Below are 230,686 nucleotides of genomic sequence, written 5' to 3'. Positions count from 1 at the left end.
TGGCGAACATTCTTCTTATTGATGACGACACCGAATTAACCAGCTTACTTAAAGACATTCTTAGCTTTGAGGGCTTTACTGTTTTCGAAGCCAATGATGGCTATGCCGGGCTCGATGCCATTAATGATGAGATTGACCTGATCCTATTAGATGTAATGATGCCGCGTCTTAATGGCATGGAAACACTAAAGAAACTGAGAGAAAATTGGGAAACGCCAGTATTGATGCTGACGGCAAAAGGTGAAGAGATCGACCGTGTTATCGGCCTTGAGCTTGGCGCGGATGATTACTTACCAAAACCGTTTAGTGACCGCGAGTTACTTGCTCGTATTCGTGCCATCTTGCGTCGCACGCAAACCAACACTTCACCAAAGACCGCCAGTGACACCATTCAATACCAAGACATAGAGATTTTTCCCGGTAAACAAGAAGCTTACTGTAATGGGCAAGTGCTCGACCTCACCACCACAGAGTTCGCCCTATTGAGCCACTTGATCCAGAATCCGGGACAGGTGATCACTAAAGAAGCATTAAGCCTAGATGTGTTAGGTAAACGGTTGGCGGCGTTTGACCGCGCAATTGATATGCATATATCAAACCTACGTAAGAAAATTCCAGAACGCAGTGGCGGGAAACCTCGAATCAAAACCTTGCGAGGTCGTGGCTATTTATTAGTAGAGGAGGATTAATGCGTATACCTAAAATCACCAGCTTATATGGACGTATCTTTGCTATCTTTTGGTTCACCATGTTACTGGTGCTTTTGTCGGTGCTATCACTGCCACACTTAGATCCACGAGTTGCTCGCGATGTACCAGTCGACCACCTCAAGAAATTAGAACGTATTGCGAAGAGCACAGAGAAGCGATTCGCCAAAGAAGACAACTTAGGCAAGATTGTCTTCCAACTGGAAGGCCCGACACGAAGCCGAAAAGACACGCGTCCCCGCATGTACCTGACCGATCTTGAAGGCTCGGTGTTAACGACTAAAAAGCATTCCGATTACAAAGTAAAAGCGATTCGTAATTTCGTGACTACGATTGATAACCCTGAAGTGCCAAAGCAAAAGCTGTATGGGCACTACATGGTGGCAGGCCCAATACCAGTCGCACTCGCAGGTGAAGATCTAATGATGTATATCGGAGTGAAATGGGATCAACCACCGCCATTTTTACTACGACTGTTTGATAAACCGTTACAGTTATTACTTGCCGTTATGCTGGCGAGTACCCCACTGCTACTTTGGTTAGCTTGGGCACTAAGCCAACCAGCACGAAGGCTGGAACTTGCAGCGCAACGCGTTGCTAAAGGTCAGTTTGAGGTCGATCCTCAACTGGAAAAAGGCACGTCAGAATTCAGACAAGCCGGTGAGAGCTTTAACCAGATGGTCGAAGCGGTAAATCAGATGATTTCGGGACAACAACGTTTACTGTCTGATATATCTCATGAATTGCGCTCTCCGCTCACTCGATTACGCATGGCGAATGCACTTGCGATTCGTAAGCAAGGCGACAGCCAAGAACTTGAACGTATCGATACCGAAGCACAGCGTCTAGAGCAGATGATCAGTGAGCTTTTAACTTTATCTCGCATGCAAGTCGACAGTCACATCACTCGTGAAGTGCAACCCTTATCGAGCTTATGGGAAGAGATCCTAAAAGATGCAGAGTTTGAAGCAGAGCAAATGGGTAAGCAGATGAAATTCTCAGAGATCCCAGATCGCTCTATTTCAGGCAACCCAAAGCTGTTAATGAGCGCGCTAGACAATATCACTCGCAATGCCATCTACTACGGTAAAGATCAGGTTGATGTGGAATTTAGCGTTCAACAAGACCAACTGACGATTTGCGTGAATGACAACGGCGAAGGCGTTCCTGATGACGAATTGGATTCGATTTTCCGACCTTTCTATCGTGTTTCAACGGCGAGAGATCGAAACTCAGGAGGAACCGGATTGGGGCTAACCATTACTGAAAGTGCGATTCGCCAACACAGTGGAACTATCACTGCAAGCCGCAGTAAACTAGGTGGATTACAACTAGAAATCACGCTTCCTATCATACCAGCGTAATACCCTTACAAAGATCACAGTTGATAATGAGAGTTATTATCATTATGGTAAATCCTCTAATTAAGGAGGATTTACCATGTCACACACTTTCCCGGATCTACCCTACGCTTACGATGCCCTAGAACCTTACATTGATGCTAAAACGATGGAAGTGCATTACAGCAAGCACCATAGAACCTATTACGATAAGTTTGTTGCTGCGGTCTCAGGTAGCGAGCTTGAGCACCAGTCACTCACCGAAATTTTCGCTAACATCTCTCAGCACAGTCCCGCCGTTCGCAATAATGGCGGTGGTTACTACAACCATATTCTGTATTGGAATTGTATGTCACAAGATGGTGGTGGTGAACCAGCTGACGAGCTAGGTGAAGCGATCAATAGTACATTCGGAGACTTCGAAACTTTCCAAGACCAGTTTGCTCAAGCTGCAATCAATACTTTTGGCTCTGGCTTTGCTTGGTTAGTCGTAGAAGCCGGCAAACTTAAAATCATCTCAACATCAAACCAAGATAATCCGTGGATGGACACTATCGCCAGCAACGGAGAACCGATTCTCGCTTTGGATGTTTGGGAGCACGCTTACTACATCAGCTACCAAAACCGCCGCCCTGACTATATCAATGCATGGTGGAATGTTGTGAACTGGAAAGCTGTCTCTGAAAACTATGCTCAGGTACTAGCCAAACAAGCATAACTATCTTAGTGAATCTGACTTGCATCACTCGCATAGCCAACAGGTGGTGAACTGTACTCACTCAGCTTGCCACCGTATACTCTGGCTATCTTTGATTATTCTTGTGAACCAACATGTTTGATATCGCTCTATACGAACCAGAAATTGCACCCAATACGGGTAACATCATCCGCCTATCTGCTAACTGTGGTGCGAACCTACACCTAATTGAGCCGCTTGGTTTTGATTTTGAAGAGAAGAAAGTGCGCCGTGCCGGTTTGGACTACCACGACCTAGCGCGAGTAAAACGCCACAAGAATCTAGAAGCATTTCTTGAGTACTTAGAGAATGAACGTGAAGGTGACTACCGTATCTTTGCTTGCACCACCAAAACCACAGGCCACCACGTTGATGCTAAATTCCAGCACGGTGATGTACTGATGTTTGGCCCAGAGACACGCGGCCTACCCGCTGAATTTATTGAAAGCATGCCGATGGAGCAGCGCATTCGTATTCCAATGATGCCAGACGCGCGTAGCTTGAACCTATCAAACGCGGTCGCGATTATTGCTTTTGAAGCGTGGCGTCAAATGGGTTTCGAAGGCGCGGTGTAATCCCAATCTCAGTAAATAACCGCTGACACGGCCTGTTACCGGCTCCTGCTATCTGCTATCTGCTATCTGCTATCTGCTATCTGCTATCTGCTATCAATAGTAAACAGCAGGCGACACGCAATAAAAAAGGCTCTTACCATTATCGCTTTTATGTGAAGGATAAAGGTAAGAGCCTTTTGTTTTTGTCTCCCCTCTATATAAAGAGGGAAACTGGATTAGTTTAAGCGGTTACGATCATTATCGTCGTCTTTCTTCTCAAATTCACCCTCAAAGGTGTTGCCGTCTTTTGATTGGTCAGATGGATCTTGCTTAAACGAACCTGAACTGAATGGGTCTTGTCCAAATGGACTCTGGCCAAAACCACTTTGTCCACCCGCATGGAAGCCGCCAGACATATTGGTCACCACCATTTTCTCCATCATCTTTTTCGCGATGATGGCACGTGGTGCTGGAAGCAATACCAACATACCCAGAGCGTCCGTCATAAAGCCCGGAGTTAGCAGCAATACACCGGCCACTGCAAGCATCACGCCTTCAATAATCTGTTGAGCTGGCATTTCACCTTGTTGTAATCGACCTTGAACAGACATTAGTGTCTGAATACCTTGGCTACGAACAAGAGATGCACCAACAAATGCGGTAATCAAAACCAACGCAATAGTTGGCCACAATCCTAAGAAGCCACCAACTTGAATAAATAAGCCAATCTCAATGATCGGTACGAAGATAAATAGTAATAATAAGATAGGAAACACACGCCCTCCTTTGTTACATCCAGTTTACGCTGAAAGCCCTACCAATCTCAAATTTATCCTGTAAATAAGCGTGTTTATTGACCCCGAATAAGTTTACTAAATATTGACGCAACAAAAACGAAAAAGGTGATCAAGTTAATATTTTTATGCGCTAAGTACAGTATCATGTGCCACATAAGTCAGGACGGATTTATCAGCCCAATATTCTAGCGAACGGAGTATTTGCACACAGAATAGGCTAATAACTAACTATATAATCAGAATAATTCTCTAAGGATCCTGTTATGGCTACTCAATCAGAAGCTCAAGTTGAAGCTCCCCAAGCTACTCGTCTCGAAGAAGATCTTTTAGGTCAACGTCATGTTCCAGCTGATGCTTACTACGGCATCCACACTCTACGCGCAATTGAAAACTTCAATATCTCAAATGTAACGATCTCAGATGTACCTGAATTCGTTCGCGGTATGGTGATGACAAAAAAAGCAGCGGCTTTAGCAAACAAAGAGTTAGGTGTAATTCCAAGCGAAGTGGCTAAATACATTATTGAAGCTTGTGACCTAATTCTAGACACTGGCAAGTGTATGGATCAGTTCCCATCGGACGTTTTCCAAGGTGGCGCTGGTACTTCTGTAAACATGAACGCGAACGAAGTGGTTGCTAACGTTGCACTTGAACTGATGGGCAAAGAAAAAGGCCAATATGAGTTCATCAACCCAAATGACCACGTAAACCGCAGCCAATCTACAAACTGTGCTTACCCAACTGGCTTCCGTATCTCTGTTTACAACAGCGTTCGCAAACTGATTGATGCTATCGAGTACCTAAAAGGGGCATTCGAGCTTAAAAGCCAAGAATTCAACACAATCTTGAAAATGGGTCGTACTCAACTTCAAGACGCAGTTCCAATGACAGTTGGCCAAGAGTTCCACGCTTGGGCTGTAACCATCAATGAAGAAATCAAAAACCTAGAATACACTTCAAAACTACTGCTTGAAGTAAACTTAGGCGCAACAGCTATCGGTACGGGTCTAAATGCAGCACCGGGTTACCAAGGTCTAGCGGTTAAACACCTAGCAGAAGTAACTGGCCTAGAGTGTGTTGCTGCTGAAGATTTGATCGAAGCAACATCTGACTGTGGCGCATACGTAATGACGCACGGCGCGCTTAAACGTCTAGCCGTTAAACTGTCTAAGATTTGTAACGATTTACGCCTACTGTCTTCAGGTCCACGTACTGGCTTCAATGAATTAAACCTACCTGAACTGCAAGCGGGTTCTTCAATCATGCCTGCTAAAGTAAACCCAGTTGTACCTGAAGTAGTAAACCAAGTTTGCTTTAAAGTTCTAGGTAACGACAACACGGTTTCTTTCGCTGCAGAAGGCGGTCAACTTCAACTGAACGTAATGGAACCCGTTATTGCACAAAGCATGTTTGAGTCTCTAGACATTCTAACAAACGCATGTGTGAACCTACGCGACAAGTGTGTAGACGGCATTACGGTAAACAAAGAAGTGTGTGAGTCTCACGTATTCAACTCTATCGGTATCGTTACTTACCTAAACCCATACATTGGCCACCACGAGGGTGACATTGTAGGTAAGATCTGTGCAGAAACAGGTAAGAGCGTTCGCGATGTGGTTCTAGAGCGCGGTTTATTAACCGAAGAAGAACTTGATGACATTTTCTCTGTTGAAAATTTGATGCATCCTCAGTATAAAGCAAAACGCTACGAGTAAATCTAGCAAACAGGGCTCCAAACGGAGCCCTTTTTTAGGCTCCAATACGGTTAACCATGCTTAATTTGTGGATTTCCCGTTAATTGCCTTTTTGCTCAATTGAATCTAAACAATAGAACTATTATGTGAATATTCCATCGACGAATGTTCACATAATAAAATCTAAAATGAGGTGTTACTTATGATTGCAGTAGAACTATTTGTCGTCCTGCTCTTTATCTTTTTGGGGGCCAGAATTGGCGGTATCGGTATCGGCTTTGCCGGCGGCGCTGGCGTGATTGCCCTTTCACTTATTCTTGGTGTTCCAACGAGCCAATCTTTTATCCCAGTTGATGTAATCTTGATCATCATGTCGGTAATCACTGCGATTGCTGCAATGCAAGTTGCTGGCGGTATGGATTGGTTGGTACAAATTGCGGAAAACTTTTTACGTAAACACCCTGAGCGCATTACCTTTTATGCACCTATCGTTACCTTCGTCATGACATTAATGGCAGGTACAGGTCACACCGCTTTCTCAACACTACCAGTGATTGCTGAAGTGGCTAAAGGCCAAGGTGTTCGCCCTTCTCGTCCTCTTTCTATTGCGGTTGTTGCCTCTCAAATTGCGATCACAGCTTCGCCTATTTCGGCAGCTGTTGTGGCTTTCGCAGCGATGCTTGCACCATTTGGTGTCGATTACCTAACGCTATTGATGGTTTGTATTCCAACAACCTTCATCGCTTGTATGGTTGGTGCGGTTGTAGCGAACTACATGGGCAGTGAACTAAAAGACGATCCAATTTACCAAGAGCGTCTAGAGAAAGGTTTAATCAAGCTGGCAACAGAAGAGAAACGCGAAATTCTACCAACAGCGAAAAAAGCGACTTACATCTTCCTCGCGGCGATTGGTTTTGTTGTTTGCTACGCAGCCGCTATCTCTAGCTCTGTAGGCCTAATTGAAAACCCAGCACTGGGCCGTAACGAAGCGATCATGTCTGTGATGCTGGCAGCAGCAGCGGCAATCGTGATGTTCACTAAGATTGATGCAGCGAAGATTTCTTCGGCTCCAACATTCCGCTCTGGTATGACAGCATGTGTGTGTGTACTTGGTGTGGCTTGGTTGGGTTCTACGTTTGTAAATGCACACGTAGCAGAAATCAAAGACGTAGCGGGCGCTTTACTGGCTGACTACCCATGGATGCTAGCTCTAGTATTATTCTTCGCTTCAATGCTGCTTTATTCTCAAGGCGCAACAACGGTCGCACTAATGCCTGCAGCACTAGCAATTGGCGTAGCACCATTAACGGCTGTTGCTTCATTCGCAGCGGTAAGTGCACTGTTTGTTCTTCCAACTTACCCTACGCTACTGGCAGCAGTTGAGATGGATGACACAGGCTCTACTCGTATTGGTAAATACGTATTTAACCACCCATTCTTCATCCCAGGAGTGGCAACAATCAGTACCGCAGTAGCACTCGGCTTCGCATTTGGCGGACTGTTTATCTAACATTCGCTGATAACTAAACCCCTAAAAGGAAGCTTCGGCTTCCTTTTTTATATTCTGAACAATGTGTTTTTTGACACTAATCAAATTAACATTAGAAAGTTATAAAAACGGACAAAAATAAAATTTGAATAAAATTCCCGAACTATTCCCATTAGCAATATAGAACGCCTATTAACGTGACCTCCCCTCCTTGTTCTCGAACCCACATCGAATATTAATCCAAGCTAACTAACCAAAAAACCTTTCCTTTTTTATGCCAATTTTCGCCTTACGCACTGTCCACTATTTTTGTGAACAACACCAAACTTAAATAACTGCGTAAAGAATAAAATAACCGCAGCTAAATTAAATTCCATTCGAGTTTGTAAATATAAATAACAAACAGATTTAATTTAAGGTGAAAACTTTTAATTAAAGATGAGAGTTTTATAGGGACGATAAATTTATCAAATCAACCTTTTATAACTTTAATTGTATTCACAATCTAAAAATTATTAGTCGCTGATTAACATCAATTCTATTTAAGATAGAAGCAAGGAGATAGCCATGACGACTCAGACTATACCAAACGAGAACAAAAAAGGTGGCTTCTTTGCCAATTTTAAGTTCCCTTCTGCCTACACCATTTTATTCATTCTTATCGCGCTAGTCGCCCTACTTACATGGATTGTTCCAGCGGGCCAATACGACCGAGCGATGAATGAAGAACTGGGCCGAGAAGTACCTGTTACCGGAACCTATCAAGCGGTAGAAGGTAATCCTCAAGGTGTGATTGACGTACTGCTAGCGCCTATTGACGGCTTCTACGACCACAATAGCTACGAAGCAGCAGCAATCGACGTTTCGTTGTTCATCTTAATCATTGGTGGCTTCTTAGGCTTAGTGACCAAAACCGGCGCAATTGACGCGGGTATCGAACGCGTAACCGCCCGGTTAGAGGGGAGAGAAGAGTTGATGATACCGATATTGATGGCATTGTTTGCCGCTGGCGGTACTGTCTACGGCATGGCAGAAGAATCACTGCCATTCTACACGCTACTAGTACCTGTCATGATGGCTGCTCGCTTTGACCCTCTTGTTGCAGCTGCAACCGTATTGCTTGGCGCGGGGATTGGAGTGCTAGGTTCTACCATTAACCCATTCGCAACAGTTATCGCCGCCAACGCCTCTGGTATTCCATTTACTGACGGTATCGTGTTACGTATTGCCATGCTCGTCATTGGTTGGATCATCTGTGTCGCATACGTCATGCGATACGCAAGAATGGTTCAAGCAGATCCATCAAAATCAATTGTGTTCGACAAATACGAAGAGAACAAAGCGCATTTCCTTGGCAACGCGAGCGACGAAAAACTTGATTTCACCACAACGCGTAAATTAATCCTCACTATTTTCGGTGGCTCTTTCGCTGTGATGATTTACGGTGTATCGGTTGCTGGCTGGTGGATGGCAGAGATCTCAGCTATGTTCTTAGCCGCGACAATCATTGTTGGTATTGTGGCTCGCATGAGTGAGGAAGAGTTTACGACTAGCTTCATTGATGGCGCCCGTGACCTACTTGGCGTTGCGCTAATCATTGGTATTGCGCGTGGTATCGTGGTTGTAATGGACCGCGGTATGATTACTGATACAATCCTTTTCTCAGCAGAACAAATGGTCACCGGGCTTTCTTCGGTTATCTTTATTAACGTGATGTTCTTATTAGAGATTTTATTATCATTCTTAGTGCCGTCTACCTCTGGTTTAGCCGTGCTCACTATGCCAATCATGGCACCACTTGCTGACTTTGCTGGCGTAGGTCGAGATCTTGTTATTACCGCTTACCAATCAGCCTCAGGCTTGGTTAATTTAATCACTCCAACCTCTGCAGTTGTAATGGGTGGCTTGGCTATTGCTCGTGTCCCTTATGTGCGTTGGGTTAAATGGGTAATGCCATTGATCGGTATCTTAATGGTGTTCTGCGTTATTGCGCTAAGTATTGGTGCACTGATCTAAACAAACCTTATCTATATACGATTCACTTAAACCTTCTCGTCCAAAGCCGCTTTCTTAGCGGCTTTTTTGTCGCTATCGATTTCAACGTAAGCACTCTGTCATCAAAACGTCCTCTCAAGCTTTACACGTAACATTCGGGGGCTTCTTCTCTTCTCTTCTCTTCTCTTCTCTTCTCTTCTCAAAAGTAAACATTAAATGAGCCAAAAGCACTAACGATAAAGAGTGAAAACCCTTTTAATTATAAAAAAATATTGAATAAAATGGCCATCAATTGGTCACCATGATGTTTAGAGAAATAGTTAGTCACTTATTAGAGTTAATTATATTTAAAGGAATTCACAGTCTAATAAACAGGCGGGAGTTAATGCCCTTTTTCATCAAAAGCAACGCTTAAACAGTCGATTTTAAAATGTGATCACAATAGCTTTATTCGCATTTACTTTGTTAATAAATAATTAATTTCACATCCAAAATTAAATATCTAAATAAAAACAATGCATACTTCTAAGCTAAGTACACTCCTATCAATAAAACTATTCTGCATATAATCTCTCGCAAATTAGGTTTTAGGAAGTTTAGTTTAAAAATCATGCATAAAGTTCCCTAACAGCTAACTATTTAGAATCGTCCTGTCATGCCCAAAAATGCATAAAGTTTGTTAAAACCCTTATATTTAAAGGGCTGAGGGATAAAAAACAATTTGTGATAGATCTCTAAGAATACCTGACTAGCAGGCGTAATATTAATTCCAGACAAGAGATATGAATAAATAATTCATTCTTCTCAACTGAAAATAAATAATTACTCTTAGCGATAAAAGTAATTCAAATATATAAGAGAGAGACGATCATGAGTAAGTTCTATGTTGGTTCTGAAATAGGTCAATTACGCCGCGTTCTAGTTCACCGCCCAAGACGCGCACTGACTCACCTAACACCCTCTAACTGTCACGATTTGTTATTTGATGACGTACTGGCTGTTGAGCGTGCAGGTAAAGAGCATGACGCATTTACTAAAACGCTACGTGATCAAGGTGTTGAAGTTCTTCTTCTTACTGACCTGCTAGCAGACACACTAGCCGTGTCAGAAGCGAAAGATTGGCTACTAAGCTGCCAAGTATCTGATTACCGTTTGGGTAAAACATTCGCAAATGATGTGCGCTGCTACTTGGGCGACTTACCAAACCTAGAGCTGGCAAAAATCCTAACGGGCGGACTGTCTTACGCTGAGATGCCAATGAAATCATCTTCAATGATGCAAGGCATGCACGCACCAACCGACTTCATTGTCGAGCCTCTACCAAACCACCTATTTACTCGCGACACATCTTGCTGGGTATACGGCGGTGTCTCTATCAACCCAATGGCTAAACCTGCTCGTCAACGTGAAACAAACCACGTTCGCGCTATTTACCGCTGGCACCCAACATTCGCAGGCCAAGACTTCATTAAATACTTCGGCGATGAAGAAAAAATCAACTACGACAACTCAACAATTGAAGGTGGTGACGTTCTTGTGCTCGGTCGTGGCGCGGTGCTTATCGGCATGTCTGAGCGTACAACAGCACAAGGTGTTGAGCACTTAGCATCTAGCCTATTCAAACACGGCCAAGCGAAACAAGTTATCGCAATGCAGCTACCAAAACACCGCTCTTGCATGCACTTAGACACCGTTATGACTCACATGCGTGAAGATACGTTCTCTGTTTACCCTGAAGTGGTGAGTAAAGATGTGCAGTGTTGGAACCTAACTGGCGATGAATCTGGCGCTGTAAAAGTGAAAGAAGAAGGCTACTTCGTTACCGCTATCGAAAAAGCACTTGGCGTAGACAAGCTAAACCTAATCACAACTGGTGGTGACAACTTCCATGCGGAACGTGAACAGTGGAACGATGCGAACAACGTACTGACAGTTAAACCAGGCGTCGTTATTGGCTACGAAGGCAACACATACACCAACGAAAAATACGACAAAGCAGGCATCACGGTTCTTCCGATTCCAGGAGACGAACTTGGCCGCGGTCGTGGTGGCGCACGCTGCATGAGCTGCCCAATTGAGCGTGATGGTATCTAATCACTAAGACGAAAACGGCCAAGTTGAACAATCTTAAATAATCTCAACTTGGCCAAAATGAGAGAACACAATTATGACTAAGCAAACTGTTGTTGTTGCACTCGGCGGTAACGCCCTACTTCGTCGCGGTGAGCCGTTAGAAGCCGACGTTCAACGCCGTAATATTGAAACAGCGGTTAAAACCATCTCTGAAATCGCGAAAGTGTACAACGTCGTTTTAGTGCATGGTAATGGCCCACAAGTTGGCTTACTTGCCTTGCAAGGTTTGGAATACAAAAAAGTAAACCCGTACCCGCTAGATGTTTTGGGCAGTGAAACTCAAGGCATGATCGGCTACATGTTGATGCAAGAGTTCAAGAACTACCTGCCTGACCGCAACATCTCATGCATGCTAACGCAAATGACCGTCGATCCGAACGACCCTGCATTTGCTGATCCAACGAAGCCAATTGGCCCGATCTACGAAGAAGCAGAAGCACGTGAATTGGCGGAAAAATACCACTGGATAGTAAAACCAGATGGCAAACATTTCCGTCGTGTAGTACCAAGCCCAAGACCGACAGGCATTGTTGAACACGAAGCGATCACACAGCTTATTGATGCTGGTCACCTAGTCATTTGTACTGGTGGCGGTGGTATCCCAGTGAAAAAAGAGAATGGCAAATTAGTCGGTGTTGAAGCTGTTATCGATAAAGACATGTCGGCCGCTTTCTTAGCTAAACAATTGGATGCGGATGCCCTGCTTATTTTGACCGACGCTGACGCTGTATACCTTGATTGGGGCAAACCAACTCAACACGCGCTGCGCAGTACCACACCAGGTGAATTAGCGAAGTTTGAATTTGATGAAGGCTCAATGGGGCCAAAAATTGAAGCATCATGCGAATTCATTCAACAAGGCGGCAAAGTGGTTGGTATCGGCGCACTCGAAGATGGCTTGCAAATACTGCAAGGCCAAGCGGGCACCAATATCACTAAAGGTTAACGCATTAGCGAGCTTTATTACCTTGAAATACTTAAAGCTTGAGAACCTTAAAGCTTAAGAAGCTTAAACCTTGAGAGCTCTTAAAGCTTGCGAAAACAGATTAAACGAAACAAACAGAACCGAACAAATTTAACTAAAAATTGAATCGCGCTTTCTTGAATTTTCTTTCCCTGTAACAAGAAAGCGCCTAAATCTAAGAAGGAATACATCATGGCTTTTAACCTACGCAATCGTAACTTCCTAAAACTACTAGATTTCACTCCACGCGAAATTCAACACTTGTTAGATCTTTCTATGGAGCTAAAAAAAGCGAAGTACAACGGTTACGAACAGCCAACACTGACTGGCAAAAACATTGCGCTTATCTTTGAGAAAACGTCCACTCGTACTCGCTGTGCATTTGAAGTTGCCGCATTCGACCAAGGTGCTCGAGTTTCTTACTTAGGCCCATCTGGCTCTCAAATCGGCCACAAAGAATCAATGAAAGATACGGCTCGCGTGCTAGGCCGTATGTACGATGGCATCGAATACCGAGGTTTCGGTCAAGAGATCGTTGAAGAGCTAGGCGCTTACGCTGGTGTTCCGGTATGGAATGGTCTGACTGACGAATTCCACCCAACACAAATCCTGGCTGATTTCCTAACCATGACGGAATACGGCCGTGGCAAGCAACTGCATGAAATTAAGTTTGCTTACCTAGGTGATGCTCGCAATAACATGGGTAACTCTCTGATGGTTGGCGCTGCGAAAATGGGCATGGACATTCGCCTTGTTGCTCCAAAACAATTCTGGCCACAAGAAGAGCTATTAGCTGAGTGTCGTGAAATTGCAGAACACACCGGCGGAAAAATCACGCTAACTGAAGATGTTCAAGAAGGCGTGCAAGGTTGTGACTTCCTATACACCGACGTTTGGGTATCTATGGGCGAAGCAAAAGAAGCGTGGGCTGAGCGTATCAACCTAATGATGCCTTACCAAGTCAACATGGAAATGATCAAAGCAACAGGTAATCCACATGTGAAGTTCATGCACTGCCTACCCGCTTTCCACGGCGAAGACACCACGATCGGTAAACAACTTGCGGCTGAGTACCCTCAGCTAAAAGACGGCGTTGAAGTGACAGATGAAGTGGTTGAGTCTGAATACTCTATCGTGTTCGATGAAGCTGAAAACCGCATGCACACCATCAAAGCAGTAATGGTCGCGACACTAGGCAGCTAATAAGTTAAGTAGTTAAGTAGTTAAGCAGTTAAGCAGTTAAGCAGTTAAGCACTCACTTGTTCGCAAGACGTTAATAAGTTAAGTGCAATAACAGGGAAATGCGGGTGGCGTACTTGGGATTTAGCCCTTGGATAAAGCTCGCATTTTTTTTCATTCGATTGAAGAGATTATCGCAAAAAAAACACAAGTTTCTCAGTTTCAACAAAGGCTTAAATGGAAGTTAAAAACGGACGTTATTTCGCATAAAAATCCATAAAATGAATACTTTACAGAAAGTATTGCATGGCCTTTTTATCTGAGTATAATCCTCCGCAATTTGTCTTAAGAGAGCAAAAAATGAACCGCAATTTTGTCGCACATGATTGTCAACCAATACGCCTTAGAATGGCGTTGGTATCATTTTTATTTTGCTCTATTGATCGTTTCGAAGCCTCCTATTTTTAGGGGGCTTTTTTTTGTCTGCAATTTGACTGTATGCATAGAAGGAAGACCCGTTATGGCGCATTCGTTATTTAACAAGCACATCATCTCTATTCCAGAGCTCACTCGTAATGAACTGGAGCTTATCGTCGATACCGCAGCAAGGCTCAAGGCTGAGCCAAATCCGGAATTACTGAAAAACAAGGTTGTCGCGAGTTGCTTCTTTGAGCCTTCAACTCGAACTCGCCTTTCATTTGAAACCGCAGTTCAACGCCTTGGCGGCACGGTCATTGGCTTCGATAATGGCGGCAACACATCACTGGCTAAGAAAGGTGAAACACTTGCAGATTCAGTGCAGGTCATTTCTTCTTACGTCGACGCCTTTGTCATGCGTCACCCACAAGAAGGCGCGGCACGTTTAGCCTCTGAATTTTCTAACGGTGTTCCGGTCGTGAATGGTGGCGACGGTGCAAACCAACATCCAACTCAAACCTTGTTGGATCTGTTCTCGATTTATGAAACTCAAGGCACGCTCGACAACCTCAATGTGGCGTTTGTCGGCGACCTAAAGTATGGCCGCACTGTGCACTCATTGACACAAGCGCTATCCAAATTCAATAACGTGCGTTTTTTCTTTATCGCGCCAGAAGTCTTAGAGATGCCAGATTATATCTGTGAAGAATTGGAAGAGATGGGAATCCAATACAGCACACACACCAGCATTGAAGAAGTCGTGCCTGAACTGGATGTTCTTTACATGACTCGCGTACAGAAAGAACGCTTTGATGCATCTGAATACGCGCACATGAAATCGGCTTACATCCTAACCGCCGATACATTGAAAGACGCACGCCAAAACATGAAGGTACTTCACCCACTGCCACGTGTCGACGAAATCACAACCGACGTCGATAAAACGCCACATGCTTACTACTTCGAACAAGCTGAAAACGGTGTATACGCTCGCGAAGCCCTATTAGCCCTAGTTCTTAACGACACTTTATAAGCAGGAGAAACAGTCATGGTTAAACAAACTCAGCTACAAGTAGAAGCGATCCGTAACGGCAGCGTCATTGACCACATCCCTGCTCACCTTGGTATCAAAATCCTCAAACTGTTTAAGCTGCATAAAACAGAGCAACGCATCACGATGGGGTTAAATCTACCATCGTCAGCACTTGGTCATAAAGACCTCATTAAAATTGAAAATATCTTCCTGACCAAGGAGCAAGGAAACCAATTGGCTCTGTATGCTCCGCAAGCGACTGTGAATCAGATTGAAGAGTACAAAGTAGTCAACAAACTAACGCTCGTGTTACCAGATAAAATCAATAGTGTCTTCGCTTGCCCAAATAGCAACTGCATTTCGCACGGCGAACCGGTTGAAAGTAGCTTTAAAGTGCAGCTAAAACACGAAAAAGTACAACTCAAGTGTCACTATTGTGAAAAAGTATTCTCTCGCGAGATCATGAGTGAAATTCGCTAACCCTTAGCGCCATTATCACGGACTCAAAAGCACATTAACCTTAATGGATATTTATGCCAAACCCGGAATAAATATCCATTTCACAATAGAATAAAACTCCAAATTAAAAGCAGTTAACTAGAGTTTTATTTGGTGATCCCCCTCAAAAAGATAACTATCCTTTAGTGGTAGACTGCCTGCATAGAAGATCATACATCACGCATACCTTCCCCTTAGACTTAGGGATTCACCGGTAAGCCCTGTTTTAAAATCGTACTCTACGGCTTTGGGAGTGCGCTCGGCGCTATGGACAAGCGATACCCACACGTTGACTCTAAGGAGTTGTTCATGAACGAAATTACTGAGCACGGTTGCTTGTATTCAGCTGAAGATAAAACACTGACTGCAGCGTGCAAACGCTTACTACAACAACAGAGCTTCTCAACCCAAAATCAACTGCGAGAGAAACTCGTCGATATTGGCTACACAGGTATTAGCCAATCGACCGTATCACGCATTTTGTCACAGCTTGGCGTCGTAAAAATTCAGAATGCTTGTGGTAAAAAAGTCTACTGTATAACCGTTGAAAGCGCACCTGTGCGTGTCGATGCGTCAATCTCATCACAAATCGAATTGATTACTCACAACCAAGCAATGGTCATCGTAAAAACAAACCCAGGCTGCGCACAACTGGTGGCAAGGTTAGTTGATATCGATCCACATACAGAAATTATCGGAACCGTTGGTGGTAACGATACGGTTTTAATTATTCCAAAAGACACGAGTAATATTGATGCTTGCGAACAAGTAGTAAGAGCACGCTTGGGCGTTGCCTAAATGTTTCAACGACAAGGGCTGATAACTTCAGTGGCGCAGCTCACCACCTGTTTGTTATTCAATAAATTGGCTCACCCACCTTAGGGGATATTTATTTGTCGATGAAACTAATAGCCAACTATTACGGTCTGATTGAGTTAAGATACCTTTAACTCCATTTTGATGACTGACAGTATGCGACGACTTGCCACATTACTTTTTGTTTGTGTTTCCTTATTCACTCAGCCAGCCTTCGCGGCTTTTGGAAACAACAACGCCGAGCCAAGCTTCGGAGCCAATAACAATGGCTTTGTTCCTGTAGACCAAGCTTTCCCTTTCAATTACTACCAGCAAGACGGCAAAGTTCTTCTCGACTGGCAAGTAAAAGAAGGCTACTACCTCTATCAACATAGCCTCTCGTTCACTGGCCAAAATCTCGCTATCGGTGATGTTGAAATGGAAGATGGCCAACCACACCAAGATGAATTTTTTGGTGAGGTGAGTATTTATACTCAGCCGTTATTCGTGCAAGTTCCTCTACAGAACTATCAAAATGGTTCACAGCTGATCGTGAAATATCAGGGGTGTGCTGACGCTGGATTCTGCTACCCACCAGAAACTCGAGTAATCGACATTGAACCGTTTACTGCGACGATTCCTGGGGAGATAAAAAGCAGTGATGTACAAAACAGTGGTGATGTGCAAAAAAGCGGTGCCTCGCAAGGCTCTTCTGATGTCGCGGTTCAAGCTGACAATTCAGTACAACCCTCTTCTCCTACAGCTGACACAGCAAGCAATACCGCTCAACAAACCAATGCTCCCGTTTCAAAAGAAGCAGGCTTAGCCGATAAGCTCGGTGACAGTTGGTGGACTCCATTATTATTCTTAGCACTCGGTGTTGGCTTAGCCTTTACTCCGTGTGTTCTGCCGATGTATCCGATTCTAACGGGTATCGTATTGGGTGGTGGCAAGCTCAGCCAAGGTCGTGCGCTGATGCTGTCTTTCATCTATGTGCAAGGCATGGCGTTAACTTACACCTTATTGGGTTTAGTGGTTGCCTCTGCGGGCATGCAGTTCCAAGCAGCCATGCAACATCCTTACGTGCTAATTGCGCTGAGCGTTCTGTTCGTGGCTCTGGCCATGTCGATGTTCGGTGTTTATAACCTGCAACTACCAAGCAGTATCCAAACCTGGCTCAACAACCAAAGCAACAAACAACAAGGTGGCAATACCTTAGGTGTGTTCGCTATGGGTGCTATCTCTGGTTTAGTATGCTCACCTTGTACGACAGCACCGCTGTCAGGCGCGCTACTGTATGTCGCTCAAAGTGGTGACTTGTTTACAGGTGCGATTGCCTTATACGCCCTCGCGATGGGAATGGGAATACCGTTAATTTTGGTCGCAGTATTCGGTAATAAGTTACTACCGAAAGCGGGTAACTGGATGGATAAAGTGAAAATCGTATTCGGCTTTATCTTGCTCGCTGCTCCTATCTTCCTGCTGGAACGCATCATCCCTGAGTTGTGGGCAACGGTGCTTTGGTCTGGATTGGGCTTCATTGCGTTTGGCTGGCTTTACCACAGCAAGAATGCACTGCCATTTGGCGGCTGGAAACAGAGCGCTGTTGGCATCATCGCGATGCTTGGGTTGTTTGCCTCAGCACAACCTGCATTGAATTACTGGTTTGCAGAAAATAACATCGTGGTTGAGCAACCGATCCAATTTGCACGCATCAACACCGTTGAAGAGCTAGAGATACAGCTGATCGAAGCAAGAAAATTGGGGAAACCTGTGATGCTCGATTTCTACGCAGATTGGTGTGTGGCATGTAAAGAGTTCGAGAAGTACACCTTCCATCAAGCCGATGTCGAGAATAAACTTTCAGATTTTGTGCTTCTTCAAGCAGACGTAACCAAGAACATGCCTCAAGACATTGAACTGCTTAAACAATTACAAGTGTTAGGTTTACCTACCATTGAGTTCTGGGACGGTGAGGGTAACCATGTTCCAAATGCTCGTGTAACCGGTTTTATGCCAGCTGATTTATTCTTAAAACACATGCAAGACCACCAGCTATAAGCTTGTTATAACAGCAGCGACAACAGTAACTGACAGTTTCTAAGCTATTCAGTTATATAGAGTAAATCTGAAAGCCGCGTAATCTTCTCCCTAAGTGAGATGATTACGCGGCTTTTGTGTTATTGAAAGCAACGGTTTCTTATTCTGGGAATAAAAGTCGATATGGTTCAGACTTTTAATGCATAAATATTGTCCACATACTCAATCAGGATGATAATAAATATTAACTAAATTGTTAAAAGTATGAACGTCATGGACTCGACCTATACCATCATCATTGCCGATGACCACCCTCTCTTTCGTAACGCCCTGTTTCAGTCAGTACACATGGCGATCAGCGGTGCGAATCTGCTTGAGGCCGATTCTCTCGATGCCTTACTTACCCTACTGAAAAAAGAAGACGAACCCGACCTATTGCTTCTCGACCTAAAAATGCCGGGCGCGAATGGTATGTCAGGCTTGATTCAGCTACGCGCTGAATATCCAGATTTACCGATTGTGGTTATATCAGCCAGCGAGGATGCTAGCGTTGTCAGCCAAGTTAAAAGTCATGGTGCTTTTGGCTTTATTCCTAAGTCGAGTGATATGCGTGAATTGGTGAGCGCGCTCAATCAAGTGCTGAATGGCGACCCGTTCTTTCCTGAAGGATTGATCACCAATAATGCCGCCTGCAACGACCTTGCAGAAAAACTTTCCTCACTGACGCCTCAGCAATATAAGGTCTTGGGAATGCTTTCTGACGGCCTACTTAACAAGCAAATTGCGTATGAATTGAACGTTTCGGAAGCGACCATCAAAGCGCATATGACGGCCATCTTCCGTAAACTGGATGTGAAAAACAGAACTCAAGCGGTTATCTTGCTACAAGAAGTCCACAATTAAGCTTCACTCACATCCTCTTCTAAAGTCGTCTTGGGTAAACATAAACCCAGCTTGACGACTTTATGATCATCTATCTCTGCCACCACCCAATTGATGTCATACCATTCGAAGCTATCACCTAATACAGGATGCGCTCCAAGCTCTTGGTCAACCAATTGTTTTAGCGTCATTTTTCGTTCTTCTTCCGAGCCCAGTTCAATGCCATAACAATCACTGACTGCAGAAATTGATAGCCCAACATCAAGGAAGAAATCACCAAAGAATCGTGCGGCGTCTTCGGCTAAAGGTGCCTCACTGAATAGCTCACTTAAACTGTCTAGGTCTTTATCTTGACCAAGTACACAGAGAATATCGTTCGCCTCTAACACGGTACTACCCGATGGGTGGAGCAAGGCATCTTTTCTAAATAGTGCGGTAATTCGCGTCCCTTCTGGCATAGACAAGCGCTTAAGCGGTTCGCCAATACACCACTTGTCCTCTTTCAACTTATAGACAAACATCTCCCACTCACTGGTAGGGTAAATCTCAATGCCGGTACGAGAAATCGGTGTCGGCGTTGGTGGTAAGGTCACTTTAGCGAGTCTCGCGACTTTCATTAAACTGCCGCCCTGAACAATCAGCGAAACCATAACCACGAAGAAGGCGATATTGAAGTACAACTGAGCATTAGGCAGGCCTGCCATCATCGGAAAAACCGCCAAAATGATCGGCACAGCGCCACGCAAACCCACCCAAGAAACAAACCAACGCTCCTTGGTGGTAAAGCTTCTAAACGGCAGTAAACCCAACCAAACAGACAATGGACGAGCAAACAAAATCATACCGAAGGCCAGTGCTAACGCAGGAAGTGCAATGTCCATCAACGTCGATGGCGTAACCAATAAACCCAACACCAAGAACATCACGATTTGACTTAACCACGTCATACCGTCAAGGACATTAAGAATAGAGTGTCGAGAGCGCGTTGGGCGATTACCAATGAACAGACCCACTAGATAGATCGATAAGATGCCGCTACCGCCCAGCATGTTAGAGAACGCAAACAGAGCGACGCCACCGCTAAGTACCAGAATGGAGTAAAGGCCATCAGCCAGTTGCACTCGATTGATTAAGCTCCACAAAACCCAACCGCCACCGATTCCGACAAGCGTGCCGATACCAAACTGCATAGCAAAGCTTTGCAGTAGGAAATTCATTCCCATCTCAGCATCAGGGTTGCCCAGCAGCGCGATTAAAGTGACGGTCAGGAAGACAGCCATAGGGTCGTTGGTACCGGATTCGATCTCTAGCGTTGAACCAACACGTTCATTGAGGCTCTGCCCTTTCAGCAAAGAAAATACCGCTGCCGCATCGGTTGAACCAACAATCGCCCCAACCAAAATGCCCTGCATCAGTGATAGGTCAAACAGCCAAGCAGCCATTAAGCCCGTTAGAGTTGCGGTACATGCGACGCCTATCGTCGCCAGCGAGAGCGAAGGCCAGAAAGCAACCTTGAAGCTCGCCACCTTGGTTCGCATACCGCCATCCAACAGAATCACGGCAAGCGCAAGGTTACTCACCAAGTAGGTTAATGAGTAATCATCGAAATTAATGCCACCAGGGCCATCTTCGCCCGCCAACATACCAACGAACAAAAAGATCAAAAGAATCGGAACGCCCAATCGAGAGGACACTTGCGAGAAAAGCACACTGATGGCGATTAATACAGCACCAGTCAAAAATAAGTGGTTAATGGTTATTGCGTCCAATTCGTTCCCCCAAAGAATAAAATCCGAGCTTTAAGCCTGTTGATCTTTTGCCACTAGCTTGTTGATCTTCTGCCGTTTAGCAAGGCACGGTCGGTGAAAGTGCCGTAGTTACTATAACAAACTTATGTTTCGCTTCGTGTCATAAGCAGGGCTAAATACCGTTTCTCGGTCATTTAGTTGTTAAATTTTATGACTCGCAGTCTAATTCATCCCTTTTTGTTAGACCTTTGGCTAATTTAACAACATTGTAACATCACATTTTTCTATGGTTATGTCTCCTAGCTCCCATATTTCAGTACATTAGCGCTAATACCATCCCGACTAAAGTTGCACAGATCCCTTGACTTATCCTTGCTACATTCTAAATCGTAACATTACGTTAACACGCTATTTTACAAAACGGTTTCACAAAAACGGTTTCTACGAAAACGGAATAAAGGAGAAGGCAATGGCGTTCGAATCAACAGAACATGCTCAAGCCTACTGGAAGGAAAACTTGGGAATAATGGGCACACTACTCGCAGTGTGGTTTGTAGTGTCTTATGGCGCTGGCATCTTATTTGTAGATGTTTTAAATACCATTCAATTTGGCGGATTTAAGCTAGGTTTTTGGTTCGCTCAACAAGGTTCAATTTATACCTTCGTGGCGTTGATATTTATTTACGTTGTTCGCATGAATAAGCTGGACAAAAAATACAACGTACAGGAAGACTAGAGGCTAGAACATGGATATTCAAACTTGGACGTTTATTCTCGTCGGTATTACTTTTGCAGTATATATCGGCATCGCAATCTGGGCTCGCGCTGGAACAACCAGTGAGTTCTACGTAGCTGGTGGTGGTGTTCACCCAGTAGCAAATGGCATGGCCACAGCCGCTGACTGGATGTCGGCAGCATCGTTTATCTCAATGGCAGGTATCATCTCATTCGTTGGTTACGACGGTGCGGTTTACCTTATGGGTTGGACAGGTGGTTATGTACTACTTGCACTATGTTTAGCACCTTACCTACGTAAGTTCGGTCAGTTTACAGTTCCTGATTTCATCGGTGAACGTTACTACTCGAAAACAGCACGTATGGTAGCGGTATTCTGTGCAATCTTCGTATCGTTTACGTACGTTGCAGGCCAGATGCGTGGTGTGGGCGTTGTATTCTCTCGTTTCCTAGAAGTTGATATTAACCTAGGTATCGTTATTGGTATGGGTATTGTGTTCTTCTACGCAGTACTCGGTGGCATGAAAGGCATCACTTATACGCAGGTAGCTCAATTCTGTGTCCTCATTTTCGCCTTCCTTGTTCCAGCAATCTTTACTTCGATCATGATGACAGGTAACCCGCTTCCACAAGTTGGTATGGGTTCAACACTATCCGGCACCGATGTTTACTTACTTGATAAACTGGATGGCCTAACTGAAGAGCTCGGATTTACCGCCTATACCGAAGGTAACAAGAGCATGGTGGATGTATTCTTCATCTGTGCGGCTCTAATGGTTGGTACTGCGGGTCTTCCACATGTAATCATTCGTTTCTTCACAGTACCAAGAGTACGTGATGCTCGTATCTCAGCGGGTTGGGCACTACTGTTCATCTCATTGCTATACACAACAGCACCAGGCGTTGCAGCATTCGCTCGTGTAAACATGATCGAAACAATTAACGGCCCAGATATGCAAGGTGTCGCCGCAGCAGACGCACCAAGCTGGTATAAAAACTGGGAAAGCACGGGTCTAGTAGGCTGGGAAGATAAGAACGGCGATGGCAAAATGTTCTACTCGGGCGATGAACGCAACGAGATGAAAATTAACCGTGACATCATCGTACTGGCTTCGCCAGAGCTAGCTAAACTACCAAACTGGGTTGTCGCACTACTTGCTGCCGGTGGCTTAGCCGCTGCACTATCAACAGCCGCAGGTCTACTATTGGTCATCTCAACGTCGATTTCACATGACTTGTTGAAGAAAGGCTTTAAACCAAATATGACCGACAAGCAGGAGCTATTAGCCGCTCGTTTGGCAGCCATGGTCGCGATTGTTGGTGCGGGTTACTTAGGTATTAATCCACCAGGTTTCGTAGCACAGGTAGTCGCGTTTGCCTTCGGCCTAGCCGCAGCATCCTTCTTCCCTGCCATTATCCTAGGTATCTTCTACAAGAAGATGAACAAGGAAGGCGCAATTGCAGGTATGTTGTCAGGCATTGCCTTCACAGCAAGCTACATCATCTACTTCAAGTTCATTAACCCAGCAGCAAGCACACCTGAAAACTGGTGGTTTGGTATCAGCCCAGAAGGCATTGGTACGCTAGGTATGTGTCTAAACTTCATCGTATCAATTGCAGTGAATAAAGTGACAGCTGAAGTACCAGAAGATGTACAAGAGATGGTTGAGTCTATCCGTTACCCTAAAGGTGCTGGTGAAGCTCACGACCACTAAGCCGCTCACTACTTAATAACTAAGACAGTAAGCAGCTAGAAAATAAAATGAGTCTGTACTTACATTGTAGGGATTAGGTACTGATTCCAGAAAGCCGATACATTATTTATGTATCGGCTTTTTCTTTTGTCCTTTAATTTTATAAAAAGACAAAAGAAAGGGTTGTTTTTAAAATATCATTTGATAATAATTATCATTAACATCCAATAAAGAGATGCAGATGATGATGAAAGAGCAACAGGTACTCTATTCGAGGTTTTACAAGGCACAGGATCGCTTTACTTCACCAAAGCAACTTCAAGGCAACGAACCCACGGTAATTCGAGACTATATCGAATGCGCACTGACGCTTTCGGCTTATTATGAAAAGCACGCCGCCCAAGAAAATATCTTGTTGTGTGAACTGTACCTACGCCAAACTTTCTTCCACTTAATTGAAGCTATCGAGTCCCCTGACCGCAGTTTCGCCTTTCGTCATATCTGCCTAGACTCTATTCACTCACCACTATTTTATCTGAAACGCCACTACTGCCAGCAACCTCAAGGCCAAGCGCGTTTTTTGAATCTCAGCCAAACACTACAACAAGTCCAAGCTCCACTTGGCTAACAAGGATAGAACATGACCCTACAATTTCGAATTGAAAAAGACAGCATGGGCGAAGTTAAAGTCCCTGCTGATGCGCTATACCAGGCACAAACTCAACGTGCTGCGGATAACTTCGCTTTTAGCTCCCATAAGATGCCAACCAATTTCATTCAAGCACTGGCATTAATTAAGCAGGCCGCTGCCGATACCAATGCTCAGTTAGGCTTGTTAGAAGGTGATATTGCCAACGCGATTGCCGAAGCCAGCCAAGAGATCATTGAGGGTAAACACCTCGAGCAATTCCCTATTGATGTTTACCAAACCGGCTCGGGCACCAGCTCTAACATGAATGCCAATGAAGTCATTGCCACGCTCGCTTCAAGAAGCTTGCAAGGCGACGTGAACCCTAATGATCACGTCAACATGGGTCAAAGCAGTAACGATGTAGTGCCAACCGCCATTCAAGTCAGTGTGGCTTTGATGGTCGAAAATAAGCTGTTACCTGCATTAACTCACCTTTCTGAATCGCTTGCCGTTAAGCAACAAGAGCTTGCTGAAATAGTAAAAAACGGTCGTACCCACCTAATGGATGCAATGCCAATTACCTTTGCACAGGAACTTGGTGGTTGGAAATTTCAAATTGAACACGCCAAGCAATCGATAGAAAGCAGCTTGCCAGCTATTAAGGCTTTAGCTCAAGGCGGAACCGCAGTCGGTACAGGGATAAATGCTGACCCACGTTTTGCCGATAAATTTGCGAGTAACCTGTCTCAAACAACAAAGATCAGTTTTACCTCGAGTGAAAACTTCTTTTTTAACCTCAGCAGCCAAGACGCGATCGTTGCATTGTCTGGTCAGCTTAAAACTGCAGCAGTTGCGATCATGAAGATCTCAAACGATCTTCGTTGGATGAACTCCGGACCGCTGGCTGGCTTAGGTGAAATTGAATTGCAGGCTCTACAGCCAGGTTCATCGATCATGCCCGGAAAAGTAAACCCTGTGATTCCAGAGGCAGCTGCAATGGCGGCAGCACAAGTGATTGGCAATGACACCACCATTACGGTGGCTGGACAATCGGGTAACTTCCAACTGAATGTGATGTTGCCGGTGATTGCTCATAACGCGTTAGAAAGTATTGAATTGTTGGCAAACAGCTCTGTCGCATTAGCTGACAAAGCGATTGCCACCTTCACGGTACGCCAAGACAATCTCGACTTGGCGCTGTCAAAGAATCCAATTCTCGTGACAGCCCTAAACCCTGTAATTGGTTACCTCAAAGCGGCGGATATTGCCAAGAAGGCTTACAAAGAAGGCTTACCGATTCTTGATGTTGCGGAAAGAGAAACCGACCTTAGCCGAGAAGAGCTCAGCAAGCTTCTTGATCCAACCACACTGACGCAGGGTGGAATCGCAGGCTAGCTAATTAGCTAGAAAATAAGAACTAACGATCCTTACTGAAACAAAAAGGCCTCATACGAGGCCTTTTTTACATCCGTTCATTAATTAGGAATTCGAGCTGATTATTCTTAACTAACTCACCCGATTTAGAACCGCTCTTAATTTTAGCGGTTTCACGGGCTTAGCAATAAAGCTAAAGCTATTGGCCTTTATCGCTGCCAACATGTCATCAGTTCTGTCCGCACTAATAATGACGCCCTCAAAAGAATCCCCAAGACGTAGACGACACTGCTGTAAGACTTCAAGTCCAGTTCTGCCATTATCTAAACGATAATCAGAGAAAATCACATCTGGATGCCATTCATCGTCTAAACACTTTAAGCTTTCAACCAAATCAACAGCCGTCTTAACCTCACAGCCCCAACGACCAATCAGGTTTTCCATACCGACTAATATTTCTCGTTCATTATCGACACACAATATTTTCAAGTGTTCGATATCACTGGTCGCCATTGGTGTCGAAACTTGCACAACCGGAGCAACCTGTTCGGCTCTCGCTAACGTGATGGAAAAAACACTGCCTTGCCCTGGCCATGATCGCATTGATATTTGGTGACCCAAGACATGAGCGATGCCTTTAGAAATCGCGAGCCCTAACCCCAAGCCTTGATCGGCACGAACTTGACTACCACGGGTAAACTCTTCGAAGATTTCCTGCTGCTTATCTTCATCGATACCGGTTCCGTTATCCCATACATCGATTCGCACCTGGCCGTTAACTCGCCTCGCTCCAAGCACTACTTTCCCTTCAGGGTTATAACGAAAGGCATTAGTCAAAAAGTTCTGAATAACACGTCTTAATAACTTAGGGTCAGAGTGAATAAACAGAGATGAAGGGATCATCTTGAACTGGATTTTTTGTTGTGTCGCCAAAGCACTAAATTCAGCATTCAAATGGATAAGAACATCATGCACGGCAATAGCATGAACATTGGTTTCTAATTTTCCCGACTCCAATCGAGAGATATCTAATAAATCACCAATCAAGTCTTCAGCAGCACCAAGTGCACTTTCGATATGGGATGAAAGTTGCTTCACCTCTTGTTCTTTTGCGACCTCAGATAGCGAAGAAGCAAACAAGCGAGCAGCATTCAGAGGTTGCATTAAATCATGGCTAACCGCTGCTAAAAAACGACTCTTAGATTGTGATTCTTGGTCAGAGATTTGGGTCGCCTTTACCAAACGATGGTTAAGTTTTTCCAATTCTTGGGTTCGTTCATGAACCCTCGATTCCAAGCTTTCATTGGCATCTTTCAGCGCTTGCTCTGCTTGTCTGAACACCGTGATGTCAGTAAAGCTCATTACGAAGCCACCACTTGGCATCGGGTTCCCTTGCACTTCAATCACTCGACCATCAGGACGAATACGAGAAGAAGTATGTCGGGTGCCTTGTTCAAGGTGATAAACACGACGTCGAACGTGATCTTCTGGGTCACCCGGACCACACAAACCTTGTTCAGCATTATGACGAATAACGTCAGCAATCGGTCGGCCTACTTGAATCAACCCAGCCGGGAATTCAAACAGTTCTAAATAACGCTGATTCCACGCTACCAAGCGCATCTGTTTATCCACCACCGCAATACCTTGGCCAATATGCTCGATTGCACCTTGCAGTAAGCCACGGCTGAAATCATATAGCTCAGAGGCTTCATCAACGATAGTTGCAACCTCTTCAAGTTGCATGTTTCTGCCTTGCAAAGCAGAAGTGAGTACTAACTTAGCAGAAGAGGCACCAAACACACCCGCAAGCACGCGTTCTGCATGTCGAATCAGGCTTGCAGGCGCTTGTTGATTAGGAAGCAGCGGTTGACCGTGTTGTTGCCAATAACTGTGTAAGGCACTTTTTGCTCGCTTTCGACCGACAAAACGAGACGCGAGCATCTCCAATTCAGCCACTGTTACACGGCTCTGATAGAGGCTTATATTTTCATTCTCAGGTAACGGTGTACCAACAAATGCCGCTGATTGTAAGCGCTCACTTAGGCTTGGTCTGGTCGTCATCGAAACCACGACATAACACAGGGTATTGAGCACAATACTCAATACGATGCCCCAGTTTGAGCTACTGATATCCCAACTACTTAGTAATTCTGGCGGCGTGATGATCCACAACAATAGGTTGCTCTCGCTATCACCTGCCAACATGCTGGTTTGGCTCATCAAGGTAATAAGCCAAATCACTGAACCTACCAATAAACCTACATAAACCCCCTTTCGATTCCCTGGCCGCCAATACAAGCCACCAAGCAACGCCGGTGCAAACTGCGCGATGGCAGCAAACGAAAGAAACCCAATCGCCGATAAGGAATGAATCGTATCAAGTGCCTGATAAAACACCCAAGCGCCGAGTAAAAGTAGGAGTATTAATCCGCGACGAATCACCAATAACAAACCAGAAAAATGCTTATGGGTTCTTTGGGTTAGACGCATACGACGCAACAGTAACGGCATCACCAAATCGTTCGATACCATGATCGCTAATGCGATGGTCGACACAATCACCATGCCACTGGCAGCGGAAGTACCACCCAGAAAAGCGAGCAAGGCAATATGATTAGCCCCTTCGGCCATTGGCACACTGATGACATAGGTATCGGCAGGCATGTTAGTGAGTAACCCCTGACCTGCCCAAGCAATAGGCAGAACGAACAGCCCCATCAAGATAAGGTAAACGGGGAATAACCAACGTGCCGTATGCAAATCTTGCGGGCGTTCGTTCTCAACCACCATGGTATGGAACTGGCGAGGTAAACAAACAATAGCCAACATGGTTAAAACGGTATGGATGATTAAGGTCGGAATGTTGGGTGATTCATAGGTAGAAGCTGCAACATCAAGCAGGTCAATTTTATCGCTACTCATCGCCAGATAAATGATAAACAAACCAACAATTAAAAATGCCACGAGCTTAACAATAGATTCAAATGCCACTGCCATCATCATGCCACGGTGATGTTCTGTGTTGTCGATGTGTCGAGTACCAAACAGCATCGTAAAAATAGCTAAAGCACCAACAACAAACCAAGAAACATGATAATCCTGATAACCAAAATCAGCCGCGAGGTTAGGGGCGACAATATCCAAGCCCATGGTAATACCACGAAGTTGTAGTGCGATATAAGGAAGAATACCGACGACGGCAATAATGGTTACGGCAACCGCCAATCCTTGTGATTTTCCGTAACGAGCCGCGATAAAGTCAGCAATTGAAGTGATATGTTCACGCTTCGCAATGAGGATCAGCCGAGCTAAGATCCGCCACCCTAGCGTAAACACCAAAATAGGCGCGAGATAAATGGGTAAAAAGGACCAAGGGTTATTACTGGCCTGCCCGACCGTGCCATAGAAGGTCCACGAGGTACAATACACCGCGATAGAAAGGCTATAAATCCACGGGCGCCAACGTGATAGCCAACGAACCTGCCTGTCTCCATACCAAGCGATCAGAAATAACACGCCCAAGTAGGCTAAAGAGACTGGAACTACTACCCATCCTTGCATTGAAAACCCTTTCTTCATCCATAAAAAAACCTCTCCATAAGGGAGAGGTTTCATTTAACTAAGGATACGTCATTAACTCAATCGCATCGCTCAAATTCTGTGCTTTGGGCTTTAATTCTGAGCATCAGATTGAGCTGAGGCTGTTTGATTAACCTCAACCACTGAACTTCTTTCATCCAGTTTAATGAATAAGGCTAATCCGCCCATTGCAGCCATGCCCCAGAAAATATTCGCACCCCACAGTTCATACCCCCAACCACTCAAGGTCGTCATCAGTGCGATAAAAGCACCAAGAGGGATCGCATTATAAAGAGCTTGCAGCGCCACCATCTTGTTTTGCTCTTCAGATTGAATGTATTGAATCGCAGCAATATGAGCCATTGCGAATGTCACACCGTGCAAAAGCTGAACCATAACCAAAGCAGCAATAGCTGTCGTCGAGGCTGTGATACCCCAACGAGCCATGACACCAAATGCGGCGATGACAAACAAAGTACGCAGAGTGAGACCAGAGAACAGTCGTTTACTTAAAGCGAACACCGCAACTTCCGCGACAACACCTAAACTCCACAAATAACCAATAATCGCTTCCGAGTGTCCGGCTTCTTTCCAGTAAATAGCACTGAAGCTGTAATAAGCGGCGTGGCTTCCTTGAAGCAATGCCATCAAAGCCAAGAACTTAACTACAGATGATTCACGCAGCAGCTCAGCTAATTTAGGACGCTCAGTTTGTTGTTCAGATAACGTCACTGGCATCACGTTAGGGCTTCTCATTGCTAAGACTAGTGACAACAGCACGCCAGCAAGAGCCGTATACAAAATCATATCGGTGCCAAACTCAGCGACGAGGAAACCGACGACGGTTGAACCCACGATAAATGCAACCGAACCCCAAAGACGAGTGCGGCCGTAGTCGAGCATTTTTAGTCGGCTGTAATGATTCGCCATCGCATCAGAAAGGGGAATTATCGGTCCACAACATAAATTGAATAATACTGTGGCTAACAGCATCAATAAAAAGTTGCCGCCAGTAAAGAAGTGGAAGCCGACAAACAACAGTGCTGCGAAACTCAAACAACGCAGAGCTGGCATTAAGTGTTCCACTTTATGGATACGAGGAGTGATCACTAGATTTGCAACACAGCGAGTCGCAAAACCGATACCAATTAAAACACCAATATCACCAGCCGAGACACCTTGGTCTTCAAACCACAACGCCCAAAATGGCAAATAGACGCCATATGCAAAAAAGAAACCAAGGAAATACTGGGAAATCCAACCATAGGGGGAAGGGTTAAACATAGGTGACCTATAAAATGTGCAGAAAAAAGGCAGCGTCAATTATGCCTATCTCGCATAAGATGAAAAAGGGAATAATTACTAAGATAACATTCCCATATTGAACCCAATCGTCATTTCACACTTCAATCAAGATCATGCTTCAGCCAAGAACCACATTCGCATTTAGACTAAAGTCGTCTGGAGCTTCTCTGGTAATTTGTCAGACTGAGTAAAGACTCCCACTTGTTTCGATGCTTATGCCTGATAAATTTAATATGCAGCACCCACCCTTCGATAGTTTGTCCGATGCCGAACAGTTAACCCTGCGCTCTTCATTGGATGTGGTTTACTACCGAGCGCTCGAGGTGATATTGGAAGCTGACCGACCAAGTCGTCATCTGCATATTCTGATTAAAGGCGCCGTAGAAGAGCGGGCAAGTAGTGATGGTGAAATATATGCACACTATGCCAATGACGATATTTTTGACGTCCGCAGCCAATTCGAGGCTTATACCAAACACCAATATATTGCACTCGAAGATACCTTAAGCTATCTACTTCCAACCGATGTTTTTCTCAATCTTTACCACGCCAACGGGCAATTCGCGGCTTACTTTGATAGTAACTTATCGACACGAAAAGCATTGATTGAAGCAGCACAGCAACAACAAAACTTGGCCGAATTTATCTTGACCAAAGTGGATGAATCTATTTATCACCCACCACTGATACTAAAGCCGAATCAACCTATCAACCAAGTCACTCAAACCCTTAAAGAACAAGGTTTAGACTCAGCTTTGGTTCATTTGGATCATGATGTTCTAAAAGCTTTTGGAACATCATGTACCTTACCGTATGGAATCGTCACACGGACCAATTTATTACATACTGTAATGCTGGATAATTTCCCACTAGATACCCCTGTCGGTGATATTGCGACCTTTCCGGTAATGTATGTCAATCAAGGCGATTTTTTGTTTAATGCCATGATTACCATGACCAGAAATCGTGTAAAAAGACTGATGGTTTGTGATGGTCTTAATGCGGTAGGTATGGTGGACATGACGCAAATTCTCAGTGCGTTTTCCACTCATTCACACGTTCTCACTTTACGTATTGCGCGAGCCACCAGCGTTGAAGAGTTGGCAATGGCATCCAACAAACAGCGTCAACTGGTCGAGAGTTTGCTCAGTAACGGGATTCGTACGCGCTTTATCATGGAGCTAATTTCTGCGGTCAACGAGCAGATCATTGAGAAAGCCTTTGAGCTCATCATTCCACCCGCGCTGCACAATCACTGCTGCTTAATCGTTCTGGGTTCTGAAGGCCGCGGAGAGCAAATTCTCAAAACCGATCAAGATAATGCACTCATCATTCAAGATGGTTTAGAGTGGCACCAATGCCAAAGCGCTATGAACGACCTGACCCACACCCTGCAGCAATTGGGCTACCCTCTTTGCCCGGGCAACGTAATGGTCAACAACCCTAAGTGGGTGCACTCTCAGCAAGAATGGAAACAAACCCTCACGAGTTGGGTAAGAAAAGCCACACCAGAAACCGTAATGGACATCGCGATCATGGCGGATGCCCATGCTGTAGCAGGTAATAGAGAACTCTTAAAACCAGTGAAACAACACCTCAGTGATTTAATGTTGGGACAGGAGTTAATCCTCACCGAATTTTGTCGCCCTGCCCTGAACTTTTCCGTTCCCCTCACCCTGTTTGGCAATGTTAAACAGTCCAAGTCAGGGCTCGATATCAAACAAGGCGGTATTTTCCCTATCGTGCATGGCATTCGGGCACTCAGCCTTGAGCATGGTGTCACGGTCAACAACACCTTTGAGCGGATTGAGCACCTAGTCGGTAAAAATGTATTGGAGCAAAGTACCGCCGATAACCTTAACGAAGCGCTCAAGCAATTCTTTAAGTGGCGCTTATCTCAGCGGTTATCCCAACAACACAGCAGCAATAAAATTAACGTGAAGTTGATGGAGCGAGCAGACAGGGATCTGCTTCGTCATAGCTTGCATGTGGTGAAGAAATTCAAGCAATGGCTAGGCTACCACTATCAAATAAGAGACTAGGCGGCTGAACGATGAATAGATTGGTTCGTTATTACTGGCATCACAAACTTAAAGGCTCCCCCTATCAGCCTTTTTTTGCCGCGCCTACCCATAATGAATATGTATCGCTCGATTGTGAAACCACCAGCCTCGACCCTAATCAGGCGGAATTAGTCACTATTGCCGCGACAAAGATCATCGGTAACCGAATCATTACCAGCCAACCTTTTGAAGTTCGACTACGAGCACCGCAGTCACTCGATTCCAATTCCATCAAAATCCATCGCATTCGCCATCAAGATCTAAAGCACGGCATAGAAGAGAAACAAGCTCTAATTGAGCTGCTGGATTTCATCGGTAATCGCCCTTTAGTCGGATATCACATCCGCTACGATAAAAAAATTCTCGATCGCGCCTGTTTAAAACAACTCGGATTTCCATTGCCTAACCGGTTAGTCGAAGTGAGCCTGCTCTATCAAGAAAAACTCGAAAGGCAGCTGCCCAATGCCTACTTCGATCTCAGTATGGACGCCATCTGCCGCCAGCTGGATTTGCCTATCCCGGTCAATAAACATGATGCATTACAAGATGCTATCTCCGCAGCCCTGATCTTTGTTCGCCTTAAATACGGTGATTTACCTCGTTTCAACTCTTCTTATTCTTAATTCAACCATTGCCTCTCTGCATAGAGAGCAATATCGCAAAAATGAACTTAACTCGCTATTTTCTAAGTGAAAAGCAGCGTCTCATCCTAAAGTCTAATTGTGGAAATCGCCATCCTAGCCGAGAGTGATAGCACAACGACAGTCCTGTAATAGACTTAGAAACTGAACACAAAGGAAGTTGCCAGTTCATTAAGAATGTAGGCACAAGGAGAGATGCAATGAGTGAAGCCCACGTTTATCCGGTAAAAGAAAATATTAAATCAACGACGCACGCGGATAATGACACTTACCTAGCCATGTACCAACAATCTGTATCTGACCCTGAAGGCTTTTGGGGTGAACACGGAAAAATCGTTGATTGGATTAAACCTTTCACACAGGTAAAGAACACCTCTTTTGACCCTGGCCACATCGATATCCGCTGGTTTGAAGATGGCACGCTTAATGTTTCGGCTAACTGTATCGACCGTCACCTTGCTGAGCGCGGTGATGAAGTCGCCATCATCTGGGAAGGCGATGATCCGGCTGATGACAAAACTCTAACTTTTAATGAACTGCACAAAGATGTATGCCTGTTTTCAAATGCTCTAAAAGAGCAAGGCGTACGCAAAGGCGATGTGGTTTGTTTATATATGCCAATGGTTCCTGAAGCGGCAGTGGCTATGCTGGCGTGTACACGTATCGGTGCTGTCCACACTGTGGTATTTGGTGGTTTCTCTCCAGAAGCACTGTCTGGTCGTATTATCGATTCCAACTCTAAAGTTGTTATCACTGCCGATGAAGGCGTGCGTGGTGGCCGTGCGGTTCCACTGAAGAAAAATGTCGACGAAGCACTCACCAACCCTGAAGTAAAAAACATCGAGAAGGTTTTCGTATTCAAACGCACTGGCGGCGATGTGGCGTGGCACGAACACCGTGATGTGTGGTGGCATGATGCTATCGCAAATGTATCGGCAGATTGCCCACCAGAAGAGATGAATGCGGAAGATCCTCTCTTCATTCTTTATACGTCTGGTTCCACAGGTAAGCCTAAAGGTGTAATGCACACCACAGGTGGCTACCTGGTTTATGCCGCAATGACCTTCAAATACGTATTCGATTACCAAGAAGGCGAAACTTTCTGGTGTACAGCAGATGTGGGTTGGATCACAGGACACACTTATCTTGTTTACGGGCCGCTTGCCAATGGTGCAAAAACCATTCTGTTTGAAGGCGTGCCTAATTACCCGAACACAAGCCGTATGAGCGAAGTGGTCGATAAGCACCAAGTAAATATTCTTTATACAGCGCCAACCGCGATTCGAGCATTAATGGCCAAAGGCAATGAAGCCGTTGAAGGCACTTCTCGTGACAGCCTAAGAGTCATGGGGTCAGTAGGTGAACCTATTAACCCTGAAGCTTGGGAGTGGTACTACAAAACCATTGGTAACGAGCAGTCTCCGATTGTTGATACATGGTGGCAAACAGAAACAGGCGGTATCTTAATCGCACCATTGCCAGGCGCAACGGACTTAAAACCAGGTTCAGCGACTCGTCCATTCTTCGGCGTGCAACCAGCGCTTGTTGATAACATGGGCAACATCATTGAGGGAGCAACCGACGGCAATCTCGTGATTCTTGATTCTTGGCCTGGCCAAATGCGTACCGTTCATGGTGATCATGACCGTTTTGAACAGACTTACTTCTCTACCTTTAAGGGTATGTACTTCACCAGTGATGGCGCTCGTCGTGATGAAGACGGATATTATTGGATTACTGGTCGTGTGGATGACGTGCTTAACGTATCTGGTCACCGTATGGGTACCGCAGAGATTGAATCAGCTCTAGTCGCATTCAATAAGATTGCAGAGGCAGCGATTGTGGGTATCCCTCATGATATTAAAGGCCAAGCAATTTACGCTTACATAACACTGAATGATGGCGAGTTCCCAACCGCAGAACTTCATAAAGAAGTGAAAGACTGGGTACGCAAAGAGATCGGCCCAATCGCAACACCAGATGTACTGCACTGGACAGATTCATTACCGAAAACGCGTTCGGGTAAAATTATGCGTCGTATCCTGCGTAAGATTGCCACAGGCGATACAGGTAACCTAGGTGATACTTCGACACTAGCAGACCCAAGTGTAGTAGATAAGCTTATTGCAGAGAAAGCAGAACTGGCATAAGCAACCTATTACATTAACTCATTACTGTTTAAAACAGCCCCTTTCTAAACCGTCACCTATGTGGCGGTTTTTTTATGGCTGATCTTGATCTCAAATATCCTCTACAAAATTAAGGCTACGGCGATTTTTTGTTAAGTTGGTAACAACTCCATGCTGTCTCAATAGGAGATTAGACCAGTAAATTGCTGCGATTTGCGCTGAATTAGCTATAATCTGGTTCTAATTTTTAATTTTGGGTTTTTCTCACTGGAAATTAACCCCAAATTTTCAATAAAATGGCAACATTCACGTTCGTAATCACGATAAAGGAAGATAGCCCCACGATGTCTACAAAGTTTCGCATTCTAGTTTTAAATGGCCCAAACCTTAACCTGTTAGGCCTTAGAGAGCCCGCACACTACGGTTCTCAAACACTTGACCAGATTATTAGCTCCTTGACCGAGCAAGCGAAAGCACACGATGTTGAGCTATCTCACTTGCAGTCAAATCGCGAGTATGAACTGATTGAAGCTATCCATAGTGCTTATCAAAATGTTGATTTCATTATTATCAACCCAGCGGCCTTTACACATACCAGTGTGGCACTGCGTGATGCACTACTTGGTGTTGCAATCCCATTTATTGAAGTTCATCTATCGAATATTCACGCACGTGAACCATTCCGTCACCACTCTTACCTATCTGATAAAGCAGAAGGTGTGATTTGTGGCTTAGGTGCTCAAGGTTATCAATTTGCTTTGACAGCTGCGCTCAGCAAGCTCAACTCAAAGTAAACATAAACAACGAACTATTACTAACCTACTCAGTCATAGAGTAAGTTCAATTAACAGATAAAGAGAAAGAAACAATGGATATTCGCAAAATCAAAAAGCTAATCGAATTGGTTGAAGAGTCTGGCATTTCTGAGCTAGAAATCTCTGAAGGTGAAGAGTCAGTACGAATCAGTCGTAACAGCCCTGTATCTGCAGCACCTATTCAATATGCAGCAGCTCCTGCTCCTGTAGCAGCTCCTGCTCCTGCGGCGGCACCTGTAGCAGCAGAAGCAGCAGCTCCTGCGGTTCCAGCTGGTCACCAAGTTCTTTCTCCAATGGTTGGTACTTTCTACGGCGCTCCAAGCCCAGATGCAAAACCATTCGTTAAGGTTGGTCAATCTGTAACTGCTGGCGAAACGCTATGTATCGTTGAAGCAATGAAAATGATGAACCAAATCGAAGCTGATAAATCTGGTGTTGTAACCGCTATTCTACTTGAAGACGGTCAACCAGTAGAATTCGACCAAGCTCTAGTAATTATCGAATAATAGAGAGCACTCATTATGTTAGATAAATTAGTAATCGCGAACCGTGGTGAAATTGCACTGCGTATTCTGCGTGCATGTAAAGAACTTGGTATTAAAACGGTAGCGGTTCACTCAACCGCTGACCGCGACCTTAAACACGTACTTCTTGCAGACGAAACTATTTGTATCGGTCCAGCTCGCGGTATCGATAGCTACCTGAATATTCCTCGCATCATCAGTGCAGCTGAAGTGACAGGCGCAGTGGCTATCCACCCGGGCTATGGCTTCCTATCTGAAAATGCAGACTTCGCAGAACAGGTAGAGCGCAGTGGCTTTATCTTCGTTGGCCCTAAAGCTGAAACCATTCGCATGATGGGTGACAAAGTGTCAGCTATCACGTCAATGAAGAAAGCTGGCGTACCTTGTGTACCAGGTTCAGACGGTCCTCTTGATAATGACGAAATAAAAAACAAAGCGCACGCTAAGCGCATTGGTTTCCCAGTTATCATCAAAGCATCTGGCGGCGGCGGCGGTCGTGGTATGCGTGTTGTTCGTTCTGAAAAAGAACTAACAGAAGCTATCGCAATGACTCGTGCGGAAGCAAAAGCGTGTTTCAATAACGACGTGGTTTACATGGAAAAATTCCTAGAAAACCCGCGTCACATTGAAGTACAAGTACTGGCTGATGGCCAAGGTAATGCTATCCACCTAGGTGAACGTGATTGTTCTATGCAGCGTCGTCACCAGAAAGTTGTGGAAGAAGCGCCAGCACCAGGTATCACTGAAGAAATGCGTAAGTACATCGGTGACCGCTGTACTCGTGCATGTCTTGAGATTGGTTACCGCGGCGCAGGTACATTTGAATTCCTATACGAGAACGGTGAGTTCTACTTCATCGAAATGAACACTCGTATCCAGGTAGAGCACACGATTACTGAAATGGTAACGGGTATCGACCTAGTGAAAGAGCAACTTCGCATTGCTGCTGGTCAACCTCTATCATTCACACAGGATGATATTAAGCTGCGTGGCCACTCAATCGAATGTCGTATCAACGCGGAAGATCCTGTTCGTTTCCTACCATCTCCAGGTAAGATCACGCGCTTCCACGCTCCAGGCGGCATGGGTGTTCGTTGGGAATCTCACATCTATACTGGTTACACAGTACCACCACACTACGATTCAATGATTGGTAAGCTGATCACTTACGGTGAGAACCGTGATGTCGCTATCGCTCGAATGAAGAACGCATTGGGTGAGATGATTGTTGAAGGTATTAACGTTAATACTGAACTTCAGTTGGCTATTATGAACGACGAAAACTTCCAACACGGTGGTGCAAACATCCACTACCTTGAGAAGAAACTCGGTCTACAATAGAAGCTAGCCTTCAGTACCTCGTTCTTTTAAGAACATTCAAAATGCTCACTTCGGTGGGCATTTTTGTTTTTAAAGCACCCGAAAAGATCAATCTATAATCCCTATTATAATCCGTGGTGTTTTGGTGAATTTGCTCATATTTTCTGCTAGACTCGCCATCCAATTTTTCTCATATAGAAGATGCAGCCATGCCTTGGATTCAAATCAAGCTTAATGCGACCAATGAAAATGCCGAACAAATCGGCGACATGTTAATGGAAGAGACTGGCGCTCTTTCCGTAACTTTCCTGGATGCACAAGATACCCCTGTATTTGAGCCTCTGCCGGGTGAAACTCGCCTTTGGGGTGATACTGACATTCTCGCGCTATACGACGCTGAGACTGATACTGGTGTCGTCCTAGCACAGATTAAAGCAAGCAACATGTTCCCTGCTGACTTTGCTCATAAAGTAGAGCAAATCGAAGACAAAGATTGGGAACGTGAATGGATGGACAATTTCCACCCAATGAAGTTTGGTGAGCGTCTTTGGATCTGCCCAAGCTGGCGTGATATCCCAGAACCTGACGCAGTAAACGTCATGTTAGATCCAGGCCTTGCATTTGGTACGGGTACTCACCCAACTACAGCACTGTGTCTTGAGTGGCTAGAAGGCTTAGACCTTACCGGCAAAACCGTGATCGACTTCGGTTGTGGTTCAGGCATCCTAGCGATCGCTGCAATCAAACTTGGCGCTGAGAAAGTTATCGGGATCGACATTGATCCTCAAGCTTTACTCGCTTCAAAAGACAACGCACAACGCAATGGCGTTGCTGATCAACTGGACGTGTTCTTACCACAAGATCAACCTGAAGGTTTGCTTGCTGACGTTGTCGTTGCCAATATTCTTGCAGGCCCACTACGCGACCTTTCTAGCATCATCAAAGGCCTAATTAAGCCAAATGGCATGCTAGCGATGTCGGGTGTTTTAGATACACAAGCGGAAGATGTTGCGACTTATTATCGTGATGAGCTTCACATCGATCCGATTATCGAACAACAAGAGTGGTGTCGAATCTCAGGTCGCAAGCAAGGCTAGACAAGACTTTGGGTGCTAATTGATTGAATTTCATACAAATTACAAAAACAATTTGTAAATGCTCAAATATTAGTCTTTTCACGCAGCGAAAAAATGCGTAAAATGCGCGCCCTTGCTGGTACAGAACTGTGATGACGTTTTGAAAATCGGAAATTATCAACTTAAGAACAATCTAATCGTCGCTCCAATGGCTGGCGTAACGGATAGACCATTCCGTGAGTTGTGTCTTCGCTATGGTGCGGGGATGGCAGTCAGTGAAATGATGTCCTCCAACCCTAAGGTTTGGAAAACGTCGAAGTCTCAGCAGCGTATGGTACATGAAGGCGAATCGGGCATTCGTTCAGTACAAATCGCTGGTGCAGATCCACAGCTTATGGCCGAAGCTGCTCAATTTAATGTTAATAACGGTGCGCAAATCATCGATATCAATATGGGTTGTCCAGCAAAAAAAGTGAATAAGAAGCTTGCGGGCTCTGCCCTACTGCAGCATCCAGAACTCATAGAAGAGATCTTGAAGGCCGTAGTAAACGCTGTCGACGTTCCAGTAACGTTAAAGACTCGTACAGGCTGGGATACAGATAACAGAAACTGTGTCCAAATCGCTAAAATAGCCGAAGACTGCGGCATACAAGCACTTGCCCTTCACGGGAGAACTCGCGCTTGTATGTACAAAGGTGAGGCAGAATACAAACACATTAAAGCAGCGAAACAAGCAGTATCTATTCCGGTTATCGCTAACGGTGATATCGATAGTCCGGAAAAAGCTAAGTTTGTGCTGGAGTACACCGGCGCTGATGCTTTGATGATAGGTCGACCTGCCCAAGGACGTCCTTGGATTTTTAACGAAATCCTACACTATTTGGAAAACGGCACCACGATGGACCCGCTCCCGATTTCGGAAGTAAAGGACATCATGCTTGGCCATGTGAACGCTCTACATGAATTTTATGGCGAGTTTTTAGGCCCCCGAATTGCTCGTAAGCATGTGGGTTGGTATCTAAAGGAACATGAACAAGCGAGTGAGTTTCGCCGTACCTTCAACGCATTCGAAGCAGGTGATCTGCAGCTTGAGGCGCTAGAAGGTTTTTTTGATAACGTTGCACCATAATTACGAGAAGAGCTAGACCGAATATGTTCGAACAAAATCTGACTTCAGAAGCATTGACAGTAACTACAGTTACATCACAAGACCAAATCACGCAGAAACCACTACGTGACTCAGTTAAAGCATCATTGAAAAATTACCTTGCTCAATTAAACGGTCAAGAAGTCAGCGAGTTATACGAATTAGTATTAGCTGAAGTTGAACAGCCACTACTAGACACTATCATGCAGTACACTCGCGGTAACCAGACTCGCGCAGCAACCATGATGGGTATTAACCGCGGTACTCTTCGCAAGAAACTTAAAAAATACGGCATGAACTAATCGTTCTTTCGTAATTTATTGAATTGAAAGCCAAGCTCATTTATTGAGTTTGGCTTTTTTTTTACCTGCAGGCTCTTGATAGGTGGCTAATTACTCTCCAGTACGGCCACAGCGCCCTTTATCAACATTTGCTGAGTCCAAGGCCGCCAAAATCGAACAATGGCTAGCATCGTCGTCTATGTGACCACAGCACGCATCATTAATCTTTTTAAGCGCCGTGCGAATCTTGGTTAACTCAGACATTTTTTCATCAATCATCTCTAATTTTGCTGAGGTAATCGACTTCACTTCCGCACAACTGTGTTGCGTCGCTTCCAAGCGAATCTCGAGCAATTCTTTGATTTCATCCAAACTCAGCCCTAACTCTTTAGATTTGAGAATAAACGTCACCTGTTTCTGGTTATTTTCATCATATAGGCGGTAACCCGACTCACTGCGACTGGCTGGCGCGATCAGGTTATTCTTTTCATAAAATCGTAAGGTATCGGCTGTCACACCGCATCGTTTCGCTAATTCACCGATCTGAAACATGTTTTTTCCTACTGTTTCGTCCATTCCACAATTAACCTTATCGTTACTTTTTAGGCTGAAATGGCACTTTTCATAATTAATCTTGAGATGCCAAACGATTGCGCGAGCTTTTTTGTAATAAATTAGTTAGAATCTGCGCCATCAAATTTGGAGTTGGTTATCTTATAGCTTAATCATAAGACTGACCCAAAAGGTCTTTACCAAAACTGGCCAATATTTTATCTCTTACTGGTATCTTAGATAATCCACGCTAAGAAGATAGAAACAAGTTCTTTTTTGGCAAATATCTTTATTTTAACCCCATGAATTTGAGGAAGATGGAAGCATGAATAACGCTCGTCCAATTCGCCGCGCTCTAATCAGCGTATCAGACAAAACTGGTATCGTTGAATTTGCACAAGCTCTTGCTAACCGTGGTGTAGATATCTTATCTACCGGTGGCACTGCTCGCCTGCTTGCTGAAAAAGGCATCTCTGTTACAGAAGTATCTGATTACACTGGTTTCCCAGAAATGATGGATGGCCGTGTTAAGACTCTGCACCCAAAAGTTCATGGTGGTGTTCTAGGCCGTCGTGGCCAAGATGATGACGTGATGGAAACTCACGGCATCAACCCTATCGATATGGTTGTTGTAAACCTATACCCATTCGCAGAAACCGTTGCTAAAGAAGGTTGTACCCTTGCTGACGCCGTTGAGAACATCGACATCGGCGGTCCAACAATGGTTCGCTCTGCAGCGAAAAACCACAAAGACGTAGCGATCGTTGTAAACGCACACGACTACGAGCGCGTTGTGACTGAAATGGACGCTAACGAGAAATCTCTGACGCTAGAGACTCGCTTCGACCTCGCTATCGCAGCATTCGAGCACACCGCTTCTTACGACGGCATGATCGCTAACTACTTCGGCACTATGGTTCCTAGCTACGGCGAGAACAAAGAAGGTGACGAAGAGTCTAAATTTCCTCGCACGTTCAACCAACAGTTCGAGAAGAAACAAGACATGCGCTACGGTGAGAACAGCCACCAAGCAGCGGCATTCTATGTTGAAGCTAATCCTGAAGAAGCATCAGTTTCTACAGCTCGCCAAATCCAAGGCAAAGCACTTTCTTACAACAATATCGCTGACACTGACGCAGCGCTTGAGTGCGTAAAAGAGTTCGACCAACCAGCATGTGTCATCGTTAAGCACGCTAACCCATGTGGTGTAGCACTAGGTGAAGACATCCTCGAAGCTTACGACCGCGCATTCAAAACAGACCCAACGTCTGCATTTGGCGGCATCATCGCATTCAACCGTGAACTAGACGCTGCAACAGCAACGGCTATCACTGAGCGTCAATTCGTTGAAGTTATCATTGCACCATCTGTTTCTGCTGAAGCAGTAGCAATCGTAGCGGCTAAGAAAAACCTTCGCCTACTTGAGTGTGGCGAGTGGACAACGAAGACAACTGGCTTTGACGTGAAACGCGTTAACGGCGGCCTATTAGTTCAAGATCGCGACCAAGGCATGGTGTCAGAAGACGACCTGAAAGTAGTTTCTAAGCGTCAACCAACCGCTGAAGAGCTGAAAGATGCGTTATTCTGCTGGAAAGTAGCGAAGTACGTTAAATCTAACGCTATCGTTTACTCGAAAGGCGACATGACGATTGGTGTCGGCGCTGGCCAAATGAGCCGCGTTTACTCTGCGAAAATCGCAGGCATCAAAGCTGCTGACGAAGGTTTGGTTGTTGAAGGGTGTGCAATGGCATCAGATGCATTCTTCCCATTCCGTGACGGTATCGACGCGGCAGCTGAAGCGGGTATCAAGTGTGTTATCCAACCGGGTGGCTCTATGCGTGATGACGAAGTTATCGCAGCAGCAGACGAACACGGCATGGCGATGATCTTTACGGGCATGCGTCACTTCCGCCACTAATATTTAGTTCACCTAAACAATTAGTAGCTATCGAGCCTCTCAATTTTGAGGGGCTTTTAAGAATTAAAGACTTAAGGATTGAAACATGAACGTATTAATCATCGGTGCTGGCGGTAGAGAACATGCTTTGGGTTGGAAAGCGGCACAAAACCCAAATGTTGAAACAGTATTCATTGCTCCAGGCAACGCAGGTACTGCGCTAGAGCCTAAACTTGAGAACGTAAAGATTGGCGTTGAAGACATCGCTGGTTTAGTCGCGTTTGCTCAAGAGAAGAAAATCGAACTGACTATCGTGGGCCCTGAAGCTCCGTTAGTTATTGGTGTGGTTGATGCATTCCGCGAAGTGGGTTTGCCAATCTTTGGCCCAACCCAAGCCGCAGCGCAGCTTGAAGGTTCTAAAGCATTCACAAAAGACTTCCTAGCTCGTCATGATATCCCGACAGGTTACTACTCAAACTTCACTGAGATTGAACCCGCTATCGCTTACGTTCGTGAGCAAGGCGCTCCAATTGTAGTGAAAGCTGACGGCCTTGCCGCTGGTAAAGGTGTTATCGTTGCGATGACCCTTGAAGAAGCTGAAGACGCAATCAAAGATATGCTAGCAGGCAACGCATTCGGCGAAGCGGGCAGCCGAGTAGTTATCGAAGAATTCCTTGAAGGCGAAGAAGCAAGCTTCATCGTGATGGTTGATGGTTCTAGCGTACTTCCTATGGCCACCAGCCAAGATCACAAACGTGTTGGCGACAAAGATACAGGCCCTAACACGGGCGGCATGGGAGCTTACTCTCCTGCGCCGGTTGTGACTCCAGAAATCCATAACCGTATCCTTGAAGAAGTTATCTACCCAACGGTACGTGGCATGGACGCGGAAGGCGCTCCTTACACGGGTTTCCTTTATGCTGGCCTAATGATCGATGCAGACGGTACACCTAAGGTTATCGAATACAACTGCCGCTTTGGCGACCCAGAAACGCAACCTATTATGATGCGTATGGAATCGGATCTTGTTGAGCTTTGCCTAATGGCTATCGACGAGAAACTAGACGAAGCGGAATCGAAGTGGGATCCACGTGCTTCTATCGGTGTTGTTCTTGCAGCCGGCGGCTACCCTGCTGACTACGCAAAAGGTGATGTAATTTCATTACCAACAAGCGAAGTTGAAGGCCAAAAAGTTTTCCACGCAGGCACTACAAATAACGAAGCTGGCGATGTTGTGACTAATGGCGGCCGAGTACTTTGTGCAACAGCACTTGGTAACACGGTTTCTGAAGCTCAGGAGCGCGCTTACGCGTTAACTAAGCAAGTTAGCTGGAATGGTATGTTCCACCGCAATGACATTGGTTACCGTGCGATTGCGCGCGAGCAAGAGCAGTAATCAGTATCATTCGCTAGATTCAAATGGCAGTAACTGAATGACTGCAACTGAATAAAAAGAAAAGGCGCCTCGATAGGCGCCTTTTTATTGATTATTCGTACCTGTACAGACAAATAAGCACTTAGCCTACAGTAGGCCAAATGCTCTGATACTATTTAAGCGATCTCTATTCTTTCAGCAATGAGGGCCTTGATACACACTCATGATTTTCATCTGCCAATATCAAAAACTCAGCAACCGACAATTTTCTCAAAGACGCTTTACCGACAAAAGCACCATAGCTCTCTACAGACGATAAACGGTTAATCACAAAATTAGGCAATGTTTGGTTGAACTCAAAGTCATCAAACTGCTTACCAGAACAAGTCTGAAACGTTTTGCCATTCCAATAGCCCTGCAAAAGCTTTAACCCTTCATCATTTTGCTTCTCGGTAACATCGAGAACGGATATCGCTTCCTGTTTATACCTGTCGAGCTGAACCGACTGTAACGGTAATACTTTTTTACCAATACGATACTGTTGATACACAGCCTCACCAGACTGATTAAAGCGCACATGTACACGATATGGAACCAACGCAAGTGAATCATCGCGTAACTCACCTTCACGCACAAATTCACGAAGCACATCTTCCGACCAAACATAGTCAGTTTTGTACCAGCCGTAATCGCCCATGGTGACATAGTCAGCAGAAGTATGAGGTTGTGTTAGCTTGTTGGTGACCCAGTAGAAACTTGTCGCGTCGCCCATGACTTGGCCGCCGGTGTAGGTTTCAAATTGCTCTAGGTTAGTACGAGGGCTTGTTGAAGAACAGCCAATAAGAAATGTAGATAAGAGTGAAACGAGAAGAAATGTTTTTTTCATAAAACCTGTACCGAGGTGGAATACGACTACCTCGGTACAGTTTAGATTATTTCACTGAATCTTTCAGCGCTTTACCTGCAACAAATGCTGGAACATTTGCAGCAGCGATTTGGATCTCATCACCAGTTTTTGGGTTACGACCAGTGCGAGCTGCACGGTGGTTTACTTTAAAAGTACCAAAACCAATTAGCTGAACTTGATCGCCATCTTTAAGAGCATCAGTCACGCCGCCAAGAGTTGCTTCTAGAGCCGCTTTAGCTTGTGCTTTCGAAAGGTCCGCTTTTTCAGCAATAAAGTCGATTAATTGAGTCTTGTTCATTTTAGGTTTCCCTTCTTTGTATTTTTGAATTCAATTCACTCTAAAACATAAATGCCCCATCTGGCAAAGGTTTGTCGTCGATCTTTAGCTCTAATGCCGTAGTTTTAGCCATAATATGAGTAACAACTCACAATTTGTTACTGATTTTCTATGGCAAGCCCTTGTTTAAAAGGGGTTGAGTGTGAAATTAATGATGACCTAACCACTACTTATTCTCTATAATCCACGCTGAATCGCTGACAAAGCGTACAATTTAATTTAAGGGCAAACATGCTGCTGCTAACTATTTACGTCTCCATTGCTATTGGAGTTTCTTTCATTTGTTCTGTTTTGGAAGCTGTACTCTTGAGTATCAGTCCAAGTTACATTGCTCAACTAAAACAAAATGGGCACCCTGCAGCCGCGTCTTTAGACAAACTGAAAACAGATATTGACCGCCCGCTCGCGTCAATTTTAACGCTCAACACCATCGCACATACTATTGGTGCGGCGACAGCAGGTGCACAAGCGGCTGTGGTTTTTGGTAGCCAATGGTTAGGTGTATTCTCTGCCGTACTAACTTTGGGTATTTTGGTTCTGTCTGAAATTGTTCCAAAAACGATTGGAGCGACCTACTGGCGTCAACTTGCTCCAGCATCATCAACAGTGCTTCGCTGGATGGTGTTCTTCCTAACACCATTCGTATGGTTCTCAGAGCAGATCACAAAGCGCCTTGCTCGTGGTCACCAAGCACCAAAAATGCGTGATGAACTATCGGCGATGGCTATCTTGGCAAAAGAAAGCGGTGAGTTCGCAGAAGGCGAATCAAAGATCTTGAGCAACCTATTAGGCATTCAAGATGTGCCAGTGACTCAAATCATGACACCGCGTCCGGTTGTGTTCCGTGTCGATGCAGAAATGAGCATCAATGTGTTCCTTGAACAACACAAAGATACACCGTTCTCTCGTCCATTGGTCTACAGCGAGCAAACTGACAACATCATTGGTTTTGTACACCGTCTGGAGCTGTTTAGATTACAACAAGCGGGTTGTGGCGAGAAAGCTCTGGGTGAAGTAATGCGCCCTATCCACGTATTACTGAACAACATGGGCTTAGCAAAAGCATTTGATCAAATGATGGCAAATCGCCTTCAACTCTCTTTGGTAGTTGATGAATACGGTACGATTCAGGGCATCATTACCCTAGAAGATATCTTCGAACATTTGGTTGGTGAAGAGATTGTCGACGAAGCGGACAAAACCACAGACATGCAAGAACTTGCATTCCAACGCTGGGAAACATGGAAAGAGACACACGGCGTTATCGAGAACCGCGATGAAGAAGACAAGCCAAAAGAAGCTCTAACAGACAACGATGCTTCAGACTCAAAATCAGAGAATGATGACAAAACACTGAAAGAAGAGAAAAAAGATTCTTAATCCAGGCTTCACACCACCAGATAAAACAAAGGCTCCCTAGGGAGCCTTTGTTTTTCTTAATACTGGTTCACTACAGCGTGAGCGTAGCGACTACGCATAATGCTATCACTTTATGTAGATGCATGTAGCGATGGCACAGAAACCAATTATAAAGCGACACCAATGTTACTTACTGGGTCTTCACGCAATTCGTGACGTAGGTCTTTGATCAGCTCTAGGTCACGCTCATCCGTTTCACGTAGTGGTCGGAAGATCGCCCATTGAACGTCCCACTCTTCACACACGGCTTCGTTTTCTTTCTGGTTTTCGTTCGTTACTTCTTCAGCGCCTTGAGCAAACTCAAGCTCAGCAACCGTCTTCACAGATTGTTGACTCACTTTAATCACAGCTTCAAGCATATGCTCACGATCAAGTAATCCATGAATAAGTGTAGCTAAACCTTGGCATGCATCCATTGCTGGGTAAACACCATAAAAATCAAAATCATCACCACTAGGGAATAGCTCTTCAACTTTCTCAAGTTGACGCTCAAAATTCACCTTTGCCGTTTTAACGGTTAGGATTTCCCAAATGCTATCCAACACATCACGATAGATTCGAGCTTCCGCAAATTCTGTATTCTCACAAAACATGGCATAGTTAGGGTACATACGCTCACATAGACACGCCATAAAGGTAATTTGTTGCCAAGGTTCTAACTTTTCTAGACGAACCTGCAGTGGATTCTGAAGCATAGTCACTCAATAATTGCAGAAAAAGACAGCGAAAGTGTACTTGATAAACCTAGGATGGAAAAGGTAGGCCGATGAACAATTTTACGAATAAGCTCTATATTCTTACCGAGCATGACGATACTTACACGCAACTGATTGTAAACCGAGATTTACCTGACCTAGAAATCACCTCAAACCCCGAGTTAGCGGAGATCGTCTTGGCCTCTCCTCCGCTGATCGCAGAGCGTCTTGATGAGTTTAAGCATCTGGATTGGGTGCAAAGTACCTATGCAGGGATCAACAAATTAACCCAACCGAATTTACGTCAGGACTACACGTTGACTAACGTCAAAGGCATCTTCGGCCCTGCCATTGCCGAATACGTATTGGGTTACACAATCAGCCACTTTAGACATTTCACTCATTACCACCAGCAACAACAACAGCGAAACTGGCAACCACAGCTTTATACCAGCCTAACCGACAAAACCATGGTGATTTTGGGAACAGGTTCAATTGGCAGCCATTTGGCGAAAGCCGCTTCTGCGTTTGGTATCCATACGATTGGGGTCAACCGGACAGGTATCCCATCAAAGCAAGAAACCTTCAAAGACACTTTCCACATTAATGAATTAGAAGCCGCCCTCAAACAAGCGGATATTGTGGTGAACACACTGCCATCAACGGATGAGACATACCAACTACTGAATCAAACCACCTTAAGCTACTGCTCTAACGTATTGTTGTTTAATGTCGGTCGCGGGGAAAGCGTAGACAATAAAGCGTTATTGCTTGCGATTAAGAATAAACGGGTTGAACACGCTTTCTTGGATGTCTTTGAATGCGAACCCCTCACGCAAGAACACCCGTTTTGGAAGTTACCGCAAGTAACCATCACCCCACACATTGCAGCTCTAAGTGAGCCAAGACAGGTCGTGGAGATCTTCGCTGAGAATTACAAACAGTGGAGAGATGGCTTTAAACTGAGTCACACCATCGACTTCGACAAAGGTTACTGATGTCCTCATCGTTACTCACCGAAATACGACAATGCCGAGCCTGCGAGCCTCACCTCTCACATGGGGCTAATCCTGTGATTCAAGCGCATTCAAACGCCCGCTTATTGATCATAGGACAAGCTCCGGGCATCAAGGTTCATGAATCGTCTATACCTTGGAACGACGCCAGTGGTGAACGATTAAGGGATTGGTTGGGAATAGATAGAGATACCTTTTATGACGAACAGAAGGTTGCCATTGTACCTATGGGGTTTTGTTATCCAGGAAAGGGCAAGAGTGGCGATCTCCCACCACGCAAAGAGTGTGCGGAGCTTTGGCATAAAAAAGTGCTGCAATCGCTACCCAACATCCAAATGACACTACTGATTGGCCAATACGCACAAAACTATTACCTAACAAATAAAACCACCAGCACGCTCACTGAAACAGTACGCAACTGGCAGGTTTGGGCTCCAGAATTTTTACCACTTCCCCACCCTTCACCACGCAATAACATCTGGCTTAAGAAGAACCCTTGGTTTGAGAATGATGTCATTCCGTATATCAGAAAACACATCTCTGAGCATTTGGCCTACCATGATCCAAATACCTAATTAGCTGCACGCCAGCGAGAATAAGCAGATCTTAGATGCAGATCAGAAGGCAATAAAAAAGCGCTACCGATTTCTCGACAGCGCTTCTTCTAAAAACACATACTTAATTACTTATGATATGGCTTAGATAGGTCGTGAACGGCGTCCACAAATACACCAGCATTCTCTGGTGGCACATCTAGGTGAATACCATGGCCAAGGTTAAATACGTGGCCAGTACCGCCGTCACCAAAACCTTCAAGGATAGTACCGACTTCTTCACGGATACGCTCAGGCTGTGCGTAAAGTACTGATGGGTCCATGTTGCCCTGTAGAGCCACTTTATCGCCAATACGTGCTTTTGCATCAGCAATATTGATTGTCCAGTCTAGGCCAACTGCATCACAGCCAGTTGCTGCGATAGATTCTAGCCACATGCCACCGTTCTTAGTGAACAGAGTAACCGGTACACGGCGACCTTCGTTTTCACGGATTAGGCCATCTACAATTTTGTGCATGTACTGCAGTGAGAACAAGTTGTAGTCACGCGGAGTAAGTACACCACCCCATGTGTCGAATACCATTACCGATTGTGCACCCGCTTTAATTTGCGCGTTCAAGTATTCAATAACAGTGTCAGCAAGCTTATCTAGAAGTAAGTGCAGCGTTTGTGGCTCTGCATACATCATCTTCTTGATCTTAGTAAATGCCTTCGAACTGCTGCCTTCAACCATGTAAGTTGCCAGCGTCCAAGGGCTACCAGAGAAACCAATCAATGGCACTTCGCCTTTCAGGTCTTTACGGATCTGACGAACGGCATTCATTACGTATTGAAGCTCACCTTCTGGATCAGGTAGGCCAATCTTCTCTACGTCAGCTTTACATGTGATAGGACGTTCAAACTTAGGACCTTCACCTGTTTCAAAGTACAAGCCTAAGCCCATTGCATCAGGGATAGTTAGGATGTCAGAGAACAAGATTGCCGCATCAAGCGGGAAACGGCGCAAAGGTTGAAGTGTTACTTCAGATGCAAGCTCCGCGTTTTTGCACAAAGACATGAAGTCGCCTGCTTCTGCACGCGTTGCTTTGTACTCTGGAAGGTATCGGCCAGCTTGGCGCATCATCCATACCGGTGTGTAATCAACAGGCTGTTTTAAAAGTGCGCGTAAATAGCGATCGTTTTTTAATTCGGTCATTCCGTTAAATTCCAATTCAATCTTGTCTAGTTTTGATGGCGAGTATTCTAACACTGATTTAGGGGTAAAAGCTGTGTGCTTTGCAACCTAGATCAAGTTATTAACTTTTAAATCAATGCTTAATTTGCACCCAATTACGGGAGCATGTTAAAAATTTGTTCGCTAGCGAAAATTACAATTATAACATCTGAGTAGTCACTACTCAGCATCTCATAACGACATCTTACTTACCCCCTCCACTTGTGGAGGGTTTTTTTTAGCTTTTGACCATCCATAGGCCAAATACTATTGGGATCTATTTAATGCTCAGATTAATGTTCAATAACTTGATTCTCTAAACCTTTCGTCATCACATCATTAACTGTTTGTTCAATCAATTGTCTCGCAATGGTTCCCACAGGGGCAACATCAGGCAACCTTGTCACATCAAACCATTGAGCATCCGACAGTTCACTGTAATCCGGTTTGAGCGTACCACCAGCGTAGTCTGCGAGAAAACCCATCATCATGCTGGATGGAAAAGCCCATGGCTGACTGCCAAAGTAACGAATATTATCCACATCAACGCCCGTTTCTTCTTTGACTTCTCTAGCAACACACTGCTCTAAGGTTTCTCCGACTTCTAAGAAGCCCGCTATCACGGTATACATCCCTGTTTTATGTCTTGGGTGCTGAGCTAACAATATCTTGTTGTCGTTTCGTACAGCGACAATGATGCATGGGAAGATACGAGGATAATGAAGAGTTCGACAGTCTCCACACTGCATTGCAACTTGATTGTGATTAAGATGATTACGCCCACCACATTGAGGACAGAACCGCATACTTTGCGTCATATGCCCATATTGGATTGCTTTGCTTGCAATAAGGAAAACAGATTCAGGCCAATGAAGTAACTCTCTCAGATTTACCATGGTCAGTTCACTCTCAACATCACAGTCGTTGAGCCAATACACAGTATGACCTTGATGCTGACCGATGCAGATCGCATGTTCAACACTAAGACCTAATTCCTCGGCAGAGCCATAAGGAAACTGATCATTATTCACCCAAATATCACTACCTGAAACAACGCACCAATAAGCTTGATCTGTCATTTTGTTATCACTTTTTTTTAACATCCCTATGCCTCATTGCTTGCAGTTCGTTCATTTTACTGGCAATCTAATTTCATACTAGAGTTGTAGCAGAGAATAATTCAAACTATTACTTTTAGTAGATACCAATAAACGGACCTTGCTTAGGCAATTACTTGATCACAAGGTTGTGATCAGATCATGAGGACATGGTCATGCTAAATAAATTCAAACAAGTACAAGAACAATGGGGTGGCTCTAATGAGGTCATCGATCATTGGCTAGAAACTCGACAGTCTCTAATCGTCGAGTATTGTAAGCTTGCCGCTCTAAAGCCTTCATCATCAAAAACACCCGCTATCACTGAGCTTCCCTCTCCAGAAGCGCTCCAAAAATTCAGCCAACACCTTGTTGACTATATCTCCGAAGGTCATTTTAAAATCTATGACATGGTGATGGACAAATGGCATTCTACTGGTTTCAAAGCAACAGACGAAATTAACCAATCTTATGGTCATATCGTTCTCACCACTGAGCCACTACTCAACTTTACCGATAAGTATGCCGCCATTGAAGCTAGTGATGCACTAGAAAGCTTTGATAGTGATTTGTCTCTGATTGGTGAGATTATTGAGGCGAGGTTTGAGGTAGAAGATCAACTGATACAACAAATTGCCGATAGCCTAGCAGTTCCACCAGGAGCTTAATTGGCTTAATATCTTCTAAGCTTGCCTCTGTGCAAGCTTTTTGTTTTATCTATAGATTACCTAAATTGTACTGCAGTAATGGGCTATTAACTCGCCACTACGACTCATTGCTTGGTAATACCCGCCATTTCTAAGTCAATTTAAACTCTACCAACTAGTCTTCTAAAGACCCAAAGACTCCATAAAATCATCCTCAAGAAGATCGTCATGATCAAGTCCGACCAAAAGCAATAATTGCATCTCTATACGTCACTAATGCACTAATCTGTCAGAAACAAAAAAGGCACCCGAAGGTGCCTTTTTTCTTATCTCTTAGATACTACTCGTAGAGCTTACTCTTCTGAAGAGAAGCCAGCATTTAGAAGTGCTGCTAGATTGTCAGTAGCTTGTTCAGCTGAAGGACCTTCTAACTCTTCTTCACGTTGCTTCTGACGCTCTTGGTGGTATGCGAAACCAGTACCAGCTGGGATCAGACGACCAACAATTACGTTCTCTTTCAGACCGCGAAGGTCATCACGCTTACCAGAAACCGCAGCTTCTGTTAGTACGCGAGTCGTTTCTTGGAACGATGCAGCTGAGATGAATGACTCAGTTGCAAGAGATGCTTTAGTAATACCTAGTAGATCACGTTCGAAACGAACTAGTTCTTTACCTTCAGCTTCTAGCTTACGGTTAGCAATCTTAACATTGTGGTACTCAACTTGTTCGCCAGGTAGGAACGGAGAGTCACCAGAATGAGTGATTGTACACTTACGTAGCATTTGACGAACGATAGTCTCGATGTGCTTATCGTTAATCTTTACGCCTTGTAAGCGGTAAACTTCTTGAACTTCGTTCGCGATGTACTGAGTCACAGCGTGGATACCACGTAGACGCAGGATATCGTGTGGAGTTTCAGGACCGTCGGCGATTACATCACCACGTTCAATCTTCTCACCTTCGAACACGTTCAATTGACGGTGCTTAGGAATCATCTCTTCGTAAGCGTCACCGCCTTCACGAGTGATTACTAGACGACGCTTACCTTTCGTTTCTTTACCAAACGACACAGTACCTGTGTGCTCAGCAAGGATCGCAGGCTCTTTAGGCTTACGAGCTTCGAATAGGTCAGCTACGCGAGGCAGACCACCGGTGATATCTTTGTTTCCGCTCGATTTTTGAGGGATACGAGATAGTGTGTCACCAATGCCAACTTCAGCGCCATCTTCGATGTTTACAATCGCTTTGCCAGGTAGGAAGTAGTGAGCTGGCATATCAGTACCAGGGATCATTACGTCGTTACCTTGCTCATCAACAAGTTTGATAGCTGGACGCATATCTTTACCTGCTGCTGGGCGAGCTGCTGGGTCTGTTACTTCACTTGAAGAAAGACCTGTTAAATCGTCAGTGTTACGAGAAACTGTAATACCATCGATCATATCTACGAATTGGATACGACCTGCCACTTCAGTGATGATTGGCATGGTATGCGCTTCCCAGTTAGCTACAACTTCACCAGCAGTTACTGCTGCGTTGTCGCCTTTGGTTAGCATCGAACCGTAAGGAAGTTTGTGCTTCTCTTTAGTACGGCCGAATTCATCAATAATCGTCATCTCAGATGCACGAGAAGTGATAACCAGTTTCTTGTCTTTGTTGATTACGAACTTAGCATTGTGAAGTTTCACAGTACCAGTTGTCTTAGCTTGGATGCTGTTCTCTGCTGCTGCAGTAGATGCCGCACCACCGATGTGGAACGTACGCATCGTTAGCTGTGTACCCGGTTCACCGATAGATTGTGCAGCGATAACACCAACTGCTTCACCTTGGTTTACTAAGTGGCCACGTGCTAGGTCACGACCGTAACACTGTGCACAACAACCGAAGTCTGCATCACAGGTAACAACTGAGCGCACTTTCATGCTATCTACAGAGTTGTCTTCCATGATTTGACACCACTTCTCATCAATCAGAGTATTACGTGGAATCAGTACATCTTCAGTACCAGGCTTAAGAACATCTTCAGCAACTACACGACCAAGAGCAAGCTCAGAAAGTGCAACTTTAACGTCACCACCTTCGATATGAGGCATCATGTCGATACCTTCATGCGTGCCACAGTCATGTTCGTGAACTACAACGTCTTGTGCTACGTCTACTAGACGACGAGTTAGGTAACCCGAGTTAGCTGTTTTCAGTGCTGTATCCGCAAGACCCTTACGAGCACCGTGCGTTGAGATAAAGTACTGAAGGACGTTTAGACCTTCTTTAAAGTTCGCTGTGATCGGCGTTTCGATGATAGAACCATCTGGACGTGCCATCAGACCACGCATACCTGCTAGCTGACGAATCTGAGCTGCAGAACCACGTGCGCCTGAATCGGCCATCATGTAGATGCTGTTGAACGATTCTTGCTGTTCTTCTTCGCCGTCACGGTTAATAACTGTTTCAGAAGATAGGTTATCCATCATTGCTTTCGCAACACGGTCATTCGTAGATGCCCAGATATCGATAACTTTGTTGTAACGCTCACCCGCAGTAACAAGACCAGATTGGAATTGCTCTTGGATTTCACGAACTTCTTCTTCAGCAGATTCAATTTCATCGTATTTCGCTTGAGGTACGACCATGTCGTCGATACCTACAGAAACACCTGAAAGTGCAGCATATGCAAAACCTGCGTACATGATTTGGTCAGCGAATACTACTGTATCTTTAAGACCAAGCTTACGGTAACACTCGTTTAGTAGGTTAGAAATTTGCTTCTTACCTAACTTCTGGTTAACGATGCTGTACGGTAGGCCAGATGGAACGATCTGCCATAGCATTGCACGACCAACAGTCGTATCAACTAAGCCAGTATTCGTTGTGCTATTACCGTCTTCGTCTACTACAGTTTCAGTGATACGTACTTTAACGCGAGCATGTAGCTCAGCAGTCTTAGTACGGTATGCCTTTTCAGCCTCTTCAGGGCCAGCAAGGTACATACCTTCACCTTTCACGTTGATCTTGTCACGTGTCATGTAGTAAAGACCCAATACAACATCCTGAGAAGGAACGATGATCGGATCACCTGATGCTGGCGACAGAATGTTATTCGTCGACATCATTAGGGTACGAGCTTCTAGTTGTGCTTCTAAAGTTAGAGGCACGTGTACAGCCATTTGGTCACCATCGAAATCGGCGTTGTATGCCGCACATACTAGTGGGTGAAGCTGAATCGCTTTACCTTCGATTAGTACTGGTTCAAACGCTTGGATACCTAGACGGTGAAGTGTAGGTGCACGGTTAAGCAGTACTGGGTGTTCGCGGATAACTTCGTCTAGGATATCCCAAACGATCGCTTCTTCGCGCTCTACCATTTTCTTAGCAGCTTTGATTGTCGTAGCCATGCCACGAGTCTCTAACTTGCTGTAGATGAATGGTTTAAATAGCTCAAGTGCCATCTTCTTAGGAAGACCACACTGATGCAGACGAAGGTATGGACCTACTGTGATTACAGAACGGCCAGAGTAGTCTACACGCTTACCAAGAAGGTTCTGACGGAAACGACCTTGTTTACCCTTGATCATATCAGCAAGAGATTTCAGAGGACGCTTGTTAGAACCCGTGATTGCACGACCGCGACGACCGTTATCTAGAAGGGCATCAACAGACTCTTGCAACATACGCTTTTCGTTACGTACGATGATGTCTGGAGCCGCTAGCTCTAGAAGACGCTTCAAACGGTTGTTACGGTTAATCACACGACGGTAAAGGTCGTTCAGATCTGAAGTCGCAAAACGACCGCCATCTAGAGGTACTAGAGGACGTAGATCTGGCGGTAGCACTGGAAGTACAGTTAAGATCATCCACTCAGGCTTGTTGCCTGATGAGATAAATGATTCAACTAGCTTCAAACGCTTAGTAACTTTCTTACGCTTAGTTTCAGAGTTAGTTGTTTCCAACTCTTCGCGCATTTCTTCCACTTCTTGATGAAGGTCCATTGTTGAAAGCAGATCTTTGATCGCTTCAGCACCCATCTTAGCAGTGAATTCGTCACCCCACTCTTCTAGGCGATCCAGATACTCTTCTTCAGTAAGCATCTGAGATTTTTCTAGATCAGTCATACCCGGTTCAGTTACTACGTACATTTCGAAGTAAAGAACACGTTCGATATCACGTAGAGGGATATCCATTAGTAGACCGATACGAGACGGTAGTGATTTAAGGAACCAGATGTGAGCAACTGGTGAAGCTAGCTCGATGTGGCCCATACGGTCACGACGAACTTTAGTTTGTGTAACTTCAACGCCACACTTCTCACAGATAACACCACGGTGCTTCAGGCGCTTGTATTTGCCACAAAGACATTCGTAGTCTTTAACTGGACCAAAAATACGTGCACAGAACAGACCATCACGTTCAGGCTTGAACGTACGATAGTTAATTGTTTCCGGCTTTTTAACTTCACCAAAAGACCACGAACGGATCGTGTCTGGTGAAGAGAGACCGATTTTGATTGCATCAAATTCTTCGGTCTTATGCTGTGCTTTTAGAAAGTTTAATAAGTCTTTCACATTCAGCTCCTGTAAGGAGTTAAAGGAGCTCACCGACTAAAGTGAGCCCCCTTTACCAAGTAATCCAATCTTCTTTATAAAAAAGAGGGATTACTCTTCGTCTTCTAGCTCGATGTTGATACCTAGCGAGCGAATCTCTTTCAACAGTACGTTGAACGACTCTGGCATGCCAGGTTCCATGCTATGGTTACCGTCTACGATGTTCTTATACATCTTAGTACGGCCGTTAACGTCATCTGACTTAACTGTTAGCATTTCTTGTAGAGTATATGCAGCACCGTATGCTTCTAGTGCCCATACTTCCATCTCACCGAAACGCTGACCACCGAACTGAGCTTTACCACCAAGTGGTTGCTGAGTTACTAGGCTGTAAGAACCAGTTGAACGAGCATGCATCTTGTCATCAACCAAGTGGTTCAGTTTCAGCATGTACATGTAACCAACAGTTACAGGACGCTCAAACGAATCACCAGTACGACCATCAAACAGTTTAAGCTGACCAGATTCTGGCAGATCACCCAGTTTTAATAGATCTTTGATTAAAGACTCAGAAGCACCGTCGAACACAGGGGTAGCAATCGGTAGACCGCCACGTAGGTTCTTGATCAGTGTACGAACTTGATCATCAGACAGTTCAGCAATATCAACTTTCTGACGAGTATCACCAAGATCATAAACCTTCTGTAGGAACTCACGGAACTTATGCAGTTCTTGTTGTTCCTTAAGCATTTCGTTGATCTTGTCACCGATACCTTTCGCAGCCAAACCTAGGTGAACTTCTAGGATCTGACCAATGTTCATACGCGATGGTACACCCAGTGGGTTAAGTACGATGTCTACAGGCTGACCTTTCTCATCGTATGGCATGTCTTCAACAGGGTTAATCTTAGAGATTACACCTTTGTTACCATGACGACCGGCCATTTTATCACCAGGCTGGATACGACGTTTAACCGCTAGGTAAACTTTAACAATCTTAAGAACGCCAGGCGCTAGATCATCACCTTGAGTGATTTTACGACGCTTAGTTTCAAACTTCTTATCGAAGTCTGCTTTTAGCTCATCCCACTGCTCAGCAAGTTGCTCAAGCTGTGTTTGTAGCGCATCGTCTTCTAGAACTTGCTCTAGCCATTGCTTACGACCGATAGTATCAAGCTTAGCTTCAGAGTAACCACCAGACAGAAGTACAGCTCTAACGCGGTTAAGAAGGCCACCCTCAAGAATTTGGAACTCTTCAGTTAGGTCTTTCTTAGCTTCTTTAAGCTGCATCTGTTCGATTTCAAGTGCACGTTTGTCTTTCTCTACGCCATCGCGAGTGAAGACTTGTACATCGATGATAGTACCCGAAACAGAGTTTGGTACACGTAGTGACGTATCTTTAACATCAGATGCTTTTTCACCGAAGATTGCACGTAGTAGCTTCTCTTCAGGAGTCAGTTGAGTTTCACCTTTAGGGGTTACTTTACCAACTAGGATGTCGCCACCCTTAACTTCAGCACCAATGTAAACGATACCTGACTCATCTAGTTTAGACAGAGCAGACTCACCTACGTTTGGAATATCAGCTGTGATCTCTTCAGAGCCCAGCTTAGTATCACGAGCCACACAAGACAGTTCTTGGATGTGGATTGTCGTGAAACGGTCTTCTTGAACTACGCGCTCAGATACTAAGATCGAGTCTTCGAAGTTGTAACCATTCCAAGGCATGAACGCGATACGCATGTTTTGGCCAAGAGCAAGTTCACCAAGGTCAGTTGAAGGACCATCAGCAAGAACATCGCCGCGTGCAACTGGTTCACCAGGAAGTACAGTTGGACGTTGGTTAATACATGTGTTTTGGTTCGAACGCGTGTACTTAGTTAGGTTGTAGATATCGATACCAGCTTCGCCAGGTACCAATTCATCTTCATTAACCTTAACTACGATACGAGAAGCGTCAACAGACTGAACTTGACCACCACGTTTAGCAACCGCTGTAACACCAGAGTCAACTGCGATGTTACGTTCAATACCAGTACCGACTAGAGGCTTATCAGCTCTCAATGTTGGTACCGCTTGACGTTGCATGTTCGCACCCATCAATGCACGGTTCGCATCATCGTGTTCTAGGAACGGGATAAGCGAAGCAGCGATAGATACTACTTGGTTTGTCGCAACGTCCATGTAGTCAACGTGATCGCGTGGGTGAAGACCAGATTCACCTTTTTGACGAGCAGTGATTAGCTCATCAGCAAACGTCGCTTCTTCAGTAAGAACCGTGTTTGCCTGCGCGATAACGAATTGACCTTCCTGGATTGCAGACAGGTAATCAACTTCTTCTGTTACTACACCATCTACAACGCGACGGTACGGAGTTTCTAGGAAACCGTAATCGTTACAACGCGCAAAAGCAGATAGCGAGTTAATCAGACCGATGTTTGGACCTTCAGGCGTTTCGATCGGACATAGACGACCGTAGTGAGTTACGTGAACATCACGTACTTCAAAGCCTGCGCGTTCACGAGTTAGACCGCCTGGACCTAAAGCAGAAATACGACGCTTGTGCGTAACTTCTGACAATGGGTTGTTCTGGTCCATAAACTGTGAAAGCTGTGAAGAGCCAAAGAATTCTTTAACTGCAGCAGAGATCGGCTTAGCGTTGATTAGGTCTTGAGGCATAATTGCATCAAGGTCACCAAGGCTTAGACGTTCTTTAACGGCACGTTCTACACGAACTAAACCAACACGGAATTGGTTTTCTGCCATTTCACCTACAGAACGGATACGACGGTTACCAAGGTGGTCGATATCGTCCACTTCGCCTTTACCGTTACGGATGCCAATCAGTTTCTTCATCACTTCAATGATGTCTGATTCATCCAGAGTACCGCGCTCTTCTTCTTCTTCACGCTCGATAGAGCTGTTGAATTTCATACGGCCTACAGTTGATAGGTCGTAACGATCTTCAGAGAAGAATAGGCTTTCGAACAATGATTCTGCAGCTTCTTTTGTTGGTGGCTCGCCAGGACGCATCATACGGTAGATTTCTACCAATGCAGAGATGCGATCTACTGTGCTATCTGCACGTAGAGTGTCTGACATGAATGGACCATGGTCTAGGTCATTCGTGAACAGTACTTCTAGAGTCTTGTGACCTGCTTGAGATAAATTAGCAAGTGCCTCTAGGCTGATCTCTTGGTTTGCGCCAACAATGATCTCGCCAGTTGCTTCGTTGATGTAATCTTTCGCAGCAATCTTTTCAACGATGTACTCTACTGGTACTTCGATGAGCTCAACGCCATCTTTTTCAAGTTGACGGATATGGCGAGCAGTAACACGGCGACCAGTCTCAACGTAAGTCTTACCATTTGATTCGATGTCGAATGACGCAGTTTCACCACGTAGACGATCAGGAACCAACTCCATAAGTAGAGTTTGGTCTTTCACTTCGAAGTTCACTTTGTCGAAGAACAGATCTAGGATCTCTTCTGTCGATTTACCAAGTGCGCGAAGGATAATCGATGCTGGTAGCTTACGACGACGGTCGATACGTACGAATAAGTTATCCTTAGGATCGAACTCAAAGTCTAACCATGAGCCACGGTAAGGAATTACACGTGCGTTATAAAGAACTTTACCTGATGAGTGAGTCTTACCCTTATCACTGTCGAAGAACACGCCTGGGCTTCGGTGCAGCTGGGATACGATAACCCTCTCGGTACCATTAATTACGAAAGTACCATTGTCTGTCATAAGCGGAATTTCGCCCATGTAGACTTCTTGTTCTTTAATGTCTTTTACAGTACCTGCTGGTGCATCTCGGTCAAAGATAACTAGACGTAGTTTTACGCGTAGTGGCTTTGAGTAAGTAACACCGCGGATTTGACATTCTTTAACGTCAAAAACTGGCTCACCAAGACGGTAGCTAACGTATTGCAGCTCAGAATTGCCGTTGTAGCTCTGAATTGGAAATACAGAACGGAAAGCAGCTTCAAGACCGTATTGACCTTCAGGATCCTGTTCGATGAATTTATCGAAAGAATCTAGCTGGATCGATAACAGGTATGGAATGTCCAAAACTTGTGGACGAGTACCAAAATCCTTACGGATGCGCTTTTTCTCGGTATAAGAGTAAACCATGGGGTTCCTCAGCTCGCTGATAAGTGACCCAAACCACCCAAAACACTCTTAAGAGGGGGCGGTGACAAACAGCTGTTTACTGTAGTGAACAATCATTTCGAAAAAATGACTATTTTTTTTGCTCAGCCTATGACATTTAAACAGCGGGAAAATTCGTCATAGCCCTACAGCGCAAAAAGGCCGGTGGTTAATAAACCACCAGCCATTAGCCTTGCGGCTAGGAAATTAAGTAATAATTACTTGATTTCAACAGAAGCGCCAACTTCTTCTAGCTGTGCTTTAAGAGCTTCAGCTTCAGCTTTGTCAACGCCTTCTTTAAGCGCTGCAGGAGCTGAGTCTACAAGACCTTTAGCTTCTTTAAGACCTAGGCCAGTTGCGCCACGTACAGCTTTGATAACTTGTACTTTGTTTGCGCCAGCGCCAGTAAGGATAACGTCGAATTCAGTTTGCTCAGCAGCAGCTTCAGCAGAAGCACCACCAGCTACAACTGCAGCAGCAGCAGTAACACCGAATTTTTCTTCCATAGCTTCGATAAGCTCAACAACTTGCATTACAGACATTTCTGCAACTGCGTCTAGGATTTGCTCGTTAGTAATAGACATAACAATTCTCTTTTAAGTCAACAATAAGTTTAAATAGCAACCAGTGAAAAGCAAGGCTTATGCCGCAGCTTCTTCTTTTTGGTCGCGAACAGCAGCGATAGTACGAACCAGCTTGCCAGCAGAAGCTTCTTTCATGCACATCATTAGGCGTGCGATAGCTTCGTCGTAAGTTGGTAGTGTCGCTAGTACATCAGCATCAGTAACTACGCCTTCAAATGCAGCAGCTTTGATCTCGAATGTTTTGTTCTCTTTAGCGAAGTCTTTGAAAAGACGCGCAGCAGCACCAGGGTGCTCATTAGAGAATGCAAGTAGGCTAGGACCAGTAAATGTGTCTTGTAGACACTCATACTCAGTACCTTCTACTGCACGGCGTGCTAGTGTGTTACGAACAACTCTCATGTAAACACCCGCTTCGCGAGCTTGTTTACGTAGAGAAGTCATCGCGCCAACAGTAACGCCACGAGAGTCAGCTACAACTGCAGAAAGTGCACCACTGGCTGCTTCGTTGACTTCAGCAACAATTGCTTTTTTGTCTTGAAGATTTAAAGCCATTTGGATTAACCTCTGGTTGTGATTACAGCACTCAATATAAAATACACTGAGCGTTTACGACGTTATTTAAAAATGAATAAATTCATTTCAAACCACAACATCGCCTACGTAGGTTTTATTAAGCTTTACCTTAAAAAGGTTCGGCGCCTACGGTCTTGGGATAGACGATTATGAATTGCTTCAAAAACCACCCAACCACAAATATTAGGCGCAGAAGTATACACTAAATCTGCGCCTAAGCAAATTAGTTTGCTTGAGTATCAAGACTAGCTTGATCAACAGCAACACCAGCACCCATCGTAGTAGAGATGCTTACTTTCTTCAGGAAAGTACCTTTCGCTGAAGAAGGTTTAGCTTTCTTAAGAGCTACTAGAAGTGATTCTAGGTTCTCTTGAAGCTGGTTAGCTTCGAAAGATGCTTTACCGATAGTAGTGTGGATGATGCCGTTCTTGTCGTTACGGTAACGAACCTGACCAGCTTTAGCATTTTTAACTGCTTCAGCAACGTTAGGAGTTACAGTACCAACTTTAGGGTTTGGCATTAGACCGCGTGGACCTAGGATTGTACCTAGTTGACCAACAACGCGCATTGCATCTGGAGAAGCAACAACAACGTCAAAGTCCATTACGCCTTTTTTCACTTGCTCAGCAAGATCTTCCATACCAACGATATCTGCGCCAGCTGCTTTAGCTGCTTCTGCGTTTGCACCTTGAGTGAACACAGCAACGCGGATTTCACGGCCAGTACCGTGAGGTAGCACAGTTGCGCCACGTACGTTTTGGTCAGATTTACGAGCATCGATGCCTAGGTTAACAGCTACATCAACAGACTCAACGAATTTAGCCGTTGCTAGTTCTTTAAGAAGAGCAATAGCTTCGTTGATTTCGTATTCTTTAGTTGCTTCAACTTTGTCGCGAATAACGCGCATACGCTTAGTAAGTTTTGCCATGATCTTATCCCTCTACCACTAGGCCCATTGAACGAGCAGTACCAGCAATAGAACGCTTCATTGCTTCGATGTCAGCACCAGTCATATCAGCAGCTTTAGTTTCTGCGATTTCCTGTACTTGAGCGTCAGTTACTGTGCCCACTTTTTCAGTGTTTGGACGACCAGAACCAGACTTAACGCCAGCAGCTTTCTTAAGAAGAACAGCAGCAGGTGGAGTCTTAGTTACGAACGTGAAAGAACGGTCGTTGTATACAGTAATAACTACTGGAGTAGGTAGACCTTTCTCAACAGATTCTGTTTTTGCGTTAAACGCTTTACAGAATTCCATGATGTTCACGCCGTGTTGACCTAGAGCAGGACCAACCGGTGGACTTGGGTTTGCCATACCAGCTGCAACTTGCAGTTTGATATAAGCTTCAACTTTCTTAGCCATGATATTTCCTAAATATTTGGGTACATGCGCTAGCCACGAGGCAAGCTCCCCTTAATTGCATTAATTTCTTTTCACTTCATAGGAAGTAAAAAGGCGCGAAATTATAATCATAATTCGCGCCTTTAACAACCCTAAAAAGGTGATTTTTTATACTCTTTTATTTTGAACAGCTTGTTAAATAGTTATCAACAGCTTACTCAAATCAATCGAGTCTTAGTCCAGTTTTTCAACCTGACCAAATTCAAGCTCAACAGGTGTTGCACGACCAAAGATCGATACAGAGACCTTAATACGGCTCTTCTCGTAATCCACTTCTTCAACAGTACCGTTAAAGTCAGCAAATGGACCATCGTTAACACGAACCACTTCACCCGCTTCGAACATTGTCTTAGGACGTGGAGACTCGCTCGCTTTCTCTAGACGGTTCAAGATAGCATCAGCTTCTTTATCAGTGATTGGTGCTGGACGATCAGAGGTACCACCAATGAAGCCCATAACACGAGGAATGCTGCGTACTAAGTGCCATGATTCATCATTCATGATCATTTGCACTAATACGTAACCTGGGAAGAACTTACGTTCGCTTTTACGGCGTTGACCTGCACGCATTTCCACTACTTCTTCAGTAGGTACTAAAACGTCACCAAAGAATTCTTCCATGTCGTGCATTTTAATATGTTCGCGTAGCGATTGAGATACACGACCTTCATAGCCAGAAAAGGCTTGAACTACATACCAACGTTTTTTTGGAGCTTCACTCATGAATCAGAACCCTCTACACCCCAGTCGCTAGAGAAACTAAACGGACCATAATGCCGTCAATTCCCCAAAGCACTAGAGACATAACAATACATACAGCTAAAACGATCAATGTAGTTTGCATAGTTTCTTGGCGAGTAGGCCAAACAACTTTACGAATCTCCATACGAGATTCTTTTGCAAAATCGATCGCAGCTTTACCTTTAACTGTTGTTGCTGCAACGCCTAGTGCGGCAGCAATCAGCACAACTACACCTGCAGCGCGAATTACAACAGACAATTCACCATACAGGTAATTACCCACAACAGCAGCAGCCAACAGTACAAAAGCGACTACCCACTTCATTGTATCTGCTGCACCTGAGCTATCAGGAGTTTCAGCGTTTGCTTTCATAAAACCAACCTGTGATAAGTCTTAAATATAGACGACAATAACCCCGCTGTTGCAGGGCACATTCCTTTGCGTTGCAAAACAACACATCTAACAGTCATTTTAGTCAAAAAGACCGTTTAATTCTTTGCTAAGAGCTAAAATTGATGCCAAAACATCCAACTCTTTTTTCAGCGAAGAAAAAGGGCATCAAATGATGCCCTTTTTACTAGTGGTTCGTCAAATCTTATGCAAAGATTTTAGCTACAACACCAGCACCAACTGTACGGCCACCTTCGCGGATTGCGAAACGTAGACCTTCGTCCATTGCGATTGGAGCGATTAGCTCAACAGTCATTTGAACGTTGTCACCTGGCATTACCATTTCTACGCCTTCAGGTAGAGTGATATCGCCTGTTACGTCAGTTGTACGGAAGTAGAACTGTGGACGGTAACCCTTGAAGAAAGGAGTGTGACGGCCGCCTTCGTCTTTAGAAAGTACGTATACTTCAGACTCGAACTTAGTATGTGGGTTGATTGAACCTTTAGCAGAAAGTACTTGGCCACGTTCAACGTCATCACGCTTAGTACCACGTAGAAGTGCACCAACGTTCTCACCTGCACGACCTTCGTCAAGCAGTTTACGGAACATTTCAACACCAGTACAAGTAGTAAGAGTAGTTTCTTTGATACCAACGATTTCTACTTCGTCACCTACACGTAGGATACCGCGTTCGATACGACCAGTAACTACAGTACCACGACCTTGGATTGAGAATACATCTTCAATAGGAAGTAGGAACGGTAGGTCAACAGCACGCTCTGGAAGTGGAATGTAAGAATCTAGTGCTTCTGCAAGCTCAACGATCTTGTCTTCCCACTGCTTTTCGCCGTTTAGAGCGCCAAGTGCAGAACCTTGAATTACTGGAAGGTCGTCTCCTGGGTATTCGTACTCAGAAAGAAGCTCACGAACTTCCATTTCTACTAGCTCAAGTAGCTCTTCGTCATCAACCATGTCACATTTGTTCATGAATACGATGATGTAAGGGATACCAACTTGACGACCAAGTAGGATGTGCTCACGAGTTTGTGGCATAGGGCCATCTGTAGCAGCAACAACTAGGATACCGCCGTCCATTTGAGCAGCACCAGTGATCATGTTTTTAACATAATCGGCGTGTCCAGGACAGTCTACGTGTGCGTAGTGACGTGCAGGAGTATCGTACTCAACGTGAGAAGTTGCGATTGTGATACCACGCTCGCGCTCTTCTGGAGCGTTATCGATAGATGCGAAATCTTTAGCAACACCGCCGTACACTTTTGCAAGTGTAGTACAGATAGCAGCAGTTAGAGTTGTTTTACCGTGGTCAACGTGGCCGATAGTACCAACGTTTACGTGCGGTTTCGTACGTTCAAATTTTTCTTTAGACATGGGGTGTCCCTCTAGGTACGGATTAGGTGGCTTAAAATTAGACCACGCAACCAAAAAAATAGTTTTCTTTATTAAAGGATAAGAAGCTTTAGACTGGTGCTAATACCCAAAGTCAAACTAGGAGCTTCACCCTTATCAAGGATGCGCTCTAACGACTGAGTTATATCAGCACACAAAATGAGTTGGAGCGTGCAGCGGGAATCGAACCCGCATCATCAGCTTGGAAGGCTGAGGTAATAGCCATTATACGATGCACGCAACACGTAACTCTGCTTGAGCTATTTAACCTTTAGAATATGGTGGAGGGAGACGGATTCGAACCATCGAAGGCAGTGCCGGCAGATTTACAGTCTGCTCCCTTTGGCCACTCGGGAACCCCTCCAAATTTTGAGCTTTCTCTCGCTTACCTTGTGGAAAGGGAGAAAGTGGTGCCGACTACCGGAATCGAACTGGTGACCTACTGATTACAAGTCAGTTGCTCTACCTACTGAGCTAAGTCGGCACAAGTGGGGCGCATTTTATTGAATGATTTTCCACCTTGCAATAGTAAATTGAAAAAAAATGAAAAATTATCTTATCAAGTTCCTATATACAGCTATTTAGCTCAAGGTTTCTGCCTTTAACCCGCATCTAATACAGGAAGATATTTTATTTATCTATCGCTTGATGTATTTTCCATGCACTTGTTTTGTTATCCACTATAGAGTTTTGTATGAGCCCATATATGTCATTCGACCGTGCACGTTGGTCTGAGCTAAGGAATTTAGTTCCGATGACACTTTCTGAAAGCGACTTAAAAGAGCTTCAAGGCATCAATGAAAAGCTCACAATGGAGGAAGCTGTAGAGATCTATCTACCGTTATCTCGTCTATTAAACCTCTATGTGGCAGCGAGACAGAACAGAAACTCAGTGCTTCATGAGTTTTTAGATAAGAAAGAGAAAGCGCCCCCTTTTGTCATTGGTATTGCCGGCAGTGTCGCGGTTGGCAAAAGTACAACCGCTCGTCTACTTAAAGCGCTGCTTTCTCGCTGGGAGAATCATCCCAAAGTCGAACTAGTCACCACAGATGGATTCTTATATCCGAATGAAGTTTTGGAAGAGAAAGGGTTGATGAGTAAGAAGGGGTTTCCTGAATCTTACGACATCAAGCGTTTGGTCAACTTTGTCTCTGATGTCAAAGCCTGCAAAAGAAATGTCACTGCACCAGTGTATTCACACCTGACTTATAACATTACCGATGATGTGAAGTGTGTAGATTTACCAGATGTGCTTATTATTGAAGGACTTAATGTCTTACAAAGTGGCATGAACTATCCGCATGAGCCACATAGAGTCTTTATCTCCGACTTCCTCGATTTTTCACTCTATGTTGATGCAAACAGCCAACAGATTAAAGAGTGGTACATTAATCGTTTTATGAAATTCCGTGATGGTGCGTTTACTAAACCAGGCTCTTACTTTAGCCATTACACTAAATTATCAAACCAGGCTGCATTAGACAAAGCTGAAGGAATCTGGAGTTCAATCAATGGGTTGAATTTAGAACAAAATATCCTTCCAACTCGAGAAAGGGCTCACCTCATCCTTCGTAAAGGTGGTGATCACATGGTTGAAGAAGTGTTACTAAGAAAATAGTAGCAGCTTAATCCCCTTTTCTTAGGGATATTTCTCCACCGATATAGCTCTCAATACCATTCTCAGTCTTGAGCAGTACAGCCCCTTGTTCATTAATGCCCTGTACGGTTCCTTCAATTTCTCTAGGTCCAATAATAAGCTTTACGTTGCGACCTAAGAAATTATCTAGGCGATTCCAACGTTCAACAAAGTTCGACATCCCTTTCAATTCATAGTCGACCAGAGACTTGTCCCAAGCATTAATCAGAGCCTGTGCTAGTTGATTACGATCTGGTACTTTTCCATCACACACTTCTTTGAGAGAGGTCCATGGCTGGCCAATACCTGATGTTGCTGGGTCCATAGACAGGTTAAGCCCCAAGCCAATTACAATATGGGCAGCACCACCAGATTGGCCTGATAGTTCCACGAGGATACCTGCAAGCTTCTTATCATTGTGGTAAAGGTCATTCGGCCATTTCAGCTTGACCCCTTCAACGCCCATCTCTTCCAAAGCTTCAACAACAGCAACACCAACTACAAGGCTTAACCCCATAGCGGCGGCCATACCTGCGTCAAGTCTCCAATACATTGAAAGATACAGATTCGCTCCAAATGGCGATATCCACTCTCGTCCACGACGACCACGACCCGCAGCTTGATATTCAGCAATGCAGACTGAACCCGACTCAAGGGTATTAGTACGCTCTAACAGGTATTGGTTTGTTGAACCTATGATAGGAACCAGCTCAAGAGAAGCATCATGACTCACAGCAGATAATCGTTCTTGGTCGAGCATGTCTAAGCGACTCGCTAGCTTATAACCCTTACCTTGCACTCGATAAATGTCCAAGCCCCACTCTTGAATACCTTTAATATGCTTGCTGATAGCCGCTCGCGATACACCGATCCGTTCACCGAGAGCTTCTCCAGAATGAAACTCACCATCGGCAAGGCATCTCAATAACGTAAGCTTAGTGTTGTGCTCTCTCATACCAACGCCTCCAAGACTCTATCTAAGTTTGTCTCGCTGTCTCGCCCCATGAAGCGAACTTCATGTTCTAATCGAATATCAAATTTATCCAAAACAGACTGGCGTACTCGCTCGGCTAACTTAATGACATCAACAGCAGAGGATTCGTCATAGTTGATAATAACCAACGCTTGGTTTGGATGAACTTGAGCACCGCCTTCAATTACACCTTTGAACTGACATTGATCAATGAGCCATCCTGCAGCAACTTTAATCATATCATTGCTCTCATAACCAACAATGCTCGGGTATAGCAGCAGCAAGCGATCAAAATGATCTTTTGTGATCACAGGGTTTTTGAAGAAGCTCCCCGCATTACCTTGCACAGCAGGGTTTGGCAGCTTGCTTGAACGAATGGCACATACTTCATCAAATATAATACGAGGAGAAAGAGTCTCGACAGGAAGGCTTTTTAACGGACCATAGTGATTACATGGCTTCCACTCTTTAGGTAATGCTAAGCCGATCGCAACAACAATAGCTTTACCATATAAAGCGTGTTTGAAAATAGAATCTCGATAACCAAAGAGACATTCCTCTTTGGTTAATCGCTTAACTGTATAAGTATCCAGGCAAAGAATATCGACATATTCACACACGTCTTGTAGTTCAACACCATACGCACCAATATTTTGAATAGGCGCTGAACCTGAACAGCCCGGTATCATTGCTAAGTTTTCTAGACCACCAAGTCCTTTATCGACACTCCACTCAACCAAGCTAGGCCAATCTTCACCACCGTTAACATGCAATAAGTGATGGCTATCTCTCTCGGTCAAAGTAATCCCCGTCAACTGATTCACAATTATCAGGCCCGCGAAATGCTCAGTAAAAAGCATGTTACTGCCCTTTCCCAGTATTAACTTAGGTAAGGCCGACCATTTAGAGTCTTTATAAACAGAAATCAGTTCTTCGATGGTTGTCACTTCAACCAACGCATCACACGTCTGATCGATGGAAAATGTATGAACATTTTTTAAACTAGCATTGAGATGGAATTGCATGATGATATTCAATTAACTTACACTGCAGCCATTCTACCGTAGATAAACAAGTGGCGCAGTGACTGAATGAACAATGTCATCATTACCCAATTAGACCCCGTAAAGGTTCCTCTCGTTAAACGTTTCTATAAAGAACACTACCCAACAGGAAAAGCTAATAAGAGTGAACTGATCTATTCATTATTACTGAATAACGATCTTTGCGGTGTTGTACGCTTTCGAACGATAGAAGAGAGTCGCTTGCTTACCGGCATGGCGATCTCAAAGCAGCATAGAGGCAAGCAATTAGGCTCCCAGCTTATGGAGTACTGCGCACAACATACACTGACAGAAAACGATTACTGCTTTGCATACGCTCATCTCATAAACTTTTATACACGACACCAATTCATACAAATAGACCCAAAACAACTACCTAATGGTTTAAGAGTTTTATACGATCGCTATTCGAATAGCGGAAAAGATCTCATTCCTATGCATTATCAGCAAAATTGTTAGAGAATGCCTCGATTATCTAGTATTTGATGCTATGCCTTTGGTAAAATTAAAGGTTCGCAATTTTGCATATTTTTAAGGTAAAACAGTCAATATGATTGCCAGTAGGAATCCATTCATACAGTTGCCAACCATAGCGCAGAATCCTGACAAGTTTGAAGTACTACTATCAGCGCAAGAGTTTCGAACTCGCTTACTTGATGAGATATCGCGCGCAACGACTCGTATTAGTTTAGTCGCTTTGTATCTTGAAGATGACGAGGCTGGCCGTGAGATCCTAACTGCCTTATATGAAGCAAAGCAAAAGAACCCAGAATTGGACGTGAGTGTTTGTGTCGACTGGCATAGAGCACAACGCGGACTAATTGGTGCAGAGTCTTCAGAAGGCAATGCAGCAATGTACAAAGAGTTTGATGAAAAGTATCAGTACTCAGTTCCTGTCTATGGCATCCCTGTTCGTGGTAAAGAGGTTTTCGGTGTATTGCATCTAAAAGGCTTTATTGTCGATGATAGCGTAATATACAGTGGCGCAAGCCTTAACAATATCTATCTAAATTACCATGACCGCTATCGCTTTGATCGCTACCATGTTTTAAACAATGCAGCGCTTGCAGATTCAATGTTTGCTTATGTGCACGAACAAATGGTCGTAGATAGTGCTGTTTATGATTTAGCGGATAAGAACAAACCTGTTACCAAAGAACTAAAACCAGCCATTCGCCAGTTTCGTGCATCATTGGCAAGATCTCAATACCAATTCGATAATCAAGATGTTTCACCTGACCAAGTAGCCGTGACACCATTAGTCGGTATAGGTAAGAGGCGTAACCGCCTGAATCAGGGAATCAATCAACTTGTCGCTCAGGCTAAAGATGAAATCTTTATTTGTACGCCTTACTTCAACTTCCCACCGAGTTTAGCGAAAGAAGTAAAAAAAGCGCTTAGGCGTGGGGTAAAGGTCAGCATCGTTGTTGGGGATAAAACAGCGAACGATTTCTTTATCTCTCCTGAAGAAGAGTTTAAAACGATTGGTGGACTACCTTACCTTTACGAGTTGAACTTACGTCGTTTTGCTAAAGCAAATGAAGCCCATATTGCCAGTCGCAATCTATCTATTCGACTCTGGCAGCACGACTCTAATAGCTTCCATCTCAAGGGTATATGGGTCGATAAGCGTTATATGTTGCTAACAGGAAATAACCTAAATCCTCGAGCTTGGAAACTGGATCTAGAGAATGGTATTTTTATTCAAGATAACTACCACCATCTAACCGATAAATTCCAAGTTGAGGTCGATAATATTCTTCAACATACTCAGCTTATATGTACTTACAAGCAGTTAGATAAGATAGATAGCTACCCAATAGAAGTACAAAAGCTGCTTCGAAAAATCACTCGTGTAAAAGCAGACAGAGTGCTCAAACAAATACTGTAGCAAATCATTTTACAACGTGATTTATCAACGCCTAGCAACGCTAGGCGTTTTTATATCTGCCAAACGTAGATTTACAAGCAATTGAACAAAACCCTTCAAAAGCACTTAGGGCGAAAGAGAATAGTAAGATGTTTTTGCTCTAAAACCTTTGTCTTTGTGTATCACAAATAATACGAACATAAAAACAATAGCCAATTAAACAGTGGAAGCGTTAAAAACCCAATACCTAGTCAGAGCTAAACAAACAGGCCCCGTTATTCTTACAAGTTTTTCTGATACATGATGGCATGGTGTTATTTGCCGTTTCAGACTTTGCTCTTTTTGATACCTACACGTAAAGATAATGCTAAACCTTTTAGGAATCCGTCAAATATCGGCCTAGAAACGACGAAAGCCTAGTCGTCAGACTAGGCTTTCTAATATGTTCCGGTATAGCGGGAGCGTTTCTTGTAGGGCCGATAAATGAGGACAACATCTCTATGGAACTCATTCAGCCCAAAAACAAAACACTTTTCTTGAGATGTAAAAAAGCCCTGCTATTTCTAGCAGGGCTTTTCTAATAAGTGGCGGAGTGGACGGGACTCGAACCCGCGACCCCCGGCGTGACAGGCCGGTATTCTAACCAACTGAACTACCACTCCGCAGTGGTCAACTCACTAAGTGAGCGTCCATATCCCCAGGTCGGTCAACCTAAAGATTTAATTTAAAGCCTGGCGATGTCCTACTCTCACATGGGGAAACCCCACACTACCATCGGCGCTATTGTGTTTCACTTCTGAGTTCGGCATGGAATCAGGTGGGTCCACAATGCTATGGTCGCCAAGCAAATTTTAAAATTCGGAAAGCTTATTTAAAAGTATTTCTCTTCAAACGCATTCAAGGTCTGGTATATCTGAGTCCACAAAACCCCTTGGGTGTTGTATGGTTAAGCCTCACGGGCAATTAGTACAGGTTAGCTCAATGCCTCGCAGCACTTACACACCCTGCCTATCAACGTCGTAGTCTACGACAACCCTTTAGGACACTTATAGTGCCAGGGAAAACTCATCTCAAGGCTCGCTTCCCGCTTAGATGCTTTCAGCGGTTATCGATTCCGAACTTAGCTACCGGGCAATGCCATTGGCATGACAACCCGAACACCAGAGGTTCGTCCACTCCGGTCCTCTCGTACTAGGAGCAGCCCCTTTCAATTTTCCAACGCCCACGGCAGATAGGGACCGAACTGTCTCACGACGTTCTAAACCCAGCTCGCGTACCACTTTAAATGGCGAACAGCCATACCCTTGGGACCGACTTCAGCCCCAGGATGTGATGAGCCGACATCGAGGTGCCAAACACCGCCGTCGATATGAACTCTTGGGCGGTATCAGCCTGTTATCCCCGGAGTACCTTTTATCCGTTGAGCGATGGCCCTTCCATTCAGAACCACCGGATCACTATGACCTGCTTTCGCACCTGCTCGAATTGTCATTCTCGCAGTCAAGCGGGCTTATGCCATTGCACTAACCACACGATGTCCAACCGTGTTTAGCCCACCTTCGTGCTCCTCCGTTACTCTTTGGGAGGAGACCGCCCCAGTCAAACTACCCACCAGGCACTGTCCGTAATCCCGATTCAGGGACCAACGTTAGAACATCAAAACTACAAGGGTGGTATTTCAAGGACGACTCCATCACATCTAGCGACGCAATTTCATAGTCTCCCACCTATCCTACACATGTAGGTTCAATGTTCAGTGCCAAGCTGTAGTAAAGGTTCACGGGGTCTTTCCGTCTAGCCGCGGGTACACTGCATCTTCACAGCGATTTCAATTTCACTGAGTCTCGGGTGGAGACAGCGTGGCCATCATTACGCCATTCGTGCAGGTCGGAACTTACCCGACAAGGAATTTCGCTACCTTAGGACCGTTATAGTTACGGCCGCCGTTTACCGGGGCTTCGATCAAGAGCTTCGTCCGAAGACTAACCCCATCAATTAACCTTCCGGCACCGGGCAGGCGTCACACCGTATACGTCATCTTACGATTTTGCACAGTGCTGTGTTTTTAATAAACAGTTGCAGCCACCTGGTATCTGCGACTCTCGTCTGCTCCATCCGCAAGGGACTTCACTGATAAGAGCGTACCTTCTCCCGAAGTTACGGTACCATTTTGCCTAGTTCCTTCACCCGAGTTCTCTCAAGCGCCTTGGTATTCTCTACCCGACCACCTGTGTCGGTTTGGGGTACGATTCCTTACAATCTGAAGCTTAGAGGCTTTTCCTGGAAGCATGGCATCAATGACTTCACTACCGTAGTAGCTCGACATCGTATCTCAGCGTTAGTAGTGGTCCGGATTTACCTAAACCACCCGCCTACATACTTGAACCTGGACAACCGTCGCCAGGCCCACCTAGCCTTCTCCGTCCCCCCATCGCAATTGTAAGAAGTACGGGAATATTAACCCGTTTCCCATCGACTACGCCTTTCGGCCTCGCCTTAGGAGTCGACTTACCCTGCCCCGATTAACGTTGGACAGGAACCCTTGGTCTTCCGGCGAGGGAGTTTTTCACTCCCTTTATCGTTACTCATGTCAGCATTCGCACTTCTGATACCTCCAGCAGCCCTTACAGACCACCTTCAACGGCTTACAGAACGCTCCCCTACCCCACATACCCTAAGGTACGTAGCCGCAGCTTCGGTGTATAGCTTAGCCCCGTTACATCTTCCGCGCAGGCCGACTCGACCAGTGAGCTATTACGCTTTCTTTAAATGATGGCTGCTTCTAAGCCAACATCCTGGCTGTCTGAGCCTTCCCACATCGTTTCCCACTTAGCTATACTTTGGGACCTTAGCTGGCGGTCTGGGTTGTTTCCCTCTCCACGACGGACGTTAGCACCCGCCGTGTGTCTCCCGGATAGTACTTACTGGTATTCGGAGTTTGCAAAGGGTTGGTAAGTCGGGATGACCCCCTAGCCTTAACAGTGCTCTACCCCCAGTAGTATTCGTCCGAGGCGCTACCTAAATAGCTTTCGGGGAGAACCAGCTATCTCCAGGTTTGATTGGCCTTTCACCCCTAGCCACAAGTCATCCGCTAATTTTTCAACATTAGTCGGTTCGGTCCTCCAGTTGATGTTACTCAACCTTCAACCTGCCCATGGCTAGATCACCTGGTTTCGGGTCTAATCCTAGCAACTGTACGCCCAGTTAAGACTCGGTTTCCCTACGGCTCCCCTAAACGGTTAACCTTGCTACTAAAATTAAGTCGCTGACCCATTATACAAAAGGTACGCAGTCACACCACGAAGGTGCTCCTACTGCTTGTACGTACACGGTTTCAGGTTCTATTTCACTCCCCTCACAGGGGTTCTTTTCGCCTTTCCCTCACGGTACTGGTTCACTATCGGTCAGTCAGTAGTATTTAGCCTTGGAGGATGGTCCCCCCATATTCAGACAGGATATCACGTGTCCCGCCCTACTCGTTTTCACTGATTATGATGTGTCGGTTACGGGGCTATCACCCTTTACTGCGAGACTTTCCAGACTCTTCACCTGCATCATTAAAAGCTTAAGGGCTAATCCAATTTCGCTCGCCGCTACTTTCGGAATCTCGGTTGATTTCTCTTCCTCGGGGTACTTAGATGTTTCAGTTCCCCCGGTTTGCCTCCTGTTGCTATGTATTCACAACAGGATACGTGCTTATGCACGTGGGTTTCCCCATTCGGAAATCCCAGACTCAAAAGGTTATTACTACCTAATCTGGGCTTATCGCAAGTTATTACGTCCTTCATCGCCTCTGACTGCCAAGGCATCCACCGTGTACGCTTAGTCACTTAACCATACAACCCGAAAGGGTCTTAGTGTATGGCAACTAACCAAGGTTTTTGGTTGTCATTAAGAAGGGTTAATTCTCAATGACTGTTTGCCGGACTCAATTGTGAATCAATGTAAACATTGATTCGAATACAAGACACTTGAATGTGTTTGTTGTGTTTATCTAATGAAAGATAAACATTGAGAACTTTTAAATTTGATTGAATTACTCGTAAGTAAATCAATCAGTCAGCTTTCCAAATTGTTAAAGAGCATGAGACTTTAAGAACCAGTGTTCTAAAATTCACATTTTCTAAAGACTCTCAGGGTCAAACATACCAACCAGCGACAAAAGAAGTGGTTTGAACATTTTAATAACCAAGAATATTTAGAGAATGGTGGGCGATACCGGGCTCGAACCAGTGACCCCCTGCTTGTAAGGCAGGTGCTCTCCCAACTGAGCTAATCGCCCACGATAGTTTTAATTCCTTCGCGGAGAAAGAATGGTGGGTCGTGCAGGATTCGAACCTGCGACCAATTGATTAAAAGTCAACTGCTCTACCAACTGAGCTAACGACCCAATGGTATCCCGTAGGGGAGTCGAACCCCTGTTACCGCCGTGAAAGGGCGGTGTCCTAGGCCTCTAGACGAACGGGACACTGGATATTGAAGAACTTGGGAGTTCTTCGTCTCTTTACTTTTCTAAACCTAATCAATCTGTGTGGACACTCATCGTGACTATCTTCGTATAAGGAGGTGATCCAGCCCCAGGTTCCCCTAGGGCTACCTTGTTACGACTTCACCCCAGTCATGAACCACAAAGTGGTGAGCGTCCTCCCCGAAAGGTTAAACTACCCACTTCTTTTGCAGCCCACTCCCATGGTGTGACGGGCGGTGTGTACAAGGCCCGGGAACGTATTCACCGTGACATTCTGATTCACGATTACTAGCGATTCCGACTTCATGGAGTCGAGTTGCAGACTCCAATCCGGACTACGACGCACTTTTTGGGATTCGCTCACTATCGCTAGCTTGCTGCCCTCTGTATGCGCCATTGTAGCACGTGTGTAGCCCTACTCGTAAGGGCCATGATGACTTGACGTCGTCCCCACCTTCCTCCGGTTTATCACCGGCAGTCTCCCTGGAGTTCCCGACATTACTCGCTGGCAAACAAGGATAAGGGTTGCGCTCGTTGCGGGACTTAACCCAACATTTCACAACACGAGCTGACGACAGCCATGCAGCACCTGTCTCAGAGCTCCCGAAGGCACACCTGCGTCTCCGCTGGCTTCTCTGGATGTCAAGAGTAGGTAAGGTTCTTCGCGTTGCATCGAATTAAACCACATGCTCCACCGCTTGTGCGGGCCCCCGTCAATTCATTTGAGTTTTAATCTTGCGACCGTACTCCCCAGGCGGTCTACTTAACGCGTTAGCTCCGAAAGCCACGGCTCAAGGCCACAACCTCCAAGTAGACATCGTTTACGGCGTGGACTACCAGGGTATCTAATCCTGTTTGCTCCCCACGCTTTCGCATCTGAGTGTCAGTGTCTGTCCAGGGGGCCGCCTTCGCCACTGGTATTCCTTCAGATCTCTACGCATTTCACCGCTACACCTGAAATTCTACCCCCCTCTACAGCACTCTAGTTCACCAGTTTCAAATGCAGTTCCGAGGTTGAGCCCCGGGCTTTCACATCTGACTTAATGAACCACCTGCATGCGCTTTACGCCCAGTAATTCCGATTAACGCTCGCACCCTCCGTATTACCGCGGCTGCTGGCACGGAGTTAGCCGGTGCTTCTTCTGTTGCTAACGTCAAGATGCGCAGCTATTAACTACACACCCTTCCTCACAACTGAAAGTACTTTACAACCCGAAGGCCTTCTTCATACACGCGGCATGGCTGCATCAGGCTTTCGCCCATTGTGCAATATTCCCCACTGCTGCCTCCCGTAGGAGTCTGGACCGTGTCTCAGTTCCAGTGTGGCTGATCATCCTCTCAGACCAGCTAGGGATCGTCGCCTTGGTGAGCCATTACCTCACCAACTAGCTAATCCCACCTAGGCATATCTTGACGCGAGAGGTCCGAAGATCCCCCTCTTTGGCCCGTAGGCATTATGCGGTATTAGCCATCGTTTCCAATGGTTATCCCCCACATCAAGGCAATTTCCTAGGCATTACTCACCCGTCCGCCGCTCGACGCCCATTAACGCACCCGAAGGATTGTTAGTGTCGTTTCCGCTCGACTTGCATGTGTTAGGCCTGCCGCCAGCGTTCAATCTGAGCCATGATCAAACTCTTCAATTTAAGATTTTGTGACTCAACGAATACTGACTTCAAAACTATTCTTTATAAATAAAGAGTGTAATTTTAAAGCTATTACCATTCCAACAGAATGGTAATGAATTGACTGTGCCAAAATTAAGTAAACTTAACTTTGTATTGGTCACTCAGTTCATTGAAATCAAGTTTGTTACCGAAGTAACTGTTACTACCTAAGTAATAACGTTTTGATATTCATCAACGAGTGCCCACACAGATTGATAGGTTTAAATTGTTAAAGAGCGTGTTCTCTAAAAAGAGAACGCTTTCAGTGCCTTAGCACTTAAGCAGGACGCGTATAATACGCTTTCCACTTTGAAAGTCAACATAAAACACTAAGAAAACTTAGAACTCTATGGTGACTTGTCTATTAAATAGACAAAGTCGAAATTAAAGCCTGGCGATGTCCTACTCTCACATGGGGAAACCCCACACTACCATCGGCGCTATTGTGTTTCACTTCTGAGTTCGGCATGGAATCAGGTGGGTCCACAATGCTATGGTCGCCAAGCAAATTTTAAAATTCGGAAAGCTTATCTAAAAGTATTTCTCTTCAAACTCATTCAAGGTCTGATACATCTGAGTCCACAAAACCCCTTGGGTGTTGTATGGTTAAGCCTCACGGGCAATTAGTACAGGTTAGCTCAATGCCTCGCAGCACTTACACACCCTGCCTATCAACGTCGTAGTCTACGACAACCCTTTAGGACACTTATAGTGCCAGGGAAAACTCATCTCAAGGCTCGCTTCCCGCTTAGATGCTTTCAGCGGTTATCGATTCCGAACTTAGCTACCGGGCAATGCCATTGGCATGACAACCCGAACACCAGAGGTTCGTCCACTCCGGTCCTCTCGTACTAGGAGCAGCCCCTTTCAATTTTCCAACGCCCACGGCAGATAGGGACCGAACTGTCTCACGACGTTCTAAACCCAGCTCGCGTACCACTTTAAATGGCGAACAGCCATACCCTTGGGACCGACTTCAGCCCCAGGATGTGATGAGCCGACATCGAGGTGCCAAACACCGCCGTCGATATGAACTCTTGGGCGGTATCAGCCTGTTATCCCCGGAGTACCTTTTATCCGTTGAGCGATGGCCCTTCCATTCAGAACCACCGGATCACTATGACCTGCTTTCGCACCTGCTCGAATTGTCATTCTCGCAGTCAAGCGGGCTTATGCCATTGCACTAACCACACGATGTCCAACCGTGTTTAGCCCACCTTCGTGCTCCTCCGTTACTCTTTGGGAGGAGACCGCCCCAGTCAAACTACCCACCAGGCACTGTCCGTAATCCCGATTCAGGGACCAACGTTAGAACATCAAAACTACAAGGGTGGTATTTCAAGGACGACTCCATCACATCTAGCGACGCAATTTCATAGTCTCCCACCTATCCTACACATGTAGGTTCAATGTTCAGTGCCAAGCTGTAGTAAAGGTTCACGGGGTCTTTCCGTCTAGCCGCGGGTACACTGCATCTTCACAGCGATTTCAATTTCACTGAGTCTCGGGTGGAGACAGCGTGGCCATCATTACGCCATTCGTGCAGGTCGGAACTTACCCGACAAGGAATTTCGCTACCTTAGGACCGTTATAGTTACGGCCGCCGTTTACCGGGGCTTCGATCAAGAGCTTCGTCCGAAGACTAACCCCATCAATTAACCTTCCGGCACCGGGCAGGCGTCACACCGTATACGTCATCTTACGATTTTGCACAGTGCTGTGTTTTTAATAAACAGTTGCAGCCACCTGGTATCTGCGACTCTCGTCTGCTCCATCCGCAAGGGACTTCACTGATAAGAGCGTACCTTCTCCCGAAGTTACGGTACCATTTTGCCTAGTTCCTTCACCCGAGTTCTCTCAAGCGCCTTGGTATTCTCTACCCGACCACCTGTGTCGGTTTGGGGTACGATTCCTTACAATCTGAAGCTTAGAGGCTTTTCCTGGAAGCATGGCATCAATGACTTCACTACCGTAGTAGCTCGACATCGTATCTCAGCGTTAGTAGTGGTCCGGATTTACCTAAACCACCCGCCTACATACTTGAACCTGGACAACCGTCGCCAGGCCCACCTAGCCTTCTCCGTCCCCCCATCGCAATTGTAAGAAGTACGGGAATATTAACCCGTTTCCCATCGACTACGCCTTTCGGCCTCGCCTTAGGAGTCGACTTACCCTGCCCCGATTAACGTTGGACAGGAACCCTTGGTCTTCCGGCGAGGGAGTTTTTCACTCCCTTTATCGTTACTCATGTCAGCATTCGCACTTCTGATACCTCCAGCAGCCCTTACAGACCACCTTCAACGGCTTACAGAACGCTCCCCTACCCCACATACCCTAAGGTACGTAGCCGCAGCTTCGGTGTATAGCTTAGCCCCGTTACATCTTCCGCGCAGGCCGACTCGACCAGTGAGCTATTACGCTTTCTTTAAATGATGGCTGCTTCTAAGCCAACATCCTGGCTGTCTGAGCCTTCCCACATCGTTTCCCACTTAGCTATACTTTGGGACCTTAGCTGGCGGTCTGGGTTGTTTCCCTCTCCACGACGGACGTTAGCACCCGCCGTGTGTCTCCCGGATAGTACTTACTGGTATTCGGAGTTTGCAAAGGGTTGGTAAGTCGGGATGACCCCCTAGCCTTAACAGTGCTCTACCCCCAGTAGTATTCGTCCGAGGCGCTACCTAAATAGCTTTCGGGGAGAACCAGCTATCTCCAGGTTTGATTGGCCTTTCACCCCTAGCCACAAGTCATCCGCTAATTTTTCAACATTAGTCGGTTCGGTCCTCCAGTTGATGTTACTCAACCTTCAACCTGCCCATGGCTAGATCACCTGGTTTCGGGTCTAATCCTAGCAACTGTACGCCCAGTTAAGACTCGGTTTCCCTACGGCTCCCCTAAACGGTTAACCTTGCTACTAAAATTAAGTCGCTGACCCATTATACAAAAGGTACGCAGTCACACCACGAAGGTGCTCCTACTGCTTGTACGTACACGGTTTCAGGTTCTATTTCACTCCCCTCACAGGGGTTCTTTTCGCCTTTCCCTCACGGTACTGGTTCACTATCGGTCAGTCAGTAGTATTTAGCCTTGGAGGATGGTCCCCCCATATTCAGACAGGATATCACGTGTCCCGCCCTACTCGTTTTCACTGATTATGATGTGTCGGTTACGGGGCTATCACCCTTTACTGCGAGACTTTCCAGACTCTTCACCTGCATCATTAAAAGCTTAAGGGCTAATCCAATTTCGCTCGCCGCTACTTTCGGAATCTCGGTTGATTTCTCTTCCTCGGGGTACTTAGATGTTTCAGTTCCCCCGGTTTGCCTCCTGTTGCTATGTATTCACAACAGGATACGTGCTTATGCACGTGGGTTTCCCCATTCGGAAATCCCAGACTCAAAAGGTTATTACTACCTAATCTGGGCTTATCGCAAGTTATTACGTCCTTCATCGCCTCTGACTGCCAAGGCATCCACCGTGTACGCTTAGTCACTTAACCATACAACCCGAAAGGGTCTTAGTGTATGGCAACTAACCAAGGTTTTTGGTTGTCATCAAGAAGGGTTAATTCTCAATGACTGTTTGCCGGACTCAATTGTGAATCAATGTAAACATTGATTCGAATACAAGACACTTGAATGTGTTTGTTGTGTTTATCTAATGAAAGATAAACATTGAGAACTTTTAAATTTGATTTGAATTACTCGTAAGTAATCAAATCAGTCAGCTTTCCAAATTGTTAAAGAGCTTGATTCAAACTAATGAACCATTTCTAAATATTTTCAAATAAAAACACTTAAAGATGGTGGAGCTATGCGGGATCGAACCGCAGACCTCCTGCGTGCAAGGCAGGCGCTCTCCCAGCTGAGCTATAGCCCCATCTTTGTATCTAGTCGATATTGGTGGGTCTGAGTGGACTCGAACCACCGACCTCCCGCTTATCAGGCGAGCGCTCTAACCAGCTGAGCTACAGACCCAATATCGTCTCTTTTACTTTCTAAACCTAATCAATCTGTGTGGACACTCATCGTGACTATCTTCGTATAAGGAGGTGATCCAGCCCCAGGTTCCCCTAGGGCTACCTTGTTACGACTTCACCCCAGTCATGAACCACAAAGTGGTGAGCGTCCTCCCCGAAAGGTTAAACTACCCACTTCTTTTGCAGCCCACTCCCATGGTGTGACGGGCGGTGTGTACAAGGCCCGGGAACGTATTCACCGTGACATTCTGATTCACGATTACTAGCGATTCCGACTTCATGGAGTCGAGTTGCAGACTCCAATCCGGACTACGACGCACTTTTTGGGATTCGCTCACTATCGCTAGCTTGCTGCCCTCTGTATGCGCCATTGTAGCACGTGTGTAGCCCTACTCGTAAGGGCCATGATGACTTGACGTCGTCCCCACCTTCCTCCGGTTTATCACCGGCAGTCTCCCTGGAGTTCCCGACATTACTCGCTGGCAAACAAGGATAAGGGTTGCGCTCGTTGCGGGACTTAACCCAACATTTCACAACACGAGCTGACGACAGCCATGCAGCACCTGTCTCAGAGCTCCCGAAGGCACACCTGCGTCTCCGCTGGCTTCTCTGGATGTCAAGAGTAGGTAAGGTTCTTCGCGTTGCATCGAATTAAACCACATGCTCCACCGCTTGTGCGGGCCCCCGTCAATTCATTTGAGTTTTAATCTTGCGACCGTACTCCCCAGGCGGTCTACTTAACGCGTTAGCTCCGAAAGCCACGGCTCAAGGCCACAACCTCCAAGTAGACATCGTTTACGGCGTGGACTACCAGGGTATCTAATCCTGTTTGCTCCCCACGCTTTCGCATCTGAGTGTCAGTGTCTGTCCAGGGGGCCGCCTTCGCCACTGGTATTCCTTCAGATCTCTACGCATTTCACCGCTACACCTGAAATTCTACCCCCCTCTACAGCACTCTAGTTCACCAGTTTCAAATGCAGTTCCGAGGTTGAGCCCCGGGCTTTCACATCTGACTTAATGAACCACCTGCATGCGCTTTACGCCCAGTAATTCCGATTAACGCTCGCACCCTCCGTATTACCGCGGCTGCTGGCACGGAGTTAGCCGGTGCTTCTTCTGTTGCTAACGTCAAGATGCGCAGCTATTAACTACACACCCTTCCTCACAACTGAAAGTACTTTACAACCCGAAGGCCTTCTTCATACACGCGGCATGGCTGCATCAGGCTTTCGCCCATTGTGCAATATTCCCCACTGCTGCCTCCCGTAGGAGTCTGGACCGTGTCTCAGTTCCAGTGTGGCTGATCATCCTCTCAGACCAGCTAGGGATCGTCGCCTTGGTGAGCCATTACCTCACCAACTAGCTAATCCCACCTAGGCATATCTTGACGCGAGAGGTCCGAAGATCCCCCTCTTTGGCCCGTAGGCATTATGCGGTATTAGCCATCGTTTCCAATGGTTATCCCCCACATCAAGGCAATTTCCTAGGCATTACTCACCCGTCCGCCGCTCGACGCCCATTAACGCACCCGAAGGATTGTTAGTGTCGTTTCCGCTCGACTTGCATGTGTTAGGCCTGCCGCCAGCGTTCAATCTGAGCCATGATCAAACTCTTCAATTTAAGATTTTGTGACTCAACGAATACTGACTTCAAAACTAATATTCATTCGAAAATGAACATGTAATTCTAAAGCTATTACCATTCCAACAGAATGGTAATGAATTGACTGTGCCAAAATTAAGTAAACTTAACTTTGTATTGGTCACTCAGTTCATTGAAATCAAGTTTGTTACCGAAGTAACTGTTACTACCTAAGTAATAACGTTTTGATATTCATCAACGAGTGCCCACACAGATTGATAGGTTTAAATTGTTAAAGAGCGTGTTCTCTAAAAAGAGAACGCTTTCAGTGCCTTAGCACTTAAGCAGGACGCGTATAATACGCTTTCCACTTTGAAAGTCAACATAAAACACTAAGAAAACTTAGAACTCTATGGTGACTTGTCTATTAAATAGACAAAGTCGAAATTAAAGCCTGGCGATGTCCTACTCTCACATGGGGAAACCCCACACTACCATCGGCGCTATTGTGTTTCACTTCTGAGTTCGGCATGGAATCAGGTGGGTCCACAATGCTATGGTCGCCAAGCAAATTTTGCTTTTACTTTCAGTTTTTTAAAAACTGAAGGCAAAATAATCTGGAAAGCTTATTTAAAAGTTATTTCTCTTCAAACGCATTCAAGGTCTGGTACATCTGAGTCCACAAAACCCCTTGGGTGTTGTATGGTTAAGCCTCACGGGCAATTAGTACAGGTTAGCTCAATGCCTCGCAGCACTTACACACCCTGCCTATCAACGTCGTAGTCTACGACAACCCTTTAGGACACTTATAGTGCCAGGGAAAACTCATCTCAAGGCTCGCTTCCCGCTTAGATGCTTTCAGCGGTTATCGATTCCGAACTTAGCTACCGGGCAATGCCATTGGCATGACAACCCGAACACCAGAGGTTCGTCCACTCCGGTCCTCTCGTACTAGGAGCAGCCCCTTTCAATTTTCCAACGCCCACGGCAGATAGGGACCGAACTGTCTCACGACGTTCTAAACCCAGCTCGCGTACCACTTTAAATGGCGAACAGCCATACCCTTGGGACCGACTTCAGCCCCAGGATGTGATGAGCCGACATCGAGGTGCCAAACACCGCCGTCGATATGAACTCTTGGGCGGTATCAGCCTGTTATCCCCGGAGTACCTTTTATCCGTTGAGCGATGGCCCTTCCATTCAGAACCACCGGATCACTATGACCTGCTTTCGCACCTGCTCGAATTGTCATTCTCGCAGTCAAGCGGGCTTATGCCATTGCACTAACCACACGATGTCCAACCGTGTTTAGCCCACCTTCGTGCTCCTCCGTTACTCTTTGGGAGGAGACCGCCCCAGTCAAACTACCCACCAGGCACTGTCCGTAATCCCGATTCAGGGACCAACGTTAGAACATCAAAACTACAAGGGTGGTATTTCAAGGACGACTCCATCACATCTAGCGACGCAATTTCATAGTCTCCCACCTATCCTACACATGTAGGTTCAATGTTCAGTGCCAAGCTGTAGTAAAGGTTCACGGGGTCTTTCCGTCTAGCCGCGGGTACACTGCATCTTCACAGCGATTTCAATTTCACTGAGTCTCGGGTGGAGACAGCGTGGCCATCATTACGCCATTCGTGCAGGTCGGAACTTACCCGACAAGGAATTTCGCTACCTTAGGACCGTTATAGTTACGGCCGCCGTTTACCGGGGCTTCGATCAAGAGCTTCGTCCGAAGACTAACCCCATCAATTAACCTTCCGGCACCGGGCAGGCGTCACACCGTATACGTCATCTTACGATTTTGCACAGTGCTGTGTTTTTAATAAACAGTTGCAGCCACCTGGTATCTGCGACTCTCGTCTGCTCCATCCGCAAGGGACTTCACTGATAAGAGCGTACCTTCTCCCGAAGTTACGGTACCATTTTGCCTAGTTCCTTCACCCGAGTTCTCTCAAGCGCCTTGGTATTCTCTACCCGACCACCTGTGTCGGTTTGGGGTACGATTCCTTACAATCTGAAGCTTAGAGGCTTTTCCTGGAAGCATGGCATCAATGACTTCACTACCGTAGTAGCTCGACATCGTATCTCAGCGTTAGTAGTGGTCCGGATTTACCTAAACCACCCGCCTACATACTTGAACCTGGACAACCGTCGCCAGGCCCACCTAGCCTTCTCCGTCCCCCCATCGCAATTGTAAGAAGTACGGGAATATTAACCCGTTTCCCATCGACTACGCCTTTCGGCCTCGCCTTAGGAGTCGACTTACCCTGCCCCGATTAACGTTGGACAGGAACCCTTGGTCTTCCGGCGAGGGAGTTTTTCACTCCCTTTATCGTTACTCATGTCAGCATTCGCACTTCTGATACCTCCAGCAGCCCTTACAGACCACCTTCAACGGCTTACAGAACGCTCCCCTACCCCACATACCCTAAGGTACGTAGCCGCAGCTTCGGTGTATAGCTTAGCCCCGTTACATCTTCCGCGCAGGCCGACTCGACCAGTGAGCTATTACGCTTTCTTTAAATGATGGCTGCTTCTAAGCCAACATCCTGGCTGTCTGAGCCTTCCCACATCGTTTCCCACTTAGCTATACTTTGGGACCTTAGCTGGCGGTCTGGGTTGTTTCCCTCTCCACGACGGACGTTAGCACCCGCCGTGTGTCTCCCGGATAGTACTTACTGGTATTCGGAGTTTGCAAAGGGTTGGTAAGTCGGGATGACCCCCTAGCCTTAACAGTGCTCTACCCCCAGTAGTATTCGTCCGAGGCGCTACCTAAATAGCTTTCGGGGAGAACCAGCTATCTCCAGGTTTGATTGGCCTTTCACCCCTAGCCACAAGTCATCCGCTAATTTTTCAACATTAGTCGGTTCGGTCCTCCAGTTGATGTTACTCAACCTTCAACCTGCCCATGGCTAGATCACCTGGTTTCGGGTCTAATCCTAGCAACTGTACGCCCAGTTAAGACTCGGTTTCCCTACGGCTCCCCTAAACGGTTAACCTTGCTACTAAAATTAAGTCGCTGACCCATTATACAAAAGGTACGCAGTCACACCACGAAGGTGCTCCTACTGCTTGTACGTACACGGTTTCAGGTTCTATTTCACTCCCCTCACAGGGGTTCTTTTCGCCTTTCCCTCACGGTACTGGTTCACTATCGGTCAGTCAGTAGTATTTAGCCTTGGAGGATGGTCCCCCCATATTCAGACAGGATATCACGTGTCCCGCCCTACTCGTTTTCACTGATTATGATGTGTCGGTTACGGGGCTATCACCCTTTACTGCGAGACTTTCCAGACTCTTCACCTGCATCATTAAAAGTTTAAGGGCTAATCCAATTTCGCTCGCCGCTACTTTCGGAATCTCGGTTGATTTCTCTTCCTCGGGGTACTTAGATGTTTCAGTTCCCCCGGTTTGCCTCCTGTTGCTATGTATTCACAACAGGATACGTGCTTATGCACGTGGGTTTCCCCATTCGGAAATCCCAGACTCAAAAGGTTATTACTACCTAATCTGGGCTTATCGCAAGTTATTACGTCCTTCATCGCCTCTGACTGCCAAGGCATCCACCGTGTACGCTTAGTCACTTAACCATACAACCCGAAAGGGTCTTAGTGTATGGCAACTAACCAAGGTTTTTGGTTGTCATCAAGAAGGGTTAATTCCTGATAACTGTTTGCCGGACTCAATTGTGAATCAAACTAAGTTTGATTCGAATACAAGACACTTGAATGTGTTTGTTGTGTTTATCTAATGAAAGATAAACATTGAGAACTTTTAAATTTGATTGAATTACTCGTAAGTAAATCAATCAGTCAGCTTTCCAAATTGTTAAAGAGCATAAAGCAAAAAGCTTTAATCAATAACTTACGTTATTAATTAAAGCTCTGGCTTTAACTAAATCTAAACCATCAATCTGTGTGGACACTCATCGTGACTATCTTCGTATAAGGAGGTGATCCAGCCCCAGGTTCCCCTAGGGCTACCTTGTTACGACTTCACCCCAGTCATGAACCACAAAGTGGTGAGCGTCCTCCCCGAAAGGTTAAACTACCCACTTCTTTTGCAGCCCACTCCCATGGTGTGACGGGCGGTGTGTACAAGGCCCGGGAACGTATTCACCGTGACATTCTGATTCACGATTACTAGCGATTCCGACTTCATGGAGTCGAGTTGCAGACTCCAATCCGGACTACGACGCACTTTTTGGGATTCGCTCACTATCGCTAGCTTGCTGCCCTCTGTATGCGCCATTGTAGCACGTGTGTAGCCCTACTCGTAAGGGCCATGATGACTTGACGTCGTCCCCACCTTCCTCCGGTTTATCACCGGCAGTCTCCCTGGAGTTCCCGACATTACTCGCTGGCAAACAAGGATAAGGGTTGCGCTCGTTGCGGGACTTAACCCAACATTTCACAACACGAGCTGACGACAGCCATGCAGCACCTGTCTCAGAGCTCCCGAAGGCACACCTGCGTCTCCGCTGGCTTCTCTGGATGTCAAGAGTAGGTAAGGTTCTTCGCGTTGCATCGAATTAAACCACATGCTCCACCGCTTGTGCGGGCCCCCGTCAATTCATTTGAGTTTTAATCTTGCGACCGTACTCCCCAGGCGGTCTACTTAACGCGTTAGCTCCGAAAGCCACGGCTCAAGGCCACAACCTCCAAGTAGACATCGTTTACGGCGTGGACTACCAGGGTATCTAATCCTGTTTGCTCCCCACGCTTTCGCATCTGAGTGTCAGTGTCTGTCCAGGGGGCCGCCTTCGCCACTGGTATTCCTTCAGATCTCTACGCATTTCACCGCTACACCTGAAATTCTACCCCCCTCTACAGCACTCTAGTTCACCAGTTTCAAATGCAGTTCCGAGGTTGAGCCCCGGGCTTTCACATCTGACTTAATGAACCACCTGCATGCGCTTTACGCCCAGTAATTCCGATTAACGCTCGCACCCTCCGTATTACCGCGGCTGCTGGCACGGAGTTAGCCGGTGCTTCTTCTGTTGCTAACGTCAAGATGCGCAGCTATTAACTACACACCCTTCCTCACAACTGAAAGTACTTTACAACCCGAAGGCCTTCTTCATACACGCGGCATGGCTGCATCAGGCTTTCGCCCATTGTGCAATATTCCCCACTGCTGCCTCCCGTAGGAGTCTGGACCGTGTCTCAGTTCCAGTGTGGCTGATCATCCTCTCAGACCAGCTAGGGATCGTCGCCTTGGTGAGCCATTACCTCACCAACTAGCTAATCCCACCTAGGCATATCTTGACGCGAGAGGCCCGAAGGTCCCCCTCTTTGGCCCGTAGGCATTATGCGGTATTAGCCATCGTTTCCAATGGTTATCCCCCACATCAAGGCAATTTCCTAGGCATTACTCACCCGTCCGCCGCTCGACGCCCATTAACGCACCCGAAGGATTGTTAGTGTCGTTTCCGCTCGACTTGCATGTGTTAGGCCTGCCGCCAGCGTTCAATCTGAGCCATGATCAAACTCTTCAATTTAAGATTTTGTGACTCAACGAATACTGACTTCAAAACTAATATTCATTCGAAAATGAACATGTAATTCTAAAGCTATTACCATTCCAACAGAATGGTAATGAATTGACTGTGCCAAAATTAAGTAAACTTAACTTTGTATTGGTCACTCAGTTCATTGAAATCAAGTTTGTTACCGAAGTAACTGTTACTACCTAAGTAATAACGTTTTGATATTCATCAACGAGTGCCCACACAGATTGATAGGTTTAAATTGTTAAAGAGCGCTAGCGTTTTGTGATTCACATCTCAGTCGCTAGGGGTGCGTACTATACCTGCACCACTTTGAGAGTCAAGAGTTATTTTCGAACCCTTTTTCTCTACCGATTTCGCTGTGTGACTTTCGTCTCACTCCGTGTCGGTGAGGCGGCATTATAGAGAGATCGACATAGAGCACAAGGGCTTTTTAAAATAAAAGTTTTGTTCGCCTAAAAAGCCACCAGATCCGCATTTTTCGAATAAAAACTAAACATTTGAGACGTATCACAGCAATAGATTGGCAAAATGGAAACCATGAACGTAAGATTCATGTATCTATTTTGTTAAGAGTAGATGCGTCTATTTCGTTTATTAATATGTAGTATTCCGATATGAACTCAAAAAAATCGATGTTGTTAATTGTCGCACTAGCTGTTCTAGGTGGCATTGTTTTCTCTCAGGTAGATATATCGCCTGCAATTACCTTTATCCTTGGTGTCTTGGCTTCCGCTTTTGTTGTTAACTTTTCAAGCACCGACTCAAAATCAGATTCAGAACCTAAGGCATCAACAAAAACACTTTATGTAGGTAACCTTCCATACAAAGCGAATGAGTCACACGTACGTGAATTATTCTCAGAGTATGGTGAAGTATTTGCAGTACGCTTAATGAAAGACAAACGTACTGGTAAAAGAAGAGGCTTTGGATTTGTCGTAATGGCTAGCAATGATGTGAATCATGCTATTTCAGAACTTAACGATAAAGATTACATGCAACGAACTTTAAAAGTGCGAGTTGCAAATGATCCTAAACATCCAGAAACGGACGAAGCTGAACTGAGCTAAACCCTAACTGCTTTAACATGCTATTTAGTGCACTTTCTTTTTTAGGAAGTGCACTACAAAAAACTTCACGTACTCCCCACTCTTTACTACCACTCTCCAAATCCAATAGATCTTGAACTCGCTTAGCAATAGCTTTACCAGAATCAACCAATAAAACATTCTTACCTAAGACTTGTTGAATCTCAGACTTTATCAATGGGAAATGTGTACATCCTAAAACAGCCACATCAATTGTGTTGATCATCGGTTGAAGGATTTGCTGTAGCTCTTGAAGGTTAATCGCTTCTCCTCGGAGTTTCTCTTCAGCCATGTCCACCAGCCGAGTCGAACCTAAAAGTTCAACCCTTTTATTACTTGAGAAGTTTTTGATGAGCTCGTGTGTGTATTCACGAGTAATCGTTGCGGGAGTAGCAATAAGACCCACCGCTTTATTGGCAAGTAAGGATGCAGGCTTAATTGCTGGAACAACGCCGACAATAGGAATAAGGTTATTAGAACGGAGTGTAGGTAAGACAATCGTACTTGCGGTATTACAGGCTATCACTACGATATCAATCGCGTGGCTATCCACAAAACTGGTTACGATACTTTGAACTCGACGAATGAGCACTTGCTGGTCAAGCTCACCATATGGGTAGGCTTCATTATCGAATACATAGGTATAGTTATGATTCGGTAGTAACTGACTTATCTCTCTATATACAGATAGACCACCCACTCCAGAATCAAAGACTAATATATTTTTCTGTAGACTATTCGACACAACGATTACCTGTAATAAGTTTCGCTGCAATGATACTCCTTCGCTTAGTTTTCGCCAATCCTCACTCTATATAATGCAAGCTTGATAACGTTGATGAACAAAGCGCTCACCTTGCTCTACATTTCCTAGCTCTATCTTGAGCTTACCTTTAAAGCATGGCGCTGACGTCACTAAGGTGTGGAACTCACCATCTTCGCCACATGGATCGACATGACTCGGTAAGCTGCCTATTAGCTCAAGTGTGTATTCCTTCCCGCAATAGCTCATGTCTAATGCTTCGCTATCGACCGTGACGAGAAAGGTTTCGATTCCTCTGTCTATTATTTCACTCGCAAGTGCCTGACTGCTCTCTCCCATGAGAGGGAACACACACTCCCAACCAGCGGGTTCTATATAGCTTCTTCGATAATCGGCAATGCCATTACAGAACATATCTCCAAACGCGACTGCGTCGATTGATAAGCCAGAACCTTTAAGTGCGGAGACAATGGTACTTTGATAAATCTCGTTACTTGGAAACACTTCAGGAAGTTCAATCGTTACTAATGGTAAACCTACCAGTTTAGCCTGCATGGCAACCACATCAATCGAAGTCACTTGGAAAGGGACCTCATCACCAACGTAAGTAGTATAGAGAGCAACAACTTCATATTCGGAGCTTTCAAGTAGACGCTCCAACGTTAATGTCGAGTCTTTACCTGACGACCAACTTATGACGACTTTCTTTTTCATTGATATACCCAATAAGAAAAACCGCCCGGGGGCGGTTTAGGTGTAAATTAGAATTGGTAAGCTACGTTCAAGTAGTAAGCACGCTCTGCGGCTGGGTACCCTAGAGCCGTTTCGTAGTCTTCATCAAGTAAGTTATCAACACGAGCACTGATCGTAGTGTTCTCATTAGCATAATAGCTAACAGCAGTGTCAACCAATGAATAAGATGGGAGAGTTACATCACTATATGGCCATGTCCCGTAATCAACATCAGGTCGCTTACCTACATATTGATAGCTTATAGACCAATCGACAACGTCAAATGCCACCAATGCATTCCACTTATACAGTTCTTTTGCTCGTCGCTGCAGCTGTTTACCATCATCACCTTCTGCATCTTTATAATCAGCACTCAACTGGTGTTGCACAATACCCGTATCAAACTCGGCAGTCAGCTCTATACCTTGAATATGCGTCTCACCATCAACGTTGATGTACTTATATGTTGTTGGGTGGTAATCGATTAGATTGGTGATCTTGTAATCGTATCCAGTTAATGTCCAATATACGTCTTTCACTAGACCATAGAAGCCCACCTCAATCGCATCAGACTCTTCTGGCTTAAGATCTTGAGTTCCGTAAGACGGATCATACTGTTGGTAAAGGTTTGGAGCTTTAAAAGCTGTACCGTATGAAGCTTTCATACCAAATTCTGGAATAAATTGATAACCAGCCCCGACGTTATATGTCGTTTCTGTACCAAATTCTTCATTGTCATCGACTCTTGCACTTGCTTCTAAAGTTGCAGAATCAACAGTGACTGAAGATAGGCCGAATACTGCCAAGTTAGAACGGTCGAATGTTTTATTCGCATTCTTATCTACATATGACTCATCGCGCCAATCAACGCCACCAGCTAACACAACATTCTTGTTTAATTTATAGCTATTAATCCACTGAACATTGCTTTGTTCTAATTCGTCTTGAGTTCCAGATGTTTTGCTTTCACCAAATTGATAGTTCCAAGAATCTTGGCTTTGTACTGTAGCTTGCATCTCAGAGCGTAATTGGCTGCCTTGATAAGTACCACCAATCGACACTGATAAATCGTCTTTTTCAGACTCCATATAACTGCGTGTACTATATGTATTGTCATACAGGGAAATATTCTCATAGGCACGAACATTACCAAATACACTGAATTCTTCATTCAACTTGTGGGTATAACCAATCAAACCATTCAACGTTTCGAAGCCATGGCGGTCGCCATCATTTAAGCCAGGTACGGGCTTAACATTGTAGCCTTCATCGCTTTCATGACTAATAGCAAGGTTTAACTGACCATTTTCAGAAGTCGCAACGCCGGATGCTAGACTAAGTTCTTGATAATCTAAGCTACCCAAACCAGCACTCAATGTTGTTGATTCATCCGTCGCACGAGCAATCGTAATAATGTTGATTACACCACCAATTGCTTCAGAACCATATAAAGAAGCTCGAGCTCCTCTTACATACTCGATCCTCTGAACATAACTCAATGGGATTTGGTTGAAATCGACTGCACCTTTTGCTGCACGAGCAAAACGAACACCATCAACTAAAACGAGGACTTGATCAGAACTTGTTCCGCGAACAAATATAGAAGCGAGCTGTCCTCTACCACCATTTTGAGTAATCTGGATCCCTGTTAATCTTCTCAACACATCTGGGATTGTTTTAGCTTGTGTTCTTTGAAAATCTTGGCGAGTGACAACTTCAACATCAGTTAATGTCGCCGTGGCAGACTGCTCAAAACGGTTAGCCGTAACCACCATGGTTTCGTCAGCAGATGCTTCTTGGGCGTGTAAATTGGAGATAGGTGAAAGTAGCGATGCTACAGCAACCGCTAAAAGGGATTTGTTCATGTTGTGATCCTAAATCGCGTAAAGTCCTACCAAACCACATTGTATGGCTTAGCCGCTGGCAGGTATTCGGACTCAAGAGCACAACCTTTTGGTTTACCTCATATTCGACTTCCCACAAAACGCTATTTGCAGTGTCTATGAATATTCGTTCTCTTTTACCGCTGCGCGTCAGTTCTGGATTCACACCAGATTCCCTCTTCAGCCATCTATACATCCAAATGGCACCAGCTTGCGGGAGATAGTATTAATCTATGAATCATTTGTCTAGTCTAAGATAGTTATAAGCTATAGTTTTCATGGTCGATTTACACTGAATAGCTCTCAACACTGGACAAGCGTCTGTGATTGAATAAAATCTGCGCTCTTGATTTAAAAGCACGACAGCAAAAAGGCATAACAATGGCGAATTTAGATGTAAACCCGCAACGCTACCAAGAACAACTGACAGAAAAGACCGAACGTCTTACTGAAATGTTCTCACAATACAATGTGCCTGAGCTGGAAGTGTATGAATCACCAGAACAACACTACCGCATGCGTGCTGAGTTCCGCGTGTGGCATGAAGGTGACGATATGTATTACGTCATGTTCAATCAAGAAACCAAAGAAAAATATCGTGTAGACCAGTTCCCTGCAGCTAGCCGTCTTATCAACGACTTAATGCCTCTATTAACAGATGCAATGAAAGAGAACCATTCTCTACGTCACAAGCTATTCCAAGTCGATTTTCTATCTACATTAAGTGGTGAAATCTTAGTATCACTCCTTTACCACCGTCAATTAGGTGAGCAATGGATTCAAGATGCCAAAGCACTTAAACAGAAACTAAACGATGAAGGTTTTAACCTAAACCTTATTGGTCGTGCACGTAAGATGAAAATCGTACTGGATCGCGACTACGTCATTGAAAAGCTAGACGTGAATGGTGATAGCTACATCTACCAACAAGTAGAAAATAGCTTTACTCAGCCAAACGGCAAAGTAGCAGAAAAAATGCTGGAGTGGGCTGTCGACTGTACTCAAGACAGCAAAGGTGACTTACTAGAGCTTTACTGTGGTAACGGTAACTTCTCATTAGCACTGGCACAAAACTTTGAGCGTGTACTTGCAACAGAGCTAGCGAAGCCATCCGTAGAGTCTGCGCAATACAACATTGCGGCCAACAAGATTGATAATGTTCAGATCATTCGTATGTCTGCAGAAGATTTTACTGTAGCAATGGAAGGTAAGCGTGAATTCCGCCGCCTGCAACAAGCAAACATCGATCTGAAGAGCTACAACTGCAACACTATCTTTGTTGATCCACCGCGTTCAGGTATGGATGTTGATACTTGTAAGATGGTGCAAGGCTATGAGCGTATCATGTACATCTCTTGTAACCCTGAGACATTGAAAGAGAACCTAGACATTCTAAGCGAAACACACGACATCACTCGTTTTGCTCTATTTGACCAGTTCCCTTATACGCACCACATGGAAGCCGGTGTATTCCTAGAGCGTAAAGCGTAAATATCGCTCTCTAGGTCGAAGCCAAAGCCAAACAACGGATACAAAAAAACGAGCCAATTGGCTCGTTTTTTTATTTATAATTATAAGTAGGTTTAAGCGGTTTTACCGATAAAGCCTAGCTTCTTACCGACCCAACCGAGAAGCAGCATCGCGACAATAATCGCAAAGAAGTTTGAACCTGCATCAGGGTGTTGAGCTTTAACAAAAGCCGAGTGACCAAATGCACCAACAAAGAAACAAGCTAAACCTACCAGCGGAATATCTTCAGATACTGGATTCGTTAGGTATTCTTGGTAAAGCGCTTGTACAGCCAAAACTAAAGCAATAAGAGGGAAAATAGAGAAGCCCACTTCGCTCATTGTTACCCAAGATAACAATGCATCACCACACACACCTGCAACAACAGCAAGTACGAGTGTCTTTCTTTCAGAACCACGGTTTACAGTATTATTTTCATTCGACATTATTCAATCCCGCCTTTTAATCGGTTACGTTCACGTTCTTTACGATACCAAAAAGCCCCTTTGGCCATCATTCGCAATTGCATGATCAAGCGATCAGCCAATTCATCTCGCTGACGTCGATCTAAATCTAATGCTTCTGCCCCTGAGTTAAAGACCAATATGACGGAAGCTTCAGCTTGAGTAAAAGCTTCATCTCGTGTCATGCCAGTCGTTATCAGATATTCGGTTAACTCAGCAGAGAAGTGCTGTATCTCACGAGCTACCGCTGCACGAAACTCAAATGAAGTTCCTGAACGCTCTCGTAATAACAGTCTGAATACGTTTGGACTGCTTTCAATGAACTCCATAAAGGTTTCAACCGATGTGCGAATCACACTGCCTTCTTTTGCTATACGCTGCCGAGCTTGACGCATTAGTTGGCGTAGTAATAAGCCTCCTTCATCAACCATGGTTAAGCCAAGCTCATCCATATCTTTGAAGTGACGATAAAAGGAAGTCGGTGCTATTCCAGCCTCACGAGCGACTTCTCTCAAGCTTAGGTTGGAAAAACTACGATCGGCGCTAAGTTGGCTAAATGCTGCATCAATTAAGCTGCGACGAGTTTTTTCTTTTTGCTGTGCGCGAATGCCCATTGGTTTCATACTTTATCAATTTCTTCTTTTACAGCCTAAACAGGCATGTCTAAACCTCGGTTTAATATAACGCGAATCACTTATTTATATAAGGCAATCTGGTTATATAAGACACTAAACACGCCTCTTTGTTCACGTACCGAAGTAAATACGTTCGAAGAAAAAATTTCAATATCCACACTGTCATTTGGAGACATACAACATACCAAATATTATTTTTTCGATAACACTGCGTGATCCCACCGACTCTCTGATGCCCTTTTCATGTACCCAAGAACAGAATCAGTTAAAATCTCGCTAAAGCAATGTTAATCAAATATAACAAGGAAGATATCTATGCCGCACTCCAACCACTTTGATGTAATCGTAATTGGTAGTGGCCCCGGAGGAGAAGGGGCAGCGATGGGATTAACCAAAGCCGGGTTGAACGTTGCAATCATTGAAAAAGAGAGCAGTGTTGGTGGTGGTTGTACACACTGGGGAACCATTCCTTCAAAAGCACTTCGCCATGCCGTAAGTCGTATCATTGAATTCAACAGTAATCCGCTGTTTTGTCAGAACAACAAAAGCATTCACTCGACCTTCTCCAATATTTTGGGGCATGCTAAATCAGTCATCGACAAACAGACTCGATTGCGTCAAGGCTTCTACGACCGTAACCAGTGCACATTGGTATTTGGTACGGCGCGTTTTATCGATACTAACACTATCTCAGTCATGCAGAGCGATGGTACTGAAGAACATTACAGCGCAGACAAATTTGTTATCGCAACAGGTTCTCGCCCTTATCAACCAGACAACGTCGACTTTCTGCATGAACGTATCTACGACAGCGACTCGATTCTTTCTCTTAAACACGATCCTCAACACATCATCATCTATGGTGCTGGCGTTATTGGTTGTGAATACGCTTCAATCTTCCGGGGTTTAGGCGTGAAAACCGATCTTATTAATACTCGAGATCGCCTGCTGTCATTCTTAGACAATGAAACCTCGGATGCTCTGTCTTATCACTTCTGGAACAGCGGCGTTGTTATTCGTAACGATGAGACCTTTGAGAAAATTGAAGGCACTGATGACGGTGTAATCATTCACCTAGAGTCAGGTAAGAAAATGCGTGCTGACTGTCTACTGTATGCCAATGGCCGAACGGGTAATACTGACAAGCTGAATCTTGGTGCCGTTGGCTTAGAAGCGGACTCTCGAGGACAAGTCTCAGTCAACAGCAACTACCAAACCAGTGTTGAACATGTTTACGCTGTCGGTGATGTGATTGGTTATCCTAGCCTAGCAAGTGCTGCTTATGACCAAGGTCGATTCGTGGCCCAAGCCGTGGTGAAAGGTGAAGCAGAACGACACCTTATCGAAGATATCCCAACAGGTATCTACACCATTCCTGAGATCAGCTCTGTCGGAAAAACAGAACAAGAGCTTACCGCGGCTAAAGTACCTTATGAAGTGGGACGATCTTCATTCAAGCACTTAGCTCGTGCTCAAATCGCAGGTAAAGATATTGGTAGCTTGAAGATACTTTTCCATCGTGAAACTAAAGAGATTTTAGGTATCCACGTGTTTGGTGAGCGTGCTGCTGAGATCATCCACATCGGTCAGGCGATCATGGAACAGAAAGGTGAAGCAAATACCATCGAGTACTTTGTGAATACGACCTTCAACTATCCAACAATGGCCGAAGCTTATCGCGTCGCAGCGCTTAACGGACTTAACCGTTTATTCTAAACAAAGAACCAAAAGGACTATTTGACCACCTGTAGGCCAAATACATAAACAGCAAGCCATGAGCTTGCTGTTTTCATTTAAACCACTGAATTATATAGTCATGTTAGTATTTAGATCATGATGTTCTAAATGCCATCTTACCTGCACAGCTTCTATTTATCGCTCCCTGAACTAATCTATCTAAGGCTATCTAAGCTAAGCGAGAAACTCTCCTTTCTTCCACTGAGAAACAAATAAAACACCAAGACCAATGCCACGCATCGCCATAAAGCTCAGCATCGCTAGCCACAGCGCGTGGTTCTCTAAACCTGATGCTAAGTAAAAAATCGCAAAAAAACTACAGGTCGCAACAAACATACTATTGCGCATATCCTTACCTTTCGTCGCTCCCACAAAAATACCATCCAATAAGAAGCACCACATCGAAACCAACGGCATTGCAATCAACCATGGCAGATAAACCTCAGCCTGACTCTTAACTTCTGGGATTGTGGTGATCATATTAATCAAACTAGACCCAGCAATCGCGAACACTATGGTCAGTACCAAACAAATATTGAAACTCCAAAAGAAAGTACCTATCAAAGACTGATTTAACTCATCTTTATCTTTCGCACCAATAGCCTTACCCACCATAGCTTCCATTGCGTAGGCAAAGCCATCCATCCCATAAGAGATAATCATCAGAAAACTCATCAACACCGCATTGGCTGCTACCACATCATCACCAAAACTTGCCCCTTGGAAGGTCATAAAAGTGAAAGTCGCTTGCAGACACAGCGAACGCAGAAAGATATCGCGATTCAGTTTTACGAAACGACTCAAACCTTGACTGGTTTTCTTAAGCAGATCCCATGGCGATGGTAACTGCTTCTTTGCCCAGATTCGGCAAACACAAACCAAGCCAAACGTTAGGCCGGCATAATCAGCGATCACCGACGCCAGCGCCGCGCCTTCAACTTGCCAACCTAGGCCAAGAACAAACACGATATCCAAAACGATATTGGTGATATTGGTAATAATCACCATCCACATTGGCGCTTTAGCATTTTGGGTTCCGAGCAACCAACCTAAAATGACAAAATTAGTCAGCGCAGCAGGCGCACTCCATGCTCGAATTGAGAAATACTGTTGACCATAATGTTTAACTTGATCACTAGCACTACTCAGAGAGAAAACCGTATCCGCAACAAAACTGTGTAAAAGTAAGAAGACACCAGCAAATCCTAAAGCCATAGTCACGCCTTGCACGAAGACCAAGCCGAGCTGCTTGCTATCATTCGCACCGTAAGATTGCGCGGCTAATCCCGTCGTCGACATTCGTAGGAAACCAAGTAACCAAAAAGTCACACTGATCATCGTGCCACCTAACGCCACACCACCTAAATACCAAGAATGCTGAAGATGACCGATAACCGCAGCATCGACTAAGCCGAGTAGAGGAACCGTAATATTGGAAAGAACCATAGGGATCGCAAGTAATAGCACTTTTTTGTGCATCGCCTGATTAGATAAGGTTTGAAAAATAGTTTGGGGGTTGAATAACTTCACGAGCACCTCTTCGATTAGAGGCGATAGTTTAACCTAGTGAGTATGCTTACACTATGCTGCTCGCTTTTACTTATGTCGCGCGTTTGCTGAACTACCTATTTGATAGAGTAAGTAATCTTGCATTACCATTTCACGAGCACCAATTGTGGAGTTAGACGTTTTTTTAACTGAGAAATCTTACACAGTAATCGCTGCCACAATTTCCAACGATTGCATTGCTGTTCTAATGGTGAAAATGACTTAACCCATTGCGCCCAAGGTAGCCAATTAAGAACACTGTCTATCGGAGAAGATAAGCCATGTGCATATTTTCCAGAACCGAGCTTTTGTCCCAGAGCGCTAGAGCTTTTATCTCCAGCTAACACTAAACACGCATGTGCGTGGGTAAAGTAACGACTAAGCGACTGAATAAAGTGTGCCGTCTGTTGTTCATTGCAGTCAAGCAAAGCATGTTCACACACCACCATCACCGAGGCTTGCTCTGGAATGTTAAGTTCATCCAACCAAGTAAGATCATCAACGGAACCACACTCTAAACGATAGCGTTCATTTTTGTGGAACAGGCGTTGTCGCCAAACTAGGTTCTCGGTTACATCCAGTTCAACCCAATGACAGCGACCATTATCTAAGCGGTAGAAACGGGTATCGAGACCGGCCCCAACATTGATAATCCACGCGTCTGGGTTATGAGATAGAAACTGTTGAACTTGAGAGTCACAAAGTTGAGTCAATGTGGCATAGAGAAGTTGTTGTTGGTCGAGTTCGCCAGTAAGACATTCTGGTGCCAATTGGCAACGCTTACAGGCTTGTGCTGCAATAGGGTCATAAACTAGACCGTCATCGGCAAGGCTTTCACGACTGCGAAACCAAAGGTGTTGAACGAGATTGGTCGGAACTTGAAATTCTTGATGTGCAGACCCTAGATAAGAAGAAGCCTTTTGATCAGAGGAGCGCGGCTTACTAACAAGCGGCTTCATTTGAGGTTTGGTTGGGTTTGGCATCATCATCTTCCTTGTATCTCGACAAAGAAGATGATAATGAATATCAATTACAATAACAAGTTATTGAGAATAAATATCAATAAGCGGTTTGTACTGACTACATCCAATCGGTATTTCGAATAATACCAACCGCAAGTCCTTCGATAGACAAGTGTTGAGATTCTAGATCAACATGAATAGGAGAAAAGTCTTTATTTTCAGCATGTAACAGAACCGTTGAACTTTTTCGTTCTAGACGTTTTACTGTTACATCATCGTCGACACGAGCTACGACAACCTGACCATCACGTACATCTTGTGTTTTATGAACAGCCAGTAAATCACCATCCATAATACCGATATCTTTCATACTTTCGCCATTTACACGAAGTAAGAAGTCAGCTTGCGGTTTAAACATACCTGGGTCAACTTGGTAATGCATTTCTACATGCTCTTGAGCCAAAATAGGCTCACCAGCGGCAACCTGACCGATTAATGGTAAACCTTGCTCTTCATTCGCTGCATCTTCAAGCAAAATACGAATACCACGAGACGCACCCGGGATAATCTCAATCGCTTCTTTACGAGCAAGAGCTTTTAAATGTTCTTCTGCAGCGTTAGCAGAACGGAAGCCTAATTCACGCGCAATTTCTGCACGTGTCGGTGGCATACCGAAATCTTCGATCTTACCTTTGATAAGGTCAAAAACTTGTTGTTGGCGGGGCGTTAACGGCTTCATGATTCACCTGTCTTTTTATACAGTTGACTGTGAGTATATCCAGTAACTGGACAAAAGCAAAGCAATTGGTTGTTTTTAGTTCATTTTTAACTAATTACAAAAATAAGATCTCTAACCACACATAACCCGCTAGCGCTAAACAGATGAAAACCGCTGCCGAACCAACATCTTTCGCCATCCCTGATAGCTCATGATGTTCACTACCAATTCGGTCAATGACCGCTTCAATCGCGGTATTTATCAACTCGACAACGAGCACTAATACAACAGCTGAGATCATTAAGATCCGCTCAACCTGGCTTACGTCTAGGTAAAACGCTAATGGGATAAGCACTGCTGCCATAAACACTTCTTGTCGAAATGCGGCCTCGTTTTTAAACGAACTCGTAATGCCTTGCCATGAAAAGCCTGCCGCTTTCACGATACGTTTGAATCCGGTGTTTGATTTTTTAGCCATTTTTAACCCTATACTCAATCAGTTGATGAATGATTTTCCACAAACTTAACGGCAATATGACTATTTCCATTAAAAGGTTAGACCAGTTTCTGGTATTCTTGCATCGATTAAATTTACGCCTAGGCTTATCCCTATTTCACTCATAGGTTTTATCCTTTTCATCATAGAAATAGAGATACGCTTAAGCACATTGAAATAACTATTGAGGCAGTGAACCTATATGTCTTCTGGACAATCTTTTTCACGTTCATTAATGAAGCTACCTTTATCCATTTTGGTAAAAGGCACATCAATCCCTTCGAACCCTGTTGAGGATTTGAACATTGATTTAGGCAAACCGATTGTATACGCCTTACCGTTTCGCTCAAGTGTCGACCTTCTGACACTACAAAAGCATGCGTTGGAATTAGGTTTACCCGATCCTTTAAGCAAACTTGAAATAAGTGGCAAATCACTGCAACGCTACGTTTTTATCTCTTCTCGCAAAACACTGCTTCAAGACGATGATTATGTACCCAGCTCTTCTATTGAGGTTTTCTCGGAGCTGCTTTCATTGCATGCTGAAGACTCTGAGCTCGATGTTCAAGTTATCCCTGCTACTGTGTTGTGGGGACGTAAACCTGGTAAAGAGAATAACCAAAAACCTTACCTACAAGCAATGAACGGCTTAGAAAAGTCAAAAGCAGTATTACTAGCAGGTCGTGACTGTTTAGTTCGCTTTAGCCCTGTGGTTTCTTTACGTTACATGGCCAACTCACACGGTACCGACAGCACCATCGCACACAAACTGGCACGCGTGGCACGTATTCACTTCTCACGCCAAAAGCTAGCTGCATCAGGGCCTAACCTACCAAGTCGCCAAGCTCTTTTTGACCGCCTACTAAAATCTGAAGCGATTAAGAAAGCGATTGAAGACGAAGCTCAAGCAAAGAACATCTCTATCGAGAAAGCGAGCAAAGAAGCTCAAGACATCATGGACGAGATTGCTGCGAACTTCTCTTACTCGCTAATCAAGCGTGGTGAAAAGATTCTTGGTTGGCTATGGAATAAATTGTATCAAGGCCTGCATATAAGCAACGCTTCAACAGTTCGTAAGCTGGCTCAAGATGGTCATGAAATTGTTTATGTGCCTTGTCACCGCAGCCACATGGATTACTTACTGCTTTCTTATGTGCTTTATCACGAAGGTATGGTTCCTCCACATATCGCTGCGGGTATCAACCTGAACTTCTTCCCTGCCGGTCCGATTTTCCGTCATGGCGGTGCGTTCTTTATTCGTCGTAGTTTCAAAGGCAACAAGCTGTACTCGACTATTTTCCGTGAATACCTAGCAGAACTGTTCGCTAAAGGTTACTCAGTAGAATACTTCAGTGAAGGGGGTCGCTCTCGTACCGGTCGTCTGCTGCAAGCCAAAACCGGCATGCTAGCGATGACCATTCAAGCGATGCTACGCGGTATGAACCGCCCGGTTACTTTGGTTCCGGTTTACATCGGCTACGAGCATGTGATGGAAGTGGCAACTTACGCGAAAGAACTTCGTGGTAAACGCAAAGAGAAAGAGAACGCGAGCCTTGTAATTCGTACTCTGCGTAAACTGCGTAACTTTGGCAAAGGTTATGTGAACTTCGGTGAGCCTATTCAGCTGAACCAATACCTGAACGAGCACGCACCAGAGTGGACCAAAGACATCGACCCAATGGGAACCAGCAAGCCACAATGGATGAATCCAGTGGTTAATGACCTGGCAACCAAAATGATGACGCACATTAACGATGCCGCGGCGACTAACGCACTGACTCTTTGTGCAACGGCACTATTGGCTTCAAGACAGCGTGCATTGTCCCGTGACTCTTTGGTTTCTCAGATCAACTGTTACCTGTCTCTGCTTAAGAACGTACCTTACTCTGATACATTTACGGTACCAAAAGACAGCGCTGAAGATCTGGTAAAACACGCTGAATCGCTGAACAAGTTCCTAATTGAATCAGACTCAATGGGTGACATCATCTCGCTAGACCGTCACCAGTCGATTCTGATGACTTACTACCGTAATAACATCATTCATTTGTTTGCTCTACCATCGTTAATCGCTCAAATGACCATTCGTCAGCGCGGTTTATCAATTGAAGCTATTCAAAAGAATGTTGCAGCCATTTACCCGTTCTTGAAGAAAGAGCTGTTCTTAAGCTACGACGAATCACAGCTTGAAGGCGTAGTCGCAAACATTATTGATGAACTAGTAAGCCAAGGCATGATTGTTGTGTCTGACAATGAAGTGACGATCAACCAATCGAACAGCCAAGCTCTTATGCTGTTAGGCCGTACGATTTCAGAGACGCTACAGCGCTACTCTATTGCTCTAAATTTGTTGGCAGAGAATCCTGAACTGGATAAGTCTGATCTTGAGCAGAAGAGCCAAGACATCGCACAGCGCCTTGGTCGACTGCATGGTATCAATGCTCCAGAGTTCTTCGACAAAGGCGTATTTGCCTCGATGTTCGCAACGTTGAAGCAGCAACAATATCTAGATAACGACGGTAACTGTGATTTAGAGAAAACTCAGCAATTTGCTAAGCTTCTTCACTCGATGCTTTACCCTGAAGTTCGCCTGACGATTCAAGAGAGCATTCACCAAGCAGAGTAGTCTCTTTTCAATACTTAGCTTCAATACTTAGTTGTAATAGCTAGATTGAGCACGATCAGAAAAGGCACCCAATGGGTGCCTTTTTATTTGGCTTTTTCTTTAGCGAAAACTGATACTTACCAGAAGGTAATGAACAAACCGACCGTGACTGCCATTCCAACATAGTTATTATTTAGGAAAGCTTGAAAGCATAAATCTCGATCACGGTGGCGCATCAAATGTTGTTGGTACACGAACAAGCTTCCTGCCGCCAATAACGCCCAGTAGAAGGTATCGCCCAATTGATACTGCATGCCCAATACAATCAACATCGCTAGTGTCACTAGCTGCAAGAAACCCACAATAAGCTTATCAAAGCGCCCGAATAAAATAGCCGTCGATTTAATGCCGATCTTCAGATCGTCATCTCGATCGACCATCGCGTATTGAGTGTCGTAAGCGATCGTCCACAATGCGTTAATTGCAAAAATGAACCAAACAACACCTGGTAATTCGTTAGTTTGCGCCGCCCACGCCATTGGGATTGCCCAACTAAAAGCTAAGCCGAGGAACAATTGTGGAAGGTGTGTAAAACGCTTCATAAAAGGATAAATGAACGCTAAACCAACTCCGATAAAAGAGAGCTTAATCGTCAATGAGTTCATGGTAAGTACTAGTAAGAATGAAACCACTGCCAACACTAAAAAGAGCAGTATCGCTTCCTTACTGGAAACCAAACCTGACGGTAATGGACGTTGCTTAGTGCGCTTTACATGACCATCGACTTTGCGATCCGCAAAATCATTGATCACACAGCCAGCCGAACGCATTAACACCACGCCTAGAACGAAAACAACCAAGACATCAAAGTCCGGCATACCTTGCGCGGCGATAATCAGCGACCACAAAGTTGGCCAAAGGAGTAATAAGGTACCAATCGGGCGATTCATTCGCGTTAATTGCCAGTACGCTTTCGCTTTGGTGGCAAGCATTTACACACTCTCCTTAGAGTAAATGGGTGATGTTGGTAAAAATAGTTCGGCTACAAGCATCGGTTTATGATTCATCCATAATCGAGAGCGACGCGCGAGTAATCGCTCATCACCTGCGATAACCCAACCGACTTGCAACGCATCTCGTTCTACATTCTCAGCACTAAAAACGGTTAACCCCAGCGGGACGTTACCTTGTTGAGAAAGGTCGGAGTGCTGATGATCCTCTAATGTGACTCGAGGAATTAAGGTTCGACCTAACACCCACGGTTCATCATCACCCTTTAAGATTACTTTACGGAGTAAGCAATCATACGATGATAAAAGATGTTCCTCGTCTTGTTGCAGCATTGAGCGTTCTACAACTTGATTGTGAAGCAGCTCAACAGACAGGTGCTGACAACACTCCCCCAACTTGCGGGAAAGAGAACCTTGCTCCATAAGCCACTCTTGGGTGGTTTTATTAGGAAAATCAAATGTTTCTGTACTTTGCCAATCTACATTCATTAACGAATTAAGATACAGCGATATTGGCTGATTCATACTAGTATTCAATAGGTGACTTTACACGTACAATAAAGCTTCAACTTTCGAACAAAATTAAAGCGTTCTTCGAATTGTAAACGTATTTAGATTTAGACCGCTCATTGTAACAAGACTAATGCGTTTCGAATATCGCGAATAAACTAAAGAAAAGTCACAAATATGCACAAACGTTATGTAGCCCAAATATTTCTTGCGATTACCCTACTCTTTTCAGCATCAAGTTTTGCTGAAGAAGAGTCGACACCCAAATTAGCCTACTTCACGCTAGAGCCTGACCTGACCACCAATTTTTACACTAAAGGTAAAAAACTGGGCTACATTCAGGTACGCCTCGATATCATGGTCGCGAATAGTAATGACTTGGCAGCTATTGAACACCACCAACCGCTGATTCGAGATGCGGTGATTGAATTACTTGGCAAACAAAACGAAGAAACCATTAAATCTTTGTCCGGTCGTGAAGATTTGAGAAAAACCTTAGTTGAACATCTCAACAAGGTTTTACTTCCTGAAACAGGAAAAACCCTTATTGCTGACTTGTTGTTTACTAAGTACCTTTATCAGTGATATCAGTCCAACACGATTCCCAATAAAAAAGCGGCTGATAGCCGCTTTTTTATATCTATAATTTATCTACTTACTATGAGGCATGAGTTAACTTGTTGCAGAGCGAGGTGCTTTCATTGAATCAATTAAACCAATAATTAAACCCGCTACCAAACCAGCTAAATGCGCGGTGTTTGCGATAGCCATGAACGGCTGCATATACCCAAGTACTAACCACACCAACATAAAGCCAACAATTTGTCTTGGGATACCCAAACCAAGTTGAGGAGCTTTCACACTAATCACCCATAAATAACCTACCAACGCATACACTACACCAGACAAACCACCAAAGTTTGCACCTTCAACCCAATACTGCCCAGCACCTGAAAGCGCTGAAGATACAGCAAAAATTTGAAGTAACTTGAGACTGCCTAGCTTTTTCTCGATATCTCCACCTAACTGCCACCACCACAAGATATTAAATGCGATGTGCATGACCGAGAAATGCAATACAGCATGGCTCAACCAACGCCACAGTTGCCATTGTTGTCCATCAACTGCCGGAAAATGTAAGGCATTGAAAATAGCCTGACCAAAACCAATTTGCTGCAGCGCAAAAATAACCACACACACTAACATCAGGCTAAGCGTCACAGGGCCCGCTTTAGCTTTTATCATGCCCATGAAGCTCGGTGTGTGATAATGAAAGTTGCTCTTTCTGGTCTCAGCCATATCCCAAGACGCAGCTTGATAACGTTTATGATTGGGTTCAGCAAGAAAACGATTCAGCTCTGCCTCAGTTTCAACCTGATATTGATCGTCGATCAGCCAAAGAGCAAAGCGCCCTTCTCCCTCTGGAGACATTTGAATAGGGATCTGACGAGAAGCCATATAATCAATAAATGCTTGAGCAAGACGAGGATTATCTAACACCATCAGTCTAATCATTATTACTTCCTATTCATGCTATGAGAGATGCTTAAAGCGGTTCCAATGTTAAAGGTTGTTAACCGGCGATTACCGGAAGTTCAGCACGATGCCAAGCTTCGAAACCACCATCAACACTATATACCTCTTCAAAGCCTTGATTCACTAAATATTGTGCTGCTCCTTGGCTACTAATGCCGTGGTAACACATCACCAAGACAGGCTGTTCGAACTCTACCTCATCCATAAACGTCACCATCGTATCATTGGTGAGGTGATAAGCTGTTTTTGAGTGAGCAACCGCGAAAGATTGCGGGTCACGTATATCGACAAGTCTGGCTTCACCTTGTTCTATGAGGGCTTGAGCGCTTTTAACATCGATATGTTTAAACTGGTCCATGACTTTCTCTTTTATGCTGATTTACTTTGCTGCCATTGTAACCTATCCCAAGGCTAACAATCACATCCACTTAATAAGGTTATCCACCAGCGATCACTTTTACACCGTTTGTGGATAAATCTGTGGATTGCGTGAATAAAGTGCTTTTTTAAAAATAGATCCACAACATGTAGTGATGATCCTGATCTAACTGTGGGTGTTATGAAAAATATCCCCACATCAAAAACCCTCACAAAGCCTTACTACACCCTGCTTTTAGACAGCTGACGAATAAACTTCTCACAGAGTTATCCACAAAATCATTTTGCAAATTTCGATCGCAAAAATTGCGAAATCGATCCAAAACAAAAAGGCCGAGATCTCTCGATCTCGGCCTTTTTAAAATTCAGCTTATTTTATCGCTTCTGGCTTACTTGCTTTTAGAAGTCACCAACAGCTTGTTTCAACTTCTTCATCGCATTCTTTTCTAACTGACGAACACGTTCAGCAGAAATACTGTAAGTATCGGCTAAATCTTGAAGTGTCGATTTGTTATCATCCAACCAACGTGAGCGCACAATGTGCTGACTGCGTTCGTCTAAGCTTGCAAGCGCTAACCCTAGACGATTGTTGGTATGTGATTCCCAGTTTGCTGCTTCAACCGTCTCAGCGACGTCTGATGCTTTATCTTCAAGATAGTAAACCGGAGCAGTATAAGCAGAACCACCGTCATCGTCGTCCATAGGCGCTTCAAACGTTGCATCTTGAGCCGCTAAGCGAGATTCCATTTCACGAACCTCTGAAGGCTCAACACCTAGTTCACGAGCAACAGTTTCTACTTCACCATTATTGAACCAACCTAAACGCTTTTTAGATTTGCGCAGATTAAAGAACAATTTGCGTTGTGCTTTCGTCGTTGCGATCTTAACGATACGCCAGTTACGTAGCACGTACTCATGGATCTCAGCTTTAATCCAGTGAACAGCAAAAGAGACTAGACGAACACCAACTTCTGGATTGAAGCGCTTAACAGCCTTCATTAAGCCGATGTTACCTTCTTGGACAAGGTCAGCCATTGGTAACCCGTAGCCAGAGTAGCCTCTTGCAACGTGCACCACGAAACGTAGGTGGGAAAGGATCAAGCCTTTTGCAGCATCGATCTCACCTTTGTAATGTAATCGCTCTGCCAGTCCACGTTCCTCTTCAGGCGTCAGCATTGGGTAACTGTTCGCTGAGCGGATATAGCTATCTAAACTATCTTGTGTGACTAAAGCCATTTGATACGCTTTGTTTGCCATTCGGTTCCTCATCAATCTCTGATCTGGAGTAATACATCTATTAAAACCCAACAATCTTGAACCTAAAATGAACAGGTTTCAAGGAGGGGGAAGTAATTATGCATAATCAATTCATCTATACAAGGCAAAAACTGGTTAAGAAGTGCCTATTTTTCGTCTAAATATGACTCTATTCACCTAAACTGGTTCAATTTCTTTTAGGTGACGCTGTGCAGAAAGCTTCGCAGCCACACTGCCAAGCAAGGTTCCAACGATCAAAAGCAGTAAAGATTCATCCCAACTCAGGCCAATTAATCTGAAGTGACTATCATAAAGCTGAGCCAAGTCATCTACCGCACTGTTAAGCAATACGGTAATCAAAGCCGTCATCACCCAAGCACTAATCGAACCTAACACACCAAACCACATCCCAGCATAAAGGTATGGTCGAAGAATGAAACTGTCGGTTGCACCAATCAGCTTCATGGTTTGAATTTCTTCTTTGTGCGCCAACACATTAAATCTTAATGTATTGCCGATAATCAAAAACACCGCACCCAACATCAACACCGTTAAGGTAATAACGATGACCGCCGCTAATGCTTTGATAGCATCTAATCTGGCTAACCAATCTTCATCTAAACGAACATCGGTCACTAACTCTTGTTTTTTAACTGTACTCGCTAGCTCTTTGATTAAGATATCGCTGTGTACACTTGGTGTAATAACCAAAACACCTGGCAATGAATAATCGTCTAAGATAGTCAGGGCATCCTCAAAACCAGAATATTGGCTTAGATCGGCAAGCCCTTGTTGCGGTGAAATGTATTCCACCAGCTCAACTTGATCCCAGCTTTCTATTTCATCTTTAAGCACCATTACTCGTGGTTCAGGAATGCCATCTTCTACATAAGCACTAATCTGTGACGGGCTTGTGACATCTTGAGCCACCTCGCCAACGTTTTTACCCAGTAAATACAAACAAGCCGGCATTGCCAGAGCCATTGAGATAACCGCAAGCGTTAGCAAATTACCCAATGGGCGTTGCCACATTTGCGAGAAAGAGGATTTGGCTTGTTTCCAATGAACAACAAAAAAAACGTCACTTGAAGCGCGGTTTGCAGCTCGGTTGGATTGAGGTTTTTTGATACGCTTATTCGCGGCCATAGTCTTCGACCTCACTCAAAAAGCCTTGGTTTAATTCAAGATGACGATATTGAGGGCGAGTGTTCACTAACCCGATATCGTGTGTTGCTAGGATAATAGTGACGCCCGCGCGGTTAAACTCTTCAAAAAGTCGCAACACGCGGTTAGATAATTCAGGATCGAGGTTACCAGTTGGTTCATCCGCTAACAGCAAAGTGGGACGGTTCACCACAGCGCGCGCAATACCTACTCGCTGCTGTTCACCACCAGACAACTGATTTGGCAGGCAACGCGCTTTATCGAGTAAACCGGTTTTATCCAACGCAGCACTCACTCGACGTTTTATTTCATTTTCAGAAATAGACTCAATGCGCATAGGCAGAGCGACGTTATCGAAGATCGAGCGATCCATCAGCAGGCGATGATCTTGAAAAACAATTCCGATATTGCGGCGTAAAAAAGGGATGTCTTTAGCTGGAATACGAGTGATATCGTGATCGTTGAACCAAACACGACCATCGGTCGGACGCTCAATAGCACAGATCAACTTCAGCAAGGTACTTTTACCAGCTCCAGAGTGACCACCCAAAAAAGCCATCTCTCCACGTTTAAGATGAAAATCCACTTTTTGGAGCGCTTGTCGCCCACCTCGGTAGGCTTTACTCACTTGCTGAAATTTGATCACCGAAAATTCCTCTTACGATCACTCATATCAAATTTAAAAACGGTAGCAGGTTAAGGATAAACCACTTTGCTACGCGCGTTACTCTTCGCGACTAAATAGTGCTTCAATAAAGTCTTTTGACTCAAACGGACGCAGGTCATCAATGCCTTCACCCACACCGATGTAGCGGATTGGAATCTGGAACTGGTCCGCGATTGAGAAAATCACACCACCTTTTGCAGTGCCATCTAGCTTAGTTAGTGTAATACCCGTTACTGGTGCAACTTCACTGAACAGCTTCGCTTGGCTTATCGCGTTCTGACCAGTACCGGCATCTAGTGTTAGCATGATTTCATGGGGAGCAGAATCATCAATCTTCTTCATTACACGAACAATCTTGCGTAGCTCTTCCATCAAGTTGCTCTTGTTCTGCAAACGACCCGCAGTATCTGCAATCACAACATCGACACCACGAGCTTTCGCCGCTTCAATCGCATCGTAAATAACAGACGCACTGTCAGCACCGGTATGTTGAGCGATAACGGGAACATCATTGCGCTGACCCCAAACTTGAAGTTGCTCAACGGCTGCTGCACGGAAGGTATCACCTGCAGCAAGCATCACTTTCTTGCCTTCACCTTGGAACTGTTTAGCCAGTTTACCGATAGTGGTTGTTTTACCTACACCGTTCACACCGACCATTAAGATAACGTAAGGTGTTTTGGTGGTATCTACAACTAATGGCTGTTCTACTTGGCTTAGAATATCGGCCATCTCTTCTTTGAGCAGACCATATAGAGCTTCGCCATCTTTTAAGTCATTGCGAGATGCTTTTTCTGTCAGGTTTTCAATGATCTTAACAGTGGTATTCATGCCCACATCGGCAATCAAAAGTTGCTCTTCTAACTCTTCAAACAGATCTTCATCGATTTGCTTACCTTTGAATAAACCAAAGAAGCCAGCACCAATATTTGCTTTGGTGCGACTAAGACTGCGCTTAAGACGTGCAAAAAAGCTTTCTGTCGGCTTTTCTTGTACTTCTTCAATCTTAGCTGCAGGAATAATAACCTGTTCTGCTTCTGCTTCTGCTTCTGCTTCTGCTAAGACAGGCTGTTGCTCTTCTTGGTTTTGTTCAAGCTCTTGCTCTGTTTCAGTAGGCTTAGATTCAACTGCCGTAGTTGCCTCTAGTTCAGGCTCGGCTTGTTCAACCTCGACTTGTGATTCAACTTCAGTCTGCTCTTCAACGCTTTCTACGTTCGCTTCATTCTGAGTTTTTGGGCTTTGTTCTTCTTCACCAAAACCAAGCCACGATAATAATCCGCGCTTCTTTTTTTCCGTCATCAGAGGAGTTTCCTAGATCTACTAATTAACTGCATTGACTTAATGCACGTCGACTCTTTGCTATTGTTATACAATACAAGCTTGTACAAACGAATAGTAAAGAAAAATGACAAAGCAGTGATAAGTTTGCTTTTAGCTTGATACACTTTGTCATTGCAAATTTATTTAATATTCGAACCCACTTAAATTGGGCTCGGTATAGTATCACTTTATTAGCGGTCAAAAAATCTATGGTAAGACGTCGCCAGCAAAACACATCACAAAAAAAGCCATCCGGAGGCTTTGTTCGAATTATTAGTGGCTCATGGAGAGGCAGAAAACTGCCTGTTCATGATTTAGAAGGCTTACGCCCAACCATTGATCGAGTAAAAGAAACACTCTTTAACTGGGTAGCACAAGATATCCCACACTCGACCTGTTTGGATGTATTTGCCGGTTCTGGTGGTCTAGGTTTTGAAGCAGCTTCTCGCCAAGCAAAAATGGTAACGCTGTTGGAAATGAATCAAAAGGCCGCAAAGCAGCTTGCTGATAACGCTAAAGAGCTCAAAGCAGACAACATCAACGTGGTAAACACCGATGCGATCTCTTTTCTCAAAAAGCCAGGTACCCCCTACGATATGGTCTTTCTTGATCCTCCGTTTCGCAAAGGCTTATTAGCAGAAACTGTACAACTACTTGAGAGTAATGGTTGGCTTACAGACAATGCCATTATTTACGTTGAAACAGAGAAAGAACTGAAGCTCGAGGCTATGCCAGAAAACTGGGAATTACATCGCGATAAGACCACTGGCCAGTCTAGCTACCGACTGTTTAATCGAACCACTGAAGAATAGGAGTTATTGAATGAAGTTCTTACTTCCACTAGCAAAAATAGCCATCGCCTTTGTTTGGTTTATCTTAATCGTAAATATTTTCTACCCATTCCCGGGTAATGCTGCGATTGCGCTTTATATCATGACAGCATTCTTGTTCTTCATGCACGGCCTACAGATGCTAATCTTTATCGGTGCTTTCGGCGATAAGATCGAAATGTCACGCTGGGAGAAGTGGTCAATATTGATTTTCGGAGTCTTTGCCCTCCTCGATATCCGACGCAAACACATGATGTAGTCGAGCTAGAGCCTAGATATACAAGCTTCAGTACACAGTACTCGATGCAGAAAGCCTAGTTACGAGAAAAATAAATACAAAAACGCCGCTCATTTGAGTGGCGTTTTTTATTGTTCGAGAAGAAATTGAATGATAAGAAAATGCTAAGACATGTAGCTTTTCACACCATCTAAGAACATTTGAGTCGACAGCATAACCAACAATAAGCCCATTAGACGCTCTATCGCCTTCAGACCTCGCTCTCCCAAAATACGCAGGAAGAATCCATTAAACATAAGAATGAAAAACGTCACGCCCCACGCAAGTAACACTGACAGAGATAATTCAAACATATTGTCAGGGTTTTGAGTCGCCAGAAGAATAAGGGCAGCGATAACTGATGGGCCAGCAATCATTGGAATAGCCATAGGCACGATAAACGGCTCTTCACCCGCGGCTAGGCCTGTGATGCTGCCTGCACTTGGGAAGATCATCTTAATAGCAATAATAAATAAAATGATACCGCCAGAAATACTCAGAGTTTCAGGCTGTACGTGCAAGAAGTTCATGATGCTCTGACCAGCAAACAAGAACAACAGCAGGATAATCAGCGCAAACATCAGTTCACGAACGAGAACAATACGACGACGCTTCGGATCGATGTGCTTAAGGATAGAAAGCACGATTGGCAGGTTGCCAAGCGGATCCATAATGAGAAACAGCATGGTCGCTGCAGATAAGATTTCCATAAATTGGTCTCGAAAAGCGAAGTTGCGCGGAGTATAGCAGCCTCAACATTGATTTTCGAACACAGTAACAAACGGGTCAGTTTGCACCGTTAAGAGAGGGTTTACGGAGATAAGTGGCACGGGAATAAATATAGGAGTGGAGTCGAAAGCATCTAAAAGTAAAAAGGCTTTGAAAATCAAAAGTGACTAATCACTAATCACTAATCACTAATCACTAATCACTAATCACTAATCACTAATCACTAATCACTAAAGATCAATGATTACATACACGCTCGCGATTGGTGCAAAACTTACCATCAACAATTACGACCTTTTCCATCTTCAGGAAAAACTTCAACAGGGCATCCAAATCAAGATCATCTAGCTTACAAGTATGAAAGCGAGCTTCTGTGCCATATGTTTGAGCAAGCTCTTGTGTCAGTTCTTCGCGAGTCAGTGGCTTTTCACTAAGCAGGTTTAAAACATTGTGTGCGTGAATTTCGGTCGTCATAACTCAATCTCATGTTTAATGAATTAAGCGTAGAGTACCGATTTTCCACAACGCTGCTTTGATGTAGCTCAGAATTGAGAGAGCTCTACCCTAAATGGTAAGAGACGCCACGATAAGTGCATGTGCAAACAAGTAACTACCCGTCACCCAAAAATAAGCGCCTTTGATTGGGCTACGGTAACAATTCAGAGCATAGGCCAACGCAGAAAGCAGCAGCACACTACAGCCAGCAAAGCCCACTGCATGTGACAGTTGAGGGTCAAGCAACCAAACCTCACCAGAAGCCCATGCAAGCTGAATAAGCACCATCCCCATGATAACAACAGGAAAGACGAGTTTGTCTAAACGAGGCAGTAATAAGAAGAAAGCTACGATGCATGCCGCTAACAACAGCGCGAACAGCCACCAGACCATATCTCCTGACAACTGTAACCAAAAGGCTTTGCTGTAACAGAGTTGAGCAACCAAAAAGCAAACAAAATGCAGAGAGCGTTTTTGAGTAAGGGTATGAAGAACATCTGCGATCGCAGAAATAGCCAACCCAGCGACTACCCAATAGGTAAAATCAGCAACGACAGACTGAGTTAATGCAATTGTTGCCAATAATACAAAGGTAAATACCTTATACGATAAGGCCTGACCGATATGTCCATGCTTCTTGCCTATTATTACTCCGATACCAGACAAGGAAACCGCTAACCAACTCCACATACCATTTGCCCTATTGCTTTAAAACGTCGCCAGTCTAGGCACACGAGTGTTGATGTAAAGCCTAAGCCCTTCAAAGTTGGATCTTGATTACGCTTCCACTAAAAAAGCACCTCTTTACACTCAAGCGATAGGAATTCCCTTAGCTCTCATTGTTATTTGTTTAAAACTAGAACACTCCCAAGCAAAACCTCTTGAAAGTACCACTCCAATGCTTCAGCTTGCCATTCCAACAATTCTAGTCTATCTAAACTATCGAAAACGACCAATAAATGGAAAAAAACAAAGTGGGAAATATAAATTACAAATAATTTAAACCAATAAAAACAAAAACTTAAAACCAAAACACAAAGGTAAAACGAATAACAAAAAGGCCAGACAATGCTAGCCCTTTAAAGTAAGTAATTTGTTTTGATTTTTCGCCTATTTGTCAGTTTCACCCCATATCTATGTAAAAATTATCACCAAAAACTTGGTAAAAAATCAAAAACACAACCAAAAACAACCTGAAGACACTCAACCCCTATTAATACAGTTTAACAACTTTTAACAATATCAATTAAGCAAATCAACTCATTAAAAACAACAACTTAAGAAAAATAAGAACAAACATAAACCACAACGAACAAAATAGAAACACATCATAAAATGCAGTTAAACACAGCCATACAAGCAAAAATCAAGTAGTTTTCTGTTACTTTTAAGGCTTTCGAAAGTAATTATTGACCTAAAGCCATAAGTAGTGCTATTCTTTGAAACATAGCGAGAGACAACCAAATTTAGGAGTAGTGTTATGATTTCATCTTCGCAAAGACAAGGACTTGTAATGATCGCGGTAGTTGTAGGTCTTATGACACTACCGATGATGTACTAAGCAAGTTACAGATAAAAAAAGGGACGCCATGAGCGTCCCTTTTTTTGTTTAATTTTTTCACTTCGAAAACAGATGCAGTGTTAATACATCCCAATTCGCATAATAGAAGCCAGCTGCAGCCAAAGTCATCACCATCATGAGCAAGATCGCGACTCGCCAGATAAAACGGCCGCTACGTGGCGTCAGTTCTTTCTCACAGTCGTTACACATCATGATAAATTGATGCTGATCTTCCAACTGAGCATCATGTTCATTCACTACTTTGTTACGACACGTTGCGATATAACGCAACTTGATTACCATATCGTGCGGTAGCCTTTCTTCACAGCTTGTCACAAGCTCGTGCAATCCTTCGCCTTCAGCGTGATATTGAAGTCTCAATAATTTTTCTATATTGCGAGTTCTTGTCACTACTTTTTCAATATCGGTCATCTTGGCCCTCCCACTCCACACTATAATTCTAGTCGAGCATTTCCTTATATTTATACAAAACTACTACTATTTACTTTAGAAAGAGACAATAAATAACAATGCTTTATCCCAAACAAGCCATTAAATGTGATATCAGCCGAAAAATAATCAGCTTGCCTTACAACAGTTCACGAATAACGGCTTTAAACACATATCCCTATAGCCCGAAAGACTAGAATAACCATCACGACTACATGGAGGTTATATGCCTAATTCACTCTTTTTTGCCATATTTGCACTCGTCGCTCTAGCGGTTTGGGTATTTCTTGGTTTCTACCGAAAGCATATGCAAGGCGAGAACGCACCAGAAAAAAAAGTGAACGTTACAATATTAGATAAACAATCTATAGACCTTCCTGACGCAGAGCCAGGCCAGGAAGATCAAGAGTACTGGATTTACGTTCAGCGAGGTGTGGTTGGTCCGAAACGAGAATTTCAGGTCGGTATCCACTACTTCCACGCGCTTAACCCTGGAGACAAAGGAGCCTTAACCTATCAGGGCGACAAATTTTTGCACTTTGCATTGAAGCGCTAATCATCAGTCACCTTAACTCCACACCAATAATCTAGTACCCACCGTCAGTACCTAATAGCCTTAGCACTAATCGCTAAGGCAATAACCAACTTGTTTTCTCTGACTTAGCGACCAGCCAACTCATCCATAAAGCGCCAGCACCACTGATTATGATCCATAACGGAATAACCCAAGCAGGATGACCTTGGTACCAACCGAACTCTTTCATTGGCCACAAGAAGATAGGGTGCAGGAGGTAAATACCTAAACTGTGCTTACTGATAAAGCCAACCACTTGATTACTTTTCTCAGACAAACCTTCACCATAGTAACGGCACACCATGAACACCATGCTCGCTGCCAATACGGTATTCAGCGTTTTATAAGATAACCAACGCCCGACCGTATACTCTTCAGCAATCAAACTCGCATCAACCACCATATAAACAGTCGTTAGCAACGCGAGCCCGCCAAGTAAAACACTCACACCGACAGTCATCTTGTTAAGTGGAACGATTTTATACAACAGATACCCTAAAGGTAGATACCCGGTGTACAACCACAATTCGTGGCTCCATGGCCCATCTATTTTGAGTAAGAACAACAAGGTGGTAAATAGCCACACCGTGGTGAAACCGTAGACCGCTTTATCTCCATACTTTCTGACCATGATCTGTAAGAAAGGAATCACAAAATAGAGTGGAATGAAGTAATAGAAGAAGCCCAAGTGGTAATAGGTATAGTGGTGATAGCTATTGAGCAGCACATCCCAACTAACATCAGCATCAAAGCCCATCACAGACCAACCAGAAAGGTAGGTGTAGAAAAGCGACCAGACAATAAAAGGTATTAACACCTTACCCAGTCGACGCTTAAGGTAATACTTGGCATCAAATGGGCGTTGATCGCTCAGCATCAATGCGCCAGTAATCAAAATAAACACGGGTACCGCCCAGCGACTAAAGCCATTGACCGTGATAGCCGTCAGCCATTCTCCGAAAGGAATGGTACCCAGCTCATTACGATATGGGGCCAGAACATGAATCGCGATAACTGCTACGGCCGCGACACATCGTGCTAAATCAAAAAAGAGAATTCGCTGCTTCATGTAAACGCCTGATTAATATTCAATCATTCTACTATAGCAATAAAAAAGCTGACCGGAATAAATACCAAGTCAGCTTACTGTTAAAGGAGAGGCTTATCGCGAATTTAGCCTATGCAGAAGAAACTTGTGTCACCTTAGGCAAGCGAAGAGAGATCACCGTCGTTATCGCTAAAAACGCGAAGGATACCCACAAACACGCAGACAAACCGGCCATTTGAAATACTAACCCTGATAGAATTGTACCAATCAAACGGCCCATTGCATTCGCCATGTAATAGAAACCGACATCAAGAGACACACCATCACCTTTCGCATAACTCACAATTAAGTATGAGTGCAATGATGAATTCACCGCGAAGATGGCACCAAACACCATCAAACCACCGATGATGACTAACTCTGGTTGCCAACCGATCTGTACCGCGTAAGCAATACCGGCAGTCACGATAGCCAACGCACCCGCCCATAATAGCGCCGCATGCCCATCTGGCACCTTGCCTTGAGCTTTACCAGTAATCTTAGGTGCGATGCCCTGTACAAAGCCATAAGCGATGGTCCAAGCCGCTAAGAAGCCACCTACCCATGAGTGGTCCCAGCCAAACACGCTACCTAGATAGATCGGCAGAGCAATCACAAACCACACGTCACGGGCACCGAATAGGAACATACGAGCCGCAGACAAGATGTTGATGGATTCAGATTTAGAGAAAATCTGCTTAAACTTGGGCTTGGTTTTCGCTTTACCCATGTCCGCTTCCAAGCTCATCAAACTTCCGATGAACACCAATGTCAGCACAGCAGCCATCGCAAGCACTGCGTATTGGAAACCAATCGTCGAAAGCAGCAAACCACCAATAAAAAATCCTGCACCTTTCAATGCATTCTTAGAGCCGGTTAGAATCGCAATCCATTTATAAAGCGCACCTTGCTGTTCATCAGGGACTAAGGTTTTGATTGAGCTCTTGGCACTCATCTTATTAAGATCTTTGGCGATACCAGACAACGCCTGAGCGGCCATCACCCAAGGAATTGTCAACATTGCGCTTGGCACGGCGAGCATACCCAAGGCGACGACTTGCATACCCAATCCGATGTTCATGGTCTTATTGAGACCAAGACGCGCCCCTAACCAGCCACCGATTAGGTTGGTCACCACACCAAAGAATTCATAGAAAAGGAACAGTGAGGCGATCTCTAACGAACTGTAGCCAAGGTCATAGAAATACAAGACCACCAGCATACGAAGTGCACCATCAGTAATGGTGAAGTTCCAGTAGTTAAATGTCACCAACATGTATTGGCGAACACTCTTACTTAGATTTGAAAACATAACAGCTATCTCTGCAATCTAAACAAAAAGAGCTTTTGGATCATGATAAGTTCAACACTCCAGATACCAAAAGCTCCTTGTATAACAACAATGGCTTATTAGCTGTTCGCTACGCCACTAATGTATTCAACCTGAATAGGCTTAGTAAATGCGCCCGGGCGAAGTGATTGTACTTCTTGAACAATCTTGCTCAGCTCCCAGCTCTTCTCTAATAGCAGGTGTGCAGCCAGCAAGCCAGTACGCCCAGAACCGCCCATGCAATGCATCGCAACCTTGCCGCCGTTATCCACTACTTGGTGTAGTGCAGGGCTAGCCGCCTGCCATTTCGCAGCAAAATCAGCACCCGGGGCACAGTCGTCTTCAATCTCGATTTGGAACCATTGCATGCCTAGTGCTTGCGCTTTCTCGCCTAGCTCAGATACGTTCTTGCTCGCCAGTTCTTCACTGTCTAGAGCCGTCACAATCGCTTCTACACCTTGCGCTTTAAGTTGTGCTAGAGATGCACCTAAGTCAGCATCTTTGGTGCCTGGGCACGGAGTAAGTACTAATGCACCAGTTTCTAAATCTAGTTGCCATGTTGGATGTGTCATTGTGTATTCTCTTAAATTCTTATAGAACCAATACTCAAAATAATTGGAGTTGCAGCTAGGCAACCTTTTCCCTAAAAAGGAATGAAGTTCAGCCCTATGAGCATAGGGGCTCCATGTGATTAGGGTGAACTTACGCAGTTAACAACGCTGCAGCTTCAAATATGAAGAGTATTATGCAAGACCAACAGTACGAACTAGCTCAGCAGTACGTGTTGCGTAGCCCATCTCGTTGTCGTACCAAGCGTAAATCTTAACCATGCGCTTACCCACTAACATGGTTGATAGTGCATCCACGATGGTTGAGCGTTGGTCACCTTTGTAATCAATAGAAACCAATGGACGCTCTTCAAAACCAAGAATGCCTTTAAGTTCATTCTCAGACGCTTCTTTCAGCATCGCGTTAACTTCTTCGGCTGTGGTGTCTTGCTTCACTTCAAAGATGATGTCTGTCAGAGAAGCATTCGCTAGTGGTACACGAACCGCGTGGCCGTTGATGCGGTTTTCAAGCTCTGGGAAGATCTCAACAATCGCTTTAGCGCTGCCTGTCGTTGTCGGGATAAGACTCATACCACATGCACGAGCACGACGTAGATCTTTGTGCGGCGCATCTAATATAGTTTGTGTATTGGTTAGATCGTGAATAGTGGTAAAGGCTGCGTTCTCGATGCCTAACTTCTCGTTAATCACCTTCACAACAGGCGCAAGACAGTTAGTAGTACAAGATGCCGCAGTCACAATCTTATGTACCGCGGGATCGAAGATAGCGTCATTCACACCAACTACGATGTTGGCGACACCGTCTTCTTTCACTGGAGCCGATACCACAACACGCTTCACGCCTTGCTCTAGGTATTTATTAAGGAAAGAGGTTTTACGGTGAACACCGGTCGCTTCAAGAACAACATCACAACCAGACCAATCAACAGCATCAATATCGCGTTCTTGAGTCGTCTTGATACGCTGTCCGTTGACGATCATCTCATCACCTTCTACATTCACAGCGTGATTCCAGCGACCTTGAACAGAATCGAACTCAAGCAAGTGAGCCAGTGTCGCTGTATCGCCAGCAACATCGTTAATCTGAACAAACTCTAGCTCAGCCCAATCGAATGCTGCACGAAGTGCTAGACGGCCGATACGACCAAAACCATTAATACCTACTTTAACTGTCATTGTGTGTTCTCTCAGTCAGTGGTGAATCTAAAAATATTCAATTAAACGCAACATTGAGGGCGTGAAGTTATTGCTTCTAAACGCTCAATATCTTGCTGGTATTCCGTTTTCAAACAGCTCGATGCGATAAGGTCATCAATTAACTTGAGCATCCAACCGGGTAAATCTTGTGACAGACGATAAAACACCCACTGCCCTTGGCGAACATCCGTCAAAATACCATTTGAGCGCAACTGCGCTAGGTGACGGGAAATCTTTGGCTGACTTTCTTGTAATGCTTGAGTCAACTCACCAACAGAAAGGCATTCATTGCGCACAATCAGCATTAAGCAACGCACTCGTGTTTCATCAGACAGTAATTTAAAAAATTGGTGAGGAAGCATAACTACATACTCATATATGGATGTGCATATATCTTAGTTATAAAAAAACGCACGTCAAGGCGTGCGTTTCAATTGTCATAAAAGTTTAACTAAGATAAATCAAAGCTGATTGGTGACGGTATGGCTCCAGCGTCTAGCTTCAATGAGCTCCGTTTTAACTTGTTCCACGTTCAGTCCAAGTTCAGCGCAATGCTCATCAATCTGTTGCCAATCAGCATGTTCAAAGCTCTCTTCAAGAGCCAATAATATGCCATATGGCCCTTCTCTGCGCAGTAAAGCAACCTTGATGCTTTTACACAAAGGCAGCTGCTCGACTAAGTTCTCTAACGACAAATCGAGCAGTGCATCAAGCAACGAGAACAAACCAATCATAAAGGCCTGCTCAGTGTGCCCTTCAAATGCCTGATAACGAGACATGCGCTGACAAAATTGAGCGCGCTGTAAAGACAAGCCGTACAGCTCTTTTGGCTTCTTGTCAGAGACATAAGACGCCACCGCCAACGAGACAAACATTTTCAGCTTCTCTTGGCCCAGATAAACCAAGGCCTGACGGAATGAAGAAATGGTGACTTCAAGACGAGGTGACATGGTGTTCACAAAGCGCAGTAGCTTATAGGACAAAGCAACATCTTTTGCGACAATGCTTTCGACACGTTGGAAGTCGACGTCCGGCTTACACACCTCTTGAAATAACTCCATGGCAATCACTTGCTCTGGGCTAATGTACTTAGTCTTGATGACTTCGGGCTTACTAAAGAAATACCCTTGAAAGAACTTAAAACCCGCTTCTTTAGCTTGCTTGAACTCTTGCTCGGTTTCGACCCGCTCAGCAAGAAAACTAAACTTCTTACCTTGGTGAGCTTTTACCAAATCACACGCCTCATCCAAACCCATTTGCATAATATCGAGCTTAACAATGTGCGTGTATTTTAGGAAACGTTCCCATTCTTGCATCGAAGTAAAATCGTCTAGGGCGATCATATAACCAGCTTGGTAGAGCTCTTTGACTGCTTCTAATAACTCATCGGTTGGTTTACAGGTTTCTAGGATCTCTACCACCACCTTGTCTTTCGGCAAACTTAAAGGAAGTCGACGAATCAGGCTTTGGTATGGAAAGTTGATAAAGCAGCGCGAAGATGGGATCGAAGGGTTAAGGCCTACCGACAAGAAGTTTTCAACAATAAGGCGATACGTTGCTCTATTTGACTCAATATGCGCTGGGTAGGCATTCCTTTCTCCGTCGCGAAACAACAACTCATAACCGAGCGTGTTTTTGTTACGATTTAAGATCGGTTGTCGAGCAACGTACGTAGCGGTCATTTATTGATAACTCTAATTGGTTTAACTATAACTCTATTGCTTTTATTAAGCTTTGGCGGCAGCCAGTAAAGCCCCGCAGCCCATGAACATACCACCAAATATTTTATTTATCTTACCCATTATGCGATCAGAGCGAATAAAACGTCCCATTTGTGAAGCTAATGAGGTGTAACCCAACATAACAACGCTATCAATGAATACCGTTGTCACACCTAGCACTAGCAGTTGTGGTGCTTGAGGTTGTGTCGGGTCAATAAATTGAGGAAACAGAGCCACCAAAAACACGATAGATTTCGGGTTAGTTAGATTAATAAGCACGGCATTTCTAAGCAACTTACCACTCGATAACGTCGAGCTCTCTTCCGAAGCCACCAAACTAGATTTATCACGCCATTTTTGAATACCAAGCCAAACAAGGTAAACCACACCAACCCATTTAATAATGGTAAACGCCAATGCAGATTTAGCCACTAATGCACCGATACCTGCGCCCACCAGCATAATGTGAAAAGCCAAACCTAGTTGTAGGCCTGCGATCGACGCGAGTGATTTCTTGGTGCCATAACTTAACCCATTGCTGATTGAGTTAACGGTACCTGAGCCAGGAGCCAAACTGAACAATATCGCAGTAACGACATAAGCAAGCCAAACATGAGTATCCATTTGCATTTCCTTACTAGTTCTTTAATCTAACAACATTAGTAGCAATAAAGCTCTCACATGCATCAGTTCAGGTAATTTCCCATGGAAAACCACAGCGACGCCCCGTTTTCTTACACGCAAGAACCTCAATTCGAGCAAGCGATTAAACACCCGATCCCCACCCTTTGGCAACAACGAAAAGATGGGTATCTAACAACATCTGGTAAAAAGAAGCTGTACTGGTGTAGCCTAACCTCACCGATGCACACCAAAGCCATTGTCATTTCAAATGGCCGCATTGAGTGTTGCTTAAAATACCAAGAACTCTTTTATGATTTCTATCAGCAAGGCTATGACGTTTATTCATTTGACCACCAAGGTCAAGGCCAGTCTGAACGTATGGTAACAGACTCTGACATTGGTCACATTCACGAGTTTAATGATTACGCATCAGATATGTCTGACATCATTGCCAGTTTTGACCTAAGCCGATACTCCAATCGATACCTGCTCGCACACTCAATGGGCAGCACCATCGCCACACGCTACTTGCAAATTCATCCAGATCACCCGTTTGACAAGGTCACCCTATGCGCACCAATGTTTGGTATCAATACCGAGTGGTATTTTAAACCTATTGCGATGATCGTCGGACAAGTGTTAACGGCTGTTTACGCCAAACCAACTTACGCTCCGGGCCAACAAGCTTATTATTCAAAGCCTTTTGAGAACAACTTACTCAGCCACAGTAAGGTTCGTTACCAGTGGTTCCGTTGCTTGTATGACGGATCCCCCTCTTTGCAGGTTGGGGGGCCAAGTACTCGCTGGGTTTGGCAAGGGTTAATGGCATCGAAGCAAGCGATACAACAAACTCGTCAAATCAAAATCCCTCTGCTATTGATTCAAGCTGGGGAAGAGAAGATTGTGAGTAACGATGCTCAAGTGAAATTCATCAATAAGCTAAAGAAAACCAACTCAGACTGCCAGTTTAAGGTCATTGAAGATTCTAGGCATGAAGTGTTGTTTGAACAAGATAAATACCGTAACCAAACACTGGATGCCATCAATCAGTTCTTTGCCTAATGGTGGATATTGAGAAGATGCGCATTTAGGTATTTTGGAGCTAAAGAGGAAGAGAAGTAAGTAAGCTTTGCCCTCTTTTCTTACGCAAATTTGGCATACAATTTCTCGGTACAGATATTGTAGTTAAAGAGAATACTAGCGTTGGCTAGTGTCGATTTTGGTTAAGCATTTTGCAATGAGGGTTAAATGACTATTCCTGCACTAAAAGATTCCGTGAAAATTGTTGCCTCCGACTTAGATGGTACGCTTTTGGCTCCCAACCATCAGTTAAGCGATTTTACCAAGCAAACACTCACGAAGTTACACGGACAAGGTTATACCTTTATCTTCGCAACAGGTCGTCACCATGTTGATGTTGCCGGTATTCGCAAACAAACTGGCATTCCGGCTTACATGATTACCTCGAACGGTGCAAGTGTGCATGACCAAGACGACAACTTGATGTATGCCAAAAACCTTCCAGTCGATCTTGTGCAAAGCGTTGTTGATGTTCTCAAACAAGATCCCGAGATTTTTATTCATATCTACATGAACGACGAATGGTTGCTAAATCGTGAAGACGAAACCATGAAAAATTTCCACGATCAAACCGGTTTCACTTACAGATTGTATGATGTCGACAATGCGCCGACCGAAGGCATTGCTAAAATCTTCTGTACTCATCCAAATAAGGAACATGAACACCTCGTTCCATTTGAAGATAAACTCAATGCATTGTTTGGCGAAAAGCTAAATGTCGCGTTCTCAACACCTTGGTGTCTAGAAGTGATGGCTGCAGAAGTGTCTAAAGGCGATGCGCTACAAGCCGTGGCACAGTCCATCGACCTAGAACTTGAGAACTGCATTGCCTTTGGTGATGGCATGAACGATGTCGAATTACTTTCAATGGCCGGCAAAGGTTTAGTAATGGGTACATCACATGAGAAGGTTCTTAAAGCTCTGCCAAATAATGAAGTGATTGGCAGCAACGCCGACGATGCGGTAGCACACTACTTAGAAAAGCACCTGCTTTAATCTAATCTAGCCTAAGACATCTGAATAAATAAAAAGGCAGCCAATGGCTGCCTTTTTTGAACCTTACGCTCAATGCTCCCTCTAACGCTAACAGACGCCAATTCTAGATATGAATGTGGCTATTGATATCTAGCGCAGAAGAGTCTCAAACAGTGTTAACGAGAGCCTAGTGTTTCTTTGCTCAAGATCGCCTGCCACTCTTGCTCTGTAACCGGCATGATCGATAATCGATTGCCCCGTTTAACTAGCGGCATTTCAGCTAACTCAGGCATAGCTTTCAACGTTGCTAAGGGGATCAATCGCTCTGTGACTCGCACGAACTCAACATCCACCATTATCCAACGTGGGTTATCTGGCGAAGATTTGGCATCGTAATAATCGCTCTCTGGATCAAATTGAAAATGATCCGGATAGGCTTCTCTGGTTATTCTAGCGATCCCCGCGACGCCCACTTTTTTACACGATGAATGGTATATCATCACTAGGTCTCCAAGCTTGACGTCATCACGCATTATATTTCGAGCTTGATAATTGCGTACACCCTCCCAACAAGAGGTTTTCTGCACTCTCAGAGTCTGAATAGAAAAGGTGTCGGGTTCTGTTTTAAATAACCAATATGCCATAATAAATCCAATTAATGGTTGCTCCGAGGAAGATATAACATGAAGGTAATGAAAAACCCAGTGACATGGCTAGCCGCGTTTGCTTTGCAAGGTTGTGTTACGGCACCAGATACGCCACAACAACCCGAATTACCACCAGCAACCTTGGATGAGCCTCTTAGCATTCAACCACAAACCTTCATCATGCGTGGTCAGGTAGTGGTTGGCCACGAAAGCCGAACCTTCACGCCTTGCGGTAGCCAACAACAATACTGGTTAGACTTATCACCAGAGCTAGCGCTAGAAGCTCAAGGGTTATCAACCAGACCTTACCAAGCTTTATACGGTGAGCTGATTGGTCATCTCACCGTACCAAGTCAAACGGGTTACAATGCAGACTTCACGGCACGTTTCGTGGTTGACCAAGTAAATATTCTAACCTCAGAGAACCCTGATCGCTGCGGCCAACCATTGCGTTCAACGAGAGTATTCGGCAATGAACCATTCTGGTCAGCAACCTTCGATAAAGACCAACTCAAATACGCTCAGATGGGCGAAGAGCCACTACACCTCAATATAGAATCAAGCCGTACCACAACAAGCCGTCGTGATTACCATTTAGAAGGCAAAACAGCACAAGGCGAACTCAACCTCAAGAAAGAGACCTGCAGCGATGGCATGAGCGACTCTATCTACGGGTGGGAAGCCAAACTCAACCTTAATGACAACAACTACAGTGGCTGTGCGACGGTATCTAATCAAGATCCAACACTGAACTGGAGTGGGCTGTACTTCGCAAGTTCAACGCAGAACACTGGGTTCTCTATCAACCTTGAACTCAACGATGACCACAGCGCTGTGACCACTTACTCGTACAGCAATGGTGACCCTTCGATTGTTGAACAAGGCTTCTGGCAACAGCTAAGTCAAAACCAGGTGCAGGTTGTGATGACTCGCCATCAACAACAGTATTTAATCTCAGAGCGCATCTTCACACTCGATGACGGCAAGCTGATCGCTAAAAAAGAAAAAGTGGGCAACGTTGTCTACCCGATTGCCAATGGCGGTCTGGTGCTATTCGAAGCTAAGAATGCACAAGCGCAAGTAAACACCACCGCTAACGTTGATCTAACCGCAAAGCAGGTGAACTCCAGCGATCAACTTGATCAAAAAGTCGACCAAGCGATCCGTGAGTATTTTAAGATCAACAACAGCTCACCTGATGATACCAAGTACCGCTGGTTAACCTACGACTTAAATGGCGATGGTAAGGAAGAACTGTTTGCCCAGCTCGATTGGTGTGGCTCTGGTGGCTGTACACTGCTTATTTTTGAAAATCATCAAGATAACTGGCGCTTCAATAGTCGAGTGACATTGGTTAAGGGCGACATACGCTTAGGTAAATCACAAAACCACGGTTGGCAAGATCTGATCTTCAATGTCAGCGGCGGCGGTGCAACACCTGCCAAGCACACTTTGTCTTATTCTGGTGTTAGCTACCCGCTCAACCCAAGCGTAGCTCCAATTGCAGATGATGCTGATATCAGCGATGTGGTTTTGTTTGCTGATGGTATCTCACCAGTAAAAAGCGGAGTTAAGTTATAAAGATGGGTAATCAACAAGCTTGCTCCAGTTGTGGGTTCACTCACCAATGCATTTGCCATTTGATACCGAGTATTGAGAGCCAAACCGATCTCGTGCTACTCACTCATGAGAATGAACTGTCGCGAGACACCAACACCGGAAAGCTGCTTCAACAATCTCTTCAACAATGTCAGTCCTTCGTTTGGCAACGAAAAACACCACCAGCTGAGCTAATGGCACTACTTGAAGATAAAACACGACAGCCTTTTCTATTGTTTCCAAGTGATACAAGTATCGAATGCCAGCAAGCTGTGATGACTAAAGCCATGAGTCGAAAGCCGCTATTCATTATTTTGGATGGGACATGGCAGGAAGCGAAGAAAATGCTCAACAAGAGTATTTGGTTACAATCGATTCCACAGGTTCACCTCAACATTACCAGTGAATCCTCGTACACTCTGCGCCGCAACCAAGACAGTGGTCACTTGTGTACCTGTGAGGTTGGCGTTGAACTGCTCAAGGCATTAGGTGAAGACGAGCAAGCGCAACAGATTGATGGCTACTTCCAACACTATTTAAAAGTATTCCAAGCCGATAAGTGTGGTCACTCACTCAAAGAGATTTAGCCACAACAAGCTCGCACTAAATCAGGCAAACTAATTTTAGGGCGGGACACAGAAACAACAAAGGGTGAGCCAGAAGCTCACCCTTTTCACATCTAACGTTAATCTATTGAACAAGTTGGTGTTTCACGTGAAACGCTCACTCTACTTAGTCATTTAGACGATCCCCTGTCATTCAGAAGACCTAGAGACACCTAAAAGATACACAGGCACTTTAGAACGTACATAACCACTTAAAAGACGTTCAACTCGCTTTATCAAAATAAACGCTTAGGTTCCCCAAAATAGTAACCTTGCAAGTAATCCACCCCCATATCCTCTGCAATTCGACACACTTGTTCATTGTGTACAAATTCCGCCACCGTCTTAGCATTTAAGATCTGACACAGACTGACGAGTTGCTGGGCTATCTTCCTTTGCTTCTTATCTTTATCTATATTGCGAATTAAACTGCCATCAAGCTTTATCACTTGTGGCTCCAGTTTCAATATTTCATCGATGTTCGAATAACCAGAACCAAAGTCATCCACAATAATATTCACCCCAAGATCGCGAAAGTGATTACACACCTCGATCAAGCGACCGTAATCCTGGATTTGCTCGGTTTCCAACACCTCTAAACCAATACGTTGTGGGTGACTGATTTTCTTGATGGCTTGCTCAAGGTGTAAAATGGTTTTCTCATTGCTGAAATCTTGTGGCGCTAAGTTAATTGAGAACGAGTCCGTTCTCTGGCTCATGAAATCAAAGGTGCGCGTTATCATTTGGCGACTTAAACGCGTATAGAGGTGAGTACCCTCAATAATAGGTAAGAACTTACCCGGTGCGATCAGCTGGCCATCTTCTTCGATTCGAACCAAGCACTCGTAGCTTTCTACTTGATGACTATGCGCCGATACAATGGGTTGCGAGCAAGCAACAATATTTTGGTTGAGCACCGCGCGGCTGACACACGATAGCCAACCGAGTTGTTCTTGGCGATGCTTCTCTAATTGGATTAACGCCTTAGCACTCACCAGATGTTTATTTTGACTCACCGCGCTGCGTCGAGCTTCAATCGCTTTCAGTAATAAATCATCAATGGAGGTCGTAGGGAAATCGCGACGACTCGCGACACCTGCGCAGACTGAAACCGAAAGATAATCGATATCAGGTAATCCCATAGGCTCAAAATTCACATGTTCGGTTTGATCTGCAAATTCAGAGAAACGTTGATGAATGTGTTCTTGGCTAGCCCAACTGTCGAAAACCACGGCCCACTCGCCAATACCAATACTATAAAGCTGGCAACTCTCATCAAAGAACTTCAACAGTGCTTTTTGAAGGTATTCACTCAAGTCATGCAAAAGCTTGTCACCGACTCGATAACCATACTTCTCATTGATTTGACCAAAGGTGGTGACCTTCAGCGTTAACAAATGGCTATCAAAACTCATTTTTGACAGTACTTCACGCAACACACTTCGATTGGGTAAACCAGTCCGGCGATCAATTCGGTAGCTTGCCGTCAATGCGGTCGCTTGTTGCTGAATCTTACTGGCCATGCTGTTGTTCATGTCGTCGACATCAAGCAGTGCATTTCGGATCAGTGAAAACAGAGGGGAGATATTTGTCGCCGGTTGTGTGTCTAATGGCAGTACAGCCTTACCTTCACCTTCTCTTATCGCGAGGTAAGTTAAGCTATGATGTAAAATTCGTTGTTGACCATCCTCTTGATGTAGCTCGCCCATACAGTAAACACCATAAGTGTCCGCCAGCTTTTGGAAAACCTCCACCTCTTGGTTGCCATCAATAAAGTCGAGACGAGAAGTACAATTATAGATAAAAAGCTGCTCTGGCTTATGAGAAGCGATCTGTTGAACGCCAAGCCTAATCTGCTCTAAGGTAAGTGAAGGATGGTCATAACAAAACCTGACCTCATCACCCACCTGAAACTGACCACTGAATTCTATCTCTCCGTATTTCGTGACACTGAGTGGTAGGTGAATGTTTTGTTCTTTTGGATCGCCGACCATTAAAGGGAAGTTGTGCAGCTGTTCGAAAGGAACCTCAAGACCATCAGCAAGGTAACGATTATAAAGATCACGAACCGGCATTCCATCCAGTTCAGTTAACAGATTATCTTGAGCACCCGTGACCCGAAAGGTACGACCTATTGGGTTCCACTCAGTGTAATAACCTCTAGTAATGAGAAGCTTTGAGTTATGCAGCGCCACCATCACATAAGCATTTTCATAACAGACACCGTTTAGCATCACCCATCGTCCACTATCAGTAATGGTAGAGGCACCGCCACCAATGGGTAATGAGTATCTCGATTGCTCAAACGCTGCGAACAAGGCTCGGTTATTTATTTGCAAACGATCGGCAAAGCAGATGATGCTTTGAGTTTCGGCATTGCACTCCAGTTGCTCCCACATCGTTCGACTATCAAGTAGTGGTTGATCACTGTATTCCACAACACCACAAGTGTAAGACGTCGTGTCAAAGCGAGTGACAATAAGATAAAGGCCTTGATGTAGGATGACACCCTGGCTGATGTAGTGGTTCGCACTACAACCAATGAGTTTGGCATTAGGGAAAGTCGATTGAATCACTTGGCAGGCAGCCAAAACCGAACCTTTCTCGAAAGAAGAGAACACCTGAATCAGCAGACTTTCATGTTTATGAAAATCTATCTTGTCCAATTCATGTTGGGTTTGTTCTATGTCTTGTATCAGGAGAGAGGTCGACTGCATATTCACATTAATCATTACGTTAATGATTCGTTATTGTGCTTATTATAAATACAGCTTGCACGGAATACTTACGATCGTCATGCGAATAATGTGACATTAGTTAAACATCATTCATTTCAATAAAACAAAGCGTTGAGCAGTGGTTATGCACCGCTCAACAAAGATATCGTATAACAGCCTGACCTTTGTATTTTAAAACAATCGCTTAGGCTCACCAAAGTAATAACCTTGCAGGTAGTCGACACCCATCTGTTCTGCTATCTCACAAACCTGTTGATTATGGACAAATTCAGCGACCGTTTTCGCATTAAACACCTGGCATAAACGAACCAGTTGAGAGGCAATGTTTCTCTGCTTTTCATCTTTATCGATGTTGCGAATCAAACTGCCGTCTAACTTAATAATCTGCGGCTCAAGCTTAATGATTTCATCAATGTTGGAATAGCCAGAGCCAAAATCATCGACAATGATTCTCGCTCCTAATGAACGGAAATGATCACACACCTCAATCATTCGACCGTAATCTTTAATCTGCTCAGATTCTAAAACCTCTAAACCAAGACGAGTCGGATCCTTCATTCTACCAATCGCCGTTTCTAAAATTTCGAGCGTTTTGTCGCTGAGTAAGTCTTGAGGTGAAAGGTTGATAGAAAAAGAATCTTGCTTGTCAGCCATATAACCGATGGTGTTCTTAATCATGTGTCGACTTAGGCGAGTATATAAATGGGTATCCGCAATAATGGGTAAAAACTTTCCTGGCGGGACAATGGAGCCATCAGCTTCCATAATTCGCACTAAGCACTCTTGCCCAATTTTCTCATGTGTCCCTGACGCCACAATCGGCTGCGAGTAGGTGATGATGTTTTGATCTAAGATTGCTCGGCTTACACAACTCAACCAACCCAGTTGTTCTTTGCGATCCTCTTCACTGACCTGAATATCTTTGGCGTTAGTAATATGAGTATTGTTACGAACTCCATAACGTCGCGCTTCAATGGCTTTAAGCAATATCTCGTCACCATTGTCTGATAAGAAATCACAGCGACTAGCAAAACCACCGCACAAGGAAACCGAGAGGTAATCAATATCCGCAAGTCCATAGGGTTCAAAATTGATGTGTTCAATGTCATCTGCAAACTCAACAAATCGTTGCTCGATTTGTTCGTTACCAATATTCGCATTAAAAATAATGGCCCACTCACCCACACCAATACTAAAGAGTTCAACTTTAGTGGGTGATTCCTTAATGAAACGAGGTTGTAGCCGGTCGATAAAGTGGTTAGAAAGATCGAGTAATAGTTGATCTCCCACTTGGTAACCATATTTCTCATTCACTTGATGGAAGTTTGTTAGTTTTAACGTCAGCAAATGTTCTGTTGTCAGTATGGTATTGAGACGTTCCTTCAATACAATTCGATTAGGTAAACCGGTACGAGAGTCAATTCGGTAGCTCTCTGTCAAACGCCGAGTTTGTTGATGGAGCTTTTTCTCCATCTGCGTATTCATGCTATCCAAATCAGCAACAGCGTTTCTCACAAGATTAAGCAGTGGTGATACCGTTGAACCACAATTAAAGTCGTCACAGCGAAACTCATCAATCTCGTCAGACTCTCTCATAGCAATATAAGTCAAGCTATGATGGAGGATGTCTTGGCGGTCTTCATTTCGGTATAACTCACCCATGCAGTATGCACCACACGTGTTCACGATCCCTTCAAATGGCTTCAGCTCAAGTTTACTGTCGATAAACTCGAGTCGAGATACGCAGTTATAAATAATCACTGATTCAGGCTGATGCATAGCAAGCATCTCAGCACCATGACGAACTTTTTCCGCAGTCAAAGACGGGTGGTTATAACAAAACTGCGCTTCTTCTCCGATATGCCAAGGGCTATCAAACTCGATACTGCCATCATCATTGATACGCAGTGGTGTCGAGATCCCCTTCTTTCTGCCAAGTTCTCGATAGAGCGGAAAGCTCATCAATTGACTAAAGGGAAGGTCCTTTCCATCGGCAAGGTAATGTTTGAATACTTCGATAGCCGGCTTATCATTCAGCGCATATAAGCGATTCCCCTTGGCGCTAGTAACTCTTAGCTTCATCCCAATCGGGTTCCACTCAGAATAAGCATCTGACCAAACTTTTAATTTAGGGTTGGTCAAAGCGACGGCGACACAAGCGTGCTGATAGATCTTTTCGTTGTGCATCACCCAGCGGCCAAATTCATTCTCATGACACAACCCACCAGCAACAGGCAAGGCGTAAGGTAGATTTTCAAAGGCGCTATAGATTGGGTAATCACGACCGTCAACCTGATCGCACAAGCTGATCACGGTTTTAGTATCTTGAGATAGGTCTAACTGGGCAGCCAACGCTTGGCTGTCATGATTGGGGCTGCCCGAAAAAGGCTGAACGGCAGTGGACAACCGTGTTTCATTAAACTCACTGATAATGATTAAAGTACATGCGCTCTCAAGGCAATTATCACAGATAACATGACGAGCACTTTGGCCAATTAGTGTCACACTGTTTAAACGCTTAAGGGCGATACTCGCGATTCCACGGGCTACATCAGAAGATTGAGCGGAAAAGAGTTGGATAAGATATTGCTTGTTGTCACACCACTCTCGCTGATCAAATTGAGATTTAAATAACTCCTCAGTATTTGCGAGAAATGTAAATGTTTGCATGCCAACCCTTGTTCAAAATCGAGTAAAGTGAGAACCCGCAACCACTGCTATGATTGAAATAAATCGATAAAAGTATTCGCCAATTATCCTAGCCTAAACAGGCATTTAATTACGACCAATGTAACAATTCAATATCATAAATGCGACATAATAGCTTACCGTAGCCATTAAATTAGTCGCATAAGATCGCTAAGTTGGTCTATTTCAACATCAGGTAACACACTTGCCTTCGAAGATAGGTATAAATTGGAACCAATGTCATTAAACCAGCAGGCTTGGAAGCCATTTCGCTTGGCACCATAGACGTCAGTTCTGAGATGGTCGCCAACATGAAGAATGTTCTCAGCATCGCATTCTAAGTACTGTTGAGCTTTATCAAACATATCAGGGTGAGGTTTTGCCTTGCCGTCAGGGCCGGCTTTTAGGATTAACTGAAAGTACTGGCCTAAGCCAATTTGATGAGGGTCCACGTTACCATTAGTAATAGCAACTAGCGGAATACGCTGGCTAAGCTCAGCCATCACTCGATGCGTTTCTTGAGGAACGTCAACTTGGTTACGCAGCCATAGCGCATGATTTATTCCTTCACGAGCAGCGAGTTCAGCTTGGTTCTGAGAATACCCTAACCGTAGCAAGCCACATCTAATCTGGGTTTCACGCCAGACGGTGACATCATGCTTCAAATCTGGATTTTCAGAGGCGACTTGTTGTTTAACGTCTTGCCACTCTTCTAGCGATAAAGATGCCGACACAGGGTGCTTTTGGTAAAGCCACTGCGCCATCTCTTTCTCTACCTTCATAATCACAGGCCAGTTGTCATACAAGGTGTCATCCAAGTCAAAGGTCATGGCTTTGATGGGCTTTAACCCTCGATAAATTCGCATAGTAAACCCTTTAATCTAATCTTTATTCTTCTTACGTGCTCTTGGGTGAGCTTGATCGTAAGCTTGTGCTAAGTGTTGAAAGTCCAAGTGGGTGTAAATTTGGGTGGTTGAGATGTTTTCATGCCCAAGTAATTCTTGGACAGCTCTCAGATTTTGGCTCGACTCTAGGACATGTGTAGCAAATGAGTGGCGAAGTTTATGTGGGCTTATATGGCTCGCAACAGATTGCTTCTTACCCCACTCTTCCATGCGCTTTTGCACGCTGCGATGTGATATACGGGTTCCTAGCTTAGAGACAAACAGAGCGTTTTCACCTGGTGAAGCTAAGTCACCTCGCACTTTTAACCACTTATCAACCCACTCTTTGGCCAAACCAGAAAACGGGGCTTTGCGTTCTTTATCGCCTTTACCAATCACTCGAATTTCGCCTTGCCGAGCCAACACATCTCTCAGGTTGATACCGACCAGTTCGGCCAGTCGCAAACCAGCACCGTACATAACCTCCATCATCGCTCGGTCACGAATCGACAATGGGTCATCCTCATTCACATCGAGCAATTGACCCACTTCATCGACATCGAGGTTTTTAGGCAAAGGACGCTGTTTACGAGGTGCAGAGACACCTTTGGCTGGATTGGCGGTCATTTCGCCACGCAACACAAGGAAATCAAAGAAACTGCGCAGTGAAGATAAGCGCGTTGCAATACTGCTCGCCTTCATTCCCTCACGCATGCCTTTGCTGGCAAGTTGTCTGACCCACGCCGCATCGACTTGACCCCAGTCTTTCAATCCTAGCGTGACTAGATGACCGGCCATGGTTTCAAGTTGTTGTTTGTAATTACGTTGGGTGTGTAGGCTGAGTCCCTTCTCGCTTCGGAGATATTCATAGAAGCGAGAAAGTGGTGTTTGAAGGCTATTAGGAAGAGGTGTTTTGGGCTCTAGGCTCATTATTTATCTGCCAAGGTAAGGTGTCCGCCAAATGAGCCACTACCAGCGCTAAATGGCGTAAAAAGAGCGTGTCCATATGGGGTTGAAAATGTCCGCCATCTTCACTAGAAAAGGCGAGCAAGCCCAATGGAGACTGCTTAGCAAGCGGTAGTACTACATAAGAGCCTAGTTCTGGAACTTGAAAATCACCAAACAAATCGTGTCTGTCTGCTTTTCTCAAACGACCCAAATAAGCATCTTTGCCATTAAAATGGTTGAGCGAAAACTTCGAATAGCGCTCTTCATTGAGCAGATAAAAACCTGGTCGCGAGAGGAGTCGCACATGAGCCTTAAGCCCTAGGTCTAACGCTTTTTGTTCAACCGCTTTAATAACCTGCACAAAGTCACTGCATTTCAATACTTGAGCTTGCAGATCCATAAACTCATAGAAGGTTTTATCGTTATTCGCCGCCAACGACATCAAGCCAGTAATTTCTTCTTCTAGCTCTTCGATTCTATGACGTTGACGTTTAAGCTGAACCTCAACCAGAGAAACAGCGCCTTGCTCAACATTATTAATAGCAAGGCGATCAACCAGATTTTTCCTGTCTTGAAAAAAATCTGGGTTATCACGTAAATATTCCGCGACCACTTCTGCAGTGAGTGTGTCGGCTTCAACGTAAGACAAAACCTATCCTTTATTTTTTATGAATCGATTTGTTATAAATCGTTGTTAGCAAGAAAGTTGGCCATCAAACACATGCGTTGCTGGGCCTGTCATAAACAGCGGCTTACCTGGGCCTTGCCAGCTAATCTGTAGATCACCACCTGGTAGACGAACTTTTACATTCTCAGCAAGTAAGCCTTGATTGATACCGACAGCAACGGCGCCACATGCACCGCTACCACATGCCTGAGTTTCACCTGCCCCACGTTCGTAAACACGTAAGCGAACTTCATCACGACTGATTACTTGCATAAAGCCAGCGTTCACTCGTTCAGGAAAACGCTCATGCGATTCTAGAAGTGGGCCTAAGGTCTCCACATCAGCAGTATCGACGTCATCAACAACGGTAACCACATGCGGGTTACCCATGCTTACGGCACCGCAGAACAAGGTGTGTACATCCGTTCTCAGGATATACGTCTTCTCTGGCTGCTTTGCCTTGAATGGAATTTTGCTTGGTTCGAACTCAGGAATACCCATGTTCACAGTGATCTGGTCATTGTCTTCAATCTTGAGAACCATTTTTCCTTTCTTGGTGCTCACATTGATGCTGTACTTATTCGTTAAGCCTTTCATGCGAACGAATCGTGCAAAACAACGAGCACCATTACCACACTGCTCCACTTCACTGCCATCCGCATTGAATATGCGGTAATGGAAATCAGTTTCTGGATCATAGGGAGCCTCAACCACAAGTAGCTGATCAAAGCCCACACCAGTGTGACGATCCGCCAAACGACGGATCAAATCTGGAGAAAAGAAAATATTTTGAGTAATGCAGTCCACGACCATGAAATCATTGCCCAAACCATGCATTTTAGAAAAGTGGAAGTGCATAACGCTTAAAATTACTCCGGAAGAATGTTTTCAAGTTCCCACAGACTCGTAAGCTCTTCACGCTGACGAACCAAGTGAGTTTTATCGCCATCAACCATCACTTCAGCCGCACGCGAACGAGTGTTGTAGTTAGATGACATAGCGAAGCCATAAGCACCTGCTGAGCGAACGGCCAGTAGATCGCCTTCTTCAAGAACAAGGTCACGATCTTTACCTAAGAAGTCACCCGTCTCACAGATAGGGCCAACCAAGTCGTAAGTCACAGCTTCACCCTGACGCGGGCTCACTGGCACAATATCTTGCCAAGCTTGGTAAAGTGCCGGGCGCATCAGATCATTCATTGCTGCATCTATGATGGCAAAGTTCTTATGCTCTGTTGGCTTTAGGAACTCAACTTTTGTTAATAATACACCAGCGTTAGCAGCGATCGCTCTTCCAGGCTCGAAAATCAGCTCTAGATCAGAATGATTACCTAAGCGAGCCAATAAGGCTTTCGCGTAATCTGAAGGTTGTGGTGGTAACTCATCACGATAAACCACACCCAAACCACCACCGACATCAAGGTGCTTGATGTTGATACCGTTAGCTCGTAATTGATCGATTAGAGCAAGTAGGCGGTCTGTAGCATCAATGAAAGGTTCGATATTCGTTAACTGAGAACCTATGTGGCAATCAATACCATGGATAGACAAGTTATCGAGTGTTTGTGCAAAGGCATAGACTGCAGGTGCACGATCGAACGCAATACCAAATTTGTTATCACGCAAGCCTGTAGATATATAAGGGTGAGTGTTAGCATCAACATCTGGGTTAATGCGCAGTGAAATCGGCGCTTTAACACCTAGCTCACCTGCCACTTTATTCAGTCGCTCTAGTTCTGGCTCAGACTCTACGTTGAAGCACTTAATGTTCAACTCAAGCGCACGCTTCATTTCAGCGGCTGTCTTGCCTACACCAGAGAACACAACTTTAGCCGGATCGCCACCCGCAGCAACCACACGCTCTAACTCACCGCCAGAAACGATATCAAACCCTGAGCCCAAGCGAGCCAATGCATTCAATACACCAAGGTTCGAGTTAGCTTTAACGGCATAACACACCAAGTGTGGATGCTCACCAACCGATGAATCAAACGCATTCCAGTGGCGTTCTAATGTTGCACGAGAATATACATACAGCGGTGTACCATATTGCTCTGCTAGTTGTGAAAGTGCGACGTCCTCAGCCCAAAGCTGGCCATCTTCCTGATAGTTGAAGTAATCCAAAATTCTTATCCCTTATAAATAACGATTTCTGCGTGTTTTCACTTATTCTGATTGTTCAGTTTGCTGTACTTCATCAGGATCGTACAACGGACCTGTTTGACCACAACCAGAAAGTCCAATAACGGACACCATAAACAGAGCGGTAATTAATTTTTTCATTTTGCATATCGTGATTATTAACTCAATGCCCCCTATAATCGCACCACACTCAGGAAAAGCAATAGGATAGAAAGGATGAACGATACTGAATTTCATCAACTGGTCGATATACAGATGCAAAACATCGAAGAAGCTATCGATGATTCAGAGGCTGATGTTGATTACGAAGTGACTGGCAACGTGATGACGCTGGAGTTTGAAAACCGCAGCCAAATTATCATCAACCGCCAAGAACCAATGCGTGAGATATGGTTAGCCTCTAAATCTGGCGGCTTTCACTTCAAGCTAGTGGATGACAAATGGACATGCTCAAAGACGGGCATGGAGCTGTTTGAGATGGTGAAAGAAGAATGCGTTAAGCACGCAGGTGAAGAGATCAATTGGGTCTAATCATTTGTAAGAAAAACGAAAAAGGAGTGAATCAATCACTCCTTTTTTAATTTCGACTGGCTTAGAGAAACCTAGATATTTACGATCTTCGAGTTACGGGAAGATAAGGTTGCATCATTGCGGTAAGGCACAACATACGAATTGCCTTCTTCCGGATGAACAATTTGATAGTACTGAGGTAGATTGAAATTAATCAACCTAGAGGACACTTTCGACTCATCTTTTACGGAAGTGTAAAAAGAATTCACGCTCGCGATCATCTCATCTTTTTCACCACTGTACTGGTGATACACCTCAACTTGATTCGATTCATCCAATACATAAATATTGAAGCCTTTATCCGTATCTTCAAAGAAGAACTGGATCAAACCTTCACTTGCAAAACCATCGACCACATCTGGTAGTTGATACTCCTGCTCTTTATCCAACATCTGTAAAGGTGAACCCTTTAACTTGTTGGTTGAAATACTACGGTAGAAATCAACCGAGTTTTCCAACATCTGCACCGAAACACCACGACGTTCAAAGAACAGACCAAACATCTTGTTCGCTAAACGGATAGCCTTAAAGCGACGACGCTTTTCAGGTTCAATCGGTTTTAGTCGTAAATCGATGCATTCAGCCAATAGTTGGTACACCATATTACGCATTACACCGCGTAGATTTTTGCTGTAACAAAACACATCGACTGATTCTGGCGGTAAAGCATCTTGGTGCATTTTACCAAGTACCGTTTTGAGAGCGTCCAACATTGCCGTATCACCTTGAAAATGAAGCGTACGCACTTCATGCCAAGAATTACGATAAACCAAATCGACACTCCCAACTAAACTCTTACCTTCTTCACCAAAACTGAAGATATCGGCATTCTTAAGATCAACCTTCAATTCACGAGGACTCAGTTCAGAAGTCGGGTCACTTTCAAAGTTGATGAACATCGCTAATTGGCTTATCTCACATGGACTCGCGAGTGCTTGCATGCTTGGGCGGCGCTTACGCAAAGAGAAGGTATTACGCAGATCGCTAACCATTTGATAGAACTTATCGATATCAATCTGAGCATCACGAACGACAGAGTGCAAACGAGTCGACTCTGTAATCAAACCATTAAAGAATGACCAAGCAACCAACTTACTCAAGTACTCATGGTGCTCAAGGGATGGCTGACCCAGAATGCGGTGGGCGATCAGTGGTTGTTTATATAAGTACCAACCCGGCTTGTTTGCCTGCCCTTGTCGAACCTCAATAAAGCTCAAATCCGGTTCATGCAGATCCGGGGAGATTTGAGGATTCAATAAGGTCACTTTACCAGGCAAGACTTCAAACGCTGCATAAAGCTTACGAGCCAAGATACTGATATCTTGTGGGCTAATTGCCGAGGTAATATCATTGCGACGTGCAAATTGAATCAGATTACGATAACTCAGCATCAAAGCGTCAAGCAGTGCATGATGCACCACTTTAACCTGCTCAACCTTCCAGTTACGACGGTTATCGAGCTCAGCAATAGTTTCATGTCCCCAATTCCAAGATTTGGTCATCTCGGTCAAGGCTTCACGACGCCATGCAACAGAGCCAATACCCGCCTCACGAGACAACTTCTCATGGGTCTTAAGATAGAAACAGCGTCTCACTAAATCCAAACGAGTATGATCATTAATACGTTCTAGATAGCGCGTTACTTTCTCAAGCATAAGATAGTAGCTATCCATACCATACAGATCAGGTTCGTCTGCAAAAAAACGACGCTTGGTATCAATGCTAAGCAGTTGGGTATTTGGGTATTCCCATGAATAAGCTTCTAGCAGGATCGCCTTCAAAACCGATTTATACGGCGAGTCGATACTTTTATAAAGCTGCCATAAGTTTGAACCGAAGTACTCTTCAGCGGGAATACTATTCAGCTTACCGAAATCGATCCACTGCGAGCAATCAAGATAACCATCCTGACATAACCCATGAACATATTGGTCATAACACTCCTCCATTTCTGGTGGAATGATCTGCCATAACAAACGCTGGCCAGCCAAACGAACTGCAGAGCGATAAAACTCATCAAGTAATAGCAAATGTTGTGAAGAACCACAGTTATCGCCAGTCATCTCTTCAGAATGATTTGAACGAAAACGTTCTCCATCCATTAAGAAGAAGTTTGCTTCAACCCCTAAGGTTTCCGCCCAATCGGTAATAAGCAAACATTTGTTAGTCAGGCTATCGCGCGATGCTCCGTCCATATCTGGAGAAACACAAACCCAGATATCGAGATCACTTGAGGTGCTTTGACCAATAGAAGAAGTGCTACCCATGGTGTAAAGACCAAGGATCGCTGGTTCAGCCGCTTCGGTCAGCTTGCCACCAAGTGTTAATTCAGTATCAGAGACAAATTGCTTTTGGAATGAGTTAAACGTGAAGCTACGAATTCCAAAAGGAACTTGCTGGTCGTAATAACCAGGCATCATGGGGTGATTGAAATGAAGCAGTGCAGGAATAAGGTTAAAAACTCGCTGACCTTGGACATTCATCAACGCCAACGCACGATCAATGCGCTGCTGATTTAGATTGTCTAATCGTTGAATCAAAGTCTGAGTGTAAGCCTGCAAGGTAAGTCCTTGGTTTGAGATTAAATGCACTTCTGTTTAGTTACTGAACGAAAGCAGCGACAAAACGTGATCAATTTAACACTTTTACCCTTAATGGTAAAGCAAAGGAACCCGTCATACTGGTCGATTCCTTCATGACAAAAAGTTAAACTTACGGCGCCGTAGTGTCCTATTTATTGGCTATTACTAATAATAGCCCATGTTTCAAATGAGATACCAATCACACTATTTTGGTGAACTCATGAAAATCCCTCAGCTATCAAAGCATGGAATGATCAAACAGTAAGAATTTTCGCTTCACAATGGTAGGATTAAGCTATTACAGAACCTATATCGGAAACACCATGACAAATTCAGCACCAATCCGTATCGCTACCAGAAAAAGCCCTCTTGCCCTTTGGCAGGCATACTTTGTAAGGGATGCACTTCAAGCTGCTCACCCTGGTTTAGAGGTTGAGTTGGTAACTATGGTGACCAAAGGTGACATCATCCTTGATACGCCGCTAGCTAAAGTTGGTGGTAAAGGACTGTTCGTTAAAGAACTCGAAGTGGCGATGCTAGAAGGTCGTGCTGACCTCGCTGTTCACTCTATGAAAGATGTGCCTGTAGACTTCCCTGAAGGTCTAGGTCTGGTGACTATTTGTGAGCGCGAAGATCCTCGTGATGCATTCGTATCAAATACTTACAACAACATCGATGAGCTACCACAAGGTGCTGTCGTTGGTACTTGTAGCCTACGTCGTCAATGCCAGTTATTGGAATATCGCCCTGATTTAATCATTAAAGAGCTTCGTGGCAACGTTGGCACTCGTCTGGGCAAACTAGATAATGGCCAATATGACGCTATCGTACTCGCGGCGGCGGGCCTGAAACGTCTGGAACTGGAAGAGCGTATTCGTAGTTTCATCGAACCAGAACAGTCTCTACCTGCTGTAGGCCAAGGCGCGGTAGGTATTGAATGCCGTCTTGAGGATGAGCGTCTGATTAAGCTTCTTGAGCCACTGAACCACAAAGACACAGCTGACCGCGTACTATGCGAACGAGCAATGAACCTAACTCTGGAAGGTGGCTGTCAGGTTCCTATCGGTAGCTACTCACTATTAGATGGCGACAACATCTGGTTGCGCGCACTTGTCGGTGAACCAGACGGTTCTAAAATGGTTCGCGGCGAGATCTCTGGCTCTCGTAAAGATGCTGAAACACTCGGTGTTACTCTGGCAAACCAACTGTTGGATGACGGTGCGAGAGAAATCTTAACCAAGCTATACGCAGACCAAGAATAGCCATGACAGTGTTGGTGACACGTCCCGGTTCAGAGGGACAATCGCTTTGCCAACAACTAGCGGATGAAGGGATTCAAGCAATCCATCATCCGCTGATTCGTATCGTTGATAATCCACTCTCATCGGATTTAAGCGCCCAGCTTAGTCACAGTGATATTATCATCGCAGTCAGTCACCATGCCGTGACAGCTGCCCAAAGCATCCTTTCAAAAACTTCATCTATTTGGCCATCTTCGCCGCTTTATCTTGGCGTTGGTCAAAAAACTGCGCACATTTTAAGCAAAGTCTGTAAACAAAAAGTAAACTACCCTCAAGTTAGTGATAGTGAACATCTTCTTAAACTTACTGAACTTAATGGTGTAAATAATAAATTCATCTTGATACTTCGTGGTAATGGCGGGCGTGAGCTCATTAGAGATTCTTTACTCAACCGAGGCGCACAAGTCTCTTATTGTGAGACCTACCGTAGAGAATATATTCCCATTTGCGACCACAATACCTATCAAACATGGATAAACAGAAAAACATCCAAAGTTGTCATCACTAGTCAGGAACAATTGGAGTATCTCTGCTCAATTACCCCTGATGAGTATTTGGCTTGGCTTTCAACAAGACAACTATTTGTCCCAAGCCAACGCATTGCAGATCGAGCTCAACAGCTCGGTTTCTCTAACGTGACCAATACTCACAGTGCTGCGAACCAAATATTACTGGCTGCTCTCCAGCCTTAGCTAGAAACAGGAAATAAGCATGACAAGCAAAAAAAATAACGAGCATATTGAACCTGAACAGAAATCAGAGACTCAGCCAGTAGTCATTGAGAACGAAAAAGTTGAATCTAAAGCAACAAAACAGCCAGAAGGTAAGCTTGATTCCTCAACGTCAGATGTAGCTCAAAATGATAAGTCCCAAGCAGAGCAGATAGAGAAAGCTGAGAAGCAAGGAAAACGCGGTGTCAAACTGGGCGCTATTGCGATCGCTATTTCCATTATTTTCAGCGGCGGTATCGCATTTCAAATGCAGCAAAAGAGTGCTGAATACTCAGCGCAAATCGCAGCCCTACAAGCTCAACTGCAAAATACTCAGTCTGCAGTAAATAAAGACCTACAGACGATCAAACAAGAGACTATCCAAGAAGCATCGCATGCCGTAGAGAAAACTCAGGTAGTACAATCTCAACAACAAAAGAGTATTCAAAGCCTACAGTTAGCAGTTGCCGATGTTAAAGGCCGTCGTCCTAATGACTGGCTACTTGCCGAAGCCGATTACCTTGTGAAACTTGCTGGTCGTAAGTTGTTCCTTGAACATGATGCCGTTAGCGCAACTAAGCTAATGGAAAGTGCCGATCAGCGTATCGCAGCATTAAATGACCCTAGCTTAGTATCTCTTCGTCAATCGATGACCAATGACATTACTAAGCTTCGCACTATCCCTCTGATCGATCGTGATGGGCTAGTATTGCGAATCACAAGCCTTCAACAACAAGTCGACAACCTACCACTTGCTAATGCAATCTTGCCTGAAGCGGCAGTTGTTGAGAAAAAAGCTGTCTCAGAAGATATTAATGATTGGCAAAACAACCTGATGACATCAATGAAAGGTTTCTCAGAAAACTTTATTACTTTCCGTAGCCGTGATGGCGAAGTAATACCGCTACTGTCTCCAGAGCAGCATTTCTACCTACGCGAAAATATCAAAGGTAAGCTCGAGACTGCTATTCGCGCTGTCTACAAAGAACAAGGTGATGTTTATAACGCGGCTCTTAAAACAGCAAACGAATGGTCGGCTGCTTACTTAAACCAAGACAACAAATCAGTCATCGAGTTTGAGAAGGCCATCAAACAATTAAGCGAGCAGAGTATCTCTGTGAAATACCCTGTAAAACTTGAGTCTCAAAACGAGTTGTCAGGTGTGATACGCGAACGTCTACGTCGTGAAGTAACTGTTATGACCACGGAGGAAAAATAATGATTCGTTGGATTTTTCTTTTTCTCATACTTGGGGCGGGCCTGTTTGTCGGTACCCAGTTCTCAGGTCAACAAGGTTATGTACTGATCTCGATTGCCAATAAGACTATCGAGATGAGTGTGACGACTCTGGTTATTTTTGTCATTGCTCTTTTGGCTGCATTATTCGGCTTAGAGTACCTCTTTAAAAAACTGATTAACGCAAGTTCAACAACTTGGAACTGGTTCAGTGTACGCAAGCTAAAGCGCTCTCGTCGTTATACCAATGAAGGTATCATCAAGCTTCTTGAAGGTGATTGGAAAGGTGCAGAGAAAAAGGTTACTCGTTGGGCTAACCACCACGACATGCCTTTGCTTTGTTATTTAGTCGCTTCTCAAGCTGCCCACGAGCAAGGGAATACAAGCGAACGTGATAAATACATTGAGCTAGCGAGTCAACAAGAAGACTCTCAGCTTGCTGTCGAGTTGACGAAAGCTAAGCAACAAATTAGTGAATCAAACTACGAAGCGGCCTTCGACACGCTTTCAAATCTAAAAGGTTCATACCCAAATAACACAGCTGTACTTGGTCTACTTAAAGCAACCTACATGCAACTTAAACTCTGGCAGCCACTGTTAGAGTTAACGCCAAAGCTCGCTAAAAACAAACTATTAACGGCGGCAGAACAAGTTGAGTTAGAACAAAAAGCTCAATGCGGTTTACTTCACGATGTCGCACAGCAGCAAGGTAGCGAAGGTTTAATAAGCCATTGGAATAAGCTTTCTAGAAAACAGAAACAAAGCTCACACTTGGTGTCATGTTTTGTTAAACAACTGATAGCTCGTAAAGCTGACTCTGAAGCCTTCACTGTGATTAAAGAGAACATTGCTAAGAATGGTTCCAATGAGCTTTATATGCTACTTCCAGAGCTTAACCTGGCCGACCATCACCCCGTTATCGTGATGCTAGAACGTGCGATCAGTAAAGATAATAGTAATGCCGAAGCACACAGCGCATTGGCTCAGTTCTATCTAAGAGAACAAAAGTGGGCAGAAGCACAAAGTCATTTTGAAAAAGCACTGGCACTGCGCTCTAATGTTTCAGATTATGGATACCTATCTGATGCTTTAGAAAAGCAAAACTTAACGAAAGCCGCCCATGAGGTTTCTCGTAAAGCTCTTGCCTTAGTTCAACCAGCTTAAGCTAATAGAGCTAACACGAAGCCGATGCCTAGCATCGGCTTTTTTGTATCTACTGTTTACCATAGATAACTTGCTAAGTACTAATAAGCAAACACTAGGGGGATAGTAAAAGTCTTCCATCCAAACCCCTTCTCCACAGCCAGCTTATTACTGACCGAAGCACCGTCCATTTTTTGATAAGACCTGCCTAGCCCGGAACAATCCATAACGAACACATCTTGATCATTGGCTTTCAAATACTATTAATGCTCTAAAGTACTAGTTTAAGTCACGAGATTAAATCTTCATGAAATCACCCGTAAGGTTTCCTAAAAAACACTGAGAGATACTTTAGGTCTATCCGTATGTAGTTTTAGCAAATTATAAAACAAGTTGTTTAGAATCCATTTGAGCTGGCTGACAACCTTTATATAGATTTTTGAAGAAATAACGATCAGATAATTTGGTTGGATTTGTACCGAAAGGAAGAACATTTCGCAGTAGTTATCATTTGATAGAGATTAGCTCTAAATTACAGTGAGCTTAGTAACTGGAATCATTAGATGAAAGTTACATTTCAGTAATGTACCTCAAAGCGTTGGAGCACGTAAATCCGACCTACCTCCGTAACCAACCTATTAATTCAAGGTTGAAGAAGTGAATGTATAACAGCGGAGTTTCAATATCTAGACGAAATCAGTACTGAGACACAATAAAACTCCGAAGTTTAAAACGAGGTTTAATCATCACTCACAAAAGTAATTAAGAAGCCGCAACCACTTAGAAAACTCCTGCTAACTTATTTATTAAAATCAATTTGTCATGTTAGAGCCCATAAACGCAAAGCCCTGCTATTGCTAGCACAGCTTTCTAATCAATCGTTGATTCAACGATTACTAGCAAAAACAACCTTTTACGGAAGCCAAAACCAAGAGTTAAAACTCATACCCCAGAAACGACGAAAGCCTAGTCGTCAGACTAGGCTTTCTAATATGTTCCGGTATAGCGGGAGCGTTTCATGCAGGGCCGATAAATGAGGACAACATCTCTATGGAACTCATTCAGCAAAAAAAACACTTTTCTTGAGATGTAAAAAAGCCCTGCTATTTCTAGCAGGGCTTTTCTAATAAGTGGCGGAGTGGACGGGACTCGAACCCGCGACCCCCGGCGTGACAGGCCGGTATTCTAACCAACTGAACTACCACTCCGCAGTGGTCAACTCACTAAGTGAGCGTCCATATCCCCAGGTCGGTCGACCTAAAGATTTAATTTAAAGCCTGGCGATGTCCTACTCTCACATGGGGAAACCCCACACTACCATCGGCGCTATTGTGTTTCACTTCTGAGTTCGGCATGGAATCAGGTGGGTCCACAATGCTATGGTCGCCAAGCAAATTTTAAAATTCGGAAAGCTTATCTAAAAGTATTTCTCTTCAAACTCATTCAAGGTCTGATACATCTGAGTCCACAAAACCCCTTGGGTGTTGTATGGTTAAGCCTCACGGGCAATTAGTACAGGTTAGCTCAATGCCTCGCAGCACTTACACACCCTGCCTATCAACGTCGTAGTCTACGACAACCCTTTAGGACACTTATAGTGCCAGGGAAAACTCATCTCAAGGCTCGCTTCCCGCTTAGATGCTTTCAGCGGTTATCGATTCCGAACTTAGCTACCGGGCAATGCCATTGGCATGACAACCCGAACACCAGAGGTTCGTCCACTCCGGTCCTCTCGTACTAGGAGCAGCCCCTTTCAATTTTCCAACGCCCACGGCAGATAGGGACCGAACTGTCTCACGACGTTCTAAACCCAGCTCGCGTACCACTTTAAATGGCGAACAGCCATACCCTTGGGACCGACTTCAGCCCCAGGATGTGATGAGCCGACATCGAGGTGCCAAACACCGCCGTCGATATGAACTCTTGGGCGGTATCAGCCTGTTATCCCCGGAGTACCTTTTATCCGTTGAGCGATGGCCCTTCCATTCAGAACCACCGGATCACTATGACCTGCTTTCGCACCTGCTCGAATTGTCATTCTCGCAGTCAAGCGGGCTTATGCCATTGCACTAACCACACGATGTCCAACCGTGTTTAGCCCACCTTCGTGCTCCTCCGTTACTCTTTGGGAGGAGACCGCCCCAGTCAAACTACCCACCAGGCACTGTCCGTAATCCCGATTCAGGGACCAACGTTAGAACATCAAAACTACAAGGGTGGTATTTCAAGGACGACTCCATCACATCTAGCGACGCAATTTCATAGTCTCCCACCTATCCTACACATGTAGGTTCAATGTTCAGTGCCAAGCTGTAGTAAAGGTTCACGGGGTCTTTCCGTCTAGCCGCGGGTACACTGCATCTTCACAGCGATTTCAATTTCACTGAGTCTCGGGTGGAGACAGCGTGGCCATCATTACGCCATTCGTGCAGGTCGGAACTTACCCGACAAGGAATTTCGCTACCTTAGGACCGTTATAGTTACGGCCGCCGTTTACCGGGGCTTCGATCAAGAGCTTCGTCCGAAGACTAACCCCATCAATTAACCTTCCGGCACCGGGCAGGCGTCACACCGTATACGTCATCTTACGATTTTGCACAGTGCTGTGTTTTTAATAAACAGTTGCAGCCACCTGGTATCTGCGACTCTCGTCTGCTCCATCCGCAAGGGACTTCACTGATAAGAGCGTACCTTCTCCCGAAGTTACGGTACCATTTTGCCTAGTTCCTTCACCCGAGTTCTCTCAAGCGCCTTGGTATTCTCTACCCGACCACCTGTGTCGGTTTGGGGTACGATTCCTTACAATCTGAAGCTTAGAGGCTTTTCCTGGAAGCATGGCATCAATGACTTCACTACCGTAGTAGCTCGACATCGTATCTCAGCGTTAGTAGTGGTCCGGATTTACCTAAACCACCCGCCTACATACTTGAACCTGGACAACCGTCGCCAGGCCCACCTAGCCTTCTCCGTCCCCCCATCGCAATTGTAAGAAGTACGGGAATATTAACCCGTTTCCCATCGACTACGCCTTTCGGCCTCGCCTTAGGAGTCGACTTACCCTGCCCCGATTAACGTTGGACAGGAACCCTTGGTCTTCCGGCGAGGGAGTTTTTCACTCCCTTTATCGTTACTCATGTCAGCATTCGCACTTCTGATACCTCCAGCAGCCCTTACAGACCACCTTCAACGGCTTACAGAACGCTCCCCTACCCCACATACCCTAAGGTACGTAGCCGCAGCTTCGGTGTATAGCTTAGCCCCGTTACATCTTCCGCGCAGGCCGACTCGACCAGTGAGCTATTACGCTTTCTTTAAATGATGGCTGCTTCTAAGCCAACATCCTGGCTGTCTGAGCCTTCCCACATCGTTTCCCACTTAGCTATACTTTGGGACCTTAGCTGGCGGTCTGGGTTGTTTCCCTCTCCACGACGGACGTTAGCACCCGCCGTGTGTCTCCCGGATAGTACTTACTGGTATTCGGAGTTTGCAAAGGGTTGGTAAGTCGGGATGACCCCCTAGCCTTAACAGTGCTCTACCCCCAGTAGTATTCGTCCGAGGCGCTACCTAAATAGCTTTCGGGGAGAACCAGCTATCTCCAGGTTTGATTGGCCTTTCACCCCTAGCCACAAGTCATCCGCTAATTTTTCAACATTAGTCGGTTCGGTCCTCCAGTTGATGTTACTCAACCTTCAACCTGCCCATGGCTAGATCACCTGGTTTCGGGTCTAATCCTAGCAACTGTACGCCCAGTTAAGACTCGGTTTCCCTACGGCTCCCCTAAACGGTTAACCTTGCTACTAAAATTAAGTCGCTGACCCATTATACAAAAGGTACGCAGTCACACCACGAAGGTGCTCCTACTGCTTGTACGTACACGGTTTCAGGTTCTATTTCACTCCCCTCACAGGGGTTCTTTTCGCCTTTCCCTCACGGTACTGGTTCACTATCGGTCAGTCAGTAGTATTTAGCCTTGGAGGATGGTCCCCCCATATTCAGACAGGATATCACGTGTCCCGCCCTACTCGTTTTCACTGATTATGATGTGTCGGTTACGGGGCTATCACCCTTTACTGCGAGACTTTCCAGACTCTTCACCTGCATCATTAAAAGTTTAAGGGCTAATCCAATTTCGCTCGCCGCTACTTTCGGAATCTCGGTTGATTTCTCTTCCTCGGGGTACTTAGATGTTTCAGTTCCCCCGGTTTGCCTCCTGTTGCTATGTATTCACAACAGGATACGTGCTTATGCACGTGGGTTTCCCCATTCGGAAATCCCAGACTCAAAAGGTTATTACTACCTAATCTGGGCTTATCGCAAGTTATTACGTCCTTCATCGCCTCTGACTGCCAAGGCATCCACCGTGTACGCTTAGTCACTTAACCATACAACCCGAAAGGGTCTTAGTGTATGGCAACTAACCAAGGTTTTTGGTTGTCATCAAGAAGGGTTAATTCCTGATAACTGTTTGCCGGACTCAATTGTGAATCAAACTAAGTTTGATTCGAATACAAGACACTTGAATGTGTTTGTTGTGTTTATCTAATGAAAGATAAACATTGAGAACTTTTAAATTTGATTGAATTACTCGTAAGTAAATCAATCAGTCAGCTTTCCAAATTGTTAAAGAGCTAGATTTCTTTCGAAACCATTTTTAAATATTTTCAGATAAAAACACTTAAAGATGGTGGAGCTATGCGGGATCGAACCGCAGACCTCCTGCGTGCAAGGCAGGCGCTCTCCCAGCTGAGCTATAGCCCCATCTTTGTTTCTCATCGATATTGGTGGGTCTGAGTGGACTCGAACCACCGACCTCCCGCTTATCAGGCGAGCGCTCTAACCAGCTGAGCTACAGACCCAATATCGTCTCTTTTACTTTCTAAACCTAATCAATCTGTGTGGACACTCATCGTGACTATCTTCGTATAAGGAGGTGATCCAGCCCCAGGTTCCCCTAGGGCTACCTTGTTACGACTTCACCCCAGTCATGAACCACAAAGTGGTGAGCGTCCTCCCCGAAAGGTTAAACTACCCACTTCTTTTGCAGCCCACTCCCATGGTGTGACGGGCGGTGTGTACAAGGCCCGGGAACGTATTCACCGTGACATTCTGATTCACGATTACTAGCGATTCCGACTTCATGGAGTCGAGTTGCAGACTCCAATCCGGACTACGACGCACTTTTTGGGATTCGCTCACTATCGCTAGCTTGCTGCCCTCTGTATGCGCCATTGTAGCACGTGTGTAGCCCTACTCGTAAGGGCCATGATGACTTGACGTCGTCCCCACCTTCCTCCGGTTTATCACCGGCAGTCTCCCTGGAGTTCCCGACATTACTCGCTGGCAAACAAGGATAAGGGTTGCGCTCGTTGCGGGACTTAACCCAACATTTCACAACACGAGCTGACGACAGCCATGCAGCACCTGTCTCAGAGCTCCCGAAGGCACACCTGCGTCTCCGCTGGCTTCTCTGGATGTCAAGAGTAGGTAAGGTTCTTCGCGTTGCATCGAATTAAACCACATGCTCCACCGCTTGTGCGGGCCCCCGTCAATTCATTTGAGTTTTAATCTTGCGACCGTACTCCCCAGGCGGTCTACTTAACGCGTTAGCTCCGAAAGCCACGGCTCAAGGCCACAACCTCCAAGTAGACATCGTTTACGGCGTGGACTACCAGGGTATCTAATCCTGTTTGCTCCCCACGCTTTCGCATCTGAGTGTCAGTGTCTGTCCAGGGGGCCGCCTTCGCCACTGGTATTCCTTCAGATCTCTACGCATTTCACCGCTACACCTGAAATTCTACCCCCCTCTACAGCACTCTAGTTCACCAGTTTCAAATGCAGTTCCGAGGTTGAGCCCCGGGCTTTCACATCTGACTTAATGAACCACCTGCATGCGCTTTACGCCCAGTAATTCCGATTAACGCTCGCACCCTCCGTATTACCGCGGCTGCTGGCACGGAGTTAGCCGGTGCTTCTTCTGTTGCTAACGTCAAGATGCGCAGCTATTAACTACACACCCTTCCTCACAACTGAAAGTACTTTACAACCCGAAGGCCTTCTTCATACACGCGGCATGGCTGCATCAGGCTTTCGCCCATTGTGCAATATTCCCCACTGCTGCCTCCCGTAGGAGTCTGGACCGTGTCTCAGTTCCAGTGTGGCTGATCATCCTCTCAGACCAGCTAGGGATCGTCGCCTTGGTGAGCCATTACCTCACCAACTAACTAATCCCACCTAGGCATATCTTGACGCGAGAGGTCCGAAGATCCCCCTCTTTGGCCCGTAGGCATTATGCGGTATTAGCCATCGTTTCCAATGGTTATCCCCCACATCAAGGCAATTTCCTAGGCATTACTCACCCGTCCGCCGCTCGACGCCCATTAACGTACCCGAAGGATTGTTAGTGTCGTTTCCGCTCGACTTGCATGTGTTAGGCCTGCCGCCAGCGTTCAATCTGAGCCATGATCAAACTCTTCAATTTAAGATTTTGTGACTCAACGAATACTGACTTCAAAACTAATATTTACCGCTCTTTCGAAAAAGAACAGAAACATGTAATTCTAAAGCTATTACCATTCCAACAGAATGATAATGAATTGACTGTGCCAAAATTAAGTGAACTTAATTTTGTATTGGTCACTCAGTTCATTGAAATCAAGTTTGTTACCGAAGTAACTGTTACTACCTAAGTAATAACGTTTTGATATTCATCAACGAGTGCCCACACAGATTGATAGGTTTAAATTGTTAAAGAGCGTGTTCTCTAAAAAGAGAACGCTTTCAGTGCCTTAGCACTTAAGCAGGACGCGTATAATACGCTTTCCACTTTGAAAGTCAACATAAAACACTAAGAAAACTTAGAACTCTATGGTGACTTGTCTATTAAATAGACAAAGTCGAAATTAAAGCCTGGCGATGTCCTACTCTCACATGGGGAAACCCCACACTACCATCGGCGCTATTGTGTTTCACTTCTGAGTTCGGCATGGAATCAGGTGGGTCCACAATGCTATGGTCGCCAAGCAAATTTTAAAATTCGGAAAGCTTATTTAAAAGTTATATCTCTTCAAACTCATTCAAGGTCTGTCTTTGAGTCCACAAAACCCCTTGGGTGTTGTATGGTTAAGCCTCACGGGCAATTAGTACAGGTTAGCTCAATGCCTCGCAGCACTTACACACCCTGCCTATCAACGTCGTAGTCTACGACAACCCTTTAGGACACTTATAGTGCCAGGGAAAACTCATCTCAAGGCTCGCTTCCCGCTTAGATGCTTTCAGCGGTTATCGATTCCGAACTTAGCTACCGGGCAATGCCATTGGCATGACAACCCGAACACCAGAGGTTCGTCCACTCCGGTCCTCTCGTACTAGGAGCAGCCCCTTTCAATTTTCCAACGCCCACGGCAGATAGGGACCGAACTGTCTCACGACGTTCTAAACCCAGCTCGCGTACCACTTTAAATGGCGAACAGCCATACCCTTGGGACCGACTTCAGCCCCAGGATGTGATGAGCCGACATCGAGGTGCCAAACACCGCCGTCGATATGAACTCTTGGGCGGTATCAGCCTGTTATCCCCGGAGTACCTTTTATCCGTTGAGCGATGGCCCTTCCATTCAGAACCACCGGATCACTATGACCTGCTTTCGCACCTGCTCGAATTGTCATTCTCGCAGTCAAGCGGGCTTATGCCATTGCACTAACCACACGATGTCCAACCGTGTTTAGCCCACCTTCGTGCTCCTCCGTTACTCTTTGGGAGGAGACCGCCCCAGTCAAACTACCCACCAGGCACTGTCCGTAATCCCGATTCAGGGACCAACGTTAGAACATCAAAACTACAAGGGTGGTATTTCAAGGACGACTCCATCACATCTAGCGACGCAATTTCATAGTCTCCCACCTATCCTACACATGTAGGTTCAATGTTCAGTGCCAAGCTGTAGTAAAGGTTCACGGGGTCTTTCCGTCTAGCCGCGGGTACACTGCATCTTCACAGCGATTTCAATTTCACTGAGTCTCGGGTGGAGACAGCGTGGCCATCATTACGCCATTCGTGCAGGTCGGAACTTACCCGACAAGGAATTTCGCTACCTTAGGACCGTTATAGTTACGGCCGCCGTTTACCGGGGCTTCGATCAAGAGCTTCGTCCGAAGACTAACCCCATCAATTAACCTTCCGGCACCGGGCAGGCGTCACACCGTATACGTCATCTTACGATTTTGCACAGTGCTGTGTTTTTAATAAACAGTTGCAGCCACCTGGTATCTGCGACTCTCGTCTGCTCCATCCGCAAGGGACTTCACTGATAAGAGCGTACCTTCTCCCGAAGTTACGGTACCATTTTGCCTAGTTCCTTCACCCGAGTTCTCTCAAGCGCCTTGGTATTCTCTACCCGACCACCTGTGTCGGTTTGGGGTACGATTCCTTACAATCTGAAGCTTAGAGGCTTTTCCTGGAAGCATGGCATCAATGACTTCACTACCGTAGTAGCTCGACATCGTATCTCAGCGTTAGTAGTGGTCCGGATTTACCTAAACCACCCGCCTACATACTTGAACCTGGACAACCGTCGCCAGGCCCACCTAGCCTTCTCCGTCCCCCCATCGCAATTGTAAGAAGTACGGGAATATTAACCCGTTTCCCATCGACTACGCCTTTCGGCCTCGCCTTAGGAGTCGACTTACCCTGCCCCGATTAACGTTGGACAGGAACCCTTGGTCTTCCGGCGAGGGAGTTTTTCACTCCCTTTATCGTTACTCATGTCAGCATTCGCACTTCTGATACCTCCAGCAGCCCTTACAGACCACCTTCAACGGCTTACAGAACGCTCCCCTACCCCACATACCCTAAGGTACGTAGCCGCAGCTTCGGTGTATAGCTTAGCCCCGTTACATCTTCCGCGCAGGCCGACTCGACCAGTGAGCTATTACGCTTTCTTTAAATGATGGCTGCTTCTAAGCCAACATCCTGGCTGTCTGAGCCTTCCCACATCGTTTCCCACTTAGCTATACTTTGGGACCTTAGCTGGCGGTCTGGGTTGTTTCCCTCTCCACGACGGACGTTAGCACCCGCCGTGTGTCTCCCGGATAGTACTTACTGGTATTCGGAGTTTGCAAAGGGTTGGTAAGTCGGGATGACCCCCTAGCCTTAACAGTGCTCTACCCCCAGTAGTATTCGTCCGAGGCGCTACCTAAATAGCTTTCGGGGAGAACCAGCTATCTCCAGGTTTGATTGGCCTTTCACCCCTAGCCACAAGTCATCCGCTAATTTTTCAACATTAGTCGGTTCGGTCCTCCAGTTGATGTTACTCAACCTTCAACCTGCCCATGGCTAGATCACCTGGTTTCGGGTCTAATCCTAGCAACTGTACGCCCAGTTAAGACTCGGTTTCCCTACGGCTCCCCTAAACGGTTAACCTTGCTACTAAAATTAAGTCGCTGACCCATTATACAAAAGGTACGCAGTCACACCACGAAGGTGCTCCTACTGCTTGTACGTACACGGTTTCAGGTTCTATTTCACTCCCCTCACAGGGGTTCTTTTCGCCTTTCCCTCACGGTACTGGTTCACTATCGGTCAGTCAGTAGTATTTAGCCTTGGAGGATGGTCCCCCCATATTCAGACAGGATATCACGTGTCCCGCCCTACTCGTTTTCACTGATTATGATGTGTCGGTTACGGGGCTATCACCCTTTACTGCGAGACTTTCCAGACTCTTCACCTGCATCATTAAAAGTTTAAGGGCTAATCCAATTTCGCTCGCCGCTACTTTCGGAATCTCGGTTGATTTCTCTTCCTCGGGGTACTTAGATGTTTCAGTTCCCCCGGTTTGCCTCCTGTTGCTATGTATTCACAACAGGATACGTGCTTATGCACGTGGGTTTCCCCATTCGGAAATCCCAGACTCAAAAGGTTATTACTACCTAATCTGGGCTTATCGCAAGTTATTACGTCCTTCATCGCCTCTGACTGCCAAGGCATCCACCGTGTACGCTTAGTCACTTAACCATACAACCCGAAAGGGTCTTAGTGTATGGCAACTAACCAAGGTTTTTGGTTGTCATCAAGAAGGGTTAATTCCTGATAACTGTTTGCCGGACTCAATTGTGAATCAATGTAAACATTGATTCGAATACAAGACACTTGAATGTGTTTGTTGTGTTTATCTAATGAAAGATAAACATTGAGAACTTTTAAATTTGATTGAATTACTCGTAAGTAAATCAATCAGTCAGCTTTCCAAATTGTTAAAGAGCATAAAGCAAAAAGCTTTAATCAATAACTTACGTTATTAATTAAAGCTCTGGCTTTAACTAAATCTAAACCATCAATCTGTGTGGACACTCATCGTGACTATCTTCGTATAAGGAGGTGATCCAGCCCCAGGTTCCCCTAGGGCTACCTTGTTACGACTTCACCCCAGTCATGAACCACAAAGTGGTGAGCGTCCTCCCCGAAAGGTTAAACTACCCACTTCTTTTGCAGCCCACTCCCATGGTGTGACGGGCGGTGTGTACAAGGCCCGGGAACGTATTCACCGTGACATTCTGATTCACGATTACTAGCGATTCCGACTTCATGGAGTCGAGTTGCAGACTCCAATCCGGACTACGACGCACTTTTTGGGATTCGCTCACTATCGCTAGCTTGCTGCCCTCTGTATGCGCCATTGTAGCACGTGTGTAGCCCTACTCGTAAGGGCCATGATGACTTGACGTCGTCCCCACCTTCCTCCGGTTTATCACCGGCAGTCTCCCTGGAGTTCCCGACATTACTCGCTGGCAAACAAGGATAAGGGTTGCGCTCGTTGCGGGACTTAACCCAACATTTCACAACACGAGCTGACGACAGCCATGCAGCACCTGTCTCAGAGCTCCCGAAGGCACACCTGCGTCTCCGCTGGCTTCTCTGGATGTCAAGAGTAGGTAAGGTTCTTCGCGTTGCATCGAATTAAACCACATGCTCCACCGCTTGTGCGGGCCCCCGTCAATTCATTTGAGTTTTAATCTTGCGACCGTACTCCCCAGGCGGTCTACTTAACGCGTTAGCTCCGAAAGCCACGGCTCAAGGCCACAACCTCCAAGTAGACATCGTTTACGGCGTGGACTACCAGGGTATCTAATCCTGTTTGCTCCCCACGCTTTCGCATCTGAGTGTCAGTGTCTGTCCAGGGGGCCGCCTTCGCCACTGGTATTCCTTCAGATCTCTACGCATTTCACCGCTACACCTGAAATTCTACCCCCCTCTACAGCACTCTAGTTCACCAGTTTCAAATGCAGTTCCGAGGTTGAGCCCCGGGCTTTCACATCTGACTTAATGAACCACCTGCATGCGCTTTACGCCCAGTAATTCCGATTAACGCTCGCACCCTCCGTATTACCGCGGCTGCTGGCACGGAGTTAGCCGGTGCTTCTTCTGTTGCTAACGTCAAGATGCGCAGCTATTAACTACACACCCTTCCTCACAACTGAAAGTACTTTACAACCCGAAGGCCTTCTTCATACACGCGGCATGGCTGCATCAGGCTTTCGCCCATTGTGCAATATTCCCCACTGCTGCCTCCCGTAGGAGTCTGGACCGTGTCTCAGTTCCAGTGTGGCTGATCATCCTCTCAGACCAGCTAGGGATCGTCGCCTTGGTGAGCCATTACCTCACCAACTAGCTAATCCCACCTAGGCATATCTTGACGCGAGAGGTCCGAAGATCCCCCTCTTTGGCCCGTAGGCATTATGCGGTATTAGCCATCGTTTCCAATGGTTATCCCCCACATCAAGGCAATTTCCTAGGCATTACTCACCCGTCCGCCGCTCGACGCCCATTAACGTACCCGAAGGATTGTTAGTGTCGTTTCCGCTCGACTTGCATGTGTTAGGCCTGCCGCCAGCGTTCAATCTGAGCCATGATCAAACTCTTCAATTTAAGATTTTGTGACTCAACGAATACTGACTTCAAAACTAATATTTACCGCTCTTTCGAAAAAGAACAGAAACATGTAATTCTAAAGCTATTACCATTCCAACAGAATGATAATGAATTGACTGTGCCAAAATTAAGTGAACTTAATTTTGTATTGGTCACTCAGTTCATTGAAATCAAGTTTGTTACCGAAGTAACTGTTTTATCCAAAGGATAAAACGTTTTGATATTCATCAACGAGTGCCCACACAGATTGATAGGTTTAAATTGTTAAAGAGCTTTACTTGTTGAGCGTTCCTTTTAAGTAAGGAGCCTCTCTAAGTGGACGGCCATTCTAGCGAATTAACATTCAGTGTCAAACACTATTTGAAAATTAATTTTTGTCGCTTTCCGTCTGACTGATTCTTGCTGAAGCCTTGTGGCGTCTGCCGTCTCAGTGGTGTCGCATTATAGGGAACCCTCTCAGCTTAGCAACTACTTTTTCATGAAAAATGAATAAATAGAGCTTAACTGCCTAATAGTTCACCTAAACAGAAAAAAGAGAGCATTTCTGCTCTCTTTTTATTCAAAACTTAAGAGAATTCTTAGATAAAAGCGTAAGCATCAGCGTACATATGGTCACGTTTTGCTTCTTTATTTTGCGTAAATAGCTCTCTTGCTGCACCTGCCATTTCAAAGCGGCCTGCAATATAGATATCGAAATCAGCTAATGATTCGAAACTTTGAGTAATTGCTTCAAGCACATTACCAGTTTGGCCATGCCAAACTTCAGGAGCTTCTTCTACTACTGGTACAAAGTGTACATTGCTATGTTTTTCTGCAATATCGAGAAGTTCTTCTTTTGCATACAGCTGGCACTCATCTTTTGCGCCCCAGTATAGATGGATCTCTTTTTTACTGTTCTGCGCGATGCAGTGATCGAGAATAGAGCGCACATAGCTAAAACCAGTACCACCAGCAATGAGTAACAGAGGACGCTCACTTTCTTCTTTAACCCACGCATCACCGTGCGGAGCATCAATAGCAATGTCGCCACCTTCTGCTTGTGCTTTTTTCATTGCTTCAACGACTTCTGAAGCATAAGCATTGTGCTCAGCCGCACCAATGTGTAACTCAAGTTCACCTTCATGTCGACAAGGGCTACTTGCAATAGAAAATGGACGCTTATCTTTTTCGCCCATTTCAACCATTAAGTATTGGCCAGCTTTAAAAGCTACCGGCGTTTCTGGGTGGAGTAGGATCTGGTAAGTATTACAAGCCAAAGGCTCGATAGACTTCACTTTACATTTAATAGTCATGTTCTTCCTCTTACTAACCCTTAATCGGCAAAGGTTAGAACTAAATTACTTTCTGCAAATGCTTGGCAAGCAAAAACCCAACCTTGTTGCTGCTCTTTCTCTGTGAGCATGGGCTCAAGGTGGTAACTCACTTGCCCTTCTAATTTTTTGCACATACACATAGCGCATGCACCAACTTGGCAACGATTTGGGAAATTGATATTGCTGTTGAGCGCAGCATCCAAGATCGTTTGCCCTTTCTCTACTGTGAAACTGATGTTTTCTGGATATAAGACTACTTGGTAGCTCATGAAATTCCTAGCTGTTCCCAAATGCTATCAATCTTTTTGACGAGCTCAGGATCTTTTGTGATTGGAACGCCCCATTCACGAAGACACTCACCTTCCAATTTATTGGTCGCATCTAGCCCCATTTTGGAGTGTCCTGTCTCATTCTGTAGGAATAACGTATCTCTTTCAGGATCCATTCTAGTGGTCACTGCCCAGATAATGTCATTCCAGTCACTCACATTAACGTCACCATCACACACAATAACAAACTTGTTCTCATCGAACTGAGACCAAACCGCTTCCATGATTTTCTTACCATTACCTACCGCTTTCTTATCGATAGACACCACAACCATACTAGCGTTGTCGTTCTGTAGGTGAATATCTATAATTTCGGGTAAAGCTTTGGTTAACTCAGCTAAGCTACCTTCTATATGTTCGCTATTTGCAGGTGTTGCTTCTACATCTGGCGACAGCGCTAACTCAGCATCCCACTTCTTAGTAATGTCTAAGCCCATTTTAGAACCTAAGCCGACCACTGGAGAGGCAAAATCTAGCGAATCGATAGGTGTATTTTCTATCATCAAGCTATCACGTGACGGATCCATATGCTTACACATGGCCGCTGTGACTTGTGACCAGTCTCGAGCATTGACGTCTTCATCGCATACCAAGACAAATTTAGTGTACATAAACTGGCGTAAGAAAGACCATACTCCCATCATCACTCGTTTAGCGTGACCTGGGTATTGCTTCTTCATGGTCACTACTGCCATTCGGTATGAACAACCTTCCGGTGGTAAGTAAAAGTCTTCTATCTCTGGGAACTGCTTTTGTAGAATAGGAACAAACACTTCATTGAGTGCCACTCCTAATACTGCAGGTTCATCTGGCGGACGCCCTGTATAGGTACTGTGATAGATTGGATTCTCACGCATGGTGACATGAGTAATCGTAAACACATGGTGCTTTTCTTTCTCATTATAATAGCCGGTATGATCTCCATATGGTCCTTCATCTGCGAACTCATTAGGGTCAATGTAACCTTCCATCACGATTTCAGCACTTGCTGGGACGTCGAGGTCATTACTCACAGACTTAACCACCTCAGTTTTACTACCACGTAGTAAACCAGCAAACGCGTATTCAGATAACGTATCAGGTACTGGTGTAACCGCGCCAAGAATCGTTGCAGGATCGGCGCCAAACGCTACAGATACCGGAAATGGTTTACCTGGGTTAGTTTCCATCCAGTCACGTAGATCAAGCGCTCCACCACGGTGAGCTAACCAACGCATGATAACTTTGTTTTTACCGATCTTTTGTTGGCGATAGATGCCTAAGTTTTGGCGTTTTTTGTTCGGGCCACGAGTAACCGTTAAACCCCATGTTAGCAATGGCGCGACATCGTCCGCCCAACAGCTCATCACGGGAATTTTATCTAGGTCGACGTCATCGCCTTGCCATACAACTTGTTGGCAAGCCGCTTTGCGAAGGCGTTTAGCCGGCATGTTTAAGACTTGCTTAAACACAGGCAGCTTATCAAGAGCGTCTTTAAAGCCTTTTGGTGGTTCAGGTTCTTTAAGGTAGGCAAGTAACTTACCCACTTCACGTAACTCTTTGACTTCTTGACGGCCCATGCCAATAGCAACACGGTTAGGTGTTCCAAATAAGTTGGTCAAAACAGGCATGTCATAGCCTATTGGGTTTTCAAATAACAAAGCAGGGCCACCAGCACGTAGAGTACGGTCGCTAATCTCGGTCATTTCGTAATCTGGATCGACAGGGTGAGAAATGCGTTTCAACTGACCAATATTTTCAAGATGGTCGATAAAATCACGTAAATCTTTAAAACTCATAGGACTTCTACATGCTGATTATTCTGCACTCAGTATATCAAAAAGGGTGACACTGAGATCCCCCTTTTTAGTAAGGTTATTGAGAGGCAAAATCCACTTTACGGTAAGGCTTGCTCAATCAAAGAACTCTTAACCTGAGGGTTATCATTCACTAGGTCTTGCAACCAACGCGTATGACCTTGTTTTGCCAATTCACGAGCAACTAATGGTGCTTCATCGGCAATCGCCATTCGAGAGACAAGAAACTGTTTAACCTCATCCGACAACGGGTTGACCTTTGTCAGCAATGTGATGGCTTCGTCTTTCAATCGAGGGTTTTTGGTCGCAGCCATAACCTGTTCAAGAGCGAACGTTTGTCTAGTTTCAGCAAGACGTACTAACTCAGCTTGGCTGCTATAATCTGCCTTCATACGCCATAAAATCTTATAGACCTCTGGGTCTTCACTAACCTGAGCTAATCGAACCACTACCTCAGTTGAAGGTAACCAACTCACAATGGAAGATTTAGTCAGCTGCTTCGTTAGATAGTCCACAGCCTCGGGCGATAAACTGTCTAGCTCTCTGATTAATAGAGCCTCTCGAGTTTGCACTTGATGTTCAGAGCCCGACAGCCACGTTTTCAAATCAAGATCTTGCTTCTCAGCATCTAGCACAAACACCAATGTCTTTTGGTCTTGGTGCCACTGCTTGATTAAACGGTTGGCAATCGAAGGGTAATTAAAAGCAGGTACCGTAAACTCATAGCCATCCCCGCGTTCCAGAACTTGATAAGTCGGTGTGATAGCGAGTTGCTGCTCAATGAAGATAGACATCTTAGGAGTAAGTACGATTTTTTGTTGTTCGAGTTTTTTCAAGAGTTGGTAACGAGCCACCTCTTGTTGGGGAAATGTCAGGCGCTCAAGCGCAAAGCGTAGAGAATTAACTTCATCACGCACAACAAGCTCGAGTAATTCAGCAGTTTTCAGTTTTACTTGATCATTCTCAAGCCAAGACTCTACTGTATGTGGAGACATCTCGGTGGCGTAAATCATACCAACCGGTGAAAGTAACAGTGAAGTAGACAGGAGTAATGATGACAACAGTCCATGTTGCATTTTAACTTCCTTTTAACACTTTTTGTCATTCTGCAAGCTAGCGCTGTAAAATGCAAATAAAAAGCGCCGCCCGAAGGCAGCGCTTTTTAACAACTATAAACGAGTCAAGATTACTGACGACGCATTGCGTCAAAGAACTCATCGTTCGTTTTAGTCATTGCTAACTTGTCGATAAGGAATTCCATTGCATCAGTTTCGCCCATAGGGTGAACAATCTTACGCAGGATCCACATCTTCTGTAGTTCATCGCTCTTAGTAAGCAGCTCTTCACGACGAGTACCTGAGCGGTTGAAATCAATCGCTGGGAATACACGTTTTTCTGCAATCTTACGGTTTAGGTGCAGTTCCATGTTACCTGTACCTTTAAACTCTTCGTAGATTACTTCATCCATCTTAGAACCAGTATCAACCAGTGCTGTTGCGATGATAGTTAAGCTACCGCCTTCTTCTACGTTACGTGCCGCACCGAAGAAACGCTTTGGACGATGTAGAGCATTTGCATCAACACCACCAGTAAGAACTTTACCTGATGAAGGAATAACAGTGTTGTAAGCACGAGCTAGACGAGTGATTGAGTCCAGTAGGATAACCACATCTTTCTTGTGTTCAACAAGACGCTTCGCCTTCTCGATTACCATTTCTGCTACTTGTACGTGGCGAGATGCTGGCTCATCAAAAGTTGATGCGATTACTTCGCCTTTAACTAGGCGCTGCATTTCTGTTACTTCTTCTGGACGCTCATCGATAAGTAGAACCATTAGTTCACACTCAGGATGGTTACGAGCAATGCTTTGGGCAATATTTTGCAAAAGCATTGTTTTACCCGCTTTAGGCGGAGCAACAATAAGACCACGCTGACCTTTACCGATTGGTGAAGCTAGGTCAAGAATTCGTGCCGTGATATCTTCTGTCGCACCATTACCCGCTTCCATCACCATACGTTCGTTGGCGTGAAGAGGAGTCAGGTTTTCAAAAAGGATCTTGTTACGAGCGTTGTCTGGTTTATCGTAGTTAACCGTATTTACTTTAAGCAGAGCAAAGTAACGTTCGCCATCTTTAGGTGGACGGATTTTACCGCCAATAGAGTCACCCGTGCGTAGGTTAAAACGACGAATCTGGCTAGGTGATACGTAAATATCATCAGGGCCAGCAAGGTATGAGCTGTCGCCGCTACGTAGGAAGCCAAAACCGTCTTGAAGAATTTCTAGAACACCATCACCAAAGATGTCTTCACCACTTTTTGCATGCGCTTTAAGGATGGAGAAGATAATGTCTTGCTTTCTTAGACGAGCTTGATTTTCAAGACCTAGGCTTTCGCTAAGTTTAACAAGTTCAGACACAGGTCTGTTCTTCAGTTCAGTAAGATTCATAGTGGTGGAAGTTTGTTTAGTCAAAATAGGATCTGTTTTCTTAAGTTAAGAAGGATTTGGTCACAGGCTCGACCAAGAAGAGAATTTGTTCAATTAACGTGCGATAAATTAGCACTAAAACTAAGACTAGTCCATAGCTTAGAAAAAACAAAACCGCGCATCTGTTAACTGCGCGGTTTCTTTTCAAATGCTCACCTAATTATAGGTTAGCGTCTAGGAACTCTTTAAGTTGAGTTTTAGACAATGCACCAACTTTAGTTGCTGCTACGCCACCATCTTTAAAAAGAAGTAACGTTGGAATACCGCGAATACCAAATTTCGGTGGAGTGCCTGCGTTTTGGTCGATATTTAATTTACCGATAGTGAGTTTGCCTTCGTACTCGTCTGCGATTTCATCAAGAATCGGAGCGATCATCTTACAAGGACCACACCATTCAGCCCAAAAATCAACAAGAACCGGGCCTGCAGCGTTGATTACATCGTTATCAAAACCGTCATCAGTTAGCTGCAAAATCTTATCACTCATCTTCCACTCCAATGTATTTTTTAGAACTGGTTGGATGATAACCAGTAAATAGATGCCCTATTGGAATGTATTTACTTTCGTATTGCAAGCTTAAGCTGATATTCTATAGCAATGAAAAAGACGCATATCACAGAGCAAAAGTTCGCCGACTTGGATTTACTCCCGCAAGTCATTGAAGGATTGGAGAAAAAAGGGTTCGATTACTGTACCCCTATCCAAGCCTTGGCGCTCCCGGTACTGCTCACCGGCCAAGACATTGCAGGCCAGGCCCAAACGGGTACTGGTAAAACGCTTGCGTTTCTCACTGCTACTTTTAACCACCTGCTAAAAACACCTGAGCATGAAGGGCGTAAGCCTAACCAGCCACGTGCGATTATTATGGCACCTACGCGTGAACTCGCGATTCAGATCTACAACGATGCTGATTCTCTAGTCGCAAGCACTGGTATCAAAGCAGCACTTGCTTACGGCGGCGAAAGCTACGATAAGCAACAGGGTAAAATCGAAGAAGGCGCAGATATCTTAATTGGTACTACAGGCCGTATCATCGATTTCTACAAACAGAAGGTTTTCAACCTTAACTACATTCAAGCTGTTGTGCTTGATGAAGCCGACCGTATGTTTGATCTGGGCTTCATTAAAGACATCCGCTTCTTGTTCCGTCGCATGCCAGAACCTAAAGATCGCTTGAACATGCTGTTCTCTGCGACGCTGTCTTACCGCGTACAAGAACTTGCGTTCGAACACATGCATAACCCAGAGCATGTTGTTGTTGAGCCAGAGCGTAAAACAGGCCACCGTATTCAAGAAGAATTATTTTATCCTTCAAATGAACACAAAATGGCACTGCTACAAACGTTGATTGAAGAAGAATGGCCAGATCGCGCAATTATCTTCGCTAACACGAAGCATAAGTGTGAGTCGGTTTGGGGCCACCTAGCAGCCGACGGACACCGTGTAGGCCTGCTTAACGGTGATGTTCCGCAGAAGAAACGTGAAAAGATTCTTGAGCAGTTCACTCAAGGTGAAGTTGACCTGTTAGTTGCAACGGATGTTGCTGCTCGTGGTTTACATATCCCTCAAGTAACACACGTATTCAACTTCGATCTACCTGATGATTGTGAAGATTATGTTCACCGTATTGGCCGTACAGGCCGTGCTGGTGAAAGTGGTCATTCAATTAGTTTCGCTTGTGAAGATTACGCAATCAATCTTCCTCCGATTGAAGAATACATCGAACACGCGATTCCAGTTTCTGACTATGATGCAACGGCATTAATGGAAGATCTACCAGCACCACTGCGTTTACGTCCGCGTAACCCGCAGCAGCGTCGCTCAAATAACAATGGCCCACGTAACGGTAACCGTAAACCAAATCAAAACCGTCGCCCTCGCCAACCGCGTCATAACAAGGAAGCTTAGTCGCTTATGAGTCAAACAGTGTCACCTCCGCTTTTCGCTGCAATCGACCTCGGGTCGAACAGTTTTCATATGCTCGTTGTGCGTCATATTGATGGCAGCGTACAGACCATGGCAAAAATTAAACGTAAAGTTCGTTTGGCTGCAGGCTTAGATGAACATAACGCGCTTAGTAATGAAGCCATGCAGCGAGGCTGGGACTGTTTGAGTCTCTTTGCAGAGCGACTGCAAGACATTCCTAAAGAAAATATCCGCATTGTCGGTACCGCGACTCTGCGTACTGCAACAAATGTGGATATCTTTCTAGAGAAAGCGAACCAAATACTCGGTTACGACATCAATGTTATCTCTGGTGAAGAAGAGGCTGCGACTATCTATAAAGGTGTTGCGCACACTTCTGGAGGCAGTGGCCGCCGCTTGGTGGTTGATATTGGTGGTGCAAGTACCGAGATGATCATCGGTGAAGGTTTCTCAGCAAAAGCGTTAACCAGCTTAAAAATGGGGTGTGTTACTTGGCTTGAGCGTCACTTTAAAGATCGCCAATTGACCGCAACCAACTTCGACAATGCTATTGAAGCTGCAAAATCAACCTTGGCGCCAATCCTTGATAGCTACACTGATATCGGATGGGATGTCTGTGTTGGTGCAAGTGGTACCGTTCAAGCTTTGCAAGAAATCATGTTGGCACAAGGTATGGATGAGGTAATCACTCACACCAAGCTCAAACGCCTCCAAAAACAAGCAATGGCAACAGAAAGGCTCGAAGAGCTAGAAATAGAAGGACTCACACTGGAGCGAGCATTAGTGTTCCCGAGTGGCCTATCTATTCTGATTGCTATCTTTGAGCTACTTGAGATTGACTCAATGACCCTTGCAGGCGGAGCGCTACGTGAAGGCCTTGCTTATGAGATGGTCGTTGAATTACGCCAAGAAGATATTCGAGCTCGTACCGTAGCTAGCGTTCAGTCTCGCTACCAAATGGATGTTACTTACGGTGAGCAAGTCGCATCGTTAGCACAATCTCTATTTGAACAAGCGGGCGCTGATGCATGGGTATCAGAACCTCAGGCGGGAATTCTTTTGCAAACCGCAGCTAAACTGCATGAGATTGGTTTAACCATCGATTTCAAAAAAGGTGGCGAACACAGCGCGTATTTATTACAAAACTTGGATTTACCCGGTTTTACACGTGCTCAAAAACACTATCTAGGTGAACTTGTACGCCGCTACCGCGAACAGCTGACATCACTGCCAGAGCAACACGCAGTATCAGGTACTAGCAGCAAACGTATTTTACGTATTCTGCGCTTAGCCATTTTGTTAACCCATCGCCGTAGCCCTGATCTTGTAGCTCAAGTGAAGTTAACGGCACAAGATGACAAGCTAACATTAAACCTGTCTAAGCAATGGTTAGAAGCCAACCCATTGACGGCTGCTGAATTAGAAATCGAGTCGAACCGTCAAACTGATATCGGTTGGCCGCTAAACATAGAGTGCCTCTGATATTAATCATCTGACGCTAGAAATAAAAAAAGCCCAAGTTAGTTCACTAACTTGGGCTTTTTCTTATCTGTACCATTAACGCTTAACGTAATGAACCAACTACTAAGATTTACGCATTAACACCGGTTGCTTTGAAGTCTGGATTTACAGCAGTTAGCTTTTTAACGACGTAATTTAGAAGCACACCGTACATAGGAACAAACAGACCTAAGCTAATGATAAGTTTGAAGCCGTAATCAACCAACGCAATCTCAGTCCAATGCTCAGCCATAAATGGATCTGGGCTTTGGTAAAAAGCAATCGCAAAGAAAGCGACAGTATCCAGCGCATTACCGAATAGAGTTGAACAAGTTGGTGCTACCCACCATTGTTTAAGCTGACGTAGACGGTTGAAAACATGCACATCCAAGATCTGACCAAGCAAGTAAGCCATGAAGCTCGCCGCAGCGATACGTGCAACAAATAAGTTAAACTCGCCTAGTTGGCTAAAGCCTTGAAATGAGCCTTCAAAGAACACGACAGACAATAAATAGGAAACGGCCAGTGCAGGTAACATCACTAAGAAAATGATTTTACGAGCAAGCTGCGCGCCAAAAATGCGTACGGTCAGGTCAGTCGCTAAGAAGATAAACGGGAAAGTGAAAGCACCCCAAGTGGTGTGCATACCGAAGACGGTAAAAGGGAGCTGAACCAGATAGTTGCTTGATGCAATAATGACCAAATGGAACAAAACTAATAATGCTAGGGCTTTGCGCTGTTGCGCAGGGGTAAAGTTACTCATGCTGTACCTTTTTAGTTTGGTTTGGGGGTGAGGGAACCCAAATCGAGTCATTTCTTCGAATAAACCAAGAAAGCTCTTACCAATAATGTGAATTAAAAAATGTATCTATAAATTGCTCTATTGAGCGGCGAGCGATTATACATTAATCAATATTGGCTGCAACGGTGAGAACAAACGCAAACGTTTATTCTCACTTTTATTGGTGAATGGCGTTAGAAGCTATGTTTTTTAAAGCGAGGTTTTTAGGTGCTATGCCTAAAATTAGAAACCGCGCTTGAAGTTAGAAGCCACGCTTGAAAAGCGTCGCGAGATAATCAAACTCTTCTCGGCTTTCTTCAGCGTTTAACGACTCAAACCAGATTGATTCACTGTAATGTTCAGATTTTAAAAACATCCGGCAGTCTTCAAAATCAATCAACCAAGAATGCATATCGGCATCCCATTGTTTTTCGACAACAGACGCTGACAGTAACGCCACCAGCTTTTCACCTAACACTTCGTAAGAATCAAAATCAAAACTTGGAGACGTAATCAATAAACGCCCTTCGTCAGCCAAGTACTCTCTTAACCCAAATTCTGTTTGTGTTGTCATGTCCCTATCAACCTTATTCTTTTTCTATGAACTAACCGTTCTTATAAGCTAGCCGCTTCTACAAACTCATCGATTAACCGTGTGTAGTGATGTGTTCTTGAATCAAATCTAAGAATGGATCAGCGTATTTATCGAGTTTGCGTTGACCAACACCATTCACTGCCAGCATCTCACCGTAGGATGTTGGCAAGATTTCAGCCATATCAATTAGAGTTGCATCACTGAATACCACGTATGGCGGTAAACTGTCTTCATCAGCAATCGACTTACGTAACTTACGCAGTTTTGCAAATAGCTTCTTATCGTAGTTCTTACTGCTCAGCTTATCTGATTTAGCATTACGTACCGCGGTATCTAAACGAGGTACAGCAAGCTCCAAAGGCATTTCACCACGCAGCAGCGGGCGAGCCTCTTCTGTCAGCTGTAAAGTCGAGTTGCGAGTAATATTTTGGAACAGTAAGCCTTTGTGAATCAACTGACGGAAGATGCTGATCCAATAATCATGGCTATGGTCACGACCAATACCGTAAGTAGATAACTTGTCGTGACCATTATCACGAACACGAATGTTCTGCATACCACGCATCACTTCTACCACGTAGCCCATACCAAATGATTGATTAACACGATAAACACAAGATAACGCCTTTTGCGCTTCTTGGGTTGCATCAAAGTGTTTTGGTGGATCCAGGCAGATATCGCAGTTACCACATTGCTTCTCGCGATATTCACCAAAGTAGTTGAGCAACACCTGACGACGACAGGTTTGCGCTTCAGCAAAGGCACTCATCGCATTCAACTTGTGCATCTCAACTTGTTTTTGCGGGCCTTCTTCTTTTTCATCAAGCATTCGGCGCAGCCACCCCATATCAGCAGGGTCAAACAGCATCATTGCTTCCGCGGGTAAGCCATCACGACCTGCCCGGCCTGTTTCTTGATAATAAGATTCGATATTACGCGGGATATCAAAGTGCACCACAAAACGCACGTTGGGTTTGTTGATTCCCATACCAAAGGCCACGGTCGCGACAACAATCTGAATATCATCACGCTGGAAAGCATCTTGAACGTAAGCGCGTTCATCAGTGTCCATGCCTGCGTGATAACCCGCAGCACGAATACCGTTGTTACACAGCTTCTCGGTAACCATTTCCACTTTCTTTCGGCTACCACAATAGATGATGCCGCAATTGCCTTTCTGTGTTTCTAGGTAACGAACCACCTGTGACACCGGCTTGTGTTTCTCAACCAGGTTGTAGCGAATATTCGGGCGATCAAAGCTACCCAAGTAAGTATGCGGCTCCACCAGCTGCAAACGCGAAATAATATCTTTACGCGTCGCATCGTCGGCAGTTGCCGTCAGCGCCATATAAGGCACATGCGGGAAATACTGTTTAAGTTGGCCTAATGATGCGTATTCAGGGCGGAAATCGTGCCCCCATTGAGAAATACAGTGCGCTTCATCGACTGCAATCATTGAAAGAGGTAGACCTTGTAGGCGCTCGATAAAGTCACGCATCAACACTCGCTCAGGAGAGGCATAGATCATTTTAAGCTGCCCTGAGTTCATACGATTAAATACGCTCAACAACTGCTCCCTTGGCATCGATGAGTTTATACACTCAGCAGCAACACCATTGGCTTTCAGCTGATCAACTTGGTCTTTCATCAACGAGATAAGTGGCGAGATAACCAAAGTTAGCCCTTCGCGAACCAACGCTGGGATTTGGTAACACAAAGATTTACCGCCGCCGGTTGGCATAATAACCAAGCTATCTTTACCTTCAACGGCAAGATCGATGACCTCTTGCTGACCATCACGAAAGTCTTGATAGCCAAACACATCTTGTAAGATGTTTTGCGCATCATTCGCGGGAGTCGGTATTTGCTCAGCAATCAGAGTGGCGGTCATTGTGGTTCCTAATCGAGGTATAAAATCAGCCAGCATCATTCGCAAGCAAGGCGCACATTGTAGAGGGGAACGCTGGCGAATTAAACCGCAAATTGTTAGGTGAAAAGGGTTAACGCTCCTATACTGACCAACTCTCTTATAAATCTTATTAATAAGCACTCAGTGCCAGAGAAAGTTGTATGACCCCTGAAGAACAACAACGTACGCGCCAAGGAGTTTTACTTGCAGTTGGTGCCTACACAATGTGGGGTATCGCCCCTATATATTTCAAATCCTTAAGTGACGTCTCCCCGCTAGAGATCCTTAGCCACCGTGTAGTCTGGTCCTTTTTTCTACTCGCTTTCTTACTACACATTGGCCGCAGCTGGCGCAAAGTTCGTGACACCTTAACCTCAAAACCAAAAATGCTTTATTTGGTAGTGACTTCGATCTTGGTGGGTGCTAACTGGTTAATCTTTATTTGGGCGGTGAATTCCAATCACATGCTTGATGCTAGCTTAGGCTATTACATCAACCCGTTGATTAACGTGTTACTCGGGATGCTATTCCTTGGCGAACGCTTACGTAAACTACAATGGTTTGCAGTGGCTCTGGCTGCCATTGGTGTATTAATCCAGTTGATTGCGTTTGGCTCAGTGCCGATCGTAGCTATTGCCCTAGCCTTTAGCTTTGGTTTTTATGGCCTATTACGTAAGAAAGTCAGCTTAGAAGCGCAAACCGGTTTATTCATTGAGACTCTGGTAATGTTGCCACTCGCAGCTACCTACTTACTGTTTATTGCAGACAGTCCAACTTCAGACTTATCGATGAACCCGATGCAGCTCAACTTATTATTAGTTGCTGCAGGCGTTATTACTACCATTCCATTGCTGTGCTTTACGGGTGCAGCAACACGTTTAAAACTATCGACACTCGGTTTCTTCCAATACATAGGCCCGAGCTTGATGTTCTTGTTGGCCGTTCTGATTTACGGCGAAACCTTTACCTCAGATAAAGCGATCACATTTGCTTTTATTTGGGGAGCACTGGTTATATTTAGCTTTGATGGATTGCGTAACAACAGAAAGAATAAACGAGCTAAGCAGTAACACTGATCGTTTTTTACAAGACAATTACGAATGACGAAGATAAGCTTGGTTAAATTGATGACTATTTGACCAAGCTTTTTTGTATCATGGATAAAGTCCACTATTACTCTACACCCACAGAAGATATCAGCCTTATCCAAGCTCAATACCAAGAGTTTGCTTTTCAGCGCCACTATCATTTGGACTTTCACATTGGCTTGATCACTCAAGGCCAACAAAAGTTTGTCTATCAAGGAACAAGTCATCATGTCGGTGCTGGCCAAGTCGTTATCATGCCACCAGACGAGCTTCATGATGGTCACTCCAAACTCGATTCAGGTTATCAAGTCAGTGTATTTGCCGTTTCTCCCCAATGGTTTCAAGATCTTGCCGATCCCAAGAAAAATGGTCACACATTAGGCTTTTCGGAGTTGATCCTCTCCGATCAAGCGGCTTTTTCACAACTGTGTAACCTGCATGGCCTGTTAATCAGTCAAAACATCAGCCAGCTCGCTCAAGATTGCTTACCTTTCGAAGGATTCTCGACGATTGTCGATCGTTATGCGAAATTTGGATCCAAAAGCCAAATTAAACTCGGCACCCAATCGATTCATACTTTGAAAGAATACTTAATGGCTAACCTTGACCAGCCCGTTCGCTTAGAACAACTCTCTGAGCTCTGCGGCTTAACCACGACTCAATTCCAACGCCACTTTAAAAACAGAATGAGCATTACGCCTTATGCATGGCTGAGCCGTTTACGTATGGAACAGAGCATGCGTCTGATTAAGTCAGGGATATGTGGTACCAAGGTCGCGCACCAAGTAGGCTTCTATGATCAAGCCCACTTCTCTAAAGCCTTCAAAACCACATTCGGTGTCCCACCGTCACAAATCAACTAAGTGTTGATAATTTACAATTGCTCGATTTCAAATCACGGTAAGCTACGCTCAATACGATTACTTATTTAAAAATAGCGGCAACGTTATTGAGAACTGACGATGAACGAAGTCACCATACTGATCACCCTAGCCTCTATCCACTTCATCGCTTTGATGAGCCCCGGCCCTGACTTTGCGTTAGTCGTGCAAAATGCGACTCGTCACGGCAGACAAACGGGCTTATACATTGCTTTAGGGCTATCTTGCGGGATCTTGCTGCACTCATTGCTGAGCCTGACGGGGATAAGTTATCTCGTTCACCAGCAACCGACCCTATTTGCGATCATTCAACTGGCAGGTGGCAGCTATTTATTGTACTTAGGCTACGGTGCATTGAAGGCGACCTGGCACATCATTCAACATCACGATGATGACATTGATACAGTCAATTCAAAGGATCTCATTCTAACCAATAAGCGTGAGGCATTTTCTAAAGGGTTTGCGACTAATATTCTCAACCCAAAGGCGTTAGTGTTCTTTATTAGTTTGATGTCGAGCCTAGTACCTGCTGACATGTCTCTTTCTGGTAAAGGCTTTGCTCTGCTGATCTTATTTGGCCTATCGTTGTTTTGGTTTTCGCTATTAGCTTGGATGCTTTCCACCAAAACTCTGCAGAAAAAATTGCATGAAGCGACTGTCTATATCGATGGCTTATGCGGTGCAGTATTTACCATTATTGGCGTCAGCATTCTTTGGCAATCGGCATCCTCGTTGCTGATCTAAATTAGAATCAAGATTACAATTCGTTAACAATACACTGGCTAAATGTTATTTCCACTGTCAATCTAGCTCTGCATATTAAAAGGAGAAGATCATGCAGTGGAAAACAAAACTAACAACCCTCGCTACTTCTACCCTACTTTTTGCCTCCCATGTCAGTTGGGCAAATCAAGCTGCCGATGCCGTCGCACCGGAACAAAGTAGTGGTTTAGAAACCAAACAACTCGTCAAAGCTAATGATTGGATGGTCACTGCGGCCAACCCGTTGGCGACACAAGCCGGTGCTGACGTGCTCGCTCGAGGTGGTAACGCCGTTGATGCTATGGTTGCCGTACAGCTTATGCTTGGCTTAGTTGAGCCTCAGTCATCAGGTATTGGTGGTGGCGCGTTCCTTGTTTATTTTGATGGTAAAGACAAGCAACTCAAAACCTACGATGGTCGTGAAACTGCACCACTTGATGCAACACCACGTCTATTCCAAGATGAAAACGGACAACCACTTAAATTCTATGATGCTGTGGTTGGTGGTCGCTCAGTTGGCACGCCCGGCACGGTTCAATTGTTGTGGGATACTCACCAAAAATACGGCAAGCTAGAATGGGCCTCACTGATCAAGCCTATCGCTCAACTGGCTGAAAAAGGGTTTACCGTCAGTCCACGTTTAGCTACCTTGATCGAAAACGATCAAGAACGTCTAAGTCGTTTTGCGACAACCAAAGCCTACTTCTTTAATACCGATGGCAGCCCAAAAGCAGCAGGTACTCAACTTAAAAACCCAGAGTACGCGGCAACGTTAAACGCTATTTCTAAGAACGGTGCTAAGGCCTTTTACCAAGGTGAGATCTCTGCCGACATCATTAACACAGTACAAACAGCGAAAGGTAACCCGGGCGTATTAGCACAGAAAGACTTCGACGCGTATTCAATCAAGCAGCGCAAGCCAGTTTGTTCCGCTTATGAGAGTTATCAAGTATGTGGAATGGGGCCACCGAGCTCAGGAGCATTAACGGTTGGACAAATATTAACGATGACCGAGCAGTTTGACCTGAAATCATGGGGGCCAAACAGCGCAAAATCTTGGCAAGTGTTAGCAGACGCTTCTCGCTTAGCCTTTGCTGACCGTGGTATGTACATGGCCGATCAAGATTACGTACCGATGCCAACCCAAGGGTTAGTGAATACTGACTATTTGCAGGAACGCGCTCAGTTAATTACCGCCGGTAAGGCATTAGAAAGCGCACCATCGGGCACACCACCGTGGGATCACGCAATGCAAAGAAGCCAAGATGTTTCTATTGAATTGCCGTCCACCAGCCACTTCAATATTGTTGATAGCGATGGCAATGTCGTGTCGATGACCACCACCATTGAGAATGCCTTTGGCTCACGCTTGATGGTAAGAGGCTTCCTGCTCAATAACGAACTGACCGACTTCTCATTCAAGACCCACAACGATGGTAAGCCTATCGCCAACCGACTTGAACCGGGTAAGCGTCCACGCTCTTCAATGGCTCCTACCATCATCATGCAAGATGATAAACCTTACATGGCGATTGGTTCTCCGGGCGGCAGTCGTATCATCGGTTATGTGGCGCAAGCGATCATTGCGCATACCCAATGGGACATGGATATTCAGCAAGCCATCAATCAACCACACTTCCTTAACCGTTTCGGCACTCTAGATTTGGAAAAAGGAACATCAGCGGAGAACTTCAAACCAGAGCTAGAAAAGATGGGATTTGAGGTCAACGTTCGCGATCTTAACTCTGGTTTACACGCGATTCGCATCACAAAAGATGGCCTTGAAGGGGCTGCAGACCCTCGTCGTGAAGGTGCAGCTATTGGCCAATAAGAAATAACCCTCCCTTTTTACTCGCTACCTTGTGCGAGATCTCTCACAAGGCAGTGAGTAATATCGCTATTTAACTGAGAAAATAAGCACACCACAAGCGTAACCTATTGAAATAAAACAAAACGTATATTTATCATTCAAATAGTTATATAGAAATTCGCTTATGCACCATTGCTGATAAGTAAGGAATCGGTAATATAAACGGTGTCGGAAGGATGCTGACACGGAACAGGAAACGCCAAGGATTTGGTTATCTTCAGGATGAAGATTCGATTACTCAGGATGAATAATCGGCATGGATAGCGAAATGGACATTGAATGGACGCAATAGTAACTAGGATGGTTGCTACTAAGGAAAGACAATGGACACCTCTGGACGAGGAAAAGACTGAACATCAGGATGATGTAAAGGACACCGCTCAAGGAACAAGTGACGCGCGCTAACGAGGATTGTTGGCAGATCAGGATAAGATCAAGGACACCGCTAGGATGGCGACGAAAGGAATACGCTGAAGGATAACAGCACACTATCATGGATTTGATGCATGGAGCACACTTAGTAGCCGGATTGCTGCGAGTAAGACTACAGACCCCGATGAGCGTAAGCTCTCGGGGTTTTTCTTTATCTATACCTTAATCCATTACTTTCCAATTGACCTTCTACTTCGCCTGCAAACCGAAAGCTCAATACGTTTAATAATAATTCTGATATTAAAGCATTCACTTCTTAACCACTTCAGAGTAACGTAAGTCGAACTAGGCTCAACTAGTTTCATAACCATAATTAAACTAAGGACAAATTCATGTCACACGTTACCTTCAAAGGCGCTGCTGTACCGCTAACAGGCACATTCCCACAAACTGGCGAACAAGCACCAAGCTTTGCACTGACTGCAGGCGATCTTTCTGAACTGACTCTTGCTTCTCTTAAAGGCAAGAAAGTGGTTCTAAATATCTTCCCAAGCATCGATACAGCAACTTGTGCAACGAGCGTACGTACGTTCAACGCAAAAGCAGCAGAGCTTGAAAATACGGTTGTGGTTTGTATTTCTGCTGACCTACCGTTTGCTGCTGGTCGCTTCTGCGAACTAGAAGGCATTGAAGGCGTTCAACACGCTTCGACTTTCCGTTCTCCTGCGTTCGCATCAGACTACGGCGTGGCGATTGCTGAAGGCCCATTATCTGGCCTAACAACACGTGCAGTTGTCGTTGTTGATGAGAAAGGTGTGGTAACGCACAGCGAGTTGGTTGCAGAGATCACTGAAGAACCAAACTACGAAGCGGCACTTGCAGCACTGTAAGTCTCACGCTTAGGCAGAAATGCTTTAAGCTCGTATTAACCTAATTTAGGTCGGTACAGAGCAATAAAAAGAGCAGCCATTGGCTGCTCTTTCTGTTTTTAATAATAAACGATTTTTAGATACCGAAGTAGCAGATTAAAGCTGCTCTAATCGAGCGTAGGCCGTGACTAACCACTTAATACCTTCACCGTTGAACGCCACTTGAACTCGGCTCTGCGGACCACTTCCCTCAAAGTTGATGATGGTACCTTCACCAAACTTAGGGTGCTTAACGCGAGAGCCTAAGCTAAAGCCCGTTTCGTTAAAGTTCTCTTTCACTGCGGTTTGGCTAAAGCGACCACTGCTTGCAGGGCGGCTCACTTGCGCTTTCATACGCACTTCATCCAGACATGTCTCAGGTAACTCGCGAATAAAGCGCGATGGTTTGTGGTACTTGTCCTGACCATACAAACGACGCATCTCTGCGTAAGTGATGTAAAGCTTCTCCATCGCACGAGTCATACCTACATAACACAGGCGACGCTCTTCTTCTAAACGCCCCGCTTCTTCGGCGGACATTTGGCTTGGGAACATGCCTTCTTCGACACCCACCATGAATACCATTGGGAACTCTAGGCCTTTGGCGCTATGCAGGGTCATTAACTGAACCGCATCATCAAACTCATCAGCCTGACCTTCACCCGCTTCTAAAGCCGCATGAGTTAAGAATGCCGTTAGCATGCTCATTTCATCTGCTTCTTCTGGTTTTTCAAACTGACGCGTTGCCGTTACCAATTCTTCCAAGTTCTCAATACGAGCCTTCGACTTCTCGCCTTTCTCTTGCTCGTACATCGCAAACAAGCCCGACGATTTGATCACGTGGTCGGTTTGCTCATGAAGCCTCAGTTCTATGGTGTCATCTTCAAGTGCATTGATAAGCTCGATAAAGCGGCTCAAAGCACCCGCAGCACGGCCTGGTAACACTTGCTCTTCTATCAGAGCAACACTGGCTTCCCACATGGTTGCACCACGATCACGCGCTGCAAGACGAATCGTTTCTAACGTTTTATCACCCAAGCCACGAGTCGGCGTATTGACGACACGTTCGAATGCCGCATCATTGCTGCGGTTACTCATTAAGCGCAGGTAGCTCAAAGCATCTCTGATTTCCTGACGCTCGAAGAATCGCATGCCACCGTAGATTCGGTAAGGCAGGCCACCTTGAATCAAAGCTTCTTCAAGAACACGAGATTGGGCGTTATTACGATATAGCATTGCCGTATCTTCTAGTGCTCCGCCTTTCTCCTGCCACTCTTTGATTTTGCTTACCGTGAAACGCGCTTCATCTAGCTCATTGTAAGCCGAGTACACAGAGATTGGCTCACCATCGTTGCCATCGGTCCACAGCTCTTTACCCATACGCTCGGTGTTGTTCGAAATAAGCTCGTTCGACGCCTGCAAAATGGTTTTGGTTGAACGATAGTTTTGTTCGAGTCGAACCGTTGAAGCTCCTGGGAATTCATCCAAGAACTTTTGAATATTTTCGATTTTCGCGCCGCGCCAACCATAAATAGATTGGTCATCATCACCCACGATCATCACGCGACAATCCGGGCCTGCCATCATACGTAGCCAAGCGTATTGAATGTTGTTGGTATCTTGGAACTCGTCGACAAGGATATGCTTGAAGCGAGCTTGGTAGTGCTCTCGGATGTGTTTCTTATCGCGCAGTAATTCATGCGATCGCAACAAGATTTCAGCAAAGTCGACCAAGCCAGCACGATCACATGCCTCTTGGTAAGCAGAGTAGACCTTTAACCACGTTTGAGTTATTGGATCATGGTAGGCGTCAATGTGACTTGGGCGTAGCCCTTCGTCTTTCTTACCATTGATCCACCAAGAAGCTTGCTTGGCAGGCCACTGCTTTTCATCAAGGTTTTGCGCCTTGATTAAGCGACGTAGTAAACGAATCTGATCATCTGAATCAATGATCTGGAAATCTTCTGGCAGTTTTGCATCTAGGTAGTGAGCTCGAAGAATGCGGTGACAAATACCGTGGAAGGTACCGTTCCACATACCCGATGAACTTCCCATCATCAACTCTTCAATACGGCCACGCATCTCTGCTGCCGCTTTATTGGTGAAGGTTACTGACATGATAGAAAACGGCGATGCTTGCTCTACGCTTTGCAGCCAAGCAATACGATGCACCAACACTCGCGTTTTACCACTGCCAGCACCAGCCAGAATAAGTAGGTTTTCTAAAGGTGCTGCGACCGCCTCACGTTGTTTATCGTTTAGGCCATCGAGTAAAAGCGAAGGATCTATCATTGGATATGCTCACTACTGGGTATTTATACATAAAAGTTGATTATAACCTAAACACTAGGCTGCGTTTAGGATAATAAGAAGAAAAAACAGTCAAAAAATAACATCACACAATCAATAACTTAAATAACAACACATCATTAATATCGATTATTTTAATAATGCTGTGAAATTATTTCCTGGTTCTTCCTATCCTTTTTAGTAAGCAAGTTAACAATTCTATAACCTGCTATGTGTAAATCAAATTAAGTCTAGAGGGAATGACTATGAAAAATTCTAATCTTGCTGTTACAGCTGCAATCACAAGTGTACTAGCGTTCGGCGGTGCAGTTCTTACATCAGCACCTGCGGAAGCAGCAGCAAAAGAAAAATGCTACGGCGTGGCAAAAGCTGGCCAAAATGATTGTGCAACCAAAACAAGCTCATGTGCGGGTACAGCAAAAGAAGACAACCAATCCGATGCATTCGTGGTCGTTCCTAAAGGACTATGTGGCAAATTATCAGGTGGTGACACTCAATCATCATAATTGAGCTGCTAAGTATGGTGAGCTGAAATTCGGCTCACCTCCACTTCCTATTAGGAGAACCGTTGTGACTGACACTCTTCATCCCAATGCAGGGGTTGGCCTTAGAACACCTCACTTGGACTTCTTTAGCCAAAATCCAACGTTAGTAAGTTGGTTAGAGGTTCACAGCGAGAACTACTTTTTAGCTCAATCACCGCAACGCCAACAACTCAGAGAAATACGTAACGCCCACAGTATAAGTTGTCACGGTGTTGGATTGTCTCTAGGTTCAGTTGATCGCATCAACCCCAATCACTTGCTGCAGTTGAAAGAACTCATCGATGACATCGAACCGTTCTTGGTTTCTGACCACCTAAGTTGGAGCCAAACTGGCGGTCATTACTTCAATGACTTATTACCGCTGCCTTATACCGAAGAGGCGTTAGGAGTCTTTTGCCGTAACGTGTTAGAGGTTCAAGATAGCCTACAACGCCCTATGCTAATTGAGAACCCATCCAGTTATCTCGCCTTCAAGCATTCAACTATCCCAGAGTGGGAATTTTTGGCAGAGGTACAGAAGCGCACCGGGTGTCGACTATTACTCGATTTCAATAATATTTTTGTCTCATCTTTTAATCATGGCTTCAGCTGTGAAGAATACTTAAGTGGAATTCCTGCAGACAAAGTGGAAGAGATTCACTTGGCAGGTTTTACCAAAAAGAAACTCGAACAAGGTGAGATCTGGATAGATACACACAGCAAACCTGTCTGTGACGAAGTGTGGAAACTCTACACTGACTGGATAGCACAACATGGTTCGCGCCATACCTTGATTGAATGGGATTTAGATATTCCTGAGCCACAAATATTGTTGGCTGAAGCAACCAAAGCCAGTGATATCTTGTATCAACACTACAAATTCAACCAAAGGAGTCGCGCATCATGAGCCACTCCCTAGCAGATGTTCAATTGGAATTTGCTAACGCCCTACGCTACCAAAATAATGGTGAGCATTGCGACATAGTGAGCGACCATTTTACTGATGAGCAACGCATTCAGATTTACCGTAATAACTTTGTGATTAGCTTGAGCGAAGTACTGGCTGCTACGTATCCACTCACTGAAATGCTGGTTGGTGAAGAATGCTTCCAACAGATGGCTCGTCGACATGTCTTAAGTTATCCATCAACCTCTGGTGATGTCAGTGGTTACGGAGAACATTTTGAACAGACTATCCAAGCCTTTCCTGCCGTTATTGAGGCTGCCCCTTATCTCGCTGAAGTGGCTTTGTATGAATGGAAAAAAGATAGCTTAGTCAGATGTGTTTCAGAATCACATGTCGACCAACGCCCCCTTTCTTGTTTAGCTGATGTGCCACAAGAACAGCAAGGCGCTTTGGTCTTCCATCTCCAAGATTCAATAACGCTAGTCAATTCTAGCTATACGATGATCGCGCTTGAGCAAGCTATCTATCAGCAACAACTCGACGGGTTAGACATCAACCAACCTGAATTTGGGGTGTTAATCCGAGCTGAGAATTCACAAATTGAGAGTCATTGTTTGACAGAAGAATGCCACCAACTATTAACCGAATTGCAATCAGGCCAAACGCTCGCGGCAATAAATCCCTCACGACTACAACACCTTAATACTGTAATGGCACTCAACGTCATCTCAGGTTTCTCACTCAATGATGAATTGGAGACATAACATGGATAACAACACAGTCACGAACGTGATGGTTCAATACGATGCGTTGGTTGAGAAATCACAGGCGCTTTTTATTCCTCTGCTACTTTTGTTTTGCCGCCTATGGGTGGCGTGGGTCTTCTTTAACTCTGGGTTAACCAAGATAGCCACATGGGATAGCACTCTTTACTTGTTTGAATTGGAATACCAGGTGCCACTGTTACCTTGGGAACTTGCTGCCTACATGGGTACTGCAGCAGAATTGATTCTGCCGGTGTTCTTAGCACTTGGCTTGTTAACCCGACCAATGGCTGCAGCGTTATTCGTTTTCAATATCATGGCCGTCGTGTCATACCCTGTATTGTGGGCACAAGGGTTCTATGATCATCAACTATGGGGACTAATGATTCTCATCGTCGTGGTATGGGGAGCCGGACCAATGTCGCTTGATCGAATATTAAGAAAACAATTCGCAAGCTAGACCTATTTCACATCGCTCTTAAATTTACCTAGCCCTAAACGCAAAAAACCACTCAATCGAGTGGTTTCTTTTTATCTGGGATAAACTACTTGTTTAGAAAAGCCTGTAGTTCTTCAGCAGAGATACCTTGTTCTGCTAACTCTTTTGCTAATAGCTGAACCTGTTCACCTTTACGAGACTCAATCACACGCTGAAATTGGTAGATGATATCTCGCAAAGTATCGATTGGAACTTGTTTTGCCGCACTGCGAATACGCTCTTCACTTTGGTTTCCTAGCTCTTTAAGCAATTTACCAAACATGACCTTTTCAGGTGCATCTTCCATTTGTTCTAAGATGCGCGCCATTTCGTAGGTTGTTAATGACATTACAGTATTTCCGTTGTGGTATTAACGTTTCAATGAGTGACAAATATACCATGTTTTAACGTTTCGCAAACCGCCATTTGTATATTTTATCACCCTTGTAACTTATGCATTTGCAAACGTCGTATGCCATGACTTACCCGCCTTGCTCGCAAGCACCAACAGTGCTGGAACAATAAGGAACATTTGCAGTGCAATCATCACCTGCGATGTTAAATCAAGACGTTGCATGGTTCCAACAAGCAATCCTGAGCCACTCATTTGGAACAAACCAAGTAGTGCAGCTGCTGTACCCGCACGGTCACCAAAAGGTTCTAACGCTTTACCCGCTGCTGCACCTAGAATCCAAGCGAAACCAACTGAAGATAAGAAGATAGGCAACATAAATGCAATAGCCGTCGCTTGGTCTGCAAGTATCAACATCACCACACCCGCTAAACCAAGTGTTGAGATACCAACAACTAACGCCTTATAAGTACCAAAACGGTCCATAAATTTAGGGGCAGTGAATGCAGCAATGATGTTGATAACCGCGTTAATACCAAACCAGAAGGTAAATTCATTCATCGTCAAACCGAGGTTTTCCATCAACACAACAGGTGCAGAGGTAACGTAAGCAAGGATTACAGCCATCGCCATCAAGCACAATGTCGCATGGAAGATGAATGATGGTGTTTTCAGTACCGACCAGTAACGCTCTAGTTTAAACACCGCGACCTTTTCTGTCGCTGGATTATACTCTTTCATTTGGAAAAACAAAATGGTGCCAACCACGACAGCGAACACAGCCATAAAGCTGAAGTTCGAGCGCCAGCCAAACTGTTGAGTCAACCAAGCCCCAAGAATCGGTGCCAATGCAGGGATAAAACAGATCGCACCATTAAGGTAACTGATCATTCGGCCGCTCTTCTGCGGGCCAAATAGATCGCGAACCGTTGCAAAGGCTGCTACAGAAGTCGCACAAGCTCCTAAGCCTTGTAACAGCCGAGCTATTAGCATCATATCAATCGACTGAGCTGCCCACGCCAAGCAAGCACTCAATGCATAGATACTAACACCTCCCAATGCAACGGTTCGACGCCCTAACTTATCAGCCAAAGGGCCTGCAAATAATTGCCCGACACCCATGGCGAATAAAAACCAAGTAATCGTATCTTGTGCTAGTGCATGTTCCACGTGAAACGCTGTCGAAATTTGTGGCAGAGCTGGTAGATAAATATCAATAGCCAAAGGGCTAAATAGAACCAGCATTGCAAGTAGTGCAACCTGCAATTTGCTAGGATTTGGAAGCGCGTTAGAAGGCACAAGATTCTCCGGATGAGTTAATTTGGATGCATAATAACGGACTAAAGATATGAACAAAAATGGCATATACTCATTAGCATTATTCCAAATAGGAAACTCACATGAATATCGAGAAACTATCACGCCTCGACCTCAATCTATTGGTTTGCTTGCAGGTGCTGATGGAAGAGCTGAGTGTCACGCGCACCGCACATCGATTATGCTTGAGCCAATCGGCTGTGAGTAAGTCGTTAGCCAAGCTTCGTGAGCAATTTAATGATCCCCTTTTTACGCGAAGTGCCCATGGCCTACGACCAACACCGAAAGCTGTTTTTCTCAAGCCTCGATTAGAAACACTGATCAATCAACTTGATGTACTGACCCAACCAGAGACATTCATTCCCAACAACAGTGACCACAGTTTTCATATTGCAGCCGTTGAGAGTGTTTACCCACTGATTCTTCCGCACTTCTTACCCGCAATATTTCGGCAAGCGCCTAAGGTCAATATCAACACCCACGCGTGGACAGAGCAAACCTTTAAGAAACTGCAGCTTGGTGAACTAGATATCGGACTCACAGGCAAAGACATCGACATCAACGATGCGCGTTTAACCATGCTGCCGCCAGACGACATCTGCGAACAAGAGATCTACCGCGATGCACAGATGTGTGTGTTAAGACGCAACCACCCTGCACTGAGTGGTAAGTGGGATCTAGAAACCTACCTTGCGCAGCGTCATGTACAAGTAAGGTGTGATGGTAATGACCGTTGGCTATTAGACTACAAACTTGCCGATCTTGGCCACCAACGTGATATCGCTATTTCAGTTCCAGACTTCAATAGCGCGGCGAGCCTGTGTACCTACACCGACTTTGTGTTTACAGCACCAAGCCACTTTACTTACCTGGTCGCCAAGCAACTCGATTTAGTGGTTGTTCCTTTACCTATGGAATTCCCGCCGATGGCATACACTCTATTTTGGCACCGTGACAGAGAAAATGACCCAGCCTTAACTTGGTTGCGAGATATCATCAAAGAAAAAACTCTGCACCTTAGATAAAAATGGCGTACAGCGTTTGCAGCAAACGAACAAAAGCGCTAGCTTATTGACCTAATAAGTCCCCTCACCTGTCTATCTATGGTGAGTGTTAACAAGGACCCTAACAATAAGGATAAACACAGATGCACAATATCACTGCTGAACGCGTTGCTGCGGTTCGAGCTTGGCTTGAAACAAACAACCTAGATGCCGCTATCATTCCACACGAAGACGAATATCTAGGTGAATACGTTCCAGCTCATAACGAGCGACTTCACTGGTTAACAGGTTTCACAGGCTCTGCAGGTGCCGCTGTTATTACTCGTGAAACTGCTGCTATTTTTGTTGATGGTCGCTATACCGTTCAGGTTCGTAAGCAGGTGCCAGCAGAGTTATTTGAGTATCGCCACCTTATTGAAGAACCGGCTTTAGATTGGATCGTCAATTCATTACCACAAGGCAGTAAGGTTGCATTCGACCCACGCATGCACACTGCCGCTTGGTTGAAAGGCGCACAAGCAAAACTAGCAGATAAAGTTGAGCTAACAACGCTATCAGCAAACCCGATTGATGAGCTTTGGTCTGATCGTCCTGAGCCTGTAGTGTCTGATGTGCGCCTAATGGCAACAAACGCCGTTGGTCAATCAAGCGAGAGTAAGCGCGCTGAGATTGCTGCCTTGTTAAAAGCAAAAGGTGCAGACGCCGCTATCCTTACCGAGCTTGACTCAATCTGTTGGTTGCTTAACGTTCGTGGTTTAGACGTATCACGCCTACCTGTTGTACTATCCAACGCTATCATTCACGCCGATGAAAGCGTCGATTTCTTCCTAGACCCAGCACGCATCCCAGCAGGCTTTGAAGCACACGTTGGTAATGGTATTCGCGTTTCCCACCCATCAGAGCTTGAAGCGCGCCTTCAGTCTTTAGAAAGCAAAAATGTATCTGTAGATTCAGGCACAAGCAATGCTTGGTACACGCTTGTTCTGCAAAACGCTGGCGCTCATATCATTGAAGCAGCAGACCCATGTCTAATGCCAAAAGCCGCTAAAAACGAAACTGAAATTGCCGGCATGAAAGCGTGTCACATTCGTGATGGCGTAGCGATGGCGAAATTCCTATCTTGGATTGATGCAGAAGTCGCACAAGGTAACCTGCACAACGAAGCGGTATTGGCTGACAAAGTCCAGTCGTTCCGTGAGCAAGACCCAACGCTGATGGACCTAAGTTTTGACACAATTTCAGCAGCAGGCGGAAACGCAGCTATGTGTCACTACAACCATGAGAACCAACCTGAACCAGGTCAGTTAGAACTGAATACTTTGTACCTAGTCGATTCAGGCGGCCAGTACTTAGATGGTACAACCGACATCACTCGTACTATCGCGATTGGCCAACCAAGCGATGAAATGATTCAGCAGTTCACTCTCGCACTGAAAGGTCACATCGGCATTGCACGTGCACGTTTCCCTCAAGGTACTCGTGGTTTCCAACTGGATATCCTAGCGCGTCAGCACTTATGGGCAGAAGGCTTCGACTACGACCACGGTACTGGTCACGGTGTTGGTCATTTCCTAAGTGTTCATGAAGGACCGCAAAGCATCTCTAAGAAGTTGATCGACGTGCCTCTAGTTGAAGGTATGGTGTTATCAAACGAACCGGGTTACTACCGTGCTGATGAATTTGGTATCCGCATCGAGAACCTAGAACTGGTTGTTGAGCTGCCAACTCAGGGTGACTTCTCTGTACTGACGTTTGAATCACTAACTCGTTGCCCTGTCGATAAGCGCAACATCAATGTTGATTTACTAACACGACCTGAACTGGCATGGCTGAACGACTACCATCAGAAAGTATGGGACGACGTTAGTCCACTAGTTGAAGGTGATACGTTGGAATGGCTACGCCAATCAACGACACCATTAGCTCACGCTTAATGCTTCGCTAAGCTGTTAACTGAACCAAAACGAACTTGCTAAGTTAAATAGAAAAACGGCTACCTAAAGGTAGCCGTTTTTGTTTGTCGATAGAACTTCGTCGATGTTTCACGTGGAACATCAACCAATATGTTGATTAACCAGAATAGGCACTGTGCCAATCTCGCCATACTGGGTCGAAACCACGCTTACGAATCATCGACTCAACATCGGCAGCACTTCTCTCATCACTTATCTCAAACTGTTCGAGTTCTTCCTCACCCGAAGCATAACCACCAGGTTGGGTTTTAGAAGCCGCCGACATACTCGTGATTCCCAATGGCAACACATTATCGCGGAAGGTTGCTGACTCACGAGTAGATAGAGATAACTCGACCTCAGGGTTTAAGAGTCGATATGCGCAGATAAGCTGAACCAACTGTTTATCGTTCATGATCGACTTAGGCTGCAAGCCTCCATTACTGTCTCCACCCTCGCACGGGCGAAGACGCGGGAATGAAATTGAATAGCGAGTCTGCCAATAAGTGCACTCTAGGTAATCTAAGTGAGCAGCAACAAAGAAGCAGTCGGTTCGCCAATCTTCCAAACCAATCAAGGCACCTATACCTATTTTATCGATCCCCGCTTTTGCCAAGCGATCGGGAGTTTCAAGGCGATATTCAAAATCCATTTTATTGCCACGTAGATGATGCTCAGCGTAAGTTCTGGGTTGATAGGTCTCTTGGTAAACCATAACAGCATCTAAGCCGAGAGTTTTAAGCTCTGCGTAATCATGTTGATCAAGCGGCTGCACTTCCATTGCAAGGTAGTTAAATTGCTTTTTAATATTCGGCAACACCTGTCGAAAGTAATTCATCCCGACCTTAGTTTCATGTTCACCGGTGACCAACAAAACGCTATCGAACTTCATCTTTTTGATAGCCGCACTTTCGGCATCAATTTCATCCAAAGTAAGTGTGCGGCGCTTGATACGGTTCTCCATTGAGAAGCCACAATACGTGCACGCATTAGCGCACAGGTTAGACAGGTACAAAGGAATATAAAGCGACATTGTATTGCCAAATCGCTTACGAGTTAGCGCTAGCGATTGTTGTGCCATCTGCTCTAAGTAAGGTTCTGCCGCCGGAGAGATCAGCGCCTTAAAGTCTTCTAAGTCGCGTTTGGGTTTACTCAGAGCACGTTCAACATCCGCTGCCGTTTTACTGAAGATAGACATACCAATGTCATCCCAGTTGAGCTGTTTAAATCGATCAACAAACGTCATAGCAATACTACTCGTCTAGGAATGAAGTTAACGGGCTCGAAGCAACCGCGTGAGATACTTTTCCTGCAAGTCCAGCAAGGTAAGCCATACGCCCTGCTTCTACCGCCAACTTAAAGGCAATCGCCATATCAACGGGCTGTTGAGACGCAGCTATCGCAGTATTCACTAGAACAGCATCCGCACCCATTTCCATTGCACGAGCAGCATGAGATGGTGCACCAATGCCCGCATCAACAATCACAGGAACATTCGCTTGATCGATAATTATCTCTAAGAAGTCTGCCGAAGCGATACCTTTGTTTGAACCAATTGGCGCACCTAGCGGCATAACCGCAGCACAACCCACCTCTTCCAAGCATTTACACAATACTGGATCGGCATGGCAGTAAGGCAACACAACAAAACCATCTTTAACCAGTTGCTCAGCAGCTTTAAGCGTCTCTATTGGGTCTGGCATCAAGTACTTTGGATCTGGATGAATTTCCAGTTTAAGCCAGTTTGTACCTAGCGCTTCACGAGCCAAATGCGCAGCAAAGACAGCATCTTTTGCATTCTTAGCGCCTGACGTATTCGGTAGTAAGTTCACGCCAGCATCAATGATGGGTTGTAAAATGTCGTCTTGCTCAGAACGAATATCAACTCTCTTCAACGCCATGGTTGCCAGTTGCGAGCCCGAAGCTTCAATAGCACTCGCCATCAAGTGCTTGTTCGCGAACTTACCCGTTCCTGTGAAGAGTCGTGATTGAAACGTTTTATCAGCGATAGTTAACATGGTTAGCCTCCTGCTATAGCTTGGAAAAGAGAAATAGCGTCGCCTTCATTGACGACAGTTTGTTGCCACTGGCTGCGCGGGACAACCGCATTATTGATTGCAAATACACAACCCAGATCAGGTAGTGATAGAGCCTGGATAATGTCCGCTAGAGACGACAAGTGCGCGACCTGTTCTGGTTGCTCGTTTATAGAGATCGTTATATGACTCATTGGATTTCTTCTTCTAAATGCTTAACTGCAGACGTACTGCACACGGGACATTCACTATCTTGAGTGACCATTAAGTTTTGCCAATTCATCGTTTGGCCATCGAACAGTTTGAGCTGGTGTGTTGTTACCTGAAACTCACCACGAGTTAAACGTTGAATGGCAGCCAAAGCTTGAAGGTTACCTATGGTGCCAACAACCGGGCCTATGATGCCGCTATCGCTACAACGAGTCGTTTGTGGGTGATGACTGAACGGAAACAAACAGTGATAGCACCCTTTCTGATTCTGATAATCAAAGACAATAAACTGGCCTTTCCAGCCAATTGCAGAACCGGAAATCAAAGGTGTATTGCTACCGAAGCATGCTTGGTTAACCTGGTGGCGTGACTTAAAGTTGTCAGTACAATCCAACACCAAATCAGCGAGCATCACTTCAAGTTCAAGCTGACTTTCACTCATTCGCTGATTGATGGTTCTTACTTGGCTGCGACTATTGAGCTCGCTCAGTTGTTGCTTCAAAGCTTCGACTTTAGGCGAACCTAACTGAATTTCTTTGAACGCGACCTGTCGTTGCAGGTTAGATGAATCCACACAGTCATCATCAACCAACACGATCTTTCCAACACCAGAAGCTGCAAGGTAAAGAGCCGCAGCATTACCTAAGCCACCACAACCAATCACTAACACATGGCTATTTAATAGGTTTCGTTGTCCTTGTTCACCGACTTCAGGTAACGCAATTTGTCGTTGATAACGAATAAATTCAAAGTCACTCAGCATAGCTAGGCTCCTGCATAACCTCTTCTTTGAGAGCTGGAGGTTTTGACGCCATCAGTTTTTCGAAAAATTCGATCACCTTTTTAGGGTCTTCCGCTAATGTAATCGCACGAACAACCGCCAAACTCGACACCCTACAATCCCACACCTGCTCAGCTGTCGATTGGTCAATACCACCAATAGCAACCGTCGGATAACCGGTGAGTTCTTTTGTATATGGGATAGTATCAATCAGCTGTTGATACAGAGATAAACGAACTATACCCTGAGGCTTTGATGGCATCTGCTTAGTCGTTGTTGGAAAGATGTGGCCTAGCGCAATATAGCTTGGGTTGATTTGAACAATGCGCAGTAACTCGTAATAGCCATGAGTCGATAAACCAATCTTTATACCCGCTTGGCTCAACTGTGAGAGGTTTGATTCTTCAATATCCTCTTGCCCCAAATGAACACCAAAAGCGTCATGCTTGAGTGCAAGCTGCCAGTAATCATTGATAAAAACTTGAGCGTTATGCTCTCGACCAAGCTCGATAGATCGTGTGATTTGTTGTTCTAAGTCCGCTTGCAGCGGGTTCTTAATACGTAGTTGGACAGTGTTGATTCCAAGCTTGAGTAATCTTTCGATCCACTCGACATCATCAACTACGGGGTATAAACCGAGGCTACTCTTATTCAACTCAGGAAAAGAAAGTGATGTCCCTTGGTTAGCCCAACCTACGCTTATGTCCAATAGTTGATCTTCAAGAACAGGGATAGGAAAATTTTGGTAATGTGCAGGCCATGTTCCACGTGAAACATTAGATGCTGATCGAGCTAAAACTAGTGCGTCTTCTAGTGGGAACTCCAACGCCAACAAAGTAAGTAACCAGGCAAAATGGCCGCGATTATCTAATTCCTGATGAGCTGTAGTTGCACTATTGATAGCACGATTAGCATCTAGGTGTGACCAGATATCCAATACAGCCGAATCATCTAAGACACCAATATAGATAGTATTCGGAGTTTGTACCAAAGCATCGCAGACGCCAGCTAGCGCCACTGAATGACTGTAATCAACAACATGGTTCAGTTCTGCTAGCTGACACACCGTCAATGAATCAACATCATGAGCAAAGCCAATAGATAACGCCTGCTGAGCATCAACGATAGAGAAGTATTGAGTTGGGCTTACGCCCAACTCAACTGCATCGGTTGCAAAGCCTTGTCGCTTAGCAACCAATAGACAGTTCTGCACCTCTCCCGTTAACTCAATATTTTGAGATGGGATGAGTATCTTCACTGTCATTATTCCTCTAGTTGAGCTTCTTTTGCACCTACTGCAGGGTGGTAAAGTTCAGAGCCGGTATCACGGAACTCTTGTGATTTCTGACGCATTCCTTCCAACGGGTTATCCAACATCTTAATTTCGATAGCCTGATCAGCCGCCACTTGTTCGGTGTCTTTCGCATACTCTCGTACTTCCTGAGAGATCTTCATCGAGCAGAATTTAGGTCCACACATAGAGCAGAAGTGAGCAACCTTACCCGACTCTTGTGGCAGAGTTTCATCATGGAAAGAACGCGCGGTTTCCGGATCTAAAGCTAGATTAAATTGGTCTTCCCAACGGAATTCAAAACGCGCCTTTGATAATGCATTGTCGCGGATTTGTGCGCCCGGATGTCCTTTTGCCAAGTCTGCTGCATGTGCTGCCAGCTTGTAAGTAATCAAGCCAGTCTTCACGTCTTCTTTGTTTGGTAAGCCTAAATGTTCTTTAGGAGTGACATAACAGAGCATCGCACAGCCGTACCAACCAATCATGGCGGCACCAATACCAGAGGTAATATGGTCGTAACCAGGGGCAATATCTGTCGTCAGTGGACCTAAAGTATAGAAAGGTGCTTCGTGGCAGTGCTCTAACTGCTCGTCCATATTCTCTTTGATTAGGTGCATTGGTACATGCCCAGGACCTTCAATGATCACCTGAACGTCGTATTCCCAAGCCACTTTAGTCAACTCACCTAGAGTACGTAATTCCGAGAATTGAGCTTCATCATTAGCATCAGCAATCGAACCCGGACGCAGGCCATCACCTAATGACAGAGCAACATCGTACTTCGCACAGATCTCACAGATCTCACGGAAGTGGGTATAAAGGAAGCTTTCTTGATGATGTGCAAGGCACCATTTCGCGATGATAGAACCGCCGCGAGAGACAATGCCAGTCACACGCTTAGCGGTCATAGGGACGTAACGAAGCAGTAAACCTGCGTGGATAGTAAAATAATCAACACCCTGCTCTGCTTGTTCAATCAAGGTATCACGCATCACTTCCCAGTTAAGGTCTTCCGCAACGCCATTCACTTTTTCAAGCGCCTGATACATAGGAACCGTACCAATCGGCACCGGACTGTTACGCAAGATCCATTCGCGAGTCTCGTGGATATTACGGCCGGTGGAAAGGTCCATCACGGTATCGCCACCCCAGCGAGTCGACCAGACTAGCTTCTCAACTTCTTCTTCAATCGAAGAGCTTACTGAAGAGTTACCGATATTGGCGTTCACTTTCACTAAGAAGTTTCGGCCAATAATCATAGGTTCTGATTCTGGGTGATTGATGTTTGAAGGGATAATAGCTCGACCTTCTGCAACTTCTTTGCGCACGAACTCAGGGGTAATTTCTTTCGGTAGGTTGGCACCGAAGTTATGGCCAGGGTGTTGATGATTAAGCTGCTCATCAGCAAACTTCTGACGTCCCATATTCTCACGTATTGCAATGTACTCCATCTCAGGAGTGATAATGCCTTGACGAGCATAATGCAGCTGGGTAACACATTGGTTACCTGTAGCACGACGAATTCTAGGTAGATTGCCGTAACGAAGGTCGTCTAGGGTTTCATCTTCTAAACGTTCTTTGGTGTAAACAGAGCTTACATCGTCTAACAGTTCCGTATCGCCACGCTCATCAATCCATTGCTCTCGCAACTTAGGAAGACCGTTATACAGGTCTATTTCGTGTGTAGGGTCTGTATAAACACCGGAGGTATCGTAAACTTGAATAGGTACATTAGGTTCGAATACAGGCTCTTTTTTGCTGCCACCCACAAGGCTATCAGCGAGTGATATTTCTCGGACAGGGACTTGAATGTCCGCTCGAGATCCTTGGATGTAAGCTTTTTTTGAATTTGGATAAGGTTGTACGGATAAAGAATCAATGAAATTCTTCGCTTCCAGTCTTGCTTGTTTACGACTCGACATAGCATTTTTCCTTGGCTTTTAGCCATTATTTATAGGGATAAAAATGCTTGACGGATTTGATGCTACAAGAGGGATTACAACAAGAAAATACAGTTGTGATCTGGAGATAGATCTCTAGAAGGATTCTAGTTAGATACCTACTCTTGTTCCCTTCGCAGGTATTAGCCTGATCAGGTTCAACGGATCCCGAGTTAACGGTCTCAGCCATATGGCACTCCGACAAGTTCGATCGAGTATATAAAAACGGCTTGGATAAACCAAGCCGAGTTGTTAACAAATCGTAAGAAAGTTTTAAGACTTTATCAAAAGTTGGAAGCCGATCCATGCTGCTGAGATGCTGAGAACCACGTTGAGTAGCACATTGAGTCCCATCTTAAAGAAAGCACCCTGCTGCATAAGAAGCACGTTATCCATCGAAAATGTAGAAAATGTAGTCAGTGCTCCAAGGAAACCAAGACCGATGATCTGCCTCCATGGTTCTGTCGCAACCATCTCATTCTCAAACGCTGCGATGAGTAAACCCATAATTAAAGAGCCAATTACGTTAACTGTCAGCGTACCGTAAGGGAAGCCACGTCCTAGCATCACCACACATAACTCTGAAATCAAATAACGCGAACAAGCACCAAATGCGCCACCAATGGCAATAAAACCTAAAATAGATAACTGACCCATGAATCCTCCCAAACAATAGTCCCTATATTCTAGCTTTACCGCCGATAAAAGCGAGGGTATAAACTAAGAATGCATGCGCAAATATTAAACGTTACAGGTGTCACTTAACTTCAATATATCCCATCAATCCCGTTTTCATGTGTTCAATAACATGACAGTGGTACATCCAACGCCCTGGGTTGTCTGCAACAAATGCAGCTTTAGCTCGGCCATTTTTTCCAAGTAGCACAGTATCTGTATGGAAAGGTTCTTCAATTTTTTTACCATCAATTTCCAATACAGTGAATGTATGACCATGAATATGAATCGGGTGATGATATTGAGTAACGTTCTTAAGATCGAATATGTAAGTCTTACCTAGTTCTAAAGTTGCCAACGGTTTAGGAATATTATCTTTACTCATTCCTTCCCATGCTCTTTTATTAGCAAGCCAAAACTTAGGCATGGACTTCCCATCTTTAGACACTGGTGATACCGCGCCCTCCCACTCGAATACAAAATCGATCTCTTCAGCATTAGCAATATCTAGGTTAGGTACTGGATTCAATGGTAATAATGGCAACACCCGCTCTTGAGTAAATGTTGAGTCTACGACTTCAAATTCACATAAAGGAAATGGGAAACGCCCCTTCATTTGGAGAACGTTAACTCGCTCCCCTGCTTTAGGAGCGATCAATCCGATATCAACACGCATACCCGGACCAATTTTATGTTGAGTCAGTTTATAAGGCGTTTTTACAGGATTACCATCGATGGCTATAACCCATGCTTCAGCCCCTTCGACAGCAATAGGGTAAGTGATCGTATTATCGACATTAGCAATACGCAGTCTAGTCGCTGCATACTGCTTCAACTGATATATGGGTTCATGGATTCCATTAACACTACTCCACTCACCAGGAGTGCCCATACGAGCACTGAGTCGTGGGATCATTAAATCTTTCCATTGACCCTGTTTGTCGATGTGCCAATGCTTAAGCATCAATGCGTGTTCTTCATCGAACCGTACTGGATTACTCTCTTCTACGATAATAAGACCAACTAAGCCCATACCAAGCTGCTTCACGCTATTCATGTGTGGGTGATACCAAAACGTACCGGCATCTGGCGGCGTAAATTCATAAATGAATGTTTCGCCAGGCATAATAGGAGGTTGGCTCAAGAAAGGAACGCCATCCATTTCGATTGGAATTCTTAGGCCATGCCAATGAATGGTAGTAGGTTCTGATAGCTTATTGGTAAAACGAATTATTACCTTCTCACCTTGTCGACACTGAATCGTTGGAGCAGGAATCTGTCCATTGAAACCCAAAATATTGGTATTAAATCCCTTCACTAACTCTGCTGTTGAGGGCTCAGCAGTTAAGTCATAAACATACTTTCCTTGCTCATCAGCAGACCGCTTCATTGAACAAGCGGGGAGTACTGTTAGTGCAGATATAGCGAGAGATGATTGAATAAACTTACGACGGGAAATATCCATATTTGTTGCCTTTTAGTAATAACGACCAAAATGTAACAAAATATTGAGAATAATTCTCATAAAGAAGTGTGGATTGTGTTGTTAATTGCTTATAAAAGAGACTGAGATAAGTAAGCACTTACATTTCTAAGACAATATTCTATTCAAGGTAGGTAATTATCGATTAAAAATCGAACAAATGTAAATCAAAAAGACTCTAGGATTTCTGCTTCGATGGGGATCAATATAGTCGACTTGGCTGACACTCCGGTCCTCAACGTCACTTTGAAAAAGTGACAGATACAAAAAAGCTCCAGCATTTCTGCTGGAGCTTTAAATATGGCAGGGGTGGAGAGATTCGAACTCCCAACACGCGGATTTGGAATCCGCTGCTCTGCCAATTGGAGCTACACCCCTAAAACTTTATCTTGCTTCAGATTCGAAAAAACCTCGCACTAGGCGAGGTTATCGAATAAGTGGCGGAGTGGACGGGACTCGAACCCGCGACCCCCGGCGTGACAGGCCGGTATTCTAACCAACTGAACTACCACTCCGCAGTGGTCAACTCACTAAGTGAGCGTCCATATCCCCAGGTCGGTCGACCTAAAGATTTAATTTAAAGCCTGGCGATGTCCTACTCTCACATGGGGAAACCCCACACTACCATCGGCGCTATTGTGTTTCACTTCTGAGTTCGGCATGGAATCAGGTGGGTCCACAATGCTATGGTCGCCAAGCAAATTTTAAAATTCGGAAAGCTTATCTAAAAGTATTTCTCTTCAAACTCATTCAAGGTCTGATACATCTGAGTCCACAAAACCCCTTGGGTGTTGTATGGTTAAGCCTCACGGGCAATTAGTACAGGTTAGCTCAATGCCTCGCAGCACTTACACACCCTGCCTATCAACGTCGTAGTCTACGACAACCCTTTAGGACACTTATAGTGCCAGGGAAAACTCATCTCAAGGCTCGCTTCCCGCTTAGATGCTTTCAGCGGTTATCGATTCCGAACTTAGCTACCGGGCAATGCCATTGGCATGACAACCCGAACACCAGAGGTTCGTCCACTCCGGTCCTCTCGTACTAGGAGCAGCCCCTTTCAATTTTCCAACGCCCACGGCAGATAGGGACCGAACTGTCTCACGACGTTCTAAACCCAGCTCGCGTACCACTTTAAATGGCGAACAGCCATACCCTTGGGACCGACTTCAGCCCCAGGATGTGATGAGCCGACATCGAGGTGCCAAACACCGCCGTCGATATGAACTCTTGGGCGGTATCAGCCTGTTATCCCCGGAGTACCTTTTATCCGTTGAGCGATGGCCCTTCCATTCAGAACCACCGGATCACTATGACCTGCTTTCGCACCTGCTCGAATTGTCATTCTCGCAGTCAAGCGGGCTTATGCCATTGCACTAACCACACGATGTCCAACCGTGTTTAGCCCACCTTCGTGCTCCTCCGTTACTCTTTGGGAGGAGACCGCCCCAGTCAAACTACCCACCAGGCACTGTCCGTAATCCCGATTCAGGGACCAACGTTAGAACATCAAAACTACAAGGGTGGTATTTCAAGGACGACTCCATCACATCTAGCGACGCAATTTCATAGTCTCCCACCTATCCTACACATGTAGGTTCAATGTTCAGTGCCAAGCTGTAGTAAAGGTTCACGGGGTCTTTCCGTCTAGCCGCGGGTACACTGCATCTTCACAGCGATTTCAATTTCACTGAGTCTCGGGTGGAGACAGCGTGGCCATCATTACGCCATTCGTGCAGGTCGGAACTTACCCGACAAGGAATTTCGCTACCTTAGGACCGTTATAGTTACGGCCGCCGTTTACCGGGGCTTCGATCAAGAGCTTCGTCCGAAGACTAACCCCATCAATTAACCTTCCGGCACCGGGCAGGCGTCACACCGTATACGTCATCTTACGATTTTGCACAGTGCTGTGTTTTTAATAAACAGTTGCAGCCACCTGGTATCTGCGACTCTCGTCTGCTCCATCCGCAAGGGACTTCACTGATAAGAGCGTACCTTCTCCCGAAGTTACGGTACCATTTTGCCTAGTTCCTTCACCCGAGTTCTCTCAAGCGCCTTGGTATTCTCTACCCGACCACCTGTGTCGGTTTGGGGTACGATTCCTTACAATCTGAAGCTTAGAGGCTTTTCCTGGAAGCATGGCATCAATGACTTCACTACCGTAGTAGCTCGACATCGTATCTCAGCGTTAGTAGTGGTCCGGATTTACCTAAACCACCCGCCTACATACTTGAACCTGGACAACCGTCGCCAGGCCCACCTAGCCTTCTCCGTCCCCCCATCGCAATTGTAAGAAGTACGGGAATATTAACCCGTTTCCCATCGACTACGCCTTTCGGCCTCGCCTTAGGAGTCGACTTACCCTGCCCCGATTAACGTTGGACAGGAACCCTTGGTCTTCCGGCGAGGGAGTTTTTCACTCCCTTTATCGTTACTCATGTCAGCATTCGCACTTCTGATACCTCCAGCAGCCCTTACAGACCACCTTCAACGGCTTACAGAACGCTCCCCTACCCCACATACCCTAAGGTACGTAGCCGCAGCTTCGGTGTATAGCTTAGCCCCGTTACATCTTCCGCGCAGGCCGACTCGACCAGTGAGCTATTACGCTTTCTTTAAATGATGGCTGCTTCTAAGCCAACATCCTGGCTGTCTGAGCCTTCCCACATCGTTTCCCACTTAGCTATACTTTGGGACCTTAGCTGGCGGTCTGGGTTGTTTCCCTCTCCACGACGGACGTTAGCACCCGCCGTGTGTCTCCCGGATAGTACTTACTGGTATTCGGAGTTTGCAAAGGGTTGGTAAGTCGGGATGACCCCCTAGCCTTAACAGTGCTCTACCCCCAGTAGTATTCGTCCGAGGCGCTACCTAAATAGCTTTCGGGGAGAACCAGCTATCTCCAGGTTTGATTGGCCTTTCACCCCTAGCCACAAGTCATCCGCTAATTTTTCAACATTAGTCGGTTCGGTCCTCCAGTTGATGTTACTCAACCTTCAACCTGCCCATGGCTAGATCACCTGGTTTCGGGTCTAATCCTAGCAACTGTACGCCCAGTTAAGACTCGGTTTCCCTACGGCTCCCCTAAACGGTTAACCTTGCTACTAAAATTAAGTCGCTGACCCATTATACAAAAGGTACGCAGTCACACCACGAAGGTGCTCCTACTGCTTGTACGTACACGGTTTCAGGTTCTATTTCACTCCCCTCACAGGGGTTCTTTTCGCCTTTCCCTCACGGTACTGGTTCACTATCGGTCAGTCAGTAGTATTTAGCCTTGGAGGATGGTCCCCCCATATTCAGACAGGATATCACGTGTCCCGCCCTACTCGTTTTCACTGATTATGATGTGTCGGTTACGGGGCTATCACCCTTTACTGCGAGACTTTCCAGACTCTTCACCTGCATCATTAAAAGTTTAAGGGCTAATCCAATTTCGCTCGCCGCTACTTTCGGAATCTCGGTTGATTTCTCTTCCTCGGGGTACTTAGATGTTTCAGTTCCCCCGGTTTGCCTCCTGTTGCTATGTATTCACAACAGGATACGTGCTTATGCACGTGGGTTTCCCCATTCGGAAATCCCAGACTCAAAAGGTTATTACTACCTAATCTGGGCTTATCGCAAGTTATTACGTCCTTCATCGCCTCTGACTGCCAAGGCATCCACCGTGTACGCTTAGTCACTTAACCATACAACCCGAAAGGGTCTTAGTGTATGGCAACTAACCAAGGTTTTTGGTTGTCATTAAGAAGGGTTAATTCTCAATGACTGTTTGCCGGACTCAATTGTGAATCAATGTAAACATTGATTCGAATACAAGACACTTGAATGTGTTTGTTGTGTTTATCTAATGAAAGATAAACATTGAGAACTTTTAAATTTGATTGAATTACTCGTAAGTAAATCAATCAGTCAGCTTTCCAAATTGTTAAAGAGCATGAGACTTTAAGAACCAGTGTTCTAAAATTCACATTTTCTAAAGACTCTCAGGGTCAAACATACCAACCAGCGACAAAAGAAGTGGTTTGAACATTTTAATAACCAAGAATATTTAGAGAATGGTGGGCGATACCGGGCTCGAACCAGTGACCCCCTGCTTGTAAGGCAGGTGCTCTCCCAACTGAGCTAATCGCCCACGATAGTTTTAATTCCTTCGCGGAGAAAGAATGGTGGGTCGTGCAGGATTCGAACCTGCGACCAATTGATTAAAAGTCAACTGCTCTACCAACTGAGCTAACGACCCAATGGTATCCCGTAGGGGAGTCGAACCCCTGTTACCGCCGTGAAAGGGCGGTGTCCTAGGCCTCTAGACGAACGGGACACTGGATATTGAAGAACTTGGGAGTTCTTCGTCTCTTTACTTTTCTAAACCTAATCAATCTGTGTGGACACTCATCGTGACTATCTTCGTATAAGGAGGTGATCCAGCCCCAGGTTCCCCTAGGGCTACCTTGTTACGACTTCACCCCAGTCATGAACCACAAAGTGGTGAGCGTCCTCCCCGAAAGGTTAAACTACCCACTTCTTTTGCAGCCCACTCCCATGGTGTGACGGGCGGTGTGTACAAGGCCCGGGAACGTATTCACCGTGACATTCTGATTCACGATTACTAGCGATTCCGACTTCATGGAGTCGAGTTGCAGACTCCAATCCGGACTACGACGCACTTTTTGGGATTCGCTCACTATCGCTAGCTTGCTGCCCTCTGTATGCGCCATTGTAGCACGTGTGTAGCCCTACTCGTAAGGGCCATGATGACTTGACGTCGTCCCCACCTTCCTCCGGTTTATCACCGGCAGTCTCCCTGGAGTTCCCGACATTACTCGCTGGCAAACAAGGATAAGGGTTGCGCTCGTTGCGGGACTTAACCCAACATTTCACAACACGAGCTGACGACAGCCATGCAGCACCTGTCTCAGAGCTCCCGAAGGCACACCTGCGTCTCCGCTGGCTTCTCTGGATGTCAAGAGTAGGTAAGGTTCTTCGCGTTGCATCGAATTAAACCACATGCTCCACCGCTTGTGCGGGCCCCCGTCAATTCATTTGAGTTTTAATCTTGCGACCGTACTCCCCAGGCGGTCTACTTAACGCGTTAGCTCCGAAAGCCACGGCTCAAGGCCACAACCTCCAAGTAGACATCGTTTACGGCGTGGACTACCAGGGTATCTAATCCTGTTTGCTCCCCACGCTTTCGCATCTGAGTGTCAGTGTCTGTCCAGGGGGCCGCCTTCGCCACTGGTATTCCTTCAGATCTCTACGCATTTCACCGCTACACCTGAAATTCTACCCCCCTCTACAGCACTCTAGTTCACCAGTTTCAAATGCAGTTCCGAGGTTGAGCCCCGGGCTTTCACATCTGACTTAATGAACCACCTGCATGCGCTTTACGCCCAGTAATTCCGATTAACGCTCGCACCCTCCGTATTACCGCGGCTGCTGGCACGGAGTTAGCCGGTGCTTCTTCTGTTGCTAACGTCAAGATGCGCAGCTATTAACTACACACCCTTCCTCACAACTGAAAGTACTTTACAACCCGAAGGCCTTCTTCATACACGCGGCATGGCTGCATCAGGCTTTCGCCCATTGTGCAATATTCCCCACTGCTGCCTCCCGTAGGAGTCTGGACCGTGTCTCAGTTCCAGTGTGGCTGATCATCCTCTCAGACCAGCTAGGGATCGTCGCCTTGGTGAGCCATTACCTCACCAACTAGCTAATCCCACCTAGGCATATCTTGACGCGAGAGGTCCGAAGATCCCCCTCTTTGGCCCGTAGGCATTATGCGGTATTAGCCATCGTTTCCAATGGTTATCCCCCACATCAAGGCAATTTCCTAGGCATTACTCACCCGTCCGCCGCTCGACGCCCATTAACGCACCCGAAGGATTGTTAGTGTCGTTTCCGCTCGACTTGCATGTGTTAGGCCTGCCGCCAGCGTTCAATCTGAGCCATGATCAAACTCTTCAATTTAAGATTTTGTGACTCAACGAATACTGACTTCAAAACTAATATTCATAAATGAACATGTAATTCTAAAGCTATTACCATTCCAACAGAATGGTAATGAATTGACTGTGCCAAAATTAAGTAAACTTAACTTTGTATTGGTCACTCAGTTCATTGAAATCAAGTTTGTTACCGAAGTAACTGTTACTACCTAAGTAATAACGTTTTGATATTCATCAACGAGTGCCCACACAGATTGATAGGTTTAAATTGTTAAAGAGCGTGTTCTCTAAAAAGAGAACGCTTTCAGTGCCTTAGCACTTAAGCAGGACGCGTATAATACGCTTTCCACTTTGAAAGTCAACATAAAACACTAAGAAAACTTAGAACTCTATGGTGACTTGTCTATTAAATAGACAAAGTCGAAATTAAAGCCTGGCGATGTCCTACTCTCACATGGGGAAACCCCACACTACCATCGGCGCTATTGTGTTTCACTTCTGAGTTCGGCATGGAATCAGGTGGGTCCACAATGCTATGGTCGCCAAGCAAATTTTAAAATTCGGAAAGCTTATCTAAAAGTATTTCTCTTCAAACTCATTCAAGGTCTGATACATCTGAGTCCACAAAACCCCTTGGGTGTTGTATGGTTAAGCCTCACGGGCAATTAGTACAGGTTAGCTCAATGCCTCGCAGCACTTACACACCCTGCCTATCAACGTCGTAGTCTACGACAACCCTTTAGGACACTTATAGTGCCAGGGAAAACTCATCTCAAGGCTCGCTTCCCGCTTAGATGCTTTCAGCGGTTATCGATTCCGAACTTAGCTACCGGGCAATGCCATTGGCATGACAACCCGAACACCAGAGGTTCGTCCACTCCGGTCCTCTCGTACTAGGAGCAGCCCCTTTCAATTTTCCAACGCCCACGGCAGATAGGGACCGAACTGTCTCACGACGTTCTAAACCCAGCTCGCGTACCACTTTAAATGGCGAACAGCCATACCCTTGGGACCGACTTCAGCCCCAGGATGTGATGAGCCGACATCGAGGTGCCAAACACCGCCGTCGATATGAACTCTTGGGCGGTATCAGCCTGTTATCCCCGGAGTACCTTTTATCCGTTGAGCGATGGCCCTTCCATTCAGAACCACCGGATCACTATGACCTGCTTTCGCACCTGCTCGAATTGTCATTCTCGCAGTCAAGCGGGCTTATGCCATTGCACTAACCACACGATGTCCAACCGTGTTTAGCCCACCTTCGTGCTCCTCCGTTACTCTTTGGGAGGAGACCGCCCCAGTCAAACTACCCACCAGGCACTGTCCGTAATCCCGATTCAGGGACCAACGTTAGAACATCAAAACTACAAGGGTGGTATTTCAAGGACGACTCCATCACATCTAGCGACGCAATTTCATAGTCTCCCACCTATCCTACACATGTAGGTTCAATGTTCAGTGCCAAGCTGTAGTAAAGGTTCACGGGGTCTTTCCGTCTAGCCGCGGGTACACTGCATCTTCACAGCGATTTCAATTTCACTGAGTCTCGGGTGGAGACAGCGTGGCCATCATTACGCCATTCGTGCAGGTCGGAACTTACCCGACAAGGAATTTCGCTACCTTAGGACCGTTATAGTTACGGCCGCCGTTTACCGGGGCTTCGATCAAGAGCTTCGTCCGAAGACTAACCCCATCAATTAACCTTCCGGCACCGGGCAGGCGTCACACCGTATACGTCATCTTACGATTTTGCACAGTGCTGTGTTTTTAATAAACAGTTGCAGCCACCTGGTATCTGCGACTCTCGTCTGCTCCATCCGCAAGGGACTTCACTGATAAGAGCGTACCTTCTCCCGAAGTTACGGTACCATTTTGCCTAGTTCCTTCACCCGAGTTCTCTCAAGCGCCTTGGTATTCTCTACCCGACCACCTGTGTCGGTTTGGGGTACGATTCCTTACAATCTGAAGCTTAGAGGCTTTTCCTGGAAGCATGGCATCAATGACTTCACTACCGTAGTAGCTCGACATCGTATCTCAGCGTTAGTAGTGGTCCGGATTTACCTAAACCACCCGCCTACATACTTGAACCTGGACAACCGTCGCCAGGCCCACCTAGCCTTCTCCGTCCCCCCATCGCAATTGTAAGAAGTACGGGAATATTAACCCGTTTCCCATCGACTACGCCTTTCGGCCTCGCCTTAGGAGTCGACTTACCCTGCCCCGATTAACGTTGGACAGGAACCCTTGGTCTTCCGGCGAGGGAGTTTTTCACTCCCTTTATCGTTACTCATGTCAGCATTCGCACTTCTGATACCTCCAGCAGCCCTTACAGACCACCTTCAACGGCTTACAGAACGCTCCCCTACCCCACATACCCTAAGGTACGTAGCCGCAGCTTCGGTGTATAGCTTAGCCCCGTTACATCTTCCGCGCAGGCCGACTCGACCAGTGAGCTATTACGCTTTCTTTAAATGATGGCTGCTTCTAAGCCAACATCCTGGCTGTCTGAGCCTTCCCACATCGTTTCCCACTTAGCTATACTTTGGGACCTTAGCTGGCGGTCTGGGTTGTTTCCCTCTCCACGACGGACGTTAGCACCCGCCGTGTGTCTCCCGGATAGTACTTACTGGTATTCGGAGTTTGCAAAGGGTTGGTAAGTCGGGATGACCCCCTAGCCTTAACAGTGCTCTACCCCCAGTAGTATTCGTCCGAGGCGCTACCTAAATAGCTTTCGGGGAGAACCAGCTATCTCCAGGTTTGATTGGCCTTTCACCCCTAGCCACAAGTCATCCGCTAATTTTTCAACATTAGTCGGTTCGGTCCTCCAGTTGATGTTACTCAACCTTCAACCTGCCCATGGCTAGATCACCTGGTTTCGGGTCTAATCCTAGCAACTGTACGCCCAGTTAAGACTCGGTTTCCCTACGGCTCCCCTAAACGGTTAACCTTGCTACTAAAATTAAGTCGCTGACCCATTATACAAAAGGTACGCAGTCACACCACGAAGGTGCTCCTACTGCTTGTACGTACACGGTTTCAGGTTCTATTTCACTCCCCTCACAGGGGTTCTTTTCGCCTTTCCCTCACGGTACTGGTTCACTATCGGTCAGTCAGTAGTATTTAGCCTTGGAGGATGGTCCCCCCATATTCAGACAGGATATCACGTGTCCCGCCCTACTCGTTTTCACTGATTATGATGTGTCGGTTACGGGGCTATCACCCTTTATTGCGAGACTTTCCAGACTCTTCACCTGCATCATTAAAAGCTTAAGGGCTAATCCAATTTCGCTCGCCGCTACTTTCGGAATCTCGGTTGATTTCTCTTCCTCGGGGTACTTAGATGTTTCAGTTCCCCCGGTTTGCCTCCTGTTGCTATGTATTCACAACAGGATACGTGCTTATGCACGTGGGTTTCCCCATTCGGAAATCCCAGACTCAAAAGGTTATTACTACCTAATCTGGGCTTATCGCAAGTTATTACGTCCTTCATCGCCTCTGACTGCCAAGGCATCCACCGTGTACGCTTAGTCACTTAACCATACAACCCGAAAGGGTCTTAGTGTATGGCAACTAACCAAGGTTTTTGGTTGTCATCAAGAAGGGTTAATTCCTGATAACTGTTTGCCGGACTCAATTGTGAATCAAACTAAGTTTGATTCGAATACAAGACACTTGAATGTGTTTGTTGTGTTTATCTAATGAAAGATAAACATTGAGAACTTTTAAATTTGATTGAATTACTCGTAAGTAAATCAATCAGTCAGCTTTCCAAATTGTTAAAGAGCATAAAGCAAAAAGCTTTAATCAATAACTTACGTTATTAATTAAAGCTCTGGCTTTAACTAAATCTAAACCATCAATCTGTGTGGACACTCATCGTGACTATCTTCGTATAAGGAGGTGATCCAGCCCCAGGTTCCCCTAGGGCTACCTTGTTACGACTTCACCCCAGTCATGAACCACAAAGTGGTGAGCGTCCTCCCCGAAAGGTTAAACTACCCACTTCTTTTGCAGCCCACTCCCATGGTGTGACGGGCGGTGTGTACAAGGCCCGGGAACGTATTCACCGTGACATTCTGATTCACGATTACTAGCGATTCCGACTTCATGGAGTCGAGTTGCAGACTCCAATCCGGACTACGACGCACTTTTTGGGATTCGCTCACTATCGCTAGCTTGCTGCCCTCTGTATGCGCCATTGTAGCACGTGTGTAGCCCTACTCGTAAGGGCCATGATGACTTGACGTCGTCCCCACCTTCCTCCGGTTTATCACCGGCAGTCTCCCTGGAGTTCCCGACATTACTCGCTGGCAAACAAGGATAAGGGTTGCGCTCGTTGCGGGACTTAACCCAACATTTCACAACACGAGCTGACGACAGCCATGCAGCACCTGTCTCAGAGCTCCCGAAGGCACACCTGCGTCTCCGCTGGCTTCTCTGGATGTCAAGAGTAGGTAAGGTTCTTCGCGTTGCATCGAATTAAACCACATGCTCCACCGCTTGTGCGGGCCCCCGTCAATTCATTTGAGTTTTAATCTTGCGACCGTACTCCCCAGGCGGTCTACTTAACGCGTTAGCTCCGAAAGCCACGGCTCAAGGCCACAACCTCCAAGTAGACATCGTTTACGGCGTGGACTACCAGGGTATCTAATCCTGTTTGCTCCCCACGCTTTCGCATCTGAGTGTCAGTGTCTGTCCAGGGGGCCGCCTTCGCCACTGGTATTCCTTCAGATCTCTACGCATTTCACCGCTACACCTGAAATTCTACCCCCCTCTACAGCACTCTAGTTCACCAGTTTCAAATGCAGTTCCGAGGTTGAGCCCCGGGCTTTCACATCTGACTTAATGAACCACCTGCATGCGCTTTACGCCCAGTAATTCCGATTAACGCTCGCACCCTCCGTATTACCGCGGCTGCTGGCACGGAGTTAGCCGGTGCTTCTTCTGTTGCTAACGTCAAGATGCGCAGCTATTAACTACACACCCTTCCTCACAACTGAAAGTACTTTACAACCCGAAGGCCTTCTTCATACACGCGGCATGGCTGCATCAGGCTTTCGCCCATTGTGCAATATTCCCCACTGCTGCCTCCCGTAGGAGTCTGGACCGTGTCTCAGTTCCAGTGTGGCTGATCATCCTCTCAGACCAGCTAGGGATCGTCGCCTTGGTGAGCCATTACCTCACCAACTAGCTAATCCCACCTAGGCATATCTTGACGCGAGAGGCCCGAAGGTCCCCCTCTTTGGCCCGTAGGCATTATGCGGTATTAGCCATCGTTTCCAATGGTTATCCCCCACATCAAGGCAATTTCCTAGGTATTACTCACCCGTCCGCCGCTCGACGCCCATTAACGCACCCGAAGGATTGTTAGTGTCGTTTCCGCTCGACTTGCATGTGTTAGGCCTGCCGCCAGCGTTCAATCTGAGCCATGATCAAACTCTTCAATTTAAGATTTTGTGACTCAACGAATACTGACTTCAAAACTAATATTCATTCGAAAATGAACATGTAATTCTAAAGCTATTACCATTCCAACAGAATGGTAATGAATTGACTGTGCCAAATAACCGAAGTTATTCGTATTGGTCACTCAGTTCATTGAAATCAAGTTTGTTACCGAAGTAACTGTTACTACCTAAGTAATAACGTTTTGATATTCATCAACGAGTGCCCACACAGATTGATAGGTTTAAATTGTTAAAGAGCTTTTCCTTTTTGAGCTTCGCTCAAATCGGACGGCCATTTTAGCGATTTAAGTTTTAGTGTCAACCACTATTTTCAAAACTTCTTTCAAGCGTTTAGCTTGGCTAATTTGGCTTGCTGATTCGTTATGGTTTCCTAAGAAGCCTTTCCGTTTCAACGAGGTCGCATTATAGAGATTTCGATCACACTGGCAAGCCCTTTTTTGAGTTTTTTGCGTTTTTCTATTCGTTCGATTAAAAAGAACGCAAAACGCCTCAAAAGTAGGCTTTTCTCTTACATACTCTGCAGTTTTTCAGAAAACAAAGAGACTTTTTCCCAATTCGTGTACTCAACTTCCTTGGTTGTATCCGTTTCTCCACCTGTCATGTTCATAATGAAGCGAATCATCGTTTTATCGAACCAGTTATAGCGTGGGTAATAGAGTGCACCAGCAAATACACCGATTAAAGTTGGCTGCCATGGTGATTTTTTAAGAAACGTCTTTATATAAGCACTACCTTCGGGGGTATCTTTACCTTGATCTTCTTTACGAGCCGTTAAGTTAACGCAAAAGAAGGCAACCTTATTTGATTGCAGCTGATCAAGGTTGGCATCAATAAACTGATATAGCTTCTTATTAAGGTGGCCATAACGAATAGAAGCGCCAATCAACACTCTATCGTATTGAGCAAAGTCGACATTACCAATAGTGTGCAGATCTTGAAGCTCACATTCGAACTCATTCATTTCTTCTTTTATATAGTCCAAGATTTTCTTGGTCTGACCTTCACGGCTTGAATACAAAAATAGAGCTTTTGCCACAATATGTCCTTAGCTACGCCAAAACGTAGGGGTCAATAAAATTAATAAGGTGAATATTTCTAAACGCCCAAACAGCATAGATACGATCAACACCCACTTTGCTTTGTCATTTACATCGCCAAAATGCATTGCAACTTCACCAAGACCAGGGCCAAGGTTATTCAATGTCGCCGCCACAGCAGAAAAAGCACTTAGCTCATCCATCCCTGTAGCAATAAGAGCCAACATACAAACCACAAAAACCAATGCGTACGCAGAGAAAAAGCCCCAAACCGCATCCACGACTCTTTGTGGTAATGCTGACCCGCCAACCTTGATGGTATAGACAGCACGGGGATGAACAAGGCGCTTCATTTCACGAGCACCTTGCAGAGTAAGCAATAAGATTCGAATGACTTTCATACCACCGCCTGTTGAACCTGCACACCCACCAATAAAGGAAGAGAACAGAAGCAAAACGGGCAAGAATAGTGGCCACTCAGAAAAACCGGTGGTGGTGAAGCCTGCGGTTGTTGAAATAGATACTGTCTGGAACAGCGCTTGATCGAAAGCATCGTAATACGAATCGTAAGAGTGATGATTAAGTAGCAATAAGAAACAAACTAAGAACAGTACAACTTGAATAAAGATAAAGGCGCGAAACTCAGGATCTTTCCAATAATACTTAGGATGCACACCACCTGAAGCAAATGCCGCAAAGTGAAGTGAATAGTTACATGCTGATATAAGGAGGAACACGACCGTAATCATGTTGATAGCAGGACTGTTGAAATAGCCCATGCTCGCATCGTGAGTCGAGAAGCCACCAATCGCAATCGTAGAGAAGCTATGGCTGATAGCATCAAAGAAACTCATACCGGCAAGCCAAAACGCCACGGCACAGGCAATAGTTAAACTCAGGTAGATATACCAAAGTGCTTTCGCAGTTTCAGCAATACGCGGAGTCATCTTACTGTCTTTGACTGGGCCTGGGATTTCAGCTCGATATAACTGCATACCACCAATACCGAGAACAGGAAGGATGGCGACCGCCAATACGATGATACCCATACCACCGAACCATTGCAGGAACTGGCGGTAAAATAGAATTGCCTTAGGTAGGTCATCGAGGCCAACAATAACTGTTGCACCTGTAGTTGTTAATGCAGAAAACGATTCGAAGAAAGCATCGGTAACCGAAACGTTCGGGTTATCGGCGATCAAAAACGGCAATGCGCCCGCACTGCCGATTACCGTCCAAAACAACACAACAATAAGAAAGCCATCACGCGCTTTCAACTCATGTTTATATCGTCGGTTGGGAAACCAACAAGTTGCCCCACAGAATAATAGAACGAAAAAAGTCGTCACAAATGGCACACCCGCACCATCTCTATAGATAAGTGCGACGAGCGCAGGTGCGAGCATTGATACACTAAAAAGTGCTAATAATAATCCGACGATTCGAATAATTGAGCGAAATTGCATGAGCTATTGAACGAAGCGAAATGCTTCAAACTTCCTAGTTGTCTTTAACTTTCGTTACCAGTGCCTTGGCACCGCTTTTATTGATCATGGTCTGGGTAAACGAATCTACCTGCAGGAGCTCTATCTCAATGATAAGCTCAACTTGAACACCATAATCCGCTTGGACCTCAACAGCCTGATGCTGAGCCATAATAGATTGTGCAATTGGCACGAAGCTATAGTCTAACTCTAGCCGTAATTTTGTGGTTATTTTTTTCTCGATAGTTTGAAGCAGCTTGAGAGCTTGTTGTACTCCTCCACCGTAAGCCTTAACCAAACCACCCGTTCCGAGCTTGATTCCGCCAGAATAACGAGTCACAACAGCCGTTAATTCACCAACACCTGAACCCGATAACTGCGCCAAGATAGGCTTACCAGCGGTACCGGAAGGTTCGCCATCATCACTAAAACCCCATTTCATAGAGTCTTCCGGTCGCCCTGCCACAAACCCCCAACAATTATGTCGTGCTGAAGAATGCTCTTTTTTTACCTGCTCTACGAACTGTTTAGCAACTTCTACACTTGGTGTATGAGCAAGCTGAGTAATGAATACGCTCTTTTTAATCTCTTCTTCAAACAGAGCCGATGCTGACGGTATTAAATAGGGCTGTTCATTCATATCGTTGACTTAATTATTAAGAGCGGCGAAGTGTATCACGCGTGAATAATAACGGTTAGAGGATCTGTGCTATCGCACAATGTTAAACAATTGTTTAAAAAATGTATTGAAATTAATCAGGCAGAGGTACAGACTAAGATAACTGGTCTTACCAGGTGTTCTACAATAATAGAAAGATAACAAGATTCTCTCAAACAATCGTGGATTGTATGTCATGGAGATAGACAATGATTTACCAAGCTAACACCCTACAGGTAAAGGAATTACAAGATGGTATCGCTGAACTAAGCTTCTGCGCGCCGGCCTCTGTAAACAAACTCGACCTCGCTACTTTAGAATCACTAGACAAAGCGTTAGATGCTCTTAATGCTCACGCAGGATTACGTGGTTTAATCTTAACTTCAAACAAAGACGCGTTCATTGTAGGCGCAGACATCACTGAATTTCTTGGCCTATTTGCTAAGCCAGAAGCAGAACTTGATGAATGGTTAAGATTCGCTAATTCAATCTTTAGTAAGCTCGAAGATCTTCCTGTACCAACTCTTTCAATGATGCGTGGCCATGCTCTTGGCGGTGGCTGTGAATGCGTACTCGCAACGGACTTCCGTATTGGTGACAAAACCACCAGCATAGGTCTACCAGAAACAAAACTGGGTATCATGCCTGGCTTTGGCGGTTGTGTGCGCCTACCTCGTGTTATCGGTGCAGACAGCGCAATGGAAATTATCACGCAAGGCAAAGCATGCCGCGCAGATGAAGCGCTTAAGATTGGCTTGTTAGATGCGATTGTTGATACAGACAAACTATTAGAGTCAGCGATTAATACTGTTTCACTGGCTGCAAATGAAAAAATCGATTGGCAGCTACGTCGTAAACAAAAAACATCAGCGCTATCACTGAGTAAGTTAGAAGCAATGATGAGCTTTACCATGGCTAAAGGCCTTGTAGCTCAAAAAGCAGGCCCTCATTACCCAGCGCCAATTACTTCAGTTATTGCTATTGAAGAAGCAGCACGTAGCGATCGCGATGCGGCATTAGACATCGAACGTAAACACTTCGTTAAACTAGCGAAATCAGAAGAAGCAAAAGCTCTTGTTGGCTTATTCCTTAATGACCAATACATTAAAGGCTTAGCAAAACAGGCTGGTAGATCTGCAAATAAAGCAACTGAGCGTGCTGCCGTACTCGGTGCTGGCATCATGGGTGGCGGTATTGCTTACCAATCTGCGCTGAAAGGCGTGCCAGTAATGATGAAAGACATCGCACAGGCGTCTCTTGATCTTGGTATGAACGAAGCATCTAAGCTATTGAATAAACGTTTATCACGCGGTCGCCTAGATGGATTCAAGATGGCAGGTATTCTGTCTTCTATTACTCCAAGCTTGCATTATGCTGGTGTTGAACAATCTGATGTGATTGTGGAAGCGGTTGTAGAAAACCCGAAAGTAAAAGCAGCAGTACTGAGTGAAGTTGAAGGCCTAGTTGGTGAAGACACGGTTCTAACATCAAATACCTCAACGATTCCGATCAACCTGCTGGCGAAATCTTTAAAGCGCCCAGAAAACTTCTGTGGCATGCACTTCTTTAACCCTGTACACCGCATGCCTTTGGTTGAGATCATCCGTGGCGAGCATACTTCAGAAGAAACCATTAATCGCGTAGTTGCTTACGCAGCCAAAATGGGTAAATCCCCAATCGTTGTTAATGACTGCCCTGGCTTCTTCGTAAACCGTGTACTTTTCCCTTACTTTGGCGGTTTCAGCATGTTGCTACGCGACGGTGCTGACTTCACTAAAATAGATAAAGTCATGGAACGTAAGTTCGGTTGGCCAATGGGCCCTGCGTATCTGCTCGACGTTGTTGGTTTAGACACAGCACACCATGCACAAGCAGTAATGGCGCAAGGTTTCCCTGAGCGTATGGGTAAAGAAGGCCGTGATGCGATTGACGCGCTTTACATCGCTGAAAAATACGGTCAGAAGAACGGTAGTGGTTTCTACACATACAGCGTAGACAAACGCGGTCGTCCTAAGAAAACCTTCTCAGAAGACATTCTTCCTATCCTGGCTGATGTATGCCAACAGCCACAAGACTTTGATGACCAGACCATTATCCAGCGTGTGATGATTCCAATGATCAACGAAGTGGTGCTTTGTTTAGAAGAAGGCATCATTGCTACACCGCAAGAAGCGGATATGGCATTAGTTTACGGTTTAGGCTTCCCTCCATTCAGAGGCGGCGTATTCCGCTACTTAGACAGTGTGGGTATTGGTAACTTCGTTGAAATGGCGAAGAGCTACCAAGACTTAGGTGCAATGTACCAAGTTCCTCAACTATTGCTTGATATGGCAGCGAAAGGCGAAAGCTTTTACGACGGCCAACAAGCCAGTTCTCTGTAACCCACATTTGGAAAAGGAATAGCAAAATGAATAATGTAGTTGTTGTTGATTGCCTTCGCACCCCAATGGGACGTTCCAAAGGTGGAGCTTTCCGTCACACTCGTGCTGAAGATCTGTCGGCACATTTGATGAAAGGCATTTTAGAGCGCAACCCAGAAGTAAACCCTGTCGAAATTGAAGACATTTACTGGGGTTGTGTACAACAAACGCTAGAGCAAGGCTTCAACGTCGCACGTAACGCTGCTTTGCTTGCTGGTCTCCCGATTGAGATTGGTGCGGTAACGGTCAACCGTTTATGTGGCTCATCTATGCAAGCTCTGCATGATGCAACCCGCTCTATCATGGTTGGCGATGCTGAAATCTGCCTGATCGGTGGTGTAGAACACATGGGCCATGTGCCAATGAACCACGGTGTTGATTTCCACCCAGGCATGTCTAAGCACGTAGCAAAAGCAGCAGGAATGATGGGTCTAACGGCTGAGATGCTTGGTAAAATGCACGGTATTAGCCGTGAAGATCAAGACGCATTCGCAGCACGCTCACACGCTAGAGCTCAAGCAGCAACGGTTGAAGGTCGTTTCAAGAATGAAATCCTACCAACAGAAGCTCACGCGGCAGACGGTTCACTGTTCACTCTGGATTATGATGAAGTAATTCGCCCTGAAACTACTGTAGAAGGCCTGTCTCAGCTTCGCCCAGTATTCGATCCAGCAAATGGCACGGTAACAGCAGGTACTTCATCAGCACTGTCTGATGGCGCTTCTGCAATGTTGATCATGAGTGAAGAAAAAGCCAACGCGCTTGGCCTTAAGATTCGTGCTCGCGTGAAGTCTATGGCTATTGCAGGTTGCGACCCTTCTATCATGGGTTACGGCCCAGTACCAGCAACCAAGAAAGCACTGAAACGTGCAGGCTTAACGATTGAAGATATGGGTGTTATTGAGTTGAATGAAGCATTCGCTGCTCAATCTCTTCCATGTGCGAAAGATCTAGGTCTACTGGATGTGGTTGACGAGAAAGTAAACCTTAACGGTGGTGCCATTGCACTGGGTCACCCACTAGGCTGTTCTGGCTCTCGTATCTCAACAACCCTGATTAACCTAATGGAAGCACAAGACGTGAAATACGGCTTAGCAACCATGTGTATTGGTTTAGGCCAAGGTATTGCAACGGTATTTGAACGCCCATAGCGCTCGTTGATTGTAATACTTGTAGGGTAATATTTTGTGCAGCTATATTTATATAGCTGCACTTTTTATTGCTCGGCGTCCAATAATGTATCGATTCGTTCAGCGAACTTAGCAAGAGAAAAAGCGCCACCCACATCTATGCACAAAATGCATAGACTCAATGTTGATGTTTCATTATTTTTTCTTCGGTGATTCAACTAAAGTTACTTCAGTTTCCTAATATTCCTCCCACGGAGCAGATCATGTTTAAAGCACTTGTACTAAACCAAGAAGACAAAAAAACTATCGCGTCAGTTTCTCAAATTGATGAGTCTCAATTACCTGAAGGTAACGTGAAGGTTGATGTAAGTTACTCTTCTTTGAACTACAAAGATGGTTTGGCGATTACAGGTAAAGGACGCATTGTTCGTAACTTTCCTATGGTTCCTGGTATCGACCTTTCTGGTGTGGTTTCACAATCTGAAGACCCACGCTACAAAGCGGGCGACGAAGTTGTTCTAACTGGCTGGGGTGTTGGTGAAGGCCACTGGGGCGGCATGGCGGAGAAAGCAAGCCTAAACGGTGATTGGTTAGTGCCAATGCCATCGGGTCTAGACGCTAAAAAAGTAATGGCTATTGGTACAGCAGGCTTTACAGCAATGCTTTGTGTTCAAGCTATTGTAGATGCTGGCATCAAACCAGAAGACGGTGAAATCCTAGTAACAGGTGCAAGTGGCGGCGTAGGCAGCGTGTCTATCACTCTACTAAACCAACTGGGCTACAAAGTCGCAGCTGTGACTGGTCGTGCTTCTGCAAATGGCGAGCTATTAAAATCACTAGGCGCAACACGTATTGTAGAGCGTTCTGAACTAGAAGAACCGGCGAAGCCACTTGAGAAACAACTGTGGGCTGGTGCTATCGATACTGTAGGTAGCAAAGTACTTGCAAAAGTATTGGCGCAAATTGATTACAACGGTGCGGTTGCAATGTGTGGTCTAGCAGGCGGTTTTGACTTACCAACCACGGTAATGCCATTCATTCTACGTAACGTTCGCCTACAAGGTGTGGACTCGGTAATGTGCCCTCGTGAAAAACGTATTAAAGCGTGGGAACAACTAGCGGAATTGCTACCTGAATCTTTCTACGCGCAAGCAACCAAAGAAGTGTCTTTAGACGGTGCAATTCAAGCAGCAGAAGACATCACTAACGGTCAAATCACTGGTCGCGTAGTCATTAAACTATAGATTCTCAAACATAAAGTTATCAAACTTTAAGCAACAGCTTTAGATTTGGATAACCCAAAATAACAAAGGGCTGATAGTAATCAGCCCTTTTGTGTTTTTGTCATTAGGATCGAGTAAACCAAAGCTAAACCTCAGTTAACCTAAGCCAACATCCGCAATACGCTTTTGAATCAATTCGCCACACTCCTCTTTAACCACTCTTCTTAACCATTGTTGCGAAGCTGAAGAATCGCAACGTGAGTGCCAAATCAATGAGTAATCAAACGGCATAAACTCAAATGGCAACGGCTTGACGACCAAGTCATAACGCTCAGCAACCAAATAAGCCAAATCGGCAGGCACAGTGATCACCAACGGCATTCTATCGACAATCGCCAATGCCGCTTCAAGGTGATAAGCACGCAGCACCATTTTGCGAGGCTGTTGATTAGCTAAAGCGTTATCGAGTAAAGCCTTAACACCATCACTGATCGCAATCATCGCGTGAGGTAAAGAAACATAATCTTCAAGACTTAACGATCGATCGGCTAAAGGGTGATTTTTAGATAACAAACACGACACACCGACCGGCCCCAATACTTCTTGATGAAGTGGTGCGATGCTGCCACTCGGGCGACAAATAGCCATATCGACACGTTCGGTGCTGAGTTGCTTAAACAAATGCTCATGCTGCAGCGGCGCAAATTCCAAAGAAATATTAGGCGCTTGCTCGTAAATCTTAGGTAACGCATACGGCAAGATGGTTTGCATCGCGTAGTCGGTGGTTGCGATCAGAAAACGCTCACTGCAATAGTAAGGGTCAAAATTACTCGGGCTAAGCAGTTGGCGGAATGACTCTAAAGGTTGATCAATACGTTGACTGATTTCGAGTGCTTTCTTGGTGGGAATAAGATGCTGACCTTGGCGTGTAAACAGAGGGTCATTGAGTAACTCTCGAAGTCGTCCCAATACACGGCTGGTTGCTGATTGGCTTAAGTTAAGCCGAATCGCAGCCTGACTAACACTGCCTTCTTCAATCAATACCTTTAAGGCGACCAATAAATTAAGGTCTCTACGATAGATGTCTTCTAATTCCACGCCACTTACCTAGCTGTATACAATTGTCATTGATCACTACGTTGTTTATAGCATGCTTTAGATAAAAAAAATCCCGCAATTACGCGGGGAAGCCCAAGAAAATTTGGGGATAGTGTCGGAATGTTGTCGTATCGGAATTCGCTGTTGTATTCGGGTTAGTGTTCTTGCTCTTCGGCTATGCCTTGCCAACGGCGCATCTCTACCCAAATACCAATAATCGTTGCTATTATGCCAAATATTGGCATCAGTGAGGTCTCTGTCGATGAGCGTAGTACTAACGCACAAAAAGAAATAAAACAGAGAACTGAATAAATTGTTAATCTATCTAATCCTGTCAACATCGCCACTCCTTAGCTAGTTGCCTTTGCTTCAAGTTGTTATCAACTTGTTAATTAAGTTATAGGAAATGACTCCACTTGCCAAGCACTTATTGCATATTTTTTCTGCAGACGTATTATTCACTCGTTAGATAGATATAGAGATACAAACCATGACATTCAAACCTGAACTGGCAACCCATACTTTAGAAGCTGAAGGCCTGCGTTGCCCAGAACCAGTAATGATGGTCAGGAAGACAATTAGAAACATGCAGGATGGCGATGTGTTACTGGTAAAAGCTGACGACCCTTCGACAACTCGTGATATTCCGAGCTTTTGTCGTTTTATGGATCATCAGTTAGTCGGCCAAGCGACTGAAGCTTTGCCTTACCAATATTTGATAAGAAAAGGGTTGGAGGCATAACGCCTCACCTAAATATCAAGCATCAAAAAAGCCGCTCGTACCTTATGTTCTTAAACAGAACTCAGAGTACGAGCGGCTTTTTGTTTATTCGTTTCTAGACTTGTTTTGCAGATGTTCAAGCTGATGCTGAATTTCTCGAATATCTTTTCGCATAGGAATAATATGCGCGACCCGAATCCAGGCTTCTACTGCAAGCCCGGTCATGATCATCGAACCAGCCACCATTGGTAGCCACATGTCCGTCAACACCATGCCTAATAGTGTAAGTGCAAGACCAAAGGTAAATAGATAGCTTTGGCTTTGTGGAGTGATACCCATATAACGCGTCAACATAATCATGCCCTCGTGTTCTTAACTCACAAGATTAAAATATCATGACAAGTATGACAGTTATATGTCCATTCGATCGATAAACCTGACAATACTGTAAGAGTATGACCTACAACACATTATTCTACTGACTGAGTATAATGAGACTCAATACCACCGCTTAATAGAAAGCCGCTGCGATAGCCAAACCCACGAATAACAAAGCAGTGATCTTGCGAATCAGATCAAGAGGCATCTTATCTGCCGATAACTTACCAATGATCACCACAGGCACATTCGCCAGCAACATACCAATGGTAGTACCCAGAATCACCCACGTTAATGCATCAGAATATTGGGCCCCTAGAATGGAGGTCGCAATCTGAGTCTTATCGCCAATCTCAGCAATAAAGAAAGCAATAAAACTGGCGACAAACGGACCACGGTTAGAGATGGCTTCATCGTCGTCCAGTTTATCCGGAATAAGAATCCAGCCCGCCATAGCGATAAAACTGACCACCAGCACCCATTTCAACACTTCAGGAGATAAGTAATCCGCGACCACAACACCGAGCCATGCAGCAAGGGCATGATTGGCAATTGTGGCAAAGAAGATAGCGGCAATAATCGGTATCGGTTTTCGATATCGACTGGCTAATAAAAGGGATAACAACTGAGTCTTATCACCGATCTCGGCTAAGGCGACAGTTGTAATTGAAATTGCTAAAACGCTCACGACATGCTCATTTGGGACGGAGATTATTATATTTAACCAAAGACAAACCTCGCGCCCCATCCCGGTTCACGATGCTTGTCTAAGGTCTTGCTAAGCGCCACCAAAGGTGGTGGTTGCCTCGAACGCCATGATGATTTTGCATCAATTATGTTGACGGACGAACTCATTCAATAGGATATGAATAAGTAAGCTACTCCCCAAAGACCGCGAAATTTTAATCACCCACGCTTTCAAACACAAGTGTCAAAGTTATCAAAATATCCACTTGTGCCGAAAAACAAACATTAAAGGCAAAAAAATCCACTAAACGACATTTTAGACCACTAATTAAACAAGATTACCCCTACTCGCTTTACCAATATCTCGGTATACTCAGAGGTTATTTTTCTCATTCATTTAAAAGAATCGCGCGAACCTGACTATGCAAAAATACGATATCAAAACCTTCCAGGGAATGATCCTCGCGCTGCAGGATTACTGGGCACAAAACGGTTGTACCATTGTTCAACCACTAGATATGGAAGTAGGTGCTGGCACCTCTCACCCAATGACATGTCTACGTGCACTTGGCCCAGAGCCAATGTCTACGGCATACGTTCAACCTTCTCGTCGTCCGACCGATGGTCGTTACGGTGAAAACCCGAACCGCCTGCAGCACTACTATCAATTCCAAGTAGCTCTAAAACCTTCTCCAGATAACATCCAGGAGTTGTACTTAGGCTCTCTTGAAGTTCTTGGTGTCGACCCGCTTGTTCACGATATTCGCTTCGTAGAAGACAACTGGGAAAACCCAACGCTAGGCGCATGGGGTCTTGGTTGGGAAGTATGGCTAAACGGTATGGAAGTGACTCAATTCACTTACTTCCAACAAGTTGGCGGCCTTGAGTGTAAGCCTGTAACTGGCGAGATCACTTACGGTATCGAGCGTCTAGCAATGTACATCCAAGAAGTAGACTCAGTTTACGACCTTGTATGGAACGTAGCACCAGACGGTTCTAACGTGACTTACGGTGACATCTTCCACCAAAACGAAGTTGAGCAATCAACGTACAACTTCGAGCACGCAGACGTAGATTTCCTATTCACTTTCTTTGACCAGTGCGAAAAAGAGTGTAAAGAGCTACTTGAGCTTGAGAAGCCACTGCCGCTTCCAGCTTACGAGCGCATTCTAAAAGCAGGTCACGCATTCAACATCCTTGATGCGCGCAAAGCTATCTCTGTAACAGAGCGCCAACGTTACATCCTTCGCATCCGCAACCTGACTAAAGCTGTTGCAGAAGCGTACTACGCGTCACGTGAAGCGCTTGGCTTCCCAATGTGCCGTTCTGTAGAAAAAAAGGAAGGTAAATAATCATGGCGAAGAATTTTCTAATTGAACTGGGTACGGAAGAGCTTCCACCAACGGCACTTCGTTCCCTAGCAGAAGCCTTTGCTTCTAACTTTGAAGCAGGTCTTAAAACTGCTGAGCTTTCTCACGAAGGCATCAAGTGGTACGCAGCACCTCGTCGTCTAGCACTTAAAGTGACTGCACTGGCTGAAGGCCAAGCAGACAAAGTGGTTGAGAAGCGCGGTCCTGCAATTTCTGTCGCATTCGATGCTGAAGGCAACGCGACTAAAGCTGCACAAGGTTGGGCCCGTGGTAACGGTATTACCGTTGAGCAAGCTGACCGCCTGAAAACAGATAAAGGCGAGTGGCTTCTTTTCAAACAAGAAGTGGCTGGCAAACCTGTTCAAGAATTGGTTATCGACATTGCTGCGAAAGCTCTCGCTGGCCTACCAATTCCTAAAGCAATGCGCTGGGGTAACTCAGACATTCAATTTATCCGTCCAGTGAAAACACTGACAGTACTACTAGGTGATGAGCTTGTTGAAGGCAAAATCCTAGGCGTAGCTTCTGCTCGTACTATCCGTGGCCACCGTTTCATGGGCGAACAAGAGTTCACAATCGACTCTGCTGACCAATACCCTGCGATCTTAGAAGAGCGCGGTAAAGTAATGGCAGATTACGATGCGCGTAAAGCGATCATTCTTGCTGATGCTAAAAAAGCAGCAGATGCGGTTGGCGGTATTGCTGACCTAGAAGATGATCTTGTTGAAGAAGTTACCTCTTTGGTTGAATGGCCAGTGGTGCTTACTGCTAAGTTTGAGCAAGAGTTCCTAAAAGTGCCTTCTGAAGCTTTGGTTTACACCATGAAAGGCGATCAGAAGTACTTCCCTGTATACGATTCAGAGAAAAACCTACTACCGAACTTTATCTTCGTTTCGAACATCGAGTCTAAAGAGCCTCGTCACGTTATCGAAGGTAACGAGAAAGTGGTACGTCCACGTCTTGCTGATGCTGAGTTCTTCTTCAACACCGACCGTAAGCGTCCGCTTATCGACCGTCTTGCTGAACTAGACCAAGCTATCTTCCAGAAGCAATTGGGGACGATCAAAGACAAAACAGACCGCATCACAGAACTTGCTGGCTACATTGCTGAGCAAATCGATGCTGACGTTGAAAAGTCTAAGCGTGCTGGCCTACTGGCTAAATGTGACCTAATGACATCGATGGTATTCGAATTTACGGATACTCAAGGTGTAATGGGCATGCACTACGCAACGCACGATGGTGAAGACGAGCAAGTAGCACTAGCACTTTACGAGCAGTACATGCCTCGTTTTGCGGGTGACACACTACCAAGCACTGGCATCTCTTCTGCGGTTGCAATGGCAGACAAGCTAGACACTATCGTAGGTATCTTCGGTATTGGCCAAGCACCAAAAGGTTCTGACCCATTCGCGCTACGTCGTGCATCACTAGGTGTGCTACGTATCATCGTTGAAAACGGCTACAACCTAGACCTAACCGATCTAATCGGTAAAGCGAAAGAGCTACTAGGTGACAAGCTGACCAACGACAACGTAGAAACTGACGTTATCGACTTCATGCTAGGTCGTTTCCGCGCATGGTACCAAGATGCTGGTTTCAGCGTTGATATCATCCAAGCGGTATTAGCACGTCGCCCAACCAAGCCAGCTGACTTTGACCAACGTGTCAAAGCGGTTTCTCACTTCCGTGAATTGGAAGCAGCAGAAGCACTAGCAGCAGCGAACAAGCGTGTAGGTAATATCCTTGCGAAATTCGATGGCGAGCTACCGGCTGAAATCGATCTAGCGCTTCTTCAAGAAGACGCAGAGAAAGCGCTGGCTGAAAACGTTGAAGTAATGACGGAAGCACTAGAACCAGCATTCGCGACAGGCAACTACCAAGAAGCCCTAAGCAAACTTGCTGACCTACGTGAACCCGTTGATGCATTCTTCGATAACGTAATGGTTATGGCTGATGACGAGGCTCTGAAGAAGAACCGTCTAACGCTACTGAACAACCTGCGTAACCTGTTCCTACAGATTGCTGATATCTCTCTATTGCAAAAATAAGCACGAGTGAGTAGTTGCTCTAGGTAATGCTTAAAGTAACTAACGGTAAATACCCAAAGGGAAGCGAAAGCTTCCCTTTTTGTTTTTGTGAACCAAGCATTTGTTTGTAGAGGTATTATTGACCAACTGAATGAAACAGCACTCAGACTGTAGAGGGCATTGTTTGCTATAACTGACCTGTTTATTCAGGGGAAGGGAACAATGAAAAAAACAGTACTCGCGCTTTCTATACTCGCACTCAGCGCATGCAGCCAAACCAATGACAACCGCTTACTACTGACAATTGATAACGATACACTCGTATTTGAATCAACAGGTAAAGGCACAGTGATTGCGGAACAGGAACTCGGTAAAGGTAGTTATACCTTCTCTATCAGTGACGCTCAAAATACCTGTGGTACTAACTTTGCGCTGGCTGAAGAGAGTCGCATCAAATTCAATAAACCCCTTCGCCTAGACGATTGTGCCGAAAAATCTGAAATCGCTATCAAAGTCTTTCGCGCTAATACCTACCAATTTACGTTGAACCCTCAGACCAATGAGCTCACGGTTCAAGTAAAGCCAAAACAGCAACAAGCTCAAAGTTTTGCCTGCCCAGTACCTAGTGACCAACCAACCACCATCAACGTTGCTCAAACCTTTGATGATGGCACTTTAGTTAGAGATGCCCTTTCTGGCATCGAAGCTACCGTCAGTAACGGCAATGTCACCATGCAGCCTGCAGAAAACAGCCAAGGTGTTCTACTGCTAGAGAAAGTAGAACCAGAAACCAAAGCTGATTTTAGCTGGGACAACGCCACGGTTTACTTCGTGATGACCGATCGCTTCCACAACGGTAACCCTGACAACGACAATAGCTATGGTCGCAGTCAAGATGGACAAGATGAAATCGGCACCTTCCACGGTGGTGACCTAGCAGGCTTAACCGAAAAGCTCGACTATATTGAATCGCTCGGGGCCAATGCTATCTGGATTACCTCTCCACTAGAGCAAATCCACGGCTGGGTTGGCGGTGGTGATCGCGGTGACTTCAAACACTATGGCTACCACGGCTATTACCATCAAGACTGGACCAAGCTTGATGACAACATGGGCACAGAGGATGAACTTAAAACCTTTATCGATACAGCTCATAGCAAAGGCATTCGCGTCGTCTGGGATGTGGTAATGAACCACACGGGTTACGCAACGCTTGCCGACATGCAAGAATTCGACTTTGGTAAACTCAACCTTACCGATGAACAAGCCAAACAAACGCTTGGTGAGAACTGGACCGACTGGCAACCAAAGGCAGATCAAAACTGGCACTACTTCAATAACTTCATATCCTACAGCGACCAAGACGCTTGGGAAAAGTGGTGGGGTAAAGCGTGGTTACGCAGTGATATCGGCGCTTATGACTCACCGGGGTACAACAACCTCACCATGTCTTTGGCGCACCTGCCCGATTTCAAAACAGAATCGACAGAAACTACTGGGCTACCTAACTTCTATCTCAACAAATCCACCAGCGCCACGGATGAACTCAAAACACCTCGAGAGCATCTCATCACTTGGTTGTCTGACTGGGTGCGCGACTACGGTGTCGATGGTTTCAGAGTCGATACCGCTAAGCACGTTGAGCTAGAGGCATGGGCAGAGCTTAAAGAGAGCACGAACCAAGCGCTTGCAGAATGGAAGCAGAACAACCCAGATAAAGCCTTAGATGACCTGCCCTTTTGGATGACGGGTGAAGTGTGGGCGCACAGCGTAGTGAAATCAGATTACTTCGCTAATGGCTTTGATTCGATAATCAACTTTGAATTCCAGAGTGATATCGCACCTAAGGCGCTTAAATGCTTATCCGATCTCGATGCTGACTACCTGCGCTACGCAGACAAGATCAACAACGACAGTGAATTCAACGTGTTGAGTTACCTATCGTCTCACGACACTTCTTTATTCTGGACACAACACGGCAGTGACTTTGCGAAACAGACCAAAGCAGCAAACGCATTGATGTTGGCTCCCGGTGCGGTGCAGATCTATTACGGTGATGAAATCGCTCGTGATTTCGGCCCGACAGGATCAGACCCAATGCAAGGGACTCGCTCTGACATGCCTTGGGATCAAATCACCGGTGAACGAGCACAACTGTTAGAACATTGGCAGACGCTTGGTCAATTCCGTCAGCGCCACCCATCGATTGCCCAAGGTAAACACATAATCCGTAACAGCAAGGGCTACTATGCCTTCGAACGCCAATACCAAGATGACAAAGTATTGGTTGTTTACACCGGAACGAAGTAAACGTTCATTGAAATAATCAGTAGAAACTAAAAGGAGAAGCTTAGGCTTCTCCTTTTTTTATCACGAAACACTCATTCAATAAGAAAGCAGGCACTCATTAGTTAAACTTTATAGAAGTTTTTTTCGCGTTAGCGCATTTGGCGCTATGCGTCGCAAAAACATTGCGGTATGTTCAAGGAACACACTGATGGTAGACATAAGGTCTGCCTTAATGACACATAACAAGCAATCACAATGAATTAGGTAAAATAAGTAATGCAGTTCTCTAAGTTTGGTGAAAAATTTAATCGATACTCTGGAATCACTCGTTTGATGGATGATTTGAATGATGGCCTGCGCACTCCTGGCGCAATCATGCTCGGTGGTGGCAACCCAGCCGCTATCCCAGCCATGCTCGATTACTTTAACCAAGCCAGTGCCGATATGCTCGCCAGTGGAGAACTCATCGCCGCCCTCGCCAACTACGATGGTCCGCAAGGCAAAGACAGCTTCATCAAGTCGTTAGCTACAATGCTAAAAGATACTTACGGCTGGGACATCAGTGAGAAGAACATTAGCCTAACTAATGGCAGCCAAAGTGGCTTCTTCTACTTATTCAACTTGTTAGCAGGTCAGCAGCCAGATGGCTCACACAAGAAAATCTTGCTGCCAATCGCGCCTGAGTACATCGGTTACGGCGATGCTGGCATTGATGACGATATATTTATCTCATATCACCCAGAAATAGAGTTGCTTGAAAACAGACAGTTCAAATACCACGTCGATTTTGAAAAGCTCAAGGTTGATGATTCAGTAGCGGCTATCTGTGCTTCTCGTCCAACTAACCCAACCGGCAACGTACTAACCGACGAAGAAGTACTTAAGCTGGATAAACTGGCGCGTAAAAACAACATTCCTCTGCTGATCGATAATGCTTACGGCTTACCGTTTCCAAACATCATCTTTGAAGATGTTGAACCGTTCTGGAATGAAAATACGATTCTATGCATGAGCCTATCCAAGCTTGGCTTGCCAGGCGTGCGTTGCGGTATCGTGATTGCGAGCGAAGAAGTAACACAAGCACTGACCAACATGAATGGCATTATTAGCCTAGCACCCAATAGTGTTGGTCCTGCGATTGCTAACCACATGATTGAAAAAGGCGATTTACTGCGCTTAAGCAGCGAGGTAATCAAACCTTTCTATAAAGATAAATCTCTACGTGCAGTTGAGCTCTTACAAGAAGCGATCGATGACCCTCGTTTCCGTATCCACAAGCCTGAAGGCGCGATTTTCTTATGGCTATGGTTTGATGAGCTGCCGATTACCACTATGGAGCTGTACGATCGCCTCAAAGCTCGTGGTGTATTAATTGTTCCGGGAGAGTACTTCTTTATCGGTCAAGAAGATGAGTGGGATCATGCTCACCAGTGCTTGCGTATGAACTACGTACAAGATGATGAAGCAATGCAAAAAGGCATTGCTATCATTGCTGAAGAAGTGAAAAAGGCTTACTCAGAACAGTAATAAGACCTTTTAGGTTACTGTAGGCCAAATACAAAAAGAGCACCATCCTTCTTCAAGGTATTGGTGCTCTTTCACTTCTACTTCCCGATATTTTTTAGCTCTAAGGAGCTAACAGCAATTACCCTTCTAGTAGGCTATTACCGTTGATAGCAATCTTACGCGGTTGCATCGCTTCTGGGATTTCGCGTTCTAGGTCGATATGAAGAAGACCATTTTCCATGCTTGCGCCTACGACTTTTACATAGTCAGCCAGTTGGAATTTACGTTCGAAATCGCGCTCTGCAATACCTTGATATACGAAAGTTTTCTCAGCTTCTGCTTTACGTTCACCTTTTACAATTAGCGTGTTCTCTTTCTGAGTCAGATCTAATTGGTCATCAGCAAAGCCGGCAACTGCCATAGTAATACGGTAGTTGTTCTCGTCTTTTTGCTCGATGTTATACGGAGGGTAGCCGCCAGAAGTATTTTTCGATGTGTTTGCTTCCATCATGTTGAAAAGACGATCGAAGCCAATTGCGTTGCGGTAAAGTGGAGTGAAATCTACAGTTCTCATAATGCTATCCTTTTAGTAAGCAATAGTCTTAGCTGTGATTTTTACTGAGATCGAACCTGTGTATGATTCAGTAAACAGCTAAGGGATTCAGTTCGCATTCCACGGGTTTCACCTCTTTTGGCGACAACTCTGGGACATGACAATGAATCAATTTTTAAATTGTGTGCTGCCAAAGTTATCCTCTATTGAGCGATACTCTAGCAACGGTTATGAAGCTTCTGTTTCTTCTCTTGTAGAGCAAGACAGTCATCCTCTTCACAACTAGATATGTGGATTGAGCAAATCAGTTTCAAGCGTTTATTTTCAATTATTTTTCCAATCCAATATTTTTCAGCAACTTAAAAACAAAAAAGACCGCCATTTCTGGCAGTCTTTTTAATAATAAATTTAGTTTTTTGAGGCGAAGCTATTTCGTTTTAGTTCAAGGAAGAGGCGCGGAGCATACGAATGTATGTGAGCACCTCTGACACAGAAATTAAGCGAAGTATCAAAGAGACTAAACGTCTAGGTTTGCTACTTTAAGCGCATTCTCTTCGATGAAGTTACGACGCGGTTCTACTTGGTCGCCCATCAACGTTGTGAACAACAGATCAGCACCAACAGCATCTTCAATCGTTACTTGCATCATACGACGAGTTTCAGGATCCATTGTCGTTTCCCAAAGCTGATCAGGGTTCATCTCACCTAGACCTTTGTATCGTTGTAGGCTTAGGCCACGACGAGACTCTTTCACTAACCAGTTCAGAGCTTCAACAAAGCTAGAAACCGCTTGAGTACGCTCACCACGCTTGATGTAAGCGCCTTCTTCGATCAAGCCATTAAGTGCTTCAGAAAGGTCCGCTAACCTACCAAACTCTTTCGAGTTGATCAGGTCAATGCTCAGTACGTGTTCGTGAGTAACACCGTGTGTACGCACTACAATCTTAGGAACGCTCAGACCTAGCTCTTCGTGTTTTTCAACTTCAAGAGAGTATTGGCTCGCACCCGTTTCTTTGCCGTTTAGCTGCTCTACAAGCTGTTTGCCCCAAGCTTCCACTGCCGCGTCATCATGACACTGCTCAGCGGTTAGACGAGGAACGTAAATCAGCTCGTGAAGCAATGCTCGTGGGTAACGACGGCTCATACGATCAACTAGCTTGATACCCGCATTGTATTGATGAACAAGCTTCTCTAAACCTTCACCAGCAAACGCAGGCGCTTCAGGGTTTACGTGCAATTCTGCATTGTCCAAAGCCAAAGATACTTGATACTGGTTCATCGCATCTTCATCTTTGATGTACTGCTCTTGCTTACCCTTCTTCACTTTGTAAAGCGGTGGCTGAGCAATGTAGATGTAACCACGTTCAATCAGTTCAGGCATTTGACGGTAGAAGAACGTCAGTAGCAGTGTACGGATGTGAGAACCATCGACATCGGCATCGGTCATGATGATGATGTTGTGGTAACGCAGTTTATCTGGGTTGTATTCGTCACGGCCAATACCACAACCAAGTGCTGTGATTAGCGTTGCAACTTCCTGAGAAGACAGCATTTTATCAAAACGCGCTTTCTCTACGTTAAGGATTTTACCTTTAAGCGGTAGGATTGCTTGGTTCTTACGGTTACGCCCCTGCTTAGCTGATCCGCCAGCAGAGTCTCCTTCCACAATATACAGTTCAGACAGTGCAGGATCTTTTTCCTGACAGTCAGCTAGTTTACCTGGAAGACCCGCTAAATCTAATGCGCCTTTACGACGTGTCATCTCACGAGCTTTACGCGCTGCATCACGAGCACGTGCTGCATCGATAATTTTAGAACAAACGATTTTCGCTTCACCTGGGTTCTCAATTAGGAACTCAGACAGTTTCTCACCCATTGTAGACTCAACGGCAGACTTCACTTCTGAAGAAACCAGCTTGTCTTTAGTTTGGCTTGAGAACTTAGGATCTGGCACTTTCACCGAAACAATCGCCGTCAAACCTTCACGGGCATCATCACCTGATGTTGAAGTCTTCGCTTTCTTCGAGAAGCCTTCTTTGTCCATGAAGCTATTCAATGTACGAGTTAGTGCACCACGGAAACCCGCTAAGTGAGCACCACCATCACGTTGAGGGATGTTGTTGGTGAAACAATAAATATTTTCTTGGTAACCGTCATTCCACTGCATCGCAACTTCAACGGTAATACCGTCTTCACGCTCATGATCGAAATGGAATATTTTCTGGATAATTGGTGTTTTGTTGGTGTTTAAGTGCTCAACAAACGCTTGGATACCGCCTTCATATTCGAAGTGATCCATTTTGTCTTCTTCGCGCTTATCAATTAGCTTAATTGATACACCTGAGTTCAAGAATGATAGCTCGCGTAAACGCTTAGCTAAAATATCGTAATGGAACTCGATGTTAGTGAAGGTTTCTTCACTCGGCCAGAAACGAATCTCTGTACCTGTTTTATCTGTATCACCCACAACCGCTAGTGGTGCCTGAGGCTCACCATGCTTATATGTTTGAGAATGGATTTTTCCACCGCGGTAGATAGTAAGAGTAACCTGCTTAGACAGTGCGTTAACTACTGAAACACCAACACCGTGCAGACCACCAGATACTTTGTACGAGTTATCATCGAACTTACCACCAGCGTGAAGAACCGTCATGATCACTTCTGCTGCTGATACTTTTTCTTCTGGGTGCAATTCAGTTGGAATACCACGGCCGTCATCGCTTACTGACACTGAACTATCTTCATGGATAGTTACGATGATGTCACTACAGTGACCAGCGAGTGCTTCATCAATAGAGTTATCTACCACCTCAAAAACCATGTGGTGCAGACCGGTACCATCATCCGTGTCGCCAATGTACATTCCAGGACGCTTACGTACCGCATCCAGACCCTTCAGTACTTTAATACTCGATGAATCGTAATTATCTGACATAGTTACTCTCTGACTAATTATCCTTGCTCTATTTTGCCATGTTCCACATGAAACATCCTGCTATTTTCGTCATGCATATCTGCAATCTGGTCAGCGGTAATAGAGCTTACAAAAACTTGAGCCTTAGTCGCCTTTAAACACTCAGCAAGACGTGCTCGGCGTTGGCTATCTAATTCGGAAGCGAAGTCATCTATCAAATAGATGCACTGCTTACCTGTCATTTGAGTGAGGTGTTGCCCTTGTGCTACTCGTAGCGCGCATACCATCAACTTCAATTGACCTCGTGACAAGACATCTTCCACTGGAGTGCCATTCACTTTTATCTTTAGATCCGCTTTGTTTGGCCCACTAAAGGTGTAACCAAGCTGCTGATCCCTTTCAAAATTCTTTTCTAATATCTCGGCGTATGGGGTGTCTTTATCCCAGCCTCGATAGTAGTTCATCTTTATCTCAAACTCAGGTAAGAAGGTCGCGCAGATTTCTTCAGCGACTTCTTTAAGCTGTTCAACGTAAGTGGCACGCCACTGGCTGATGCTTTCCGCTAAACGGGCCAATTCTTGATCCCAATAGCTCAGTTCTCGATAATTCGTCGCCGTTTTCAATAATGCATTACGCTGTTTATTGAGGCGCTTTACCCTGCCCCAAGCATCATAAAAACCCGACTCACTGTGGAATACTCCCCAATCAATGAATGCGCGGCGATGCTTAGGTCCATCGGTTAGTAAATCAAACCCTTCAGGGTGAATCAACTGCAAAGGTAAGACTTGAGCTAACTGAGCCAATTTCTGACCAGTTTGACCGCTTATTTTAACCTCTGTGGTGCCATCGCGCTGCTTATTAATGCCAATTGGCAGCTCAAATTGATCCGAGGTCATAAAACGGCCATGTACAAACAGTTCGCTACACTCATTTTGAATGATACGACCGGTTAAGGAGCTTTTGAACGAGCGACCATGTCCGAGCAGATACACCGCTTCAAGGACGCTGGTTTTGCCGCTTCCGTTAGCCCCTATAAGAAAGTTAAAGCCTGATGACGGTTGAATGTCACAGGCTTCAATATTTCTAAACTGCTTTACGATTAAGCGCGATAAAGGCATAACGTCTTCATATTAATCTTCAATCACGGCTCGATAGACAAACGTTGTTGATAAGCAAACATAATTTATAAATAAACATGGCTTACAAACGAATCGGCATAACAACGTACATCGCGCTGTCATCTTGTGCGTTTTCAATCAACGCACTCGCATTCGCGTCTGACATTGAGATTCGAACCTGTTCACAACGCAGTGTGTTCAATACATCCAATACATAGCTTACGTTGAAGCCAATCTCTAGCGCGTCACCGTCGAAGGTGACGTCTAGCACTTCTTCCGCTTCTTCTTGTTCTGGGTTGTTCGCTGTAATACGCATCTCGGTATCTACAAGATTAACGCGAACACCACGGAATTTTTCATTCGACAGAATCGCAGCACGAGAAAACGCTGAACGTAACTCATCGCAGCCGGCTTCTAATGTCTTAGTGGTATTTTGTGGCATTACGCGGCGATAATCCGGGAAACGACCATCAACCAGCTTAGAAGTGAAGACATAGTTATTCACTTCAGCACGCACGTTAGAGTTACCAATCTGCAGCGTTACTGGCTGTTCAGGAGCATCCAGGAGCTTCACCAACTCTTGCACACCTTTACGAGGAACAATGATCTGCTTCTGAGCAAAATCGGCACCCAGTTGCGCTTGAGATACCGCCATACGGTGACCATCAGTTGCGACACTACGTAAGATAGAACCTTCAATCTCAAACAACATACCGTTGAGGTAGTAACGAACGTCTTGGTTCGCCATTGAGAATTGTGTTCTCTCGATAAGACCGCGCAATTCAGCTTGTGTCACTGACACTTCAACTTCACTGCTCCAATCTTCAATATTTGGAAAATCTGCCGCAGGTAATGTTGCCAATGAGAAACGGCTACGACCAGAACGAACCTGAACACGGTCACCATCCAATACCACGGTGATCACTGAGCTATCTGGCAAGCCGCGACAGATATCTAGGAACTTACGTGAAGGTACGGTAATGCTGCCCGCTTCGAAATCACCTTCAAGCGTTACACGGCTGATCAATTCAACTTCTAGATCCGTCGCTGTCATCGACAACACGTTATCTTCTACTTTAATCAGTAGGTTTCCTAGAATTGGAAGCGTTGGCCTGCCACCGAGTGCGCCAGATACTTGTTGTAATGGCTTAATCAGGTGACTACGTTCAATGGTAAATTTCATATCTTGCTCTTACGGTCTAAATGGCACTGCGTCATATTACGCGGCCAAGATTCGGCTTATTAAGGTTAAGAATACTGTGTATTAAGAAGAAAGGGTACGAATCAAGTTCGAATAATCTTCTTTAATATCGTGGCTCTCTTCACGTAGCTGAGCGATCTTACGACAGGCGTGTAGCACTGTCGTGTGGTCACGACCACCGAATGCATCGCCAATCTCAGGCAAGCTGTGGTTTGTTAGCTCTTTGGCCAGTGCCATCGCCAATTGACGCGGACGAGCAACAGAACGAGAACGACGCTTCGACAATAGATCAGCGACTTTGATTTTGTAGTACTCGGCTACAGTTTTCTGAATATTATCAATGGTAACCAGCTTCTCTTGCAAGGCAAGTAGGTCACGCAATGCTTCACGCACGAAGTCGATTGTAATCGGACGACCCGTAAAATTGGCGTTAGCAATAACACGGTTCAATGCGCCTTCTAGCTCACGAACGTTAGAGCGTAAACGCTTAGCAATAAAGAACGCCACTTCATCCGCAAGATGAATTTGGTGGTCTTCTGCTTTCTTCATCAAGATCGCAACACGCGTCTCAAGCTCTGGCGGCTCAATCGCAACCGTCAAACCCCAACCAAAGCGGGATTTAAGACGATCCTCTACCCCGTTGATCTCTTTTGGATAACGGTCAGAGGTTAGGATGATCTGTTGATTGCCTTCAAGCAGCGCGTTAAAGGTATGGAAGAACTCTTCTTGAGAGCGCTCTTTATTAGCAAAAAATTGGATGTCATCAATAAGCAAGGCATCAACACTACGGTAGTAGCGCTTAAATTCTTCGATCGCATTGTTTTGGAGCGCTTTCACCATGTCTTGAACAAAGCGCTCTGAGTGCATGTAAACCACTTTAGCATTCGGTTTATTATCAACAATGGCGTTACCCACCGCATGCAACAAGTGTGTTTTACCTAAACCAGTACCGCCGTATAGAAACAACGGGTTATAAGCCGTTCCTGGATTATCTGAAACCTGACGTGCCGCCGCCAAACCTAATTGGTTTGATTTACCCTCAACAAAGTTATTGAACTTATGTTTTGGATTGACGTTAGAACGGTGATTCAGGTCAACGGCCACCGGTTCATCATCGCGCCATATATTGTGAACAGGCTTGCGAGCTTGTAATTGAGCAGGTGCTGATGATTCAGCGGCTACATCAGCTGCTGTACGTGTACGAGCCGGGGCAACAGTCGCAGACTTTGGAGCAATAACGCGTTTACTTCCGATCTCAAAATGCAGATGTGGAATATCATTACCACAATATTCTTGCAGCAAACGGTTGATGCTATTTAGGTACTTATCGCGCACCCAATCGAGTACAAATCGGTTTGGTGCAAATAGAGTTAGAGTATTACCATTGAGTTCCGCTTGTAACGGACGTACCCACATACTGAATTCTGTAGCTGGTAACTCTTCTTGAAGCTGTTGCAAGCATTGCAACCAAAGCGAAGATGACAC

Annotated in this window: 166 protein-coding genes, 18 tRNA genes, 21 rRNA genes and 2 riboswitches (1 of these 207 cut by a window edge); of the genes, 75 read left to right on the top strand and 130 right to left on the bottom strand. The window is 45.1% G+C overall.

Going from position 1 to position 230,686, the window contains the following annotated elements; all coding sequences use genetic code 11:
* From OCV36_RS01025 to OCV36_RS01010, 4 genes are all read left to right on the top strand, one after another.
* A protein-coding gene (locus OCV36_RS01025) for a response regulator (RefSeq protein WP_017073742.1) crosses the window boundary here: on the top strand, positions 1-689 show its 3' portion. Its footprint begins 1 nt before the window's first position; the window shows 689 of its 690 coding nt (coding positions 2-690); the start codon is cut by the window's left edge — 2 of its three bases fall inside, at positions 1-2; it ends in the stop codon at positions 687-689.
* Positions 689-2,071, top strand: a complete 1,383-nt coding sequence (gene cpxA / locus OCV36_RS01020) for an envelope stress sensor histidine kinase CpxA (RefSeq protein WP_135457698.1) — start codon at positions 689-691, stop codon at positions 2,069-2,071. The genes OCV36_RS01025 and cpxA overlap by 1 nt, the downstream gene beginning before the upstream one ends.
* A gap of 76 nt (positions 2,072-2,147) precedes the next feature.
* Positions 2,148-2,765 (top strand): superoxide dismutase, encoded by a 618-nt coding sequence (locus OCV36_RS01015; protein WP_135457696.1) that lies wholly within the window; start codon positions 2,148-2,150, stop codon positions 2,763-2,765.
* A 113-nt stretch (positions 2,766-2,878) separates the two neighbouring features.
* Positions 2,879-3,358 (top strand): tRNA (cytidine(34)-2'-O)-methyltransferase, encoded by a 480-nt coding sequence (locus OCV36_RS01010; protein WP_135457694.1) that lies wholly within the window; start codon positions 2,879-2,881, stop codon positions 3,356-3,358.
* A gap of 215 nt (positions 3,359-3,573) precedes the next feature.
* Here OCV36_RS01010 and OCV36_RS01005 read toward each other — a convergent pair whose 3' ends face one another.
* A complete protein-coding gene (locus tag OCV36_RS01005) occupies positions 3,574-4,113 on the bottom strand; it encodes an FxsA family protein (protein ID WP_135457692.1) in 540 nt (179 codons plus the stop codon).
* Between the two features lie 284 nt (positions 4,114-4,397).
* On the opposite strand from OCV36_RS01005, the gene aspA reads away from it, so the two are divergent.
* From aspA to OCV36_RS00950, 11 genes are all read left to right on the top strand, one after another.
* A complete protein-coding gene (gene aspA / locus OCV36_RS01000) occupies positions 4,398-5,849 on the top strand; it encodes an aspartate ammonia-lyase (protein WP_017073746.1) in 1,452 nt (483 codons plus the stop codon).
* Between the two features lie 181 nt (positions 5,850-6,030).
* Positions 6,031-7,338: an anaerobic C4-dicarboxylate transporter gene (locus tag OCV36_RS00995; RefSeq protein WP_004729714.1), complete on the top strand. Its 1,308-nt coding sequence runs from the start codon at positions 6,031-6,033 to the stop codon at positions 7,336-7,338.
* Between the two features lie 546 nt (positions 7,339-7,884).
* Positions 7,885-9,333 (top strand): YfcC family protein, encoded by a 1,449-nt coding sequence (locus tag OCV36_RS00990; protein WP_017073747.1) that lies wholly within the window; start codon positions 7,885-7,887, stop codon positions 9,331-9,333.
* Between the two features lie 849 nt (positions 9,334-10,182).
* On the top strand, positions 10,183-11,406 hold the full coding sequence (gene arcA / locus OCV36_RS00985; RefSeq protein WP_017073748.1) for an arginine deiminase: 1,224 nt from the start codon (positions 10,183-10,185) through the stop codon (positions 11,404-11,406).
* 73 nt (positions 11,407-11,479) lie between these two features.
* Positions 11,480-12,391 (top strand): carbamate kinase, encoded by a 912-nt coding sequence (arcC, locus tag OCV36_RS00980; protein ID WP_102554404.1) that lies wholly within the window; start codon positions 11,480-11,482, stop codon positions 12,389-12,391.
* 210 nt (positions 12,392-12,601) lie between these two features.
* Entirely contained in the window at positions 12,602-13,612 is a 1,011-nt protein-coding gene (argF, locus tag OCV36_RS00975) for an ornithine carbamoyltransferase (protein WP_108187366.1), read from the top strand.
* Positions 13,613-14,108: 496 nt separating this feature from the next.
* Positions 14,109-15,038 carry an aspartate carbamoyltransferase gene (pyrB, locus tag OCV36_RS00970; protein ID WP_017073751.1) on the top strand — a complete coding sequence of 310 codons (930 nt, stop codon included), beginning with the start codon at positions 14,109-14,111 and terminating at the stop codon, positions 15,036-15,038.
* A 15-nt stretch (positions 15,039-15,053) separates the two neighbouring features.
* Positions 15,054-15,518 (top strand): aspartate carbamoyltransferase regulatory subunit, encoded by a 465-nt coding sequence (gene pyrI / locus OCV36_RS00965; protein ID WP_135457690.1) that lies wholly within the window; start codon positions 15,054-15,056, stop codon positions 15,516-15,518.
* A 327-nt stretch (positions 15,519-15,845) separates the two neighbouring features.
* A complete protein-coding gene (locus tag OCV36_RS00960) occupies positions 15,846-16,334 on the top strand; it encodes an arginine repressor (RefSeq protein ID WP_029224885.1) in 489 nt (162 codons plus the stop codon).
* A gap of 174 nt (positions 16,335-16,508) precedes the next feature.
* Positions 16,509-18,392 (top strand): protein-disulfide reductase DsbD, encoded by a 1,884-nt coding sequence (locus OCV36_RS00955; protein ID WP_135457688.1) that lies wholly within the window; start codon positions 16,509-16,511, stop codon positions 18,390-18,392.
* A gap of 252 nt (positions 18,393-18,644) precedes the next feature.
* A complete protein-coding gene (locus OCV36_RS00950; protein WP_017073756.1) occupies positions 18,645-19,274 on the top strand; it encodes a response regulator transcription factor in 630 nt (209 codons plus the stop codon).
* On the opposite strand, the gene OCV36_RS00945 is transcribed toward OCV36_RS00950, so the two are convergent.
* Positions 19,271-21,022, bottom strand: a complete 1,752-nt coding sequence (locus tag OCV36_RS00945; RefSeq protein ID WP_135457686.1) for a potassium/proton antiporter — start codon at positions 21,020-21,022, stop codon at positions 19,271-19,273. The two genes, OCV36_RS00950 and OCV36_RS00945, sit on opposite strands and share 4 nt — an antisense overlap.
* Positions 21,023-21,470: 448 nt before the next feature.
* Here OCV36_RS00945 and OCV36_RS00940 point away from each other — a divergent pair, with 448 nt between their 5' ends.
* The 4 genes from OCV36_RS00940 (at position 21,471) to OCV36_RS00925 (ending at position 25,456) form a co-directional block, all read left to right on the top strand.
* On the top strand, positions 21,471-21,737 hold the full coding sequence (locus OCV36_RS00940; protein WP_009844701.1) for a DUF4212 domain-containing protein: 267 nt from the start codon (positions 21,471-21,473) through the stop codon (positions 21,735-21,737).
* Positions 21,738-21,747: 10 nt separating this feature from the next.
* Entirely contained in the window at positions 21,748-23,451 is a 1,704-nt protein-coding gene (locus OCV36_RS00935; RefSeq protein WP_017073758.1) for a sodium:solute symporter family protein, read from the top strand.
* 220 nt (positions 23,452-23,671) lie between these two features.
* Positions 23,672-24,058, top strand: coding sequence for a hypothetical protein (locus tag OCV36_RS00930; RefSeq protein WP_017073759.1), 387 nt, complete (start codon positions 23,672-23,674; stop codon positions 24,056-24,058).
* 12 nt (positions 24,059-24,070) lie between these two features.
* On the top strand, positions 24,071-25,456 hold the full coding sequence (locus OCV36_RS00925; RefSeq protein ID WP_135457685.1) for a class II fumarate hydratase: 1,386 nt from the start codon (positions 24,071-24,073) through the stop codon (positions 25,454-25,456).
* A 111-nt stretch (positions 25,457-25,567) separates the two neighbouring features.
* On the opposite strand, the gene OCV36_RS00920 is transcribed toward OCV36_RS00925, so the two are convergent.
* A complete protein-coding gene (locus OCV36_RS00920; protein WP_135457683.1) occupies positions 25,568-28,999 on the bottom strand; it encodes a hybrid sensor histidine kinase/response regulator in 3,432 nt (1,143 codons plus the stop codon).
* Positions 29,000-29,110: 111 nt separating this feature from the next.
* On the bottom strand, positions 29,111-30,301 hold the full coding sequence (locus OCV36_RS00915) for a 3-phenylpropionate MFS transporter (protein WP_017073762.1): 1,191 nt from the start codon (positions 30,299-30,301) through the stop codon (positions 29,111-29,113).
* Positions 30,302-30,531: 230 nt separating this feature from the next.
* Here OCV36_RS00915 and OCV36_RS00910 point away from each other — a divergent pair, with 230 nt between their 5' ends.
* The 9 genes from OCV36_RS00910 (at position 30,532) to fis (ending at position 40,339) form a co-directional block, all read left to right on the top strand.
* The gene (locus OCV36_RS00910; protein ID WP_135457681.1) at positions 30,532-32,364 is read left to right on the top strand and encodes a DUF294 nucleotidyltransferase-like domain-containing protein; all 1,833 of its coding nucleotides are present in this window, start codon (positions 30,532-30,534) and stop codon (positions 32,362-32,364) included.
* A gap of 11 nt (positions 32,365-32,375) precedes the next feature.
* Positions 32,376-33,008: a 3'-5' exonuclease gene (locus tag OCV36_RS00905; protein ID WP_065682705.1), complete on the top strand. Its 633-nt coding sequence runs from the start codon at positions 32,376-32,378 to the stop codon at positions 33,006-33,008.
* A 218-nt stretch (positions 33,009-33,226) separates the two neighbouring features.
* Entirely contained in the window at positions 33,227-35,176 is a 1,950-nt protein-coding gene (gene acs, locus OCV36_RS00900) for an acetate--CoA ligase (RefSeq protein ID WP_102551337.1), read from the top strand.
* Positions 35,177-35,499: 323 nt separating this feature from the next.
* Positions 35,500-35,949 (top strand): type II 3-dehydroquinate dehydratase, encoded by a 450-nt coding sequence (gene aroQ, locus OCV36_RS00895; protein ID WP_135457679.1) that lies wholly within the window; start codon positions 35,500-35,502, stop codon positions 35,947-35,949.
* A 74-nt stretch (positions 35,950-36,023) separates the two neighbouring features.
* Entirely contained in the window at positions 36,024-36,476 is a 453-nt protein-coding gene (accB, locus tag OCV36_RS00890; RefSeq protein ID WP_017073767.1) for an acetyl-CoA carboxylase biotin carboxyl carrier protein, read from the top strand.
* Between the two features lie 15 nt (positions 36,477-36,491).
* On the top strand, positions 36,492-37,835 hold the full coding sequence (accC, locus tag OCV36_RS00885) for an acetyl-CoA carboxylase biotin carboxylase subunit (protein WP_017073768.1): 1,344 nt from the start codon (positions 36,492-36,494) through the stop codon (positions 37,833-37,835).
* Between the two features lie 188 nt (positions 37,836-38,023).
* Positions 38,024-38,911 (top strand): 50S ribosomal protein L11 methyltransferase, encoded by an 888-nt coding sequence (gene prmA / locus OCV36_RS00880; protein WP_017073769.1) that lies wholly within the window; start codon positions 38,024-38,026, stop codon positions 38,909-38,911.
* A 139-nt stretch (positions 38,912-39,050) separates the two neighbouring features.
* Positions 39,051-40,019, top strand: a complete 969-nt coding sequence (gene dusB, locus OCV36_RS00875; protein ID WP_032497690.1) for a tRNA dihydrouridine synthase DusB — start codon at positions 39,051-39,053, stop codon at positions 40,017-40,019.
* A 23-nt stretch (positions 40,020-40,042) separates the two neighbouring features.
* Positions 40,043-40,339, top strand: a complete 297-nt coding sequence (gene fis / locus OCV36_RS00870; protein WP_004729744.1) for a DNA-binding transcriptional regulator Fis — start codon at positions 40,043-40,045, stop codon at positions 40,337-40,339.
* A gap of 90 nt (positions 40,340-40,429) precedes the next feature.
* On the opposite strand, the gene zntR is transcribed toward fis, so the two are convergent.
* A complete protein-coding gene (gene zntR / locus OCV36_RS00865; RefSeq protein WP_029224887.1) occupies positions 40,430-40,870 on the bottom strand; it encodes a Zn(2+)-responsive transcriptional regulator in 441 nt (146 codons plus the stop codon).
* A gap of 325 nt (positions 40,871-41,195) precedes the next feature.
* Here zntR and purH point away from each other — a divergent pair, with 325 nt between their 5' ends.
* Both purH and purD read left to right on the top strand, forming a co-directional pair.
* Complete coding sequence (purH, locus tag OCV36_RS00860) at positions 41,196-42,788, top strand: bifunctional phosphoribosylaminoimidazolecarboxamide formyltransferase/IMP cyclohydrolase (RefSeq protein WP_135457677.1); 1,593 nt, start codon at positions 41,196-41,198, stop codon at positions 42,786-42,788.
* Positions 42,789-42,873: 85 nt separating this feature from the next.
* On the top strand, positions 42,874-44,163 hold the full coding sequence (gene purD / locus OCV36_RS00855) for a phosphoribosylamine--glycine ligase (RefSeq protein WP_017073773.1): 1,290 nt from the start codon (positions 42,874-42,876) through the stop codon (positions 44,161-44,163).
* A 166-nt stretch (positions 44,164-44,329) separates the two neighbouring features.
* Here the strand turns inward: purD and OCV36_RS00850 are convergent, their stop codons facing one another.
* Positions 44,330-45,028 (bottom strand): DUF1481 domain-containing protein, encoded by a 699-nt coding sequence (locus OCV36_RS00850; protein WP_135457675.1) that lies wholly within the window; start codon positions 45,026-45,028, stop codon positions 44,330-44,332.
* Positions 45,029-45,074: 46 nt separating this feature from the next.
* A complete protein-coding gene (gene hupA, locus OCV36_RS00845) occupies positions 45,075-45,347 on the bottom strand; it encodes a nucleoid-associated protein HU-alpha (RefSeq protein ID WP_004729753.1) in 273 nt (90 codons plus the stop codon).
* 270 nt (positions 45,348-45,617) lie between these two features.
* Between hupA and OCV36_RS00840 the strand changes: the two genes are divergently transcribed.
* On the top strand, positions 45,618-46,766 hold the full coding sequence (locus OCV36_RS00840; protein ID WP_017073775.1) for a CNNM domain-containing protein: 1,149 nt from the start codon (positions 45,618-45,620) through the stop codon (positions 46,764-46,766).
* Between the two features lie 146 nt (positions 46,767-46,912).
* Here OCV36_RS00840 and OCV36_RS00835 read toward each other — a convergent pair whose 3' ends face one another.
* Positions 46,913-47,500 carry a YjaG family protein gene (locus OCV36_RS00835; RefSeq protein ID WP_029224888.1) on the bottom strand — a complete coding sequence of 196 codons (588 nt, stop codon included), beginning with the start codon at positions 47,498-47,500 and terminating at the stop codon, positions 46,913-46,915.
* A gap of 71 nt (positions 47,501-47,571) precedes the next feature.
* Between OCV36_RS00835 and OCV36_RS00830 the strand changes: the two genes are divergently transcribed.
* Both OCV36_RS00830 and OCV36_RS00825 read left to right on the top strand, forming a co-directional pair.
* The gene (locus OCV36_RS00830; RefSeq protein WP_135457673.1) at positions 47,572-48,498 is read left to right on the top strand and encodes a D-2-hydroxyacid dehydrogenase; all 927 of its coding nucleotides are present in this window, start codon (positions 47,572-47,574) and stop codon (positions 48,496-48,498) included.
* Entirely contained in the window at positions 48,498-49,091 is a 594-nt protein-coding gene (locus OCV36_RS00825; protein ID WP_135457672.1) for a uracil-DNA glycosylase family protein, read from the top strand. Before OCV36_RS00830 ends, OCV36_RS00825 begins: the two co-directional genes overlap by 1 nt.
* Positions 49,092-49,198: 107 nt before the next feature.
* On the opposite strand, the gene hemE is transcribed toward OCV36_RS00825, so the two are convergent.
* On the bottom strand, positions 49,199-50,266 hold the full coding sequence (gene hemE, locus OCV36_RS00820) for a uroporphyrinogen decarboxylase (RefSeq protein WP_004729761.1): 1,068 nt from the start codon (positions 50,264-50,266) through the stop codon (positions 49,199-49,201).
* Between the two features lie 311 nt (positions 50,267-50,577).
* Positions 50,578-51,387: an NAD(+) diphosphatase gene (nudC, locus tag OCV36_RS00815; RefSeq protein ID WP_135457670.1), complete on the bottom strand. Its 810-nt coding sequence runs from the start codon at positions 51,385-51,387 to the stop codon at positions 50,578-50,580.
* Between the two features lie 164 nt (positions 51,388-51,551).
* Here nudC and OCV36_RS00810 point away from each other — a divergent pair, with 164 nt between their 5' ends.
* Positions 51,552-52,049, top strand: a complete 498-nt coding sequence (locus tag OCV36_RS00810; RefSeq protein ID WP_017073780.1) for an Rsd/AlgQ family anti-sigma factor — start codon at positions 51,552-51,554, stop codon at positions 52,047-52,049.
* Positions 52,050-52,381: 332 nt separating this feature from the next.
* Here OCV36_RS00810 and rpoC read toward each other — a convergent pair whose 3' ends face one another.
* From rpoC to OCV36_RS00745, 13 genes are all read right to left on the bottom strand, one after another.
* Entirely contained in the window at positions 52,382-56,584 is a 4,203-nt protein-coding gene (gene rpoC, locus OCV36_RS00805; protein WP_029224889.1) for a DNA-directed RNA polymerase subunit beta', read from the bottom strand.
* A gap of 90 nt (positions 56,585-56,674) precedes the next feature.
* Positions 56,675-60,703, bottom strand: coding sequence for a DNA-directed RNA polymerase subunit beta (rpoB, locus tag OCV36_RS00800; protein WP_029224890.1), 4,029 nt, complete (start codon positions 60,701-60,703; stop codon positions 56,675-56,677).
* Between the two features lie 236 nt (positions 60,704-60,939).
* Positions 60,940-61,305 carry a 50S ribosomal protein L7/L12 gene (gene rplL, locus OCV36_RS00795; RefSeq protein WP_004729770.1) on the bottom strand — a complete coding sequence of 122 codons (366 nt, stop codon included), beginning with the start codon at positions 61,303-61,305 and terminating at the stop codon, positions 60,940-60,942.
* 57 nt (positions 61,306-61,362) lie between these two features.
* The gene (rplJ, locus tag OCV36_RS00790; RefSeq protein ID WP_017073782.1) at positions 61,363-61,857 is read right to left on the bottom strand and encodes a 50S ribosomal protein L10; all 495 of its coding nucleotides are present in this window, start codon (positions 61,855-61,857) and stop codon (positions 61,363-61,365) included.
* A 244-nt stretch (positions 61,858-62,101) separates the two neighbouring features.
* Positions 62,102-62,806, bottom strand: coding sequence for a 50S ribosomal protein L1 (gene rplA / locus OCV36_RS00785; RefSeq protein WP_017073783.1), 705 nt, complete (start codon positions 62,804-62,806; stop codon positions 62,102-62,104).
* A gap of 4 nt (positions 62,807-62,810) precedes the next feature.
* Entirely contained in the window at positions 62,811-63,239 is a 429-nt protein-coding gene (gene rplK, locus OCV36_RS00780; RefSeq protein ID WP_010435555.1) for a 50S ribosomal protein L11, read from the bottom strand.
* A gap of 213 nt (positions 63,240-63,452) precedes the next feature.
* Positions 63,453-64,001, bottom strand: coding sequence for a transcription termination/antitermination protein NusG (gene nusG / locus OCV36_RS00775; RefSeq protein ID WP_012605006.1), 549 nt, complete (start codon positions 63,999-64,001; stop codon positions 63,453-63,455).
* Between the two features lie 13 nt (positions 64,002-64,014).
* Entirely contained in the window at positions 64,015-64,392 is a 378-nt protein-coding gene (secE, locus tag OCV36_RS00770) for a preprotein translocase subunit SecE (RefSeq protein WP_017073785.1), read from the bottom strand.
* Between the two features lie 223 nt (positions 64,393-64,615).
* Positions 64,616-65,800, bottom strand: coding sequence for an elongation factor Tu (gene tuf, locus OCV36_RS00765; RefSeq protein WP_135457668.1), 1,185 nt, complete (start codon positions 65,798-65,800; stop codon positions 64,616-64,618).
* A 94-nt stretch (positions 65,801-65,894) separates the two neighbouring features.
* A tRNA-Ile gene (locus OCV36_RS00760) sits at positions 65,895-65,970 on the bottom strand.
* A 13-nt stretch (positions 65,971-65,983) separates the two neighbouring features.
* A tRNA-Gly gene (locus OCV36_RS00755) sits at positions 65,984-66,058 on the bottom strand.
* Between the two features lie 39 nt (positions 66,059-66,097).
* Positions 66,098-66,182 (bottom strand) — tRNA-Tyr (locus OCV36_RS00750).
* 44 nt (positions 66,183-66,226) lie between these two features.
* Positions 66,227-66,302 (bottom strand) — tRNA-Thr (locus OCV36_RS00745).
* Between the two features lie 210 nt (positions 66,303-66,512).
* Between OCV36_RS00745 and coaA the strand changes: the two genes are divergently transcribed.
* Positions 66,513-67,436: a type I pantothenate kinase gene (gene coaA / locus OCV36_RS00740; RefSeq protein ID WP_017076612.1), complete on the top strand. Its 924-nt coding sequence runs from the start codon at positions 66,513-66,515 to the stop codon at positions 67,434-67,436.
* Positions 67,437-67,443: 7 nt separating this feature from the next.
* Here coaA and birA read toward each other — a convergent pair whose 3' ends face one another.
* Both birA and murB read right to left on the bottom strand, forming a co-directional pair.
* Complete coding sequence (gene birA / locus OCV36_RS00735; protein WP_102553682.1) at positions 67,444-68,409, bottom strand: bifunctional biotin--[acetyl-CoA-carboxylase] ligase/biotin operon repressor BirA; 966 nt, start codon at positions 68,407-68,409, stop codon at positions 67,444-67,446.
* Positions 68,406-69,452 carry a UDP-N-acetylmuramate dehydrogenase gene (gene murB / locus OCV36_RS00730; protein WP_135457666.1) on the bottom strand — a complete coding sequence of 349 codons (1,047 nt, stop codon included), beginning with the start codon at positions 69,450-69,452 and terminating at the stop codon, positions 68,406-68,408. Before murB ends, birA begins: the two co-directional genes overlap by 4 nt.
* 66 nt (positions 69,453-69,518) lie before the next feature.
* Here murB and OCV36_RS00725 point away from each other — a divergent pair, with 66 nt between their 5' ends.
* Both OCV36_RS00725 and pssA read left to right on the top strand, forming a co-directional pair.
* Entirely contained in the window at positions 69,519-69,950 is a 432-nt protein-coding gene (locus tag OCV36_RS00725; RefSeq protein ID WP_102553680.1) for a GNAT family N-acetyltransferase, read from the top strand.
* A gap of 91 nt (positions 69,951-70,041) precedes the next feature.
* Positions 70,042-71,382 carry a CDP-diacylglycerol--serine O-phosphatidyltransferase gene (gene pssA, locus OCV36_RS00720; RefSeq protein ID WP_102553679.1) on the top strand — a complete coding sequence of 447 codons (1,341 nt, stop codon included), beginning with the start codon at positions 70,042-70,044 and terminating at the stop codon, positions 71,380-71,382.
* 564 nt (positions 71,383-71,946) lie between these two features.
* Here pssA and OCV36_RS00715 read toward each other — a convergent pair.
* The 15 genes from OCV36_RS00715 to OCV36_RS00645 all read right to left on the bottom strand — a co-directional run bounded on the left by OCV36_RS00715 (position 71,947) and on the right by OCV36_RS00645 (position 88,559).
* Positions 71,947-72,023 (bottom strand) — tRNA-Asp (locus OCV36_RS00715).
* A gap of 67 nt (positions 72,024-72,090) precedes the next feature.
* Positions 72,091-72,206: ribosomal RNA gene (gene rrf / locus OCV36_RS00710) — 5S ribosomal RNA — on the bottom strand.
* Positions 72,207-72,303: 97 nt separating this feature from the next.
* A 23S ribosomal RNA gene (locus OCV36_RS00705) occupies positions 72,304-75,197 on the bottom strand.
* Between the two features lie 370 nt (positions 75,198-75,567).
* Positions 75,568-75,643: transfer RNA gene (locus OCV36_RS00700), tRNA-Val, on the bottom strand.
* A 32-nt stretch (positions 75,644-75,675) separates the two neighbouring features.
* Positions 75,676-75,751: transfer RNA gene (locus OCV36_RS00695), tRNA-Lys, on the bottom strand.
* A gap of 2 nt (positions 75,752-75,753) precedes the next feature.
* A tRNA-Glu gene (locus tag OCV36_RS00690) sits at positions 75,754-75,829 on the bottom strand.
* Between the two features lie 91 nt (positions 75,830-75,920).
* Positions 75,921-77,475 (bottom strand): 16S ribosomal RNA (locus OCV36_RS00685).
* A 410-nt stretch (positions 77,476-77,885) separates the two neighbouring features.
* Positions 77,886-78,001 (bottom strand): 5S ribosomal RNA (gene rrf / locus OCV36_RS00680).
* A 97-nt stretch (positions 78,002-78,098) separates the two neighbouring features.
* Positions 78,099-80,992 (bottom strand): 23S ribosomal RNA (locus OCV36_RS00675).
* Positions 80,993-81,296: 304 nt separating this feature from the next.
* Positions 81,297-81,372, bottom strand: a tRNA-Ala gene (locus OCV36_RS00670).
* Between the two features lie 21 nt (positions 81,373-81,393).
* A tRNA-Ile gene (locus OCV36_RS00665) sits at positions 81,394-81,470 on the bottom strand.
* Positions 81,471-81,537: 67 nt separating this feature from the next.
* Positions 81,538-83,092, bottom strand: a 16S ribosomal RNA gene (locus OCV36_RS00660).
* Between the two features lie 413 nt (positions 83,093-83,505).
* Positions 83,506-83,621: ribosomal RNA gene (gene rrf, locus OCV36_RS00655) — 5S ribosomal RNA — on the bottom strand.
* Positions 83,622-83,755: 134 nt separating this feature from the next.
* Positions 83,756-86,649: ribosomal RNA gene (locus tag OCV36_RS00650) — 23S ribosomal RNA — on the bottom strand.
* A gap of 355 nt (positions 86,650-87,004) precedes the next feature.
* A 16S ribosomal RNA gene (locus OCV36_RS00645) occupies positions 87,005-88,559 on the bottom strand.
* Together the 16S, 23S and 5S rRNA genes with 6 tRNA genes alongside form the textbook arrangement of a ribosomal RNA operon.
* A 626-nt stretch (positions 88,560-89,185) precedes the next feature.
* Here OCV36_RS00645 and OCV36_RS00640 point away from each other — a divergent pair.
* Positions 89,186-89,638: an RNA recognition motif domain-containing protein gene (locus OCV36_RS00640; RefSeq protein WP_004736687.1), complete on the top strand. Its 453-nt coding sequence runs from the start codon at positions 89,186-89,188 to the stop codon at positions 89,636-89,638.
* On the opposite strand, the gene murI is transcribed toward OCV36_RS00640, so the two are convergent.
* The 3 genes from murI to btuB are packed head-to-tail and all read right to left on the bottom strand — an operon-like array spanning position 89,601 to position 93,016.
* On the bottom strand, positions 89,601-90,407 hold the full coding sequence (gene murI / locus OCV36_RS00635; RefSeq protein WP_029225168.1) for a glutamate racemase: 807 nt from the start codon (positions 90,405-90,407) through the stop codon (positions 89,601-89,603). The genes OCV36_RS00640 and murI overlap by 38 nt on opposite strands.
* 60 nt (positions 90,408-90,467) lie before the next feature.
* Entirely contained in the window at positions 90,468-91,133 is a 666-nt protein-coding gene (locus OCV36_RS00630) for an adenine nucleotide alpha hydrolase (protein ID WP_135459041.1), read from the bottom strand.
* 47 nt (positions 91,134-91,180) lie between these two features.
* Positions 91,181-93,016: a TonB-dependent vitamin B12 receptor gene (gene btuB / locus OCV36_RS00625; RefSeq protein WP_135459039.1), complete on the bottom strand. Its 1,836-nt coding sequence runs from the start codon at positions 93,014-93,016 to the stop codon at positions 91,181-91,183.
* A gap of 40 nt (positions 93,017-93,056) precedes the next feature.
* A riboswitch (cobalamin riboswitch) is annotated at positions 93,057-93,260 on the bottom strand.
* Between the two features lie 155 nt (positions 93,261-93,415).
* Here btuB and trmA point away from each other — a divergent pair.
* Entirely contained in the window at positions 93,416-94,525 is a 1,110-nt protein-coding gene (gene trmA, locus OCV36_RS00620) for a tRNA (uridine(54)-C5)-methyltransferase TrmA (protein WP_102552848.1), read from the top strand.
* A 92-nt stretch (positions 94,526-94,617) separates the two neighbouring features.
* On the opposite strand, the gene OCV36_RS00615 is transcribed toward trmA, so the two are convergent.
* Together OCV36_RS00615 and fabR are read right to left on the bottom strand one after the other, a co-directional pair.
* Positions 94,618-94,989 (bottom strand): YijD family membrane protein, encoded by a 372-nt coding sequence (locus tag OCV36_RS00615; RefSeq protein ID WP_017075924.1) that lies wholly within the window; start codon positions 94,987-94,989, stop codon positions 94,618-94,620.
* The gene (fabR, locus tag OCV36_RS00610) at positions 94,989-95,630 is read right to left on the bottom strand and encodes an HTH-type transcriptional repressor FabR (protein ID WP_017075925.1); all 642 of its coding nucleotides are present in this window, start codon (positions 95,628-95,630) and stop codon (positions 94,989-94,991) included. Before fabR ends, OCV36_RS00615 begins: the two co-directional genes overlap by 1 nt.
* A gap of 327 nt (positions 95,631-95,957) precedes the next feature.
* Between fabR and sthA the strand changes: the two genes are divergently transcribed.
* Positions 95,958-97,358: a Si-specific NAD(P)(+) transhydrogenase gene (gene sthA, locus OCV36_RS00605; protein ID WP_004736699.1), complete on the top strand. Its 1,401-nt coding sequence runs from the start codon at positions 95,958-95,960 to the stop codon at positions 97,356-97,358.
* A 195-nt stretch (positions 97,359-97,553) separates the two neighbouring features.
* Here the strand turns inward: sthA and dinF are convergent, their stop codons facing one another.
* The 4 genes from dinF to OCV36_RS00585 all read right to left on the bottom strand — a co-directional run bounded on the left by dinF (position 97,554) and on the right by OCV36_RS00585 (position 101,085).
* The gene (gene dinF / locus OCV36_RS00600) at positions 97,554-98,909 is read right to left on the bottom strand and encodes an MATE family efflux transporter DinF (protein ID WP_210114740.1); all 1,356 of its coding nucleotides are present in this window, start codon (positions 98,907-98,909) and stop codon (positions 97,554-97,556) included.
* A gap of 122 nt (positions 98,910-99,031) precedes the next feature.
* The gene (locus tag OCV36_RS00595) at positions 99,032-99,910 is read right to left on the bottom strand and encodes a class I SAM-dependent methyltransferase (RefSeq protein ID WP_135459037.1); all 879 of its coding nucleotides are present in this window, start codon (positions 99,908-99,910) and stop codon (positions 99,032-99,034) included.
* 97 nt (positions 99,911-100,007) lie between these two features.
* Positions 100,008-100,628, bottom strand: a complete 621-nt coding sequence (gene lexA / locus OCV36_RS00590; RefSeq protein ID WP_135459035.1) for a transcriptional repressor LexA — start codon at positions 100,626-100,628, stop codon at positions 100,008-100,010.
* Between the two features lie 94 nt (positions 100,629-100,722).
* On the bottom strand, positions 100,723-101,085 hold the full coding sequence (locus OCV36_RS00585; protein WP_135459034.1) for a diacylglycerol kinase: 363 nt from the start codon (positions 101,083-101,085) through the stop codon (positions 100,723-100,725).
* A gap of 220 nt (positions 101,086-101,305) precedes the next feature.
* Between OCV36_RS00585 and plsB the strand changes: the two genes are divergently transcribed.
* A complete protein-coding gene (plsB, locus tag OCV36_RS00580) occupies positions 101,306-103,729 on the top strand; it encodes a glycerol-3-phosphate 1-O-acyltransferase PlsB (RefSeq protein WP_017075930.1) in 2,424 nt (807 codons plus the stop codon).
* Positions 103,730-103,845: 116 nt separating this feature from the next.
* On the opposite strand, the gene ubiA is transcribed toward plsB, so the two are convergent.
* Entirely contained in the window at positions 103,846-104,700 is an 855-nt protein-coding gene (gene ubiA, locus OCV36_RS00575; RefSeq protein WP_135459032.1) for a 4-hydroxybenzoate octaprenyltransferase, read from the bottom strand.
* On the bottom strand, positions 104,701-105,243 hold the full coding sequence (locus OCV36_RS00570) for a chorismate lyase (RefSeq protein WP_167853062.1): 543 nt from the start codon (positions 105,241-105,243) through the stop codon (positions 104,701-104,703).
* A 162-nt stretch (positions 105,244-105,405) separates the two neighbouring features.
* Between OCV36_RS00570 and OCV36_RS00565 the strand changes: the two genes are divergently transcribed.
* Positions 105,406-105,813, top strand: a complete 408-nt coding sequence (locus OCV36_RS00565) for a flagellar basal body-associated protein FliL (protein WP_017096110.1) — start codon at positions 105,406-105,408, stop codon at positions 105,811-105,813.
* A gap of 87 nt (positions 105,814-105,900) precedes the next feature.
* Here the strand turns inward: OCV36_RS00565 and glpG are convergent, their stop codons facing one another.
* From glpG to ftsY, 6 genes are all read right to left on the bottom strand, one after another.
* Entirely contained in the window at positions 105,901-106,743 is an 843-nt protein-coding gene (gene glpG / locus OCV36_RS00560; protein WP_135459030.1) for a rhomboid family intramembrane serine protease GlpG, read from the bottom strand.
* A gap of 58 nt (positions 106,744-106,801) precedes the next feature.
* Positions 106,802-107,122, bottom strand: a complete 321-nt coding sequence (gene glpE, locus OCV36_RS00555) for a thiosulfate sulfurtransferase GlpE (RefSeq protein ID WP_017075935.1) — start codon at positions 107,120-107,122, stop codon at positions 106,802-106,804.
* A 419-nt stretch (positions 107,123-107,541) separates the two neighbouring features.
* Positions 107,542-108,399, bottom strand: coding sequence for an RNA polymerase sigma factor RpoH (gene rpoH, locus OCV36_RS00550; protein WP_029225174.1), 858 nt, complete (start codon positions 108,397-108,399; stop codon positions 107,542-107,544).
* A gap of 177 nt (positions 108,400-108,576) precedes the next feature.
* Positions 108,577-109,545 carry a permease-like cell division protein FtsX gene (gene ftsX / locus OCV36_RS00545; RefSeq protein WP_135459028.1) on the bottom strand — a complete coding sequence of 323 codons (969 nt, stop codon included), beginning with the start codon at positions 109,543-109,545 and terminating at the stop codon, positions 108,577-108,579.
* Positions 109,532-110,209, bottom strand: a complete 678-nt coding sequence (gene ftsE, locus OCV36_RS00540; protein ID WP_135459026.1) for a cell division ATP-binding protein FtsE — start codon at positions 110,207-110,209, stop codon at positions 109,532-109,534. Before ftsE ends, ftsX begins: the two co-directional genes overlap by 14 nt.
* 78 nt (positions 110,210-110,287) lie before the next feature.
* Positions 110,288-111,529, bottom strand: coding sequence for a signal recognition particle-docking protein FtsY (gene ftsY / locus OCV36_RS00535; protein WP_135459025.1), 1,242 nt, complete (start codon positions 111,527-111,529; stop codon positions 110,288-110,290).
* A 230-nt stretch (positions 111,530-111,759) separates the two neighbouring features.
* On the opposite strand from ftsY, the gene rsmD reads away from it, so the two are divergent.
* Together rsmD and OCV36_RS00525 are read left to right on the top strand one after the other, a co-directional pair.
* The gene (gene rsmD, locus OCV36_RS00530) at positions 111,760-112,362 is read left to right on the top strand and encodes a 16S rRNA (guanine(966)-N(2))-methyltransferase RsmD (protein ID WP_017075939.1); all 603 of its coding nucleotides are present in this window, start codon (positions 111,760-111,762) and stop codon (positions 112,360-112,362) included.
* Positions 112,363-112,372: 10 nt separating this feature from the next.
* Positions 112,373-112,639, top strand: a complete 267-nt coding sequence (locus tag OCV36_RS00525; protein WP_017075940.1) for a DUF1145 domain-containing protein — start codon at positions 112,373-112,375, stop codon at positions 112,637-112,639.
* A 143-nt stretch (positions 112,640-112,782) separates the two neighbouring features.
* Here OCV36_RS00525 and OCV36_RS00520 read toward each other — a convergent pair whose 3' ends face one another.
* The 4 genes from OCV36_RS00520 to OCV36_RS00505 form a co-directional block, all read right to left on the bottom strand.
* Entirely contained in the window at positions 112,783-113,367 is a 585-nt protein-coding gene (locus tag OCV36_RS00520) for a YhgN family NAAT transporter (protein WP_029225176.1), read from the bottom strand.
* 256 nt (positions 113,368-113,623) lie between these two features.
* Entirely contained in the window at positions 113,624-113,860 is a 237-nt protein-coding gene (locus tag OCV36_RS00515; protein WP_135459023.1) for a YecH family metal-binding protein, read from the bottom strand.
* Between the two features lie 90 nt (positions 113,861-113,950).
* Complete coding sequence (locus OCV36_RS00510; protein ID WP_029225177.1) at positions 113,951-114,571, bottom strand: lysoplasmalogenase; 621 nt, start codon at positions 114,569-114,571, stop codon at positions 113,951-113,953.
* A 928-nt stretch (positions 114,572-115,499) separates the two neighbouring features.
* Complete coding sequence (locus OCV36_RS00505) at positions 115,500-115,874, bottom strand: hypothetical protein (protein WP_029225178.1); 375 nt, start codon at positions 115,872-115,874, stop codon at positions 115,500-115,502.
* A gap of 244 nt (positions 115,875-116,118) precedes the next feature.
* Here OCV36_RS00505 and OCV36_RS00500 point away from each other — a divergent pair, with 244 nt between their 5' ends.
* On the top strand, positions 116,119-116,448 hold the full coding sequence (locus OCV36_RS00500; RefSeq protein WP_017075943.1) for a DUF2500 domain-containing protein: 330 nt from the start codon (positions 116,119-116,121) through the stop codon (positions 116,446-116,448).
* A gap of 73 nt (positions 116,449-116,521) precedes the next feature.
* Here OCV36_RS00500 and OCV36_RS00495 read toward each other — a convergent pair whose 3' ends face one another.
* From OCV36_RS00495 to rhtB, 7 genes are all read right to left on the bottom strand, one after another.
* The gene (locus OCV36_RS00495; protein WP_102550984.1) at positions 116,522-117,535 is read right to left on the bottom strand and encodes an acyltransferase; all 1,014 of its coding nucleotides are present in this window, start codon (positions 117,533-117,535) and stop codon (positions 116,522-116,524) included.
* Positions 117,536-117,644: 109 nt separating this feature from the next.
* Complete coding sequence (gene arsJ / locus OCV36_RS00490; protein ID WP_135459022.1) at positions 117,645-118,865, bottom strand: organoarsenical effux MFS transporter ArsJ; 1,221 nt, start codon at positions 118,863-118,865, stop codon at positions 117,645-117,647.
* Between the two features lie 98 nt (positions 118,866-118,963).
* Positions 118,964-119,455, bottom strand: a complete 492-nt coding sequence (locus OCV36_RS00485; RefSeq protein WP_135459020.1) for a cyclin-dependent kinase inhibitor 3 family protein — start codon at positions 119,453-119,455, stop codon at positions 118,964-118,966.
* A gap of 171 nt (positions 119,456-119,626) precedes the next feature.
* Entirely contained in the window at positions 119,627-120,628 is a 1,002-nt protein-coding gene (locus tag OCV36_RS00480; RefSeq protein WP_017075947.1) for an ArsJ-associated glyceraldehyde-3-phosphate dehydrogenase, read from the bottom strand.
* A gap of 41 nt (positions 120,629-120,669) precedes the next feature.
* Positions 120,670-121,011, bottom strand: coding sequence for a metalloregulator ArsR/SmtB family transcription factor (locus tag OCV36_RS00475; RefSeq protein WP_135459018.1), 342 nt, complete (start codon positions 121,009-121,011; stop codon positions 120,670-120,672).
* A 99-nt stretch (positions 121,012-121,110) separates the two neighbouring features.
* On the bottom strand, positions 121,111-122,331 hold the full coding sequence (locus OCV36_RS00470) for an EAL and HDOD domain-containing protein (RefSeq protein ID WP_017075948.1): 1,221 nt from the start codon (positions 122,329-122,331) through the stop codon (positions 121,111-121,113).
* A gap of 45 nt (positions 122,332-122,376) precedes the next feature.
* Positions 122,377-122,994, bottom strand: a complete 618-nt coding sequence (rhtB, locus tag OCV36_RS00465; RefSeq protein ID WP_029225179.1) for a homoserine/homoserine lactone efflux protein — start codon at positions 122,992-122,994, stop codon at positions 122,377-122,379.
* 81 nt (positions 122,995-123,075) lie between these two features.
* Between rhtB and OCV36_RS00460 the strand changes: the two genes are divergently transcribed.
* Positions 123,076-124,056 (top strand): alpha/beta fold hydrolase, encoded by a 981-nt coding sequence (locus OCV36_RS00460; RefSeq protein WP_135459016.1) that lies wholly within the window; start codon positions 123,076-123,078, stop codon positions 124,054-124,056.
* A 186-nt stretch (positions 124,057-124,242) separates the two neighbouring features.
* The gene (locus OCV36_RS00455) at positions 124,243-125,070 is read left to right on the top strand and encodes a Cof-type HAD-IIB family hydrolase (protein ID WP_135459014.1); all 828 of its coding nucleotides are present in this window, start codon (positions 124,243-124,245) and stop codon (positions 125,068-125,070) included.
* 155 nt (positions 125,071-125,225) lie between these two features.
* Here OCV36_RS00455 and OCV36_RS00450 read toward each other — a convergent pair whose 3' ends face one another.
* Positions 125,226-125,693 carry an EVE domain-containing protein gene (locus OCV36_RS00450; protein WP_135459012.1) on the bottom strand — a complete coding sequence of 156 codons (468 nt, stop codon included), beginning with the start codon at positions 125,691-125,693 and terminating at the stop codon, positions 125,226-125,228.
* 39 nt (positions 125,694-125,732) lie between these two features.
* Here OCV36_RS00450 and OCV36_RS00445 point away from each other — a divergent pair, with 39 nt between their 5' ends.
* Together OCV36_RS00445 and OCV36_RS00440 are read left to right on the top strand one after the other, a co-directional pair.
* Positions 125,733-127,277: a COG3650 family protein gene (locus OCV36_RS00445; protein WP_135459010.1), complete on the top strand. Its 1,545-nt coding sequence runs from the start codon at positions 125,733-125,735 to the stop codon at positions 127,275-127,277.
* Between the two features lie 2 nt (positions 127,278-127,279).
* The gene (locus OCV36_RS00440; protein WP_017075954.1) at positions 127,280-127,882 is read left to right on the top strand and encodes a tRNA-uridine aminocarboxypropyltransferase; all 603 of its coding nucleotides are present in this window, start codon (positions 127,280-127,282) and stop codon (positions 127,880-127,882) included.
* A 254-nt stretch (positions 127,883-128,136) separates the two neighbouring features.
* Here the strand turns inward: OCV36_RS00440 and OCV36_RS00435 are convergent, their stop codons facing one another.
* The 8 genes from OCV36_RS00435 to lptM form a co-directional block, all read right to left on the bottom strand.
* On the bottom strand, positions 128,137-130,617 hold the full coding sequence (locus OCV36_RS00435) for a bifunctional diguanylate cyclase/phosphodiesterase (RefSeq protein WP_135459043.1): 2,481 nt from the start codon (positions 130,615-130,617) through the stop codon (positions 128,137-128,139).
* A gap of 192 nt (positions 130,618-130,809) precedes the next feature.
* A complete protein-coding gene (locus OCV36_RS00430; RefSeq protein ID WP_135459008.1) occupies positions 130,810-133,308 on the bottom strand; it encodes a bifunctional diguanylate cyclase/phosphodiesterase in 2,499 nt (832 codons plus the stop codon).
* Positions 133,309-133,475: 167 nt separating this feature from the next.
* Positions 133,476-134,192: a 5-amino-6-(5-phospho-D-ribitylamino)uracil phosphatase YigB gene (yigB, locus tag OCV36_RS00425; RefSeq protein WP_135459007.1), complete on the bottom strand. Its 717-nt coding sequence runs from the start codon at positions 134,190-134,192 to the stop codon at positions 133,476-133,478.
* A 15-nt stretch (positions 134,193-134,207) separates the two neighbouring features.
* A complete protein-coding gene (gene xerC, locus OCV36_RS00420; protein WP_017075958.1) occupies positions 134,208-135,140 on the bottom strand; it encodes a tyrosine recombinase XerC in 933 nt (310 codons plus the stop codon).
* Entirely contained in the window at positions 135,109-135,807 is a 699-nt protein-coding gene (locus OCV36_RS00415) for a DUF484 family protein (protein WP_017075959.1), read from the bottom strand. Before OCV36_RS00415 ends, xerC begins: the two co-directional genes overlap by 32 nt.
* Positions 135,808-135,852: 45 nt before the next feature.
* Positions 135,853-136,683, bottom strand: a complete 831-nt coding sequence (gene dapF, locus OCV36_RS00410) for a diaminopimelate epimerase (protein ID WP_017075960.1) — start codon at positions 136,681-136,683, stop codon at positions 135,853-135,855.
* Positions 136,684-136,694: 11 nt separating this feature from the next.
* The gene (gene lysA, locus OCV36_RS00405) at positions 136,695-137,948 is read right to left on the bottom strand and encodes a diaminopimelate decarboxylase (protein ID WP_135459005.1); all 1,254 of its coding nucleotides are present in this window, start codon (positions 137,946-137,948) and stop codon (positions 136,695-136,697) included.
* A 42-nt stretch (positions 137,949-137,990) separates the two neighbouring features.
* Positions 137,991-138,107, bottom strand: a complete 117-nt coding sequence (gene lptM, locus OCV36_RS25580) for an LPS translocon maturation chaperone LptM (RefSeq protein WP_017075962.1) — start codon at positions 138,105-138,107, stop codon at positions 137,991-137,993.
* Between the two features lie 75 nt (positions 138,108-138,182).
* Between lptM and cyaY the strand changes: the two genes are divergently transcribed.
* On the top strand, positions 138,183-138,497 hold the full coding sequence (gene cyaY, locus OCV36_RS00395; RefSeq protein WP_017075963.1) for an iron donor protein CyaY: 315 nt from the start codon (positions 138,183-138,185) through the stop codon (positions 138,495-138,497).
* 71 nt (positions 138,498-138,568) lie between these two features.
* Here cyaY and OCV36_RS00390 read toward each other — a convergent pair whose 3' ends face one another.
* Positions 138,569-141,097: a class I adenylate cyclase gene (locus tag OCV36_RS00390; protein ID WP_017075964.1), complete on the bottom strand. Its 2,529-nt coding sequence runs from the start codon at positions 141,095-141,097 to the stop codon at positions 138,569-138,571.
* A 344-nt stretch (positions 141,098-141,441) separates the two neighbouring features.
* Here OCV36_RS00390 and hemC point away from each other — a divergent pair, with 344 nt between their 5' ends.
* From hemC to OCV36_RS00370, 4 genes are read left to right on the top strand one after another with little or no spacing between them, the layout of a single operon-like run.
* Positions 141,442-142,380 (top strand): hydroxymethylbilane synthase, encoded by a 939-nt coding sequence (hemC, locus tag OCV36_RS00385; protein WP_017075965.1) that lies wholly within the window; start codon positions 141,442-141,444, stop codon positions 142,378-142,380.
* Between the two features lie 2 nt (positions 142,381-142,382).
* Positions 142,383-143,111, top strand: a complete 729-nt coding sequence (locus tag OCV36_RS00380) for a uroporphyrinogen-III synthase (protein WP_102550998.1) — start codon at positions 142,383-142,385, stop codon at positions 143,109-143,111.
* A 19-nt stretch (positions 143,112-143,130) separates the two neighbouring features.
* Positions 143,131-144,348, top strand: a complete 1,218-nt coding sequence (locus tag OCV36_RS00375; RefSeq protein WP_135459003.1) for a uroporphyrinogen-III C-methyltransferase — start codon at positions 143,131-143,133, stop codon at positions 144,346-144,348.
* Entirely contained in the window at positions 144,348-145,529 is a 1,182-nt protein-coding gene (locus OCV36_RS00370; protein ID WP_135459002.1) for a heme biosynthesis protein HemY, read from the top strand. The genes OCV36_RS00375 and OCV36_RS00370 overlap by 1 nt, the downstream gene beginning before the upstream one ends.
* 1,110 nt (positions 145,530-146,639) lie before the next feature.
* On the opposite strand, the gene OCV36_RS00365 is transcribed toward OCV36_RS00370, so the two are convergent.
* The 15 genes from OCV36_RS00365 to trxA all read right to left on the bottom strand — a co-directional run bounded on the left by OCV36_RS00365 (position 146,640) and on the right by trxA (position 163,841).
* Positions 146,640-146,716, bottom strand: a tRNA-Asp gene (locus OCV36_RS00365).
* 67 nt (positions 146,717-146,783) lie between these two features.
* Positions 146,784-146,899: ribosomal RNA gene (rrf, locus tag OCV36_RS00360) — 5S ribosomal RNA — on the bottom strand.
* Positions 146,900-146,996: 97 nt separating this feature from the next.
* Positions 146,997-149,890, bottom strand: a 23S ribosomal RNA gene (locus tag OCV36_RS00355).
* A gap of 300 nt (positions 149,891-150,190) precedes the next feature.
* Positions 150,191-150,266: transfer RNA gene (locus OCV36_RS00350), tRNA-Ala, on the bottom strand.
* Between the two features lie 21 nt (positions 150,267-150,287).
* Positions 150,288-150,364: transfer RNA gene (locus OCV36_RS00345), tRNA-Ile, on the bottom strand.
* Positions 150,365-150,431: 67 nt separating this feature from the next.
* Positions 150,432-151,986, bottom strand: a 16S ribosomal RNA gene (locus tag OCV36_RS00340).
* 426 nt (positions 151,987-152,412) lie between these two features.
* Positions 152,413-152,528, bottom strand: a 5S ribosomal RNA gene (gene rrf / locus OCV36_RS00335).
* A 95-nt stretch (positions 152,529-152,623) separates the two neighbouring features.
* Positions 152,624-155,517: ribosomal RNA gene (locus OCV36_RS00330) — 23S ribosomal RNA — on the bottom strand.
* Positions 155,518-155,873: 356 nt separating this feature from the next.
* Positions 155,874-157,428, bottom strand: a 16S ribosomal RNA gene (locus tag OCV36_RS00325).
* Positions 157,429-158,009: 581 nt separating this feature from the next.
* Positions 158,010-158,723 carry an NAD(P)H-flavin reductase gene (gene fre / locus OCV36_RS00320; RefSeq protein WP_135459221.1) on the bottom strand — a complete coding sequence of 238 codons (714 nt, stop codon included), beginning with the start codon at positions 158,721-158,723 and terminating at the stop codon, positions 158,010-158,012.
* A 20-nt stretch (positions 158,724-158,743) separates the two neighbouring features.
* The gene (locus OCV36_RS00315) at positions 158,744-159,013 is read right to left on the bottom strand and encodes a 2Fe-2S iron-sulfur cluster-binding protein (RefSeq protein ID WP_029225162.1); all 270 of its coding nucleotides are present in this window, start codon (positions 159,011-159,013) and stop codon (positions 158,744-158,746) included.
* Positions 159,010-160,851: a 4-hydroxy-3-polyprenylbenzoate decarboxylase gene (gene ubiD, locus OCV36_RS00310; protein ID WP_135459219.1), complete on the bottom strand. Its 1,842-nt coding sequence runs from the start codon at positions 160,849-160,851 to the stop codon at positions 159,010-159,012. The genes OCV36_RS00315 and ubiD overlap by 4 nt, the downstream gene beginning before the upstream one ends.
* A 98-nt stretch (positions 160,852-160,949) precedes the next feature.
* Complete coding sequence (locus tag OCV36_RS00305; protein ID WP_135459217.1) at positions 160,950-161,945, bottom strand: hypothetical protein; 996 nt, start codon at positions 161,943-161,945, stop codon at positions 160,950-160,952.
* 110 nt (positions 161,946-162,055) lie between these two features.
* Entirely contained in the window at positions 162,056-163,315 is a 1,260-nt protein-coding gene (gene rho / locus OCV36_RS00300; RefSeq protein WP_029222011.1) for a transcription termination factor Rho, read from the bottom strand.
* A 199-nt stretch (positions 163,316-163,514) separates the two neighbouring features.
* On the bottom strand, positions 163,515-163,841 hold the full coding sequence (gene trxA / locus OCV36_RS00295; protein ID WP_010440700.1) for a thioredoxin TrxA: 327 nt from the start codon (positions 163,839-163,841) through the stop codon (positions 163,515-163,517).
* A 111-nt stretch (positions 163,842-163,952) separates the two neighbouring features.
* Between trxA and rhlB the strand changes: the two genes are divergently transcribed.
* Positions 163,953-165,263: an ATP-dependent RNA helicase RhlB gene (gene rhlB / locus OCV36_RS00290; protein WP_135459216.1), complete on the top strand. Its 1,311-nt coding sequence runs from the start codon at positions 163,953-163,955 to the stop codon at positions 165,261-165,263.
* Positions 165,264-165,269: 6 nt separating this feature from the next.
* Positions 165,270-166,763, top strand: coding sequence for a guanosine-5'-triphosphate,3'-diphosphate diphosphatase (gene gppA, locus OCV36_RS00285; protein WP_102553978.1), 1,494 nt, complete (start codon positions 165,270-165,272; stop codon positions 166,761-166,763).
* A gap of 109 nt (positions 166,764-166,872) precedes the next feature.
* On the opposite strand, the gene OCV36_RS00280 is transcribed toward gppA, so the two are convergent.
* The 3 genes from OCV36_RS00280 to recQ all read right to left on the bottom strand — a co-directional run bounded on the left by OCV36_RS00280 (position 166,873) and on the right by recQ (position 170,048).
* Positions 166,873-167,544: a 7-cyano-7-deazaguanine/7-aminomethyl-7-deazaguanine transporter gene (locus OCV36_RS00280; protein WP_029225164.1), complete on the bottom strand. Its 672-nt coding sequence runs from the start codon at positions 167,542-167,544 to the stop codon at positions 166,873-166,875.
* A gap of 280 nt (positions 167,545-167,824) precedes the next feature.
* A complete protein-coding gene (locus OCV36_RS00275) occupies positions 167,825-168,136 on the bottom strand; it encodes a DUF3630 family protein (protein ID WP_017075876.1) in 312 nt (103 codons plus the stop codon).
* A gap of 73 nt (positions 168,137-168,209) precedes the next feature.
* Complete coding sequence (gene recQ / locus OCV36_RS00270; RefSeq protein WP_017075877.1) at positions 168,210-170,048, bottom strand: ATP-dependent DNA helicase RecQ; 1,839 nt, start codon at positions 170,046-170,048, stop codon at positions 168,210-168,212.
* Positions 170,049-170,227: 179 nt separating this feature from the next.
* Here recQ and rarD point away from each other — a divergent pair, with 179 nt between their 5' ends.
* The 5 genes from rarD (at position 170,228) to tpx (ending at position 175,929) form a co-directional block, all read left to right on the top strand.
* Positions 170,228-171,136, top strand: coding sequence for an EamA family transporter RarD (gene rarD, locus OCV36_RS00265; protein WP_135459214.1), 909 nt, complete (start codon positions 170,228-170,230; stop codon positions 171,134-171,136).
* An 86-nt stretch (positions 171,137-171,222) separates the two neighbouring features.
* Positions 171,223-172,017 carry an AraC family transcriptional regulator gene (locus tag OCV36_RS00260; RefSeq protein WP_135459212.1) on the top strand — a complete coding sequence of 265 codons (795 nt, stop codon included), beginning with the start codon at positions 171,223-171,225 and terminating at the stop codon, positions 172,015-172,017.
* A 99-nt stretch (positions 172,018-172,116) separates the two neighbouring features.
* Complete coding sequence (locus OCV36_RS00255; RefSeq protein WP_017075880.1) at positions 172,117-172,779, top strand: LysE family translocator; 663 nt, start codon at positions 172,117-172,119, stop codon at positions 172,777-172,779.
* Positions 172,780-172,870: 91 nt separating this feature from the next.
* Positions 172,871-174,628 carry a gamma-glutamyltransferase gene (gene ggt, locus OCV36_RS00250; protein ID WP_135459210.1) on the top strand — a complete coding sequence of 586 codons (1,758 nt, stop codon included), beginning with the start codon at positions 172,871-172,873 and terminating at the stop codon, positions 174,626-174,628.
* An 803-nt stretch (positions 174,629-175,431) separates the two neighbouring features.
* The gene (gene tpx, locus OCV36_RS00245; RefSeq protein ID WP_065205766.1) at positions 175,432-175,929 is read left to right on the top strand and encodes a thiol peroxidase; all 498 of its coding nucleotides are present in this window, start codon (positions 175,432-175,434) and stop codon (positions 175,927-175,929) included.
* 135 nt (positions 175,930-176,064) lie between these two features.
* On the opposite strand, the gene uvrD is transcribed toward tpx, so the two are convergent.
* Positions 176,065-178,239 carry a DNA helicase II gene (uvrD, locus tag OCV36_RS00240; RefSeq protein ID WP_065112057.1) on the bottom strand — a complete coding sequence of 725 codons (2,175 nt, stop codon included), beginning with the start codon at positions 178,237-178,239 and terminating at the stop codon, positions 176,065-176,067.
* 263 nt (positions 178,240-178,502) lie between these two features.
* On the opposite strand from uvrD, the gene OCV36_RS00235 reads away from it, so the two are divergent.
* The 4 genes from OCV36_RS00235 (at position 178,503) to OCV36_RS00220 (ending at position 180,912) form a co-directional block, all read left to right on the top strand.
* A complete protein-coding gene (locus tag OCV36_RS00235; protein WP_016783738.1) occupies positions 178,503-178,763 on the top strand; it encodes a BufA1 family periplasmic bufferin-type metallophore in 261 nt (86 codons plus the stop codon).
* 64 nt (positions 178,764-178,827) lie between these two features.
* Positions 178,828-179,688: an MNIO family bufferin maturase gene (gene bufB, locus OCV36_RS00230; RefSeq protein WP_135459208.1), complete on the top strand. Its 861-nt coding sequence runs from the start codon at positions 178,828-178,830 to the stop codon at positions 179,686-179,688.
* Positions 179,685-180,452: an HvfC/BufC N-terminal domain-containing protein gene (locus OCV36_RS00225; protein ID WP_135459206.1), complete on the top strand. Its 768-nt coding sequence runs from the start codon at positions 179,685-179,687 to the stop codon at positions 180,450-180,452. The genes bufB and OCV36_RS00225 overlap by 4 nt, the downstream gene beginning before the upstream one ends.
* Before the next feature lies 1 nt (position 180,453).
* The gene (locus OCV36_RS00220; RefSeq protein ID WP_135459204.1) at positions 180,454-180,912 is read left to right on the top strand and encodes a DoxX family protein; all 459 of its coding nucleotides are present in this window, start codon (positions 180,454-180,456) and stop codon (positions 180,910-180,912) included.
* An 85-nt stretch (positions 180,913-180,997) separates the two neighbouring features.
* Here the strand turns inward: OCV36_RS00220 and tsrA are convergent, their stop codons facing one another.
* Both tsrA and OCV36_RS00210 read right to left on the bottom strand, forming a co-directional pair.
* Positions 180,998-181,279 carry an H-NS-like global regulator TsrA gene (gene tsrA, locus OCV36_RS00215; protein ID WP_017075887.1) on the bottom strand — a complete coding sequence of 94 codons (282 nt, stop codon included), beginning with the start codon at positions 181,277-181,279 and terminating at the stop codon, positions 180,998-181,000.
* A 102-nt stretch (positions 181,280-181,381) separates the two neighbouring features.
* On the bottom strand, positions 181,382-182,581 hold the full coding sequence (locus tag OCV36_RS00210; RefSeq protein ID WP_210114742.1) for a multidrug effflux MFS transporter: 1,200 nt from the start codon (positions 182,579-182,581) through the stop codon (positions 181,382-181,384).
* A gap of 101 nt (positions 182,582-182,682) precedes the next feature.
* Between OCV36_RS00210 and OCV36_RS00205 the strand changes: the two genes are divergently transcribed.
* The gene (locus OCV36_RS00205; protein WP_012605070.1) at positions 182,683-183,624 is read left to right on the top strand and encodes a LysR family transcriptional regulator; all 942 of its coding nucleotides are present in this window, start codon (positions 182,683-182,685) and stop codon (positions 183,622-183,624) included.
* Between the two features lie 122 nt (positions 183,625-183,746).
* Positions 183,747-185,537, top strand: a complete 1,791-nt coding sequence (locus OCV36_RS00200) for an aminopeptidase P family protein (RefSeq protein ID WP_135459200.1) — start codon at positions 183,747-183,749, stop codon at positions 185,535-185,537.
* Between the two features lie 136 nt (positions 185,538-185,673).
* Here the strand turns inward: OCV36_RS00200 and thiH are convergent, their stop codons facing one another.
* From thiH to OCV36_RS00090, 22 genes are all read right to left on the bottom strand, one after another.
* Positions 185,674-186,801 (bottom strand): 2-iminoacetate synthase ThiH, encoded by a 1,128-nt coding sequence (thiH, locus tag OCV36_RS00195; protein WP_135459198.1) that lies wholly within the window; start codon positions 186,799-186,801, stop codon positions 185,674-185,676.
* A gap of 7 nt (positions 186,802-186,808) precedes the next feature.
* Positions 186,809-187,573, bottom strand: coding sequence for a thiazole synthase (locus OCV36_RS00190; protein ID WP_135459196.1), 765 nt, complete (start codon positions 187,571-187,573; stop codon positions 186,809-186,811).
* A 2-nt stretch (positions 187,574-187,575) separates the two neighbouring features.
* Complete coding sequence (gene thiS, locus OCV36_RS00185; RefSeq protein WP_017085664.1) at positions 187,576-187,785, bottom strand: sulfur carrier protein ThiS; 210 nt, start codon at positions 187,783-187,785, stop codon at positions 187,576-187,578.
* Positions 187,782-188,564, bottom strand: a complete 783-nt coding sequence (locus tag OCV36_RS00180) for a HesA/MoeB/ThiF family protein (RefSeq protein WP_135459195.1) — start codon at positions 188,562-188,564, stop codon at positions 187,782-187,784. Before OCV36_RS00180 ends, thiS begins: the two co-directional genes overlap by 4 nt.
* Positions 188,554-189,846, bottom strand: coding sequence for a thiamine phosphate synthase (locus OCV36_RS00175; RefSeq protein ID WP_135459193.1), 1,293 nt, complete (start codon positions 189,844-189,846; stop codon positions 188,554-188,556). The genes OCV36_RS00180 and OCV36_RS00175 overlap by 11 nt, the downstream gene beginning before the upstream one ends.
* Positions 189,846-191,795 (bottom strand): phosphomethylpyrimidine synthase ThiC, encoded by a 1,950-nt coding sequence (gene thiC / locus OCV36_RS00170; protein WP_135459191.1) that lies wholly within the window; start codon positions 191,793-191,795, stop codon positions 189,846-189,848. The genes OCV36_RS00175 and thiC overlap by 1 nt, the downstream gene beginning before the upstream one ends.
* 130 nt (positions 191,796-191,925) lie before the next feature.
* A riboswitch (TPP riboswitch) is annotated at positions 191,926-192,024 on the bottom strand.
* 62 nt (positions 192,025-192,086) lie between these two features.
* Positions 192,087-192,470 (bottom strand): fluoride efflux transporter CrcB, encoded by a 384-nt coding sequence (gene crcB / locus OCV36_RS00165; protein WP_004736665.1) that lies wholly within the window; start codon positions 192,468-192,470, stop codon positions 192,087-192,089.
* Between the two features lie 100 nt (positions 192,471-192,570).
* Complete coding sequence (locus tag OCV36_RS00160; RefSeq protein ID WP_135459189.1) at positions 192,571-193,953, bottom strand: multicopper oxidase family protein; 1,383 nt, start codon at positions 193,951-193,953, stop codon at positions 192,571-192,573.
* Between the two features lie 319 nt (positions 193,954-194,272).
* Positions 194,273-194,349: transfer RNA gene (locus tag OCV36_RS00155), tRNA-Trp, on the bottom strand.
* A 60-nt stretch (positions 194,350-194,409) separates the two neighbouring features.
* Positions 194,410-194,486, bottom strand: a tRNA-Asp gene (locus tag OCV36_RS00150).
* 67 nt (positions 194,487-194,553) lie between these two features.
* A 5S ribosomal RNA gene (rrf, locus tag OCV36_RS00145) occupies positions 194,554-194,669 on the bottom strand.
* A 97-nt stretch (positions 194,670-194,766) separates the two neighbouring features.
* A 23S ribosomal RNA gene (locus tag OCV36_RS00140) occupies positions 194,767-197,660 on the bottom strand.
* A 370-nt stretch (positions 197,661-198,030) separates the two neighbouring features.
* Positions 198,031-198,106 (bottom strand) — tRNA-Val (locus OCV36_RS00135).
* 32 nt (positions 198,107-198,138) lie between these two features.
* Positions 198,139-198,214 (bottom strand) — tRNA-Lys (locus OCV36_RS00130).
* A gap of 2 nt (positions 198,215-198,216) precedes the next feature.
* Positions 198,217-198,292, bottom strand: a tRNA-Glu gene (locus OCV36_RS00125).
* A 91-nt stretch (positions 198,293-198,383) separates the two neighbouring features.
* Positions 198,384-199,938, bottom strand: a 16S ribosomal RNA gene (locus OCV36_RS00120).
* Between the two features lie 409 nt (positions 199,939-200,347).
* A 5S ribosomal RNA gene (gene rrf / locus OCV36_RS00115) occupies positions 200,348-200,463 on the bottom strand.
* 97 nt (positions 200,464-200,560) lie between these two features.
* Positions 200,561-203,454, bottom strand: a 23S ribosomal RNA gene (locus tag OCV36_RS00110).
* Between the two features lie 355 nt (positions 203,455-203,809).
* Positions 203,810-205,364: ribosomal RNA gene (locus tag OCV36_RS00105) — 16S ribosomal RNA — on the bottom strand.
* Between the two features lie 528 nt (positions 205,365-205,892).
* Positions 205,893-206,420 carry a menaquinone-dependent protoporphyrinogen IX dehydrogenase gene (gene hemG / locus OCV36_RS00100; protein ID WP_017073800.1) on the bottom strand — a complete coding sequence of 176 codons (528 nt, stop codon included), beginning with the start codon at positions 206,418-206,420 and terminating at the stop codon, positions 205,893-205,895.
* 9 nt (positions 206,421-206,429) lie between these two features.
* Positions 206,430-207,887, bottom strand: coding sequence for a TrkH family potassium uptake protein (locus tag OCV36_RS00095; protein WP_010433127.1), 1,458 nt, complete (start codon positions 207,885-207,887; stop codon positions 206,430-206,432).
* A 34-nt stretch (positions 207,888-207,921) separates the two neighbouring features.
* On the bottom strand, positions 207,922-208,545 hold the full coding sequence (locus tag OCV36_RS00090; RefSeq protein WP_102552457.1) for a YigZ family protein: 624 nt from the start codon (positions 208,543-208,545) through the stop codon (positions 207,922-207,924).
* 227 nt (positions 208,546-208,772) lie between these two features.
* Between OCV36_RS00090 and fadB the strand changes: the two genes are divergently transcribed.
* The 3 genes from fadB to acuI all read left to right on the top strand — a co-directional run bounded on the left by fadB (position 208,773) and on the right by acuI (position 213,357).
* Positions 208,773-210,944, top strand: coding sequence for a fatty acid oxidation complex subunit alpha FadB (fadB, locus tag OCV36_RS00085; protein ID WP_135458823.1), 2,172 nt, complete (start codon positions 208,773-208,775; stop codon positions 210,942-210,944).
* Between the two features lie 26 nt (positions 210,945-210,970).
* Positions 210,971-212,134, top strand: coding sequence for an acetyl-CoA C-acyltransferase FadA (gene fadA, locus OCV36_RS00080; RefSeq protein ID WP_016784138.1), 1,164 nt, complete (start codon positions 210,971-210,973; stop codon positions 212,132-212,134).
* 242 nt (positions 212,135-212,376) lie between these two features.
* Positions 212,377-213,357, top strand: a complete 981-nt coding sequence (gene acuI, locus OCV36_RS00075) for an acrylyl-CoA reductase (NADPH) (RefSeq protein ID WP_135458821.1) — start codon at positions 212,377-212,379, stop codon at positions 213,355-213,357.
* 135 nt (positions 213,358-213,492) lie between these two features.
* Here acuI and OCV36_RS00070 read toward each other — a convergent pair whose 3' ends face one another.
* Together OCV36_RS00070 and OCV36_RS00065 are read right to left on the bottom strand one after the other, a co-directional pair.
* Positions 213,493-214,434: a LysR family transcriptional regulator gene (locus tag OCV36_RS00070; RefSeq protein WP_135458819.1), complete on the bottom strand. Its 942-nt coding sequence runs from the start codon at positions 214,432-214,434 to the stop codon at positions 213,493-213,495.
* Positions 214,435-214,589: 155 nt separating this feature from the next.
* Positions 214,590-214,775 carry a hypothetical protein gene (locus OCV36_RS00065; protein WP_017073805.1) on the bottom strand — a complete coding sequence of 62 codons (186 nt, stop codon included), beginning with the start codon at positions 214,773-214,775 and terminating at the stop codon, positions 214,590-214,592.
* A gap of 149 nt (positions 214,776-214,924) precedes the next feature.
* On the opposite strand from OCV36_RS00065, the gene tusA reads away from it, so the two are divergent.
* On the top strand, positions 214,925-215,176 hold the full coding sequence (gene tusA / locus OCV36_RS00060; protein WP_017055492.1) for a sulfurtransferase TusA: 252 nt from the start codon (positions 214,925-214,927) through the stop codon (positions 215,174-215,176).
* A gap of 84 nt (positions 215,177-215,260) precedes the next feature.
* Here the strand turns inward: tusA and OCV36_RS00055 are convergent, their stop codons facing one another.
* Together OCV36_RS00055 and OCV36_RS00050 are read right to left on the bottom strand one after the other, a co-directional pair.
* Positions 215,261-215,515, bottom strand: coding sequence for a hypothetical protein (locus tag OCV36_RS00055; RefSeq protein ID WP_004736676.1), 255 nt, complete (start codon positions 215,513-215,515; stop codon positions 215,261-215,263).
* A 151-nt stretch (positions 215,516-215,666) separates the two neighbouring features.
* Entirely contained in the window at positions 215,667-216,221 is a 555-nt protein-coding gene (locus OCV36_RS00050; protein WP_017073807.1) for a TMEM165/GDT1 family protein, read from the bottom strand.
* A gap of 421 nt (positions 216,222-216,642) precedes the next feature.
* Between OCV36_RS00050 and glyQ the strand changes: the two genes are divergently transcribed.
* The 4 genes from glyQ to OCV36_RS00030 all read left to right on the top strand — a co-directional run bounded on the left by glyQ (position 216,643) and on the right by OCV36_RS00030 (position 223,436).
* Positions 216,643-217,572 (top strand): glycine--tRNA ligase subunit alpha, encoded by a 930-nt coding sequence (gene glyQ / locus OCV36_RS00045; RefSeq protein WP_017073808.1) that lies wholly within the window; start codon positions 216,643-216,645, stop codon positions 217,570-217,572.
* 2 nt (positions 217,573-217,574) lie between these two features.
* A complete protein-coding gene (gene glyS / locus OCV36_RS00040; protein WP_135458817.1) occupies positions 217,575-219,641 on the top strand; it encodes a glycine--tRNA ligase subunit beta in 2,067 nt (688 codons plus the stop codon).
* 201 nt (positions 219,642-219,842) lie between these two features.
* Positions 219,843-221,930: an alpha-amylase gene (locus OCV36_RS00035; RefSeq protein WP_135458815.1), complete on the top strand. Its 2,088-nt coding sequence runs from the start codon at positions 219,843-219,845 to the stop codon at positions 221,928-221,930.
* A gap of 255 nt (positions 221,931-222,185) precedes the next feature.
* A complete protein-coding gene (locus OCV36_RS00030) occupies positions 222,186-223,436 on the top strand; it encodes a valine--pyruvate transaminase (RefSeq protein WP_135458813.1) in 1,251 nt (416 codons plus the stop codon).
* 118 nt (positions 223,437-223,554) lie between these two features.
* Here OCV36_RS00030 and OCV36_RS00025 read toward each other — a convergent pair whose 3' ends face one another.
* From OCV36_RS00025 to dnaA, 5 genes are all read right to left on the bottom strand, one after another.
* Positions 223,555-223,989, bottom strand: coding sequence for an Hsp20 family protein (locus OCV36_RS00025; protein ID WP_017073812.1), 435 nt, complete (start codon positions 223,987-223,989; stop codon positions 223,555-223,557).
* 496 nt (positions 223,990-224,485) lie between these two features.
* Positions 224,486-226,903 (bottom strand): DNA topoisomerase (ATP-hydrolyzing) subunit B, encoded by a 2,418-nt coding sequence (gene gyrB, locus OCV36_RS00020; protein WP_102552464.1) that lies wholly within the window; start codon positions 226,901-226,903, stop codon positions 224,486-224,488.
* A gap of 17 nt (positions 226,904-226,920) precedes the next feature.
* Positions 226,921-228,000 carry a DNA replication/repair protein RecF gene (gene recF / locus OCV36_RS00015; RefSeq protein ID WP_017073814.1) on the bottom strand — a complete coding sequence of 360 codons (1,080 nt, stop codon included), beginning with the start codon at positions 227,998-228,000 and terminating at the stop codon, positions 226,921-226,923.
* Between the two features lie 82 nt (positions 228,001-228,082).
* Positions 228,083-229,183, bottom strand: coding sequence for a DNA polymerase III subunit beta (gene dnaN, locus OCV36_RS00010; protein WP_135458811.1), 1,101 nt, complete (start codon positions 229,181-229,183; stop codon positions 228,083-228,085).
* Positions 229,184-229,264: 81 nt separating this feature from the next.
* A complete protein-coding gene (gene dnaA / locus OCV36_RS00005) occupies positions 229,265-230,686 on the bottom strand; it encodes a chromosomal replication initiator protein DnaA (protein ID WP_017073816.1) in 1,422 nt (473 codons plus the stop codon).

It is taken from the genome of Vibrio echinoideorum, assembly GCF_024347455.1.
Taxonomy (GTDB): domain Bacteria; phylum Pseudomonadota; class Gammaproteobacteria; order Enterobacterales; family Vibrionaceae; genus Vibrio; species Vibrio echinoideorum.
The sequence above is the reverse complement of the archived record's forward strand: the minus strand, read 5'-3'. Positions and strand labels throughout refer to the sequence as shown.

Coding starts and splice junctions, on each gene's coding strand:
- cpxA (WP_135457698.1), top strand. CDS start 689: ATGCGTATACCTAAAATCACCAGCTTATATGGACGTATCTTTGCTATC.
- OCV36_RS01015 (WP_135457696.1), top strand. CDS start 2,148: ATGTCACACACTTTCCCGGATCTACCCTACGCTTACGATGCCCTAGAA.
- OCV36_RS01010 (WP_135457694.1), top strand. CDS start 2,879: ATGTTTGATATCGCTCTATACGAACCAGAAATTGCACCCAATACGGGT.
- aspA (WP_017073746.1), top strand. CDS start 4,398: ATGGCTACTCAATCAGAAGCTCAAGTTGAAGCTCCCCAAGCTACTCGT.
- OCV36_RS00995 (WP_004729714.1), top strand. CDS start 6,031: ATGATTGCAGTAGAACTATTTGTCGTCCTGCTCTTTATCTTTTTGGGG.
- OCV36_RS00990 (WP_017073747.1), top strand. CDS start 7,885: ATGACGACTCAGACTATACCAAACGAGAACAAAAAAGGTGGCTTCTTT.
- arcA (WP_017073748.1), top strand. CDS start 10,183: ATGAGTAAGTTCTATGTTGGTTCTGAAATAGGTCAATTACGCCGCGTT.
- arcC (WP_102554404.1), top strand. CDS start 11,480: ATGACTAAGCAAACTGTTGTTGTTGCACTCGGCGGTAACGCCCTACTT.
- argF (WP_108187366.1), top strand. CDS start 12,602: ATGGCTTTTAACCTACGCAATCGTAACTTCCTAAAACTACTAGATTTC.
- pyrB (WP_017073751.1), top strand. CDS start 14,109: ATGGCGCATTCGTTATTTAACAAGCACATCATCTCTATTCCAGAGCTC.
- pyrI (WP_135457690.1), top strand. CDS start 15,054: ATGGTTAAACAAACTCAGCTACAAGTAGAAGCGATCCGTAACGGCAGC.
- OCV36_RS00960 (WP_029224885.1), top strand. CDS start 15,846: ATGAACGAAATTACTGAGCACGGTTGCTTGTATTCAGCTGAAGATAAA.
- OCV36_RS00955 (WP_135457688.1), top strand. CDS start 16,509: ATGCGACGACTTGCCACATTACTTTTTGTTTGTGTTTCCTTATTCACT.
- OCV36_RS00950 (WP_017073756.1), top strand. CDS start 18,645: ATGGACTCGACCTATACCATCATCATTGCCGATGACCACCCTCTCTTT.
- OCV36_RS00940 (WP_009844701.1), top strand. CDS start 21,471: ATGGCGTTCGAATCAACAGAACATGCTCAAGCCTACTGGAAGGAAAAC.
- OCV36_RS00935 (WP_017073758.1), top strand. CDS start 21,748: ATGGATATTCAAACTTGGACGTTTATTCTCGTCGGTATTACTTTTGCA.
- OCV36_RS00930 (WP_017073759.1), top strand. CDS start 23,672: ATGATGATGAAAGAGCAACAGGTACTCTATTCGAGGTTTTACAAGGCA.
- OCV36_RS00925 (WP_135457685.1), top strand. CDS start 24,071: ATGACCCTACAATTTCGAATTGAAAAAGACAGCATGGGCGAAGTTAAA.
- OCV36_RS00920 (WP_135457683.1), bottom strand. CDS start 28,999: ATGCAAGGATGGGTAGTAGTTCCAGTCTCTTTAGCCTACTTGGGCGTG.
- OCV36_RS00915 (WP_017073762.1), bottom strand. CDS start 30,301: ATGTTTAACCCTTCCCCCTATGGTTGGATTTCCCAGTATTTCCTTGGT.
- OCV36_RS00910 (WP_135457681.1), top strand. CDS start 30,532: ATGCTTATGCCTGATAAATTTAATATGCAGCACCCACCCTTCGATAGT.
- OCV36_RS00905 (WP_065682705.1), top strand. CDS start 32,376: ATGAATAGATTGGTTCGTTATTACTGGCATCACAAACTTAAAGGCTCC.
- acs (WP_102551337.1), top strand. CDS start 33,227: ATGAGTGAAGCCCACGTTTATCCGGTAAAAGAAAATATTAAATCAACG.
- aroQ (WP_135457679.1), top strand. CDS start 35,500: ATGTCTACAAAGTTTCGCATTCTAGTTTTAAATGGCCCAAACCTTAAC.
- accB (WP_017073767.1), top strand. CDS start 36,024: ATGGATATTCGCAAAATCAAAAAGCTAATCGAATTGGTTGAAGAGTCT.
- accC (WP_017073768.1), top strand. CDS start 36,492: ATGTTAGATAAATTAGTAATCGCGAACCGTGGTGAAATTGCACTGCGT.
- prmA (WP_017073769.1), top strand. CDS start 38,024: ATGCCTTGGATTCAAATCAAGCTTAATGCGACCAATGAAAATGCCGAA.
- fis (WP_004729744.1), top strand. CDS start 40,043: ATGTTCGAACAAAATCTGACTTCAGAAGCATTGACAGTAACTACAGTT.
- zntR (WP_029224887.1), bottom strand. CDS start 40,870: ATGTTTCAGATCGGTGAATTAGCGAAACGATGCGGTGTGACAGCCGAT.
- purH (WP_135457677.1), top strand. CDS start 41,196: ATGAATAACGCTCGTCCAATTCGCCGCGCTCTAATCAGCGTATCAGAC.
- purD (WP_017073773.1), top strand. CDS start 42,874: ATGAACGTATTAATCATCGGTGCTGGCGGTAGAGAACATGCTTTGGGT.
- OCV36_RS00850 (WP_135457675.1), bottom strand. CDS start 45,028: ATGAAAAAAACATTTCTTCTCGTTTCACTCTTATCTACATTTCTTATT.
- hupA (WP_004729753.1), bottom strand. CDS start 45,347: ATGAACAAGACTCAATTAATCGACTTTATTGCTGAAAAAGCGGACCTT.
- OCV36_RS00840 (WP_017073775.1), top strand. CDS start 45,618: ATGCTGCTGCTAACTATTTACGTCTCCATTGCTATTGGAGTTTCTTTC.
- OCV36_RS00835 (WP_029224888.1), bottom strand. CDS start 47,500: ATGCTTCAGAATCCACTGCAGGTTCGTCTAGAAAAGTTAGAACCTTGG.
- OCV36_RS00830 (WP_135457673.1), top strand. CDS start 47,572: ATGAACAATTTTACGAATAAGCTCTATATTCTTACCGAGCATGACGAT.
- OCV36_RS00825 (WP_135457672.1), top strand. CDS start 48,498: ATGTCCTCATCGTTACTCACCGAAATACGACAATGCCGAGCCTGCGAG.
- hemE (WP_004729761.1), bottom strand. CDS start 50,266: ATGACCGAATTAAAAAACGATCGCTATTTACGCGCACTTTTAAAACAG.
- nudC (WP_135457670.1), bottom strand. CDS start 51,387: ATGTTAAAAAAAAGTGATAACAAAATGACAGATCAAGCTTATTGGTGC.
- OCV36_RS00810 (WP_017073780.1), top strand. CDS start 51,552: ATGGTCATGCTAAATAAATTCAAACAAGTACAAGAACAATGGGGTGGC.
- rpoB (WP_029224890.1), bottom strand. CDS start 60,703: ATGGTTTACTCTTATACCGAGAAAAAGCGCATCCGTAAGGATTTTGGT.
- rplL (WP_004729770.1), bottom strand. CDS start 61,305: ATGTCTATTACTAACGAGCAAATCCTAGACGCAGTTGCAGAAATGTCT.
- rplJ (WP_017073782.1), bottom strand. CDS start 61,857: ATGGCTTTAAATCTTCAAGACAAAAAAGCAATTGTTGCTGAAGTCAAC.
- rplA (WP_017073783.1), bottom strand. CDS start 62,806: ATGGCAAAACTTACTAAGCGTATGCGCGTTATTCGCGACAAAGTTGAA.
- rplK (WP_010435555.1), bottom strand. CDS start 63,239: ATGGCTAAGAAAGTTGAAGCTTATATCAAACTGCAAGTTGCAGCTGGT.
- nusG (WP_012605006.1), bottom strand. CDS start 64,001: ATGAGTGAAGCTCCAAAAAAACGTTGGTATGTAGTTCAAGCCTTTTCT.
- secE (WP_017073785.1), bottom strand. CDS start 64,392: ATGAAAGCAAACGCTGAAACTCCTGATAGCTCAGGTGCAGCAGATACA.
- tuf (WP_135457668.1), bottom strand. CDS start 65,800: ATGTCTAAAGAAAAATTTGAACGTACGAAACCGCACGTAAACGTTGGT.
- coaA (WP_017076612.1), top strand. CDS start 66,513: ATGAGCCCATATATGTCATTCGACCGTGCACGTTGGTCTGAGCTAAGG.
- birA (WP_102553682.1), bottom strand. CDS start 68,409: ATGAGAGAGCACAACACTAAGCTTACGTTATTGAGATGCCTTGCCGAT.
- murB (WP_135457666.1), bottom strand. CDS start 69,452: ATGCAATTCCATCTCAATGCTAGTTTAAAAAATGTTCATACATTTTCC.
- OCV36_RS00725 (WP_102553680.1), top strand. CDS start 69,519: ATGAACAATGTCATCATTACCCAATTAGACCCCGTAAAGGTTCCTCTC.
- pssA (WP_102553679.1), top strand. CDS start 70,042: ATGATTGCCAGTAGGAATCCATTCATACAGTTGCCAACCATAGCGCAG.
- OCV36_RS00640 (WP_004736687.1), top strand. CDS start 89,186: ATGAACTCAAAAAAATCGATGTTGTTAATTGTCGCACTAGCTGTTCTA.
- OCV36_RS00630 (WP_135459041.1), bottom strand. CDS start 91,133: ATGAAAAAGAAAGTCGTCATAAGTTGGTCGTCAGGTAAAGACTCGACA.
- btuB (WP_135459039.1), bottom strand. CDS start 93,016: ATGAACAAATCCCTTTTAGCGGTTGCTGTAGCATCGCTACTTTCACCT.
- trmA (WP_102552848.1), top strand. CDS start 93,416: ATGGCGAATTTAGATGTAAACCCGCAACGCTACCAAGAACAACTGACA.
- OCV36_RS00615 (WP_017075924.1), bottom strand. CDS start 94,989: ATGTCGAATGAAAATAATACTGTAAACCGTGGTTCTGAAAGAAAGACA.
- fabR (WP_017075925.1), bottom strand. CDS start 95,630: ATGAAACCAATGGGCATTCGCGCACAGCAAAAAGAAAAAACTCGTCGC.
- sthA (WP_004736699.1), top strand. CDS start 95,958: ATGCCGCACTCCAACCACTTTGATGTAATCGTAATTGGTAGTGGCCCC.
- OCV36_RS00595 (WP_135459037.1), bottom strand. CDS start 99,910: ATGCCAAACCCAACCAAACCTCAAATGAAGCCGCTTGTTAGTAAGCCG.
- lexA (WP_135459035.1), bottom strand. CDS start 100,628: ATGAAGCCGTTAACGCCCCGCCAACAACAAGTTTTTGACCTTATCAAA.
- OCV36_RS00585 (WP_135459034.1), bottom strand. CDS start 101,085: ATGGCTAAAAAATCAAACACCGGATTCAAACGTATCGTGAAAGCGGCA.
- plsB (WP_017075930.1), top strand. CDS start 101,306: ATGTCTTCTGGACAATCTTTTTCACGTTCATTAATGAAGCTACCTTTA.
- ubiA (WP_135459032.1), bottom strand. CDS start 104,700: ATGCTTGCCACCAAAGCGAAAGCGTACTGGCAATTAACGCGAATGAAT.
- OCV36_RS00570 (WP_167853062.1), bottom strand. CDS start 105,243: ATGAATCAGCCAATATCGCTGTATCTTAATTCGTTAATGAATGTAGAT.
- OCV36_RS00565 (WP_017096110.1), top strand. CDS start 105,406: ATGCACAAACGTTATGTAGCCCAAATATTTCTTGCGATTACCCTACTC.
- glpG (WP_135459030.1), bottom strand. CDS start 106,743: ATGATTAGACTGATGGTGTTAGATAATCCTCGTCTTGCTCAAGCATTT.
- glpE (WP_017075935.1), bottom strand. CDS start 107,122: ATGGACCAGTTTAAACATATCGATGTTAAAAGCGCTCAAGCCCTCATA.
- rpoH (WP_029225174.1), bottom strand. CDS start 108,399: ATGGCAAACAAAGCGTATCAAATGGCTTTAGTCACACAAGATAGTTTA.
- ftsX (WP_135459028.1), bottom strand. CDS start 109,545: ATGGCCGCGAATAAGCGTATCAAAAAACCTCAATCCAACCGAGCTGCA.
- ftsY (WP_135459025.1), bottom strand. CDS start 111,529: ATGACGGAAAAAAAGAAGCGCGGATTATTATCGTGGCTTGGTTTTGGT.
- rsmD (WP_017075939.1), top strand. CDS start 111,760: ATGGTAAGACGTCGCCAGCAAAACACATCACAAAAAAAGCCATCCGGA.
- OCV36_RS00525 (WP_017075940.1), top strand. CDS start 112,373: ATGAAGTTCTTACTTCCACTAGCAAAAATAGCCATCGCCTTTGTTTGG.
- OCV36_RS00520 (WP_029225176.1), bottom strand. CDS start 113,367: ATGGAAATCTTATCTGCAGCGACCATGCTGTTTCTCATTATGGATCCG.
- OCV36_RS00515 (WP_135459023.1), bottom strand. CDS start 113,860: ATGACGACCGAAATTCACGCACACAATGTTTTAAACCTGCTTAGTGAA.
- OCV36_RS00510 (WP_029225177.1), bottom strand. CDS start 114,571: ATGTGGAGTTGGTTAGCGGTTTCCTTGTCTGGTATCGGAGTAATAATA.
- OCV36_RS00505 (WP_029225178.1), bottom strand. CDS start 115,874: ATGACCGATATTGAAAAAGTAGTGACAAGAACTCGCAATATAGAAAAA.
- OCV36_RS00500 (WP_017075943.1), top strand. CDS start 116,119: ATGCCTAATTCACTCTTTTTTGCCATATTTGCACTCGTCGCTCTAGCG.
- OCV36_RS00495 (WP_102550984.1), bottom strand. CDS start 117,535: ATGAAGCAGCGAATTCTCTTTTTTGATTTAGCACGATGTGTCGCGGCC.
- arsJ (WP_135459022.1), bottom strand. CDS start 118,865: ATGTTTTCAAATCTAAGTAAGAGTGTTCGCCAATACATGTTGGTGACA.
- OCV36_RS00485 (WP_135459020.1), bottom strand. CDS start 119,455: ATGACACATCCAACATGGCAACTAGATTTAGAAACTGGTGCATTAGTA.
- OCV36_RS00480 (WP_017075947.1), bottom strand. CDS start 120,628: ATGACAGTTAAAGTAGGTATTAATGGTTTTGGTCGTATCGGCCGTCTA.
- OCV36_RS00475 (WP_135459018.1), bottom strand. CDS start 121,011: ATGCTTCCTCACCAATTTTTTAAATTACTGTCTGATGAAACACGAGTG.
- OCV36_RS00470 (WP_017075948.1), bottom strand. CDS start 122,331: ATGACCGCTACGTACGTTGCTCGACAACCGATCTTAAATCGTAACAAA.
- rhtB (WP_029225179.1), bottom strand. CDS start 122,994: ATGGATACTCATGTTTGGCTTGCTTATGTCGTTACTGCGATATTGTTC.
- OCV36_RS00460 (WP_135459016.1), top strand. CDS start 123,076: ATGGAAAACCACAGCGACGCCCCGTTTTCTTACACGCAAGAACCTCAA.
- OCV36_RS00455 (WP_135459014.1), top strand. CDS start 124,243: ATGACTATTCCTGCACTAAAAGATTCCGTGAAAATTGTTGCCTCCGAC.
- OCV36_RS00450 (WP_135459012.1), bottom strand. CDS start 125,693: ATGGCATATTGGTTATTTAAAACAGAACCCGACACCTTTTCTATTCAG.
- OCV36_RS00445 (WP_135459010.1), top strand. CDS start 125,733: ATGAAGGTAATGAAAAACCCAGTGACATGGCTAGCCGCGTTTGCTTTG.
- OCV36_RS00440 (WP_017075954.1), top strand. CDS start 127,280: ATGGGTAATCAACAAGCTTGCTCCAGTTGTGGGTTCACTCACCAATGC.
- OCV36_RS00435 (WP_135459043.1), bottom strand. CDS start 130,617: ATGCAGTCGACCTCTCTCCTGATACAAGACATAGAACAAACCCAACAT.
- OCV36_RS00430 (WP_135459008.1), bottom strand. CDS start 133,308: ATGCAAACATTTACATTTCTCGCAAATACTGAGGAGTTATTTAAATCT.
- yigB (WP_135459007.1), bottom strand. CDS start 134,192: ATGCGAATTTATCGAGGGTTAAAGCCCATCAAAGCCATGACCTTTGAC.
- xerC (WP_017075958.1), bottom strand. CDS start 135,140: ATGAGCCTAGAGCCCAAAACACCTCTTCCTAATAGCCTTCAAACACCA.
- dapF (WP_017075960.1), bottom strand. CDS start 136,683: ATGCACTTCCACTTTTCTAAAATGCATGGTTTGGGCAATGATTTCATG.
- lptM (WP_017075962.1), bottom strand. CDS start 138,107: ATGAAAAAATTAATTACCGCTCTGTTTATGGTGTCCGTTATTGGACTT.
- cyaY (WP_017075963.1), top strand. CDS start 138,183: ATGAACGATACTGAATTTCATCAACTGGTCGATATACAGATGCAAAAC.
- hemC (WP_017075965.1), top strand. CDS start 141,442: ATGACAAATTCAGCACCAATCCGTATCGCTACCAGAAAAAGCCCTCTT.
- OCV36_RS00380 (WP_102550998.1), top strand. CDS start 142,383: ATGACAGTGTTGGTGACACGTCCCGGTTCAGAGGGACAATCGCTTTGC.
- OCV36_RS00375 (WP_135459003.1), top strand. CDS start 143,131: ATGACAAGCAAAAAAAATAACGAGCATATTGAACCTGAACAGAAATCA.
- OCV36_RS00370 (WP_135459002.1), top strand. CDS start 144,348: ATGATTCGTTGGATTTTTCTTTTTCTCATACTTGGGGCGGGCCTGTTT.
- fre (WP_135459221.1), bottom strand. CDS start 158,723: ATGACTATTAAATGTAAAGTGAAGTCTATCGAGCCTTTGGCTTGTAAT.
- OCV36_RS00315 (WP_029225162.1), bottom strand. CDS start 159,013: ATGAGCTACCAAGTAGTCTTATATCCAGAAAACATCAGTTTCACAGTA.
- ubiD (WP_135459219.1), bottom strand. CDS start 160,851: ATGAGTTTTAAAGATTTACGTGATTTTATCGACCATCTTGAAAATATT.
- OCV36_RS00305 (WP_135459217.1), bottom strand. CDS start 161,945: ATGCAACATGGACTGTTGTCATCATTACTCCTGTCTACTTCACTGTTA.
- rho (WP_029222011.1), bottom strand. CDS start 163,315: ATGAATCTTACTGAACTGAAGAACAGACCTGTGTCTGAACTTGTTAAA.
- trxA (WP_010440700.1), bottom strand. CDS start 163,841: ATGAGTGATAAGATTTTGCAGCTAACTGATGACGGTTTTGATAACGAT.
- rhlB (WP_135459216.1), top strand. CDS start 163,953: ATGAAAAAGACGCATATCACAGAGCAAAAGTTCGCCGACTTGGATTTA.
- gppA (WP_102553978.1), top strand. CDS start 165,270: ATGAGTCAAACAGTGTCACCTCCGCTTTTCGCTGCAATCGACCTCGGG.
- OCV36_RS00280 (WP_029225164.1), bottom strand. CDS start 167,544: ATGAGTAACTTTACCCCTGCGCAACAGCGCAAAGCCCTAGCATTATTA.
- OCV36_RS00275 (WP_017075876.1), bottom strand. CDS start 168,136: ATGACAACACAAACAGAATTTGGGTTAAGAGAGTACTTGGCTGACGAA.
- recQ (WP_017075877.1), bottom strand. CDS start 170,048: ATGACCGCCACTCTGATTGCTGAGCAAATACCGACTCCCGCGAATGAT.
- rarD (WP_135459214.1), top strand. CDS start 170,228: ATGACCCCTGAAGAACAACAACGTACGCGCCAAGGAGTTTTACTTGCA.
- OCV36_RS00260 (WP_135459212.1), top strand. CDS start 171,223: ATGGATAAAGTCCACTATTACTCTACACCCACAGAAGATATCAGCCTT.
- OCV36_RS00255 (WP_017075880.1), top strand. CDS start 172,117: ATGAACGAAGTCACCATACTGATCACCCTAGCCTCTATCCACTTCATC.
- ggt (WP_135459210.1), top strand. CDS start 172,871: ATGCAGTGGAAAACAAAACTAACAACCCTCGCTACTTCTACCCTACTT.
- tpx (WP_065205766.1), top strand. CDS start 175,432: ATGTCACACGTTACCTTCAAAGGCGCTGCTGTACCGCTAACAGGCACA.
- uvrD (WP_065112057.1), bottom strand. CDS start 178,239: ATGATAGATCCTTCGCTTTTACTCGATGGCCTAAACGATAAACAACGT.
- OCV36_RS00235 (WP_016783738.1), top strand. CDS start 178,503: ATGAAAAATTCTAATCTTGCTGTTACAGCTGCAATCACAAGTGTACTA.
- OCV36_RS00225 (WP_135459206.1), top strand. CDS start 179,685: ATGAGCCACTCCCTAGCAGATGTTCAATTGGAATTTGCTAACGCCCTA.
- OCV36_RS00220 (WP_135459204.1), top strand. CDS start 180,454: ATGGATAACAACACAGTCACGAACGTGATGGTTCAATACGATGCGTTG.
- tsrA (WP_017075887.1), bottom strand. CDS start 181,279: ATGTCATTAACAACCTACGAAATGGCGCGCATCTTAGAACAAATGGAA.
- OCV36_RS00205 (WP_012605070.1), top strand. CDS start 182,683: ATGAATATCGAGAAACTATCACGCCTCGACCTCAATCTATTGGTTTGC.
- OCV36_RS00200 (WP_135459200.1), top strand. CDS start 183,747: ATGCACAATATCACTGCTGAACGCGTTGCTGCGGTTCGAGCTTGGCTT.
- thiH (WP_135459198.1), bottom strand. CDS start 186,801: ATGACGTTTGTTGATCGATTTAAACAGCTCAACTGGGATGACATTGGT.
- OCV36_RS00190 (WP_135459196.1), bottom strand. CDS start 187,573: ATGTTAACTATCGCTGATAAAACGTTTCAATCACGACTCTTCACAGGA.
- thiS (WP_017085664.1), bottom strand. CDS start 187,785: ATGAGTCATATAACGATCTCTATAAACGAGCAACCAGAACAGGTCGCG.
- OCV36_RS00180 (WP_135459195.1), bottom strand. CDS start 188,564: ATGCTGAGTGACTTTGAATTTATTCGTTATCAACGACAAATTGCGTTA.
- OCV36_RS00175 (WP_135459193.1), bottom strand. CDS start 189,846: ATGACAGTGAAGATACTCATCCCATCTCAAAATATTGAGTTAACGGGA.
- thiC (WP_135459191.1), bottom strand. CDS start 191,795: ATGTCGAGTCGTAAACAAGCAAGACTGGAAGCGAAGAATTTCATTGAT.
- crcB (WP_004736665.1), bottom strand. CDS start 192,470: ATGGGTCAGTTATCTATTTTAGGTTTTATTGCCATTGGTGGCGCATTT.
- OCV36_RS00160 (WP_135459189.1), bottom strand. CDS start 193,953: ATGGATATTTCCCGTCGTAAGTTTATTCAATCATCTCTCGCTATATCT.
- OCV36_RS00095 (WP_010433127.1), bottom strand. CDS start 207,887: ATGCAATTTCGCTCAATTATTCGAATCGTCGGATTATTATTAGCACTT.
- OCV36_RS00090 (WP_102552457.1), bottom strand. CDS start 208,545: ATGAATGAACAGCCCTATTTAATACCGTCAGCATCGGCTCTGTTTGAA.
- fadB (WP_135458823.1), top strand. CDS start 208,773: ATGATTTACCAAGCTAACACCCTACAGGTAAAGGAATTACAAGATGGT.
- fadA (WP_016784138.1), top strand. CDS start 210,971: ATGAATAATGTAGTTGTTGTTGATTGCCTTCGCACCCCAATGGGACGT.
- acuI (WP_135458821.1), top strand. CDS start 212,377: ATGTTTAAAGCACTTGTACTAAACCAAGAAGACAAAAAAACTATCGCG.
- OCV36_RS00065 (WP_017073805.1), bottom strand. CDS start 214,775: ATGTTGACAGGATTAGATAGATTAACAATTTATTCAGTTCTCTGTTTT.
- tusA (WP_017055492.1), top strand. CDS start 214,925: ATGACATTCAAACCTGAACTGGCAACCCATACTTTAGAAGCTGAAGGC.
- OCV36_RS00055 (WP_004736676.1), bottom strand. CDS start 215,515: ATGATTATGTTGACGCGTTATATGGGTATCACTCCACAAAGCCAAAGC.
- glyQ (WP_017073808.1), top strand. CDS start 216,643: ATGCAAAAATACGATATCAAAACCTTCCAGGGAATGATCCTCGCGCTG.
- glyS (WP_135458817.1), top strand. CDS start 217,575: ATGGCGAAGAATTTTCTAATTGAACTGGGTACGGAAGAGCTTCCACCA.
- OCV36_RS00035 (WP_135458815.1), top strand. CDS start 219,843: ATGAAAAAAACAGTACTCGCGCTTTCTATACTCGCACTCAGCGCATGC.
- OCV36_RS00030 (WP_135458813.1), top strand. CDS start 222,186: ATGCAGTTCTCTAAGTTTGGTGAAAAATTTAATCGATACTCTGGAATC.
- OCV36_RS00025 (WP_017073812.1), bottom strand. CDS start 223,989: ATGAGAACTGTAGATTTCACTCCACTTTACCGCAACGCAATTGGCTTC.
- gyrB (WP_102552464.1), bottom strand. CDS start 226,903: ATGTCAGATAATTACGATTCATCGAGTATTAAAGTACTGAAGGGTCTG.
- recF (WP_017073814.1), bottom strand. CDS start 228,000: ATGCCTTTATCGCGCTTAATCGTAAAGCAGTTTAGAAATATTGAAGCC.
- dnaN (WP_135458811.1), bottom strand. CDS start 229,183: ATGAAATTTACCATTGAACGTAGTCACCTGATTAAGCCATTACAACAA.